Genomic DNA, 175,454 nt, shown 5'->3' with positions numbered 1-175,454 from the left:
GGCACCCTTTCCTTGGGAACCTATCATCGCCGGGGTTTTTGCCCCGGCAGGGGGCCCCGGTCCGAAACCGCCGCGGGGAAGCCGTGTACACCTTCCTGCCCCGCGGCGGGAGGAGTGCCCGCACGCGTCCCGCGCGGGCCTCAGTCGGCGGCTGCGTCGAAGCGGTCCCGGTTCCGGCTGATCTCGTCGTGGTGGAGGCCGGCCCAGTCGATCAGTGACACCACGATGTCGTGCAGAGTCCCGCCGAGCGGTGTGAGGTCGTACTCCACCCGGGGCGGTACTTCGGCGTACGCGGTACGGGTGATCAGTCCGTCGCGATGCAAGTGCCGCAGGGTGAGGGTCAGCATGCGCTGGGAGATGCCGGGGACGCGGCGCAGCAGGTCGGTGTAACGCAAGGGTCCGTCGTTCAGGGCGGCGATCACGAGCGCGCTCCACTTGTCGCCGGCCCGGTCCATGATCTGTCGGATGATCGCCCTGTTCTCCGCCGGCCAGCGGGCGCAGGGACCCGATGACACGACGGTGTCCGTCTTGGCCGTGACGTCCTCTGCGGTGGCGTCCATGACGCACATCCCCTTCCGGTTGCACACACCCATGTGCCTTATGTACGGCCTCCCATACTGGCCCATGATGGCGTTACGCCCAAGACGTAAGAAGTGGAGGTGCCACCGTTGAAGGTGGAAATCTGGTCCGATCTCACCTGCCCGTGGTGCGGTCTCGGGAGCCATCGTCTCGACAGGGCTCTGGAGCGGTTCGCCCACGGCGACGACATCGAGCTCATCCACCGCTCCTTCCCCCTGGACCCCGATCTGCCGAGCAGCCCGGCGGTGCCCACCCGGGAACTGCTGAAGCAGAAGTACGGGATGGACGACGCGCAGGCCGAGGCGGCCACGCGCCGGGTCGAGATGCTGGCCGAGCGTGAAGGGCTGAGGCCGTACGTCGTCCTGGACAACAAGAAGGCCAACACCCAGCTGGCCCATGAGTTCCTGGCCCATGCCACCACCCGGGGCAAGCACAGGGAGGCCTGGCACCTGGGCTTTCGGGCCTACTTCGGCGAGGCCCGCTCGCTGTTCGACGTGGACGCCCTGCTCGAACTGAGCGACGAACTCGGGCTGGACCGGAGTGAGACCCGACAGGCCCTCACCGACCGCCGTTACCGGCAGCAGGTCCAGGACGAGACCCGCCGCGCCAAGGAACTCGGCGCCCGCGGGGTGCCCTTCCTCGTCATCGACGGGCAGTACGCCATCGCCGGCGCCCAGGACACCGACACGCTCCTCGGCGCTTTCCAGCAGGCGTGGGACGCCGGCCACTCACCGCTCGTCACGACCCTGGGCGAAGACGCCGACGAGGTCTGCGGTCCGGACGGATGCGCACTGCCCGGCGATCACGCCGCACGTCACTGACCCGGCTTCGGCCCCTCCGCAGCCTTCACCGCCCCGCGGGTCGCCAACGAAGCGCGGCCTTTCCTCCCTCATCCCGCACGACAGGAATCATTCGTCATGTCCTACCTGCTGCACGTCGACTCCTCCTCCCTCGGCACGGCGTCCGTCTCCCGCCAGGTCGCCGACTCCTTCCGGGACGCCTGGACGGGCGAGGTCGTCCATCGTGACCTGGCCTCCCGCCCCGTGCCGCATCTGAGCGCCGCGGCCATCTCCGCCCAGCTGACGGACCCCGCCCAGCGCACGGCGGAGCAGGCCGGGGCGGCCGGCGTTCAGGATGAACTCATCGCCGAATTCCTCGGGGCGAGCGCCTACCTGTTCACCGTGCCGATGTACAACCGCACGATGCCCTCGGTGTTCAAGGCCTGGCTCGACCAGGTCATCGTCGTCGGCCGGACCATCAGCCGCACCGGCGCCGCGCCCGCCGCCGGCCGCCCGGCCGTGCTGATCTCGGCCCGGGGCGGCGGCTACGGCCCCGGCACCCCCAACCACGGCAAGGACTTCCTCGTCCCGACCCTGGAGTCCGTGCTGGGCGACGCCGAATACCTCAGCCTCGACGTCACCACCCTCGTCGCCGAGCTGACCAAGGCGCCCGTCGTGCCGGCGCTCGCCCACCTCATCCCGGTCCATGAGGCCTCCCTGGCCAACGCCCACGAGCAGGCCCGCCTGCAGGCCGAGAAGATAGGCCAGCAGCTCACCGCCTGACTCACCCGGCACCACCGCCGTGGTGGGGGCGCAAACGGCCCCACCACGGCGGTCTTCGGCGCAATTGTCTTGTGAGGCCGCCGACCGATGAGTTGTGGGTCGTCCCGGGGTCAGACGTGAGAAGCAGCAGGACCACTGGCGAACCGACGCTCGTACCCGGAGGGGACACATGGCACAGCTCATCTACTCGATGGTCACCTCGCTCGACGGCTACGCCGAGGCCGCGGAGGGCGACCTCGGCACCGGAGCCGAGGATCCGGAGGTCCATACCTTCATCAACGACCTCTTCCGCCCCGTAGGCACGTACCTCTACGGCCGGCGGATGTACGAGACGATGGTCTACTGGGAGACCGCTCACACCGAGCCCGACCAGCCGCCGCACATCCTGCAGTACGCCCGCGACTGGCAGGCGGCGGAGAAGGTCGTGTACTCCACGACGCTCGAGTCCGTGTCGAGCGCCAAGACCCGGATCGAGCGGAGCTTCGACCCGGACGCGGTGCGCAAGCTCAAGGCCGAAGCCGACCACGACCTCACCGTGGACGGTCCGCACCTCGCGGCCCAGGCGATCGCGGCCGGCCTGGTGGACGAGTACCACCTCTTCATCACCACGAGTGTGGTCGGCGGCGGCAAACGGTTCTTCCCCGACGGCGTGCGCCTCGATCTAGAGCTGGTGGAGAAGCGTGCCTTCGACAGCGGACTGCTCTACGCGCGCTACCGCACGCGCTGAGACGCCCCCAGGTGCATGCGCCGGACTCACCCGGTGGTCATGCCCTGAGGACGTCCCGGCGACGGTCAACCGATGTTCTTCAGGTGCGACCAGTCGTTGTGGAAGGTGAATCCGCCGCTGGCCGGTGGCATCGGGGACTGCACTTCGATCCAGCACAGCGGTTCCGTGCCGAGGGCGGCGAAACCGTGTGATGCGCCGACAGGGGCGAAGACGAGGTCGCCGGCGCCGGCCAGGTCCTGCTCGCCGTCGCAGAAGGCCCGAGCCTCGCCGGAGATCAGGTAGTAGATCTCCTCGAACGGATGGAAGTGCTCCTTCGCCGTCTTGAGGGGGGCGTTGTTCACGGTTCCAGGCGTGAACTGCACGATGAACATGGCATGGTGCCGCGCGCCGAGAAGGTCGTCCACCATCATGCGGATCTGGACGTTCTGCACGTTGGCGCCGTGGTATCCCGGCATCGAGATCGAACCGGGCGGGGCCATGTCCGCCGGGTCGAAGTGACCGACGTACGGCTTGGCGGGGTCGAGCTCGTCGACGGCCACCCCGTGGGTCGGCACCTGTGTCTCGTCGGCCGCGAACACCCCCCACGTCCCCCTGCCGTCGATGGGCCGCGGCTGAGGAGCGTACACGCGGAGCATGCGTACACGCTGGTCGGTCGGGTTGCTCCAGGCGTGCCCGACGGCGTAGGGCACAAGGCCGAAGTCATGGGGAACCAAGGCGTACTGGTGGTCGGCGACGGCGAGCAGCGGGGTGCCCTCCAGGACGAAGAAGGACTCCTCGAACGGGTGCCGGTGACCGATGACGTGACCGCCGGGTTCGATGTCGACGAGGGCGATCGACAGATGGCTGGCGCCGTGGTCCGGCCCGAGGACGGGCGCCACGCTGACGCCCTTTCCCGGTTCGCTCGGATGCGACTCAAGGAACTGAAGTCCGTCTCCGCGGCGGATGCTCATATTCCGAGGAGCGCGTGGTACCTCGACCGGCTGCTTCATCGTCACCTTCCCCTGCTCAGCTTGATGCTGTACGACTGTCCACAACGGCTGTTAGCCGGGGGAAAATCGCAGGTGGGGCGCCGACTACGGCTGTTGGTTCCCAGAAGGGTGCCGGCTGGTGGCCCGGGGTGGTGCGGATGCTGCCTGCTGGCACGTTCCACACAGCTCGTGACGTCCGTCGTAGGTGACGACGGTTCCCCAGCCGAGGCAGTGATCGCAGTGCTGGGCTTCCGACAGATCGGGATGAGGGGGCACAGGGAGATGGGGGGAGCGGGATCCCTGGGTCATGCGGCGTGTAACTCCTCGGCGGTCGCATTCCTCAGACGTAACCCGTTCAGTGTGTGGCAAAAGTCCTATTTTGTATAGAGGGGTGGTGTGGAGCGGATCGGGCATACGAGGAGTCCGAAGCCAGCTGGAGAAGGGTGGTCCGTGCCGTGCCCACGCATGGTGCCTGGCGGATCCGACGCGCTGATCCCGACGAGGCCGCAGGGCTTGAGCGGCTCCAGGAGCGGTCGTCGACGCACTGGGGGTACCCACCGGGATACTTCGACTGGGCGGGCGATGCTCGGGCGATTCCCGAGGCCTACGTCCGGATCAACCCGGTCTTCGTGCTGGAGCAGGAGGGCAGGATCCTCGGCTTCTACGGCTTCACCGAGGGGGACGGCGACCTGCTCCTGGACAAGCTCTTCGTCGACGCCGACCAGATCGGCAAGGGCTACGGCAGGCTTCTCTGGCAGCACGCGATCCATACCGCGCGTGAGCTCGGGCGATCCGGTTTCCTCGTGGCTTCGGATCCGAACGCCGCTCCGTTCTACGCGGCCATGGGGGCCGTCGAGTACGCGACGAAGCCGACGGCCGAGCCGTCATGGACGCTGCACATGTTCCGCTGCACCCTGGTCAGAAGGCGGAGATGATCGAACCATCCGATGACGTCAGAGGCGACCCCTGCTCCTGAAGAACGTCCATCGTCCGCAGGCGCGCCGCGTCCTGGCCCGGGGGCGCACCGAACATTCGCCGGTATTCCCTGCTGAACTGCGAAGGGCTTTCGTATCCCACGGAGTAGCTGATTGCGGCGATGTCACCTGGCGATGCCATGAGCTTGATACGGGCCTTTTGCAGCCGGAGCTGTTTTTGGTATTGCAGGGGACTCATCGAGGTCACTGCCCGGAAATGCCGGTTGAGTGACGAAACGCTCAATCCCACTTCGGCGGCGAGGTCGTCGATGCGGATCATCTGGTCGTAATGCGCCTTGATCCATGCGATGGCGCGGGCGACAAGCGTCGTGCGGCTGTCGGCCAGGCCGACCTGTCGGATCATGGCGCCTTGGGGACCGTTCAGCAGTCGCCAGTGGATCTCGCGTCGGAGGCCGGGCGCCAGTACCGGAATGTCACGTGGCTCGTCCAGCAGGCGGAGCAGCCGGACGACGGCGTCGAGCAGTCTGTCGTCGTCGCTGGTCGCCACGCCTGGCCCGGCGTGCGGTCGGGCGGTGGTCGGGCCGGCTTCCAGCAGCAGCTGGGCGATGATCGCCGGCTGCAGGGGAAGCCCGAACGCGAGATACGGCTCGCTGGGTGTGGCGCGGGTGATGTGCGAGGTCAGGGGCAGGTCGACGGTGGCTACCAGGTACTGACCGGCGTGGTAGTCGAAGACGTGGTCGCCGAGAATCGAGCGCTTCGCTCCCTGCACCGTCAGCGCGATCATGGGCTCGGTGACCGAGCCCAGTGGTTCGGTCGCACGCTCGGTCGAGAAGACCGCCATCTGCTGGATCCATACCGGACGGGTGCTTCCCGCGGCCAGTCGTGTGATCCGGTGCCGCATTTCTTCGAGCTGGTGCACCATGCCAGACAACCACGTGCGGGTGGGCGCGGCCAGCACGATGCGGGCGGGGTTGCGCGGATCGTGCAGTGATCCGCGCGCATCGGTCTAGGAGGACATCGGGTCGCGGGGTCGAATGGAGAGGTACCCGGGAGGGCGGTCACCGCGTCCGTCCTCGCACATTTCCCGCCTGAGAGGTCGCACCATGTCGCTCGATTCCTATGTGACGCTCGGACGTTCCGGACTGCGTATCAGCCCGTTCACGTTGGGCACCATGACTTTCGGGGAGGACCATGGATGGGGCAGCAGCCCGGGGGAGTCCAAGGACATTCTCGCGGCATATCTCGATCGGGGCGGAAACTCGATCGACACGGCCAACATCTACACCAACGGACATTCCGAAAAGATCATCGGTGACTATTTCGCCGACCGGCCCGGACTGCGCGACCGGGTGGTGATCGGCACCAAGTTCTTCGGGAACCTCTACGAGAAGGACCCGAACGGCGGCGGATCAGGCCGCAAGGCCGTCGTGCAACAACTGGAGAACTCCCTTCGGCGCCTGCGGACCGACTACGTCGACATCTACTGGTTGCACAACTTCGACCCCTCCACGCCGACCGAGGAGACGCTCCGCGCGCTCGACGACCTGGTCGCCGACGGCAAGGTCCGCTACGTCGGCTTCTCCGACGTACCGGCCTGGGCGACGGCGGAAGCGGCCACCGTCGCGCGGTTCCGCGGGTGGGCCCCGATCATCGCGCTACAGGTGGAGTACTCCCTGCTCGAACGTACCTCGGAGGGCGAACTGATCCCGATGGCTCAGGCCCTGGGCATGGGAGTGCTGCCCTGGGGGCCACTGAAGAGCGGCTTCCTGTCCGGCAAGTACTCCAGCACCGCCAAGGGACCGGTGGACACCGCACGTACGCAACTGGTCGGCACCCCGAGCGAAGCCGACTACGTCGTGATCGACGCGCTCAACGCGGTCGCCCGCGAGGTGGGCGCAAGCCCTGCCGCCGTGGCGCTGGCCTGGGTGCAGGACCGTCCCGGAGTCACCTCCACCTTGGTCGGCGCGCGCCGCTTGGAGCAGTTCGAGGCCAATCTGCGGGCCCTCGACGTGACCTTGACCGACGCCCAGCGCGTGGCGTTGGACGAGGTCTCCGCTCCCGCGCTGAACTTCCCCGCCGAGAACAACAGGACGCTGGCTCCGATGCTCCAGTTCGGCGGCGCCACCGTGGACGGCCGCCCTTCGACGGTCTCCCCGCTCCTGCGGGCCGGCAGCGCCCGCTACTGAACACCAGGCGACAGAACGGCCGTGGCCGGTGTCGTGGGTGCGGTCCAGCGCGAGCACGCCGACCAGCGTGCTGCCGTACGCCGGATGAATCGCGAGGGTCGGGAGCCTCGGCCGGTCGCTCCAGCAGCCCCGGGATCTCCTGTGGCACGGCCTCGAAATCCATGATCTTGGACGAGCACGTCAGTCAGATGCCGCGTCCTCGGCCTCCCAGCGCGGCAGGTCGCCTGGCTGGCACTTGAGCACCTCGCAGAGCGCGGCGAGGGTCGCGAAGCGCACCGCCTTGGCGCGGCCGTTCTTGAGTACCGCCAGGTTGGCGGGTGTGATCCCTACGCGGTCCGCGAGCTCGCCCACGGAGATCTTCCGCCTGGCCAGCATCACGTCGATGTCGACGGCGATCGGCATCAGATCACCTCGTCCAACTCGGCCTGCATCTGTGCCGCTTCGACGTTGCGCGCGACAGCCTGGGCGAGCAGCATCCGCAGCACGCGCACGATGAGCGCGACCCCCAGGATGGCCATGCCGACCCCGCCCATGATGACGGTGACGCCCGGGTCGTCCCGCTGGCCCGGCGCATTGATGGCTGTGACCGCGAACCACACGAGGGCAGCCGCCACGATCGCCCCGGTCACGCCGTCCACGTACCGGAAGGCGGCGCGGGAGAATACGGTTCCGTGTCGCACCATCGTCACCAGCCGCCATACGCAGACCAGGGCGACCTGGACCGACAGCATGCCCACGATCGTGAGCACGCGCAGCGGGGTCAGCGGGAGGGACCCGTCCTCCGGGTCGCTCCCGCTGACCAACGTCCACATCATCAATGCCTGCACGAACACGGTGCCGAGGAGCACCACCACGAGCAGGACGCGCAGCGCACCCACGGTCAGCTTTCCCATGACCTGTCCTTCCATCGAACCACGATGGAAATCTATCGAGATTCGATAGATCGAGCAAGCGCTGGGACGGCTGATGGGCGGCAGTTTCGTACAGGTAAGGCGCAACGGTGACGGTCAGCGCTTGAAGTCCGTCTCCGTGATGCTCGTCTGCAGCGCTCGGCCGCTCTCCCAGCTGTTGGCGCCCGGTGCGACCGTAGGGACGGCGATGTCCGACCGGTTCTGCCGCTTGCGGGACGTCGAGACGCCCAGCCGGTCGTCCCGGGCTTGGACCATCTCGTCCCGGGCCTGCCCGTCCTCGGTGAAGCCCATCATCAGCTGTGGAATCCCGTAGGGGAAGTCGTCGCGGTCGTACTGCCACGTGTGGAACGTCTTCCCGTAGGTGCTCACGAGATCCTCGAAGTAGGCGTGCTCGGCCATGTCGGGGATACCGGGAGCGGTGAGGCTGCCCGACTTCACCTCGTAGTGGTGGCTGTGCCACAGCCGCTTCTCGTCCTCCGGCAGGCTGCGGAAACGTTCCTCGCTGACGATGTACTCGATGCCGATCAGACGGGCGTCGGGTGCGTTGCGGTCGAAGATCACACACTGGTGCAGGTCGTGCTGGAGATGGATGCAGAAGTGCGTGGCTTCGACCTGCCGGCCCATGTCGTCGGCGTACATGTGGAAGCCGTTGAGGTAGGTGCTCATCGCGTCGAGCGGGTACTTCGGCTGGATCGCGCCGGCCGCCAGGTCCAGGGCGCGGTGCTTGAGCGGATGTCCCCGGCCGATCTTGCTGATCGTCGCGACCTTACGGCCGAAAAGGAGCCCGGCGGCAGCCGTCAGGCCTGCCGCGGCACCGATGGCGACGCTGCCGGCCGACCGCGCGGAGCCAGGTGAGCGATGCGTGACCTGTGTGAAGGGCATGAGCGGCGAGTGCCCCTGCGTGCGGGGCCGTAACGGACGCCGGAAACCGCTCGGGCGGCCCTCCTGCGCTCCCTTGGTGACACGGACGGTCTCGTGGCCGCGCATTGCTCTGGGGGATCGAGCGCCGTCGTCCGCCATCGGCCCCCGAGGCGTGCCCGCTACTCGGCGGGATCCTCCCGGGAATGCCGGACCGCACGCTTCAGAGCCATCTCCAGGTCGTAGCGGGACTCACCGGTCGCAGCGGCATGATCGGTGATCGCGGTCTGTGCCGCCTTCGCCGCTTCCCGCCAGACCGCACGCTGCGCGTCGTACTCGGCGCCGTCGAGCCCGGCGAGCCTCGCGCGCTGCTCCTCAGCTGCGCGCTCCAGCGCGATGAGAACCTCGGGGATGTCCACGAGTAGATCGTATTTCGACGGGTGCGGGTGCGCTCGTGTCGTCGGGCGGTGAGGAGGGCGGCCGGGCACGGAGGTGTCTCTGTGCACCAAAAGTGCCGTTCGCCCTTTTCAGGCGAATAATGCCCTGATGGACGTAATTTTCGAACCGTCGGTGTATCCGCCGCTCGCCCTCGGCTTCTTCGGCCTGGCGACCGGATACCTGATCTGGGGCTCCCAGGAACTGTTCGGCTGGCCCCGGAGGGACGAGCGGGTCGACCGGGCGATGGGCGTCTGGGGCATTTGGCTGCCGGGGTTCTGCCAGTTCCTCGCGGGCGTCATCCTCTTCGTGGGCCTCACGTGGTTCGAGGTCTTCAAGGAGCCGCCGCTCTACATGGCGGCGCTGGCCTTCTCGGCGTACGGCATCCACTGGTTCGCGCTCGGCTGGGACCGATACCGCGGCAACGACGCGCGCGTCAACGCCGGTGTCGGCGTGGCCTACATGGTCCTGTCGGCGCTCGGCGCGACGGTGTTCTTCGCGGCCGACGACTGGCCTGTGGGTCTCGTCTTCGTCGGGCTCTTCCTCGTCTATCTCAGCAAGTTCGTCGCGTCGCTCGGCGTGCCCGTTGCTGAGCGTGTGATGGGACTGTTCCGCCTGCTGACTGCCGTCTGGTTGCTTTACCTCACCTTCGCCGTGGTGGTCAATTTCACGCTCGGGTACGACTGGCCTACGTAGCGTGCTGCTCGTCGTATCGGGCGCCGTCGAGGCCGGCGGGCTGCTCTGCGGAATTCCCGCGCAGCGCTGATCTGTCGTCGCGGCGAGCCAGCAGGCCGCTGGCGGTCACCGCCGTCGTACGGCGCACCAGGTCCGTGAAGTCCACACGCATGGAGGCGAGTTCGGGGTCGGAGGCGTACGCCGCCAGCATCGCTTCCGAGGGGCGGCTGCACTGCCATGCCGACATGGCCATCAACAGGGTCGCCTCCACGAGTGCGACGGCGCCCTCGGTGCCGAGTTCGGGAAGGTGGCGCTGCACGAGCTGGACCGCATCCTGCAGTGCGCGCCGGGCCGCGTACTTGTGGCGGATGCCGACCTCGGTGGAGATGTTGTGCTCGAGCACCGAGCCCTGCGCACTCAGCAGGTCGCACAGCACGGGCCGTCGCGCCATCGAGGTGGCCAGGATGTCGGCCAACCGGTCCCCGCGCTCCTGCTCCGTGCCTTCGTCGGACGGCTGCGCCTGTGCCAGTTCGGCGATCCAGCTCTGGATCTCGGTGTCGAGCAGTTCGAGCAGAACGGCTTCGCGTGACTCGAAGTAGCGCAGCACGTTGGCTTTGGCCAGGCCGACGCGGCGGCTGAGCTCGTTGAGGCTCAGTTTCGCGACGGGCATCTCGGTCAGCATCGTCGCCGCGGTGTCCAGGATCTGGCGCCGCCGCTGGCTTCGCTGTTCGTCGGTGCGCGCGCGTTGGAAGGTCACCTCCTCATGTTACAAACCGCCGGTACTTTGCTTAGATACCGGCGGTCCGTTACTCTGCGAGGACGCAAGATACCGCCAGTACTTAATGGAGATCGACATGTACCAGGTCCCTGACCAGAGCGGAAAGCTCGCCGTGGTGACCGGCGCGAACAGTGGCACCGGAAAGGAGGCGGCCAAGCGGCTGGCCGGAGCCGGGGCGCATGTGGTGCTCGCGGTGCGTACCCCGGCCAAGGGTGAACAGGCTCGGGACGAGATCGTCGCCGCACACCCGGGTGCCCAGGTCGAGGTCCGACGCCTGGACCTGGCCGACCTCGCCTCGGTGCGCGACTTCGCCGACGGCCTGAACTCCGACGGCAGGCCGCTGGACCTGCTGCTGAACAACGCAGGCGTGATGCACGTGCCCCAGCGCACCGAGACCACGGACGGATTCGAGCTGCAGCTGGGCAGCAACTTCCTCGGCCCGTTCGCCCTGACCGTCCAGCTCCTGCCGCTCTTGCTGTCCGCCCCGGCCCCGCGGGTGGCGACCATGAGCAGCGGCACCGCCAACCGAGCCACGATCGACTTCGACGATCTGCAGTCCACCCGCGGCTACAGCCCCACCCGGGCCTACGCCCAGTCCAAGCTCGCCGACATCCTGATGACGATCCACCTGTCCGACCTCGCGGCCGAACGTGGCTGGCCCCTGCTGTCGGCCGGTGCGCACCCCGGCTACACGCGCACGAATCTGACGATCTCCGGGCCGACCCTCAACGGCGGCCGACCCGGCCGAGTGGAATCGCTCCTGTACAGGATCGTGCCGTCGCAGGGTCCTGAGCAGGGCACGGAACCCCTGCTGTACGCGGCCACCAGCCCGGACGCGAAAGCGGGTGGCTACTACGGCCCTCGCTGGGGGCTCGTCGGCCCGACCAGGGACACCCGCCTGCCGCGCAGCGCCCGGGACAAGACGCTTGCGGCGCGTCTGTGGACCGAGGCCGAACGCCTCACCGGAGTATCCGTCCCCTCTCGGGCACTCTGACCGACACCTCTTGGACGCGCACTGGGTCAGTGACACATCGGCGAGCCATGATGAATGCGCATGGCGGGCGTGCTGATCTTTCGTTGGACCGATGGCTGACGGGTTTCTAGCGTGGAGTCCATGACCATCTCACGCATCGGCCTCGTCACAGGCGCCAACCAGGGATTGGGCCGGGCCCTCGTCGAGGGACTGGCGGCCCGCATGGACCCGGACGACCTGGTCCTGCTCACCGGTCGCAGCCCGCAGCGCGTGGCGGACGCCGTCGGTGAGATCGCCCGGTCGTCCGCCACGCGCGCCCGGGTCGAGGGTCGGGTCCTGGATGTCGCGGACACCGACGCCATCGCCCGTCTCGCCGAGGAGTTGCAGGCCAGCTACGGAGGAGTGGACGTCGTCGTCTCGAACGCGGTCGCCCGTCTGCTGCCCGAGGAGTCACAGGCCGAGCGGGCCGACGAGTTCATCGACGTCTCCAACACCGCCACGCACGCGATCCTGCGCTCCTTAGGCCCCGTGCTGCGCCCCGGCGGGCGGCTGCTCGTCGTGGCCAGCAGCCTGGGTACCCTCGGCCACCTCGACGGCCGACTCCACCACCTGTTCGACGGCGCGAGTCTCGACCAGGTCGAGCAGGCCGTCGAGTCGTGGCGCAGCGCCATTCACGACGGAACCGCTCAGGAGGCGGGCTGGCCCCTGTGGCTGAACGTCCCTTCGAAGGTGGCCCAGGTCGCCGCGGTTCGCGCGGTCGCCGCCGAACGCCGCGCACAGGACCTCGCGCACGACACGCTCGTCGCGGCCGTGTGCCCCGGCATGGTCGACACCGCGACCTCGCGCCCGTGGTTCAGCGACTACAGCCAGGCCCAGACTCCCGCCAAGGCAGCCGAAGCCGTCCTCGATCTGGTCTTCGCCGAGCACGTCGATCCCGCGCTCTACGGCGAGCTGGTGCGCTTCGGCAAGGTCCTGCCCTGGCACGACGGCACACCTCCCGTCGAGCAGGACAGGATGCTCGTCCCCTGACCGCACCGGCTGCATGCGGCAGGACCCAGCCCTTGTGGGGCGATCCAGTGCCCGGCTCGGCCTGCCGGGCGGCATAACCTGTCGCCGCGCGCCCGGGCCCGCAGTGCCCCGGCCGGCGAGCGCGGCCGGGGCATCACGCGGGAGACGTCAGCCGCGTCGGCCGAAGATCTTCCTGCTCGAGCCGAGCTCCAGGAAGACCGTCTCGCCGGTCGCGTTGTCCAGACCGTCGTTGTCGGTGACCGCGAACACCTCACCGTCGCCGGCGACCGTCAGCCCTTCCAGCTTCTCCTGCGTCCAGCCGTCCGTCGCCCGCAGCTCGGGCAGGACGTCGTAGGCGAGCTTCTTGGGCAGGACCGGGAGCGAACCCGGCTGTGCGGCCGACTTCGGCAGATCGACGGTGTAGACCCGCTTGATCTTGGCGGCCGGGCCGTTGAGCTTGTCGCGCTCGATGACGGCGAGCTTGTCACCGACGACGGTGATCTCGGAGAGGCCGATCCAGTCACCCGGCGTGGTGGTGGAGTCGAGCCGGTAGCCGAAGAAGCTCCAGGTGCCGGCGTCGACGTCGTAGCGGCCGAGCCGGACGATCCCCGCCGGGTCGGTCTTCACCTCGCGCTGCAGCGCGACCCACATGACCTCGTGGCCGTTGCGGTCGGTGGTGCCGGTGACGCCTTCGAAGCCCTGGCTGCCGAGGCCCGCTGCCACGTCGGCGGGCAGGGACACGGTCTGTCGGGTCACACCGTCGCGGTCGAGGCGGACCAGCTGGTTGCCGGCACCGGTCTTGCCCTCGACGGCGAGCCAGAATCCGCCCTGCGGCCGGGCGAAGATGCCCTCCGCGTCGTAGCCGACCGGCTGTCCGGACTCGTCCTTGACGGTCAGCGCCCGGGTGATGAGCGCCGGCTCCCGGGACGCGTCGACGGTGAGGATCCTGGTGGGCGTGTACGCGGCGTCGGTGACGGAGTACACCTGGTGCGACCTGCCCGGTACCGCCGACAGCGCCCCGAGCGCACCCCAGCCGATCGGCGCGCCGGTGGCGTCGTCGGCCGAGACGATGCCCGGGAAGCCCGGGGTCCCCTTGCCCAGGCGGAACAGGCTCACCGAGGCCCGTACGCCTGCCTCGGCGTCGTCCTCCTCGCTGGAGACCGCGAGCAGCCCCCGTGACGGGATGGGCAGCAGGCCCTCGGGGCCGTTGGTGGTGGGCAGCATCTGACGGAAGACCGGGTGGGTCGGCCGGCTGATGTCGTACACGGCGACGAAGTTGCTGCGCTCGGAGCCGACGAAGGCGTAGCGGACGCCGTTGAACTCGGCGATCGCGAGGCCCTCCGGCTCGGTGCCCTTGTTCTCGGAGCGGTCCTCGTTGAACAGCCCGTACCGCACGGCCAGCTGCTCGAAGCTGTTGCCCGCGTCCCAGACCACCTCGCCGGTCCGGCTGTCGAAGACGGACCAGCCGCGGGTGCCACCATGCCAGTCGCCCTCGTTGGCGGTCGCCAGGTAGCGGTCGTCGATCCAGCCGACCGCGTCGGGCTCGCGGGGCACGTCGGCGATCGAGCCCGTCAGGTCGATCGTGCCGTCCTCGACGGTGTCGATGCCCTTCACGGACGCCGTCCCGGCGCTGAACGCCTTGGTGATCCGCCCGGTCGGCAGGTCGATGAGGACGACGCCGTTGTTCTCCTGGAGCGTGACGACGAGCTGGTTGCGGCCGTTGACCGAGACGTACTCCGGCTCGGGGTCCGTCGGCTCGGCGATTCCGGCGTCGGCGAGCACGGGCAGCGCGCCCCCGTCGCTCTGCGTCAGCGGCACCGGCCGAAGACGCCAACTCTTCGGGGCGGACGAGGCCTTGAGATCGATGATCTGAACGAAGCCGCCCGGCAGCTGCGGCAGATCGCCTTCCTCGCCACCGGGCGGGGTGGCCTCCTCGTCGCGCTCGTTCTCCATCGCGATGGCGGCGTAGCGCTTGTCCTTGCTGATCGTGACGGAGTCGGGCTGGCCGCCGAGATCGAAGGTCGCGACGCGCGTGCGGTCGCGCAGCGAGATCACGTCGAGCCGGCCGGAGGGGCTCGCGTGGTCGGCGCTCGTGTTCACCACGACCAGGACGTACTGGCCCACCACGGCGACGGAGGTCGGCTCGTCCTCGGCGTTGCCGAGCTGAGCGAGCGACAGGGTGCCGAGCCCGCGCGGCCGGTCGGGGTTGCCGATGTCGAGGAAACCGATCCGCCGGGCCGCCGCGTCGGTGTAGACGAGGGTACGGCCGTCCTCACTGACCGCCGAGATCTCCGCGACCGTCTGGGAGGCCGGGTCCTCGCCCGCCGGCCGGTTCTGGAACACCGGGTAGGTGGCGGTGCGCTCGAACGCCCTCGGCTTCCACCCGTGCTCCGCGCCCGCCCGCTGCTCCGCGCTCGCCACGCCCCCGGCGGCCAGCGTCCCCGCCGCGAGTGACAGCACCGTGAGCGCGGCGTACGTTCTCTTCTGGGACATCGTTCCCCTCCCACACAGTCATTACGGCGCCGGATCGTGCCACTTACGGGCAAGCACCGACGTAGTGACCGGATGAACAACCGGCAAAGATCAGTTGTGGCGATCGCGTGGAGGTGGCGCGGAGTCGGTGACGGCCGTTGGGGCCTGCCGGGATATGGCATTCTTCGGCGGTGCGACTTACTGACAGTGCCGGTGGACTCGGCATGCGGCCGTTGGGCTACGAGTTTCCGGTGGCCCGCGGTGACCGCTGGGACGACAACTGGCTTGTCATCGCGGGGGAGTGCACGGCTCCTGAGGTGAGCTGGTCCTTCACGGACCCGTCCCTTTTGGTGGACGAGGCTCATGAGGTGTCCGCATGGCTGCGTGCCGTCGCGAACGAGGAGAGGCCGGACGCGCAGCCGGATGAGGACGGGCAGTTCGTTCCGGACCTCACCTTCATCGAGCCGGTCATCGCTTTCAGCCAGGTTCGGTGGCACGACGGCCGCGGAGTCCTGCGGGTCCATCTCTCCCTGGAGGCAGCGCCCCCGCCTACGCAGGGTGCCGAGGGCCTGGATCTCTACCAGTAAGCGATCGAAATAGAGACGGACAGGGCGGCGGTGCTACGGGCAGCGGAAACCTGGGACCGGTGCCTTGTGCAATTCCCCATGCGCTGAGACCGCCTTCGATCCCTTTGTCGAGGCGTATTTCCGCAGCAACCCAAAGCAGTTTCTCTGCTGCCATCGACCTGTGCGACGGAGCCTGCCGTCAGTGCCGTTCCAGTTGTCCAGTAATATCGCACGCGTACGAAAGGCTTACGCATGCTGGACAAGACGTCGCCGTTGTGGTGGCTCTTCGCCGCCGCGAGCGCGGCGCTTTTCATCGCCCTGATGCTGCCGGGCATGGTCAACCGACCGCAGAAGATCTTCGTCTCCTGCGGTCCGGCCGCGACCTTCCTGCCCATGGTGGGCCTGACCATCCGCTACGGGGAGTCTGTGAGCGAGTGGCTCCCCGTGTACTGCGCCATCCTCGTGGGCTCGGCCCTGTGCGCCGTGGGCCACTGGAAGGCGATGCGCACGTTCATGACGTGGAAAGCGGAAAATCCCGGGAAACCGGAAAGCGAGGGTCCCGACGCTCCGTGGGTTCTTCAACTGGCCTTCACTCTCCCCTTGTTGATGATTCCCGCGTTTTTGTACGTCAACTGAATCAGCGAGTGGCATGACGGGCATCGGCCTGCGGTCGGCCACCTCCGCGGACAGCGAGTACATGCAGGCGGGCCTGGCGCAGGAGGCTGCGGATGAGCTGGCTGCCGATGCGGCGCCGTCGGCGGTGATGATCTGCCAGCGGTCCGGGATGAACGCACGGGCGTGGAGGTCGCGTTGCATCTGCTCGGTGTCCCTGAGTTGCCGCCTGTGCTGTACTGCATGACATGCCGTCCAGGGACGAAGAGCGTGAGGTACGGCGAACGGGAGTCATCCTGGCGGCTGTCTCGGCGGCGGTGCTCTTGGTGACGGGGCTCTTCTTCGGATTTCCGTGGCAGCTGTCGCTGCTCCTGGTCGTCGTCTCGGCCGTGACAGCTGCCGTGATCACCTGGATGACACTGGGCCAGGTGCGCCGCACCGCGCAACGCAAGGCGCACACCCAGAGCATCCTGTGCGCGTGGGCAGACCTCAACGAGGGACGATGCGGCACCGCTTCGTCCGATTTCACCGGCGGTACCCCGCGGTGGGAGCTGCCCGCGAGTCCCCGGTTCTCCGGTGAGCTGCTTGCGGTGGGCCGTCGGGACGGCGTCGAGGTGGGCGTCGCCTGCTCCATGGAGGACAGAGGAGAGGCGGGGGTGGCCCTCACGACGGTCATGGTCCTGCTGCCCCGAGAGGGGCCGCCCGCACGGCCGCACCGCGCCAAGGCACGCGAGCTCGGCCTGCCGTACGGTGTGGACGCGGTCGAGACCAGCGGCCATGAGCTGCGCGTGCGGTACGAGGGCTGGCCGGAGTCGGCCCCGGTGCTGCGGACCATGGTCGACGCGGCCGTCCGCCTCGCCACGGACCCGCATACCGGATGACGGACGGCCGCCGCGCAGGCTGCGCCTTCCGGGCCCCGAGGTAGCTCCGGGCAAGCCCGCGTTGTCAGTGGCGGCTGCGAGGCTGGTCGAATGAACGGTGATGAGCAGCTGCTACGTGGCAGGGTCTACGGCCACGACCACGACGACCCCGACCCCGGGCCGCTCCCGCACCGGAGTTACGCGGCGCTCGTAGGCGGACCGCTGGACGGCCTGCTGCTGGACATCACCGGCTGGCGGACCGAGGACATCGACGACGGCGTCGCCCTGCCCACCGAGCTGTCGCGATGGCCAGGGGGCCGCGCCCTGTACGACCCGCGCCCCGGCGACCCCCGCACCCCTGGTCCGGGGGTGATCTGCCGCCTCACCTACTCCGGCGACGCGCCCTGACCGTGGGCCCGACCCCCGGTCCCGGGCCCCACAGGGCCCCACACCATGAGCCTGGGCCGATGAGTTTGTCGTCGCCGCACGGTCCGACTTCCAGCGCTGTCGACCACGACCGTGCGGAAAGGTGTTGTCAGATGAGCAAGGTGGTCCTGCACGTCACCATGTCACTCGACGGTTTCATGGCGGGTCCCGACATCAGCGTCGAACACCCGATGGGCCGGGGTGGTCTGCGTCTGCACGAGTGGATTCTCAACACTCCGGCCGACGACGTCGATGCCGGAGTGGCACAGGAGGTCTCGGCCACGACAGGTGCCGTCGTGCTGGGTAGAAGGACATTCGACGTGGGGGTCGAGGTCTGGCAGGACACCCCCTTCCCGGTGCCGTGCTTCGTCCTCACGCACCGCGCGCGAAGCCGGCGCGCCATGAAGAGCGGGACCTTCACCTTCGTCACCCAGGGCTTGGAGAGCGCGCTGCGGCAGGCGGAGGCGGTCGCGGAAGGGAGAGACGTGACCCTGATGGGGGCGGACGTCGCCCAGCAGGCGCTCCGCGCGGGGCTCCTCGACGAGATCAACCTCCAGCTCGCTCCCGTGCTCCTGGGAGGCGGGCGCAGGCTGTTCGAGCATCTGGGAACGGAACACTTTGAGCTGGAACGGACAAGAATCCTCCCGTCTCCGCTCGTCACGCATCTGCGCTTCCAGGTATGCCGTGACCTGCTCAACGCCCGTTGTACGTAGGCATCGACGAACGTCACGGTTGGGACGGTGTCATTGCGGCGATCGCCTTCCCGTGTGTGTCGTAGAGGGTGACGTCGTTGATGGCGAGACCGGCGTGGGCGGGGACGTCGGTGTACCAGACGCCCCAGCCGGGCGCGCCGGCCAGCCGGACAAGGGACGCGGTGACCTTGCCGTCGCTGGTCTCGACGACGACACGGGCGGCGTCATCGGTCCCCTCGTACACCCCGGACAGGAAGTGGCGGTCGCCGAGGGTTTCCGCGCTCAGGCCTACGTGAGGGAGGTGAGGCTCGTTGGCGGGGTCGCCGGCGCTCTGGAACTGGCGGTCCATCTCCGGCGTCGACCAGTGCTTGCCCTCATCTGTCAGCCATATCTCGACGCCTGCCCCGGCCTCGACACGCTCGCCCGATGCCACCACCCGCACCGTGTTCTCCGTCGACGTCTCCGAGGGTGTGGGAGGCGTCGTGACCTCGGTACGTTGCGCGGGGGTGTGATCGGGGAGGGCGGCGCGGATCGTGACGACAGCCAACGGAGCCAGGAGCAGCCCGCAACCGATCGCCAGTCCCGCGGCTCGCCGGCGCCGCCTGGCCCGGCCCGCTCGTTCGATGGCGGCCAGCGGTACGGGAGAAGGGGTGACGGCGTCGGCCACCTCGCTGAACGCGTCATGCAGTCGTTCGGCTTCGTACCGCTGCTGAGGGGTGGGCCCAGTGGTCCGGGACATCAGCGCTTCGCTTCCTGGTGGGCTGGGTCGAGGATGAGGTGGGGATGGGCGCGCAGGGCCTCCAGCCCGCGCCGGGCGTGCGTCTTGACGGTGCCGACCGAGCAGTTCAGCGCCTCGGCGATCTCCTGTTCGTTCATGTCCTCCCAGTAGCGCAGCACCACGACGGCACGCTGGCGGGCGGACAGGACCGCGAGGGCCTGGATGATGACGGCACTTTGCTCGACGCCCTCGGCGTGCCCGCCGTGCGAGCGGTGCATCGACTCGGGAAGGAACGGCGTGAGTAAGTGGGCTACACGTTTCTTGCGTACCCGGCTGATGTTGTTGTTGACCAGAGCACGCCGTATGTACGCGTTGACCTCGTCCCGCGGGATCCTCCGCCAATGCGCGTACACCTTGGCCAGCGTGGTCTGGACGAGGTCCTCGGCCTCGTGGAAGTCGCCGGTGAGCATATGAGCCGTACGCACCAGGCGGGGCCAGGCCGCGGTGGCGAACTCGGTGAAGTCGGCGTGGCTCTCGTGCGTCACGACAACGGATCCTTGAAGTAGGCGGGGAGTCGGGGGAGGGGGGACGGCCAAAGGGGCTGGGCGGGGGCCGGGGTCCGGCCCCCGCCTACGAGCTCACGGTCAAAGAGTCGTCAGGGCCCGGTGCGCCTACGGGTGCGAAGGGGCGAGGGACGCGATCTCCTTGCCGCGCTTGTCGTACAGGGTGACGCTGTCGATGGCGAGGTCGTCGTGCAGCGGGACATCGGTGTACCAGACGCCCCAGCCGGGCCTGCCGGCCAGCCGAACGACGGAAGCCGTGACCTTGCCGTCGCTGGTGTCGACGACGACCCGGACCGCATTGGTCCTGGCCACGTAGATCCCGGAGAGGAAGTAGCGGTCGCCCAGGGGCTCCGTCATCAGGCCGATGCTGGGGTGGCTCAGGTCGATGTTGCCGTCGACCACGCTGCGGAACTGGTAGTCCATCTCCGGCGTCGACCAGTGCTTGCCTTCGCCGGTCAGCCATATCTCGACGCCCGCCCCGGCGTCGACGCGCTCACCGGGCGCCACCACCCGCACCGACTCGGACGCGTGTCCGGTCGCCGCGATGGACCGGTTGTGGGCCTTGGTGGTCGCCGCGGACTGCTCCGGCGCGACGGCCTGGGCCGCCGCCGGCATTCCCGCCAGCGTGACCGCGAACACCACGGCGGCCGCGCACTTCTTCGTTGTCGTCATCCGAGTCATGGACGTGGGACTCCTTGCGGATCGTTGCGAGCCAACAGAGTGGAGGGCGCCCTCTCCATCCCTTCCAACTCCGCCCGCGCACCATCCCGATGACACGATCCGCAAAGTTCTGCCCGACGGCCGGGTGTCTCAGGTATCACCGACACGCGACGATGCGCCTCGGTGACGGGTTCAGCTCCCCTGCGGCGCGGACGTCGAGGTGAACCCCCAGGTCCCGGAACCGACTTCGTACACGGCCGAGCCGTTCTCCGTGCGCAGCAGACGCGCCTCACGGTCGGCGCGGACCGTGCCGGGTCCTGCTGCCGGCACATGGATCTCCGCCGTGGACCCGGCGGGGACGACGACCTCCAGGCGGAACGCGGAACCCTCACGTGACCACTTCGTGCGGGCCGTTCCGTACGGGGTGGTGTACGAGCCCGCCGCCGACGTCAGGTCACCCACCACCGCCGGGTCGATGAGCAGTTCGCGGTAGCCGACGGAACCCGGGCGCTGCTGGATCCCGGCGACCCGGCCGGTGAACCAGGCGTCGATGGCCCCGAGCATGAAGTGGTTCTGCGACTGACCGGGACCGCCGTCCCAGGTCTCGCCCAGCGTGGTGTTGCCGGCCAGGACCTGGTAGCCGTAGCTGGGGCTGGTGGTCCGGGTCGCGATCCCGTGCACGATGTCGTCACGGCCCGCTTCGGACAGCACGCGGATCGCGGCGGGCAGGGAGATCTCACCGAGGATCAGGTGATGGTCCGCCGCGACGACCGACCGCGTGAAGTGGTCGAGGAGCCGCGCTCGTTCACCCTCCGGTACGGCGCCCATGTCGAGGGCGAGTGCCTCGGCGCCGTGGCCCGCGCCGCCGAACGTGCCGGTGGACGGGTCGTAGTACTTGTCCGACAGCGCCTTGGCGCTCGTGTCCGCCTTCTCCCGGTAGAGCGCGGCGTCGCCGTCCTCACCGAGCACGCGCGCGATCCGGCTGAGGCCGTCGACGACGCGCCAGTAGCCGTAGGTGCCCGCGACCGCGCGGGGGAACGCGCGGTCGGGGGTGATCCAGTCGCCCAGGCCGTAGTCGAGGATGCCGCCCGAGACCTTCTGCTCCAGGAAGGTCACGTACTGCTTCATCCGCGGGTAGTAGGTGCGCAGGGTCTCCTCGTCGCCGTAGGTGGTGTAGAGCTGCCAGGGCACGAGGACGAAGGCGCCGCCCCAGTTGGCGTCGTTGCGGTAGCCGCCGGAGAGTTCGACGTAGTCGGGGACGGTGCTCGGGATCAGTCCCTCGGGGGTCTGCGCGTCGGCCATGTCGCGCACGATCTTCCGCAGGTAGGCGCGCATGTCGTAGTTGGCGGCGAGGGTCGGGAAGACGAGCTGGTTCTGCTCCAGCCAGCCCAGCTTCTCGCGACTGGGGCAGTCGGTGAGGATGCTCATCATGTTGCCCTGGACGGCGCGGCGGATCAGTCCGTGGATGCCGTTGATCAGCTCGTTGGAGCTGGTGAAGCTCCCGGCACTGGTGTTGTCGGTGTGCAGCACCTTGCCGCGTACGGAGACCGTCGCCCCGGCGGGCAGCCCCTTCAGCTCCAGATAGCGGAAGCCGTGGTAGCTGAACCGGGGGTGCCAGGTCTCGGCGCGGCCCCCGCCCTTGGTGGTGTAGCTGTCCCACAGGGGCGCGCCGACGTTGCTGATCGACTGGAAGGCGTGCCCGTCCTTGAGACTCTCCGCCGGGTAGATGCGCACCGCGGTGCCCGCGGGGGCGGTGACGGTGATCTCCGGCCAGCCCGCGATGTTGCGCCCGAGGTCGAAGACGCGGCTGCCGTCGGCGCCCGCGACCTCGGTGCCCTGCAGCGTCTCCATCACCCGGACCGGCTCGGTCTCCCGGGCGCTGAGCGCGGCCGGTTCCTCGGTGCCGCCGGGGCGCCCGAGGGCGACGGCCGACGCCCAGGACGCGCGGTCGCGACCCGGCTCGTCCCAGCCGGGGATCTCCCGCCGCGCGTCGTAGTCCTCGCCGCCGTACCAGTTGGAGGACGTCGTCGGTCCGAGCGTGGTGCGCCAGTCCGTGCCGCTGGCGATGCGGCGCACGCTGCCGTCGTCCAGCGTGATCTCCAACTGCGCGACGAGCTTCGGGTCGCTGAAGTTGCCGTACCACTTGCGGTAGCGGTCCGCGGTGCTGACGACGTTGGAGGCGCCGTTGCCGAGCTCGACGGCGAGCGAGTTCGCACCGCGCCGCAGCCGCTCGGTGACGTCGTACGTGGCGTACTGGACCCGGTCGTCGAAGTCGGTGTTGGCGGGCTCCAGGACGGCGTCGCCGACCGGCTCGCCGTTGATGCGGGCGTCGTGGATGCCCAGGCCCGCGAGGTAGAGGCGGGCGCTGCGGGCGCCCTTCGGGAGAGTGAAGTCCTTGGTGAACAGGGGGAGTCCGGCCGGCAGGTACGGCTGGGGTGGCCGCTGCCCGGTGACCTCCGCGGCCCTGCTCCAGGGGCCGTCGGCGGTCTCGGCGGTCGAGACGGTGTAGTCGACGGGGAAGTGCGGCACGCGCCCGTCGGCGGTCAGCACGTCGGCGCGCGGGAACAGCAGCACTTGGTCGAAGGTCTGTGCGGCCTTCAGATCCAGGGTGAGCGAGACGGGCGATGCGGTGCCGGTGTGCGCGGGGCTCGTGTAACCGGCGGCGCGGTCGAGGGCGCTGTTGGTCAGTCCGTCGACGGTGAGGGCGGGCTCCCAGATCTTGCGTACGGTGTCGCTCTCGGACGCGGTGACGGCGGCGCCCTTCGCGTGGTTGACGTCCGGCGCGGCCGAGTCGCGGACCTCGATCTCGCCGAGCTGAAGACGCCACTGGTCGTCCAGCGGCAGTCCGAGCTTCGTGACGTCGAGCCGGACATGGCGGGCGGTCGTCCTCGGCAGGGTGACGACGACCGGCTGCACCGGGTGCTCGCTGAGCCGCCACGCGTCGTTGGTGATCCACTGGGCGGACCAGTCCTCGGCGCGGGTCAGTCCCGTCTCGAAGACGCCGATGTCGCTCCACTGCGAGGTCCGGGCGCCGGACCACAGCTGGACGCGCCAGTGGACGCGGTCGCGGGAACCCAGTGCCTTGCCCGCGTAGACGGCGTGCGGCTCGTCCGAGCGGACCTTGCCGGAGTCCCAGAGATCGGGCCGTCCCTGCCGCAGCTTCTCGCGGCTGCTGGCGGCCTGTATGCGGTAGGCGCTCTGGACCACGCCCCGACCGCGCGCGCTGAGCTGCCAGGTCAGGTCGGGGGTGGTGTCGTCGATCCCGAGGGCCGAGCGCAGATGCTGGGTCCGCAGCGCGGTGGCGGAGGCGGTGGCGCCGCCTTGCGACGCGGACGCCGGCGGCGCGGAGGGTACGACGGTGACGAGCGCCGTCAGCCCGGTGGCGAGGACGAGCGCGGGTCTGGCCAGTGGACTCATGCCGGTGGTCTCCATACGGGTCAGTGCAGGTCGACGGTGACGGGGCGGCGGGGGCGCAGGAACACGGGGCCCAGCAGCCCGGACGGGAGCGGCTTGTTGCGCTCGTTGGAGAGGGTGTTGGACACGCGGACGGCGAGATGGTTGACGCCGGGGCGCAGGGCCTCGGTCACGTCGACGACGTACGGGGTCCACAGCACGGGCGGCAGTGTGGTGCCGTTGACGGTGACCTCGGCGACCTCGCGGACGGCCCCGAGGTCGAGCTGGATCCGGCGGCCGGCGAGGACCGCGGCGTCGAGGGTGACGTCCTTGGTGTAGGTGGCGCTGCCGGAGAACAGCCGGGCGATGTCGCTCCAGCTGCCGAGCGGTCGGACGACGGGCTGGGCACCGTCCTGGTGGAGCGTCAGCGTCCAGTCCCCGTCGAGCGCGACCGGCTCCAGCGGGTCGGTGACGCGCGCGGTGCCACGGTAGGTGCGGCGGCCGTCGGTGCCGGTGAGGGAGTAGGTGCCGGGTGCCGTGGCGACCGCCACGGCCCGCAGTGCCCCGCGGTGTGCGGTGACGGAGGTGACCTGGAGTGTTCCGGCCTCCGTGAGGTGCGGCCGGGTCTTGCCCTCGCCGCCGCGGAAGACGACGGCGACCGTCTCGTACGGGCCGAGTCGCAGCGGCACGCGTACGCCGTCACCGGGCCGCGCGGCGGTGCGATGAACGGGCGCGGGACGTGTCGAGCCGTCCGCCGGGAACCACCACTCCGGCACTCCGCGCGCCGGCAGGGTGGCCCAGGTGTCGACGGGCGTGGCGCTCTCGTTGTTGAACAGGAACGCGACGTCCTTGCCTCGTGTGGTCCGCAGGACCCGTACGGCAGGTGCGGCCGGTTCGAGGACGGCTGCCGCGAACTCCCGTGTGAGCGAGGCGAGTTCACGGGCCTCCGTCACGCTGACGGCGCGTCGGTGTCCGAACAGGTCGTCCAAGGCGCGCCGTAGGTCACCGTCGTGGCCGGCCGCCTCCCGCTCCGGCAGGGCACCGACGGCGATCACGGTGCCGCCGTCGCGGGCGAAGCGGGTCAGGGCGCGGACGGCCGCCGCCTCCAGCACGGGCGTCTCGGGGAGCACGACCAGGTCGTAGCGGCCTCGGCCGACGGCCAGCCGGCCACCCTGGACGCGGGCGTGGAGCAGCAGGTCGGGGTCGTCGGCGAGCGCGCCCTCGTGCACGAGGTCGAAGTCGACCTGCGCGGACTCCAGGGCGTAGGCCGCCGTGGCGAACGCCGCGTCGAGCTCGTCCTGCCGTTCGGTGCCCGTCAGTTGCTCGGCCGCTCGTTGCGGCTGGAGCAGGGCGCTGCGGGCGGCGGACGCGCCGCGGGCCACCTCCATGACGCGGCCGATCCAGTCGGCGACCGGGCGCATGGCCCACCACCAGGGGGCGCGGGGGCCGAACGGCGGCGGGAAGAACACCCTCGCCTCGTTGGTCCACAGCGCGTGCAGCACGGTGAGGTTGCAGCCGCGTGCCGCGAACGCGCCGAGCAGGGCGTGCACGAACTCCGGTGCCACCTGCCAGCCCATGTTGCCGAACGCCTCGATGACCACGCGCTCACGCCCGGTCTGGTGCGCCACCGACGCCGGGTTGCGCGGGTCCATGGTGGGCTGCCCTGCCACGTACTCCGCGGTGATGACGTCACCGCCGGGCACCTGCGCCCACTGGTTGACCTTGTGCAGGTCGCCGGTCGACAGGATGCGCTTGGCGGGGCCCGCCTCGTCGTAGAGCGGGTTGGTGATGAGCCGGACGCGGCGGTCGGCGTACCAGTGGGCCTGCTTCTCGAAGTACTGGGCGAACCGGTTGGACACCGCCCGCCAGTACCTGCCGCGCAGGATCTGCCCCGCCGCGCCGAGATCGTCGAACGCGCTGGCGTACGCCTTGCCGGGGTCGGCGCCGGTGTCGCGCAGGGCGGCGGCGAGCGTCGGCGACCAGGGCAGCCGTTTGAAGGGGTGTGGTCCGGCCGAGGCGAGGAACGGTTCGTCGTCCCAGAAGCCGGGCACGACGGTGCCGAAGTAGCGGCCGAAGCGGCGGTGGTACTCGCCCGGCACCATGTCGAGCAGCAGCTCCGCCGGTTCGTCGTCGAGCAGGTCGAGATAGGCGCGGGTATAGCCCTGGGAGTCGTCGATGAGCGCGGCGCCGCCGAAGAGGTCGACCTGCCAGCGCCCCGCCGGCGCCTGCCAGGCACGCCCGGACGCCAGGTCGGCGGTGAGTTCCCTCAGTGCGTCGGCGTCGGCCACGCCGACGGGGCGGGCGGTCGCGGCGACCGGCGCGGCCGCGGCGGCGGGAACCTGCCGGGTGTGGAACGCGCCTGCCGAAGCCGGGTCCTGGAAGTCCGAGGCGTGGAGCGCGCCGCCGTCGGCGCTCGTGACGGACAGGTCCTCCCACAGGGCGCGCTGAGCGTCGACGGCGCGGACGCCGACGCCGCCGCGCGGGTGGGTGCCGTCGGTGACGGTCCCCTTGTCCCGGCCGTCGAGGGTGACGGAGATCGTCGCCCCGCGCACCGAGACGGCGAAGGCGTGGAATTTGGTGCGGTTGAAGCCGTCCGTGCGGCTGCTCCGGGCCAGTTCCTGAGCGTTGCCGCCGGTCAGGCGGAAGACGGTGACGACTCCGGTCTGGTCGAACTCCACGGCGTAGCCGTCGGCGCCGGTCGCCGAGGCGCGGACGACGAGCCCGACGGAGCCGGTCTCGGTCTTGGCGTTGCCGGTGACGTCGTAGTCCGTCCAGCCGTCGCCCCCGCGGACGACGGCGGCCCCGGCGAGCACCGCCGCGTCGGCGACGAGCCTGCCCGCGGTCACGCCGACGCCCGTCGTCGCGCGCAGATCGACGCGGGCCGGCCCCTCGACGACGGTCGTGGACCGCCACAGGCCCTTCAGGCGCAGTTCGGGACGCGGACGGTAGGTGCGCGAGCCGACGGTGCCGCCCTCGGCGACGAGGTAGGCGGCGCGTCCGCTGGGGAAGTGGTTGTCGTTGAAGATCCACACCCGCATGCCGGTGCGTTCGGCCTCTTCCAGCACGTGCCCGACGACGTCGAACCACTCCTCGGAGAAGAAGACCGGTCGCATCTCGTCGTTGTCGTAGGGGAAGAGGACGACCTCGTACATCCCTTTGTCGCGCAGGTCCGCCATCTGCCGGTCGACGAGTTCGTGTGTGACGGGGCCGTTCCAGTACCAGTAGACGGTGGGGCGGCTGTCGCGGGGCGGGGCGGCGAAGGCGGCAGGGCTGAAGCCCGACGCCCAGGCGGCGGACCCGGGGCCGGAGTGTGCGGATGCCGGGAAGGCGCCTCCGACCGCGGCGGCGGCGACCCCGGCGGCGACCACGAAGGTGCGTCTGCTCACGTCGAATTCGGGCATGGGTGTGGACATCGAGGGCTCGCTCCTCAGCGGCTGGGAAGGGCGGACGGGACTCAGACGCGGGCGAGGGCGCCGATCTCCGTCGGGGACAGGGCCCGGTTGAAGACCCGGAAGTCGTCGATCGCGCCGTGCAGGAAGGGGTGGGTCGTGTTCTGCGAGCGCCCCAGGTAGTTGCGCGTGGTGGCGCCGAGCAGCAGCGGGCTCATCACCAGCGCGTCGTTGCGCCCGGCCTCGGCTCCGTCGATGTGGAGCACTCCGCTGCCGCCGCCCGTGCGTCCGCGCGGGCCCGGGGCGAGTGTGACGGCGACGTGGGTCCAGCGGCCCTGGGGCAGCGGCCCCTGGGCGTCGATGACGTCCTCGCCCTCCATGCCGGCGATCTTCAGCGCCGCGCGGGCACGGCCGGATCCGGTGCGTGCGGCCAGGAAGAAGTACGTGCCCTTGTGGAAGCCCAGGTCGAACACGCGGGCAGAGTTGACCAGGGTGTCCATCCGGACCCAGGCGCTGACGGTCAGCTCGGCAAGGCCCTTGATCAGTCCGGGCGGCAGGACGACATGGCCGTCCACTCCGTCCAGTTGGACGCCGTCGCGCCTCGTGTCGTGCGGGGCCCACCGGGCGCCACCGGCCAGGACTGCGGCCGGGAACGTCCCGGTGGACTCGGTGCCGTCCCCGCGGTCGAAGGTGAAGCGGGCCACCTCGCGGGCCGGCCGCCGACGCGGGGGTACGGCGAAGTAGACGTTGTAGCGCTGGTGGTGGACCCGGTGGAAGGGCAGCAGCGGCACCGTCGATCCCTCGGCGACCGCCGTGAACTCCGGCGTGTCCGCCCGCACCCGGCGGACCGACGCCGGATCGAGCGCCGGGATCGTCGGCGACTTGACCTCGCCGAAGGCTCCGGCGAGCACCAAGGGGCCGTACGTCACCGCCTCGACGTGCGGGTTGTCGGGCGCGGGGCGGCGGACCAGCTCCATCGGCAGGGCGAGCTCCACGACGTCACCCGCGCGCCAGTGCCGTTCGAGGGTCGCGTAACGGCCGGGCCGGGCGCCGACGTCCGTCGTTCGGCCGTTGACCCGCAACCTCGGCCGCCCGGCGAGCCAGCCGGGGATGCGCACCTTCAGTGCGAAGCTGCCCTCGCCCCGGACGACGGTGAGGCGGACGGTCTCGGCGTCCGGGTACCGGGTCTCCTGACGCACCGTCACACCGCGTGCGTCCCAGCGGACCTCGGAGGGGATGAAGAGGTTGACGTACAGCGCGTCGCGGGTGTGCGCGTAGACGGTGTCGGCGAACTTCGTCTGGGTCTCCAGCGCGGTGCCGTGGTCGCAGGAGAAGTTGTCGTAGTCGCTGCTGTAGCTGCCGGGGGCGGCGCCGAGCCCGCTCTTGGGCTGCCGCTGCGAACCGGCCCACAGCCCGGTGTAGTAGGTGACGTAGCCGTGGGCGGAGTCCGGGTCCTGCTCGCCGAGCATCTGGTTGAGCAGGGTCCACTCGTAGTGGTCCATGTAGGCGGCCGTGCCCGGGTCGTGCAGGAAGAGCTGTCGGCCCAGTTTGAGCATGTTGTAGCTGTTGCAGTTCTCGCAGGTGTCCTCGGAGAGCCTGCTGACGATCTCGCCGGGCGGGCCGAAGAACTCCTGGTTGGAGTTGCCGCCGATGGCGTACGAGTGGTCGTTGACGACCGTGTGCCAGAAGTACTCCGCGAGCCGCAGGTACCGTCTGTCGCCCGTGGACTCGTACGTGTGGACCGCGCCGACGATCTTCGGTATCTCGGTGTTGGCGTGGCGTCCGGCGAGCTCGTCGCGGCCCTCCGCGAGCGGCCCGAACACCTCCTTGTGGTCGAAGCGGCGCGCGGTGCTCAGGACGTCGGCGTCACCGGTGTCCTGGTGGAGCCGCGCCAGGACGTCGTTCATACCGCCGAACTCGACCTTCAGCACCGATTGCATCGTGGCATGGGGCAGCGCCGCGGTGCGCCGCTCGACCCACCCGGCCATGGCGCGCAGCACGTCCAGCGCCTGTGCGCTGCCGACGAGTTGATGGCAGTCGAGCAGCCCGGCCATGATCTTGTGGATCGTGTAGTACGGCGCCCAGGGCTTGCCTCCGGCCTCCAACTGGTCGAAGACCTGCTCGGGGAAGGCCGAGAGGTAGCCGGGGGAGAATCCGGCGCCCGGCGCGGCCGCCTGGCACTCGGCGAGCACGGCGATGATGCTGCGGGCCTTGGCGGCGTAGGCCTCGTCGCCGGTGTTCGCGTGGGCGAGGGCCAGACCGGAGAGCAGGTGGCCGGTGGTGTGGCCGCGCAGCAGCACCGTCGGGGCCTCCCAGCCACCGCAGGGCTCGGCCGTGGAAGGCAGACCCACGTTGGCCCGGAAGGTGTGCAGCAGCCGGTCGGGGTCGACGGCGAGCAGGTAGGCGCAGGTTCGGCGCATGTTGGCGCGGAAGGGGCCGTCGAGCAGCGTCACCGCGCTCAGGGGGAACGAGGAGAGCGCCGGGCGGCGCGCGACATGCCCCGCGGCGGCGGGTGCGACGAGCGCCGGCGCGGCGCCGGCGGCGGTGGCCGTGCCCGCGGATCCCAGGGCGGCAGCAGTGGTGACGGCACCTGTGGCCGCGAGGACATGACGCCGCGTCAGCGGATGTGAGGGCATTGAGAAAGAGCTCCTTTGACCCACGTGATTGAAACGTTTCGGAGAGCTGACGGTCACTCTGGGGCCACACTGTGAACCCGGTCAAGGGGCGTGCTTGAAGGGAAAGTTTGGCTCCGGTGACTCGACCCCTTGCCGCGGCTGAGTCGAACACGTATGTTTCCGCCGAACTTCTTGAATCGTTTAAACCATTGGTGCGTCACGTGCGCACAGCAAGGGGGCCGGCGTGAGCCTGAGGCGACGAGCGCTGCTCAAGAGGGGAGGCGCGGCCGGAGCCGCCATGGTCCTGCCCTGGGCCACGGCCGCGGAGGCCGGCGCGGCACCGCCCGCCGGACACGCTCCCGCGACGGACCGACGGGACGGGGTGCCGGGCGTGTTCGCCCACGGGGTACCGCGCGCGTTCGCCGCTCCCGCCGCCGCCGTACGCCCGAAGTTCCGCTGGTGGTGGCCGGACGCGCTGGTGGACATGGAGGAGATCGCCCGCGAGATCGACCAGATCGCGGCCGCCGGCTTCGGTGGAGTGGAGATCGCCGCCGTCACCCACAGCATGCGCGGCGGCGACACCATCGACCCCGTCCGCCACGGCTGGGGAACGCCCGCCTGGGTCAAGGCCGTCGAGGCGGCCCTGCGGCAGGCGAAGAAGCGGGACATCACCGTCGACCTGACCCTGGGACCCGCGTGGCCCAACTCCGTACCCTCGATCACCCCCGACAGCCCGGGCGCGGTGAAGGAACTCGCCCACGGGACGGTCACGTTGACCGCCGGGCAGAGCTTCACCGGCGCGCCCCCCGCCCCCGGCACCCCGCCCGCCGAAGGCGTCACCCAGCAGCACCTCATGCTGGTCCAGGCGATCCGCGTCACCGACGCCGCCGCCCGGCCCGTCCTGCTCGACCCGACCACGGTCACCGACATCACCGACGCCGTGACCGGCGGAGAGCTTCGCTGGACGGCACCGGACGACGGCGCGTCCTGGCTCGTCATCGCCTACTGGCAGCGCGGCTCCGGCCAACGGCCCGAGGGCCCGCACCACACCGACCCGCTCAGCTACGTCATCGACCACTTCAGCACCGAAGGGAGCCGCGCCGCCCTCGACTTCTGGGAGCGGCACCTCCTCCCGCCCAGCACCCGCAAGCTGCTGCGCGAGACAGGCGGCGCCCTCTTCGAGGACTCCATCGAGCTGGAGACCGACGAGACGATGTGGACGCCCGCCCTGCCGGCCGAGTTCGAGAAACGCATGGGCTACTCCCTGCTGCCCTACCTCGCGACCGTGGTCGAGCGCGACGAGGACCCGGTGCACGCCTTCGGCCCGGACCTCGACAAGGCGGTACGCCGCGACGTCGTCGAGGTGCTCTCCGAGCTGTACGTCGAGTACCACCTGAAGCCGTTCCAGGAGTGGGCCCACCGCCTTGGCCTGCGGCTGCGCGTGCAGCCGTACGGCCCGGGCACCGACTCCATGTGGGCCGCCGCCGTGCTCGACATCTCCGAGGGCGAGTCGCTGGGCTTCAAGAACGCCGACGACTTCCGCTGCCTGGCCGGCGGCCGCGACATGGGCGGCAAGCACATCCTGTCCAACGAGGCGGGCGCGACCGCGGGCGGCGCTTACGGCACGACGTGGGACGCCACACTGCGCAAACTGGTCGTCCAGTACGCGGCCGGGGTCAACCAGGCCGTCCTCCACGGCTTCGCCTACGCCGAGGCCCCCGGCGCGGCCTGGCCCGGCTTCGCCGCGTTCTCGCCGTACAACGGCAGCGGCGGATACGGCGAGGCATGGGGGCCCCGGCAGCCGACCTGGGGCCACGTGCGCGACATCGCCGGCTACTTGAGCCGTACCCAGCTGATCCTCCAGACAGGTGTCAACAAGGCCGACATCGGCATCCTGCGACAGAAGGGCCCCGCCGGCACGGGACTCGGGGCGCCGTGGTTCACCGCCGACGGCGTGCCCGTGGGCTGGACGCACCTCTTCCTGAGCCCACGGCTGCTCGACCTGCCGTCCGCGAAGGTGCGCGACGGACGGCTCGCTCCGGAGGGCCCGGCGTTCAAGGCACTCGTCATCGAGGGCGACGTCCTGAGCGGCAAGGACCGCACGATGCAGATCGACGTCGCCGAGAAACTCATCGGCTGGGCCAGGGACGGTCTGCCGCTGATCGTCATCGGCGACTGGTCCGACGCCCGCGTCCCGGGCCTCGCCGGACCCGGCGACAACGAACGGCTGCGCGCCCTGCTCGCCGAACTCCTGGCACTGCCGAAGGTCCGCGCGGTCCCGGACCGGCCGTACGTGCCGGAGGCCATCGCGGCACTGGGTCTGCGCCGCGACGTGGAGTACGCCGAGCGCTCATGGCTGGTCCACGCCCACCGCGCCGACCAGGAGGCCGACTACTTCTTCTTCGCCGTCGACTCGGTGACCAAGAACTCGGCCACCACCCGGCTCGACCACGACGTCACCCTCACGACACGCCGGCCGGACGCGGTGCCCTACCGCCTCGACGCCTGGACAGGCGCGGTGGAGCCGCTGGCGTCGTACTCCCGTACGGAGGACGGGCGGATCCGACTGCGTCTCACCCTGGAGCCGGGCGCGACCGCGATCATCGCCTTGGTCCGTCCGGGCGCGTGGGGGGACCGCCCGCACCTGTCGGTCCGGTCCAGCGAGGCGGCGGAGGTGGTCCGCGGCGCGGGCGGCAGCCCGGAGATCCGCGACGTCCGTCCGGGAACGTACCGTACGACTCTCCACGACGGCCGGTCCGTCGAGACCGTCCTGGGCGGGCTGCCCGAGCCGATTCCGCTGACGCGCTGGTCCCTCAGGGTCGAGGACTGGCAGCCGGGCGACCGGCCCTCCCAGACCCTCAAGCCGCGCCGGGACGCCACCCTCGACGCCCTGACCGGCTGGCCCGCCATCCCCGGTCTCGAAGACGTGTCGGGCATCGGCCGCTACCGCACCACCGTGCACCTGGGCACACCCTGGACGGGCGGGTACGGGGCCCACCTCGACCTGGGTGAGGTCTTCGACACCTTCCGCGTCACCGTGAACGGGCACCGGCTCCCACCGGCGGACCAGCTGACGCCACGTGTCGACGTCGGCCCCTACCTGCGGCGGGGCGCCAACACCGTCGAGGTGGAGGTGGCGACCACGCTGCTGAACCGGCTTCGGGTCGCGAACCCGTCCGTCTTCGGCGGAGCGAAACGGCAGAACTACGGGCTGGTGGGGCCGGTACGCCTGGTGCCGTACGGGCGCGCACCGCTGATTTGACCTGACCTGGCCCGGGAGGGCCGGTCGACGACCGCCAGGTGCTCCGGGTTCATCCGGGGCGCCCGGCGGGTCCCGAAGATGAGGTCGAGTCGGGCAGCCGCTCAGGCCTCGGGGTCGCGCAGACCGACGCAGTCGAAGGCCCAAAAGGTCTCTGAATAGACGAAGGTGCCCGTCATCCAGGGTTCGTGAGCGGACAACCGGGCGACCTGGAACGCGGCTTCAGGGATGCGCAACGATGGCGAACGAAAGCCCACCGCACCGGCACACGCGAAGCCGCGTGAACCGTAGTAGTGCGGCGAACCCTCCAGGAACACCAACGGCACACCCTGCCTCTCGGCCGCGTCGAGGGCGTGGGCGATGAGCCGCGTCCCGATGCCCTGACCCTGGAACTCCGGGAGCACGCCCAGCGGTGACAGCGTCAGGACGTCCACGATCCGGCGCGGTGCGTCCAAACGCGCCGCGCTCAGCAGGACATGACCGACGGCCCGGTCATCGACGACAGCGACGAAGGACATCGGGGCCGATGCGGCCTTCGCCACGCGAAGTGCCTCGACGAGCCCGGGAACCCGCTCGCTGTCGCCGAAGGCGCGCGTATGAACCTCGCGCACATCTCGGTGATCGTCAACGGTCTCCTGCCGGATCACCAGCCCGGCACCAGAGGGAGCGATCCGGGAGTTTTCAGGCGCATCGTGTGACGTCATGGCCGCGAGCGTAGATCGCGGGGCGGATCAGGCGCGAGGCAATTGCGCACCAGGTCGTCCGGCGGTGCAGGGGCCGTGGGGGGCCCATACAGCCTTGCCGATCACGGTGTGCAGCCGTGCACCACTTTCTGTGTGCACACCGCGGTGCGGGTACAGCCGGCGAAGTGATGACAGGCTTCGGCCGCAGCGTCTCCTCGGCCACATTGCGGGGTAGGGGAGGCTGCGGGAGACGGCGCGCCGTAGGTACCGCTAGCCGCACTTTTCTTCCCCACGCCTCGTCGTACCGTGGATGCATTGACCAGGGCACTCCCATACCACCGCAGTGAACAGAATGGTCCGGACATGCACACAGCGGGCACGGAATCCGGGGGGACGGGCAGGAACCGAGCGACGCAGCGGCTGGCAGCCATATCCGTGGACGCCCATGGTCACGTGGACGGCTGGAGCCCCGGAGCCGAAGCCGTTCTCGGTTACCGCGGAGATCGGGTGATCGGCCGGCCCGTGCTGAACCTGGTGGCGGCCGGCCGGCGCGACGCCATGGCAGCGGGTCTCCAAGCCCGCCGGTGGGATGACCGGGCCGTCTTCCAGCACGAGGCGGGACACGCCGTGGAACTGGATGTCCTGGTGGAGCCCGCGCTCGCCCAGGGGAAGTCCACCATCTGGTTCCTCAGCGGGCCGTCGACGGCTACCGAGGAGTGCGACGCCCCGCTGGGGCGTACCTGGACGCAATCGTCCGCCGGCATCGTCGTGTACACCCCTGAACTGCGCATTCTCTGGGCCAACGATCGCACCTGCCAACTGTTCGACATGAGTCTCAGCCACATGTGGGGGCGGCGCCTCACGGAGATCCTCACGCCGGACCGTCAGCACCGCGCGGTGGAGGAGAAGCTGGCGCAGGCCCGTGACACCGGAGTCACGCAGTCGGTCCTCACGTACGAACAAGTGCCGGGGGAGACCCGACGGCACGAGTGGGTGATCCATATCGACCCCGTCCGGGACCGGAACGGGATCGTGGTGGCCCTGTGCTCGATGGCCCGGGACAATTCCGCGGAATTCTGGGCCCGTCAGCGGCTCACCCTGCTCAACGAAGCTCGCCGCCACATAGGTGCTTCCCTCGATGTGTGCACCACGGCTCGGGAGCTCACCAGACTGTCGGTGCCCGATCTCGCCGATGTCGCGATGGTGCACCTGCTGCCCGAGGCATGGGGCACCGACCGCTCGAACTCCGACAACCCGATGTCGGTACGACTCGCCGCGATGCACAGCCGACACCCCGAGCAGGTCCGCACAGGCCCCCGAACCGCGGACGGACACGAGACGGGCCCCTGGCACAGCCTTGACCACAGCACCCTGATGGGCAGGGCGCTGTTCGAGGACCGAGGCATACGGGTCGAGCTGCCACATGCGGCAGCCACGTGGCCCGAGTTGAGGTCCGACCGTGACCTGGACGGACGGGGCGGGGCCATGTGCGCTCCCCTCACCGCCAGAGGCAGAACGCTCGGTGTCGTGACGTTCCTGCGCCATGAAGTGCCGTTCGACTCCGACGACCTGCTCCTCGTCGAGGAACTCGCGGAGACCACGGCGATGTGCATCGACAACGCACGCAACTACGAGCGTGAACAGAGCACGGCCCTGACTCTCCAGCAGAGCCTTCTTCCTCGTGAACCACCTGCTCAGAACGCGGTCGACGCTGCCTACGGCTACCGCCCCGCCGACTTGGCGGCCGGGGTCGGGGGTGACTGGTTCGACGTGATTCCGTTGTCCGGTGCCAGGGTTGCTCTGGTCATCGGCGATGTCGTGGGGCACGGTGTACGGGCGGCGGCCACCATGGGGCGGCTGCGCTCGGTGGTCCGCACGCTCGCCGACATCGACCTCCCACCGGAGGAAGTGCTCGCCAGGGTGGACGACATCGTGAACCGGCTGGACCAGGTGACGGAGCCCCACACTCCCGAACCGGAGCTCGGAGCCTCGGTCCTTTACGCGGTGTACGACCCGACGTCCCGTCGTTGCACCCTCGCCCGGGCAGCGCACCTGGAACCCCTGCTGGTGCTGCCGGACGGGAGCAGCCGGTTTCTCACTCTTCCGGCTGGGCCACCCTTGGGGCTGGGAGGACTGCCCTTCGAATCGGTAGAAGTGACCCTGCCCGAAGACTCGCTCCTGGTGTTCTTCACCGACGGGGTGGTGAAATCCCGCGACCAGGACCTCACGGACGGCATCGCGCGACTCCAGGCGTGCCTCTCTTCCTGCTCCACCTCGCCCACGGCCGTCTGCGCCGACATCCTCGCCGCGGTTCTGCCCGACAGCGGGCGCGACGACGCCGCGCTCCTCACGGTCCGTCCTCGCACGCTGGACCAGGGCGACATCGCCCACTGGGAGGTGCCGGCCGATCCCTCGGCGGTGGCCACCGTACGGGACCAGGCGAGCGACCGGCTCAGCACCTGGGGCCTCGACCACAAGCTCTTCTCCACCGAGCTGATCGTCAGCGAACTGGTCACCAACGCCATACGCCACGGACGCGCCCCCATCCACGTGCGCCTCATCAAGGACCGTTCTCTGGTCTGCGAAGTCGCCGACGGAAACAGCGCCGCTCCCCATCTACGGCGGGCCCACACCTTCGACGAGGGTGGCCGCGGCCTGTTCCTGGTAGCGCAGCTCGCTTCCCGCTGGGGCAGCCGACACGCCCGCGAGGGGAAGATCATCTGGGCGGAGCAGCAACTGGACCTCGCCGGCTGACAACGGCCACTGCTGCCTGAAAGCGCACGCACCCCAGCGACATCGACCGTCGAGGAGAGAATCTTGCCGCGAGATATGGACGCTGCGTTCACTTCATGCTTATATGAACGCAGTGTTCATATCGAGCGGAGCAGGAGAAGGTCTCATGACCACCACGCACACCACCCCACGTGTCGCTCTCGTCACCGGTGGTTCCGGCGGGATCGGCAAGGCAGTCGTCGAGCGGCTCGCCGCGGACCGGTTCGCCGTCGCCGTGCACTACTCCGGCAACAAGGCCAAGGCCGAATCCCTCGTCGCCGAGATCACCGCGTCCGGTGGCCAGGCCATCGCCGTCGGCGGAGACGTGGCGGACGAGCACGCCATGGGAGCGGCCTTCGACAGCGTCGAGTCCGCTTTCGGCGGGATCGACGTGGTGATCAACGCGGCCGGAATCATGGTGCTCGCGCCGATCGCCGAACTGAATCTGGACGATCTGGACCGGATGCACCGCACGAACATCCGCGGCACCTTCGTCGTCGCCCAGCAGGCAGCCCGCCGCGTCCGCGCCGGCGGCGCGATCATCAACGTGTCCACGTCCGTCACCCGCACCCAGCTCCCGACCTACGGCGCCTACGTCGCCAGCAAGGCCGCCGCCCAGAGCATCGGGCTGATCCTCGCCCGCGAACTGCGCGGCCGGGGCATCACCGTCAACACCGTCGCACCCGGCCCGGTCGCCTCCCCGCTCTTCTTCGAGGGCAAGGACGAAGCCGCCGTCGCCAACTTCGCGAAGGCCACCCCCCTGGAGCGACTGGGCGCACCGCAGGACATCGCCGAAACCGTCGCCTTCCTCGCCGGACCTGCCCGCTGGATCAACGGCCAGGTCCTCTACGCCAACGGCGGTCTCGCCTGACGCAGCCGCCGCGCCACCGCAACCACCGCCCTCCCCCCCCACCTCGTAAATCCGTTCGTTGAAAAGGGAGACCACCCGTGTCATCCGTCGTTCTCATCACCGGCGCCGCCACCGGCATCGGCAACCTCACCGCCCGTGCCCTCGCCGCTGCCGACCACACCGTCTACGCCAGCATGCGCGATGTCGGGGGCCGTAACGCTCCCCGCGCCGAGGAACTCCTCGCCCTCGCACGCCGCGAGGGGCAGGACATCCGCGTCGTCGAGCTCGACGTCCAGTCGGATACCTCGGTCGACGCGGCCGTGGCGACCGTCATCGGCGAGGCCGGCCGGCTGGACACGGTCGTCCACAACGCCGGACACCTCTACGTGGGGTACGTGGAGGCGTTCACGCCCGAGGACATCCACCGCCTCCTGGACATCAACACGCTCGGCATCCAGCGCGTGAACCGGGCAGCCCTGCCGCACATGCGCTCCCGCCGCTCCGGCACCCTCCTCTACGTCGGCAGCACCACCTCGGTGGTGGTCCCGCCCTTCCTCGGCCCTTACGTGGCATCGAAGTTCGCCGCCGACGCCCTCGCCCAGGTCACGGCGTACGAGGTGAGCCAGTTCGGCATAGAGACGACCATCGTGATGCCGGGCCCGTTCACCCAGGGAACCGAGCACTTCCCCAACGCCGGCCACGCCGCCGACGACGAGCGCGCCCACGCCTACGCTCCACTGGACGCGATGGTGGCCCGCAACGAGGCCGCCACCGAGGCCCTCTTCCCGCCCGGCGTGGACGCCCATCCGCGTGCCGTCGCCGAGGAGATCACACGCGTTCTCGCCCTTCCGGTCGGCACTCGCCCCTTCCGCACCGTGGTCGACTTCAGCCAGGCCGGCGTGGAGGAGGTCAACGAGGTCCTGCGCCACGCCCAGGAGCAGTTCGTCACACGACTCGGCTTCGGTGAACTCCTCACGGTTCGCGGAGCGCGGCCCTCGGTCCCGGAAGGTGGGCGCACCGTGCCGTCGCACTCCGGGCCCGGACGTCCGGCTTCCTAGACTGGCCTGACCAGCCGAACGCTTCGAAGGAGAGACGACGTGACGAAGCAGGCCGAGGGCGGCGACGCGCGCCCGGCCCGCGGGCGGGGGCGGCGGCCGGCCGACGAGGTCCGGGCCGATGTCCTGCGCGCGGTCGGAGAGGTGCTTCTCAGCGAGGGGATCGCCGACCTGACATTCGAGCGGGTGGCCCGCCTGTCCGGCGTCAGCAAGACGACGCTGTACAAGTGGTGGCCCTCCAAGGGTGCCCTCGCCCTGGACGGCTACTTCCACGCCGTCGAGGAAAGCCTCGCCTTCGACGACACCGGCGACATCCGCGCCGACCTCACGAGCCAACTGCGTGCGTTCGCGCGGATACTGACCCGGACACCGGCCGGACGGGTGGTGACCGAACTGATCGGCCAGTCCCAGACCGACGACGACCTGGCCTCCGCCTTCCGCTCCATGTACTCCTCGGAGCGGAGACGGCTTGCGGGCGAGCGGCTGCTGCGCGCCCGGCAGCAGGGCCAGATCCGGGAGGAGGTGAACGTCCAGGTCCTCGTCGATCAGCTCTGGGGCGCCGTCTACCACCGGATGCTGGTCCCGGACGAGCCCGTCACCGACGACTTCGTCGTCGCCCTGGTCACCAACCTGATCGACGGCATCACACCACCCACCGCCCTCCCGCCCGCCCCGTCACCCGCGCCCCCTTCACAGGACAAGCCGGCCGAAGCGTAGACCGTGCAGCCCCGCAGCTCTCTCGCCAGTCGCTACGAGGGCGGATCGCCGGCGCGCAGGTGCATCCTGACGAGCGTCCCTGATCTGTTGACGAAGAGTCCACCAGAGCGTCGAGTTGAGGGAGGAACCCGGCGTGCATCTCCTGCCGAGCCGTCAGAGACCACTGGCGTCGTCTGAAGAAGCTCCGCCATCAGAACTCCCCGGGATACGCACCGCCGGGCCGGGGCCCGCCGCCAGGGCAACGAACTCCGGCACATCTTCAACCGCCCCGTTGCCGGCACCCGCGTCGTCGAAGCCGAGATGCCGACGCAGGTGGTCGAGAACGGCACCTGGCACCGTAGGCGCCAGGTCGAGGGCCAGGGCCACGGCGAACACATCACTCATGCGCGGTGAGTTTGGCGGAAGCCTTGTGCACATCCTTCGAGGCCGGTGGTTCTGCCTGACCGCGTTCACGGCGTTGAGGGAGGATCAGCCTGGTGTCACGCCAGGGGCCGTCGGCGATGGCGTGGTGCGGCCCTTGGCGTCCTTCCCACCGACGACTTGGTGGTCGGCGGAGTACCCGTAGGTTTTCGACTATTCGGCGACGGTGTGGTCGTGGGCGGGGACAAAAGCCTCCCCATCTACTTGCTCAGGCAACGACACGTCTGACGGCGTTGAGGGCGAGGGAGTGGAGCAGATGGCACAATCGGGTTCAATGCCCCAAAACGGGCAGCCGTTCCGGTCATGGAGACGACTGGAGAGTGCGGCCCGTGGCGCTGTCGATGTCTTCGGGCGACTCTCTTCAAGAGGAGTAGAGCATGAGCCATGTCCACACCGCACACACCGAGGCGCCGGGGCATGACGAACTGGTTCCGTCGCGCTACGCGCTGAAGGTCGGCGACATCGACGTGCTGGTGATCAGTGACGGGGTGATGGCCATCCCCAGCGTCACGTATGCCACCAACGCCACCCAGTCTGACCTGGCTGCCTGGCTCGAGGACATGTTCCTTCCGCCGGAGGTGTGCAACTGGCCACTGAATGTGGGCGTGGTGCGCAGCGGCGGCCAGACCATCCTCATCGACTCCGGTCTGGGGACGGAGTTTCCTGGCTTCCAGCGAGCCGGGCACTTGGCCACGCGACTGGAGGCGGCCGGGATCGATCCCGCATCCGTCACCGACGTGGTGCTCACCCACTTGCACATGGATCACGTCGGCGGAATGCTCGTCGAAGGGCTGAGAGGTCGGCTGCGCCAGGACCTGCGGGTCCACCTGGCGGCCGCCGAGGCCGAGTTCTGGGCCGCGCCCGACTTCTCCCGCACGGTCATGCCGACGCCTGTCCCGGACGTGCTGCGCACCACCGCCGCGCGGTTCCTGGACGTGTACCGCAGCCAGTTGCAGCCGTTCGAGACCGAGTACGAGGTGGCACCAGGAGTGGTGATGCAGCGTACGGGCGGGCACACCGCCGGCCACAGCATCGTCCGCCTGGAGTCCGGCGGCGACCGACTGACGTTCGCCGGCGATGCTCTGTTCCAGCCCGGGTTCGACAAACCCGACTGGCACAACGGCTTCGACCACGACCCCGAACTGACAACTCGCGTCCGGATCCGTCTCCTGACAGAGCTGGCGTCACGCGGCGAGCAACTGGTCGGCGCCCACCTGCCCTTCCCGTCCGTCTGCCACGTGGCGGTCGACGGCAACGCCTTCCGATTCGTACCGGTCGTCTGGGACTACTGAGAGAGCGGTCTGCCACTTACGCTCATCAGGCGGCAGCCCCGCAGGGACCGGCGTTCACCACGGAAGCGGGCGAGCGCCTCGTCCGACTCCCAGCGTTCGTACACATTGATCCGGTCCGGCCCGATCAGGTCTGCCGACAGAGTGGCTTGACCGTGAATGCGCACGTCGTTTGGCCCTGATGGTTGACGGCGGTTCGTGGCCTCGGGTCGGCCGGATGTTGGTTGATTCTGACGGCAGTCCGGATGGTGTGGGGATGGCTTAGCGCGCGAGTTCGCGCCTGACAGCACATTCACCTTGCCACCGCAACCCCGCGAGTGACACTACTTCTCACGAACAACTTCCCAGCCAACCAGCCGGTGACATTCACTCAGACGGACAACTGACAACACACAAACACCGTCAGAGCCATCCTTGCGGAAACCCATTGGTGCCCGGCTTGCTTCGCTGATGGACTGACGTCCTACCGTGAGTCTGCCGCGTGACGGAGGTAGTGGTTGTGACGGGCTATGACGTGCTTGCCGAGGTGTACGAATGGCTCATCTCGGATGCAAAGTTGCCTCCAGCCGAGTTCGCTGCGTCGTTCGACGACGTCCTCAATCTCCTGCCGTCGAACGCTCACGTCCTCGACTGTTCGTGCGGCACCGGACAGTTGGCGGTTGGCCTCGCCGGTCGTGGCATGCAGGTTGTCGCAACTGACGCCAGCGAGGTGATGGTTCGTCGGACTGCGGAGTTGTCCGAGGAGTTCGGGGCATCCGTCCGGGCCGTACGGGCGAACTGGGAAGAGTTGCCTGACCATTTCCAGGACAAGACGTTCGACATGGTGTTCTGCGTTGGCAACTCGCTTCACCATGCCGCGGGCGCGACAGGCAGGGGTGCTGCTCTGGAGTCGATGTCACGGCTTCTGCGCCCCGGCGGGCGCTTGGTACTCACATCCCGCACTTGGGAACTCGTGAGGGCCAGAGGTTCCCGGCTGGAGATCGGTGACCGACTCGTCCGCCGGAACGGTCGCGATGCCGTCGTGGTCTACCGCTGGGAGATTGCGCCGCATTGGGAGGAGGAGCACCACATCGAGATTGCGATCGCGCAAGTTGATGCGACCGGGTTGGTTCTTGTCCGCTCGGAACTGCTGTCCTGCTGGCCCTACCGGTACGAGGAACTCGAAGTCGATCTGCACCGGGTCGGACTCCAAACGGAACTGAGCACGTTCGATCTTAAGGCCGAGAACTACATGGTGGTCGCGAGCAAGGTATGAACACCGGACTCTCAGTACCTGGCCGGAGCGCTCGGTTGCCCGCAGGATGCTTGCGCCCTCTCATCGGTGGGGGTTCCAGTGGTCAACGCAACGCCTCGGACGAAGAGTGCTCGTCGATCAGACGGCGGTAGATCCGGGGTGACGGCGTGGTCAGGGCCTGAGTCGCGCCGCAGCGCGGCGTACAGCTCGACCTTCGACTGGCCAGGCGGCATCGGCGGTGCTCCTTAACTGAGCACATCCAGCTTGACACCGCTACCCCGATGGTGTGTCAGCTTTCACGAACAACTGACGTCACCAACTACCGACAGCACCAACGGAGCGAAATCAAGGCACCCGAGGCCGGCACATGCCTGCTCGACGACCTCAGAGCATCCGGCCAGATATGCGTCGCGGTCAGCAGCATCCACCCATAACTTCCCGTAAATGATGATCACGCTACTCCGTGCGTACCGAGGCTGAGATGGTGCGGGCGGCGACGTAGAGGATGAACGCGGTGGTGAGGGCGAGTGCGCACCATGACCAGATGTTCCAGCCAGGGACGTGCGTCGTCGCCATCCAGCGGACCACGTAGTTGGCGGTTGCGGCCAGGGGAAAGGTGAAGATCCACCATGCCTGGCTGAAGCGGAGCCTGCCGTACTCGCCCAGAAGGAAGATCTGGGCGAGGAGCATGACGAGGAGAACGCCGGTGAGGAGCTGTTGGGTCTCCTGAAGCCGGCCGGGATGGGCGAGGATCCACGCCAGGTTCGTGGTGGCAGTGGCGGCGAGGAAGGCGGCCATGCCGGGTTTCATCTCGGGTGGTGTTCTCTCGCCGCTGATGGCGCGGACGAGAATGGCCGTGGTGATGACGACCCAGAAGAACAGTCCGGCACCGGCGGCCGCCAGCGCGGCAAGGTGTTGATGGATCGTGGAGAGACCGATGCTGACGATGTTGGGTCCGGCCGCCAGTGGGATGAAGTAGCCCGCATGGAAAGCGTCGAGCGGTACGTCACCGTTGATGCAGCGGGCGACGAGCCACGCGGCGAGGAGTACCTGGGCCGCGATTGCTGCGCCGCACAGCCAAGCGAAGAGGGTGAAGGCGTCCTGGGTGTAGTGCGCGGTCAGCAGCACTGCCACCAGGGGGATGAGCGAGGCGAAGGGATCGATTGTTCGGTGCCCCGGACGGGCGCCACGCGCCGGGCGCCGGTGGAGCCTTCCGGCGGCGTAGCGGACGGTGAGAACGATCCATAGGACGCTGCCGGCTGCGTAGAACAATTCGGCGGGCCAAGCCGGCGCGTTCAGTTCGAGGGCTGCCGCGCTCCAACTGCCGGCCAGTCCCGCGAGCCCGAGGGGTATCCCGAACTGAAACGCTGAGATGCCCGGGGGCGCCAGGACGTCGGGGACGGACGAGTGAGCTGCTGTTCGGGTCGGCGTGCTGGTTGTGGACATGGCTCAGCCTCGGGAGTCCTGTTGCGGGGTGTGTCCGGTGCCTGCTAGATGACGGGGTGCCGGCCGTGTACCGGGCTGAGCGTTTCCAGCAGCGAGGCGGCGTGCAGGACCGTCGATTCCGCGTGCAGGTCGGCCGCCAGTTGTACAGCGATCGGCATGCCGTCGCCGCTCGTACCGAACCGCATCGACAAGGCCGGATGTCCCGTCAGGTTGAAGGGAACGGTCGTAGAGCTCACGTGGAAGGGGCCCACGGTCTGGCCCTCGACCGTGAAGTCCTGGAGCTGATGCCCATGAGCGGGGATCGTCGTCACTGGGAGCAGCAGGATGTCGTACTGCTGGAAGAACGCCGCCATTGCGTCCCGGAGGCGCTCGACGGCCTGCTCGGCCAGGACGAAGTCCTCCACGGACGTGTCAGGCAGGGCAGCGACGAACTTGGAGTAGCTGAACATCTGCTCCTCGTGGCCCGCGGTGACCTGGCGGAAGGCCGGCTTCACCTCCATGATGCTCAGTTCGGACCAGAGTTCGAGAGGGTTGTCCCGCTCGAAGGCCGGGACACTCACGGCGTCGACCTGGGCCCCTACTCCCTTCAGGGCGTCGGCGGCTGCCTGGACGGTTGCGGAGACCTCCGGGTCGGTCGGGCCGAGTCCCGAGTCGACCAGCCAGCCCACATGTAGCGGTCGGTTGGGATGGCCGCCCAGGCCTGTGTCGACGTCGATCGGGACGGTGGCAAAGCCGTCGGCGCCGTCGGGGCCGGCCAACAGCGCGTAGGCGAGTGCGAGGTCACGGACGGTGCGCGCCATGGGGCCGACATGCCAGTTACGGCGGGGCTCGCGCGGCCAGATTCCCGTCATCGGGATGCGTCCGTGCGTCGGTTTGAAGGAGGAGACACCGGTGTCGGCTGCCGGACCGCGCACCGAGATGGACAAGTCCGTGGCGAGTCCGAGCGGCGACATTCCGGCCGCGACCGCGGCGGATTCGCCGCCGCTCGAACCGCCGGGCGAACGGTTGACGTCCCAGGGGTTGTTCGTCCTGCCTGTCAGGAGGTTGTCGGACTCGATCCAGTACGAGAATTCCGGCAGATTGGTCTTCGCCAGGAGGATCGCGCCTGCACGTTTCATGCGCGCCACGGCGGTGGCATCCGTGTCGGGGACGCGCCCGGCGAAGATGGGGGAGCCACGCTGGGTGAGTACGCCGGCGGTGTCGAAGGAGTCCTTGGCTGTGAACGGCACGCCGTGCAGCGGCCCCACTTCCCCTCCCTCCGCGAGCTCATCGTCCGCCGCCTTCGCTGCCTCGAGCGCGCCATCGACGAGCGTGACGATCGCGTTGAGCCGCGGGTTGACGGCCGCGATCCGGTCCTGATGCGCCTGCACCACCTCGACCGAGGAAGCCTTCCCGGTACGGATCAGCTCTGCGAGTTCGCTCGCGTCAAGGTAATGGAGTTCGGTGGTCATGATGCGTTCCTTTCCGGACCGGTCCATCCCTTCGAGGAGACCGGTGCATACGCCCGGGAGCCCACGATCCGCGCGAGCCGCCCGCGCGGAGCCTCTCGAATCTGTTGTGAGGGGGCGCCGCTGCAGGAGCGGGTACTTCAAAGGTGAAGTCGCCATCGGGTATCGGCGGGACGGTGTCGTCCTCCGCTTCCTGCGTACACGGTGAGGAGCGCCCTGCGTACAGCCCGTGAGACTGCCGCTGGACAGGGGCCGTCCTGCCGCGGACCAGGGAGGATTTACATGAGGAGAACCTCCTCGGGGTGACCACATTCTCGGGGTTCACCCGCGAACAGGTACTATGTAGGCCACCATACATGACACGAGGAGAGGGTGCAGGATGGGGAAGCGGACGGATGCCAAGCAGAAGATGGTGCAGGCCGCCAAGCAGCTCATCCGCCAGCGCGGCTACAACGCGACGGCCTTCTCCGACGTGCTGGGGCTCAGCGGTACGTCCCGCGGCTCGGTCTACTTCCACTTCCCCGGCGGCAAGACGCAGCTGGCCGTCGAAGCTGCTGAAGCCCACGCATTCGAACAGGTGGAGATCATCGACAGAGCCGCCGGCCAGGCCGAATCCGCAGCTCAGCTGATCGAACTCTTCATCGGGATGGGCCGAGAGGGCATGATCGCAAGCGAGTACGGGCGAGGTTGCGGCGTCGCCCCACTGATCACCGAAGGTGCCACGCAGGACTCGGCCGAGCTCGCCGAAACCGCCCGCCGGGCTTTCTCGGAGATGACGGACCGCATGGCCTTCCACCTCGTCGCCTTCGGTGTGGAGCGCGCCTCCGCGAGAACGCTCGCCGAAACTGTGATCGCAGGCGTCCAGGGGGCGATGATCACCTCCCGCGCTCTGCGAAGTCCCACGCCGTACGACTCGGTACGCGCCGTACTGGCAGGCCACGCTGCAAGCGTGTCGCCGAAGGGCCTCAAGCCCGGCCGCACCTGAAGCGCGTCGGTCCGGCCGTGGGCCGGGCTTCAGTGCGGCCGCGCCGCAGTCGACATCGCCTCCGGTCGGACTACCGATCCGGACCGTTGATCCCCATCATTATGTATGCTGACCTACATAGTATCTGGTCACGCCGCCCACCAGAGGGAAGAGGGGTTCCACTCATGACGCGCGTACTCATCACTGGAGCATCCCGAGGCATCGGAAGGATCAGTGCGATAGCACTGCACGAAGAGGGTCACGAGGTCATCGCCACGGCCCGCGACGTGTCGATGCTCGAAGACTTGCCGGTGGCACAGAAACTGCGACTCGATGTCACCGACCAGGCATCGGTCGACCAAGCGCTGGCCGAGGCCGGCCACGTCGATGTCCTCCTCAGCAACGCCGGGGCGACCGTGCGAGCACCGCTGGAGACGATCCCGCTCACCGCGCTGGGGGACCTCTTCGAGCTCAACGTCTTCGGAGCCCTGCGCGTCGCACAGGGCATCCTGCCCCAGATGCGTGAACGCGGGTCAGGGCAGTTGATCTTCATGTCGAGCATCCAGGGCCGTCTGGTCATCCCTTTGATCGGCGCCTACAGCGCGACCAAGCACGCCTTGGAGGCCTTCGCCGAGACACTGGCCATCGAGTCCGGCCATTTCGGCGTGTCCGTGCACGTCATCGAGCCGCCCGCGGTCGCCTCCGGGGGCGCTGAGCGCGCCCAGGTGTACCTCGACAGCGGTGACCCCTACCGCCCCCTTCTGGACAGAATCGGCCCGTTCCGCGCGGCGCCTGTCTCAGTCCTGGAGGTCGCCGACATCGTGACAGCTGTGGTCGCCGAAGGTGACAAAGCGCCTTTCCGCATCCCCGTCGGTGAAAGCGCGAAGAACATCCTGGGCGCACACAAAGAAGCACCCGACCACACGCCGTTTCTCGCCGCGCCGCTGAATTGGTAGAGGCCCGCGGTCCGCGTCGCCGTCGCCGCCAGCAGCGGCGGCACACCCTCGGCGCGACGGTGGGTGCTCCAAAGTCTCTCAACGCTCCTGAGCGCTCGTTTGGACACGCTCGCACGTGAACACCAGGGGCATCGCCGAGCGGCTTCACGTGGCCTGTGGGCATGCATTGCGATGGGACAGAACCGTCCTCGGCCAGCGCGCGGGTGGTTAAGCTCCGGGGAGTGGCACGGACGGGAGGGCAGGATGAAAGGCCGAGTCACGGCAGTCAGCCGTCATGCGACGTACTCCTTCAGCAAGCCCAACCACCCGTCCGTCACCCTGCTCGCCGGGCTCGGGGTCGAGGGGGACGTGCACGCGGGACGAACGATCCGGCACCAGTTCCGCATGACCTACGAACCCGACGTGCCCAACCTGCGACAAGTCCATCTGATGCACGAGGAGTTCTTCGACGAGTTCGCCCTCAAGGGCTTTCAGGTGGCCGCGGGCCAGCTCGGCGAGAACATCACCACTCGCGGCGTCGACCTTCTTGGCCTCGCGACCGGCACTCTGCTCCACCTCGGCGACGGGGCGGTGGTCGAGGTGACGGGCCTGCGCAACCCCTGCTCGAAGATCAACGATTTCCGTGCAGGACTGCTCGCGGAGATGTTCGCCATGGATCCGTTGTCCGGCGAGTTCACCTTCAAGAGCGGCGTGATGGGGGTGGTGCGCCGCGGGGGAGTCGTACGCCCTGGCGACACCGTCGACGTGGAACTGCCGCCGCTCCCACACCAGCCTTTGGAGCGCGTCTAGTTGGTACCGTGCACGAGCTCGTCAGCCACTCCGGGGCGTCGCCCAGGGCCAGGCGTCGCCGCTACGGGTGTGCCGGAGCCCTCCTTGCCCTGCCGCCGATCCTTGGCTGCTTCTCAAGGTTGACGCTGATCAGGTCGATGCCCAGCGGCGTGAGCGTGTGACGCACCGTGTTGCGATACCGGACCGAAAGGATCAGACCCGACTCGCGCAATATGGCGGTGTGCTGGCTGGCGGTGGAGGCGGTGACGCCGATACGACGGGCCAGTTCGCCTGTCGTACAGCCGTCCTGAATCACGCGGAGAGCGGTGGCTCTGCTGTGCCCGAGCAAGTGGGCGAGTCGGTCTCCCTTTCCTGGCGCGCGATCGGCCGGCGGTAGCCACCAGCCGGGATCCTGGGCAATCGGATAGACCAGGACCGGGCAGAGCTCGGGGTCGACGAACGTGACAGGTGTGCGCCAGCAGAAGACCGAGGGCACCAAGAGGAGTCCACGCCCCTCAAGATGGAGGTCGCGGTCGACCGGGTAGTCCGACTCCAACACCGGCGAGCGCCAGCGCAACGTAGGACCCAGGCTGCGCAGCAGACCTTCGGCACCGTGATCGATGAGGGCTCGGGAGCGTCGGGCCCGATCGGCGTCGACCAGCGCCTGGAGCCGCGGCCACACCGGAGCGAGGGCAGCGTTGTGGTAGTCGTGCAGCGCGTCACCGATCGCGGCGAGCGCGGTCCGCTCGGCATCGGCCAGGGTGCGGGTCCAAGTACGGGCCCAGTCAGGCGGGTTGGGGAGCAGAGCCAAGTCCTTCCTCAGCCGCTCCTTGGGCGTGGACAGCACCGCGCCGACCGTGGACTCCAGACAGGGGGCGGATTGGACGGGGGTGAGGAAGTCGGGGAAGTCACCTGTCTGCGGAACCAGATACCGCAGCAGACGCACGTGAGGCGTCCGCAGGAACCGCAGGCGTGCCCTGGTTGCGGCACGCCAGGGACCGAAGACCGCCGGCGCCTGAGTGGCCGCAAGCTGTGTGACGCTCAGTACGATCTCCCAGCCGGGATCGGGGCCCGAGACCGTCCGTATGCGGGACAGATCCTCTGCTGTGAAGTGCAGCCTGAGCGCCATAGCCCTCCCCGTTGCCACCGTACTGCTGATTATTGGCACCCAGTACGCAGGCTGACCAGCGTATTTCGGCCCTTATGACATGTTCTTGTCGGTCAAATCGGGTCGCTGCCACTCTCGCTGAGACATCACCGCGGTCCCGGTTGCTCGGCGGGACCGCGATCGACGGAAGGAGAACGACCCATGCGTTGTCGTCTGTTCATGGTGACCGTCGCGGCGGCCAGTGCCCTGTTCGGCTTCGGTGCCACGACCGTGGCAGCCGCGCCGGCGAACGACGTGACGTCGTCCGGATCCGCAGCGCCGTTCGCCGATCAGGCCCGAGACGCACACCTGACGGCCGCCCAGACCTCGGCACTGAAGTCGGAGGTCAACCGCTACCTCAAGAAGACGGGCGGCAAGCAGGTCGCGCTCAACAAGATCGAGGTGGACGGCGCCACGCTCCTCGTGGCCATCCCCGGTGAAGACCGCCCGAGAGACTTCGCCGCTGGGCAGGGTACGCGCGCCGCGGCCGACCCCTGCCTGACCGGAGCGGTCTACAGCGGCTACTTCTGCGTGTACAGCCAGGAGGTCTACCAGGGCAGTTACTACTACTGGTACGCCTGCGCCAAGCGCTCCATGCCGTGGGCCGGATACGGCTCGTGGATCAATGACCAGACCCCGGGTACACGGGCCACCTTCTACAACAGCAGCGGGGGCGTCGCCTACACCACCCAGGCCCCCTACAGCTCGGACGACAGCTACTACTGGACGCCCATCTGGCACGTCAGGAACTGCTGGACCTGACGGCCAGGCGGGCGGTCCACCAGCCCGAGCGTGAAGGTCGATGCGCAGAACACGCCGTTGCCTGCCGGCCTCGAGGTCTCGTACCTCGAGTCTGATCCTGCAGGCAACGGCGTGGTTTTTGGGGTGTGGGAAAACCGGTCCTGCTCAAGGCGTTGGACGCAGCGGAATGCGATCAGGCAGACGGCGAGGGCGAGGACGCTTCGTGACGGTCAGCGACACCGCGAGTGGATGCCCTGCTCGTCCACGACGAGGTGGTGCCTGCTGTCCGGCATTGCTCGGTCGACCGGGATGAGACCGCTGTTGGGCCCCAGCGGGTCGGGGGCGTCCTACTGCTGGCCGTGCGGGCGCCGCCCTGTGCCGCCACCAGGCTGCTCCGCATGGACGAGGCACGGTTCGGCGCCGGTGTCCAGGCGGCGGGCACCCGTCACTTGACTGCGATGAACCGCAAGGTCCGCCGCTCGCTCGCGCCCCGGACGGCGTGGTCGCAGTGGAGAACCGTCATGCGACCGAGGCGTGGCGGAAGAGGCCCCTGAAGGTGAGGTTCGCGGGGAAGCGCCGACCGGCTCGCCGTCCTGAGGGCCGTTTGGGCGGACCGGTGCTGCGTTTCACCGGGTGGCGGACGGAGACGTCGACGGCGGGTGCCGCCTTTCCCGCTGAGCCGTGGGGCTGACGAGGAGGAGGGCGATGTCGTCATGACGGGGAGCGGAGCGTTCGGCGTGGCCGATGAGGGCGTCGGCGAGTTCGTCGAGGTCCTGTGCCTGGGTTGTGGCGAGGTGACGGGCGAGAGCGTCGATGGTGTCGTCGATGTCTACGCCCGGCATTTCGACGAGTCCGTCGGTGTACAGGGCGAGGACGGCTCCGGGTGGGAGGGGGATCTCGGTGCTGCGGTAGTCGGCGTCGGAGTCGATACCGAGCAGCAGCCCGGGTGGTGTGCGCAGGACGTCGGTGTGTCCGTCGGGGTGGCGGAGCAGGGGTGGGAGGTGTCCGGCGCTGGCGAGGCGGGCGCGGTGGCGGGTGAGGCTGAGCTCGACTGCCAGGCAGCTGGTGAACAGTCCGGTGTCGAGGTCGGTCAGGAGGCGGTTGGTGCAGGCGAGGACTTCGTCGGGGGCGGTGCCGGTGGTGGCGTAGGAGTGCACGGCGGTGCGGACCTGCCCCATGAGCGCGGCGGCGGTGGGGTTGTGTCCTTGGACGTCGCCGATCACGGCGACGGCGGTGGTGGGGGCCGGGTGGATGAGGTCGTAGAAGTCGCCGCCGATGTCCATTCCGTGGCCGGCGGGCAGGTAGCGGGCGGCGACCTCGAGGCCGGGGATGTGGGGCAGTGTGTGCGGCAGCAGGCCTTGCTGGAGGGTGCGGGCGAGGGCGTGTTTGGTGTCGTAGAGGCGGGCGCGGTCCAGGGCTTGGGCGATCAGTCCGGCGAGGGAGGTGAGAAGGGCGCGTTCGGCCGGGGGGAAGGGTCGCTCCTGGTCGTAGGAGAGGACTAGAGAGCCGATGAGGCGGCCGGAGGCGGTCAGCGGCAGGAACGCCCAGGCGCTGCGTCCTTTGTGGCGGGGTGCGTCGGGGTAGGCGTGCTGGAAGTCGGCGAAGCTGGTGAAGAAGGCGGGGTCTCCGGTGGTCAGTGCGTGGGTGGGTGGGGTGCGCGCCGCCAGCGGCGTGCCGTCGAAGCGGCTGAGGAAGTCGGGGTCGTAGCCGCGGTGGCCGGCGATGTGCAGGCGCCCTTCGTCTGCCGTCATCAGGACCAGGCCCTGGGGGCCGAAGGCGGGCACGATCTGGTCGGCGACGAGGTCGATCACGTCGTGGACGCCTACGGCCTCGGCGAGTACGACGGCCAGGTGTGTCAGGTGGTACAGCGCCATGGCGCCGACCGGCGTGGCGGACTGTGGAGCGTCCGGCCGTTGGGCGGCTGGTGTGATGTGGATGCTGATGCCGTTGTCGCCGGGGTAGAGCTGGAAATGCAGGGCCGTGTCCGGCGGGCGCACGGCGGTGAAGCCGGCGGGTCGGCGGGTGACGGCCGCTGCTCGGTAGCTGTCCTCGCAGACCGGGGCCCGCAGCCACGGCAGCACCTCCCAGGGGCGATTGCCCACCAGGTAGGCGGCGTCGGCGCCCACCAGCTGAGCGCCGGCGGAGTTGATGAAGGTGATCCGGCCGTCCAGGTCCAGAGCGCAGCAGCCGACGGGAAGACGCTCGGCGAACTCGTAAGCGGCCATGGCCCGGCCGGAGCTCGCCTGTGCCGACAGTGCGGGAAGCATCCAGGGCTCATCCGGCGGCAACACCGGATGACCGTCGTCGGCCGCCCGCTTGAGAAGGGCTCCCATGTCCCGGCAGCACGTGGTGATCGCCTCGTGCTGCTGGGGGCTGAGGTGTGGCGGGTGCCGGGCGGGCCACAGCAGTGCGATGCCGCCCTGTACGGCGGTGCTGCCGGTGGGGACAGGGGCTGCGGCGAGCATGAAGTCGTAGGGGAGTACGAGACCGATCTGCGGATAGCGACGCGCCATCTCCTCCTGGCTGCGGAGCCAGAGCAGGTGCCCTTCGCGTATGGCGTCCGTGACCGGTGACAATGCGTCCATGGGCACCCGCGTCCAGGGAGCGGCGATCTCCGGGGAGACGCCGCAGACCAGCGCCAGACACAGCAGCCGTGCCCCTGGCGGCCGGAGGTAGAGCAGGCCGACCGACGCGCGGGTTTCACGCACCACGTCGGACAGTGGCGCTCCCACGTTCTCCATGGCGGTTTCAGCACCGCTAGGGGCCCCTGAGGGTGACTGCATGACTGCTACCTGATTCCTGCGACGGGTGCCGTGGCTGTGCCGGCGCCTCCGAAGGGGGCACGGGCCGCTTCCGCGCCGGTGCCCAGCCCCGTGTCGACCTCCGCCCACCTGGCTGCTTCCTGCGGTGCGACGGCCTCCGGGATCTGGTGCGCCTTGGCGTCCGTGAAGTCGCCCATACTTGGACGGTATGCCCCTACCGGCGTGACGGCACAGCGGCAGACCGGGGCGGCGGCCGACAGCGCTCGGCGACATAGAGCGGCAAGTCGACAGCGTTCGGTAATCGGACTGTCGTACGCCGATCGCGCCCTCCGCGGTCATGACCAAGCACCCCGCCGGCGAGGGCCTGGCGCGCTGCTGGAGCCGTTCGGACCTCGCCTGGGCCGATCTCGGAGCACTCGCGGTCCTCGCCGGCATCGGCTTCACCGTCGCCCCGCTCAACGGCGAACTCGCCTTGCCCGGTCCGTCCGCGGCCGAGCACGCGGTGCTGATCGGCTCACTTACGCCACAGCCCCGGCGCCCCTGCTCATCAGGCGGCGCAACGGGATCTACCGCCGCCTGTACGAGGAAGAAGACCTCGACGAGGACCAGAACGGCCTCCCCGACATCTTCCAGCCAACCGGCGCCACCGAGCACTGACGCGGCGAGGAGGGGGAGAGCGGGGGCGATGCGGCGCGCTGTCGGCGAGTCGTCCGAAGGATCAGCCCGCCTCACGTCGGCCGGAGCGAGCCACCCGCAGCCCAGTCAGAGGATCCAGCGGACACGACCCAGACGCTCTGCCGTGGGAGTGCCCGCCGCTGGGGAGAAGAGGGCGAGGACCTGAGTGCGTTCCTCGTCCAGGAGCACCTGGCAGTCGAGTTCCAGCAGTCCGACCTCGGGGTGCTGGATCCGCTTGCGCCTGCTACGCATGACTCCCACCGCATGCAGACGCCACAGGGCCTCGAACTCGGCACTCGCCCGTAGCAGCCGCTCCACCAAGTCCTCCGCCTGGGCGTCGTCGCGGCGGACGACGGCAGCCCGCAGGTCGGCGACGAGCGCCCGGGATTCCGTCGCGTGGTCCTGGACCGGGTATCCAGCGCGGGCACCGGGATCTGTGAACCAGCGGTAGATCACCGTGCCCACGGGACTGCGCAGCCGGGTGAGGTCACCGAAGACGGCCCGAGCCAGTTCGTTCTGGGCCAGGGTGGCGCCGAGATCGGTCATGACCTGAGCCGGGATGTCGGAGAGACGGTCCAGGACACCCAGCAGGCTCGGTGCAACGTGGTCGTCCGACCGTATGCGGTCCGGCGGCTGATGCCCGGCGAGCCGGAAGAGGTGGTCGCGCTCGTCCAGGGTCAGGCGCAGTGCTCTGGTGATCGCCCGCAATACACCGGGCGACGGCTGCGGCGCGCGATCCTGTTCCAGACGGGTGTAGTAGTCCGCGGAGATGTCGGCCAGGTGTGCGACCTCCTCACGACGCAGTCCGGGAGTACGTCGGCGTCGGGTCTCCCGAAGGCCCACGTCCGCAGGGCTGAGCGCCTCCCTGCGCACCCGCAGGAAGTCCGCCAACTGCTTGGTGTCCACCCTTCAAGTCTGCGTCGCGCCCATGGCGGCAGCCAGAGACCGCCGATCCCTGGGTAAGGCGACTCTGCCTGCTGTCTCCGATCGGCGACAGGCTCGTCGTCGTGCCGGGAACCTCCCGGTCGGACGACCATGACGAGGGGAAAATCCTCATGAGCACGGCAGCAAATTCCCGGACCTGGTTCCTCACCGGAGCCTCTCGCGGACTCGGCGCGATCTGGGCCGAGGCGATCCTCGACCGCGGTGACCGGCTGGCGGCGACCGCGCGTGACACGGCGGCGCTGGCGCCACTGGCGAAGCGCCACGGCGACCGCGTTCTGCCGTTGCAGCTCGACGTCCGCGACTCCGCGGCTGTCGATGTGGCCGTGCGGAGCGCCGAGGAGGCGTTCGGCGGGATCGACGTGCTGGTCAACAATGCGGGTCACATGCTGGTCGGTGCCGTCGAGGAGATCGAGGAGGAGCAGGCCCGCGCACAGATGGACGTCAACTACTTCGGCGCGCTGTGGGCCACCAGGGCCGTGCTGCCCGGAATGCGGGAGCGTCGTGCGGGCCGGATCCTGCAGGTCTCCTCGCTCGGAGGTCTGGTCGCGTATCCGGCGCTCGGCATCTACCAGGCCTCCAAGTGGGCCCTGGAGGCAGTGAGCGAGTCACTGGCGGCCGAAGTGGCCGCGTACGGCATACACGTCACTCTGATCGAGCCGGTCATGTTCCCCACCGGTCTTGCCACCGCGTCCCCGCAGGCACGGCAGGACCCCGCGTACGCTCATGCCCGGGAGGCGCTCTACGCGGGGGCGGCAGCTGCGGGCCTCGCGCCTGGCGATCCTGCGGCGACGGCCGAAGCCCTGCTCGCGCTCGCGGAGACACCTGAGCCGCCCCTGCGGGTGCTGTTCGGCACCGGCGGTCTGGAAGCCCTACGCGCCGAGTATTCCGGTCGGCTCGCCGGACTGGAGCAGTGGGACCACGTCGCGCGCCTCGCGCAGGGCAAGCCGGGCGTTTCATGAGCGGGCCCGGTGGGGCGGCACAAGTCGTAGATCCGGCTCCACGGTCCGGCCGCCACGACTCGGTCGGGATATTCGCTGGTTGCCGCTTGTCGTTGGTGGTCATACTGCCGCGATGGATCCAGTGACGCTTGAGACCGACCGTCTGGTGCTGCGGGCCTTCACACCTGCCGACGTGGATGCGGTGTACGAGGCCTGCCAGGACGAGGACATCCAGTACTACACGCCGGTGCCGGTGCCGTACCGGCGTGCGGACGCGGAGAAACTCGTCGGCGAGAAGCTGCCCGCTCGGTGGGCCGAGGACAGGGACTACACCCTCGGCGCGTTCCGCAAGGACACCGGCGCCCTGGTCGGCTCGTACTGCCTGACCCTCGTCAGCCGCGGCGTCTGGGAGCTCGGCTACTGGGCGGTCAAGGAACAGCGCGGACACGGGTATTCGGTGGAGGCCGCTCGGGCTCTGTGCGACTGGGGCTGGGACACCCTCGACGTTCACCGCATCGAGTGGTGGGCCATGGCAGGGAACACCGGCTCGCGTGCCGTCGCCGAAAAGCTCGGCTTCACCGTCGAAGGGACGCTACGCAACCGCAGCATCGCCAACGACGGCAAGCCGCACGACTGGTGGGTGGGCGGACTGCTGAGGTCCTGATGCCGGTCCGGGCTCGGCCGGTTTCGTCTGCTCTTGTGTAGGGAAGTCCTCCGGCTCGGACAGTCCCGCGGAAGAGGACACGACGACGTCACTCCCGTGCGCCCGCCTGCTCCACGGCCCCGCGGCGAAGGGAGAGACCGGCCGGAACGACCGCCGAGATCACGGCGAGCACCGCGCAGGCCCCCAGGACCGCCGCGAGCGTCGTCCACGGGATTTCGATCGGCGTCCACACCGAGAGCAGGCCCAGCGCGCTCCACATGCCCATCAGGTTGAGCCCGGCGACCAGCGCTCCCAGCAGTCCGCCGACCATGACCACCATCAGCGCCTCGGCGCCCACCAGGCGTAGCACCTGCCACTTGGTGGCGCCGGCCAGCCGCAGCACAGCCAACTCGCGGACCCGGTCGGAGGTATCCATGACTATCGTGTTGGCCAGCGAGATGCCGGTGTAGAGAAGAGCGATCCCGAGGACCAGGAAGAAGCCCATCCGGGTCGTCCGGCTGGTTTCGGGGTACGCCGCCCGCACCCAGGCGTCCCTGGTGAACACCTCCCCGCCCGATGGCCTTATCGCCTGACGCAGACCGGCGGCCACAGCGCCCGCGTCGGCCCCGTCCGCGAGGCGTACGTCGACCCGGTCGACGGGTGCCGTGGGGGCGTTGCGCGGGGTGACGTAGACGCCGTTGTTGCCGGTGCCGATGGGCATGACCGCGGCGATCTTCAGGGTCTTCCTCGTGCCGTCGCCGAGCCACACGTCGACACGCTCGCCCACGGTGTGCTTCTTCCACTCCTCGTTGACGATGATCGAGTCGTCGTCCAGGCTGCTCAACCTCCCTGCGGTGAGGGGGAGATGCGCCGTTGCCGCGAGCGGTTCCGGCTCGACGGCCCTGGCGTCGGACCTGATGAGCGCCACGCCGTCCTCCAGGACGTACACGGCGCTGGACGAGCTCGCCGAGACCCCGGCACCGGCCACGGCCTGCAACCGCCGCAGTGTCGCCTCGTCGAAACCGGTGTCGCCCGCCGGAGCGACCACGAAGTCGGCGGCCGTCCGCTCACGCACTTCGCCGGCCCTGGCCTCGTTGAGGGTCGCGGTGGCGCCCAGCAGCGAGCCCGCCAGCGCGACCGTGATCAGTACGGGCGCCGCGACGGCGGCGGTGCGGCGCACCCCGGTGGCGGCGTTCTCCCGCATCAGCACCCCGGCGGCGCCCGGCAGTTGGGCCGGAAGCCAGGCGATCAGCCGGGCAAGTGGCCGCACGAGCACCGGGGCGAGCAGCGCGAACGCGGTGATCAGCAGCATCGGTCGGCTCACATAGGTCTTGCGCTGCAGCAGCTCGCCCGGGTTCGTGACCAGGGCCAGGGCCAGTGTCACCGCGGCGGTGATCAGCAGGGCCGCGCCGAAGAGCCAGCGGCCCCGTGTCATGGGCCGGGTGTCCACGGATGCCTCACGCAGTGCCTCCATGGGGCCGGTGCGTCCCGCCCGCCGGCACGCGGCCAGCACACCGCACAGGGCCACGAACAGGCCGGTCCAGAACGCCATGTGGTAGGGCCAGGTGTAGTCGCCGATGATGAACCAGCGTGGGGCGAGGCTTTCGTCGACCGCCCGAGCGGCGAGCTCAGGAGCCCCGTAGGAACCGAGTACACAGCCGGTGGCCGACGCGAGCACACCGATCACGAACGCCTCGTGGACGACCATGCGGCGGATCTGCCCCGGGGTCGCCCCGGCGGTGCGCAGCAGCCCGAACTCGCGGCGCCGCTGGGCCACCGCGAACGCGAAGGTCGAGGCCACCACGAACACCGACACGAATCCGGTGACGCCGCCGGCCGTGCCGAACATGGCGTTCATCGCGGTGAGGGCCTCGCTGTCCCGGTCGGGGTCCGCGTCGGCGTACCGGCGCGCGTCCCCGGTGAGGACCCGCACGCCCTCGCTGCCGCGCACCGCCTCGCGCACGGCCGCCGCATCGGCGTCGACCACGAGCTGGAGGCTGCGCGGCGACAGGCGGGCGGCTCGGGTGTCGGTGTAGAACACGGCGTTCTCGAAGCCGAGTCCGGTCACGGTGCCGACGACGCGCACGGTGCCGCGCCCGGTCCGCACCCGGGTGCCCGGACGGGCCCAGTCACCGCTGACGACGACCTCGTCCGCGGCCTCGGGCGCGCGTCCCGCGTCGAGCTCGTACGGCGCGAAGGCCGCGGTGGACCAGGGGTGGCCCACCAGATCGGCGGGCCCGCCCTCGGCCCGTACGGCGAACGCCCGGTCCTCGACCACGGTCCCGAGGTCCCGCAGCTTCGCCACCGCGTCGTCGGGCACGGCACGCGGCTGCGCGAGTTTCCGGGTGCGGTCGCCGACCGCGGTGGGCACCGTGAGGGTGTCCTGGCCCTTGACCACCACCGGCGCGGCGGCGAAACGTTCCGGCTTCCGGTCAGGTGCGTCCAGCGAGGATGCCAGCACCAGTCCCATGACGGCGATCAGCGCGACGCCCAGGCAGAGGGCGACGAAGCTGCCGAGAAACGTGACCCAGCGGGTGCGCAGGGTGCGCAGCGTGGTGCTCAGCACGGTGCCGCCTCCAGCTCGGTCATACGCGCCGCGACGTCCTCGGCGGAGGCGCCGATGAGCTCGCCGTTGACACGGCCGTCGACGAGGAAGACGACGCGGTCGGCGTAGGAGGCGGCGACGGGGTCGTGGCTGACCATGACGATCGTCTGGCCGTTCTCGTCGACCATGCCGCGCAGCAGGGTCAGCACCTCGCGGCTGGTCTGCGAGTCGAGTGCGCCGGTCGGCTCGTCGCCGAACAGCACGTCGGGGCAGGTGATCAGGGCGCGGGCCAGAGCGACCCGCTGTTGCTGGCCGCCGGACATCTCCGTCGGCCGGTGCCGGGCACGGTCGCCGAGTCCGACCTGTTCGAGCACCTCGCGCACGTGGGTCTTCTTCGGGCGGCGGCCGGCCAGCCGTAGCGGCAGGGCCACGTTCTGCTCGGCGGTCAGCGAGGGCAGCAGGTTGAACGCCTGGAAGACGAAGCCGATGCGTTCGCGGCGCAGCAGGGTCAGCTGGGTCTCGCTCAGCCTGGTCAGCTCGGTGCCGCCCACGGTGACCGAGCCCGATGTGGGCTGGTCGAGGCCCGCGGCGCACTGCAGCAGGGTCGACTTGCCGGACCCGGACGGGCCCATCACGGCGGTGAAGGTCTCCCTCGGGAAGGTGAGCGACACCTGGTCGAGGGCGGTGACGGATGTGCCGCCCGAGCCGTATCGCCGGATTACGGAGTGCAACCGGACCGCGTCGTTGCTCATGAGTTCCCCCACCAGTGCTTGCTCCTCGTCTCGTTGTCGGCTCCACGAAACCGCGAGAGCCCCGCACGACGCAGTACGGCCCGGTCGAGACTTGGGGTAGTGCCAGGCCTACCCCCGATACGGACCCAGGACCGATGGCACCGGACCGGTGCGGCCCCATACGGTCATGCACATGCACCCTCGGAATGTGTGGCAGGCCATGTCCCGGCCGGGCTTCCTGCTGTCGGCCTGGCCCTGGCGCGCCGCCGCGTATCTGCTGACCGGCGCGGTGACCGGCGTCGCCACCTTGGTGGGGATCGTGACGGTGGCAGCGGTCGGCGGTGCGCTCGCCCTCGTCCTGGTAGGGCTGCCCCTGCTCGTGGTGGTCGCCCTCAGCGGGATCCCGGTGGCCGAGGCGGAGCGGCGCAGACTGCGCCTGATCGACCGCGACCCGGTGCCCGGCGGGCACAAGGTGCCGACCGCGCCGGGCCTCAGGGCCTGGCTGACCACCCGGCTGCGCGAAAAGGGGACCTGGCGGGAACTCGGGTACGCGCTGCTGTTCGCCGGACTGCTGTGGCCGGTCGACGCCCTGGCCATCACGGTCGCCCTGCTCTTCCCGGTGTCCATGGCCGCCACCCCGCTGGTGATGGCCACGGTGGGCGACGGCCACGAGGCGAAGGTGCTCAAGCAGTGGACGGTCACCACATGGCCGACCGCCTTCGGCGTCGCTTTACTGGGTCTGCTCCTCATGGCCCTGTGCGCCTATTTGCTCGGCGTCACGGCGGGCGCCCGCGCCGAGCTGACCCGGCTGCTGATCGCCTCGCGTGAGGGCGAGCTCGACGCCGAGGTGGTCGAACTGGCGCGCTCCCGCGTCCGGTTGGTCGAGGCCTTCGAGGCCGAGCGTCGCCGAATCGAGCGCGACCTGCACGACGGCGCCCAACAGCGCCTCGTAGCCGTGACGATGGCTCTCGGGCTGGCCCGCCTCGATGCGCCGCCCGGCCCACTCGCCGACCAGCTCACCAAGGTCCACGAGGAGGCGGGCAACGCGCTCGTGGAGCTGCGCGAGCTCATCCATGGCATCCACCCCAAGGTCCTCACGGACTACGGGCTTCAGGCTGCGGTCGCCGACGCCGCCGACCGCTGCGTGGTCCCCGTCGAGGTCGACCTCGAACTGTCCGGCCGGCCAACCGAGGCGGTCGAATCCGCCGCGTACTTCGTGGTCTGCGAGGCGCTGGCCAACGTCGCCAAGCACAGCGGGGCCGAGCGCGCGCAGGTGAGCGGCGGCCATCGCGACGGACGCCTGTTCCTCGAGGTGCGCGACGACGGCTGCGGAGGCGCGGACCCCTCGGCGGGCAGCGGCCTCACCGGTCTCGCGGACCGGGTCTCGGTCCTGGATGGCAGACTTGCCCTGACCAGTCCGCCAGGTGGACCGACTCTGTTGCGTGTGGAGTTTCCTTGCGAGTTGACCGAGGCGGCCGATCGCTCCGCGTAGTGCTGGCCGAAGACAGCGTGCTCCTGCGGGAAGGACTCATCGGCCTGCTCAGCCGCTGCGGCCACGAGGTGGTGTCGGCCGTCGGGGACGCGCGGGCACTGACTGCCGCTGTGGAGGAGCACGCCCCCGACATCGTGGTGACGGACGTACGCATGCCGCCCGGTTTCCAGGACGAAGGGCTGCACGCGGCAGTACGGCTGCGCGAGCAGCGCCCCACACTCCCGGTCCTGGTCCTCAGCCAGTACGTGCAGAGGACGTACGCCGCCGAACTCCTGGACTCCGGCGACGGATCAGGCGTGGGCTATCTGCTCAAGGACCGGGTCGGGCAGGTGGAGGAGTTCGTGGAGGCGCTGCACAAGGTGGCGGACGGCGGGACAGTGGTCGACCCCGAGGTGGTACGCCAGTTGCTGCGCCGCCGCCGCGATCCACTGGAGCAACTCACCCCGCGCGAAAGCGAGGTGCTGGCACTGATCGCCGAAGGCAAGTCCAACGGCGCGATCGCCAAGGAGCTGGTGGTTTCCGAAGCGGCCATCGGCAAGCACATCGGCAACATCCTCACCAAGCTGGACCTGCCTCCGACGGACAAGACCCATCGCAGGGTCCTGGCCGTGCTCACCTATCTGCGGGCCTGACCCCGACGGCGGCACACAGGGGCACCGGCTTCCCCGGCCGGCTCTCACAGTGCCTCCAGTGCCGCAAGCTGTTCGACGAGAACGCCGTGTTCCCTGCAGCGCCCGGGCGCGACTTCGGCGCGGCAGGACCGACATCAGCCCTCTCACCCTTTCCGGCAGGTCACGGTCCTCTCGCCAAGCCTCGCTGATCGAGACGAGAGCCTCCCACCGAGCGGCGAGGCCGTGAGGTCGGGCGCCGGCCCGCCGGAGGCCGCTGCGATGGTGCGGCCGCCGATGTGCGGGCCCACTTCGGTGAAGGCCGTCGACCAGCCGGTCGACGGCTCCACAGGGCCGCCCAAGCTCGGCGGATGACGCCATCGTCAGGGCATGTCCACCTTCAGGGCGCCACGTCCTGCCCCGCGCCTCGATGGCCCGGGGTGGTGGTGCTCCCGCCACTCCCGTGGTGAGATGCCGTACGTCCGTTTGAACACCTTGCTGAAGTGGGTCGGGTCAGCGAAACCCCAACTGCGGGCTATCGCGGCGACGGTCCGCAGGCGCCCGCCCGGTCCAGCCAGCTCTCTTCTGCACTCTGCCAGCCGCTGGGAGCGGATCCAGTCGCCGAGGCTGATGCCCGACTCTGCGAGCACTGTGTAGAGATGCCGTACCGAGATGCCGTGCGCGGCGGCGATCCGCGCGGCCGACAGATTCGGGTCGGCGAGGTGCTCCCGTAAGTACTGGGCAATCCGCAGCCCGAGAGAGGCCCGCAGCGCCCCACGAGTGATCCGTGACCCTCCGAGTTGGGACGTCACAGCGGCCCGCAGCAGTTCGATGCTCGGCTGGACAACCGCCTCGGCGTACACCCCGCTCAAACTGGCCTCGCTGGTGGCGAGTTCGGCGAAATACCGAAAAGCCAGGTGCGCGACAGGGTTGTCGGAGCCGAGCGGAACCGCGGCGATGTCTCGCAGGACTCGTTCGGGGAGCGCGAGCGCCGCCCGAGGGATGCGCAGGAAGTGATGGTCGAGAGCCCGGTCGAAGTGCAGGGTGTAGGGCGCGATCGACTCGTACACCGTGAGGTTCTGCGGCCGTAGCAGGGACTGGCGGCCGTGCTGCTCCACCACGCTGGTCCCCGACATCTGCAGACCGACGAAGACCGCCGGCTCCTCGTTCTCGCGAGCCAGCCGAGTGGTCCGGCGGACGGTGACCGCCGTCGACTCCGCCGAGCAGGTCCTCATCGGTCCGACGGCACCGAGAGCCATCCGCACGGAGATGTCGCCGTCCGGAGGATGGTGGTCGACTTCGACCCGAACGAAGGATTCCCACAGCGCCGAGCGGATCGTCTCCTCCCGGTCCTGCTGCGGTATGAAGGATGTGTCCAGGACGGAGCTCATACGACGGACTCTCGTCCGTACCGGCTAGATGGCACGACGGTTCGTTCCCCCAACAACTCACCATGTCACGGAGCCTGGCAGAGAGCCCCATGCTATGCCCGTCGTCTCGTCTCGTCTCAGCCGTCCCGGGCCGTGGCCCGAAGCCCCCGCGCGCCGGGGGCCCGGCCACGGCACCTTGCCCCGTGACCGCACTCCTGGCGTGGCGCCGGGCACTGCTACGGAAACCGTGCCCTCGCCGACAGCCAGGACCGGCGCTGACGACGAGGCATGTGAGGACATCATGAGACCCATGCATGGTTCGGTCCGCCAAGCCAGGTGCCGGGCGGAGATGAACGGCCGACCGGGCGGTGCATGCGCGAGTTCTCCAGCGCAAGGGGGTCGGCCACTTTCTCGACGGTGATGTCGCCCCTGGTCACGGTCGCCCGAGCGGTGAGTCGGTAAGGGGCCCCGACCGCTACGGCATCCTGACCTGAGTTCCTCAATACGGTTGATGGTGCACCTGCCTGTCCAGGGCAGTGGGACAATACGCGGGCCAGGAAAGGTGTCCCACGGCCGCCGCGGCAGGGTTGCTCCTCGCGGTGGATGGGGGAGTGTGGTGAGGAAGCGTCAGCATGATCGAGTGGGTGTCCCTCGGTGCCGGGGCCAGGCCTGTTCCGCAACCCGTCGCTACCCCGCTGGTATGGGTGGCGGCATGCAGCGGCGCCCTGGTGCTGGTGGCCGTCCTCAATACCGTCGTCGGTCCGGACCGTCCGGGGATCGCCTTGGCCGGCCTGTCGCTGCTCGCCTTGTTGCTGGGCTCGTGCGCGCGCTTCGCTGCCGCGCCCGGGACGGCCGTAATGTGCTGGCTCTTCCTCAACGGCTTCGCCATCCCGCCCGCCGGCACCCTCACCTGGGCCGGGCACCGCGACACGTTGTGGCTCGTCTGCCTGTTCAGCGCAGCCCTCGTCGGCACGGCGGTGGCGCGCCTGGTCCACGCTCATGCCGCGTACCGGCGTATCACCCCGGGACGGGGAGCCACCATGACGGAGCCCGGCGAGCGTGCGCACGATTCCTGACCGGCGCAAGGCTGTCGGAGGGTGCCTCATCAGTCGACCGCGCCGGCGGCACGGAGGAGTCGTCCGTGCCGTGGGCGCTCTGCTAGGCGAGATCAGCCGTGCCCTTGGAGACTGTGCTTCACGTTCCCGGGCCAGACATGGACGTATGGCCACCTGGGTCCAGATCAGGGTCCTGACCACCCCGATGATCCCCGCGATCCGGGACCCTGAGGGGAGAACACGTAGGTCCGGACGGGGTCGAGGTGCAGTTCGTAAGGCCCGAAGCAGTCGGCTGCGAGGGTTGCGACCGGCGCACCGCAGGGGCAAGCGCGATTGAGACCCTCGTCGCCTGCCGGTCCGCAGCACCCCGTGCCGTTCTCGTCATGGGGCAGCGGCTGAAGGCCGGCGGCGTCGTCGGGATGCACCAGTACTGTCTGTCGGCTCCCCGCTGAGATGACGCATCCCTCTGTCCGGCTGACCACGGGTCCGCGTGACTGACACGGCTTCGGGTTCTCCTGATCTTCCTGGACGACGAATGGTGGTCCCCAAGGCTCGGGATCGATCGCGAAGCAGCCGCGCGGAACGGTGGAGGGTGCCCTGCGTGTCTTCTTGTCCCGGTCGCGCTCGTCGAGGAGGACGTCGGGGATGGCGGCAAGCTCGGACAGCTCCGGTGTGATCGTGGTGCCGCACTTCGAACAGAGGAAGACAGTCATCTCCTCGTTGTAACCCGGAAGGCTCCTGCTTCGCATCCACGTTCAGCGGATGAGGAGCCGTCCGGACGTCGGCAACGGAGAGCATCCGTGCGGTTCTCGGGTTCTTCCCCCGCAGGAGACCGCAGCAGCCGATGTCGGCCGCGGCGGGCGACGATGCGTGGCGAGTGCCTCGTAAACGACACGGAAGAGGGAGAACGGGGAACGCGCCGCGCTGAGTATGTGGCTGCGGCCCGACGAGCGTGTCAGTCCCTCAGGAAGTACAGGATTGTCGTGGTCACGGCCGTGGTCAGGATGACAACCCGCAGGATCCGGCTGGGCAGGCGGCGTGCCAGATGGGCGCCGACGATGCCACCGGCGATCGCGCCGAGGAGCATGGCGATCAGGAGGAAGGGTGCGCTCAGCGCGTCTGAAGCGACGAGGAACAGCGCGGTCGCGCTGAGATAGATGGCAGCGAGTTGGGCAACCCGCATCGGGTTTCCGGCCGCGGCATCCATGCCGAGGCCGACGTTCCACAGTGCGAGCATAAGGATGCCTACGGCTCCCCCGAAGTATCCGCCGTACACGGCGAGGAGGAACTGGCCGATCACGATGGCCCGGGGACTCATGGCGACGGTGCGGCCCAGCACTGTGCTCACCGCCCCCGAGAGCCGGCCCCCGAAGAGGAGCACCAGCGTGGCGAAGGCGAGCAGCCACGGTGCCGCGGCGTCGAACGACGATGCCGGCAGCGCCAGCAGCAGAACTGCGCCGACCCCGCCGCCGAGCACGCTGGTCGCCGTAAGTGTCTTGGGGGACGTATCTCCCACTGGGGCGAGGTCGCGCCAGTAGACCCCTGCGCTGGCCATGGCCCCGGGCGCGAGCGCGATACGCGACACGGCATTCGCCGTCACCGGTGGCAGGCCGAGCCCCACGAGGGCGGGCATGGCGACGAACGTGCCCCCGCCGCCAAGGGCGTTGAGTGCTCCGGCGGCGACGCCCGCCAGCAGAACAAGCAGTATCTCCCTCACGCCCCGAGCATCACGCGTGAGCGACCGGCTCACAATGCGTAATCGCCGTAGCCAGCCTAAGGCTGAGCCTTAGGCTGGCTGGGTGCGCTACGACCTGGACGACCTGCGGCTCTTCCTCCACACCGTGACGGAGGGTTCGATCACGGCTGGTGCCCGGCGGATGCATCTGAGTCTTCCTTCGGCCAGTGCCAGGCTGCGCTCCTTGGAACGCAGTGCCGGGGTGCCGCTGTTGATCCGCGGCCGGCGGGGAGTGCGACCCACTCCTGCGGGGACGACACTGACGCGGCACGCACGAGAGGTCCTTGCTCAGACGGTCCGGCTGGAGAGCGCCGTCGCAAGCTACACCCGGTCGCCGACGGCGCCTCTGCTCCTTCTCGGCGGTGGGTCGGCAATGCACCGGCTCATACCGAACGCACTGGTCTCCTTTCTCCGGGCGTACCCCGATGTCGATGTCACGGTCAAGGAGAGCCGTACCCCGCAGACCTTGCGGATGTTGGCCGATGGAGCGGCGGACCTGGGGGTGGTTCTCGACGACGAGGCCCGTGACGCGGATCTGCGGACAGAACCTCTCGGTGACGACTCCCTCGTGGTGATCGGCCAGGTCTCGGGGATCCTCGCCGGTCGGGACGAGCTGAGCTACGACGAGGTCGCTGAACACCCTCTCGTCGGGATGGATGACGCCTCCTCGTATCAGCGATGGATCGAGAGGCACCTGGGCCCCAACGGCCCGGTCGTTCGCTACCGCACTCGTGTCGGCAGCCTCAACGCGCTCATCACCCTTGCTGCCTCCGGTGTCGGCCTCGCCGTTGTGCCGCGCCGTGCCCTGGACCCCGGCCTGCAGCTCGAGGTATGTCAACTCCGGGATCTGTGGGCACGCCGCCACCATCTGTTGGCCTGGGGCAGGCGGGAACAAGCCTCCGGACGGGCTCTAGCGGCGCTCGCTGATCATCTTCGGCGTGCTCAGTGACTCTCGTGCAATGCACGCGCCGTGCTCCATCTCGCCCGTACCGGGACCTCAGGTGTCGGTGAGGCCGGACGTGCGGGCGCGGACCAACCGCGATCTGATGGCTGTCTCTCGGGCTGTACAACGGTACGAAGCCTGCGCCCTGGATTCTGACGAGGGCGAGTTGCAGGTGACTCGTCAACTCCGACTCGGTCGGGCATCGGAGCGCATGTGTACGGTCGTCGACGGGCTCACAGAACCCGTTTTTCAGCTGACGGTCACCATCTTGAGGTGGATGACTCGACGGGCCGGTTCCTAGGATCGCCGCGTGCGAAGGTCACGAATACTCTTACTTGGCTCGGCTGCTGTGCTGGTGGTGGCGGCGGCCGTCGGCGTCTACTTCTACGGCTCCTTCTTCGGCTGGTGGGCCCGCCCGACCGTCCGCGACGCCCCCGTGGCGAAACCGGCGTCCGTGGAGCCGCTCGCGAGCGGGCTGCGCTATCCCTTCGACCTGGCGTTCCTCCCTGACGGGTCGGCGCTGGTCACCGAGCGCGAGAGCGGCCGCCTGCGGAAGGTCACTTCGGACGGGAAGATCAGCGAGGTTCGAACGATCCACGAGATCGCCGAGCCGGTCGTCCAAGCCGGGTTGCAGGGAGTGGCGGTCTCTCCCTCGTACGAGCGCGACGGCTGGGTCTACGTCTACTACACCACCGAGCAGGACAGCAGGGTGAGCCGGCTCCGGTTGGACTCGGAGGCTCCGCCCGAGCCGATACTGACCGGGATACCCAGCGGGAAAATCCACAACGGCGGGCGGATCAGGTTCGGTCCGGACGGCATGCTCTACGTGACCACCGGGGAAGCCGACGACCGTTCCAGGGCCCAGGATCGCGACGACCTGGGCGGCAAGATCCTGCGGGTCACGCCGGAGGGCAAGGCCGCACCGGGCAACCCGATCGAGGGCTCACCGGTGTACAGCTGGGGGTTCCGCGACCCGCAAGGACTCGCCTGGGACGACAAGAAACAGCTCTACGCCTCCGAGTTCGGCCACCACAACCTCGACGAGCTGAATCGCATCGAACCCGGCGCCAACTACGGCTGGCCCGAGGTGGAAGGTACTGGCGGCGAGCCCGACTTCACGGATCCCATCGCGACCTGGAAACCCGCCGACGCCTCTCCCAGTGGGATCACCTACCACGACGGACGGATCTGGGTCGCCTCCCTGCGTGGGGAGCGGCTCTACCGGATCGCCACCGACGGCTCGTCGGCCGAGCAGCTGCTGACCGGCGAGTACGGCCGACTACGCGAAGTGACTCCGGCCCCGGACGGCTCGCTGTGGGTGCTCACCAACGGCCGTTCCGGCCCTGACTACGACCTGATCCTCCGGGTGACCCCGTGATGGCCTGACAAGTAGCACGGGCTTCCATCGGGTTCACTGGTCGTCGGTGAACGCAGGTCCGTTCCAGCTCGCGCGGCCGCGCAATGCGAAGTGGGCAGCGGGCGGCGAGCCCGAGAAGGCTGGGCAATCACAGTCCCCGCGGGCGCAGGCCCCGGAGCCCTCAACGTAAGCCATCCGCTTCAGGGCCGTCCGGTCATGCGTAAGGGCCCGAAGGCGGGTGGCTCACGGCGTTGGCGTAGTGGAGGGGCCGAGTGCCGCTCTGACGATGTTCAGGGCTTCGTCCGGCGTGATGCCGAGGCGTGTGATCAGGGAGGCGTACTCCGTGGCTGCGTGGCGGGCTTGCTCGCGACCGTCCTCGCCCGTCGCGGTCACGAAGGAGCCGGCTGCGCGGCGCGTTTCGATCAGGCCTGCCTCCTCCAGTTCTCGGTACGCCCTGCCGACGGTGTTGGCCGCCAGGCCCAGGTCCGCAGCCAGCCTGCGGATGGTGGGTAGCCGGGTACCCACGACGAGGGTCCGGTCCTGGATCTGGCGTGCGAGCTGGGCTCGGAGCTGTTCGAACGGCGGGACGGCAGAGGACGTGTCAATGATGATCATGAGGTCAGCTGTCGACGGGGGGACGGTGTGGCGCGATGCCCGTCTTCGCCGACCGGAACGTGATCGCGACGAGCGCGACGACGCCAAGGACGACGAGGGCGATCCAAGCGGCGGTCCACCAGGCAAGAGCGTCGTCGGTGACCGCGGCGGCGGGGATGCCCCACGGCAAGCACCACACCATGGTGGGCATGGCGACCTCACGGGCATCCTCCGCCCGGAGAACGGCATCGGCCTGCAACGCCGCCTCGTCGTCCGCCACCGCCGGGTGCGTCAGAACGTGGCGAAGCTGGACCAGCATGACGGCGGCCACCCCGAACAGCCCGATGAGCAGGACGGTCGCCGCGTACCGGACGCCCGGCGCGGGTGATGCCAGTGCGCCGGCAGTCAATGCGATCGCACCCGCGAACGTGCCGGCCGCGAGAGCGGCTCGTGGCCAGCCGAGAACTCTCCGCCAGTCCGGGCGCGCTATATGGGCCGCCCTGCGCGGCAACTCTGCTCCGGCCCGACGGTCGATCCGCCGCACCCGCTGATCGAGCGACGCTTGCGCCAGCACGAACACCGCCATGATTCCCGCGAGGAACTGCACAGCCCCGTTCTCGTGGGGCGCCCCAGTAGCGTAGTCGGCGGGGCGGTTGGTGCTGTAGACGAGGGCGAGCGCGAGGATGAACGCAGCCAGAAGGAGTTGCCCGGCCAGACGGGAACTCTGCCGGGCGGCCAGGCGCTTGGCCAACAGGGGAGTGGCCGGAACGTGGGACAGTCCGTGCCCGCTCAGCCAGAGGCGGGCCCCCTCAAGATTGACAGGCCGATCCCGTCGCTCGTCTTTCGGATTCATCGACATCCCACCTCTTGTCTCAACCTTTGACTCAGAAGGATGCGTCAAGGGTTGCGACAAGTCAACGGCAGTGCTCGACTCGGTTCTCTCTGCATGCGGATGTGGCGGTGTCGGCACACAGGCGGTTCGTCACGTGGGGAATCCCAAATTTCCGCTCCTGGCGGCGCACGGGCGGTCGGACGGTCGGATTCGAGAAGCGTCGCGGAGTCGTCAGGGGGCGTGCACCGGGTGCTGGCCGAAGATGACTGTCGGCACCACATGGGTTGCCTCAGCTGCAGCTCCAGTGTGTCCGTTGAGGCGCCGCCGCCGCAGGCGGGGGCAACTGCGGCCGCGCACCGCGGTGGTGCCGAATCCGTGCCGGCCCTGGGGGGAGGGGACTCCTGGCGGACCAGTGGTCGGACTTCGGGGCGAAGGCGGTAGGAGTGTCGCGCCGGGCGGGGTGAGCGTGACTCCAGTGGGGGAGCGCTCGAAGAGAAGGGCGCCGAGGCCGGCCTCCAGCTGCTTGATCGCCGGCTCAGGGGGGCGGCTCATGTGCAGGCGGGCGGCGGCCCGGCCGAAGTGAATTTCGTCTGACGCCTTGATCCGGACCTGCCTTGACTGCTGGACGGCCCGTGACCTCTCAGGTGCCGCAGATTCCCGGCACGGGCGGCGCCGCGTGGCTACGAGGAGGGAGGCGACCTGGCGGGCGGTGCGAGGGGCTGGCCGGAGCGCCGATCGCGGGGCCCTCGACGCATGGACACCATTCAAATACCGGTATAGTTTTACCGGGATACTTATTGGCTTCACGAGGAAAGCGCCACATGATCGAGATCCTGAACCCCTCCCTGCTGACCCGGGCAAAAGCCACCGGCGCCCTGGTCGGGGACATCCTGCACTCACTGAAGGGCCGGAGTGCGGTCGGCACGAACCTCATGGACATCGACCGGTGGGCCAAAGCCATGATCGCCGAGGCGGGGGCCTCGTCCTGCTACGTCGACTACGCGCCATCCTTCGGACGCGGGCCGTTCGGCCACTACATCTGCACAGCCGTCAACGATGCGGTGCTCCATGGACGCCCCTACGACTACACGCTCGCCGACGGCGACCTGCTCACACTCGACCTTGCCGTCTCCATGCGCGGAGTCGCAGCAGACGCCGCCATCAGCTTCGTCGTGGGCGATGCGCAGCCCTCGGAGAGCCTTGCGATGATCAAGGCAACCGAACGCGCCCTGGCGGCAGGGATCGCCGCCGCCGGCCCAGGAGTTCGTACCGGCGACATCTCCCACGCCATCGGCACGGTCCTCCGGCAGGCCGGATACAAGATCAATACCGAATTCGGGGGGCACGGCATCGGGTCGACGATGCACCAGGACCCGCACATCGCCAACACGGGGCAACCAGGCCGTGGATACAAACTCCGCCCCGGGTTGCTGCTGGCGCTGGAGCCCTGGGTCATGGCCGACACCGCCGAACTCGTCACCGACGCCGATGGGTGGACGCTCCGCAGCGCGACGGGCTGCCGTACGGCACACAGCGAGCACACGATCGCCATCACCGAGGACGGAGCCGAGATCCTCACCTTGCCGACGCTGTCGCAGTCGAAGGGCTGAAGTCCTCGCCGCGGCCGGTGCGTCGGGGCAGGTTGCCTGGCCGTGAGGGAGCGGTTCAGCGGCAGGCTGGGGGCAGGGGCGGCAGACGGCAACCGGAGCCTTTCTCCTGCAACGGGCCGTCAATGGACCGTCAGCATGCGACCGGAGCCGGCGCGGCATTGCTCAGGAGGCCAGCCGCTCCGGGGAGCGGTCCGTGAAGCCGGTGGACCCGACGCCTTCGGTTCCGCTGATCTCAGCCCACACCGCGTCGAGCGAGAGTCCGAGCACGTCGGCGATCGCCGCGATGGTCGGGAAAGCGGGGGTGGCCACGCGGCCCGTCTCGATCTTCCGGAGGGTTTCCGGCGACACGCGTGCGGCGAGCGCGGTGTCGATTATCGAACGCTCTCCCCTGGCCCGGCGCAGGAGGGCACCGAGACGCTGTCCGCGCTCGATCTCTTCGGGAGTGAGCGGCAACCTGACCATGACCCCGATTCTAATACCGGTACAGCATGGCCGGGATAGTCGTTGGCTGCGTGAGAGGGTGCATGTGATCGAGGTCCTCAACCCCGACCTGGCTCGACAGCATTCCCGGACCGGCGCTACGGCCTTGAACGTCGCACTCCACGCCTGCCCCCTGGACTCCATCTCAGTTGGCATGATCTTGCGGCAGTCTGGGGCGCTGACTGCTGCGCCTGTTGAGCGGATGGCGCCGGAGGATCTGCTGGCCGTGATCATCTTCGCGGCTACCTCAAGACGCACCGGAGTTGGAGATCGTCGTCGGACGAGCAGTCGTCCATTGAGGCAACGAAGTCTCGAAGCGTCAGATACAGGTCGCAGGCGATGCGCACGTTGGATGTGGTGGAGGTGCCGTATGCGAATCTGCCGACGCACTCATAGTTGGTGAGTGAGGTGCGCTCTGTGGCTACGCTCACCCCTGGCCATGGTGAGGCCCGGCCGCACACGCCCGCGGCCGGGCCCAGCCTGGCGGCTGATCAGGACTCGGGGCAGAGCGTCTTGCGCAGACCGACATTGATGTGGCTTCCGTCGTCCTCGGTCAGCTTGACGCCGTCGTAGGAGAACCGCTGCGCGGCACTGCGGTCGGGGTTCGTTGCGCCGCCATCGAGGGACGAGCACTGGTTGCGGGCCGCGTCGATGGCCTTGTCCTCGTCACGGGTGAGGTTGCCATTGACGTCGTGGATGGCCGCGAGGACGGCGTCGCGCTCGGCACCGGTGGGCTCGGCCGGTATGCCGGCGCTCTTGGCGGTGCCGCTGTCGTCCGAGGCGCTCGAGGCCGCGCCCAAAGTGCTCTTGGTCGTCTCCGCCTTGCTCCCGCTGTCCTTGTCGCTGCTGCAGCCAACGACAGTGACGGCAACAATGGCAACGATGGCCGCAGTGGTGGTGCGGATGCGCATGATTTCCCCCTGGTGTGACACGAGTACAAGCATGGTGTGGCACGTGGGGCGCTGGGACTGTAGCGGTGATGAGGTTGTGACGTGACGCGGACGCTCTTGAAGCGATCCATTTCCTCACGGCGGGTGAGTCTGATCGAAGTGAGCCCCGGGCAGGCCGAGTTCGTCGTGCGGGGCTGGGAACGCGACGACCTCTGTCCGGTGGTCCGACTGGTCGCGGGCCGATGAGTACGAGACCGGTTTCGCCGTCGAGGCCTCTGCTGATGGTGTGCGTGCACGGCCTGCCACGGACGCCGATGACAGGGGTGACCGCGCCGCCCAGGTGCGGACACGTTGCGGAGTCATGCAGAAGCCGGCTTCGTCCTCGAAGAGGATCCAGGCCCCGCACGCCGCCGCGAGCCTTTTGCCCGGGGCTACACCCCTTCTTCCGCAGCTCCACCGCGTGCTCGTCCCGTTCGAGCGCTCTGCGGCCGGGTGCTTGCCAGGACCAGTCGTGCCACTTCAGCAGTCGCCATACCGTCGCGATCGACAGGCTCAACCGCAGACGTCGACGGACCACGGTCTGAACCGGGGCCAGGGTCCACCGTTCTCCTCGAAACCGTGCGCCGTCGGAGTCTTGCCGAGTTCCACCTCCAGCACGGCGATCTGGGCGTCGGTGACGGTCGCGGCGTTCGCCCGACCGGCCGACCGCAGGGCCTCCGTGCCGCCCTCGCGCCAAGCACGGCGCCAGAGTTCCACCGATGTCGAGCGGACATCGCCGAGCGGGCGAAGACATCCCGTCGACTTCCTCAACCCCCTTGTCCCGCACCCAGAGCAGCGTCCTGGAGGCGAAGGTGAGACACGTCACGAATACGGGTGGGCGTGAGCGCTCCGGCGCGCCCGTCGGCTCAGAGGTAGTCGGTGTGCACCTCGGGGGCCAGCTGGCGGACCAGGGCCGCGATGCGCCTGCGCTTTGTCTCGGCGGTGGCGGTGGACGGGTGGGGAACGGTCACCTTCAGACGGTTCGGCTCCTCGGGGACCAGTCCGTGCTGTCGACGCGGCAGAGGTCTCCCCTCCTGAACTCGGATCTCGATCGCACAGTCGAGACCTTCCGAGTTGTCGGCGGGGGAGACGGCGGCCACATCACGCCACGGGATGACCTGCGTGGTGGCCGGCGCGATGCGCTCGGCCCGGCTGTGGACGCTGATGCCGTCCGCGTCAAGTGTCACGGTGAGCACCTGGGGGACCATGGTTTTGCTCAGGAAGAAGACCACGCCCATGATCGAGGCCAGGCCCAGCACGTAGGTGAAGAGGTTGTCGGGGAAGGTCCCACGCCCCCAGATCAGGTAGGCCAACGCGCCGCAGCAGACTGTCAGGAACAGCCACCCCCCGCCGGCGGCGACCATCCGGCGTGGGCTCCGGGTGAACTCCATGTGCGTGACGGTGTTATGCGAGGTGCTCCGATGCGACGTGTCCCGTCGGGACCGGCCCCCGTCCCCGGTCTGTTGCGTGGTCGCAGCGGGGCTCCCGGTCGTGGCGGCCTCTTCGTCCGACAGCGTTTCCGGGGCAAAGCGCCGTACGGCGTCCAGTGCGACGCGGGCTGCCTCCCGCGGGGCGGATCCCGGCAGCCTGCGCCGAGTGCCGTCCGGGTCCAGGACCTCGATGCGCTGCAACAGGTTGACGTCGGCGATCGGCCCGAACACCGGATCGCCGGTCGCGCCGAACGGCAAGGGCGCGTCGTCGAACATGCCCAGCTTCAACACCGCGAGCGGCCGTTCGCCCACGCGGACGTCAACGGCGGCGACGTCCTCCCAGGGAACGAGATCCCACTTCGTTCCGAACCAGGTGCCTCTCCGCGTCGTCACGCCGTCGGCGTCCAGCCGGACGGAACTGCGGCCGCGCATCAGAAGGCTCAGGATGCCCAGCACACCAGGCAGCACAGGCAGCGCGAGGGCCCACGCCCACGCTGCTCCTGTGCTGACGAGATAGGCGGACAGGCCGCCCGGCACGACGCACACGAAGATCACCGGCATCAGAGCGGCGACGCGCGCCGTCCAGGGAGTGAGGAAGGTGACCGCCTGCGGCCCGGAGGTCATAGTGGGCCGGGTGGAGGCCAGTCGCCGTGTGGAGCGGACCGTGAGCGCGTCCGGATCGATGGCGGTGAGGGAGGTCTGGACCGAACCGTGCGCGACCGGGGGTGCCCCGGTCGCCGTGTTCCGAGGCGCCGCACCGTCGGCCGTCGGAGCCAAAGCAGTCAGCAGTTGTTCCGCCGTCGGCCTGATCCCTGGGTCCTTCGCGAGACATTGTGCGACCAAGGGGCGCAGAGGGTCCGGCAGTGCGGAGAGATCGGGATCGTCGTGCACGGCCCGGTACATCAGCGCCATGTGGCCGCCTTCGCCGAAGGCTCGGCCGCCGGCGGCGTGGACCAACACCGCTCCCAGCGCGAAGACATCGCAGGCGGGCCCGACGAGACCGCTTCCGATCTGCTCGGGGGCGAGGAACCCCGGAGTACCGACGACCATGCTGGTGTTCGTCAGCCGGGTCTCGTCCAGCGCCCGCGCGATGCCGAAGTCGAGGACCCGTGGTCCGTCGTCGGTCATGATGATGTTGGACGGCTTCAGATCGCGGTGCACAAGGTCACAGCTGTGAATGGCCACCAGTGCCTCCGCCAGCGCGGCCCCCAACTCACCCAGCTCCGCGTGGTCCATCGGACCGTCCTCGACGATCACGGCGTCCAAGGGCCTGCCCGGGATGTAGGCCGTCACCATCCACGGCGGGTCTGCGTCAGGGTCGGCATCGACGACCTGCGCCGTGTGGAACCCGCCCACGCGCCGTGCGGCCTCGACCTCGCTGCGGAAGCGTGAGCGGAACCCGACGTCGGCCGCGAGTTCGGGCCGCGCCATCTTGACCGCGACCAGACGCCCGCCCGGGGAACGGCCCTGGTAGACCGTCCCCATGCCGCCCTCCCCGAGCCTTCCCGTCAGCCGGTAGGCGCCGACGTGTGTGGGATCGCCCGGACCGAGCGCCTGCATGTTGCCCCCCGCGCGACCAGCCGGCCGCCGTCTCAAGGTGCTTGCGCAATAGATGAGTTGAACTGTGCAACATCAAACTCTAGGCGTAGGTGACGAGAGGCGGAAGGACGCTGATGTGATTCCGTTGGGCGCCTGCGGAGTCGCCCGCCTGCTGGATCGTGGACGGGCAGGCTGCGGTGGTGAGCCTGGGGCTGGGCGCGTCCGCGTCTCATGCTGGGGGTCTCAGCAGTCGGCGCGGAGGCTGTACACAAGGTTTCAGTTGCCCTTGAGAGGGCCGTAATTGGCGAGCGTCGTGGAGATCAGGGTGTTGCTTGAGCCGAACATCTTGACCTTGCCGTTCCCGGGGAGGGGGTTGTTCCAGTAGCCGCCGCTCCAGGGCATGCATGGCGGACATGCCGCAGTACAGGGCGAGGCGGTCGCCGTCCGACGCCGACCTGTCCGGAGCCGTATCGTTCCGGCAGGTCGCGCCACGGGACGCCCAGAGGGAATACGGAACAAGATCCCGTTGAGCACGGTGCGGTGATCGTTCCTCCGGCCTTCCCGCCTGCCGGAAAGCGGCAGATGCGGCTCCAGGAGCAACCACTCACGAGTCGTTGGATCTCCTCGCCTCATGACCGAACCGACTAACAATCGATCGGACAGTCGCGTGATCGGCCGGGCTGTGCCCAGCGCGGTGGTTGATCGCGATCGCGAGGGGGGCGGCGGTGAAGAGGGAGGAGTATGTGCCGACGGCCAGACCGATGAGCAGAGCCATGGCGAAGTCGGTGAGTGAGCCCCCGCCGAGGACAGCGAGGGAGGCGAGGATGAGGAGAGCGCCCATGCCCGTGTTCACGGTGCGGGGCAGAGTTTGCAGGATCGCTCGGTTGATGACCTTGCTCAGCGGTACCTCGCGGTCGCGTCGACGCAGTTCCCGGATGCGGTCGAAGACGACGACGGAGTCGTTGACGGAGTAGCCGATGACGGTGAGGAGGGCTGCGAGGAACACGCCGTCGATGGGTTTGGCCAGCCAGGCGAAGATGCCGATGAGGATGAGCACATCGTGGGCGAGCGCGATGACGGCGGCGCTGCCCAGCAGCCAGCGGAAGCGGGCGGCCAGGTAGAGCAGTTGGGCGCCGAGGGCTACGGCGAGGGCGATCAAGGCGTTGCGGCGCAGTTCGTCACCGAGGCTGGGGCCGATGAGCTCGTCGCGGATCTTGTCGGTGTCGCCGCCGAGGGTGGCGACGGTTCGTGTGACGGTGTCCGCATCGGTGTCGGTGAGTTCCCCGGTTCGCACCGTGAGGCCGGTGTTGCCGGAGGACTGGACGACGGCCCGTGGGAGTCCCGCCTTGTCGAGGGCGGACCGGGCCTTTTCCGGATCTACGGGGCTGGTCGTGGTGTATTCGAGCAATCGGCCGCCAGTGAACTCGATGCCTAGTTCCAGGCCGCGGGCGGTGATGCCCGAGACGGCGAGGACCAGGACGGTGGCGGAGACGGCCAGCCAGCGGCGCGGCCTGTGCATCAGTTGTGGGTCGCGACGCGTGAGGGCGTCGCGGACCCTTCCGGTGGTTGCGAGGCCGGTGACTCGGGGGCGGCGGCGTACCCAGGGGCGAGAGGCGGCGTACTCGGCGAGTACGCGGGTGACGACCAGGGCGCTGATCATGGAGGCGGCAACACCGATGCCGAGGGTGACGCCGAAGCCGCGTACGGGTCCGGAGGCGAGGAAGAACAGCAGACAGGCCGCGATCAGTGTGGTGATGTTGGAGTCGGCGATCGCGGTGAACGCGTTGCGGAAACCGGCGGTCAGGGCCGAGCGCGGGCTGGGGCGGCGGCGGGTTGCGTGTTCTTCCCAGGCGCGTTCGAAGACGAGCACGTTGGCGTCCACGGCCATGCCGATCGCCAGGACGAAACCGGCAAGGCCCGGCAGGGTCAGGGTGGCGCCGAGGGCGGCCAGTGCGGCGTAGGAGATCAGGCCGTAGGAGACCAGGGCCACCACGGCGAGGGCGCCCATGAGGCGGTAGACGGCGGTGATGAACAGCGCGGTCAGGGTGGTTCCGATGACGGCGGCCCAGGCGCTGGCCCTGATGGCGTCGGCGCCGAGGGTGGGGCCTACGGTGCGGTGTTCGACGGTGTCGACCGGTACCGGGAGGGCCCCGCCGTTGATGAGCAGTGCCAGTTCGCGGGCTTCGGTGTCGGTGAAGGAGCCGCTGATCTGGGTGGAGCCGCCGACGATTCCCCCCTGGCAGGTGACGGACGGGTCGACCTGCGGCGAGGAGATGATCCTGTCGTCGAGGACGATGGCGACGCGGCGGGCCGGGTCGCCGGCCGAGTGGCAGGCGGCATCGCCGGTCAGGCGGGCCCACTGGCCGCGGCCGGAGCTGTCGAAGTCCAGGGTGACGTGCCATCCGGCGCCGGTCTGCTGGTCGAAGCGTGCGGCGGCGCCTTTGACCTCCTGGCCGGTCAGTGCGGGGGATTGCAGGCGCAGGAGCCGGCCGGTCTCATCGTGCAGGATGCGTTCGCGCGGACGCTTGGGCAGTGGCCGCGGCGTTTCGCCGGTATCGGAGGTGCCCAGTACGCGGTGGAAGGTGAGCTGGGCGGTGCGGCCGAGCACAGCGGCTGCTTCGGTGGGATCCTGCACGCCGGGCAGTTCGACGATGATGCGGTTGCTGCCGGAACGCTGGAGGGTGGGCTCGGCGACGCCCAGGGCGTCGATGCGGCCGCGCAGAACCTCCATGGTGCGGTCGGTGGCCTCGCGGTCTGCGTCGGTGGTCGGAGTGGAGCGGGTTTCGAGCACGATCTGGGTTCCGCCGCGCAGGTCGAGTCCGAGGCGGACCGGCACGGTGAACGTGATGTACAGCGACAGGGCGATCGTGGTGAGGGCCAACAGCGCCCTCACGCGGGCAGAACGGAACAACGAAGCCTCCGGCGGGCACACTGCGACCGCGGCTGGCCTGCCGCGGCAGAAGAAGAGGGGACGGGAAGGTTCAGGCGCCGAGACGTGCCGGAGGCGCCCGCCCTCGGTCGCCGGACCCATGGGCCGCGTTGCAAGGAGCGGGCGAGGACGCTGCCGGTCCTTGGTCAGTGACGGGCAGGGCCGTGGCGCTGGGACGCGCGGTGGGGGGATGCGCGTGGGGTGTGCGTTCCCCGCCGGGTGCGGGGCACGTGCCAGTCGGGGTGGCGCAGATGGCGGCCCAGCCGTCGCTCGCCTGCCTGCCGGTGTCGTGGCGGTCGGCGGTGACAGCACCGGCTCCTGCCGTGCCGGCTGGGGTGGGCTGCGAGCTGCCGGGGAGGACCGTGAGCAGCACCAGCAGCACCAGCAGCACGGCCGTCAGCACTGCCGGCGCGGCGACCGCCTGGCGACCGGCCCTGCGCAGGTCGACAAGTGCAACAGGACGCATGTGCCAATCCCCCTTTCGCGGCAGTGTCGTTGGGGCCGGTCGGGTGTGTGGGCCCGGGGCGCCGGCCGGGGAGCGCGGCCGGGACCCCAGGCGGTTCGCGGGACGGGGTCAGGGTTCGATCAGACCGGCGCGGATGGCGTAACGGGTGAGTTCCAGGCGGTCGCGGAGTCCGAGTTTGTGCAGCAGGTTGGCGCGGTGCCGCTGGACGGTCTTGACGCTGATGAACAGGAGGTCGGCGATCTCCTTGGAGGAGTGCCCCTCGGCGACCAGCTTGAGGACCTCCTCCTCGCGCGGAGTGAGGGTCTGATCGGGAGTCTCGTCGCCGTGACGGACCCGGTCGAGGTAGTTGCGGATGAGTGCGGTGACCGCGCCCGGATGGAGGAAAGGCTCGTCGCGCATCGCGGCCCGGCAGGCGGCGACCAGATCCCGGTCGGCGACGGACTTCAGGACGTAGCCGCTGGCCCCGGCCTTGAGAGCCTGGAAGAAGTACTGCTCGTTGTCGTGCATGGTGAGTATCAGAATGCGCAAACCCGGTATGGACGCGGCCAGTTCACGTGTGGCCTGCAGTCCGGTCATCCGGGGCATCGCGATGTCCAGCACGGCGAGGTCGATGTCATGGCCGCGCGCCATCTCGATGGCCTCGGCGCCGTCACCGGCCTCGGCGACCACGTCCAGGTCCGGCTCCTGATCGAGGATGAGCCGCACGCCACGGCGGACCAGCGCGTGGTCGTCGGCCAGCAGGATGCGGATCACGGGCGTCTGCGACATGGTCATGGCTCCCTGGGCAGGGGCGCGGTGAGCCGGACCTGGGTACCCGTCCGGGGCGCTGGGGCGACGTCGAGGCGGGCACCGATGGACAGGGCGCGCTCGCGCATGCCGCGCAGACCGGCGCCTTCGCGCGCGGCCTGGATGCCGCTGCCGTCGTCGGTGACCGACAGCACCACGCTGTCGCCGAAGTGATGCAGGGCCACGGTGACCTCCTCGGCGTCCGCGTGGCGGGCGACGTTGGTCAGGCTCTCCTGGGCGACGCGGTAGAAGACCAGCTCTGTCTCCGGTGCGAGCGGGGGCAGATCCGTGTCGAAGCGGCGGGTCACCTTGAGTCCCGTGTGGGTGGCGAAGTCGTGGGTGAGTGAGGTCAGCGCGCTGACGAGGCCGAGGTCGTCCAGGACGCCGGGTCGCAGTCGGCTGACAAGGCGGCGGACCTCGTCCAGGCTCTCCCGCGTGATCTCCTGCACCTGCTGCAGATCGCCGCGCAGTGGCTCACCGGCCTGGTCCGCCGCCTGCTTCAGCGAGAGCAGGATCGCGGTCATGCTCTGCCCGACCTCGTCGTGCAGCTCCTGCGCGATGCGGCGGCGTTCCTCCTCCTGCGCGAGCAGCACGCGCGCGCTGCTGGTGGCCCTTTCCTGTTCCAGCCGCTCCAGCATGGCGTTGAACGTGCGGATCAGCTCGGCGATCTCGCCACCGCCGTCCGCGGACAGCCGCTGGCCGGGCCGCAGCAGGTCGACGGTGGTCATCAGCTTCGTCAGCCGGTCCAGCGGGGCCAGACCCCATCGCAGCAAGGCGGCGTTGGCGACCAGCATGACCACCAGGCCGCCCACCAGGATCACGGCCTCGGTCAGCAGGACCGGCACGGAGACGGTGACCGGGGCCCAGAGCAGCAGTGCTGTCGCCGTACCCAGGACCACCGCATTGAGCCCGAAGATCCGCCAGAACAGGGACACCGGACGTTACGCCTCCTTCTGAGATGCGGCCTGCCCCCACTGTCGGGCATACGCATCCCGGACGGGCGCCGGCGGAGCCCGTGGCCTCCCTCAAGCCTGCCCATGCCCGGCCACGTGGTCGATGGGGCCCAGGCCCCATTTCCCCGGGCGCGGTACACCCATGACCAGGCCGACCGCGGCGTTCGCCCCCGCGCAAATGGGTCCTGGGCCCGATAGGGATCCGCCACCGGAACAGCGAGGGTGAAGTCAGGCCCCACAAGCCCACAGCAGGGGCGGTTTCCGAAGTCGGCCATGGCCGCACTCGATGCCCCGCAGTGTCCACCTACCCAGTGAAGAGAGAGCCACCGTGTCGCTCGATGCTCCCCGGACCGAGTCCCGACCCGAACGGGTGACCGCGCACGAGGCGCGCCAGCGCCTGGAGCACGCCCGCAGCACCCGGCTGACCCAACTGCGGGCCCTCGACGAGGCCGAACGAACCGCGGACCCGTTGATCTCGGCGCAGAAAGCGGCGTTGGAAAGGGTGCTCAAAGAGATCGACGCAGCCGTCACGCGCGTCGACGACGGCACCTACGGCACCTGCGGGGGCTGCGCCAAACCCGTCCCGGCGGAGCGCCTGGAGATCCTCCCGTACACCTGGTACTGCGTCGCCTGCCAGCGCAGCGCCGCCTGACCGGCACCCACCCGTCCCTCGTCTTCCGCTCTGCCCAAGGGGTGCAGTGGTGAACCACCAGACCATCGACGAACGCGACATGCGCCTGACGGCCGAGGACCTTGCCGCGCTGCGTGAGAACCTGCACGAGCAGCGCATGTTCCGCCAGGAGCAACTCCAGCAGATCGCGTCTGCGGCCCCGTCCCGCGCACACGACTCGCGGCAGCAGCAGGCTGCCTCGCAGGTAGAGGTCCACGTCAAGCTCGCCGCCTCCGCCCGGATGGTCCTCGCCGACGTCGAGGCCGCCCTTCAGCGCGTGGACGAGGGCCGCTACGGCGACTGCCACCTGTGCCGTCGCCCCATCGCCAGACAGCGGCTGATGATCGTGCCGCAGGCCCGCTACTGCGCCCGCTGCCAGCAGGTCAGAGAGGCCGGCCGTTGACCATGACACGCCACCCTCGCGACACCTCCGCCGTCCGGCACCGGCCCGCATGCCGGTGCCGGAGCGGCATCGCGCTGGACATGGGCAGCGCCCGGACCCGGGTATGGATCGCCGGCAGGGGACTGATCGCCGACGTTCCGACGGTGGCCTTTCCCAGCACCGGCGCGGTGTACCCCATCCAGCGCGGCACCATCGTCGACCCGGCCGGATGCGCCCGGATGCTGGAGCGCCTGCTCGGCCGTCTGCCCCGCCTCATCCGCCCCCTGGTCGTCGTCACCACCCCCGTCCTGGACGGCATCGCGTACCGGACCGCGGCGCGCACCGCCGTCGAGGCGCTGCGGCCACGCAGCGTGCTCACCGTCCCTAGCGCCCGGGCCGTTGCTGTGGCCGCCGGCGCCGACCTGTCCCGGCCGGTGCTCGTCATCGACATCGGCGCCCATCTGACGGAGGTGGTGCTGCTGTCCGACGGCGCCGTCATCGACGCACGCCGCACCGCACTGGGCACCAGCGACCTCGCCACCACCTCATGCGCGCACATCAGTGAGGCGGTGGGGACCATGGTGACCGCGATGCTGCGGCAGGACCCTACGACCCTCGCCGTCGACGCGCTGCACACCGATGTCCTCCTGGCAGGCGGAGGCGCCCTGCGCCCGAGATCACTTACCACCTCACCGGCAGGCTCCGCGCACCCCTGTGCGTCGTGCCGGCGCCGCACACGGCGGCCGTCCGCGGCGCCGCCCAACTCCTGCACGCCGCGCACACCCACCCCTCCAACAGCGGCTTCTAGGCCCCGTCCCCCAGGCACCCGGCTGGTCGATCACCAGCCGGGTGCCCCTCTGCGCCGCCCCTGCGGACAAAGGAGGCACCATGGCCCGCGGCATACCTACAGCACAACCTCCACCGGAAGAGCTCCCCGACGTCATGCTGTGGCGCCTGCGGTGCAACCGCTGCGGCGCCGCACTTATCTGTGGGAGGCATGGATCGGCCTCGGTCTGCTAATCGCCGTGCTGGCCGCCACTCCCGCAGCCATGTTCCTTCACCGGCGACACGGCCCACCACCACTACACCCCGAACCGCCCGGCACCCCACGCCATCCCGAACCCGGATCCGCCGAAGCCAAAGAGACCCGCTACCCCGTCGAAGTCCGTTTCACCGACCCCAACGGACACGTTCGCACCGGCAAGACCGACGTCCAGCCCCACCTGCCGGCCGGCAGCACCACCCATATCTGGGCAAGCACGGAAGGCAAGATCACCGGTCTGCCGCTGACCGCTGAACAGATCCGCGACCGCTGTATCGGCTGGGCACTCGTCGCCGCAACGCCCGTCCACGCCATCGACGCACTCGCGTACGGCGCCGCCAAGCGTGCACTGCAGCGGCGCAACCTCGCCGCATGGGAAGCCGCCTGGGCCGAGACAGCACCCCGCATCGTTCATGTGGCCATCCTTGCGGGCAGGTTGCTTCGGCGGTCAAGCGGCTGCCCAGATAAGGATGGCGGTGAGATGGAGTGCGAACGGACAAGGCGTATCGGGGTTCCGGCGGAACCGTCCGATCCCCCTGCTGGGACCGCCGAAAAACCCTTTCGGTCAGAAAGCCGTCAACCCGTCCCTTGCGAAGATCCGCGCACTCGTCGAGAAGGCCATGGCCGCCCTCAAAGCCTGGAGACTCCGCAGCAGGCTCCGGTGCTCGACCACCTGCATCAACGCTCTTGTCCAAGCCGTCCTCGCCCTGCATCTGGCCAGCTCAGAGTGAGGAGGGGAAAGGCTCAAAGACAGCTGATCACCGACTGCGGCGGCATCCCGCTCAACGTCACCACCGCCGCAGCCAAGATAAACGAGACGCCTTCCGTATCGGCATAAATCACTTGTCATAGGCCAACCGAGCCTGTCGTGGCACCTGTCCGAACTTGCCAGCCTGGAAGTCCGCAAATGCCTGTCTGATCTCGGACTGGTGGTTCAGCACGAAAGGGCCACCGATGGCGACAGGCTCGCCAATCGGTGTGGCGCTGTAGAGCATGAGTCGGGTGTTCTCGCCCTCGTGGGAGGTCACGAGGGACAACGCGCTGTCGCCTGCGACGTCCGGGACGGGGTCGGACCACGCGGTCTGTCCGATAGTGAGGCTGCGACCGGACACGGAGAGGCGACCCGCGATGACGTGCAAGAACGCGCGGTGTTCGGCGGGGAGGGTGTAGGCGAACGTCGTCGATGGCTCCAGGCTCACCATGACCGCCTGTACCGCCACATGGTTGAGCGCCGGGCCCACGACTCCCTCGACGGTTCCCGAGATGACGTCGAGTTTGACGCCAGGAAAAGCCACTTGCGGACGGGACGAGGCGACCAGATCCTGATACCGAGTCGGCGTGAGCTTACGCTCGGCAGGCAAGTTGATCCACAGCTGCATGATGTGGGCGTGCTCGTCGCGATAGGCAAGTTCACGGTGGATGATTCCACGACCGGCGGTCATCCACTGCACATCTCCGTGCTGGAGCACACCTGCGTTCCCGGCACTGTCACCATGCTCGAGGACTCCGCCGATGACAGTGGTCACCGTCTCGAGACCGCGGTGAGGATGCCACTCGAAGCCCGGTGTGGAAAACTGCTCCTCACCGAGGACGAGGAACGGATCGGTCAGCGCAGGATCTTGCGGAGTAAAGATCAGCGCTCTGTTGTCGGACTGCTCGTTGGGTCCGAGTATCACCTTGGATTCGACCCGGTCCACTGTGCGGCCTCGGGTGATGAGGGGGATGCCCATGAGCCCCATCCTTCCTGTATGCGGGTTCACAACCTCAGTGAAACAATGAAGCCGCGGAGCCGTGGCGAGGCGTCACCTGGCGGCCGTCGGTAGGCGTCTGCGGCTGCTGCCGGCAGGCGCGACACTTCACCGATTTTATTTATAGCTCTGAATCATCATTTCGAGTATGTGATCGAGCGGTGTGGTGCTTTCGGGGTGTCGGGAGGCCGCCCGAGCGGCTGCTCGCTCTTCACGCGGAACCGGCCTTGCTCTTGCGGGCAGTGGCGGTGGCAAGGCGTCGAGGCGCGGCACGAAACGCGGTGACCGGACTGTGAGGTGAGTTTTATGGCTGGCGCGGCTGTTCGCTTCGTGAAGGCGACAAAGTTCCGTAAACGTCTTTTCCCGCTGGGTTCGGTGGCGGCAACGGTGATGCTGGTTAGCGCATTGGCCGCCGGTTACGCGACTGACGCGAATGCGTTCCCGGCTGACGTGGTAAGCGTGAGGGAGGCTCCCCTGGCTCCCGGTCCGGCTCCATCGCCTGGTGGTGAGGACGGCGAGCAAACGGCTGAGGAACGGGGAAACTTGGCCACGATCCGGGAAGCGTTCCAGCGTTGGGAAGACGGGGGCAGCTTCTACGACATCCTGGCCGATGATGCGGTGTGGACCATCACTGGTTCGAGCCCGATCGCCGGCACATACACCAGCCGCCAGCAGTTCCTGGACGAGGCGATCGACCCGCTGAGCGAACGGCTGTCGGTCTTCGTGAAGCCGACGGTGCGAGGACTGTGGGCCGACGGCGACACGGTATTCGCGCAGTGGGACGGGCACGGTGTGGCCAAGGATGGACAACCGTACGACAACACCTATGCGTGGACCCTGCACATGGAGGACGGCCAGGTCACGCGCGCGGTGGCCTTCTTCGACTCCGGTGTCGTCACCGACCTGTGGGAACGCGTGCCGGCCGGAGGGTGAAGCGGCGCCCCTTGGGGCCTCCGGGCGTTCCTGAGAGGTCATAGGCCCCGAGCGGACGCGGTAGGTCTGGTGATTCCGTTCGGCGGCGCAGCACCATGTGCCGCCGCGCTGATCCAGTTCACCGTCGGTTGCCGCGCGAGCTGGATCAGTGCCTGCGGTTGCGCTGTGCGGGCCGTCCACACTGCGTGTCAGTCGGTGATGGCCCGGGGCTCGAGGTAGGCCTCGAGCCCGTGAGTGTGGTGGTGGCGCCCGATGCCGGACTGTTTCGTCCCACCGAAGGGGGCCGCGGGGTCGCCGAAGATCCGGTTGACGAGCACGGTCCCTGCCTCGAGTTGTTCGGCCACCTGGCGAGCCCGCATGGGGTCGGTTGAGAAGACGTGCGCCTGTAGACCGAAGGGGCTGTCGTTGGCGATGGCGACGGCTTCGTCGTCGTCCTGGTAGGTGATGACGACGAGCACGGGACCGAAGATCTCCTCACGTGCAATACGCATGTCATTGGTGACGCCCGTGAAAACGGTGGGCTGGACGAACCAGCCCCTGTCCAGGCCCTCCGGTCGCCCTTCGCCTCCGACGAGTACGCGAGCGCCCTCCTGCCGGCCGAGCCCGATGTAGCCCTGGACGCGGTCGAATTGAGCCTGACTGACCACGGGACCCACACCAGTCGCCGGGTCTTTCGGGTCGCCCGCGGTGAAGGCAGGCATCGCCGCCTCGATGGCCGCGTGGACCTCGTCCAGCTTGCTCTGTGGCACCAGGATCCGGGTACCGGCGAAACAGGTCTGGCCGTTGTTGAGGAACCCGGAGGTGAGGGCGGCCCCAACGGCAGATGGGATGTCGGCGTCGTCGAGCAGGATCGTCGGACTCTTGCCGCCGAGCTCGAGGGTGAGGCGCTTGAAGGTGTCGGCCGCGTTGCGCATGATGCGCTGCCCGACCGCTGTCGAGCCGGTGAAGTCGACCTTGGCGACGTCCGGGTGGGAGGTAAGGGTGTCGCCGACGCTTGCGCCCCGGCCCGTGATGACGTTGACCACACCGGGCGGCAGGTCCGCGGCGTCGAAGGCCTCCATCATGACCTGCGTCTGAAGCGCGCTGAGTTCGCTGGGCTTGACGACGACGGTGCAGCCGGCGGCGAGGGCACTGGCGACCTTCTGCGCTACGAAGACGGCGCTCAGGTTCCAAGGCGTGATCGCCACCGCGACACCGAGCGGCTCCATGGAGATCGTCGTAGAGGTGCGGGTCTGCTGGAACTCGTAGGACTCGAGGAGTTCGGCTGCTTCGTCGAACATCTTGGGCGCCAGGGGGAGCAGACCTTCGATGATTGCGCGCACGGCGCCGTACTCCTCAGTCATCGCCGCCTTGAGGTCGTCGAGCCGGTCGGCGAATGAGGCGCCTAGACGCTTGAGCAGGGCGATGCGTTCGAGCTTGGTCGTCTTGGAGAAGTCGGCCAGGGCCCGCTTCGCAGCGGCGACCGCCGCGCGGGCGTCGCTCTCGTCGGCAAGCCGTACCTCGCCGATGACCTGCTCCGTCGCGGGATTGTGCAGGGGGGCCGTCTCGGTCCCCTGAGGAGTGACGAAGTGTCCGTCGATGTAGACCTGATGGATCTTGCGCACGGCTGCGTCCATTCCACTCGTGTGCCGTAGCGGCGTGCCCCACCTGCCGAGCCGCCGCAAAGCGGGTTGGCGCCTGGAACACCCGCGCAAGCAATACTGATGTGCCGCATAAAGTCTGGCCTACAAATCATCTGCTGTACAACCTATGTGTCGATCAACACAATCTTTGGTAGGCTCCTCACATGTCCACAGCTACGAACGCGTCCCAGCAGCAGGAACCCGGCGATCACCAGCGCGGAACGAACTTGGGCTGGTCGCTCGGCATGGTCCTGCGCCGCTGGCACGAGTACGTCGAGGTGGCGCTTCAGGAATTGCCGCATGCCAGCCGCGGGTATCACATCCTGGCCGTGGTCGTCCACGAGGAGGTGCCGACGCAGAGCGCGCTGGCCACACGCCTCGTGATCGACCGCAGCGTGATGACCTATCTCATCGACGATCTCGAGTCCGCCGGACTGATCGAGCGGCAACGCGACCCACGTGATCGCCGTGCCCGGCGCATCGTGGCTACCGAGCTGGGCCGGCAGGCCCTGGCCGCAGCCGAGGAGCGCGTCGCTCACGCTGAGGACCAGGTACTGCGCGGGCTTCCGGAGGAGCAACGAGGCTTCTTCCGCGACGCCGTGGAACGCGCCGCGGAGCACATCGTCGCGGCCACGCCTGAGACAGACCCCTGTCTCGCGGTGGGCAGCGTGTTCCCTCAGCCGGAGGCGACGCCCGGCCACTGAACGCAGTGATGACGACAGGTCCCTCGCCGCCTCGCGGGACTGTCCGCCCCTTACAAGGCCTCATCGAAACAAGGCTTCATCGAGCGGCGTGTGTTCCGCGCCTCGGAACAGGGATGAAAGAAGCGATCACCAGGGCAGCGACTCCCGCGACTGCCAGGACCCCGAACCCGTAGGTGTATCCGCTTTCGGTCGGCAAGCCATCGGCGGGCGTGTGCGCGCTCAGGATGCCACTCATCACTGCCACGCCGACCGACCCCCCTATGGTGCGGACGTTGGCCGTCACACCGTTGGCCACACCGGTCTGGTCCGGGCGTACGGCGGCTACGATGACGTTCGACATCGTCGAGAAGCCGAAACCGAGGGAAATTCCCATCAGCGCCAGGGCAGCGGCGATGTGCCAGCCCCGGTCGTGTTCGACCGCAATCGCGACCACCGCTACAACGTTCAGCGCCGAGGCCGTCACCAGTACGTGCCGCGCGCCCAGTCTCTTGACGAGCCGGGCCGAGGCGAGACCCGCGAAGAACATCGTCACCGTCATCGGCAAGAGCAGCAGGCCGGCTTGGGTGACGCTCGCACCGAAGCCGTAGCCCGCCTGCGGGGGTGTCTGCACGAACACGGGCAGGAAAGCCATCACGGCAAACAGGCTCACACCAAAGAGCAGGGAAACGAGGTTCGTCGTCCATACGGCGGTGCTGCGCATCATCTGCATGTCGACCAGAGGTCGGTCCGAGCGCTTCTCCACGGCCACCCACCATGTGGCGAGTGCCGCGGCGGTGACGAGGGGCGCGATCACCATGGGCGATGTCCAGCCCCATCGGGATGCCTGGGCCAACGGTACGAGCAGCGCCACGAGCCAGCCGGCCATCAGCGTGGTGGCGAGCCAGCTGACCGCAGTGGAGTTCCGCGCGGGTGACGGCGGTATGACCGTGCGGGCCGCCACGGCCGCCGCGACGATCAGCGCGGCCGGGATCCAGAAGAGCGAGCGGATGCCGAAAATGTCGGTGAGTGGTCCTGCCACAACCACGCCTACCCCCCCGCCCACCGCGGCCAGGGCGGCTGCGATGCCGATGGCACCTGGTGTCTTCTCCTGTGGCAGCTCGTCTCGGATGATGCCGAAGGTCAGCGGGAGCACGCCGCCGCCCACGCCCTGGACCACCCGTCCCACGAGCATGAGAAAGATGTCGGGTGCCGTCGCGGAGATGACCGAGCCTGCGGCCAGCGCGAGAAGCGAGGCGACCAGGACGCGATCCTTGCCGTAGCGGTCGCCCAGACGGCCGACCACGGGTGTGCACACCGAGGCGGAGAGCAGAAAGGCGGTCATGACCCAGGCGATCAGGTTCTGCGTCGTGTTGAGGTCCTTTTGCAACGCGGGAAGCACCGGGTTGATCAACGACTGCAGTAGAGCGAAAGCGAAGACGCCAAGGAGCAAGACCAGCAAAGTCGTTCGGGTGGTGAAGGTACGAGAGGCCGACAGTGAAGACATGGGTCACCTAAGGGCGCACAGCGGCGCAGCGAGGGGTCACCAGCCGACCAGGAAGCGTGCGTGTGCCGTCTCCGGCCAGGCGGTGAGGGTGGGGGAATCCGGGAGAGGGGAGTGTGAGCCGGGGTGGCGACGGGCGAGCCGGACGGTATAAGCACCTCGCGCGATGCGTGACGCACGCCGGCCCGGGGAACGCGTCCGACGCGTTAGCTGACCGGACCGCCGAAGCGCAGGACCGGCTTGACGACTTCGCCGCGGGCGGCGTCGTCGAACGCGGTGTTGATGTCCTCGAAGTCGTAGAAGCGCACCAGGCGGTCGACCGGGAATCGTCCCGCCTGGAACAGTTCGACCAGCTGAGGGATGAACTGTTGCGGAACGGCGTCGCCCTGGACGATACCTGCGACGCTCTTTCCGAGGGCGAGCTCGGCTGCGGGTACGGCTGCTTCCGGCGACCCGCCGGCGACGAGCCCGACCTGTCCCATCGACGCCAGGGACGCGATCGCGTGGCCGAGCATCTCTGGACGGCCCGTGGTGTCGAGGACGAAGTCGACGCCCCTGGGCGCGATCTGCCTGATGGCCGCGGTCACATCGCCCTGCCGGGCGTCGATGGTGTGGGTAGCACCCAACTCCTCTGCCAGCGCGAGACGTTCGGCATGGACATCGACGGCAATGATCTTCGCCGCACAAGCCACCCGGGACGCCATAAGGGCACCGAATCCGACGGCTCCGACGCCCAGCACCGCGATCTTCGCCCCTGCCGGGAGGGCGAACGAGTTCATCACGGCCCCGGCGCCCGTCTGCAGACCGCAGCCGAGTGGAGCGAGCAGCTCCAGCGGCGCGTCCTTGGGCACCTTGACGGTGTTCGAGACGCTCGTCAGGGCGTGTGTCGCGAACGACGACTGTCCGAAGAAGTGCGCGTTGACTGCCGTGCTCTGGCCGTCCTCCGTGCTGATGCGGCGGACTCCTTGGCTGCCATCGAGCCGGGCGCCGGAGAAGTTGGCAGTGAAGGCCTGATCGCAGTAAGCCGGGTGACCCCCGAGGCAGGGTTCGCACCGCCCGCAGGACTGGAACGACAGCACGACGTGGTCGCCCGGTCGCAGGGCGGCGACGGACTCACCGACCTTCTCGACCACGCCGGCACCCTCGTGTCCGAACACGTGGGGGAGGCCGACCGGTATGCGCTGGTGCCAGGCATGGGCGTCGGTCTGACAGATGCCTGTGGCCACGAGCCTTACCAGGACTTCGTCGTCCCTCGGTTCATCGAGCTCAAGCTCCTCGATCACCAGTGGCTGGCTCTGGCTCTCGGCCACTGCTGCCCGGATGCGCATGACGGCTCCTCACATGTCGACTGTGCGTTGCGTTGACAACGCAATAATTGATCTGCATCAACAATGTGCTGCCAATAAAGTCTTGTCAAACGAATGTGCCTCCGGCCACACAGTCGTGGTCATGCCCGTGTGTGAGGTGCTACTGAGTGCGATCAGTGCACGTCAAGGGCCGTACCGGAGTGCGATGTGTGGTCGCTCAGACGATGGCTCAGTCGGATCATTGGAGTTGACAGATGGTTTGTCCAGCAACATGCTTGCCGGGCAAACGTTCAGCGGAGGCGTTGAAGCCCGTGGTGCGCAGTAGCTTGCCGCCCCGGATGCTGCCTCTCCCCTTCCGGTCCGCGCCGACGACGCACTTGCCGAACCCAGGGGGCCTCCGCCCGGTCACAGACAAGGACGACCATGGCTAGCAAGTACGGCGACTTCTACTCGACCAAGTGGGGCTTCCCGAAGGCTCTGGCTTCCGAGCACGTGCCGTCTCCGAAGCAGTTCATGCCGGAGTACCTCAACGACCCCTCCTTCTACGAGAAGGGCTACCACGTCGAGAACGTCGGCGACGGCGGCAACTTCTACTGGGTCACGAGCCCGTCCGGCTACGACGGCGGCTTCGTGGTCACGGGCAGCGGCGTCATCGTGATCGACGCCCCGCCCGGACTCGGCGAGAACATCCAGTCCGCGGTGCGCTCCGTCACCCGGGAGCCGATCACGCACCTGATCTACAGCCACTGGCACTCGGACCACATCGGCGCCGCGTCCCAGTTCGGGCCCGACGTCAAGATCATCGCGCATGACATCACACGCGAGCTCCTGACGCGCTTCCCGGACAAGTACCGCCCGCTGCCCACCGAGACCTTCCACACGGACGCGGAGCTCGAGGTCGGCGGCGTCAAGCTGGAGCTGTCGTACAAGGGTGCCGACCACTGCCCGGGCAACATCTACATCTACGGTCCCGAGCAGAAGGTGCTCACCAAGATCGACATCGTGAGCCCTGGCTCCGTGACCTTCATGCACTGTGACGTCTCGGAGAACATCAGTGGCTTCTACCAGGCCCACGACGACATCCTCTCCTACGACTTCAAGGCCCTCATCGGTGGCCACATCTCGCGCTGGGGAACCCGCGAGGACGTCGAGATCGTGCGCGAGTACTGGCACGACGTGCTGAACTTCTCCCAGGAGGCCCTCCGGGAGATGAGCAACAACGAGGCACTGCTGGGCTTCATCGAAGGGCTGGGCCGCGAGCACCAGCTCGTCGGCGGCGAGAACTGGATCAACTCGATCGCGAACTACGTCACCGAGAAGACCCTCACCAAGACGACCTCCAACGGTCAGACCTGGCCCGAGCGGCTCGCCGGCGCCACCGTCAACACCAAGTACCACGCCTGGACCGTCGCGGAGACCTCTCGCACCGAGCGGAGCCACTTCGGTTACCAGAAGGAAGGCAACGGCGGTCCCTTCTACATCGCCTGAGCCCTAACCACCATGGTGCGGCCGCCGTGCACCGGCGGCCGCACCTGCGGCCTGGTGTCCACTCAGCTCACCCAGCCGGTATCAAATGCGGCATCCTTCGCCTTCCGGCTTCCAGCGCCGGCCGCCCTGTGGCCCACTCGGGCCACCCGCGGCAAGCCCGGCATCACGTCGCCGCGGGCATCTTCAGCGAAACACGCCACCACCAACCTCACGGAGAGCACCGCAGTGTCCAGCCCCGTCAAGCTGACCATCGTCTATTACTCTTCCACCGGCATCATCTCCGCGATCGCGGGAGAAATCGCACAGGCTGCGGAGAAGGCCGGCGCGGAGGTCCGTCTCCGCAAGGCGGCCGAACTGGCTCCGCAGTCCGCGATCGAAGCCAACCCGCTCTGGGCCGCCAACGCAGCAGCGACCGCTGACATCCCCCATGCCACTCCGGAGGACCTGGAGTGGGCCGACGCTGTGATCTTCGGCAGCCCCACCCGTTTCGGTAACATCGCTTCCCAGCTCAAGCAATACATCGACACGCTCGGCGGCCTCTGGGCTCAGGGCAAGCTGGCCGACAAGGTATACAGCGGCTTCACGTCTTCTGCCACCAACCACGGAGGCCAGGAGTCCACGCTGCTCGCGCTGTACAACTCGATCCACCACTTCGGCGGCATCCTGGTCCCTCCGGGATATACCGACCCCGCGAAGCTGGCGGACGGCAACCCGTACGGCACGTCCCACGTCGACGGGCAGGGCAAGAACCCGGTCAACGACATCACCCGAGCCGCCGCCCGGGTCCAGGGCGAGCGCGTTGTCAAGATCGCTGCCCGTCTGAAGGCCGGACTCGCAACCGCCTGAGTTGCTTAGCCGTTCTCGGACCGCTGAACCAGCCCGCCCGCCCGTACAGCTTCGTGTGGGTCGGCGGGCACCAGAATCTGCGGGATCCGTACTGCAGGTTCTCCTCCCTGCATCGGTCTCGACGTCCTGCCCGGTTCCGCTACGACGCTAAGACGACCGGACGCAGAAGACGACCGACAGAGGCCGTGCAAGGTGATTCCGCAGTAGGCGTGCGACAGGGACAGGCGCCCAGGCAGTTCGCCCGCGTCCCGGACAGGACGTGCACGCAGGAAGCGGGCTTTCCTAGATCCACGTGCCTGGACCTGCAAGCTTGCCCTGTCGAGGCGGTGGCGCGTCGACCAGGGGAACGTCGCGTCGGCGATCGCAGCCGCGCAGGCAGCTCGACCTTCGGAAATCGGAGTCTGATCATGGAGCGCGATCGCGACATCAGCGGACGGCATTCCGATTCTGCAGCGCTGGTGGAACTCCTGCATGCGCCACCGCCGAAGGAGCAAGCACGCTCGGCACGCAACCGGGCTGCTGTGCTGAAGGCGGCCGCTCGGCTGTTCGCCGAGAAGGGAGTCGAAGCCGTCTCCATGGACCAAGTGGCCGTAGCCGCCGGCGTCGGCAAGGGGACGGTGTATCGCCGCTTCGGCGACAAATCAGGACTAGCCGCCGCACTCCTTGACGTCCAGGAACGCGTGCTGCAAAAGGCGATCCTGTACGGACCGCCGCCGCTCGGCCCTGGCGCCACAGCCGAGGATCGGCTTGTCGCGTTCGTGAGCGCCTACCTCGACCATCTGCTTGACAACCTGGCTCTCCAGCGCGCCTCGGAAACTGCCGCGGCATGCCCCCGGTACCGAAACGGGGCCTATCGCTTCTGGCACCGCCACACATCCATCCTGCTGGACACCACACCCGACCCCGAGCACACCGCGCACGCACTCCTCGCCGCCCTGGCCGCCGAACACGTAGCCGCACTTCTCCCGGAGATTGGCGAACAACGGATACGTGCGGGCCTCATCCGCCTCGCCCGCTCTGCGACGCGCAGCCCGTAGAAGAGAGGCCAGACCGCGGCGACCCTCACCTTTCGTGCGAGTTCTTTCTGGTCTTTCGCCGTGCAGCAGCGCACGTAGCAACTGCAAGGTGCGGATGGGAGCCTGAGGACGAAGCCGGGCCGCAGCGCCCCCAGGGGAAGGCACCGAAGCCAGCTCATGCAGGGCCCAAGGCGGGGGCGGCCCCTGAACGCCCCGCTTACCGACCCGTCATCGTCCGTGGGCGCAGGGCAAGCACCACAGCGATCACGGCAACAATCCCGACGGCGAGCGCGAACACCGTGTAGGCCGCCTGGACGCTCAGCCAGGACGAAGCCACGCCCAGTGCGACGACAGGGACACTGACAGCGACATAGGCCATGGCGAAGAACAGCGGGAGCAGAGAATTGTCGTGCGTCTTTCGTGCGGCACCGATCACGGTGCTCGTCGACGCCATGAAGCAGAGGCCGAATCCAGCTCCGGTGACGGCCGCGCCCGCGAAGAAGACGCCCGCATCGGTGTTGCCGTGTGCCCACACGGACATCGCCAGGCCCACCACCAGCGAGGCGCTTCCCGTCACCGAGGCCGATCGGTCGCTCATCCGCCCGAGAAGCATGGGTGCCAGGCCTCCGCAGCCTTGGACCACCAGGATCACCAGCGCGGACAGAGCGCGGTCCTGCGTGTGCAGCAGCGCAGAGGTCATCTCCACTCCCAGGGCCAGGTACAGACCGACGACAGCCCAGCTCGCCGTGACGATGGGCCCGAGACGCAGGAGCACTCTGCCGGAACCGGGGCCCGGCCGGACCGGTCGGGGACGCCAGGTGCGAAGCGGACGCACAGAACGCCTCTCCCAGGTAGGGATCGCGGCGACCGCGAGCAGCCCGGCCAGCGACAGCATCGCCAAGACGACGAACGGGACGAGCAGGGGAGCGGGTGCATGCTCAACCACGAGTCCAGAACCGACAGCGCCCAGGGCGATACCTGCCGATGTGGCCGCACTGTTGACCGCGGCGGCGCGCTTCCGGTCCTGGTTGCGGTGCAGCCTGCCCAGGGCCGCACCAGCGCTGCTGGTCAGCAGTCCGACGCTCACCCCCTGGACAAGCCGGGCCAGCCCCAGAACCCAGACGCCCGTCGCCAGCATGAACGCCAGGAAGCAGGCCACGATGACGGTCAGCGCGGCGATGATTGTCCGTTTGGAGCCGATGTGCTCCGACAGGCTGCCGGCAAGCAGCAACGTGAGAACGGCGCCTGCCGCGTAGCACGCGTAGATGACGGTCGTGGTCATGGTGTCGAAGTGCCAGCGCTGCTGGTACTGGCCGTACAGCGCCGAGGGTGCGCTGCTCGCGGCCATGACCACGAAGACGACGCCTGCGACGGTCCAGAACTCCCAGCGTCTTCGGGTCCGCTCGGCGCCCTCGACGGCTCGCTCCCGTCGGTCGTGTCGCACACGCGACGCCACGCTGGAGATCACAAATGTCCCTTTCCTGTACGGCGGCTGCCGGGCCCTCGGGCCGTGGGCTACACGCCTCACGTGCCCGATGATGCATAAGGCCGAGCGGTGCAACCAGACCCTTTCGTTCGTAGGATTCCGAACCTGGGAAAGTCAGTACCAGGCTGGCGGAAGCCAGGTGCTGGTTTCATTTCCTGGCCCCTCATTTCAAGGAGCGCGCGGCGAAAGAACGCGTTGCGCACCTGCGATGACGGCGCGCGGCCAGTGAGTTGCGCAACAGTCCGTACTACTTGCATCTGCCCCATCACGTTGTGTAGCAGCCCTCGAGCGGAACCGCGCCTTGCGCCCCATCTGCACCGAATTTTCCGTTGCCATCTCAATGATTTATGCCTGTACATTGTTGAGACGACAACGCATTCTGGTGCCTGGCATCAGAGATGGGACAGGCAATGGAACTGGGAGTCACCCTTGATCCGTCGGAATTCGGCGGCGTCGGGGGCGGGCTGATCGAGCTCGCCAGGCTGGCGGAAGAACATGGTCTTGCACTGGTCGTCGTGGGCAGGTCCAGCGCCGCCGATAAGCAGACCAAATCCGACTCAACGTCAGATCAGGAGGGGAACAGCGGCGACGCCCCGCTTCCCCCGGCGGGCCTGGATCCCTGGACGACCGTCTCCTGGCTGGCGGGAATGACAGAACACATCAGCCTCGGTGTGCACCTTCAAGACGTAGTTCAATCCTCACAGTCGGACGGCTCGGTGCCCTACCGCACCGTGGTGGCGAAGGCCACCGAGAGCTTGGAGGCACTGGCACCCGGCAGGATCATCACCGATCCTGCCGCATGGGTGTACGCCTCCCGCGGCGCGACCGAGGAGGAGTTGGCCGCGCTGGCTGAAGGCGGCCTGCCGGTAGTCGTACCCGTCGACTCCGCCCGCGAGATTGAACGACTTGCGGCTCTCTCAGCGGCAAACTCCCTCCCAGCCCGGCGTCAGCGACCGCTCGCGGCACGATCTCGCCGACAGCCCGGGATCGACTACGACTCCATTCCGTGGTCCCTCGTGGATGAAGCGGTCGAGCCTGGCGATCCTGGATATCGCGGTGTCGCGTCCAACTATCTGCGAGGTGGAGCTCCTGGATTGGTCCTGCGTCCCAGAACCGCGGAGGAGGTCACAGACGCGCTCGATTTCGCGAGACGCCATACCCATCTGCCCCTCGGCATCCGTAGCGCCGGCCATGGTGTGAGCGGCCGCTCAACCAACGATGGCGGCCTCGTCATCGACGTGGGACAGATGAACGACATCACCGTGCTGGACGCCACGGAGCGCCTGGTGCGGATCGGTCCCGGCGCAACCTGGAAGCAGGTGTCGGCCGCTCTGCACCCGCACGGCTGGGCCCTCGGCTCCGGTGACTACGGCGGTGTCGGCGTCGGCGGACTGGCGACCGCCGGCGGCATCGGACTCCTCGGCCGTGCACACGGCCTGACCATCGACCACCTACGCGCCGTGGAAATGGTACTGGCCGACGGTAGTCACATACGGATCAGCGCCGACGAGCACCCGGAACTGTTCTGGGCGGTGCGCGGAGCGGGCGCGAACTTCGGCGTGGCAACGGCGTTCGAGTTCCAGGTGGATGAGGTCGGGCAGGTCGGCTACGCACAGTTGGGCCTCTTCACGACGGACATCGCCCAGGCGTTGACCGACTTCGGCAAGATCGCTTCCGAGGCGCCCCGTGACACCACAGTCTTCCTGATCACCGGACGTCCCCGGCAGGGCAACTGGAACATTCAGCTCATCGGCATCGTCGACAACCCCGATCCCGACGTCATCGTGGAGCGGCTGACACCGTTCACGCAGATCGGAGTGCTCACCCAGCAACAGGTCGTCGTCACCCCGTACGCCGGCGTCATGGGATCCGCCGCCGACGTCGGCCCGGACGGTCACCACGGCTTCGGTGATCCAGTCTCCCGCTCGGCATTCCTACCCAAACTGACCGCCGATTTCGCCCGCGACGCCGCGGACCTCCTGCGCACCGGGCAGGTGTACTTCTTCGAACTCAGGGCGATGGGCGGGGCCATAGCCGACCTCCCTGCCGACGAGATGGCATTTCCCCACCGGACACCCGCCTTCCAGGTGACCGCCATGGGCGGGGACCACGACAACCTCAACCAGGTCTGGGACCCGCTGCGCCACCACTTCAAGGGCCTGTACCTCAGCTTCGAGACCGATCCCCGGCCCGAGCGACTCCACGACGCCTTCCCACCCGAGGTCCTGAACCGGCTGCAAGAGGTCAAGCGCCGCTACGACCCGGACAATCTGTTCCGCGACAACTTCAACATCGCGCCCCACGCTGATCTGCGGGCCGCCTCGGCCGACGCACACAGAAATGTGAGGAGTTCCTCGTGAACGACTACCAACACGACCTGCTCTTCGGATCGTTCATCACCCCGTCCGCCGACACGCCCCAGCGAGTCGTCGACCTGGCCGTCACCTCCGACCGCGCGGGACTCGACCTGGTCACCTTCCAGGACCACCCCTACCAGGCCTCCTTCCTGGACACCGCCACGCTGCTCGCCTACGTGGCCGCCCGCACCCAGAACGTACACATCAGCGCGAACGTCACCAGCTTGCCCTTGCGTCCACCCGCCGTCCTTGCACGGGCAGCGGCCTCCTTGGACCTCTTGTCCGGGGGGCGCTTCGAACTAGGTATCGGGGCCGGTGCCTTCTGGGACGGGATCGAGGCCATGGGAGGCCGCCGCCTCACGGCCGGACAGGGCGTCGAAGCCCTGCGTGAGGGGATTGCCATCATCCGCGACCTCTGGGATACCGACACCCGCGGCGGGGTCCGCCATCATGGCCGGTACTACGAGGTCGATGGAGCCAGGCGCGGCCCTAAGCCCGCACACGACATTGCTGTGTGGGTCGGGGCCTACAAACCCAAAATGCTTGCCCTGACCGGCGCTGTCGCTGACGGCTGGTTGCCGTCCATCGAGTACCTGCCGCGAGGAGCGGACTCTCTGCCCGAGATGAATGCCCGTATCGACGAGGCAGCCGAGGCGGCGGGCCGAGCCCCCTCGTCCGTGCGCAGGTTGATGAACTTCATGCAAGTGCAGTTCTCGCCTACTTCACGCGGTTTGCTCAACGGTCCAGCCAAGGCGTGGCCAGAGCAGATCGCCGGGCTCGCACTCAATCACGGGGTAAGTGCCTTCATCATTGGCGGCGACGATGCAGCGACGATTCAGCGCTTCGGTGCCGAAGTAGCGCCGGCCGCCCGCGAACTTGTGGCCGAGGAGAGACGCCGCTGAGATGACAAAACACCTCATGTTCGCTGCCGTGCTCCTAGCCGCGGCCATCTTCCCGCTCTGCCTTTCGGCTCATTCTGGCGTGATTCCGTGTACGGCCCCCTGAGGGCTGAGGTGGGAAACCCCGCTGCCCAACAGAAGATCTTGCGTATCTCATAACCTGCTCACTAATGTGAGCCTGCCGCATGGCCGCTTCAACATTGAAGCTCCGCCGAGGTGGTGCGTCGCCTGAGTGGCCGGCTCCGCCTGTTGACGGAGGCGTAGCGTCAATCGTTCTGGCGAAACCACACTGCGATATGAGGAGGCGACCGATGCACTATGCGCTGGATGACAGTTGTGTGACGGAAGAGGACCCATGCGAAGGAATCAAGGAACTGTCAGAACTCCTGGGTAAACGCTGGAGTGGTCTTATTCTGGCAGCACTGATGCAGAAGCCCTCCTTCTTCAACGAGTTGCTCCGCTCCGTTGCCGGCATCAGCGCACGGGTACTATCAGACCGATTGGCCGAGCTTTCCGCTCACGGTCTGGTGGCACGAGAGGTGGTCAAAGGCCATCCCGTACGCGTTTCGTACCGACTCACCGAAGCAGGCATCGCCCTAGGGCCATCATTCACGATGCTGAGAGAGTGGGGCCTGAAGCACCTCGTGAACATTGAAGCCTCAAGGGACGATAAGAGTCCCAATAGGAGCACCTCATCTGACGGGGTGTGATGAGCATGCCGATGATCCTGCCGGCGGCGCGCTGACACGCGCCGCCGGCTTCGCCTCCTTGCTGCGCCAGGTCCAGCACGGCCCAGACCTGGCGGCCTTCCGCGGTGACCTCGGTGCCGCATGAGACGGCGCTGAGCTCGCGAGGGCGTGCCAGGACGGTGTCGTCGAGGGCGCTGGTCTTGTTCGGCGAGGTGGAGGCCGACGTGTCGGCCGCCGTCACCCGTGAGCGGGCCGCTTCGGGATGGTGCAGGGCGACCTTGGCGAGGGCGTCGGGCCCGTCGAAGGGCTGGCCGTCGAGGTAGGGCGCGAGGTGGTGGGAGGCGGCCGAGGGGTAATGTCCTTGGGTCGGTGCAGCATTGCAGGATCGGGCGGGCGCCTGGCTCGTCCTGGACGTGCGGGCGTGCCGACGGCACGGCCCGCACGTGGACTCAGTGCAAGCCGAACGCTCGCGTCACCTCCTGGGCGACGGTGTTGCCCATGGAGTCGCGGGCCGTCGTACGCAGTGAGACGAAGTCGGCGTGCCGCGGAGCGGCGAGAATGAACCGTCCGTGCCGGTCGGTGGCGACGTGGCGCCAGGTCTGGCCGTCGTCGTAAGAGACTTCCGCCCGGATGGGTAGCAGGGTGCCGGTGTCCGCCGCGCCTGCCAGATGGGTGGCGGACACGGTCACCGCTGCGTGCCGGCCGACCCGGCCCTCGCTGTCCGCCATGACTTCGTGATCGAGTTGAATGAGTGGCAGTGTGTCGGTTCGTCCGGCCGCTGACGCACCCGAAGTGAACGTCCACTCGGTGTGCGTGGCGGTGGAGTACCGGCTTGCGTGGCTGGGGGAGCGGTGCGCGTTCACGACCAGTCGGTATGGCAGTCGCTGCGCGCCGGGCGCCGTTGCCGTGATCACGTGCCAGTCGTGGGCGAGAAGAGTGTCGCCCTGATACAGGGTGAGTGACTGCTCGTCGTATCCCGACATGGACGAGCCGACGTGGTCAGCGCTACCCCAGGCGGGCACGTCCAGGATCAGGCGGTCGCTGCTGCGGGCGGGCAGACGGTAGTTGTCGTTGAGGCGTGGGCGCTGAAGGGGCCCGAACCACGCGTCGGTGTACCGGCCGCCGGGGCGGTAGCTGAGCCTGGGGCCGGTCTCGTAGAGCGTCTGGAGGAACGCCTCCTGGCCCCAGTCGTAGCCCTTACCGGTAGACACGTAGTCGATTCGCTCGCCGGTCATGGGCCGGTTCACCGGTACCCCGAGGCCCCAGTCGGAGTACGAGGGCCGGTCGAAGCGCCATTCCCCGCCGAAGTCCTGTGGGGCAGCGGTGTTTGTGAACGAGACGTCCACCCTCGCCAGGTTGTGGGAGCCGCCTGCGACCACGAGCCGTTCCGGGATCTCGTTGTGCCAGGTCCGCATCAGGTCGTAGACGTAGGGGCTGAGCGGCTGGGACCCGACGGTGACCGACGCGCCGCGGTCCGCGGCCTGCCGAAGTAGTCTCTCCCCCTGGTCCGGGCTGAGCAGGCCCACGTCGATCGCGGTCGGCTCCGTGGAGTCGGCCCCGTACGGCCGTACGGTCCGCCCCGGCTCGTCGTTGACGACCAGGAGCAGCCTGGCGCCCGCGCGTACAGCTGCTGCTGCCTGCTCCGGGTCACCTACCTCCGTCGTGCGACGCACCACGACGGCCTTGCCGCGGACATCGCGGCCCGCGTAGTCCGCGTCAGCCCCCTCGCCCGCCGCGATCAGGGGAAGTCGGTACCGTCCCTCGGGTAGAGGTGTGACGTGCTCCTGGCGGATGACGTCGGTGAAGTCGTCTCTGTGGGTGGAGACGGTCAGTGCGGGCTGCTCCTTGCGCCAGCGCGCTGCGAAGTGGAAGTCGCCCCGTGTGACGCGGTGTGCCGTGGGTGTGGCCCACAAGCTGTCGTAGCCGACGAGGGATTCACGGGTCGAGCGCCAGGACTGATCGCCCCATGACCGGTAGTACTCCACGCGCTGGTGGGTGGCGCGGGTCTCCTGGGGCGTGGTCATGTCGACCCGGCGCACCTTGCGGGCGTCGAGCGTCACGGTGGTGGGGCGGTTCAGCCGCACCTCGGGGTCGCCGAGCAGTGCCAGCCCCCGGGACCGGGCACCATGGACGCCTTCCACGGCCTTGAACGCCAGCACGGAGTAGTCGTCCTCAGGAAAGAACCCGCTCGCGGTACCGGACGCGTCGACGATGAAGAAGTCGGGCAGATCGAAGCCGGCCCTGAGAATCTCGACCACCCCGGGCATCGGCTTGCCGTCGGCGTCCTTGAGGACGAGTGTCAGCCGGTGTGCCAGGTCGCCGACACCGACAGCGGTATGGGCCACCGCCCGACCGCGCGTGTCGGTGGCCAGTATCTGTCCGGAGTACCGGGTCCCGGCCGTGGCCAGGGACGCGTCGATGGCGACGGTGACACGGGCTGTCCCACGGGCGGGCACCACCACATGGTTCGCGGACAGCCGGAACATCCCCGGCGGTGTGGCCGCTGCCTCGAGTGTGAGTTGCAGGGCTACCGGGGTGTCCCCCGTGTTGGTGTAGATCACCGGACGACTTGCTGCCCTGGCCTCCCCGTCCGTTGTTACCCGTCCTGCGAAGGCGGCGGCAGAGGCGAACACTCCCTCGCGGAGGGCCGCAGGTATGTCGACCCGGCCGCTGCCGCCCTCGAAGGCGGTGTGCGCGGGAGTCTGCTGAGACCTGCTGACCATGAGGTCCTTGAGCTGAGCGTGCGTCAGTTCAGGGTTACTCGCGGCCAAAAGGGCTGCTGCCCCGGACACGTGAGGGGTCGCCATCGATGTGCCTGACATCGTCTGATACGGACCTTCGCCGGGAGCGTGGCGTGAGCGTGCGGCGAGCACGTCGACGCCAGGAGCGCTGATCTCCGGTTTGAGGCCTCCGTCGCCGGCCCGTGGGCCCTGACTGGAGAAATGGGCCAGGCTGTCGGCGGAGTCCACGGCCGCCACCGTGAGAGCGGAGTCAGCCGCCCCTGGGCCGCTGATGGACATCGGCGCACCGGTGTTGCCCGCGGCGACGACGAAGAGGGCGCCGGTCTCGGCGCTCAGCCGTTCCACCGCAGTGCTGAGTGGGTCACTTCCGTCGGAGGCGGCACCGGAACCGAGGCTCATATTGATCACGTCTGCCCGCGCTTCCCGGGCGGCCCATTCCATGCCGGCCACGACCCAGGAGTCCTGGCCGGTTCCCTCGTCGGCCAGCACCTTGCCGACGTGGAGTTCGGCGCCAGGGGCCACTCCGCGCTCACGGCCACCGGATGCGGCGCCCGATCCGGCGACGGTGGAGGCCACGTGAGTTCCGTGGCCGTTGCGGTCGGTCACGTCCTCGCCCGGCACGAAGCTTCGGACCGCCTCGACCCGGCCTACGAGGTCGGGATGACCCGTGTCCACACCCGTGTCCAGGACGGCAACTCTCACGCCTGCGCCGGTCGCGCCGGCTGCCCATGCCTGGGGTGCGCCGATCTGCGCGGTGCTGTCGGCGAGTTCGGCCTGGACGATCCCGTCCAGCCAGATGCGCTCGATGCCCCCACGGAAAGCAGGCGGACCGTCTGCGAGACTCTCGGCTGCGGCCGACCCTGACTCCGGCCCATCTCCAGTGATGGCCTGCCAGAAGTCGCCTGCCCTCTCATGCTTCTCGGTCAGAGCCGCTCCCTGGATGCTGTCCAGCCCCCGAACCCAGGTGGCCCCTGGCGGGAGGTCGGCGATGCCGCCGCGCGCTGCGGCCTGACTACGATAGGAGACGATCAACGGCAGCCGGCTGCTGCCAGCATCGTCATACCCCTGCGCGATGAGCTCGGTGACATTGAACAACCTCAGGTCCAGCAAATCGGCCGCGACATAAGGCATCGCTGAGTCGGGGTAGACGTACAGGTCGCCGCCTGCCTCCATGACACGCGCTTGTGCAGGACCGCCGGAAGCGCTACGGACCGCCACCGTGCCTTTCGCCGCTCCGGAGCGCCGCGTGGTCACTACATCGCCGGTGACGAGCGTGACAGAGTGAATCCCAGCCTGCAGTGAGGTGGCTGCACCGGACGAGGTTGTTGCGTGAGCGCGAGGGGGCGGCGGTAGGGCTGTGGCGAGGGGCGATGTCAGCGACACGACGAGTGCGCCGACGGCTGCCGACACACTCCAGCCTCTGAGCGTTGCGTGCATGGGCGTTCCTTGGTCCAAGCGAAGGGCATGGCCGTCACAACACGTATGTGCGCGGCCTATGAAGGAAAGTGAGACTTTCCCACGTTGGACACAGTGCTTGGAAGTCCCTCTGGGGGGTTACTTATTCTCACTGGGATACCCCGTTAGCCCGTGCAGAGCATCTGATCGGTGTCCGAGCCGATGTAAGTTTTCCTTTTCACTTCGCCAGGTAGGTGTGGATTTCCCCGGTCAGTTCGCGAGACATCTCGTTAGCCGTCACCCAGTGGATCACCGTCTGATATCCCTGCGGCGGGCCTGTAGTCCTGTGCCAGTTGGCGGTGCTGCATCAGAAAGACGAAGACCGCCCTCTCGCGCCCGCAGTACCACCTCCACGTCGATCCCCAGCCCGGCACCAAGATGCTGCTCTGGCAGCCATCCTCGGCCCGGACTTGGACACGGTGGGGTGAGCGGAGGAGAGGTCGTCGAGTCCGTGATCAGCTCGCGTTCGCGTCCCTTGATCTTCTTGCCGGCGTCGCTGCTCTGGCTGCACTCGGCCGCGTTTGCTGAGGTCTTCACACTCTGCGCATCCACCACGGCCGCAGTCGGGTCTCCACTGCGGCCGTGCGCGCGACGGGCCTTGTCGCGTAGGAGGTCGGAGGTCATGGACCCACTGGGTCGTGCCGTCGGCCTCCCACTTCGCAGAGCATCGCGTTGACGATCTCTCGACGTTCGTGCACCTGGGCCGCAGCGCCGGTCCGGTCCGTCTCGCCCGCCAGGCGATGAAGCCGGCTCGATCACCGCCCATCTCGAAGATGCGCGTGCAGGTCCTCTGTCCGCCGAGGGGCATACCGCCCGTATCGATCACACCTACTGCGGTGCTCATCGCTTCAAATGGGCAATGAGGCCGCGCATGTCATCGATCAGAGCACTGTGAAGAACGGATACATCAGGGGTATCAGGGACATAACAAGGATCTGGCGCAGCGCTTCCATCGCCGCAGTCGGCCGTTGCGGTGAGACTCATCGAGAGGACTGCGCCGCCGTCGAGGACCCTCAACTCTGTGTGCGTGACGTCCGGAGTGATCAAGAGTGCGCTATCTCCCAGCCCGGCCACAGACCTCACCTCATCGTCAGCGGCGACACCGAACCCGGTCACCCTTGTCTCCGCCTCGAAGTCCGCTCGAGGATCGTTTGCCTTGTGGAGTCTGATGTTGACCGCGACAGCGTAGAAGTGCAGCGGGCCAGCTCCCCCAGTCTTCGCGCTTTGATGGGGCCGCAGGTGTATGACGCACTGGAGATGGTCGAATACCGCATGCTCCGACAGTCCGGATTCCATTGTGCTGGTCGAGTCCATCGGAGCGATCTCTGCGCCCAGCGACACGAGTTGGAGCGTCCGACACCCTCTTTGGCTGAGGTGATAGCCGCGCGAATCCGGCTGAGGATCGGCGACTCCGACGCGGAACACCGCCGTCGACCACACAATCGATGCTGCCACTACTCCGAGCACCGCCCACTGCCACCGACTTCGCGGTCGGACGCGAGCGTCGGTACCTTCGTCATTGTCTCCGAACACTCGGTAGGCACCCGGGCCATCGGGACTCGCTATCAACTCCGGCTCAGAGATCACTCTACTTCACTTAAGGTCGTTTCGCGCTGATGGTTCGCCTCGTGAGGGCGTGCTCGACAGTCACGTTCCGACGTAGGGCAACCGACCGTCCCGCCCGCAGCGTTGGACTCCACAGCAGCCGCATCAGCCTGGGCTTCGGAGGCTTGCCCACTGGAGGCGATCGAATCGACGCCGCCCCCGTCGCCGCGGTCGGCACCGCCTATTGGCGTTTCGTTCGTCGACGTACTGACAGCCTGTCGAACTCCGTCTTCGTCAGGTCGGGGGAAAGGGAGGGCGACCAGAGCGGTCGCGACAGTAACGCCAATCGCAAGCACTCGTCTGCGCACGACCCGTGCTCCCTTCTGGTCTGCTCGCTGTGAACGGTTCTATCGCTAGGGTCTGCCCGGCACCTCCAACGCTGGCTAGAGGTCTCTTGCCTACCCGGTGCGGGATGACGGTACGAAAGGGCGTTGGAAGGCAGCAAACAGTGGGTTAGCTGCTAACAAAGCGTAAGTGGCGGAGGGCTTCTGCGGCGAGGGAGCAGTCCGCCGGCAGGACGGAGCGGTTGGCGGGGTCCGGCCTCTAGGCAGGTGCGGCGGATCTGAGGCAGCAGGACGCTGGGCCACCGCCTGAACCGGATTGCGAGTTGGTGCGTGATAGCGGGTGAGCCGTGTTTGCCCTGACCACGGCGTTCGCCAAGCGGTGACGGGGCGGTCGGATACCAGGGTGGCGATGGCTTGGTACGTGTCGGGCAGGTGGTCGCGGCATTGGGTCCAGCGGTGGAGTTGCTTCCGGTTGCGGTTTTGAGGGGGAAGTTCCATCAGTTCCTTCCCCACCTCGATGAGCGGCGCCGTCGGATCTGCCTGGCCAGTGAGGCCGCTGCGCTTGGCCATGGCGGGATCACACTGGTTGCGGCTGCTTCAGGCGCCAGTGCGGCCACCATTGCTGCGGAGGCGCCCAGTTGTCCGAGCGTCCTTTGCCGGCCGGGCGGATCCGGGCTCCGGGAGCCGGCCGCAAACCACTGACGGTCACCGATCCCGGTCTGCAGCCCGCACTTGAAGCCCTGGTCGAGCCGCACACCCGGGGCGATCCGGTCTCGCCGTTGCGCTGGACCACGCTCTCGCTGCGGTCACTGGCCTCGACGCTGACCACTCAGGGCCGCCCGGTCAGCGCGACGGCCGTCGGACGCCTGCTGCGCGCGTCGGGATGCAGCCTGCAGGGCACCGCCAAAGCCACCGAAGGCGCCAGCTATCCGGACCCGGATGCCCAGTTCACGCATATGCTGGGCAACCGCGAGCGGCCCGTACGCACCTGGCGTCCGGGCAAGAACCCCATCCGCGTGGACCGCCACACCTTCATCCCGGTTCACCAGCGCGTCTCCCCGGCGAAGACCAGCCCGGTGGCCGTCGACGGCCAGGCCCTAAAGCTGCCCCCACCCGTGGTCCGCACCGATCGGCCGCGTGCCCTGCGCGTCCTGGTGCCCCTGCAAAGGCCGGGCACCGCGCCGTCGGAACCGCCGCTGGACTGGCGGCGGATCGTGACCCTTGCCCTCGGCCGTCCCGGAGGCGTCGAAGGCTGATGTGGTTCCCCTGGCCGACCCGCCGCCGACGGCTTCAGGCCCCCGGCGACCGCGCGATCACCGGCCCCGGAGCGGTCGCGCCCCTACCAGTGCGGTGAGGAACCCCTGGGACAGACGCGCGGCCGGATTCCCGGCGGCCGGTGCGGGCGGTCCGGCCTGTTCGCAGGCACGGACCACCGCTCGTACGTGGGAACCGGGGAAGGTGTCCGCGTAGGCCCTGCGGTCGTCGGCGGCGTAGGCGAGTGCCAGTGCGTCGCTCGAGGCCAGCGCGTGCGCCTCGGCGAAGGCGCGCGCGTTGGCGGTGCAGCTCAGCTCGGCGTACTCGTGACCGTAGGCGTCGGCCTCGGCCGGGGGCCGGCCGTGGGACAGCGCGTAGTCGCGGGCCCCCGCGTGGCCTTCGGCGTAGGCGGTCGTCCGGTCGTACGCGGCGGTGTGGACGTGGAGCAGGACCGGATGCAGCGCGGTCCGCCAGGCTTCCGGAGCGGCCGGCTGCCCCGCGGCCGCCCCGGTATGCAGACGGGCGAGTGAGGAGAACGGCACCGCCGCCGCGCCGGGCATCGTCTCGGCGAGGAGGGGCAGGACCGTGTGGCGGTGCCAGTCGTGGACCACCGACAGGCTGGAACCCACCGAAAGATCGGTGGCCGTGTCCTCCGCGTACCGCTCCTGGAGCAGCGCGTACAGACGAAGGACCCAGCCGTCGCGGACGTCGGTCGGCAACACGTCGTGGAGGGCGGTCGCAACTGGCCACAGCTCCACGGGAGATGCCGGGCCGAACCTGGGTTCGGCGTCCGGTGACCTCAACGCGGTCAGGAACCCCGCCGCCCCGTCGGTCGTGGAAGTCATGCGGTACCGCCCTCCTGTCCCCAGGGATCGATGAATTGCGCGGACTGAATCAGCGGTGCAGGGGCGTGCCCTCGACGGCGACCCGGCGGCCGAGCCGTGTGAGGGGGAAGTAGTCCCACACGGCGTGGTGCTGCACGCTGCGGTTGTCCCAGACCACCAGGGTGCGCGGCTGCCACCGCACGCGGCACTGCAGCAGTGGGGTGCGGGCTACGTGCGCGTACAGCATGCCCAGCAGGGTGTCGCTCTCGGTGCGGGAGAGCTGGGTGATGTGCGAGGTGTAGGGGGCGTTCACGAAGAGCAGCTCGCGGCCGTTCTCCGGGTGTCGGACGACGACGGGGTGCTCGGTGCGGGGCACGTCGTACTCGGCTGGAGGTGTCTGCCCGGCGGCGGTCCACGGCAGGGCGCCGTCGTGCAGGGCGGTCAGTCCGCCGAGGAACTCCTTCATCGCGGGGGAGAGCAGCTCGTAGGCGAGGTGCATGTTGGCGAACAGGGTGTCGCCGCCGCTGCCCCCGTCGGGAACGGTCGTGAGGTACAGCAAAGACCCGAGGGAGGGCGCCGGGTCCGCCGTACCGTCGGAGTGCCAGCCGTTGCCGGCCACGGCTCGCGAATTCTTGTCCGCGCTGATCTCCAGGATGTACGGGTCGGAACCCTCCACGGGGAGGGTGACCGGGTGCAGTTCACCGAAGACGCCCGCGAATTCCTTGTGCTGCTCGGGTGTGAGGTCCTGGTCGCGGAAGACGAGGACGTGGTGGGTCTGGAAGGCGTGCTTGACCTCCTTCTCCTGCTGGGGCGTCAGCTCCTGCGACAGGTCGAGGCCCGAGACCTCCGCGCCCAGCAGCGGGGTGAGGGGGCTGACCGAGAGGGTCTCGTACGGCTCGGCGGGCCGGGTGGTCAGGCGTTCGACGGCCTGAAGGGCGTACTGCTCCATGGGGACCTCCGGATGGGACGGGGTGGGGCAGAGGACTGGAACGGATGAGGGCGGGGCGGATCACAGTCCGCGGTCGAGGAGTTCGGCGACCACGAGGCGGCCGAAGGCGAGGTTGCCGTGGATCGTGTCGTTCGGCAGACAGAAGGCGGGGCGTTGCTCTCCCGAGCGGTCGGTCGCCCGGGCCCGCAGGTCGACGATCTCGACGCCGCGCGCGGTGACCTCGTCACGCACGACGTCCTGCGCGGCGTGGAACACCCGTGCGTCCGACATGTCGGGGACCCGCTGCGGCGGCATGACCGCCACCACCCGCAGACCGAGCGCGGCCGTGTGGTCGTAGAAGGCGAGCGCGCCGCGGATCATGGCACGCACCAGGGCCGAGAAGTACGCGCTGCGCAGGAAGGACTCCGGGAAGTCGCCGCGGCGGTCGCGGTGGACGTCCCAGTTCTGCCGGGTGGCCACCGTGTGGGCGCTGAACCCGAAGGTGCACACCAGCGGCACCGGCAGCCCGGCGAGCCCCTCGGCGCCCAGGGCGTCGAGGAACTCCCGGTAGAGCCGCTGTCCTTCGGGCGCGCGGAAGCGGATCTCGGTGCCGTCGGTGTCGAAGAAAGGGCCCAGAAAATCCCGGCCCGAACCGACCGGCCCGCCCGCGAAGGGCAGTCCGGCGGCCCGCGCTGCCTGACCGACGCAGGCCGCGTGGGAGTCACCGAGCAGGAGGAACCGGGCGGGGGCCGTAGTAGTCGAGGAGGGCGTCGTCACAGGCGTGGTCCTCTCCGCCGGCGGTGGGCGGCGGCTGCGGGGGAGTGTGCGGTGTGCGGGCCGGTTCGCCCCGCAGGGCCCGGAAGAAGTGCCCCATCACGAAGGCCACGCCCTCGGGACGGACGGTACGCAGGTTGGCCTCGAAGAAGCCCCGCCGGCCTCCGGAAGCCGGCGCGCCCGAGGTACCCGACGGGTCCCGGTCACCCGAAAGGGCCGGGAGGACCGGGAGCCCCGGCAGTCCCGTGACGATCTCGTACGACGGGAAGTAGTCGACGCGGTCGTCCTCGTCCGCGAGCTGCCCGGCCGCTGCTCGCAGCACCGACTTCGAGAAGGTGGTCGCGACCAAGGCGTGCCGTCCGGTGGCGGTGGCCGTCAGCGGCACAGGAGAGACCGTGAGGACCGTCCGCAGACCGGGGTTGACGCTCCGGGCCATGGCCAGCGCCGCCGCGAGGTCCTCGTGCACCTGCGAGACCGTGTGGTTGCGCAGGACGTACCGGCCGGCGTCGAAGGAACCGCGGACCGTCCCGGGGCACATCGGCAGCACGGTCTCCCGCTCCGTGTCGTGCCACGCCTCGGTCAGGCCGAGGGTGAAGACGAAGACCTCCGCCTCGGCCAGCGCGGTGCGCAGTGCGGCGAGGGTGACCTCGCGGGAGCGCAGCAGCACACCGGGCGAAGCAAACCCGTCCGGCTCCACCGTGGGCCGGTACGGGTCGTAGAAGCGCCCGTCCTCCTCCCAGACCTCCTTGGGGGGCATGCGGGAGCCGAGTGCCCAGGCGATCCACTGGCGCAGCGCCGCTGCGGTGTAGATGTTCCCCGTGCGAAAGGAGAACCGGCGGTAGCCGCGGGCCGATTGCTGCTCGGCGGTCAGTCCCGGGGGCGGCGGCTCGGCGTCGTACCAGTGCATGCCCTCCTCCAGCAGGGCGCGTCCGATGTGGCCGGCGAAGCAGGACCCCGCGGTGATGACGGGCGCGTCCTGCCCGATGGGCCACTTCGGCGTCCACAGGTCAGCGATGTCCAGCGGGTCCCGTTCGGCGACCGCGCTGCGCCAGAAGGAGCGCTCCGGCAAGCTCGTATAAGGGTGTGATGCCATCGGGGTGCCTCCTCAGGGCTGCCGGGTGGAGGGACCCGGGCCGGCGCCGAGTACGGCGGCGACGTCTCGCGCGTGCGGCACGGCGACGAGGCCGTAGTGGTCGGCGTCGACCCGGCGCACCAGCGAGGTCCGGGGCAGGTGCGCGTCCCAGGCGCCCGGCGGTGTCGGCCTTGGGGCGAGCACGGGGGTGTCCACCGGGCGTTCGGCGAGCCACAACGTGGTGGGTGTCGTCGTGATCCGCGGCAGCCGGTGCTCGGCCATGGCGGCCAGGTTGGCCCGGCAGCAGCGGGCGAGGCGCTCGGCGTACGCGCGGCCCGGATCGGTGAGGCCCTCGGCGCGGCTGCCGCCCAGCTCACGGGCGAAGACCTCGTCCACCTGTGCCTTGTCGTACGCGGCGAACTCCGTTCCGGCGCCGGGCGGCGGAGGGTCGAGAAGGTACAGGCCCGCGGCGGGCCGCCCCTCTCTTTCGGCGAGGGCCGCCATCGACAGGGCGGTCCACGCCCCGAACGACCAGCCTGCCAGCCGCAGCCGGTGACCCGCCTCGGGGAAGGCGGCCCGCACGGCCCGCAGATAGTCGGCGGCGCGGTCGGAGATCGACCGGGCGGGCAGCCGCGGGTCGCGCAGCGCCGGGTCGGGGATCAGACAGACCGTCAGTGCGCCGGGCAGGGCCGAGACCAGCGGCCGGTACGCCTGGATGTCGCCGCCGACCGGATGGACCAGGCACAGGACATCCTCGCCGGTGCCGCGCTGCCAGACCTCGACCTCTGCCTCGCCGCCCGACCGGGCGGGTTGACGGGCGCCGCCGCCCAGCTTCCCCAGGATTTCCGTGAGGGTCACGTGGTGGCCGAGGGCGGCTAGGTCGATGTCGGTGCCATGACGGCGTTTCACCTCCTCCAGCAGTTCGAGGAGGGTCAGCGAGTCGGCCCCCAGGTCGTACAGAGGGGCGTCGGGGTCGACGGTGTCGACGCCGAGCAGTTCGCACAGGACCTCGGTGAGGCCGGCCGCCGGTTCGCCCGAGAGGGCTCCCTCTGCCGCGGTCTCCCTCAAGTCTTCCGTCATGTCTTCCCGCGACCCGCTCCGGTGGGCGGCGGGCGTTGCCTCGTAGAAGTACCGGGCCTGCGGCAGAGGTGTCGTGCTGACCAACAGGTGCGGCAGTCGCAGGCTCAGGGCGTGGGCGAAGACCGCCGCGCCGTCCTCCGGGGTGAGCGCGACCTTCAGGTGTTCCTGGTGGCGGCTGTCACTAGCCAGCGCCTGCCGTGCCATGCCGACCTGGCCCCAGATGTCCCAGCCGATGCTCAACCGGACGGTCGCCCCGCCGCCCGACGGGGGTGTGTGGTGGGCGAAGGCGTCCAGGCAGGCGTTGGCCGCCGCGTAGTCGAACTGGCCGACCCCGCCGTGGTGGGCCGCCATCGACGAGCAGTAGGCCACGTACGCCGGGGCGTGGCGGGCCGCGAGCCGTTCGACGAGCAGGGCGCCGCGCAGCTTGGCCGCGGTGGCGCGGCGGGCCATGGCTGCCACCCGCCCGGCGAGGAGCGTGCCCGCGGCCGTGCCCGCCGCGTGCACGACACCGGTGAGGCCGTCCAGGTGCGGGGCGAGCCGGTCGGCGATCACGTCCAGGTCCTCCGCGGCGAGGTCGGCGCCGACCAGGGTCACACGGTCCCCGTACGGCCGTAGCCTCGACGGCACCTCGGTGCCGCGGGCGACCAGGACCACGCGGTTGGCGGGGTCCGTCAGCAGACGGGCCGCCAGCGTGGCACCGATGCCGCCGGTCCCACCGAGGATCAGGTGCGTTCCCGGTTCCGCCACCCGGTCGGCGGTGGACGGGAACGTGGGAGTGGGGACCGGCTGAAGCGGGCGATGCCACCAGTAGCCGTCGCGCAGGGCGACCACGCGCGGGGCGAGCGTGTCGTCACGCAGCAGTTCCGGCAGGTACGGTGCCCAGTCCGCCGGGTCGGGGCCGGGCAGGTCGATCCAGCGGGGGACCACCCCCAGTTCCTGGCGGGGTGTCTCGATGCCCGCCGCGAGGAGGCCGGCCAAGGGTGTGGCGACGGCGCCGGTGACGGGCTGTGCCCGGTGCGACAGCAGCCACACGCGGGGCCTCGAGACGTCCGGCAGGTCGGCCAGGGCCTTGCCCAGCGCGGCCACCGCGTCGAGGCAGACCCGCTGGGCGTCCTCCAGCGCGCGCTCGTCGACCCGGACGTCCAGGGACAGCGGCAGCGCGTGCAGCCAGTCGATGCCGCCGGCTCCGCCATCCGGCCGGCCGGCACCGACGCCGACCAGGGCGAGCAGGGCCGCGAGTTGGGCCGCGTCGCCGGGGTCGACCTCGTAACGGTCGTCGGCGAGTCGGGCGAGAGCCGTCGCGGGGCGCACCCGCACCACCCGTGTGTAGTGGTCTTCGAGGAACCGCCAGGCGTCCTCGCCGCTGTCACCCCGGGTGCCACCACCGATGTCCGCGGTGACGACGAGGGCGGTACGCCGTGCGGTACGGGACTCCGTGGGGCCGTCCGTCGGCGTCCCGGGGACGTCCACGGCGCCGACGGCCGTGTCCGGTTCCGAGGGAACACCGGTCCGGGTCCGGCGCAGCCGTGTCCACTGCGGCTGGTGCAGCCACTGATCGGCGGGCAGCCGCCGAGACGGCGGGCCGGCGTCGTCCGGAGCCGGCGCGGAGGCGGACGCGGGCGCGGCCCGGTCGGGGACGCGCGGGAAGTCGTACTCGGACAGGTCGAGAGCGGGCGGTGGGAAGTCCCAGGGCGCGCAAGTCGGTCCCTCGGGCCAGGCGACGGTGCGGCCGGCCGTCCAGGCCTCCGCGAGGTGACGCGGGTCGCCGCTGCGCACCGGCGCCTCCTCCCGGGCGGAGCGGACGGCGACCGGAGCGGCGATCGGCGCGGGCGCGCGCAGCCAGGCCGAGGCCGACGCGGCGTCCGGGCACAGCGCCGCCGCACGGTGACCGAGCGCGGGTCGCCCGGCTTGAAGGTGCCGCAGGACCTGCGGGTAGGCGGCGGGGTGCGCGTCCAGGTAGTCGGCGATGCGGCGCCCGTCGGCACGCAGGGCGGCCTCGCTGCTCGCGGAGAGCATGACGCACGGCACAGCGGGCGCTGTGGCGGCCGTGGCAGTGGGTGTGGCGGTGCCGGGCGCCGGTCCGGCCGGCCGGTCGGCGGGGTGTTCCAGAAGCAGGTGCGCATTGGTTCCGCCGATCCCGAAACTGCTGACGGCGGCCACGCGGGGCACGTCCCGGGGCCAGGGTTCGGCCGTCACCGGCACCCGGAACGGTCCCGCGTCGATCTCCGGGTTGAGGCGGTCGAAGTCAGCGGTGGGCGGGACCACCCCGTGGTGGACGGCGAGCACGGCACGGACCATGCCGACGACGCCCGCGGCGGCGCCCAGGTGCCCGATCTGGCTCTTGACGGAGGACAGCGCCACGCCCGCGTCGTCCGCCAGACCGTATGCGTCGCGCAGCGCGGCGGCCTCCACCGGGTCGCCCAGGGCGGTGCCGGTGCCGTGCGCCTCCACATAGCCGATGTCGGTTCCCGTACGGCCGCTGCGGCGCAGGGCGGCGCGGATCGCGGCCCGTTGGCCGGAGCGGGCGGGCGCGCTGTAACTGAGCTTGTCCGAGCCGTCGTTGTTGATGCCGGACCCCGTGACGACCGCGTACACCGTGTCGCCGTCGCGGCGGGCGGCGGCGAGGGGTTTCAGGACGACCACACCGGTGCCGCTGGCCCCCACGGTGCCCGCGGCGTCCGCGCTGAACGGCCGGCAGTGCCCATCGGGGGAGAAGATGTGCTGCGGCCGGTAGGTGTAGCCGCCGGTAAGTTCGGTGTCGACGAGGACACCGCCGACGAGCATGACCTCGGCGTCGCCCTGGCGCAGCAGCCCCGCCGCGAGGTGCACGCCGACGAGCGAACTGGAGCACGCCGACTGCACGGTGAAGGCGGCTCCGGTCAGCCCCAGGTGGTAAGCCGCCTTGGTGGCCAGGAAGTCCTTCTCGTGGTGCAGGGCCAGCCGGAAGGCGTCGGGCAGCACGTTCGGATCGCCCTCGCGCAGCATGTTCTGGAAGTAGGTGTTCTCCCCGCATGCCGCGATCAGCCCCACCCGCCGGCCGGCCGGGTCGCCGATACCGGCGTGGGCGAGCGCCTCGACGCAGCTCATGAGCAGGTGGCGCTGCTGCGGGTCCATCAGCCGGGCCTCGGCCGGGCTGATGGAGAAGCGCCCCGCGTCGAAGGCGAGGAGCCCCTCCATCTGGCTGCGGGCACCCACCCGGCCGTCCGCCGCGGGGAAGTGCTCGATGCCACGGCGGCCGGAGGCCACGAGGTCCCAGAAGGCGGCCAGGTCGGGCGCGCCCGGCAGCCGCACGGCCATGCCGATGACCGCGATGGGCTCGTCGGCGGCCTCGGGGGCCGGTCGGACCGTGGCTGTGTCCGGGGCCGGTCGTAGCACGTCGGCTTCCCGGCCGGGTCGGATCGCGCCGCTGTCCCCGTCCGCTGCGGCCATGCCCGTCACCCGGCCCGGCAGGGCCCCGCCCGCCGCCCCGTCCGGTCGTACCGCCACGCGATCCGCCGCGTCGTGCCCTGCGTGTCGCCCCTCCAGGAAACCGGCGAGGGCGCGGAGCGTGACGTGTTCGAAGAGATCCGGTACGGAGAAGGAGAGCCCGTCCTCGCCCGCGCAGGCGAGCTGGAACCGCATGAGGTCCAGGCTGGTGGCGCCGGCGTCGAAGTACCGCTGGCGCACGCCGACCGGTCTGCCGGTGACGTCCTCGAACAGCGCCGTCAGACGCTTCTCCAGTGGTGACAGGTCGGCGGCGGCCGGTTCTCCCTGGCGCAGATCGTGACCAGGGGCGGTCAGCGTCGCGCGCCGGTCCAGCTTGCCGCTCGGGGTGCGTGGCAGCGCGGTCACGCGACGGAAGCGGGCGACGCGGACATGAGCAGGCAGCAGCGCCGACAGATGGTCCGCGAGCTTGGCCGGATCGGGGTCGTCGCCCCGGCACTCCAGCGCGGCGACCAGGCGGCCGTCCACCACGGCCGCGACCGCGTTGACCACGCCCGGGTACTGAAGGATCGCAGCCTCGACCTGCCCCAGCTCCAGCCGGTGACCGGCGAGTTTGATCTGGGCGTCGTCCCGCCCCGCGTAGTGGAGCAGTCCCCGCGTGTCGAAGCGGGCGAGGTCGCCCGTCCGGTACAGCACGCCAAGCTCGGGGTCGTCGGTGAAGCGCTCGCGGTGCGCGGCCTGGTCACCGAGGTAGCAGCGGCCCGCCATGGGCCCGCCGATCAGCAGTGCGCCGGTGGCCCCCGGCGCAGCGGGGAGACCGCTGCCGTCCACCACGCGAAGGACCGCGCCCGCCACGGGCCGCCCGATGGCGGGGCGCAGCGGCCAGTCTGCCGGGTCGCCCTCCAGGCACAGGGCGCTGACGACATGCGTCTCGGTGGGGCCGTAGTGGTTGAACAGACGCGCACCGGGCAGTCCGGCGAACCAGCGGCGGATCGCGTCGGTGCACACCAACTGCTCTCCGGCGGTGATGACTTCGCGCAGGCGTGACGGGTACCGCCCGGTGCGGACACCGTGTTCGGCGAGCAACTGGAGCGCCACGTACGGCAGGAAGATGCGCTCCACCGCCGCCGACTCCAACTGTTCGAGCAGGGCCGGCGCGTCGTGCCGCCAGCCAGGTTCGACCAGATGCAGCAGGCCCCCGGAGCACAGCGTGGTGAAGATCTCCTGGAAGGAGACGTCGAAGGAGAGCATCGAGAACTGCTGGGTACGGGTCGGCCGGTCCAGTCCGCCCGCGACGCGCTGCCAGGTCAGCAGGTTGCACAGGGTCCGGTCGGGGACCTGGACGCCCTTGGGGGCGCCGGTGGAGCCCGACGTGAAGAGCGTGTACAGCGGACGCAGCCCCTCGTGCGTGTACGGCGCGGGAACCGCGGCGGGTGTGTCGGCGAGGGTGACGACGTGGCGCGGGAGCGACGGCGGCGCGAGGGTCTCCAGGACACCGAGGTCCGGCCGGGTCACCAGCACGCACAGGGGATCCGCCTGGTCGAGCACGTGTCGCAGCAGGGCCGGCGGATAGGCCGGGTCGAGGGGGACGACGGTCACGCCCAGTCGAGCGGCGGCCAGCAGCGCCACGATGTGCTCGACGGAGGGCGGGAGGTAGAGCGCGACGGACGCCGGAGCGGCGGGGTCGGCCGGCAGCGGATGGCGGGCGCGCAGATCGGTTGCCAACGCATCGGCACGCGCGTCGAGTTCTGCGTACGTGAGGGTCGTCCCGCCGTCCGTGAGGGCCGGGGCGTGCGGGGTGGCGGCCACCTGCCGGGCGAAGCCGTCGGCAACGGTCGCGAAATCGGGGACGAGCTCCTCGCCCCGGCCGGTGTCGGGCAGACCGCGGCGGTGGTCGGCGATCAGCTCGTGCAAGGTGACGTCGTCGCCGTCGGTCAAGTGGTCCAGGCACCGGCGGAACAGCCGCGCCGCCGCCTCGGCGCGTTCGGCGCCGAGGTCGTCGCGGTACTCCCACAGGCAATCGAAGCCGGACTCGTGCTCGACGACGGACAGGGTGAGCGCGCACTTGGCGCCCAACGGCTCGAGCCACACGGGCCGGACCTCGCAACCGTCCAGCCGCAGCGCGGAGAAGTCGGTGTTCTCCAGGACGAACAGATAGTCGAAGAGAGGGGCGCGTTCGCGGAGCACCGGATCGGACAACAGGTCAGCCAGGGCCACCTCCTGGTCCTCCAGGACGTCCCGGACGGTGTCGGCGTGCGAGGCGAGCTGGGCGGCCAGACCCTCGCGGGGGCGCAGCTCCAGCTGCAGGAGCACGGTGTTGGCGAACATGCCGACGGCATCGGCGAACTCGGGCCGCGACCGGCCGGAGACCGGCGACGCGACGAGCGGACGCTCCTGGCCGGTCACGCCGTACACGCTCGCGGCGAACGCGGACACCAGCAACTGGAAGCGGGTCAGCCCACGTTCGGCGGCGAGCCGGTCAAGGGCGGCCCGGCGGACCAGGTCGAGGGAGGTCCGCAGCAGCCTCGCCCGGGGCCGGACAGCCACCTCCTTCGAGGCGGGCAGGACGGGCGACAGCTCGCCGTCACGGCCGTAGCGCTCACCGAGCCGGGCCCGTCGCCGTCCGTACGCGGGGCTCGCCTGCCACTCCCGCTGCCATCGCGCGAACTCCAGCGGCGTGGACGCGGACGCGGTGCCGGGCAGGCCCGACTCGCCCCGCAGCGCGGCGGAGTAGGCGTCGGCGAGGTCGCGGAAGAGGAGGTTGAGCGACCAGCCGTCCACGGCGACGTGGTGCAGGTGCAGCAGGAGCACCCCCTCGTCCGGACCGCCCACCCACGCGGCGCGCAGCATACGGGTGTCCGTGAGGTCGAAGTGGTGGTCGAAGAACCGGTCGGCGAGGCTTTGCCACCCCTCGCCCTCACTGCCGTCGAAGTCCCGCGCATCCAGGGCGTCGTCGTCGAGCGGCTCCCAGGGGTCGTACGGGTCGCCCGCCCGCTGGCGCAGCCCGTGCGGGGTTGGGACCAGTCGCGTACGCAGGGCCGCGTGCCGTTCCACCAGCCCGCGCACCGCCCGGCGCAGGGCCGCCCGGTCGACGCCGCCCCGGAGGCGGAAGACGAGCGGTACGTCGTAGGCGCGGTCCTCGGGGTCCCGCTGGTGCAGGAACCAGAGGCGTTCCTGCTCCCTGGTGGCCGGCGCGGTCGGTTCGCCTGAGGCGGCGGGCACGGGTGGGTGCTCGCCGGTCGCGGCGTCCTGGGCGTGCACGGCCTCGGCGAGGGCGGCGAAGTCGGCGGTGAGCACCAGGCTCTGCGGCAGGTCGACGTGGAAACGCCGCATGACCTCGAAGCGGAGGCGCAGCGCCTTCAGGGAGTCACCGCCGTGCGGTATCCACCGGTCCTCGGGGCGCAGGCCGGACACTCCGAGGATGTCCTCGGCGAGGTCGAGTACGGGCCGCTGCTCGTCGCTGACGCGTCCCTCGCTCTCGTACGAGCGCCGCCACGGTGCCGGGGCGTCGCGCAGCAGCGCCTCCCGGTCGACCTTGCCGTTGGCGGTGAGCGGCAGTTCCGGTACGAGATGGGTGTGGTGGGGCCGCATGTACGGGGGCAGCCCGGTCGTGAGGTGCCGGTCGTAGGCGTCGAAGGAGAGGTCGCCGGGATCTCCGCCCGGGACGACGAAGGCGAGCAGTTCGTTGCGGCCGGCCTCGTCGCGGCGGGTGCACACGTACGCCTGGCGCACGTCAGGGTGGGCGAGGACGCGTCGCTCCACCTCGCCGGGCTCGATGCGGAAGCCGCGCACCTTGACCTGGCGGTCGGCCCGGCCGACGTAGGTCACCCGTCCCTCGGTGTCCCGGCGCACGAGGTCGCCCGTGCGGTACCAGCGCTCCTCGCCGCCCGCCTCGCCCTCCGGTGCCGGCAGCATGACGAAGCTCTGCTCGGTCTGCCTGGGCAGGTTGCGGTAACCCCGGGCCAACGCGGGACCCGCGAGGAGCAGTTCGGCGATCTCGTCCGGCTCCGCGGTGCGTCCGTCCTCGGTGCGCAGCAACGTGCGCGTGCCGGTCAGCGGGGTGCCGAGGGGGACGGTGGCGCCCGCGAAGTCCCGGGGGATCGGATGGCAGAGGGCGAAGGTGGTCGCCTCCGTGGGCCCGTACACGTTGTGCAGGACGGTGCGTGAGGCGGTGTTGGCCGCGTACCACCGGCGTATCAGCTGCGCGTCGAGCTGCTCGCCGCCGACGAGGACCTGGGCGACGGTGGCGAAACAGTCGGGCACCCTCTCGACGACGGTGTTGAACAGCGCGACCGTGATGAACAGTGTGTCGATGCGCCGGTCCGTCAGCGCCCCGGCCAGCCGATGCGGGCTGTGCACCTGCTCGTCGTCGAGGATCACGCAGACACCGCCGGTCAGCAGCGGTGCCCAGACTTCGAAGCTGAGGGCGTCGAAGGCAGGGTTGGACAGGCAGGCGTACCGGGCGCCGGGCCGCAGGTCGATGTAACCGGGCTCGGCGAGGCGCAGCACGCCCGCGTCGGTGACCTCGACGCCCTTGGGGCGGCCCGTGCTGCCGGAGGTGTAGAAGACGAATCCCGTCCCGGTGTCCCCGGTGTCCGCCGACGCCTTCGCGGGCGGTTCGGTCCGGGCCTCCCGCACCGCGTCCGGTTCCTCTTCGCGCAGGAGCAGGTCGGCGTCGAGGGTGAGGAACTCTCGCCCGACATCGGGGAGTTCGTCGTAAACGACGGCGACGGCGCCCGAGTCGTCGAGGATGTGCCGCTGCCGGTCGGACGGGCTGAGCCGGTCCAGGGGGACGACGGTGGCACCGGCGCGACGGATGCCGAGCATCACGCACACCAGCCGCCAGGAACGCGGCAGGCAGACGGCGACGGCCTGCCCCGGACCCACCCCGAGATCGCGCAGCCGCGTGGCCACCCGGCTACTGAGGCGGTCGAGGTCGGCGTGGTCGAGCAGGTGCGTGTCGTCCTCGACGGCGACGGCGGACGGGGTGCGCCGGGCCCGGGCGAGCACCGCGTCGGCGAGAGCGGAGGCCGACCGGCTCGGGGACGCGCCGGCGGAAGGGGAGGTGACGTCGGTGTTCATCGGGCTCCCGCCACGGGGAGGGCAGCGGCGGACGCCGGCGCGGACCGGTGTCCGTGGTGGGCCAGTTCCGCCGTCAACAGGGCACCGACACGAACCGCTTCGGGGCCTTCGAGGATCTCCCAGTGGTCACAGGCGAGGGTCTCGACCTGGAAGTCCCCCTCGGCCCGCCGCCGCCAGAAGGCACGGACCTCGGCGTGGAACGGCGTGTCGTCACCGTCCGGCACGGCCTGGGCCAGGACCAGGCGGGTCGGGGAGGCGGTGGGCAGGTACTCCCGGGCCGTCGACCGGTTGTGGTTGTACAGCCGGAAGTAGCGCTCGATCTGCGCGTCGTCGATGCCGGGATACATCCCGTTGAACCTCACCAGCTTGTCGCGGAACTCCGCCTCGTCGACGGCGGTGATCGCCGCACGGGCCGCGGCGTCGTCGGTGGCCTGGGTGTCGAGGAGGACGACACTGACGTCACGGCGCCCGGCCCGGCCGAGGATCTCCCCCATCCGGTGGGCGACCAGACCCCCGTAGGACAGGCCGGTCAGCACGACCGGGCCGTCGTCCATCGGGCCGATAAGGCGTAGATACTCCTCCGCCATGGCCTCCACCGTGGGCAGGACCTCCTCGCCGGGGTTCACGCCCGGCGACTGGATACCGTAGAGCCCCGCCTCGGCGGGCAGATGCTCGGCCAGCGGCAGGTAGCAGAACGCGGTGCCCCCGGCCGGGTGGACGCAGACCACCCGCGGCCCCACGCCACGCCGGAACTCGATGAGACTGCCCGGGGCGGAGTCGGTGCCGTCCTCGCGCAGCAGCGCGGCGAGCGCCTCGATCGTGGGCCGCGTCATGACCTCGGCCACCGGCAGATGCCGGCCGAACGCCACCGTGACGGCGTGGGCCATCTTGATGGCCGACAGGGAAGTGCCGCCCACCTCGAAGAAGTCGTCGCTGACGCCTATGTCCGGCTGAAGCAGCACGCTCCGCCATATCCGGTACAGGGCGTGCTCGACGTGGTCGCGCGGGCTGGCGGTGTTGACCTGCGTGGAGGTCCGCTCGTGGGCCAGTGCCAGCAGGGCGGCACGGTCGACCTTGCCGCTGCGGTTGAGCGGCAGGGCGTCGAGGTCGACCACGACGGCCGGGATCATGTAATCGGGCAGACGGCGGGAGAGCGCGGCGCGCCAGTCGCCGGCGGCACGCGCCGGTGCCGTACCCCGACCGACCCCGGCGACCAGCCGGGCCTGCCCCGCGGCGTCGCGGTCGGCGAGGACCACGGCCTCCCGGACACCGGGGAGTGCCATGAACGCCGCCTCGACCTCCGCCGGTTCGATCCGGAACCCGCGCAGCTTGACCTGATCGTCCGCGCGCCCCGCGTAGACCGCCTCGCCGTCCGGCTGCCGCCTGGCCAGGTCACCGGTTCGGTAGATCCGCTCGCCGGGAACGAACGGGTCGGGCAGGAAACGCTCCCCGGTGAGGTCGGGGCGGTTGAGGTAGCCCCGGGCGAGCGAGGACCCGCCGAGGTAGACCTCTCCCACCACGCCCGGCGGCACGGACCGCATCCGGTCGTCGAGCAGGTAGAGACGGGTGCCGGGCAGCGGGCGGCCGATGGGGCAGGGACGCTCCAGCGGACGCGGCGCGTAGTAGGCGGTGCTGTACAGCGTCGCCTCGGTGGGCCCGTAGCCGTAGCAGATTCGCAGGCCGGGCAGGTGCAAGGTCATGCGGTGCAGGGCGGCCTCGGTGAGCGACTCCACTCCGGTGAGCAGCTTGCGCAGCGCCAGCCCGCGCAGCCGTACGGCGGGGTCCTCGTCGATCCACCTGACGTAGGCCGGCGGCAGGAACGCTTGGGTCACCTGTCGCTCGCGCAGCCAGGCCAGCAATGCCTGCGGGTCTCCGCGCAGCGCCTCGGGGACGAGGTGCAGGACACCGCCGGTGGTCAAGGGGAGCAGTAGTTCATGGATGGAGGCGTCGAAGCCGATGCTGGACCAGGCCGAACCGGCCTCGCCGGGGGCCGTGCCCATGCGGTCGTGCCAGGTGGCGAAGAGGTTGAGGACACTGCGGTGCTCCACCGCGACACCCTTGGGCCGGCCCGTGGACCCGGAGGTGAAGATCACGTACGCCGTGCGGTCCGGCGCGCGGTCGGTGTCGGACGGCGGCCGCTCGCTCTCCGCTCCCTCGGCTTCGACGGCGGCGAGCGCGAGCCAGCCCTCCGGCCGGTCCGTGTCGTCGCCCTGGTCGCTCAGTACGACGCGGCAGGCGGCGTCATCAACCATGCCGGCGAGCCGCTCGCGGGGCTGCCCGGGGTCCAGTGGAAGGTAGGCGGCGCCCGCCTTGAGGATGCCCAGGATGCCGACGACGAGGTCGCAGGACCGTCCGGCGTGCAGGCCCACCACGTCACCGGGACGCACGGACCTGGCAGCGAGGGCGTGCGCCAGCCGGTTGGCGCGGCGGTCGACGGTCGCGTAATCGAGTGACCTCTCGCCGTCGACCACCGCCGTCAGTTCCCCACGCGCCCGTGCCTGTGCCTCGAACAGCGCCGCGATCCCGGACGCCGACCGCAGGGCGAGGGCGACCGGATCGACCTCCGCATCGGCAACCGCCGGAGCGTTCTCCGGCTCCCTGTCGCCCGACGGCGTGGCGTCGCCCTCGCGCACCAGCCGCCGCGACTCCTCCGGGTCCATCAGTTCCAGATCCCGGATGCCGCGGTCGGGACGGTGGGCCATGTCGGTCAGCAGCCGCTGCAGATACTGCGCCCAGCGCCGCGCGGTGGCGTCGTCGAACAGGGCTGTGGCGTAGTCGAGATGGCCGAGCAGGCGCCCCTCGGACTCGGTCACCGACAGGGCGAGATCGAACTTGGCAGGGGCGTCGGCGATCGGCAGCGGCTGGGTATCGATGCCGGGCAGGTCCAGCAGGTTCCGGCGGTCCGGGACCCAGGCCAGCATGGTCTGGAACAATGGGGTGTGAGCGGCGCTGCGAGGCGGTTTGGCAAGCTCGACGATGCGTTCGAAGGGCAGGTCCTGGTGGGCCAGTGCTTCGCGGACGACGGCCCGAGTGCGGGCGAGCGCCTCGGCTGCGGTCGGGGCCCCTGACAGATCGACGCGCAGCGGAAGCGAGTTGACCAGGAAGCCGATGAGGTCGGCCGCGCCGGGTCCGCGCCGGTTCGCCACCGGACTGCCGACAACGATGTCGTCCTGGCCGGACAGGCGGGAGAGCAGGCTGATCCAGCCGGTCAGCACCGCCACGAACGGGGTGGCACTGTGCGCCCGGGCCAGCGCACGGAGCGCCGAGAGCACGTCCGCGTCCAGTGCGAACTCGACCCGGCCCCCTTCGTACCGCTGCTCCACCGGACGCGGCCGGTCGGTCGGCAGATCGAGAACGGGCGGCGCGTCCGACAGCGCCTGCTCCCAGTAGTGTTCCTGGTCCGCCAGGGCACCGGCCAGTACCGCCTCGCGCTGGGCTCGCGCGTGGTCGGCGTACTGCGTGACGAGCGGTGCCAGGGGAACCGTGTCGTTCGCACGCAAGGCCGCGTAGAGCAGGCCGATTTCCCGCATCATGACGTTCATCGACGCGCCGTCATAAACACTGTGATGGAACGTCAGGAGCAGCACGTGGCGCTCGGGGGCCAGACTCAGCAGGCGGCCGCGCCCGAGGGGACCGGCCTCCAGGTCGAACTCCTGTCCCGCTTCCCGGCGTTGTACGGCAGTGACCTGGGCGTCGGGGTCGGCGAGGCCGCTGAGGTCCTGCGAGGTCAGCGCGAAGCCGGTGCCGGGCGGATCGATCAGCTGCTGGACACTCCCAGCCTCGACCACCAGCCGGGTGCGCAGCGTCTCGTGGCGATCACTGAGCGCGTCCAGAGCCCTGGCCAGCGCCCGGTGGTCGAGCGGGCCGGTGAGCGAGAGCGCCACGGTCTCGTTGTACGCGGCGTTCGCACCGGGCAACTGTGCCAGGAACCAAAGGCGTTGCTGGGCGAAGGAGGCCGGCCGGGCCTTGGGGGTGTCCTCGGCGCGGTTGTCGGAGTCCGCGCACGGGCGGGGCGCGGGGAAGGAGGTGGGGGTGTGCTGCACCGGCTTACCTGGTCTTCCCGTCAGAGGGGACTGGGGGAGGGGAGGGACACGGCGGCCCGGGATCACCGGACGGCCGGGGGGCCGAGAAGAGCGCGCGCCCAGTGTCGGGGGACTGAGGGAGCGCGGGAGCATGCAGGAGGAGGGGGTGTCGGCTCGTTGTTGAGCGGTCGTGAGGGATATGACGGAAGAAATGCTGGCCGGTGATCCGCTCTCAGGAGAAAGGATGGTGGGATTGCGGTTCGCCGTAACACTTCGCGATGCATTGGTGATGATCAGTCACTGCTCAGGCGCATGTCAACACTTGACTTTCCGCAGTGCCCTCACGTAGCCGCAGGGCTGCCCCTTCTGTCGCCTCGCGCCGGGCGCTCGTGCAGATCAGCCCAGGTCATGGCGGGTGACGGCCCTCCAGGCTCATCATGTGGGCCGGCGAACGACGACCCTCCGGCCGCGGCACCCTCTTCGGACGGACCGGGGGTTGTGGCGGACCGACCAGTTGTGAGGGACAGGCCGGCCAAGGGACTCGCAGGCGGGGAATTGTCAGAGTGTGGAATTACCAAGGGCCAGAACGCCGCGATCGGTATCGGATTCGCATCCGTAGATGTTTGCGCCCATTCCCGTACAGTCATATCACCGCCTTCTGCGCGCTCGACGCGGCGGAAGCAAAGGCAGCCGAGCCGGCCCGCGAACACCCCCCTCCATTCGCAATCCGATGTCAACAAACAAGCGGAAGTCGGGAACCCTTGGACGTGTTCTTCGCCCGGGCGGTCTCCTGATGAAGGCGATCGCCTCATCGTGGTCCCTCGCCCAGGCGGTGAGCATTCTGATGGGATCCCCCGGAGTGCGCTCGATCTTGGTAAGGCTGTACTCCACGCGCGGTGGCGCCTCGGCGTCCGCGTGCCGCTAGACGAGCACCTTGCCCTGGAGCCGACGCAGCGTCTGGTAGGAGGCTCAGGATCGTTGCGGCTGCCGGCCTGACGCTGTACTTCGCCGTGCGCGGACGCCGCCCACCTATGGGTCGGTGACTACAGGAGCACACCCAACAGGACGCCCGTCCGGCGGGACCTGGACGGCGCCAAGGTCCAGTCGGCATGCGGACCGGGACGCACCAGCAGGACCAGCGATCGGGAGGCAATCGGCGAGTGTGTTGCGGAGCAAGGGCGGTGAGCCTCCGAAGCTGGTGACTACGGAGTGGGCACATCGCCCTCGGGCCGCGACGATGTGTCCGTCACCGACTACTCGGCCCTGTCGCGGCTGTCGCCCGTCACAAGACCCGCATGCCGATCCTTGCTGCGTCCAACCCTGATGCCGCGTGGCGCGCAGGCGCGCTCCTGGACACGATCGTGCGGCTCGAACCGCTCCCCCACCGCAACAGCCTCCTCGGCCTTCGTCACCAGCCAGTACCTGAACCAGTGCGGGGAAGGCATCGGCCCGCCCCGCGGGGCCCTGCCCGACGTGACCAGAAGAGCCCACGAGACCCAGCTGAGCATCTACGAGGTCGCTGACACACTCTGCTCCTGGTGCATCTGAAGGGTCGGGCCGCCCGCGCAGGACGGCCTCTCAGTGGTTCCTGCCCTACGGGAGAACGGGAGGAGCCGTCAGTCCGACGGCGTTGTGCGCTGCGCTCAGGTGGGGCTCGGGCGCCTGGAGAAGTACCCGGGCCAGGTCGTGGCGTACGCGTTCGGCATCGCCGCCCCTGGTAGGTCTCGCCACTCTCGCGAGTTGGGGACGCGATGGAACGGTCGAGGCAGGGGGACTTGATTGCCCTCTCGCCGACACGGGCGTCGTTCAGTGGAGTTGTCCTCGATGGGCCGGCGCAGCGGTATGAGGTCGACCGGACCCCCACGCATGTGCAGGGGTTCGTACTCGCCGCTCAGGCGAGTGTCAGCGGTGGCCGACCGACTTCATATGAGGCGCGTTCACTACCGGTTCGTCACCTTTTGCCACCGAAACCCGCGATCGACAGTGGACTGCATATCACCGGCCACGTCGGTACTCTGTTCGACGTCTGTTCACGGAACTGTCGTTCGGAGGACTGACGGGCGAACACCTCCACCATGAGTGTGAGTCGGTCATGACGTCGCGTCCGCGACGAATGGTCATTCATCGAAAGGCGCCGCATCCCAGATGTGGACATTCCCTGGGCGGTCGCTCCTGCAGCGCACGCCCTTCTCCCGGCCTCGCGGCCGCAGAGTCGCTGCGGCCGCACTGGCCCTCAGTTCCCTCGTCGTTGTCCCGCCCGTCGCCCAGGGCGCCGAGACCGCCTCCCGGATCAGCGCGTTCGACGCGGTCGACCCTTTCATCGGCACACGACTGGACACCGCCCAGAACAAGGGCAACAGCGCCTACGGCAACACCTGGCCCGGCGCGACGGTTCCCTTCGGCATGGTGCAGTCGAGCCCCGTGACCTACCGGACCTCGGACGGTGACCAGAAGGGTGGGTACGAGTACACCGCTGACAAGCTCCGCGGCTTCGGTATGACGCGCCTGTCCGGCACCGGTTGCGAGGGCCGCTTCAGCGGCTTCGACTTCCCCCTCCTGCCGTACACCGGCACGCTGCCCGGAGGTGCCCTGCCGAAGAGCCCGGCGAGCGACATCACCGACTACTACCTCGGTTTCGACCACGCCCGCGAGCAGGCGGAGCCCGGGTACTACTCCGTTGTTACTGATAACGATGTCAAGACGGAGCTGGCCGCCGCCACCCGCACCGCGGTCAGCAGCTTCGACTTCCCCGAGGCCGACAGCTCCACCCTGATCCTCGACGTCGCCGGCTCCAACAACCGGGTCTTCGGCAGCGAGGTCACCGTCAGGAACGGCACCACCGTGGAGGGGTGGGTCGAGGCCGCCTCCATCTGCGACGAGGGCGGGCGCTACCGCGCCTACTTCTCCGCCTCGTTCGACAAGCCGATCCGCTCGTACGGCACCTGGCAGGGCGGCGACGTCACCCCCGGCTCCACCACCGCGCGCGCCGCCGAGGCCAGACACGGCGCCGGCGCCTACCTCATGTTCGACGAGGGCGCGAAGGTCACCTCCAAGGTCGGCCTCAGCTACGTCAGCATCGCGAACGCCGCCGAGAACGCCGCCCACGAGGTCGCCGCACGCGAAGACTTCGACGACGTCCGGGAGGGCGCCGAGGACGTCTGGCGCGACGCCCTGGACACCGTCCGGGTCGACGGCGGCACCGAAGCCGAGCGGACCAAGTTCTACACCGCCCTCTACCACGCGCTGCTGCACCCCAACACGTTCGACGACGTCAACGGCGACTACCAAGGCTATGACGGCAAGGTCCACAAGGTCGCCGAGGGACGCCACCACTACGTCACCTACGCCGGCTGGGACTCCTACCGCAGCCAGGCCCAACTCGTCGCGCTGCTCTTCCCGAAGGTCGGCAGCGACATCAACCAGTCGATCACCGACATGGTGACCCAGAGCGGCAAGTGGCCCAACTGGCCGCACCTGAACCAGCTCCAGCAGAAGATGAGCGGCGACTCGCTCCAGTCCCTGCTGTCCTCCGTGGACGCCTTCGGTAGCACCGACTACGACCGCCGCGCCGCCCTGGAGTCGATGAAGGCCACCCAGACGCTGCCCGCCGACCGCACACTGCGCCGCCACGGGTACCAGTACATGAGCGTCGGCTTCATCGAGAACCGCAAGGCGGACGCGGCCACCTCGAAGACGCTCGAGTACGCGATCGACGACTTCGGCATCGCCCAGCTCGCCCAGCGCCTCGGCGACAGGACGACGTACGACCGCTACATGGCCCGCGCCCAGAACTGGCAGAACGTCTTTGATGAGAGCAGCCGCCACATCAGGCCCCGCGACCGCAACGGCTTCGACCGCAACTTCAACCTCGGTGACCGCGGCGACCAGTTCGAGCAGTCCACCGGCTGGCAGTACGGCTGGATGGTCCCACACAACCTCGGGACGCTGATCGAGAAGCGCGGCGGCCAAGAGATCACCACGACCGCACTGGACGAGCACCTCAGTGCCCTCGACGCTGGTGTCTACAACGTCCGTGGCGCCTACCTCAGCAACCAGGTGAGCTTCGGCGCGCCGTACGTCTACCACTGGCTGCGTCAGCCGAACAAGGCGCGCGAGGCGCTGAACCGGGCGTCCACGCAGATGTACAACACGACGCCCTCGGGCCTGCCGGGCAACGACGACCTCGGGTCGCTCAGCTCCTGGTACGTGTGGGCAAACGTCGGCCTCTACCCGGCCATCCCCGGCACCGCCGACCTGGTCGTCAGCGGCCCACGGTTCGACCGTGTCGTGATCGACAGCGCCGACAGCCGTCGCCGCATCGAGATCGAGGCCGACGGCGCCTCCACGATGCCGTATGTCACCGGCATGAAGGTCGACGGGCGCTCCACCACGCGCTCCTGGCTGGACGAGGACTTCGCCCGCGAGGGCGGCGACATCCGGCTGACCATGTCGGCGCGCCAGGGCACCTGGGGCGCCCGTGCCTCCGACGTACCCCCGTCGTTCACCGACGGCAGCGACGCGCGGAACAACGTGGGCACTACGACGGACGGCGACGGCGACACCGGTTCGCTCGACGTGAGTGACAACTCCCTTTCCCGCGACCGCCTGGCCGCGGCCGGTGCCGCCCCCGGCGCCCGGATCCCGCACGGTGACACCGGCGTCACCTTCACCTGGCCGAAGACCGAGCCGGGACAGCCGGACAACTGGATCCCGCACGGCCAGCGGGTCGACATGGGTGACGTCCGGGCGACCGGGATCTCCTTCCTCGGCCTGGCGACCAACGGTCCCTCCCAGGGCACCGCGGTCGTCGAGTACACCGACGGCTCCACCCAGCAGGTCGGGGTCCAGTTCACCGACTGGACCCCGGGCACCAACTACCAGTTCGGCAACACCCCGCTGGTGACCACGGTCGGCCGCAACCGCGCCGCCGGCGGCAACGACACGGTCGAGACCAAGGTCTTCGGCACCGTGCCCCGGTTGCTCGACCCGTCCAAGCGTGTCGCCTCCGTGGTCCTGCCGCAGAGCACCGACCGCGGCATCATGCACGTCTTCGACGTCGCGCTGACCACCAAGGAGGACCTCCAGGTCCCCGGCACGGCGCCCGAGCGGATCGTGCTCACTCCGACCGGCACCCCGCACTCCTCGCAGGCCGTCACCTGGCGCACCGGCGCCGCAGTGACCACCGGCGAGGTGCGCTACCGCAAGGCCGGCGACCGCCGGTGGCGGCGCGCCGACGCGCGCGGCAACGAGGAGATCGTCTCCACGGGCGTCGCCAACCGCTCGCACTCCGCGGTGATGACCGGGCTGCGGCCCGGCAGCAGGTACGAGTACCAGGTGGGCAGCGGCGATCGGTTCGGCTCGGTCCGCACCTTCACCTCGGCCGAGCGGCCGGGCGAGGACTTCACCTTCCTGTACTTCGGCGACGCCCAGAACGACCTGTCGTCCAAGTGGGCGCCGGTCGTGAAGCAGGCGTTCGAGCGCTACCCGGACGCCGCCGGCAGCGTCAATGCCGGTGATCTGATCAACTCCAGTGGCAACGACAACGAGTGGCGCGACTGGTTCGGCGCCATGGACGGCTACAGCCAGTCCACCAACGTCATCGCGGCACCGGGCAACCACGAGTACTCGGGCGACACCTTCCTGCGCACCTGGAAGTCGACCTTCGAGTTCCCGGCCAATGGGCCGCGACCGGGCGGGAACGCCGGCGCCACCCCCGCCGAGCGGCAGCGCGCGATCTACGAGGCCCACATGGCCAAGGTGATCGCGGAGACGGCGTACTACACCGACTATCAGGGCGTGCGGTTCATCACCCTCAACGCCAGCACAGGTGATGCCCGTTCGATGATGACGCCGCCGTGGCTGCCCGCGTGCAGCCAGGACTGCCCCGACCCGGAGAAGCTGTGGCTGGAGCTCCAGGGACGCTGGCTGGACCACGTCCTGGAGAACAACCCCAACAAGTGGGCTGTGGCGGTCTTCCACCAGCCGGTGTTCTCCGCGGCCGAGGGTCGTGACGAGAAGCCGGTCCGCGACGCGTGGCTGCCGGTCTTCCAGCGCAAGGACATCGACCTGGTGCTCATGGGCCACGACCACGTGTACTCCCGAGGGTATGTCAACGCGGACGCGACGGGGACTCCGGGCATGACCACGGGACCGGTCTACACCGTCGCGGTCTCCGGCCCGAAGTACTACGAGCTGGCCCCTGAGGGCGAGAGCGTGTGGACGCGCAACGGCGCGACCGAGGTCGTGCGCGCCGGTCACACCTCGACTTTCCAGGGCATCAAGGTCACGAAGAACCAGTTGCGCTACGAGGCCGTCGTGGCCGCGAAGTGGGACGACCGGTCGACCACCGGCAAGGAGGTCGGTGAGGTGCTGGACGCCTTCACCATCACCAAGTACGACGACGGAACCAAGTACGTCACGGAGGACGGGGTCGCAGTGCCCCCGCGGCCACGCTCCATGCACTGAACAGGTGCTAGTCGGAAGATGAGCCAAGCGGCCTGCCGGACGCCCCTGCGGCGTCCGGCAGGCCACTTTTCGACGGCGTCCGCCCGGTCGGTCTCGCGCAAGGGCGCTGACGGACGGTGAGGCAGGGCTGGCCCCGTACTTCGCGGGTCACCGCGTCAGGTCATTGGCCAGCATGCGGGGGTGACTGCTATGCCGAGGGGGCGAGGAGATGGAGTTGGACTCCTCGAGTGATCTGGACGAGGGATGGCGCGGTCGCGTTGCGGATCCGCAGAGGCTGACCGACCACCGCACAGCGCCACCACCACCTACACCCACCACCCCGCGGGCGGCACCGTCCCCCACGCCCCACCGAAGAGCGCTACCGGCTCCCCGTCGACGTCTGTCCGGATGTGGTGAGGCGCGAGGTGCTGCACCGGTTCAGGGGGCGAGGAAGTCGGTCGCGGGCCCCTGAGCGGGACGGCTAACCTCCTCCGGAGCGGGATGAGATATCACGCGCGACCGCAAAGGGGATCCGTTCATGGAGATCGAAGGCGTATCGACTGACCGTCTGGGCCTGCTGTTGAACCAGTTCGACAAGGCCCGGGAGATGGCCGGGGTGCGGCTGGCGGGGCTCGGCGACGAGGAGTATCTCTGGGAGCCGGTGCCCGGCTGCTGGTCGCTGCGGCGACGCGGCGAGGCGACGACACCGCGGGCGTTCGGGCCCGGCGAGTGGGTGATGGACCTGGGCGCTGCGGACATCCCGGCGAGCGAGTACGCGGAGGTCGCCCGGCAGGCAGCAGGCGGCATGTCAGTGGAGAAGATCGCCGAGGACTGGAGCGTGACCACCGAGCGGGTCGAGCAGATCTTGACTCACACCGGCGAACCGGAGCCGGACGAAACGCCGGTCACGACCATCGCTTGGCGACTTGCCCATCTGCACTACGAGTTCGCGGGTGCTTGGGAGTGGACCTTCGGCGAACGACGACAGGACCCGAAGCAGATGATCGACTTCTCACCCTCGGCGACCCGGACCCTGGAACGCTTCTGGCCGGTGATCGACCGCTGGCGCGCCGACGTCGGCACCCTTACCGAGGACCAGCTCGACACGGTCGGCCTCTCCCAGTACCCCTACGGCTCCGACCCCGAGGAACCCTTCATCTCCGTGCTGTGGGGGGCCAACCTCGAATTCGTCCACCACATGGCCGAGATAGCGCTGCTCCGCGACCTGTGGCGGGCCCGTTTGACTACTCCCCGATAGTTGCGGGCGCCCGTTGTCCTTCTCCGAGCCGCTGACCATCCTCGACAAGCGGACCATCCATAGCCCCACCCGCCCGAAGAGTGTGCGCTCCGCAGCCCCTTCACCCGCCATCACCGCCAACTACCAATTCCGGGTTCGGCGGCAGGCCGGTGTCGGTCGGCCAACCCGCAGTTCGGCCTGCGGCCGCCGCGGCAAGGGGCTGGCCCCTTGGCTCGGCCTCTGCCGCGTCAGCTAGTGCTCTGACCGCATAGGTTCACCGGGTTCCGTGGCCCGCCGCTGTGTGATTGCTCAGGTAGTGTTCGCGGTCGGCCAGGAGCGGAACAAGGCGAGGGCTTCGGTGAGGCTGCCGGGGCCGCATCTGGCGTGAAAGGACCGGGTGGCAACGTAGGTGAAGTCGGCCACCCACCGCTCGTTCGGACGGGACGCGGTGAAGTCACGTTGCAGCAGGTCACCGGCCCGCTCCTGGCCGTCGTCCCGGATAGTGGTGCGGATCTTCTTCCCGCGTCGGGCGCCCTCAAGGCCGAGGCGATGTCGTCGCGCGACAACACACATCAGCAACTGGACGTCTCCGCACCCGTCTTGGCATCGAGCCCCAGGGCCGGTCACGCTGCCGTGTCTTCGAAGCACGTGTGCGCTACTACGGGGCCCTTCGTCGCATTCTGCGCGCCGCATGCGGCGGAGCCTCAACTGCCGTTGAGCGCTCCGGCTGTGCCTTCGTGCACCGCGCGTCAGAGGCTCGTCAGCGCCTTCACCAGGTCGGCGGCAATCTGCCGGTCGATGGGCTCAGGGACGGCCTGGGCGCCGTTGACGAGCGACAGGCGGTCGTCGGTGGCGAGCGCTGCCAGGCTTCTTGCTTGGAGGGTCAGGCCCAGATCCATGGCCTGGATGGGGTTTCCCTTCGCGGCTGTCAGGTTGATCATCTTGGTGTCGGCGAGGACGGTGATCTCCCGGCCGTCGCGCAGACTGTGGATCGCGCGTTCTTGGCCGCTGGGTCCGGAGCGGTGCACGGACGTGGTCTGCTCACGAAGGGCCTGGGCGTCCAGTTCCCAGGGCATGTGGCCCACGCCGGCGACGAGGGTGCCGTCACGGAGGTTCTCGATCTCCGCCGGGCCGATGACGTTCGGGTGACCGGTGGCGAGGAAGAGGAGCTGGGTCCGGGGGAGGAGGTCGAGCAGATCGCCCACGCGGTGGCCCGCCATCACTGCTTCGAGCGCTCGATGGGGGTCGGTGTCGGCGACGCTGACACGCGCACCGAGACCTGCCAGGGTGTCGGCGACTCCGCGGCCGCAGGGCCCGTAGCCCACGACGGTGGCGTGGGCCCCCGGCAGCATGAGATTGGTGGCGTTCATGAAGCCTTGGACGACGCTTTGGCCGACGCCGAATTCGTTCTCGACCAGCAGCTTGAGCCGGCTGTCGTTGATGACGACGACCGGAAAGGGCGGCGGGGTGTCGCAGGAACGGATGCGCAGGCCTCCGGTCGTGGTCTCCTCCTTGGCTCCGGTGAGAGAGGGCAGCCCGCCGCGGGCCATGACCGCTTCGATGAGGTCGGCGCCGTTGTCGAGGATGAGGTCCGGCTGCGAGTCGATGAGCTGGTGGATGTTCTCGCGGTGCTGGTCGAGGGTGTCGGAGCGCTGTCCCACGACGGTGACGCCGGCATCGCGCAGCGCGTCGGCCGTGTCCTCCTGCGTGGTGCCGGGGGATCCGGTGAGCACCACGTCGGCACCTGCCTGGGCCAGGTAGGAGACCAGGACGGCGGTCTTGGGCTCGATGTGGAGACAGATCCCTATCCGGCGGCCCGCGAACACCGACGCCTGCTTCTGCATGGTGGCCATGAGGAGCGGCATGTGACGGGCCGCCCACAGGGTGCCGTCGTGGGTGAGCGAGGGAAGGGCAGAGGTGGGCTGTGACAGGGCGAGATTCCTTGGCTGGAGGGGGTGGGAGCGCAGTCGGCAGGGCACATGTGTGCCCTGGTGGCCGGAACGAGGGCATACGTGTGCCCTCGTGTCGGTGGACTGGTCAGCCGTAGAACTCGCTGCGGTAGGAATGGTCGCCGAAGAGGTGACGGCTCCTTGACGGGCCTTCATGCCAGAAGCCTCCTCACCGATCACAGGGTTCGCGAAGCACATCGCCCCGCTGAGGTTATACGCATAACTCTGCGCACAAGGTCGGATGACGGGTGGCTGGAGCGGCACGCCCAGGGCCTGCGGATCACCGACGATGCCCACGTCTGCCTCGCCGTCCCGGAGTCTGCCGCTACAATCCGACCGCATCCTCTTGTCACACGCCTCGGCATCAGTCCTGACGAAGCCCGGAACATCGTCGGAACGGCACTCGGTCGTTCCATCACGCCAAGGTCATGAGCCATCCGCCCCTGCGCCATGAGCCGTGACCGGACGGCCTGAAGCGGACGCGTTCATCCGCGGGCAGACCCGCGCAGTGCCCCCGTGAAGGTTCTTCTGGAGAGCGCCGTTCAACCGACGGCCTTCCGGTTGCCCCAAGAGGTGTCGTCCACGAGCGGCACCGCATCCGAGCCGCGCAGCCCGCCCCTTGATCCGATGACCGGGACCGCTGCAGGCGGGCAGGCAGCGGTCACGACATCGGCTTCGCCAGTAGGTGACAATGGCCGAGGCGATGGTCCGCCGGGCCATTGCCGACAGCACCCCGTTGGGCTGGGTGACGGCGGTCACCGCCGACGGAAGGGGAAACCCAGCGTTGCGGTGAGGTGTTGCTGTCAGGCAGGTGTGGGCAGGGCGTCGAAGAGGGACTCCACTCGGCGGGCGAGGTCGAAGAGGTGGTTGTCCGCGCCCTGGGCCGCGTCGATCTCGAGGCCGATCGGCAGGCCCTCGGTGCTGAGACCGATGGGGACGCTGATGCCGGGCAGGCCTGCTCCGCTGGTGGGGATGGTGTTGTAGGCGAGGAAACAGTCGTCCACCTGCTGGCCGGCGACCGTGAAGTTCGCTCCGTTGTCGATCAGAGGTGCGGGGCACGGTGTGGTCGGGAAGAGCAGCGCCTCGGCCGCGCTCTGCGTGAATGCCTGGCCGAGTCGGCGCTGGAGCTGCGGGCGTTCGGAAGCCAGAGCCGACGCGTAGCCCTCGTCGGAGAGGTAGCCCTGCCCGCCCGGTACGACAACCTGGCTCCAGATCGCCTTGAGCTGGGGCTTGATGTCGCCGTAGATCTCGTCGAACGTTACGGGGAAGTCGTTGCGGGTGACGAATTGCGTGACCGCTTCCCGCATCTCGCGGAAGAAGAAATTCCACGTCAGCTGGTTCGTCGTGTCCATGAAGTCGTCGCCGAGATTGATTTCGACGATGTCGGCGCCGACGTCGCGTAGGCGTTTCAGCGCGGCGGTGAAGTGGGCTGCGGTCTCGGGGTCGATCACCCTCATGTACTGCCGGGGGGCGTGGGCGAACCGCACCCCGCGCAGGTCGGAACGCTGCGAAGTGGGGGAGGTGGCGTGCCCGGCAACTACCCGGTCGAGCAGCGCGCAGCCTTCGACGCTGCGGGCGAGGATGCCGGTCGTGTCGAGTGTGTGGGAGATCGGGGCGACGCCGCCTCCAGGCCAGCGGCCGTTGGTGGGCTTGTAGCCGACCACACCGCACAGGGACGCAGGGACTCTTATGGAGCCCACCGTGTCGCCTCCGGTTGATGCGGGGACGACGCGGGCGGCGACCGCCGCCGCGGAACCGCTGGAGGATCCGCCGGGGGCACGGGCGTGGCTGTAGGGGTTCTTCAACTGACCGTACGTGCTGTTGTGTCCGGTCAGTCCGAAGGACATCTCCACGAGAAGGTTCTTTCCGAAGACGATGCCCCCGGCGTCGCGGAGTGCGACGACGACGTCTGCGTCGTGATTCGGGACGAAGTCCTTCAGGTTGCCCACGCCGAGCGTGGTACGGACACCAGCGGTGGCGTAGCTGTCCTTGATCCCGATCGGGACACCGAGCAGGGGGAGTATCGGCACTCGCGGCGCGGGCCTTGTCCGCCGCCTCCGCCGCAGCCAGCACTGCGGACTCGTCGATGGTGACGAAAGAGTTCAGGTCGGCATGCTTGCGTGCGCGCCGCAGAAGTGCGGAAGCGTACGCATCCGATGTCCACGTCCGCTCCCAGCACCTCGTCGAGGTCCACGGTCACAGTCCCGCCTGCATCAGGCGCTTGCCGGCCGGCCAACCGCCAGACATGTTGGCGGACTTCAGCCCGCGCGGCACGGATGGCCTGCAGGGGCTTCTCCCCAGATGCTGCGAGGGTGTCGATGAAGCGGGAGACGGTCGGATCGGAGGCCACCGGCCCGAACACGGTCGGCCCGGCCCGCAGCATGGCGACATACGCGAGGCTGTCCCTGCCCAGTGCGACCGCCAAGGCCACGTCCAGCAGGATCTTGCCCGGATCGTGCACCGCCCGAGCCTTCCGCCACGGCGTCAGCGCCGCTGATATCGCGGTGTCCAAGCCGACCTTGCGGACGGTCTCGACCAGCAGTACGCCCCCGGCCTGCGAGACCGCCGCCCGGCCGCCGCCCACGATGCGGCCACGCGGGTACGACCAGATACGCTTCTTCACCTGGAGAGTGCTTCTTTCCGTGCAGCCAACAGGACCCTAGACACGTCCCATCGTTGCAGGTCAGGAGCACTCTCCGTTTGTTTGATCAAGCCTTGGACACCCCACCTCGTGAAAGCGCGAGGCTAGAGCCGCACAGACGCCGCCACCGGAAGGTGATCGCTGCCCGTGGCCGGAAGGGTCCAAGCCGAGCGTGGTTCCAAGCCGCGCAAGAGGATGTGATCGATCCGGGTCATGGGGAACGACGCGGGCCAGGTGAAGCCGAAGCCTGCCCCTGACGCCTCCTGCGCCGATCGCAGCCCGTGAACCACAGCGGACAAGCCCCCGTCCTGCGTGGTGCCGTTGAAATCGCCGACAAGCAGAACACGGGGCGATGCCTCGGCGCGAAGGGCGGTGGCCAGGCGCTGCGCGGCGGCGTCGCGCAGGCTCGTGCCGAAGCCCGACCCGGGGGTGAACCGCACGGAGAGCAGATGTGCGACGTAGACGGCGATCGGTCCCCTGGGAGTGTGGACGGTGGCACGCAGGGCGCGCGGCCAGGGCGCGATGTCGACCGGAGCGGTGTCCGACAGCGGGTAGCGGCTCCACAGGCCCACGGTGCCCTGCACCGAGTGATAGGGGTAGCGGTCGGCCAGGGCCGCCTCGTACACCGCGGTATCGTCGCCCAGCTCCTCCAGAGCCACCATGTCGGAGCCCGAGGCCGCCAGGGCGCGGGCTGTGCGGTGCGGTTGCGGATTGTGCTCGTTGACGTTGTGCGTCACGACGGTCAGGTCACCGCCGTCAGCTCGTTTGTCGGCGACGGTCCCTCCGAAGGTCGAGCACCACAGGACGGCGGGCACCAGCGCTGCCACGGCGACGCTCATGGACCGACGGGCGGCCGCGTACAGCAGCAGGAGCGGCACACTGATGCCAGTCCAGGGCAAGAAGGTCTCGGCAAGGCTGCCCAGGTGACCGAACCGGTCGGGTATCCACGCATGGCCTGACATCAGCAATACGGGAATCAGGGCGAGCCAGGTCGCATGTCGTCCGCGCCGCCAGGTGCCGAGGCTGGCGGCAGGCGAGGTGTCGGCAGACACAGCGACGTGGGGCGCTGGAGGGAGATGAATGGTCACGGTCGCGTCACCGCTCGCTGGTCCGGTGCTCCGGGCCGCCGGCTGAAGGCATTTGCGAGGACAGCCACTTACGCACGCCCTCAACCAAGGCACCGCTGGTTTCCAGAGCCGCCTGCAGGCCCTCCTGAGGACTGGTGTCGGCACGCTGGTGCAGGACAACGCCGAGTACGAGGTGTTCGTGCCCCTGACGGTCGGGCATGACGGCCCCCCACATCAGGGCCCCTCCGGCGGGCGTGCTGGAACCGGTCTTGACGCCGATCACGCCGGACGTGCCGAGCAGCGTGTTGGTGTTCGGGATCCTGCTGGATACGCCCGGGACGGTGGTACTTGTCAGGGCCACGATGTGCCGGAATGCCTCGTCGCGCATGGCGTGCCTGGCCAGCTTCAGTTGGTCGCCGGAGGTACTGACCGTGGTGGGCGCGACACCGCTTGGCTCGGTGTACGTGGTCCTGTCCATGCCCAGGCGGTCGGCGGCCCTGTTCATCTTGGTGACGAATGCCTCCTGGGAACCGGCGTCCCAGCGGGCCAGCAGCCGGGCAATGTTGTTCCCGGAAGGGATCAGCATGAGCTCCAGCAGACGCCGTTCACTCAGCCGCTGCCCTTCCCTGACCGGCACAGTCGACTCGGCACCGGAGACGGGCTCATTGGCTGCCGTCCGATCGACGGTGATGTCGGGACCCGGTTCGCCCCTGTACAGCGGGTGGTCACGCAGGATCACGTACGCGGTCATCACCTTCGTGACGCTGGCGATCGGCACCGGCGTCTGCGCGCCCTTGGTGCCCAGGTCGCCGCGGTCACCCAGGCCCTCGACCAGCACGCTCGTCTGCCCTTCGGACGGCCATGGCAGCGGCGCTGCGGACTCGCTGTGCAGTTGATGGCTGCCACCACTGCCTGAGCTCACGAGGACTACGACGAGGGCGGTCAGAAGACTCAAGGCTGCAGCACCCGCCGTGATGATCGCGGAGCGACGACAAGAGAGAGACGACCGGCCGGTCGTACCTGGCCACGAGACCAGCGACTCCGCCGGGTCTACGTCGCGCTCTGCGGGTACAGGAGCTGGACACATGGAAGGCACCTCCAGGGACACCGTGCATGGCGTTCACGCACGCCGATCACCTTGGGTGAGCCATATGTCCGTGGGGGCATGGCCGACGCTCCACCGCAGCTCAGCCGGCCATCCGTCGTGTATCGACGCGAGCGCCGGCAGCGCACACGCGGTGTGCCGGCAGCACGGCGACCGCCGTCCGGGCAAGGGAGAGGACCCTCTGTGCAGTGTCCCGGTGACCCGGTGACCCGGTGACCCGGTGACCCGGTGTCCCGTTGTCCTGGTGGCCCGTCAGCCGGCCCTCGGCAGCCGGAGCGTGGCGACGGCTCCGCCGCCCGGGGCATTGGCGAAGGACAGAGTCGCCCCGATGACCTTGGCCTGGCCCAGGGCGATCGTCAGCCCCAGGCCTTGACCCTTACCACGCTCCGCCGCGCCGGTACGAAACCGCTTGGGCCCGTCCGAGAGCAGCACGTCCGGGAAACCGGGGCCGTGGTCCTGTACGACCACGGTGGCTTCCGACACCTCGATCTCGATGGGCGCACGACCGTGCCGGTGCGCATTGACCACCAGGTTGGTGACGATCCGGTCGAGCCGTCGTGGATCGGTCTCCGCGGTCGGGGCACCGCTCGTGGCCAGTCGCGCCGTCAGACCGGTGCGCGCCAGCGACTCCGCCACCACCTCGACAAGCGGTACGGGCCGTAGTTCGGCGCGCTCGGCACCCGCGTCCAGCCGGGAGATCTCCAGCAGGTCCTCGACCAGGGCCCGCAGCACGGCCACCCGGTCCCGGACAAGATCGGTGGCCTCTCCTTCAGGCAGCAGCGTGCTCGCGGTGACCAGACCCATGAGCGGCGTACGCAGTTCGTGGGCGACGTCGGCGGTGAACCGCTGCTCGGACACCAGCCTTTCACTGAGACTGTCGGCCATGGAGTCCACCGTGGCCGAAATCTCGGTGATCTCATCACCACCCCGGCCGGCGCCTGTCCGCGCCTCCAGGTCGCCGGAGGTGATCCGGCGCGCTGTCCGCGCCACCCGGCGCAGCCTGCGGTGGGGCAGTTCCGCGGCAAGTGCCGACAGCGGCACGACAAAAGCCAGCGTGACCAGGGAGTACTTCCACATATGCCGGTCCAGGGCCTGCCTGGTGAGCTGGTCGGAGGTCATGTCGAGGCGCACTGCAACAGGCTGGCCGCGGTGGAGGCGAGCCGCCCACATCTCGGGGCGGTTGCCGGTGCTGTCGCTGTCGTACCACGTGGCGAAACCGGCGGTACGTGCCTGCCTGCTGTGAAGCCTACGCAGCAGTTCGTCCGGGAAGTCACCGGGATCGGTCTCCAGCCACTCGGGTGGAACGCCGTCCCGCGCGTAGTCTTCCAAAGCCTGGTTCAGCTGGGTCACGGCGTTGGCCGCACCGTCGTTCAGCGAGCGGTCCAGGGTGCTGGTGTGGACCAGCAGCCCGACGGTCAGCGCGACGGCGCAGCAGGCCATGGCCACTAGCAGAGCCATTTTCCAGCGCAGGGAACGCCAGTTGAGCAGGGAATGCATGGCGTTCACGTCAGCGCCGCAGCTTGTAGCCGAAGCCCCGGACGGTTTCGATCCGCTCGGAGCCGATCTTCCTGCGCAGCCGCTGCACGCACAGGTCCACCACACGGCTGTCGCCGTCCCAACCGTAGTCCCACACGTTACGCAGAAGAGTCTGCCGGTCGAGGACGATGCCGGGATTCTGCGCGAACTCCAGCAGCAGTCGCAGCTCGGTCGGGGCCAGAGCGACCGGTCTGTCCGCCAGGAAGACCTCCAGACCGGCGGTGTCGATGGTCAGGTCGCCGAAGACCAACGGGGCGCGCCCAGTGCCGGTGCCGGGAGAGGCCGGCGCAGGAGTGACAACGGGGACGAAGGTGGCCCGCCTCAGCAGCGAACGGATGCGGGCCACCAGCACCGCGATATCGACGGGCTTGACCACGTAGTCATCAGCGCCCGCCTCCAAGCCGGAGACCACGTCCAACGCATCACCCCGCGCAGACATCATCAGAATCGGGGCCATGCTGCTCTCCCTGATCCGACGGCAAAGCCCGATGCCGTCCAGGCCGGGCAGCATCACGTCCAGCAGAAGCAGGTCGTGGTCGCCCTCGCGGAAGAGTTCGAGGCCGGTCAGGCCATCACCGGCGGGCACGACTCGGTAACCGTAGCGCTCAAGCGCCATCGTGACCGATCGGCGAATCACCTCGTCGTCCTCGACCAGCAGAATGCCCACCGGAGCAGCGTCTGCCTGCGACACGTGCACGGAACTCCCTCCCTCGCATGCGAGCGTCGGAGCTCCATCATGCGGCGACAGACGGCGCCACCCGACAACGGACGGAATGTCCCTGGTGCTGCACCGGCGCTACCGGACCACCCTGCCCGATTTATGTAGTCCCCGGACCGTAACCCCGCATCAGCTGCACCTCAACCATGTATCCGCCACGTATCGTCGCGACCGTGTACGGGCTGCGGGGCGTTTAGGGCAGACGGTCGTGCAGTGTCCTGTGTCACAGATCGGATCAAGCGCGGGGCACCTACCTCCGCTTCCTTTGTTCTCTTAATTGGGCGTTTCGTGAGTATTTGACCTTCACTTGCTCTGAAGGGCGCTCATCAGCGGTTACTTCGAAGGCTCTGTCCCGTGGGGCGACAGGCGATACTCGTGTAAGCGCCCACGCCGAGTGCTTCTCCGACGATCCAGACATGCACGGCAATCATCTGTGGCACATGGATCTTCTGGTCCGAGCGGAACGGATTCCAGAACTTACGGAGCGCGCCCTCACGGATAACCACGCACGTCGAAGACTCAACAGGTCACTTCGGGAGCGGGGCAGGGAGGCGGAGCTGCGTGACCGCGCCGAAGACGGTGACCGTGACGCCCTGTACATCCTTATTCGGCTGATGTGCGAGACGGGTCGGGTGCATGAAGCCGAGCAGGTGGTCCAAGACGTCGGCCCGGAGGACCAGTACGCACACCAGATTTGTGGCCAGAGATTGCCGACCGTAGGTGTCCGGCTATGACCTTCTCGCGAAGTTGCCGGTGTCGACCTCGGTGGGAATGTCGAGCTTGACCAGGCGTTTCAGCTTGGCGCGGGTGCCCTCGACGCTCTTCGGCAGCAGTTCGTGGCCCAGTGCTTGGCAGACATCCCTGGCCCGTAGCGGTCCGGTCGTGTGGTTGGAGACGGCGAGGATACGGGGGTAGTCCGGGTGCTCCGGCAGGGCTGGTGCGGCGGCCGGAAGCCAGTCGGGCGAGGCCGGTGACAGTCGTTCGGGTGATCGCCAGATGCTCCAGGTGGGTCTCGGCCTGCCGCAGTCGGTCCTGCAGGCTGTCGATCTGTGTGCGAAGGTCGTCGGCCAGGGCCCGGGCAGTTTGTTCCTGCAGGTCCAAGGCGTCGAGCAACGGTGCGAAGGCGACCGGCACTGCCCCGACTGCCGGATTGACCTGCCCCGGCAGCACCGCGGGTTGCTCACAGCGCTCTTCAAGCGCCGCACCTGACCACCGGACGCCCCTGCAGAGGCCGGGCCGGACGCCCTCGAGGGGAAGGTCGGCCCCGCGGGTGAGGAGTACCCAGGACCGGTCAGGATGCGGGGGCCGGGCAGGTTCACACGGCGTGCCCGGGCCCCCGCTCGCGCTCGGGGAGGTGCGCGTGTCCTCAACGAAGACGCGCCTGGGAAGGTCACCCAGCGGGTGGAGCCGGCATGTCTGCTTCTGACCCGGCGTACAAGGAACGGGCAAAGATCAACCGGTTGGCGCAGAAACGAATCGATTCGTCGGGTGAACGGTGTCACTGCGACCGAAACGGCTGCTCTGAGCTGCCATTCTCGGGCTCGACAGCGGATCGGCAGGCACTTTGCGGTTCGGACTCTCGTCCCTCTACTGTTTGGAGCTCCCCTTGCGTCTTCGTCGTATCGCGACCGGTGCCCTTGGTTCCGTCGCTCTCATGCTCGCTTCCGCCGGCGCAGTCACGATGAGTGCCGGTCCAGCCGCAGCGAACCCCTGCGGCTTCTACGAGACCCACTCCGACGCCTACTACAACCACTGCACCTCGGACGGCTCACACATCGTCATCGAGATCGATGACTGGGGCCCGAACAGCGAGCGGTGTGTGGGACCGGGTGTGACCTGGATCGGCTCCAGTTCCGGTATCGACGGTGCTTGGTACACCGGCCGTACGTGCTGATCTGGGTAGTGTGAAAGCACTCAGCGTCAGCGTGCGGGGAACGGTTGCAGTGACCGTTCCCCGCACGCTGACGCAAAGCTCCCATCCCGGACTGGCGGCCCTCTGCCTGCTGTTACGGGTCGGAGACAGGCGCTCAGGGTGGTCCAGGCCGTGCTGGGCTAGTCGAGGATGCCGAGGGTGGTCGGGCCTGCAGTGGATGCACGGCTGGACCTGCTGGCGCAGGGCGTCGATCGCCTGCTGCCGGGTCGCGGGGCGGCAGCGGCCGCTTTGGGCTGCGGCCCAGCAGTCGCCTACGTGTACGGCGTCGATGTTCGTGTGGTTGAGCCCGTACTGGACCAGCCACGTGGTTGAGCCCGTACTGGACCAGCCACTCCGGCAGGGCCGGCCGCCGCTCGGCACCGCGGCGGCGTTCCGCCTCGTCGTTCCTCAGCGCTGATCCAGCCGTCGATGAGCCGCAGCTGCCGGGCGGCCTGCTGTTCCACGACGCGCCGCGCGAACCGCAGTCGAGACGCGAGAGCGGCTCCTGACCACCCACCTGCTGCTCCCGGCTGCCGTGCACCTCCGCTTGCCCACATATTCGAACGAGCGCTCTCGTAGGAGTATGCGCCGCGTCGACTACCTCACCGACACCGAGGAACGCCTCGGCGACTGTAGCGACACTGCCGCGCCAGCGGTCGACCGAGACCCAGAACGTCTCGACCGCCACCGCGGCGGAGGGGCTGAAGTCGACCATCAGCTTTGGGTCCTGCCGCCGCTCACCGAAGGTCCACTCCCAAGCCCCGGCGAACTGCAGATGCAGGTGCCCGAGCCCATAGGCGATGGTTGTCACCGGCGCCACGTCGGGCTAGCGGTGTGGGCGAGGACCTCCTGGACCCGCTCGACGCTCACGCTCCAGTCGTCGGCGATCTTCTCGATGGTCATGCCACTGGCATCCTGCCGCGCCACCTCGGCGTACTCGCTACCCGGGATGTCGGGGCGCCGAGGTCCATGACCCACTCGCCGGGTCCGAACGCCCGCGGTGTCCGAGCCTCTTCCCGGTTCCGGATCGACCAGCAGCCGGGGGCCGTCTCCCAAAGGCACTCCTCGTCGCTGAGCCCTGACAGGCGTACCTGAGCCGCCTCCCTGACCTGGTCGAACTGCTCCAGCAGTACGCCCAGCCGATCCGTCAGCGGCGCGAGGGGAGCCAGGTGTGGAGACAGACGGCGGGTCCGGCAGTGCCGCCAGCTCCATGATGACCGGTGCGGCAGTGTCCGCTTCTGGAGCGACGGCGTCACCCCACATCGCCTCCATCTCGGTGCGCAGGAACTGATACGGCGCCATGGGTGCGGTCCTCGTGGTACCGGCGGTGAACAGGCCGGTGTTGTCACCGCCCATCTGCACGATGGTGACTTTCACGCCGAACCCTTCGACTCCATCGCAAGTGCCTCGCTCACCGAGTCCTGCGCGGCCTTGCCCGCACCGTAGTGGCCGACGGTGGCCATACCGCCGCCGCTGCCCATCGAGGTGACCTTCAGCAGCCGTCCCCCTCCCTGGGCACGCACGCGGGGAAGGACGGCCTGGGCCACCCGCCCGGCGCCGAAGAAGTTCACGTCCATGTACGCCCGGATCTGTTCCTCCGTGGCTTCTCCCACCATGCCGTAGAGCATCCTGCCCGCGCTGTGCACACCAGCCTGCCGAACGCGGCAGCCGCTCGATCCACCCCCTCGAACACCGCATGACGGTCGGCGACATCCAGGGGGAGCGGGAGCAGGTGGTCGGGGTACTTCTCCCTCAGCCCTTCCAGAGGGTCGATGTTGCGGCCGGCGGCCACGACTCGGTCGCCGCCCGCCAAGGCGGCCTCGGCGAAAGCCCTGCCCAGGCCACCCCGGCGCCTGATCGTCGGCAGCCGGTCCTTCGACCACGTACTCGAGATGGACCGGACCCAAGCAGATCAGTACCGCTCCTGGGAGCACCTCAGCCGTATTGCCCCCGGCTGAGGTGCTCCCAGGAACCCGACCTGCCAGGCTCGCCCTGCTCGGAACGAGGCGGGGCGTACGGCCCCGTGCCAGGTGGCGACTCAGACGAGGCCGGAGTGGGTGCCACGGGCATTGCCAAGGGAACGGCCTGCACGACTGCTGTCCCATCTGAGGAAATTCGACCTCTGGCCGACGGGCCGAGGGGCCGTCGAGCAAGAGGCGTGTCCTGCCGCGCTGATGGATCTCCGGCGGCGCCGCGCTGATCTCCGGTCTGACCGCCACGGCCGCCGCCCTCCTGGGCGCGCCGGTCCGTAGAGCTCCTGCACCCACCGCCACCGCGACTCGGCGACGGCGGCCAGCTCACGGGATCGGGCAGGGCGGTAAGAGATGTCATCCACGGCTTATCCTGGCCGAGGTTTATCAGCACGACGGCCGCTTCCACTCAGCTCTGCAGAAGGGCCCACATCAGGGTCCAGGAGGATGTCGGGCTCGTCGGCCAACGGCGAGAGGATCCCGGCGCCAGCAGCGAGTGTGCTCCTGAACCTTGATGTCTGCGGGCTGCTTTTTCAGCGGTAAATCTTTCCGGGTTGGGCGACGGCCGGGGAAAGCAGCTGGGAGACCGTCACGAACGTGTAGCCCTGCGCAGTGAGTTCTTTCAATATGGACGGTATTGCAGGCACGGTGCCTTTGTGCAGAGGATGGAGCAGAACGATTCCGTCGCGACCGGCGCCGTCGAGAACCCGTTGGGTAATCAAAGCGGAGTTGGTCGTCTGATAATCCTTTGCAGTGACCGTCCATAGAATCTGCGCCAGCCCCAGTTGCTGCATGACGCCGGAAACGCGGTCATCGGTCCGCCCTTGAGGGGGACGCATGAGAGTGGAATTCTGTCCTGTTATGTCATGAATGGCACGTTCGGTCCAGGTTATTTCTTCATGTATCTGTTCATCGGAGATGTCGGTCAGCCGCGGGTGGCTCCAGGTGTGATTGCCGATTTCATGCCCCTCGTCCCGAATTCGCCGAACTATGTCCGGATGCTCGTGTATGCGTCTGCCTTCCTGGAAGAACGTTGAAGGCGCCTTGTGCTGTTTCAGCAGGTCCAAGAGTCGACTGGTCGGCTCGCCGGGGTTTCCATCGAAGGTGAGCGCAATACATTTCTTGATACTGCAGTCGGCCTGCCCAGAGGCGATGTAGGAGTTCTCGGCTGCCTCATCGCGCACCGCCCGCGGGGAGATCGTCTCTTTGAAGGGGAGCTCGACGGCAATTACTCCAGCCAGCGGTACGGTCGCAGCCAGGGCTAGGGTGAGAGCTTTCCGTTTTTTCAGCAGGCGCACCATTGGACGCCTTTTATGAGAACCATGTATCTGACTCCTGTTCCATTTGAGGATGCCGACGTTTTGATGGCGCAGAGCGTGCGGAGGCCATCGCAGGACGGAATGGCGAGGCGGTCCTGGAGGCACAAAGAATGCCGGTCCGATGTCAGGCCCCGTGTCCCCCCGCGGGCCACCTCCGGACCGGCGCGCCAGGGACCGCGCAAGCCTGATAGAGAGCTCAGGAGGCTGGCGACAGAGCAGGAGAATGCTGTGCCTGCGCTGCCACAAGGCTCAGTGGTCACCCATTCCGCAACGCCCTCGCCACGGCCGGCGGAGGGTCATGAACCGGGCAGAAGCGGGACGGACTCACACGCCTGGCCGCTCACGCGGCCGGCAGGCTATCGGTGGAGGACGGATCGCGTGCCGTCTGCAGGTGCCGATGCGATGCAGCCGGGGCCGTCCCCCACGGCATCCCTGATCGTCATCGAGCCGAGGGGACGCTCACTGCGGGCGGCGGGGAAACCGATGACGAGCGTGCCCGCGGTCGGCACGGCTGCCGGATCCACATAGGCGACCATTTTGCCGTTCTCCTGAGTGATGCGAGAACTGGCCGTACTTCGGGAAGCCTCGGCATTCGGTGCCGAGGCGGAGTCCCCGGGATTCGGGCTTGCGCCCCCCAACCGGCTGGAGAACGGGCAGTCCGGATCACCGAGCAGGACCTTCGCCCGCACGCCCACGCGGCCCAGGTCCCGACTCAGAGCTGCAGCATCGGGCCTGCGCGACGGGTCCTCTATGGTCAGTTTGACTGTGCCGGTGTTCTGCTGCTCCAACGTGTAGGCAACGTTGGTGATCCGGCTGTAGGTAGGTCCGACCTGCGAAGGCTGCTCCGGGCCCGCTTCGGACCTCGGCGTCGGCATTCCGGTGATCAGCACCGCCGCTGCCGCCGCAGCCGTGGTGCCGACCAGGCCGAACATGGTCCAGCGCACTCGACGGCTCTTGGCTGCCCGCGCGTCGGCCGCTGCGTTACCGCGTGCTGGCCCGGTGCCCTGCTGGATGTGCTTCTTCAGCTCGTGTAGCAACCGCTCCTCGAAGCGTTCGGAGTTCATCAGGCCTCCACCAGGGACGAGAAGGGTGAACCGCACTCTGGAACTGATATTGCCGGTGCCACCTTGAGAGCGCGCCGGGCCCGGTGCAGCCGGACACGGGCGGTCACCTGGGTGATCCCCAGCACCGCAGCGGCCTCAGCCACGGTCAGACCATCCACCGCGACCAACTCGAGCACCTCTCTTTGGCCGGCCGGCAGCGCGGCCAGGTCTGCCAGCAGTGCGCGGTAATCCCGCTCGGCATCTATCCGCTCCTCCAACCGGACGATGTCATCGCCATCCAGCAGGCGACGTCCGGCGATCCGCGCCTCCGCGACCCATGCCCGGGCCGCACGCCGCTCCTCGGAAGCCGCAACGTTCCTGGCGATGCCATACAGCCACGCGACCGGACTGCCCAGTTCGTCCCGGTAACCGTGAGCTCCGGACATAGCGGCCAAAAACACCTCGGCGACCAGGTCGGCCGCGGTATGCGGGTCACGGCTGCGTCGAGTGGCGTAGCGCAACACAGCCTCCACGTGCTCACGGTAAAAGGCCTCGAACGCCTCCGGATCCTCCCCGATCCTCGCCACCTGATAACCGCCCGGCGGTTGCCTCACATCAACTCCCTGCTATCTGTCCGTCCCCCTTCACACCCTCTTGGCGTCCGGAAGCCGATGCGTTACACGACCTGCGCACCCCCGTTGTCGCCGAGACCGTCAGGGTGGCCTCAGGCGCCCCCGGGACAGTGTGCAACACGGCCTGCACGCTTTCGACCGACTGACCAGCATGGTGTGCGCGGCGAGCAGGTCGTCGATCTCCCCGGCCAGCTGTGCGCGGCCCCCTGTGATCGTGAGGAGGTAGTCGCACACGGCGTCCATCTCGGAGACCAAGTGCGTGGACATCAGAACGGTGGTCCCGTGTTCGGCCACCTCGCTCATCAGAGCCGCCGTCCTCTCGTGGCGCACACGTGGGTCCAGGTCGGACATGGGTTCGTCCAGGAGCAGCAGTCGAGGGCGGGACCAGGACAAGTACTGGGACCACTCACTGCCGTAGGGAACTCAAGGGCGGCCGACGCGCCGTACAGGGGTCGGCGCCTCGGCTGCCGCGAAGCACCACTTGACCCAGCGGGGGTTGAGAGATGGGGACGCGAGTGCGCGACAGAAGGACGCGTCCGCGCGTCCGGCATCCCGCACAACTCGCACGGGAGGGCGGCCCTGCCCGACAACCGGCTGCACCCGCGGCAGCCGGTCGGTCCACTCCGGGATCCGGCGCAAGCGCCGCGCCGGACGACACCGCGGCCAGGGCCGGCCCGGCAGGCGGTTCTCTGGCCCTGACGGGTTACTGACCTTGAATGCGTGATGTCGTCATGGTGGCTGGCGTCGGAGGCCGGTGCCGGTGAGGCAGCCGTCGAGGACGCCGTGGCGGTACTGGAGCTGGCGTAGGCCGCGCCGGACGGCGGTGATCAGGTCGTCGGGGTCGGCGAAGGCACGGTTGGCCGTGGTGGTGCGTCGCAGGACGGACGAGATGCCTTCGACGGGGCTGAGGTCGGGTGCGTAGGACGGCAGTCGGAAGACGGTGAGCCAGTCGCGGTCGGCGATGTAGCGGCGCATTCCGGCGGTGCGGTGGGTGTTGAGGTTGTCCCAGACCAGCACGATCGGGCCGCCAAGCTGCTGGTGGGCGGTTTGTATCAGGTCGCGGTAGTCCTTCCAGGAGATCGCGTCGGCGCTGGGGGAGGTGCTCGCCGCACAGCCAGTCCGCCCACACCCGCTTCCACTACACCTCCGGTGGGGCGGACGGCAATTGCTGTCCGGGGGCTCAGCCGCTCGGTTCGGGTCTCGGGGAGTGCGCCGCGCGCTTGTCGTTACCTCGACGCGCCGGGTCCACCAGGTAACACAGGACGAGCATTGCCCATGCGGACCCGCGCAGGAGGGCAGATCCCTCAAAGCCCTGCAGCAAGGCGCCGACGGCAAGCAGCAGCTCTACCGCGGCGGCCACGGCGACTGCCGCGCGCGCGGAGGTGCCCCGCAAACAGGAGCGCACCAGCGCAGCGCAGGCCCACAGGGCGGTGGTGATGACGACCGTGCCGGCCGCCATGGAGGTCTGCACCCGGCCAGCCACCGACTCGGCAGGTTCGTCCAGTGGTGCGAAGGCTTTGATGGTGTCGAAGACGAAGGTGAAGAGTGCGGTCATGAGGGCCTGGCCGGCCAGCACGAGCGCGGCTGCTGCCTGGAGCAGGCGGTATCCGATGGGCATCTGTTTCCCTTGTGGGGCCGGGGCGCGGGCAGGAGGCGGCCTGCCCGCTGGCCCGAGTGACATCAAAGTCAACTGAGTTGCGTGACCAGTCCGTATCACAAGCAACGGGCTCCGCACCAGGCGGAGCTTGACTTCGCTCATGAAGAGAGGTTTTGGTCCGGCGTTTCTGATGTGCCTACTCCTTGTGGTTGTTGATTCCGCCGGTGCCGGGTCGTTCGGGTTGGTGGTTCCGGGCGGTCGGTGAACGGACTTTTCGCCCCAGTTGCGTACGGACGAACGGCTCCGGCTCTGGCCGCGGGTGGCGGGAGTGCGGCAGGGACCTCGGTTGAGATCGATGTCCCAACCAGGGACACTCGCGCAATGAGCCGCAGCACGTCCGAACCGATCGAGCGAGGGTGGGACGAGCCCTGGTATCGGGTCCGTATGGAGGGTTTCGAAGCGTCGTTCCTGCCTAGCGACGGCGAGGGGTTAGACGCGGTCTGCAACGTTGATGTCCTCGTGACTCTGGAGGATGGATCTCGTTGGACCGCGACCGTGTTCACCGTGGCGGAAGTCGAGCGCCTGATGAAACTCTGGGCAGGGACCGACGAGGCCCTCGGCGGCCGGTACTTCTGGGTCTCGGACGGCCTGATCGTCAGGGATACGGGCATCGACGGCATGGCCGACGTGATCGCCGGACTGATCGAGAACGGCGAGTTCTCCGAGATCTTTCAGCCGGTGATGAGCAACTGATCAAGTGTTCGGCCGCCGGAAGCGATGTGGGTCGTCAGGCCACGTCGTTCTCGCGCTCGATCGCCTTGAGGCGGTTCTTGAGTCGGTAGCTGGGGCCGTTGATGAAATCATTTCGCAGTGGTGGAGGAGCGGGTCGAGGATGGCGGTGGCGAGGACCTCGTCGCCGAAGACCTGGCACCATTCGCTGAAGGTCTTGTTCGAGGTCAGGGTCATGGCGCCGCGCCGATGCAGGCCGTGGAGGCGGCGTTCTCCGCCGCCGTCGCCTCCCTGTGGGCGGAGATCGACCATACCGACGAGGCCCCGTGGAGAGCCGCCATGGCCTGCCACGCCGCCGCCTTCGAAACCTGGATGCAGGATGCGCCGGAAGCCAGATGAAGGGCTTGACAGGACACGGACGTTGACCTGGTCAGTAGAGGGGCAACGAGAACGGTGACGACAAGGGCAGCGCTCATCGCCGACCAGGCCCCCGCTCACCTGATTGAGGAGGAAGTGCACCCCGCACCCGCGGGGATGGCCCCCTACCGCACCGCACCGCACCGCACCGCGACGCAGCGACGGGCCTGCTTCCCACACCCGGTAGGGGGCCTCGGCGGCGTCGGCGTCGCGGTAGCTGCCGAGCTGCTCCCCGCGCCGCGGGGATGGCCCAGTAGTGCTGATGGTGTCCGTGGGCAGTGCGGGCGTCGACCCGCGCCCGCAACCGAGATGAATGTGATCAAGACATGAAGCGGCCCTGGTCGGCGCGGTGGACGCTGACCGGGGCCGCGGGGGAGAGGTTCAGGTCGTGGCTCGCACTACCAATGTGCCGATGTGGCCTGGCTTGGGGGCGTCGATCATGCGGGTCTCTGCGGTGGCGAACCCGGCCCGGAGCAGGTGGCGCTCCCGCACTGCGGGCTTGTAGCTGTAGCGGTAGGTGAACATGGCCTTCCCGGCGAAGGCGCCCTTCCACATGTCCTGCGGGCCGTAGGCGCCGGGGATCGCCGGCGGCTGGGAGAACGCGAACATCCCGCCGGGGGCCAGGCGCTCGTGCACGAGGGGGAAGAGGCGGGACGGGTCGGTGAACCATGCGGCGCCGAAGATGGCGTAGACGGCGTCGTACTGGGCCTGGTCCGAGGCGAGCCAGGCGAGGACTTCGGCCTGTTCGATCCGGCCGCCGAGCGGCGCCCACCGCTCGGCGGCCGGCTGCGCCATGCGGGGGGACAGGCCGACGCCGGTGGCCTTGACGCTCTGCTATACGAGGTGGGCGAGGGCGCGGCCGGTGCCGCAGCCGATCTCCAGTGCGGACTCGGGTGAGCCCAGGAGTTCGGGCCCGGGACCGTGGCCGGCGTACTGCGTCCAGCAGAACGAGGGCTCCGCCTCGGGGTCGAACGCGCTCTCGGCGAAGGCGTCCCAGAGTTCGGTCTCGGCGGGGATGTCGTGCGGTACGGGCACTGCTGATCCTCTGGTCGTAGGTACCGCGGGAGCCCCTGCCCCCCTGTGGTGCGGGAGGGCGGGGGCAGACAGTAGCTGCGTCAGTGGCTGTCGGGGACCTTGTCGTCGCACGGCGAGCAGTTCGCGCCGTCGATCGCCCACAGTTCTTCGTCGATGGCCCAGCCCTGGGACTTCAGGAAGTCGCCGGTGCGCAGGCACAGGCCGTCGCTGCGGCGCTCGATGAACAGTGTGCCCAGCGGCAGCAGCGCCAGATGATGCTTCCGCCACTCCACCCGGGCGCGGGGATGGTCCGCGGGGTGGAGTGTCGAGAGGAGCCAGTGCTCGACGGCCAGCCGCCGGTCGGCGCTGGGGTGTACGAGCACACCGGGCTCGGGCTCGACCGGCCGCAGAGCTTGCGGCTCCGGCGGGACGCTCACTGGAGCGCGCCCGTCCTGCGATGCACGGGGCAGGCGCACGGAGCCAGTGGGGTGTTGAGCGACTCTCGGGGCGGCTCGTAGTCGTGGGGCACCAGCACAGTGGCGCGAGGGGCGCTCACCGTCCCGTACCGGTCCACCGTGAACACCCCCTCGATGGTCCAGCAGTCGAAAGTGCGGCCACAGGGCGGCGGGACGCAGGACACACCTGATGAGACGCTGTTCGCGGCCATCATCTACGTCCTGGTCAGTGGTTGGGCTCCGCACATGATCCGAGAAACAGTGCCCAGTCGGCCACCAGCGTCCGGTACGAGGATCTGTGACAAGCCGCGTGCCTCACTGGTGACAAGCCGGCTGTTTCGACCGGTCTCATGCACCAGCCTGTTGGGAGTTGCACCGGCGTCCCGTGGCCGCACAATTCCCCCGCAGGAGACACGAGAGCCCCCGTCCTCCTGGGCGTGGAGGCGGGGGCGCTGCGGTGTGCGAAGTCTGGCACAGTCAGGTCTGGCACTGCGAGGTTGCCGCGCTGGACCAGTTCGACCAGGCGCCCCCCGCCGGCCTCACGTGGATGCGGATCGTGATTTTGACGGGGCCACAGATACGGGTGTTCGTGGCGATGGCGATCGGGCCGACCGTGGAACGTCGCTGCACGAGGGTCCGGCCGCTGCCCATTTTCATCCAGTCGTTGCCGTCTCCCTGCACGTGGAGATACGCCTCGTACTCGACCCATGAGGCGTGGAAGCGGGAGTTGGTGAGGAGGACATGAGCGGTGATCTCGCGCCAGAAGATCTGCCCGTCTTTCCAGCGTTCGGCGGAAATACAGCCCCGGGCGCCGATGTTCTGCGTCGAGACCCCGCCGCCGCAGGCTACGGCAGCGGCGTGGGCCGGGACGGGGAAGGCGAGCGCGGCCACGGCGGCTGCCGCGAGGAGGGCTCCCGTACGTTTCATGGTCCGGGCAGTCATCGTCGTAGGGGAACCGTATCCACTCGTTCAGTCGCGGTGGTACTGACAGGGCCGAGCCCGGTTCGATGAACCGCACCTGGCCATGGCCACCGATGTGACCGTGCGGCCCAGGTACGCGGCGAGACGGTCGAGAGGGTCGGCGTCATCGGGGACCGGCTGCGGCGGAGCGAAGGAACCGGCGGCAGTAGGGGGCAGATCGCCGTAGATCTCGCGTACGACGGGGAGCGCCGTCTCGGCGACGTGCTGAACGGTGTCGTAGGGGCGCCCGATGGACTGGGCCAGGTCCCATCCGTGGACCAGCATCTCGATCAGCAGCTGCTCGACGAGCCGTCGACCAGGGGCGGGCCCGTAGCGTCGCTCGAGCATGCCCGGGCGTGCGAAGGCCGACCGGGCGGCCCGGGATGCGGTACGGAAGGCCGTGACATGGTCGTCCCCGATGTGGTCGGCGGTGAAGTCGGAGCGGGGAGTTCCGTCGGCCAGTCCGGCCCATAGCAGGTTCTCCCAGACCAGATGGTTGAGGAGGGCGCGAACGTCCCAGTCGGCACAGGGCGTTGGCCGGTCGAACTGGCCCGGCTCCACCTCGGAGACGAGCACGCCGACGGCGTCAAGGACCTCCTCGCAGGCATGGAGCACGCCGGCTGGTTCCCACGCGTTCTCCCCGGCGTCGTACATCTCGCCGAGTCGCGCGGCTCGCACACCGGGTTCAGTATGCGTCCGCAGTGCCGTCGTCAGCCATCGGCCGGCTGCCGCCATGCTGGGCCGCACGGGCCAGCCGTTGATGATGCACAGCAGCTGCCAGTACCGCTCCGCGTGCGCGTCGGACGCGACTTCGAGCTGCTCAAGGAGGAGAGCTCTGGCCTGCGCGTCGTCGACAAGCTCTGTTCCGTCCGGAGCAGCCTGCGTGGGGATCCAGGTCGCCACGATCGCGGCGACGACGGGATCGGCTGCCGGCGAATCCGGGGCAATGCCTTGCGCCCTCGCTGTCTCCACTCGCCTCAGCCAGTCGTCCGTCACCTGCTCCGCGTCCCGCACAGCGCTGTCGTCGTGCTCGCCCGGGTGGTGTTCGGCGGCGTAGCGAGCCATTCGGCGCACACTGGCGCGCAGAGCTGGATTCCTGACGAGTTCGCCCAGTTCGAGCCAGGCGTCGACCTGCTCGTCGGTGGGATCGGCGGGCAGGTCAGGGGTGGCCGCCAGCAGGCCCCGTCGGTAGGTGGGTACGTCCAGTTCCCCCAGGGTGTCGGTGACGAAGTCCTCGATGATGGCACGGCGTTCGGCGGCGGACATGCGCGCCAGCTCGGTCATGGTGGTGAGCCCTTCGGCAGTGGTGTCGCGGCGGATGACGGAACGCAGCACGGCCTGCTGCGTTCGCAGCGTGCGGATCTGCTTCTCCAGCGCGTCGATGTGCGTCGCGGCCACGCCTGGCAGGGTGCCCTCGCGTTCCAGTACGTCCCGGATCGGCGCCAGCCCCAGGCCCAGCCCGCGCAGTGTCTGCGCAAGCTGCAACCGGATCAGTGCCTCGGTGCCGTACAGCCGGTAGCCGGCCGTGGTCCGACGTGCCGGGTGAACGACCCCGGCGTCCGACCAGTGCCGGATCAACTTCACCGACAGCCCGGTCTTCCGAGCGACTTCCCCGATACCCCAGAGCGTGTTGTCATCGACGTGCATGTGCTCCACCCTTGGGTCTCCCATGGAGGGAGAGTCAACAGGCACCCGGCTTCCGCCGGCCCTCGCCGCCGGATTCATGGGGATGTTTCGGTGTACGCGGCTGAACGCAAACAGTCGAACGCCCACACACCCATGCCAGCTACCTCCTGCCCGCCTATCTGCGGCGTTTCCTCGCGGGACCTCCCGGATATCGAGGCAGTCCGTCCCGGGAACGGCTCGCGGCCGTCACCGGCCGTGACGCCGGACGGCTGCGGAGGACTCTCGACACCGCCAAGTGCAAGGAGTGCGGCTCCGTCTTCCCGCTCGACCGCACGTTCGGCAACCTGCCCCGTTACTTCACCGCCCGATGTCGCGCCCGCCCATCCCTCAAACGCGAGGTCACAGAACCCCGCCGGATCTGCCGGCAACCCATGAAGATCCAGTTCGGTCAACGCTACCGGCTCTGTTCCTCTGCCTGTCGCAGAGTGGCCTACATCGAACGTCAGCTCCGCAACAAGGACACCACTGAGCAGCACCAACCCCGCACCTGCGTCGCCTGCGAGCACCCCCTGCCACCGACCACCCCGCCCTCGAGATCACCTGCTCAGAGAAATGCAGACGGCAGATCTCCCGCTGGCACTGGATGATCGAACAGCACGGCTCCCTCTGCCCTCAAGGACGTTCTGCGGAACCCCGACAGCAACGAAGTTCCCGTCTGACCCGCATCGCCGCTGGTGCAGCCGCCGATGCCGCACGCGGGGATCCCGAGGCCATGACCCAGCCACCTTCTTCAACCCGTTGATCTGCAAAAAATGCCAGAGGCCGTGCGAACGCCCCGCGAACGGCAGGGACCGGCGCTGGTGTTCACGCACGTGCTACCAGCTGTCCCGCGGCTGGCCGGCACCGACCCAGCGGTGATACGCGCCCATGTCGACGTTGCTGCCGCACACGATGGTGGCCACGTGTCGGCCGGTGAAGCGGTCACGGTCTTCGAGGACTGCCGCGACGCCGAGCGCGGCCGACGGCTCCACGACGAGGCCGGCATGGTCGAGGAGCATCCGCATACCGGCGATGATCGACGCCTCTTGGACCAGGACGGCGTCGTCGGCGACCAGGAGAAGGTCCTCCAGGACGGCCGGGATGGGACACCGCCCCGCGACGCCGTCAGCGATGGTGTCGGTCGAGTCACTGGTCACGACGCGCCGCTGGCGCCACGAGTATGTCAGCGCCGGTGCACCCAGCGGCTGGACGCAGATCACCTCGACCCCGGGCGCCAGGGCCTTCACCACATGCCCCACACCGGTGGCCAGCGCCCCGCCGCCCAGAGCAATCAGGACGGCGTCGAACGACGACACAGCGTCCACCAGTTCCAGGCCGACGGTCGCCGCACCCTCGCAAGTCTCGATGTCCAGGCTGTCCTCGACCAGGCGAATCCCGTCGCGTCGCGCGATGGCTGCGGCCCGCTCACGAGCCATCTCGTGGTCGCCGTCCACCAGCTCCAACCTGGCGCCCAGTGCGCGGATGCGATCAAGCTTGGCCACGGTCGCGAAGCGGGAGGCCACGACGGTGACGTCGAGTCCCCGGCCACGACCGGACCAGGCGAGGGCCTGGCCCAGGTTGCCCGCGCTTGCGCACACCACGGCTCGCGAACCGCTTTCGGCGAGTAGGCTCGCAACCACCTCGGTGCCACGGGCCTTGAAGCTGCGGACCGGGTTCGCCGTTTCGAGCTTGACGCTCACCGCGCACCCGAGGACGGGCTCCAGCGCCTCACAGCGGTACAGCGGCGTGTCGAGAAACATCGGGTCGATCACCCGCCGAGCGGCTCGGATCCGAGCAGTGTCGAGGCGCGTCTCCTGCACGAGGCAGCAGCCTAGCGCCGCTGGCCGACGCTTCACGAATGATCGTCAAAGACTCCGGATAGACCATCGGCCCCTCTTCGGTGTCACAAACAGTGAAGTGACCCATCATCGCTGGCACGAACTTCGATCGCCCCAGCTTCAGTGACAACCCACCTAAGAGCCACGGAATCCGTTGCGTAATTTACGATCAGGGTGCGGGTCGGGTCGATCCGCGCGACGCGCTGGGAGCGGGCGAAGCGGAAGAACTGCCGCAACACCACCGTCATCCCGTCCGCGCCGCCGGCATCCGGCTCTGCCGGGATTGCCGTCGTAAGGCCGAGAGGCTCGCCCCTAGCAGACGAGGACCGCTTTTGACGGGATACGGCCAGGTGGCAGCGGCAACTCTTGTAGGGGAACAAGCCAGCCCCACATGGTTGGACCTAGACGTTCACCGACCCTCGCCTGTGCGCGGCCATCGTCGACCGCCTCACCTTCGAAACCGGCACCGCCTCGCCAGCACCCGAGCCCGCGCCGAAGCCGAGGCCAGCTAACTCCCGCCACGACAGTCGGCCACCTCACCAGTCACGGGGAGCGGGCCGGCGGCCCATCAGGTCGCAGCGCGGACCGCACTTCATCGAGGGGCGGGGGACCGGGATGACGAACGGGCTGACCCACCTCGGATGACCAACTGGGACGAAAGCTTCCCACGAAGTCTGTGAAGTCGCTCCGCAGATACCGCGAATCAGAGGGCTTCAGCCGGACCTGCTGGCGACTGTCTGCCCACCAGATCTCGAAATCCGCAATCGCGCCCTCGGCCGACCGGTGTAGGCGCAGTTGTCGTAGCTGTCGGGGAAGCTGAGCCCTCGTGTGCCGTGGAAACGCAGCACCACTCCGTCGGCGGGCGCGTCGCCGGCGTTGCGCAGACCGACCGGTGCCGCCCAGGTGTCGCCTGCGGAGATCCCCGGCGCGGACACGGTGCGGCTCACAATGTGCGAGTCACTGACCAGGACCATGATGTGGAGTGGGGCGAAGTCACCCCCTCCCCCTCGCCGGTGACCGTGATACCGCCGAACTACCTCGCCTGGCTCTGCTCGTCGATGTCGAGGCGGATGCCGCCGATCAGGTTGGACCGCTCTCCGGCGCGGATCCGGTCACCCTCGCAGACGGCGGTCCACCCGCTCGCGGAGCACGGCAACTTCACGGCCCCGATGCCGCTCCATGCCCTCGGCATCGATCTTGATCTTCAAGGCTCCCTGGTGGATGACGGGAACCTCCCCCGTCGTCACCCGGTTCGTCCTCGCCGGGGGCCGCGAGCCGCAGCGTGACCTGAGGTTCTGACGGATCGTCATGTCACCTCGGAGTGACAGGTCCACGCGGCTCTCGCCGGTGATCCTCACCGGCAGCGGGTCGCCGTCGGTGGCGAGCGCGGGTACGGCGGCGCCGGATCCGGCGGCCAGGGCAGTGGCCGCCGCCAACCCGAGCACGGCCCGGACGATGGAGCTGCGGACGGGACGTCGCATCAACGCCTCCTTGTCGCACATGTGACGCGAAGGAGCACCCATCACCGAGCACTACCTGTCCGACATCCGACAGACACCTTTCCTTGCCCGCGGACGCATCACGGAGCCGTCACGCTCACCGTCCGGCGCCCTCGGGCACAGCCGTACGCCGCCGAGGGGGCGGGACGGCGAAACCTCTTGGACGGCGCGTCGATCCGGCCGCAGGTGTGTCGCCAGTTGGGCCGCGTCCCGGTACGCCACCTGAACGGCGGGTCAGCGACGCTCCGACCGGGGTGACGCCCGGGCGACCCGCGGAGGCGGCGCGTGTCCGAGTCAGGCCATGTCGTGTTTACGCCACCCCAAGTCATAGACGTCTTCGAACTGTTCCACACATGATCGGCCGGGTTGTGAATTGCAGGTGGACGAAGGGTTCTGACTGATGTCTTCAAGAAGCCGCCTCAGGGCGGCGATTGCGGCGGGGCTGGTACTGGTCGCCGGAGGCGTGCCGGCTGTGGCCACGGCGCAGCCGACTCCTGCCGGTGCCGCCGCCCGTCCCGCCGGCGCGGCGAAGGATTCCTCGGCGACGGTGCGGCTGGTCACCGGCGACCGGGTGACCGTGACGACGCTGCCCGGAGGGCGGCGCGCCGTGTCGGTCGAGCCGGGACCCGGGCGCGCACACATGCCTTTCCAGCGGATCGAAGGCGACGACAAAGCCCTGACGGTCATGCCGTTCGACGCCGAGGCTTTGGTGACGGCCGGCGTCCTGGACCGTCGCCTGTTCGACGTGACCGGCCTCATCGCGGACGGCTTCGACGAAGCCCACACCTCCGCGCTGCCGCTGATCGTCTCGTCTCGGCCGGAGCCGTCGCGAGAGGGTGCACGGGTCACCGCGCGCGCGGCGAAGGCAGCGGCGGCGACCGCCGACCGCCTCGTCGCGCTCCACGCCGGCAAGGCGCCCGCGCGCGGCCTGGAGAGCATCGACGCCCGGTCGGTGCGGGTGGCCGGCCAGGACCTGGCCGCCTTCTGGAAGGCGCTGAACTCGGGCGGGGGGTCTGACGCCGCGCGCGCCGAGGTCACCCCGCGGATCGCGCTGGACGGCAAGGTGCAGGCGGTGCTGGACCGCAGCACCGCGCAGATCAACGCGCCGGCCGCCTGGAAGGCCGGATACGAGGGCCAGGGCGTCAAGGTCGCCGTGCTGGACACCGGCATCGACGCGAACCACCGGGACCTCGCGGACCGTATCGCCGGGGCGAAGGACTTCTCCGGCAGCGGCAACACCGGCGACCACTTCGGCCACGGCACCCATGTCGCCTCGACCGTCGCCGGCACCGGTGCCGCGTCCGGCGGAACCCGGCGGGGTGTCGCGCCCAAGGCCGACCTGCTGATCGGCAAGGTGCTCGACGACAACGGCTACGGCTCCGAGTCGGGGATCATCGACGGCATGGAGTGGGCCGCCGACGAGGGCGCCAAGGTCGTCAACATGAGCCTCGGCGCGGACGTCCGCACCGACGGCACCGACCCGATGAGCGTCGCCCTCAACGCCCTGACCGAGTCCACCGACACCCTCTTCGTCGTCGCCGCCGGCAACTCGGGCCCCGGCCAGTACACCGTCGGCACGCCCGGCGCCGCCGACGCCGCCCTCACCGTGGGCGCCGTCGACCGCAGCGACACCCTCGCCCCCTTCTCCAGCCGCGGGCCCCGCTACGGTGACGACACGGTCAAGCCCGACGTCACCGCCCCCGGCGTCGGTATCGTCGCGGCCCGCGCGGCCGGCACGTCGCTGGGCACCCCGGTCAACGCCGACTACATCGCGCTCGACGGCACCTCGATGGCCACCCCGCACGTCGCCGGCGCCGCCGCGCTGCTGGCCCAGCAGCACCCCGACTGGAGCGCGCAGCAGCTCAAGGACGCGCTCATCAGCACCTCCCGTACGGTGGCCGGCACCAAGGTGACGGAGCAGGGCGGCGGCCGCGTCGACCTGGCCGCGGCCACCGGCCCGCTCACCGCCACCGGCTCCCTCGCCCTGCCTCCTGTACACCTCGGCGAGGCGAACGGACCGCGCCAGGCGGCGACGGTCCGCTACACCAACACCGGCGACACGCCGCTGACGCTGTCCCTGTCGGTGCAGCTGGCGACCAACTCCGGCCGCTCCCTCGCGGACGGCGTGGTCGGCCTCGACTCCGGCACCGTGCAGGTGGCACCCGGCGCGACGGCCCTGGTTCCCCTGCGCACCGACGCCGCGCAGGCGGTCCGCGGCCGCTACTTCGGCTACGTCACCGCCAAGTCCGCCGACGGCACCGTGCTCGCCCACACGACCCTCTCCCTCGCGGTGCACGCCCCCAAGCACCGGCTGACCGTCGTCGTCCGCGACCGCGAGGGCAAGGTCGTCCCCGGCGCGACCCCGCAGATCTGGGGTGCCGACGGCGAAGTCGACTACTCGGATCCCCATGCGGGCGTCGCCGAGGTGGAAGAGGGCACGTACCAGGTCAGCGGCACCTTCAACGAAATTGGCGATGACGGCACCGCCTGGGCCGGTGACGTCGTCGTGCCCGAGGTGAAGGTCACCAAGGACATGACGGTGACGCTCGACGCCACGAAGGCTCGCGAGGTGAAGGTCCGCACGCCTCGTCCCGCCGAGCGGTACGGCATCCTCGACGCCGTCTACTACCGTCAGATCGACGGGAACGTCCGCAACGTGGGCACCATGGTCTGGCCCGCGGACCGCTACTACACCACCGCCACCGCCCCGGTCACCGACGGCGAATTCGAGTTCAGCCTGCGCACGCAGATGAAGGCCCCGGAGCTCCGAGCCAAGGTGCCCGGCCGTCCGGAGTTCACCCCCGCCTACGAACCGATGTCGCCGCCCCTCAGCGACAAGGGCGTCCGGCTGACCGCTGCGGACGCCGGCACGGCGCAGGCGCCCCGCTTCCACGGTGTGCGCGGCAAGCTGGCCGTCGTACGGGACGACTCCTCCGCCGGCTACGACGCGGCCGCACTCGAGCGCGCCGCGGTGGACGCGGGTGCCGAGGCGCTGATGGTGGTGTGGCCGACAGGATTCAACTACCGCACCGAGTGGTCGCCGGTGGGTGAGCGGCTGGTACTGCCCGTCCTGCGAGCCTCCTCGGCGGACGGCGCGGCGCTGCTGGAGCGTGTGCGGAAGGGCACCACGCAGGTGGAGTTCTCCGGCACCGTGCGCAGCCCGTACATGTACGACCTTGCGATCACCAAGACCTCGATCCCCGACCAGGACTTCTTCACCGTCTCGGAGCGGGACACGTCGCAGGTGCGCAGCGCCTACACCCGTACCGGTGCCGCGTCCTGGGCGAGCGAGCAGCGCTTCGCCTGGCGCCCCTACCAGAACGTCGCGTTCTTCGGATACGACCGCTTCGTTCCGGTGGGGCAGGAACGCGTCGAGTACGTGAGCACCGGCGACACACAGTGGCAGCACGCCGTCGCCTACGGCCCCGTCGACCAGCTCGCCTCGCCGCTGCAGGGCGGCATGCGCGACGACCTGCACACCTACCGGCCCGGTCAGCGCACCACGGAGGACTGGTACCGGGCGGTGGTCCGCCCCTCCATCCCGCGCGGTGGGCACCTGCCGTCGGTGCGCGACGGCGACAACCTGTCGGTGCGCGTCTCGGACTTCAACGACTCCTCCAAGACCGTCCACTGGTCGCACACCCAGTTCGGCAGCATCAGCGACCGGTCCGAGGCGGTGCTCCACCGCAACGGGAAGCAGATCGCGGAGTCCGCACAGGGGGCGTGGGCCAACTTCGAGGTACCGGCGGGTGACGCCGAGTACCGTCTTGACCTGGCCACCAGCCGCACGTCCGACAACTGGCAGTTCGGCACCCGCACGCACACCTCGTGGACGTTCCGCTCGGACACCACCACGGCCAAGACCGTGCTGCCGATGCTCCAGCTCGACTACGACGTACCGGTCGACGTCCGCAACGCGGTGGGTTCGCAGCGCAAGCACACCCTCGGCTTCGGCGTCCGCATGCAGGACGGCCTGGCCGCCCCGAGCGGAGTGACGCTCAAGGTCGAGGCCTCGTACGACGACGGCAAGAGCTGGACCCGCGCCGCCACGGCCCGCAAGGGCAGCGGCTTCACCGCCACCGTCGAGCGGCCCTCGCGCGTCCACGGCGACGCGTACTTCACGCTGCGCGTGACCGCGACCGACGCGGCCGGCAACAGCGTCCAGCAGCGGATCGACCGCGCCTACCGGCACCGCGGCGCCTGAACCGCACGGTAACCGCACGGCGGGTGCCATGGGCCCAAGGCCCATGGCACCCGCCGTGCCCACTTTCCTGGCGCATCTCGGCGCCGTGCCGTGCGTCAGGTCTATCCCAAGCTCGGGATCTCCTCGCGCGGCATGCTGCGAGACGCCCTGGAAGGCAGAGCTGCACCGGCCGGCCCCGACACGCCGACGTGAAGCTCATCCAGGCCGACACGGAGATCGCGAACATACGACGACCACTTCACTCACCTGGGCAGGAAATTTTTTGCCGCTAGCCGCGGTTTTGGCCCTTGTGCCCGACTACGCGAGGCTTTCGATGGAGGGAACCATCGGAAGCAGAACGGCTCGCGTAATCGGTGGGAGGAGGGACCTGTAAGCGAGCGGTTCCCTCCTCCCGGCCCACCAGCAGGTGAACCTGTGGCGCTGTTGACTCAGCCCCTGCCCCGCCCGATAACGCGCACCCGAACAAGCTGTCTACATGCTCCGCGTCGCCCAGTGGAGCCCGAGGGTGGCGCACTGCGGGCATCTGTCGGTGGTGGGCCTGGACCGCCTCCTCCTGTGTTCGAGAAGAACACCCCGAGCTTGACCTGTGTACCGTCCGGCAGCGCCTCGACGTGTCCCCTGGTGACTGCTTCCGGCTCCCGGGGCCAGCGGGACGACGCCGACGTTGGCGTCCACAGCTTCCAGCGCCGTCTTCCATTCGGGGTGGCCGTCGAAGGCCCCGGGGCGCCGGAGGTCGGACAGTCATTGCCCGATGGCCCGGTCGAGCATGGTGGCGGTCCGGGGCGCGCAGAGCGTCCAGTGCAGCTCGTGGTAGGCCTTGGCGGCTGCGAGGTTCGACCGCAACGCCCGGCCAATGGTGTGGACGATGTCGTGCGGAGCCCTTGCGGGGCGCACACCACGGAGCGCGGCTCGGCTGGCACGCTGGTCCTTCGACGCTGCCTGCCTTCATCAGGGCTGTCCCGTCTCGGCGGGTGGCGCACGTCGGGTCCTGCGCGGCCATTCGCATCCGGCGCCCGGCCCGCCCGGAGGCACGGGGCTCTCAGGGCCGATCACGGTAGACACCCGCCTCCCTGCCGCAGGCGCCCGCGCTTGACGGCGCCCGGCCCGCCCGGCTGCCCGGCGGGCACCGCGCCCGATCGGCGTTGCGCGGCCGACACCACCAGGAAAGAATCGGGAGAGAACGGATTCACAGCCTCGGGGAAGGGCGCTACGCCGAAAGGCCTGGTACTTCCCCGGTGGAGGTGGTCGGGCGTGCGGCATTACGACCTTGTGCTCCTGGGGGCGGGCAGCGGCAACATGGTGCTCACCGCGGAACTCGCTCATCTGCGGACGGCCATCGTCGAACCCGACCGCTTCGGCGGCACGTGTCTGAACCGGGGCTGCATCCCGAGCAAGATGTTCGTCGTCACCGCCGACGCGGCCGTGGGTGCGCGGGAGGCGGCACGCCTCGGTGTGCACGCCGGCGTCGAGCGCGTCGACTGGAAGGCCATCCGCGACAGGATCTTCCACCGCATCGACCCGATGCACGACAGCGCGGTCGATCACCGCAGGGCGAACGGCATCGATGTGTTCACCGAACCGGGCAGATTCATCGCCCCGAAGGTGCTGCTCGTCGGCTCCGAGGAGATCACCGCCGACACGTTCCTGGTGTCCGTCGGCTCACGGCCCACGGTGCCTGACATCCCCGGACTCGACAGCGTGCCGTTCCACACCTCCGACACCGTCATGCGGATCGATGAACTGCCCGCGTCCATGGCTGTCATCGGCGGCGGTTTCATCGCCGCGGAGTTCGGCCATGTGTTCAGCTCGTTCGGTACGGACCTCACGATCGTGCAGCGCGGGCCCCGTCTACTGATGGCGGAGGACGAGCAGGTGTCGGCGCGGTTCACCGAACTGGAGTCGCACAGACATCGCGTGCTCCTCGACGCGGCGGTCACCTCCGTCGAACGGCGGTTCGGCGGAGTGGCGCTCAGCGTGAGGTGCCCCGGCGGCGACCAGGTCGTGGAGGCGGAGGCGCTGCTGGTGTGTGTCGGCCGGCGGCCCAATACCGACCGGCTGGACGCGGCCGCCGGCGGACTCGCGCTCGACGAGCACGGTCACATCGTGATCGATGACGCCTACCGCACGTCGGTGCCGGGAGTCTGGGCGCTGGGCGACGCGGTCAATCACTTCCAGCTCAAGCACATGGCGAACGCCGAGTCGCGGGTCGTGCAGCACAACCTGCTCCACCCGCAGGATCTGAGGACCCTGTCGAACCGCATTGCGCCGCACGCGGTCTTCACCAGCCCGCAGATCGCCAGTGTCGGACTGACCGAGCAGGAGGCGCGCCGGCGGAAGATCGAGTACCGGGTGAGCGTGCGTGACTACGCGGACGCCGCGTACGGATGGGCCCTGGAGGACACCACCAGCTTCGTGAAGGTCCTGGGGGATGCGGTCGACCGCTCCATCCTGGGCGCGCACATCATCGGGCCGCAGGCGGCGACCCTCATTCAGCCGTTGATCCAGGCGATGTCGCTGGGGCAGACGGCGGACCAGGTCTCCCGGGACGTGCTGTACATCCACCCCGCGCTGACGGAGGCCGTCGAACAGGCCCTGCTGGGTTTGTAGGGGCGGAGTCAGTGCGCGGAGACGTTGGCTGTCAGACGCTCCAGTACCGCCTTGGCCTCGCGCGTCTCGCGGTCCGTGAGGTCCGCGGCGCGCGCGATGGCCGCCGGGACGGCGCGGGCGCGGGCACGCAGCTCGACACCCTCGTCGGTGAGGGTGATCTGCACGGAGCGTTCGTCGTCGACCTGGCGCTCACGCCGGATGAGGCCGTTGGCCTGGAGGCGCTTCAGCAGCGGCGTCAGCGTGCCGTAGTCCAGCTGGAGGAGGGTGCCGAGGGTCTTGATGGGGAGGGCTCCGCGCTCCCACAGGACCAGCATCACCAGGTACTGGGGGTAGGTCAGGTTGATCTCCTCCAGCAGCGGTCGATAGCGGCTGGTCAGCGCTCGCTGCGCCGCATAGAGGGCGAAGCACAGCTGGTCATTGAGGAGCATGCTCACCTCATCGGTGCCGTCGGACGGCTCCACGCCCTTGCCGACCTCGCTCATGTCCGCTCCTCTCCTGTCGCACCTCCGGTGTCGCACCAGCGTACCCCGAAAACTCCCATCACCCAATTAGATTGCGCACAACTGAATAGGCGCGATCCAGGTGTCCACGCCACAGACGCTCCACTCGCCTCGACCCCGGCTCCCACCTGCATAGATGCCGCAAAGATACCTATATCACACGTACCTTTGACACATTTTCCTTGTGCGCAAGTTAAGTGGACGATAGGTTTCTTGTCAGGTTGGGCAGAACGGAAGGGCCGATATCTCGGCGATCTCCGCCGTCCGCCGCGGCAGCAGGGGCACGAGTCGCCCCGGCTGCGACCGACCGCCCCCCCCCAGAAACCAGGTGACCCACAGGGTGCGGACATCGGCCGCCCCGCTCACCGCTACCGAGAAATGAGGACACTCCCATGAAGCTGAAGCTCGAAATGATCGTGCTGCCCGTCTCCGACGTCGACCGCGCCAAGAACTTCTACGACGCGCTGGGATTCCGCCTTGACGTCGACTACACAGCCAACAGCGAGTTCCGAGTCGTGCACTTCACGCCGTCCGGCTCCGAGTGCTCGATCATCTTCGGTGAGGGCATGACCCCCCTCGCCCCCGGCTCTCTCCAGGGGCTGTACCTCATCGTTGACGACATCGAGGAGGCGCACGCCGACCTCGTGAGCCGCGGCATCGAGGTCAGCGAGATCTTCCACGACGCCAACGGTCTCCTCTATCACGGCCATGAGGGCGGGGACGTCACCCACCGCCTCGCGGACCAGGAGCGGCGGGCCGGACTGCACCCCGAGCGCGCCTCCTACGGCTCGTACGTCACCTTCAGCGACCCGGACGGCAACGGCTGGGTGATCCAGGAGGTCAAGCAGCGCCTGGCAGGCCGCTGACACCCGCACCGAACCCGCCCGAGGGTCTGCAACGGGCCTTGTCCGGCCCGTCGCCCGGAGGGACGAACCCTCTACCCTCGGCCACCCCCGCGACCCGCGCGGTGCGACGGCCCCCGAGCCGTCCACCGGCGGGGAACAGCGCCGCGTGCGCACCGGCACAGAGCCGTCCCGGCATTGACCCGGACCGCGGAAGCAATGAGCAACATGTAACAGGCAACGAACCCGTGAGGAATCCAGCAGTGAGCAACTCGGCAGTGATGAACGAGACCGCCCGCACCTACGACGTGATCGTCATCGGCGGTGGCCCGGTCGGCGAGAACGTCGCCGCACGTGCCCGCGCCGCAGGCTTGAGCGCCGTGATCGTGGAGCGCGAACTCCTCGGGGGAGAATGCTCGTTCTGGGCCTGCGACCCCAGCAAGGCGCTGCTGCGGCCGGTGGTGGCACGTGCCGACGCGAGCCGCATACCCGGTCTCCACCCGGCGGTCGCCGGGCCGCTGGACGTCGACGCGGTCCTCGCGCACCGCGACAAGATGTCCTCCTACTGGAAGGACGAGGACCAGGTCGAGTGGCTGAACTCCGTCTCGGTCGACCTCGTCCGCGGCCACGGCCGCCTCACCGGCCCCAAGCAGGTGGCCGTGCAGAGCCCTGAGGGCGACACCGTCGCCCTGACCGCCCGGCACGCCGTCGCTGTCTCCACCGGCACTCGCGCCGCTCTGCCCCCCATCCCCGGACTCGACACCGTCCGCCCCTGGACCAGCCGCGAGGCCACCAGCGCCGACAGCGTGCCCGGCCGCCTGGCCGTCGTCGGCGGCGGTGTGGTCGCCGTCGAGATGGCCACCGCCTGGCAGGCCCTCGGCTCCCAGGTCACCATGCTCGTCCTCGAGAACGGACTTCTCGAGCGGATGGAACCGTTCGCCGGCGAACTGGTCGCCGACGGACTGCGCGAAGCAGGCGTCGACATCCGCTTCAGTACCACCGTCACCTCCATGGCCCGCGACAACGGCGAGGTCCGGATCACGCTGTCCGACGGCGGTCAGCTGGCCGCGGATGAGATCCTCCTCGCCACCGGCCGCGCCCCGCAGACCCGCGACCTCGGCCTGGAGAGCGTTGGCCTCACCCCCGGCGACTGGCTGACCGTCGACGACACCTTCCGGGTCACCGGCGTCGACGGCGGCTGGCTCTACGCCGTCGGCGACGTCAACCGCCGCGCCCTGATGACACACCAGGGCAAATACCAGGCCCGCATCGCCGGCGCCGCCATCGGCGCCCGCGCCAACGGACAGCCCATCGACGACGCCCCCTGGGGCGCACACGTCGCCACCGCCGACCACACCGCCGTCCCCCAGGTCGTCTTCACCACCCCCGAGATCGCCGCCGTCGGCCTCACCAGCCGCGACGCCGAACACAGCGGACGCCCCATCAAGATCGTCGACTACAACCTCGCCCACGTCGCCGGCGCCCACCAGTACGGCGAGGACTACCGCGGCCACGCCCGCATGCTCATCGACACCGACCGCAACACCGTCGTCGGCATCACCTTCGCCGGCCCCGGCGTCGGAGAACTCGTCCACTCCGCCACCATCGCCATCGCAGGCGAAGTCCCCCTCGACCGACTCTGGCACGCCGTACCCGCCTTCCCCACCCTCGGCGAAATCTGGCTGCGCCTGCTGGAGACTTATCGCGGCTGAGAGAACTGCTCTTCGTGGCCGCACAGGCGCGTGAGGAGCAGTTGGAGGACCTGCTGTCGGTCCGCCGCAGTGACGGAAGATCGTCCCTGGTTCCCCTGATGCCGATCTCGAATTGTGGCTCTGTCGGCTCGTACTCGACCCATCCACCCCGGTGGGTCCTGTTCGGGTGATGCCGTGCAGGACCGTGGCGTGTTCCACCATGCCGCCCATACTCATCGCCCGCGCAGTGCTCGCCAACGCCGCGCCGCCAAATGGCCGAAAGCACCCGGACCGGTCCCACTCTCTACCAACTCCTCGACACCCTCCAGGACATCCTGAGGTGCTGGACCGGCATCTGCACCACCTGCCATCAACCCCTCCCCAGCAGGCCAAACCCAAGGCCAAGATCGAAACAGACCTAACGGAGTCCTATTAATATCCCGTGTCATGGCGATGTTCGTGCACTTGACCTCAGCGGCGAACGCGCCGCGCATCCGGCGGTCCGGGATCCGGGCGGCCAGCCACGGACAGAGCAGCGTGCGGGGGGGGTCTACTGCTTCCCGGTCCTGCCGTCGTACACCCTCACCCACCAATGGCTGCGCGAGCTGGCCCGTTTCGGCAGCCGGGGCGGGCTCGTGGCGGTCCATGTGCGACTCGACGACGCCCAGGACGTGCTGGTCGGACGCTATACCGACCGGGCGCGGGATGCCCAGGCCACCGTTTCTGCGTCAGAGGCAGTGCGGCGGATCGCGGCACTGGAGGACGCGCGCGGGTGGGAGGTGTTCGTCTCCCGGGCGATCCGGCCGCGGGAAGTGCACCGGGTCCGCACCGCACCGCAGGTGGCGGGCTGGCGGTACCTGCCGGACGCACACGGTGTACGCCCCTGCACCTGTTTCGGGTGCCGCGTGCGCGGCGGGTACGGGGCGCGGCGCCTGCGCGAGCGGTTGCCGCATCCGTTGGATGGTCCGCCGCCACCCGTCAAGGTGCTGCTTGCCCGGGTCGAAGCCGGTGACCCTGGGGACCCAGCCGCGCTGCGGGAGGCACTGCACTGGTTCGGAATGCGTCGGCGCGGCCCGCTCGCCCAGTTGAGCCGCTTCGCCACCCACCCCGACCCCGGGGTGCGGGAAGAGCTGGTGTGGGCGGTCGCCCGTTGGTCCACCCCAGGGGTCACCGAACTGCTGGACGGCCTCGCCGACGACCCGCACTCAAACGTCCGGGAGGCAGTGGAAGCAGCCCGCGATCCGCAATGACCACCGACCCCTTGGAATAGATCATCTAGTAGACCCGGCCGCGACGCCAGCCTCGATTCTCTGAAGCACCGGATGTCCTCGCGGCCGATCCGACGCCGGTCGTGGGCGGAGTTGCCGTGCTTCCCCGCCCAAGAGGGTGGTTATCGTCCGGCCTGCAAGGCTGCCCAGGTCTGCGGGCCGACGTCGCCGTCGACACCGAGGCTGCGGGTGGTCTGGTAGTCGCGCACGGCTTGTTCGGTGTTGGGGCCGAAGTCGCCGTCGATGCCCACGGTGCGGCCGAGTGCCGCGGTCAGTGCTCGCTGGAGTCGGCTGACGTCCGCGCCGGTCGACCCGTTCGTCAGCGCCGGTGTCGAGCCGTACGACAGCAGGGCCGTCCAGGTCCTGGGGCCGATCTCACCGTCGGCCGTGAGGCCCCGGGCGGACTGGAAAGCTTTCGTCGCCGTTTCGGTGTTGGGCCCGAAGTCGCCGTCCGGTTCTCCCGGATTGTGTCCGGCGGTGGTCAGCCGGCATTGCGCCGCCTTGACCAGACTGCCGGTGGAGCCCTGCTGGATGAGGGGGTACGCGGTGAAGTCGAGGTCGACGCCGCTGCAGGTCGGCGCTGGTGTGCCGCCGCAGTTGTTGCTGGTGACGTTCCGCCAGGTCCGGTTGTTGGCCTGGCCGTACTCGACGCCGTTGAACCAGGGGCGGATCCGTTCGGAGGTGGAGTTGCCCCAGGTGGCGGAGCCGTTGTTGTCGGCGTCGTAGGCGAGCTCGAAATGCAGGTGCGGGTGGTTGTTCGAGGTGGGCCCCGTCCTGCCGACCCGGCCGATCAGCTGGCCGCGCTGCACCGTCTGGCCGACGCTGACATCGCGGCTCTGCAGGTGCAGGTATGTGGTGAAGTAGCGCTGCCCGTGGTTGATCTGGATCACGTTGCCGGCGTTGGAGTGGTAGAAGGACTGCCGGACCGTGCCGGAGGCCGGAGCCAGCAACGGTGCTCCTTCGGTGCCGACCTGGTTGGGCTCGCGGACCATGTCGAGCGCGGGTGCGTGTGCCCAGCTGTCGATTCGCCACTGCTGGCCGCAGGTGAAGGGCAGTTGGAAGGCGATGGGCGGGGCCGCCGCGGCGGCCGGCGTCGCGGCCTGCCAGGGCAGGACGACGAGGGCGGCAACAGCCACGAGCAGTCTGCCGAGCAGCCCTGGGCTGAGCGTGCGGATGAGGGATATCAACGTGTCTCCTTCTCTCCGAGTTCATGCGTGTCTGACGCGGGCTGTGCGGGCGGCGATGGGACGGCAGGTGCCCTTCCGATGTGGCTGGGCGCTGCGGAACGGCCGCGTTCGGTCGTGGTGCGTCGCCCGCATGACGGTCACGATGTGGGCCGAGGTGGGGGCAGCCATGTACGGCCCTCGTCGTGAGCTTGCCGGCGGGGGAGCGACCGGTGCGCTGAGCGTGCCCTGCGTCGGTATAGCCCGGGTATTTCCGAAGGTCACCCCGCCGCCCTGGGCGGTGGTGCCAGGCACGGACCGCTTACCGGGGAGCACGCCGCGCCGGTGGCGTGCCCGGGTCAGGGCTGCGGGCAGAGCGCGCCGGTGTCCTGGCCGGGGAGGTGGCGGTCGAGTTGCGCCGCGGTGGGCGGTGGGGCGGTGGCTCGGCAGATGCGCCGGACGGCTTCGGTCGCGGTCAGCGGCCAGTGGATGATGCGCTGGTCGGCTCCCGCGGACAGCAGGGTTCCGTCCGGGGTGAACGCCAAGCCCTGCACATCTGCCGAGTGGCCGGTGAGGGTGGCGATGCGCCGGTGGGTCCGTACATCCCAGACGACGATGGTGTGATCCTCACCTGCCGAGGCGAGGAGGCGCCCGTCCCTGCTGAAGGCGAGCGTGCCGACCGCTGCGGTGTGGCCGGTCAGGGTGCCCCGGCTCTTCCCTGTCCGGGTCGACCACAGGCGCACCGTGTGGTCCGAGCCGGCGGTGGCGATCAGATCGCCCGCCTCAGTGGCCGCGATGTCCTGCGTGGACCCCTGCGTGGCCGGGAAGGCCTTCACCAGCCGGTCGTCGGTGGTGCTCCACACGGCGATGCCGCCGGCCGGTGTGCTCGCGACGAGGAGGTCGCTCCGAGCGGGGTAGGCCATGGCGGTCGAGGTGCGCGGGCCGGCCGGCGCCGGCAGTGGACGGGGGTGTGTCGGGTCGCTGACCCTCCAGCGGAACGTTCCTCCCAGGGACATCACGGTGACCGTGCTGCCGTCCGGGCTGAAGGCGACGTCCGTGCCGGTGCCTATACCGGTGAAGGCGATGGTGGTGTAGCGCCGCCCGGTCGACGGGTTCCATAGAGTCAGGGTGTGGTCGCGCGTCACGGCCGCCAGCACCGTGGCGTCCGGGTTGAACGCGACTGCCTTGACATGGTCGGAGTGTCCGCCCAGCAGCCGTTCGGCAGCACCGGAGGCATTCCAGATCCGTACGGACCTGTCGTCGCCGGCGGAGGCGACGAGCCGGCCGTCGGAGCTGACGTCCACGTCGTTCACGGCGCCGCCGTGACCGCTGAAGGGAAGGGCGGTCCGGCGCACCACTATGGTGCGTCCCAGGCCGCCCGAGACCACCGTGCTCGCGTCCGGTGCCAGGTCCAGAGCCATGGTCTCCGAGCGGTAGCGGTCGGCGTGGCGGGCGATCTGCTCGCGGCGCCGGTAGTCCCAGATCGAGATCATGCCCTCTTCGTCGGCGATCGCGATCCGATCACCGACCGGCGCGGAGATCATCCAGGGGAAGGCCGTCTGCACCGGGAGATCGGCGAACTGGCGGACCGAGCGGCCGGTCAGCCGCCAGAACCTGATGCCGTGTTCTTCGGAGGCCGTGGCCAGGACATCGGATGTGGAGCCGAACCGGGCCACCTGGGCGCCTTCGGTGTTCAGCTCGAGGCGACGGCGACCGGTTTCGATGTCCCAGACGGCCACCGTCCCATCGGTACGGGTGACGGCGAGCGAGCGCTGATCGCCGGCCAGGCTGAGTGCCGCGGGCATACCGGTGGGCAGGAACACGGCCTTGCCACCGCCCAGCGTGGCTACCCGTGTGCCCTCGCCCGTGCCGTAGGCCACGACCGTGCCGTCGGCGCTGAAGGCCAGACCGTTGCTGAGGTCGCCGGACACGACCTGCTTGAACAGCACCTTCCTCGACCGGACCTCCCGCACGACGACCGAGCCTCCGGTCGGCTGCTGCGGATTGTTCAACCGGGCCAGGGACGCCAGCCGGGTACCGTCGGCGTTGAAGGCCGCCCTCAGCGCGAAGAAGCCCTCGGGGAGCGGCTTGACGACATGCTCGGTGAAGGAGGCCAGCCTCCTGCGTCGTTCCGGGTCCCACAGCTCCACGGTGCCGTCGCTGGTGGCCGCGGCCACCGATGAGCCGTGAGGGGACAGGGCCAGGCCGAACGACGCGGGCCCGTTCGTGTTGAGTACGACGCTGGGCTGCGCGGACGCCGACGTACTGATCACCGCGCCCAGGGTGTCGGCGTCGGGATGCAGCCGATAGGCGGCCAGGGCGAGGGACCGAGCGGTGTCCGGGTCGGTGGCGACCAGCGAGCGCGACGTGAGCGCGGCCTGATGGGCCAGGACGGTCACGTGCTCGCGCTGTGCCACCTGCCGCTGCTGCCAGGCGGCACCGCCCCCGGTCACGGTCGCCGCCAGCAGCACCGCCAGCACAACCGCAAGGACCCTCAGCCGGCGGACCCGGCGCCGCGCCGTAGCGAGTTCGGACTCGGCCAACTCGTCGCTGGCATCGAGGAACTGACGCTCCAGAAGGTTCAGCTCCGAGCGGTGCGGGCGCGCCTCGGCCAGCCCGGAGCCCCGATAGAGCCCTCCGGCGTCCCGCCCCGACTGCTGCCAGACTCGGGCCGCGGCGGTGAGCCGCTGCCGTACGACCAGGCGCCGGCGGTCCTCGCTCAGCCAGGCCCGCAGCCTGGGCCACGCCACGATGAGCGCCTCATGGGCGATCTCCACCCGATCCTCGTCCACGACCACCAGGCGCGCCGTCACCAGCTCGTCGACCACGTCCGCGACCGCCACGGCCGGGCCCATCCCGTCGAGTTCGGTTTGCGGGACCCGCCGCCGACTGTCCCGCACCCCGTCCTCGTCCAGGCTGATCAACCGCTGCATGAGCCGGCGCACCAGGTCCTGCTCGGCGGGTTCGAGCTCGGCGTAGACGTGCTCGGCGGTCTGGGCGATCGCACCGTGCATCCCGCCCCCTGCCTGGTACGCCGCGAGGGTCAGCGTGCGGCCGGCCCGGTTGCGCCAGGTCTCCCGCAGCGCGTGGGACACCAATGGAAGTGCGGCGGCAGCGCCGGAGGCCTCCGCTACCACGGTGGCCAGCAGATCGGCGTCGACCGAGCAGCCCTCAAGATCCGCCGGCCGGACGATCAGCTCTCGCAGTTCCGCGGCCGACGGCGGACCGACCAGCAGCTGCGCCTCGCTCATCAGGGCCGGCGCCAGCTCGCTCAGCCCGGTCATCTGGACGAAGAAGTCCGCACGGACACTGAGCACGACCTTCGTTCCGGCATGGGACGCCGCTAACAGCCCGGCGACGAATTCCTCCCGCACGATGGGGTCGGAGCACACGGTGAACAGTTCCTCGAACTGATCGACCACCAGCAGCACCTGACCGGCGGACCGGTCGTGCTCGGCGAGCGCGGCCGCCAGCTGTTTCACCGGCTGGTCGGTCGGCGTCATCATGACCGGCTGCCACCGAGCGGTCGTATCCCGCCGGATCCGGCCCAGAAGGCCCGCCGCCAGCAGCGAGGTCTTCCCCGATCCCGACGCGCCGAACACGACGACCACGGGGAAGCGTTCCACGCGCTCCCACAGCAGGCCGCACAGCCGGTCGCGGCCGAAGAACCGGTCGTGATCCAAGGAGGTGAACGCCGGCAGGCCCCGGTAGGGGTTGGCCCCGACCGGCACCAGTGCCGCGACGGGGACCGGAGAGGGCATGAGGGCCTCATCGCCGCGGAGCATCGCCTGGTGCAGGCGCTGCAGACCCGGGCCGGGCTCGACGCCCAGTTCGGTCCCGTACAGCGCATGGGTCCGCCGGTAGAGCTCGAACGCCTCGGCCTGCCTGCCCGAGCGATACAGGGCCGTCATGAGCTGGCCGCGGAGCGACTCCCGAAAGGGATGCCGGGGCAGCAGCTCCGTCAGCTCCACGACCACCTCGGCATGCCTGCCGAGGGCCAGACCGCAATCGGCCCACCGCTCATGCACGGCAAGACGCAGCTCCTCCAGCCGGGCCGCCCGGGTCGCGACGGCTTCGGTGTCCAGGAACTCCGCGAACGCGGGCCCGTTCCAGCACCGCAGGGCCTCACCGTGCAACTCCTGCGCGCCCGCTGTCTCACCCTGTCGCATGGCCTCCTCCGCCTGGAGGGCCAGCCGTTCGAACCGCGTGGCGTCCAGCGCATCACCCGCCACCACGCGATAGCCGTCGCCCTGCCGTTCGATGCGCTCCGGGCCCAGGGCCTTGCGCAGGAGATGGACGTACAGCTGCAGGTTCTTACGCGCCGAGCGCGGCGGTCGCTCACCCCACAGCGCGGTCATGAGGAGCTCCGAAGGCACGGGCCGGTCGGGCCTGCTCAGCAGGACCGCGAGCAGCAGACGCACCTTGGGCGATCCGATGTCGACCGGCAAGCCCCCGCGACGAACCGCCAGATCCCCCAGAATCCCCAACTCCACTCGGCCGCCCCCCAAGGCTGCACGGATCAACGCTGGCGGCCCGAAGGTACACCAGCTTTTCGATCGCAGACCCGCGCCGGATCGACCGACCCACGCATGACGCCGCACGGACGTGGATCAGCGAACTGCCGCCTGGTGCGGCCTCCCGGCCGGCACCCCCTGGCCGCATGCCTCGAGGATCCGCGATGCGCAGCCGGCCGAAGCCACGTCCGATCACCTGCCGCACGCATCCCCATCAGGACTTATACGGCTCCTATACCGCGTCTCACAACGATCGCTTCCCGTACCGGGCCCACCGGCTCCTTGCCCCCTCCGATCAAGGAAGGAACCGGTGCGCCCCTCCAGAACGACGCCGACCAGTCCAACAGGCACCCCCGCCCTGGAGATGACGTCGGCGCCGTAGAGAACGCGAAAGGACACAGCGTGAAGCTCGGGCTCAGCTCGGGAAGCGCTCGGAACACCCATCAGCGGATCACTGGGAAGGCAGGACAGCACATGCGCACAAAGCTCGCGGCAGTCGCAGGAGTGGCCGCCATGATCGCCACGCTCGGACTGGTCGGCGCGTCCCCCTCGGCCGCCGGCCCCAACTGCGCCAACGGCAACCACTGCGTCTTCTACACCGACATCAACTCAGCACGGCAGTCCTTCTTCAACTCCGATCCGGACTTCTCCAACGACACCTTCGACGAATACAACGTGAGCGGGAACGGTCTCAACCGCCCGGTCAACAACAACGTCTACTCGGCCAGCAACTCAAGCACCGGGAACTACGAGAGCCACTACTGGGACAACACCAACGGAACGGGCTTCCTGTTCTGCCTGAACCCCGGTCACTACGTCAACTCCGCCTCCACCGTCGACCAGCCGGGCACGCAGAGCGGCGATCCGCTGCCCTCCGGCCTCCGGGACCGGGCCAGCCGGCTGACGCTCCCGGGCCGGACGTCGACCGACTGCTTCTGACCTCGGTGAACGGCGGGCCCGGCGCAAACCGGGCCCGCGCGTTCCGGACCTCGACAGGATTCACATGGCACTGAGCTTCCACGGCACTCGCCGGCACGTCGCCGCCTGCGTCCTGACCGCCACTGTGGGCGCAACGATCTGGGCGCTCGCCGACGCGAGGGCCCAGAACCCCGAACCCCGGCCCCCTCGTCCGCCGTCCCCGGCCGCACTGGCCGTACAAGGCTTGCGTCCGCCGATCTACACCCAGCTCTACGCCTGGACCCGGAGCGGCGAACAGATCGCGACCGCCCAGCAGCAGGTCCTCGTCGCCTGCATGGCCGAGCGCGGATTCACCCTCAAGCCCGCTCCCGTGGCGAAGGCGGGTGACGCGGCGGTGTCCCGCCCTACTCCGTTCGGTCTCGAGACCCTCGAAGAAATCGGGGCGGACAGCCAGAAGCAGGCTCCACCGGAGCAGCCGCAAGGAGAGGCCTTCAACCGCGCCCTCTACGGCAAACCCGGAAACGAGATCTCCGTCAAGGGCAAGCTGCTCGAGGTGACCATGCCGGCGAGCGGCTGCCAGGCCGACGCGGAGAAGCACATGCTGGGCGACGGCCGGGTGCGGTGGACGGAACTGCGGATGCAGCTCAACGAAGGGGAGCAAACAGCGTTCACGTGGCTCAAGCACGACTCCCTCTTCCGCAAGGCGAACGAGAGCTGGCGGCAGTGCATGCTCGCCAACCGTGTCCAGGCCGAAGACCCCCTCGACCTGATCAGAGCCTTGCCGCCCGACGCGGACATCCGCACCCACCCCGCAACCAAGGCGGACGTCCACTGCAAGCAGGACACCGGATACCTGCGCACCGCGTACGCCAGACTCGCCGTGATGCAGCAGCGCTGGCTCGACGGTCACCCCGACGTGCTCAAGGACCGCACCGCGCTGCGGGACAGGCAGCTGGGAATCGCCCGCCAGGTCCTCCGGGGGCAGACCGGCTGAGCACCCCGGCGCACCCGATCTGCCCCGCCCCGGCGGCACCGGGTGCTCACGCCTGGGTGTGGTAGCGGAGGTAGACCACGCCGCTGGTGAGCCGGCGTTCGTCCATGAGCTCGAAGCGGAGCCGGGCCCCGTCGGG

Annotated in this window: 128 protein-coding genes and 21 pseudogenes (1 of these 149 only partly in view); 64 read left to right on the top strand and 85 right to left on the bottom strand. The window is 69.2% G+C overall.

What is annotated here, in order from left to right; translation table 11 throughout:
- Positions 1-140 precede the first annotated feature (140 nt).
- The gene (locus ACZ7LV_RS27785) at positions 141-560 is read right to left on the bottom strand and encodes a winged helix-turn-helix transcriptional regulator (protein WP_471943134.1); all 420 of its coding nucleotides are present in this window, start codon (positions 558-560) and stop codon (positions 141-143) included.
- A gap of 114 nt (positions 561-674) precedes the next feature.
- Here ACZ7LV_RS27785 and ACZ7LV_RS27780 point away from each other — a divergent pair, with 114 nt between their 5' ends.
- The 3 genes from ACZ7LV_RS27780 (at position 675) to ACZ7LV_RS27770 (ending at position 2,868) form a co-directional block, all read left to right on the top strand.
- Positions 675-1,400, top strand: a complete 726-nt coding sequence (locus ACZ7LV_RS27780; protein ID WP_471943223.1) for a DsbA family oxidoreductase — start codon at positions 675-677, stop codon at positions 1,398-1,400.
- A 96-nt stretch (positions 1,401-1,496) separates the two neighbouring features.
- The gene (locus ACZ7LV_RS27775) at positions 1,497-2,141 is read left to right on the top strand and encodes an FMN-dependent NADH-azoreductase (RefSeq protein WP_471943132.1); all 645 of its coding nucleotides are present in this window, start codon (positions 1,497-1,499) and stop codon (positions 2,139-2,141) included.
- 169 nt (positions 2,142-2,310) lie between these two features.
- Entirely contained in the window at positions 2,311-2,868 is a 558-nt protein-coding gene (locus ACZ7LV_RS27770; protein WP_471943130.1) for a dihydrofolate reductase family protein, read from the top strand.
- Between the two features lie 65 nt (positions 2,869-2,933).
- On the opposite strand, the gene ACZ7LV_RS27765 is transcribed toward ACZ7LV_RS27770, so the two are convergent.
- Entirely contained in the window at positions 2,934-3,746 is an 813-nt protein-coding gene (locus ACZ7LV_RS27765) for a cupin domain-containing protein (RefSeq protein ID WP_471943128.1), read from the bottom strand.
- A 545-nt stretch (positions 3,747-4,291) separates the two neighbouring features.
- Here ACZ7LV_RS27765 and ACZ7LV_RS27760 point away from each other — a divergent pair.
- On the top strand, positions 4,292-4,771 hold the full coding sequence (locus ACZ7LV_RS27760; RefSeq protein ID WP_471943127.1) for a GNAT family N-acetyltransferase: 480 nt from the start codon (positions 4,292-4,294) through the stop codon (positions 4,769-4,771).
- Here the strand turns inward: ACZ7LV_RS27760 and ACZ7LV_RS27755 are convergent.
- Positions 4,755-5,693, bottom strand: coding sequence for an AraC family transcriptional regulator (locus tag ACZ7LV_RS27755; protein WP_471943125.1), 939 nt, complete (start codon positions 5,691-5,693; stop codon positions 4,755-4,757). The two genes, ACZ7LV_RS27760 and ACZ7LV_RS27755, sit on opposite strands and share 17 nt — an antisense overlap.
- 181 nt (positions 5,694-5,874) lie before the next feature.
- Here ACZ7LV_RS27755 and ACZ7LV_RS27750 point away from each other — a divergent pair, with 181 nt between their 5' ends.
- The gene (locus ACZ7LV_RS27750) at positions 5,875-6,957 is read left to right on the top strand and encodes an aldo/keto reductase (RefSeq protein WP_471943123.1); all 1,083 of its coding nucleotides are present in this window, start codon (positions 5,875-5,877) and stop codon (positions 6,955-6,957) included.
- A gap of 180 nt (positions 6,958-7,137) precedes the next feature.
- On the opposite strand, the gene ACZ7LV_RS27745 is transcribed toward ACZ7LV_RS27750, so the two are convergent.
- From ACZ7LV_RS27745 to ACZ7LV_RS27730, 4 genes are all read right to left on the bottom strand, one after another.
- Positions 7,138-7,359: a helix-turn-helix domain-containing protein gene (locus ACZ7LV_RS27745; protein ID WP_471943122.1), complete on the bottom strand. Its 222-nt coding sequence runs from the start codon at positions 7,357-7,359 to the stop codon at positions 7,138-7,140.
- Positions 7,359-7,850, bottom strand: coding sequence for a DUF2975 domain-containing protein (locus ACZ7LV_RS27740; RefSeq protein WP_471943120.1), 492 nt, complete (start codon positions 7,848-7,850; stop codon positions 7,359-7,361). Before ACZ7LV_RS27740 ends, ACZ7LV_RS27745 begins: the two co-directional genes overlap by 1 nt.
- 114 nt (positions 7,851-7,964) lie before the next feature.
- The gene (locus ACZ7LV_RS27735; protein ID WP_471943119.1) at positions 7,965-8,750 is read right to left on the bottom strand and encodes an OBAP family protein; all 786 of its coding nucleotides are present in this window, start codon (positions 8,748-8,750) and stop codon (positions 7,965-7,967) included.
- Positions 8,751-8,908: 158 nt separating this feature from the next.
- Positions 8,909-9,145, bottom strand: coding sequence for a hypothetical protein (locus ACZ7LV_RS27730; protein WP_471943118.1), 237 nt, complete (start codon positions 9,143-9,145; stop codon positions 8,909-8,911).
- A gap of 127 nt (positions 9,146-9,272) precedes the next feature.
- Between ACZ7LV_RS27730 and ACZ7LV_RS27725 the strand changes: the two genes are divergently transcribed.
- Positions 9,273-9,857 (top strand): hypothetical protein, encoded by a 585-nt coding sequence (locus tag ACZ7LV_RS27725; RefSeq protein ID WP_471943116.1) that lies wholly within the window; start codon positions 9,273-9,275, stop codon positions 9,855-9,857.
- On the opposite strand, the gene ACZ7LV_RS27720 is transcribed toward ACZ7LV_RS27725, so the two are convergent.
- The gene (locus tag ACZ7LV_RS27720) at positions 9,850-10,593 is read right to left on the bottom strand and encodes a TetR/AcrR family transcriptional regulator (RefSeq protein WP_471943114.1); all 744 of its coding nucleotides are present in this window, start codon (positions 10,591-10,593) and stop codon (positions 9,850-9,852) included. The two genes, ACZ7LV_RS27725 and ACZ7LV_RS27720, sit on opposite strands and share 8 nt — an antisense overlap.
- A gap of 97 nt (positions 10,594-10,690) precedes the next feature.
- On the opposite strand from ACZ7LV_RS27720, the gene ACZ7LV_RS27715 reads away from it, so the two are divergent.
- Both ACZ7LV_RS27715 and ACZ7LV_RS27710 read left to right on the top strand, forming a co-directional pair.
- Positions 10,691-11,608, top strand: coding sequence for an SDR family oxidoreductase (locus ACZ7LV_RS27715; protein ID WP_471943112.1), 918 nt, complete (start codon positions 10,691-10,693; stop codon positions 11,606-11,608).
- A 120-nt stretch (positions 11,609-11,728) separates the two neighbouring features.
- A complete protein-coding gene (locus ACZ7LV_RS27710; RefSeq protein ID WP_471943110.1) occupies positions 11,729-12,616 on the top strand; it encodes an SDR family NAD(P)-dependent oxidoreductase in 888 nt (295 codons plus the stop codon).
- A gap of 147 nt (positions 12,617-12,763) precedes the next feature.
- On the opposite strand, the gene ACZ7LV_RS27705 is transcribed toward ACZ7LV_RS27710, so the two are convergent.
- Complete coding sequence (locus tag ACZ7LV_RS27705; protein WP_471943108.1) at positions 12,764-15,088, bottom strand: esterase-like activity of phytase family protein; 2,325 nt, start codon at positions 15,086-15,088, stop codon at positions 12,764-12,766.
- Positions 15,089-15,258: 170 nt separating this feature from the next.
- Here ACZ7LV_RS27705 and ACZ7LV_RS27700 point away from each other — a divergent pair, with 170 nt between their 5' ends.
- From ACZ7LV_RS27700 to ACZ7LV_RS27680, 5 genes are all read left to right on the top strand, one after another.
- Positions 15,259-15,654: a WapI family immunity protein gene (locus ACZ7LV_RS27700; RefSeq protein WP_471943106.1), complete on the top strand. Its 396-nt coding sequence runs from the start codon at positions 15,259-15,261 to the stop codon at positions 15,652-15,654.
- A gap of 231 nt (positions 15,655-15,885) precedes the next feature.
- Positions 15,886-16,269 carry a hypothetical protein gene (locus ACZ7LV_RS27695; protein ID WP_471943104.1) on the top strand — a complete coding sequence of 128 codons (384 nt, stop codon included), beginning with the start codon at positions 15,886-15,888 and terminating at the stop codon, positions 16,267-16,269.
- Between the two features lie 224 nt (positions 16,270-16,493).
- Entirely contained in the window at positions 16,494-17,126 is a 633-nt protein-coding gene (locus tag ACZ7LV_RS27690; protein WP_471943102.1) for a hypothetical protein, read from the top strand.
- Between the two features lie 90 nt (positions 17,127-17,216).
- Positions 17,217-17,513 (top strand): hypothetical protein, encoded by a 297-nt coding sequence (locus ACZ7LV_RS27685; protein ID WP_471943100.1) that lies wholly within the window; start codon positions 17,217-17,219, stop codon positions 17,511-17,513.
- Between the two features lie 131 nt (positions 17,514-17,644).
- Positions 17,645-18,244, top strand: a complete 600-nt coding sequence (locus ACZ7LV_RS27680; protein WP_471943099.1) for a dihydrofolate reductase family protein — start codon at positions 17,645-17,647, stop codon at positions 18,242-18,244.
- Positions 18,245-18,257: 13 nt separating this feature from the next.
- Here the strand turns inward: ACZ7LV_RS27680 and ACZ7LV_RS27675 are convergent, their stop codons facing one another.
- From ACZ7LV_RS27675 to ACZ7LV_RS27650, 6 genes are all read right to left on the bottom strand, one after another.
- A complete protein-coding gene (locus ACZ7LV_RS27675; RefSeq protein WP_471943097.1) occupies positions 18,258-18,962 on the bottom strand; it encodes a hypothetical protein in 705 nt (234 codons plus the stop codon).
- Positions 18,962-19,486, bottom strand: a complete 525-nt coding sequence (locus tag ACZ7LV_RS27670) for a SigE family RNA polymerase sigma factor (protein ID WP_471943096.1) — start codon at positions 19,484-19,486, stop codon at positions 18,962-18,964. The genes ACZ7LV_RS27675 and ACZ7LV_RS27670 overlap by 1 nt, the downstream gene beginning before the upstream one ends.
- A gap of 126 nt (positions 19,487-19,612) precedes the next feature.
- On the bottom strand, positions 19,613-20,185 hold the full coding sequence (locus ACZ7LV_RS27665; RefSeq protein ID WP_471943094.1) for a hypothetical protein: 573 nt from the start codon (positions 20,183-20,185) through the stop codon (positions 19,613-19,615).
- 171 nt (positions 20,186-20,356) lie between these two features.
- Positions 20,357-23,596, bottom strand: a complete 3,240-nt coding sequence (locus tag ACZ7LV_RS27660) for a family 78 glycoside hydrolase catalytic domain (RefSeq protein WP_471943092.1) — start codon at positions 23,594-23,596, stop codon at positions 20,357-20,359.
- 5 nt (positions 23,597-23,601) lie between these two features.
- Positions 23,602-26,970 carry a glycosylhydrolase-like jelly roll fold domain-containing protein gene (locus ACZ7LV_RS27655; RefSeq protein ID WP_471943090.1) on the bottom strand — a complete coding sequence of 1,123 codons (3,369 nt, stop codon included), beginning with the start codon at positions 26,968-26,970 and terminating at the stop codon, positions 23,602-23,604.
- A gap of 41 nt (positions 26,971-27,011) precedes the next feature.
- Positions 27,012-29,582, bottom strand: a complete 2,571-nt coding sequence (locus tag ACZ7LV_RS27650) for a glycoside hydrolase family 127 protein (RefSeq protein ID WP_471943088.1) — start codon at positions 29,580-29,582, stop codon at positions 27,012-27,014.
- A 223-nt stretch (positions 29,583-29,805) separates the two neighbouring features.
- Between ACZ7LV_RS27650 and ACZ7LV_RS27645 the strand changes: the two genes are divergently transcribed.
- Entirely contained in the window at positions 29,806-32,823 is a 3,018-nt protein-coding gene (locus ACZ7LV_RS27645; RefSeq protein ID WP_471943086.1) for a glycosyl hydrolase, read from the top strand.
- A 101-nt stretch (positions 32,824-32,924) separates the two neighbouring features.
- Here ACZ7LV_RS27645 and ACZ7LV_RS27640 read toward each other — a convergent pair whose 3' ends face one another.
- On the bottom strand, positions 32,925-33,467 hold the full coding sequence (locus ACZ7LV_RS27640) for a GNAT family N-acetyltransferase (RefSeq protein ID WP_471943222.1): 543 nt from the start codon (positions 33,465-33,467) through the stop codon (positions 32,925-32,927).
- Positions 33,468-33,866: 399 nt separating this feature from the next.
- Between ACZ7LV_RS27640 and ACZ7LV_RS27635 the strand changes: the two genes are divergently transcribed.
- The 4 genes from ACZ7LV_RS27635 to ACZ7LV_RS27620 all read left to right on the top strand — a co-directional run bounded on the left by ACZ7LV_RS27635 (position 33,867) and on the right by ACZ7LV_RS27620 (position 38,897).
- Positions 33,867-36,257, top strand: a complete 2,391-nt coding sequence (locus ACZ7LV_RS27635) for a SpoIIE family protein phosphatase (RefSeq protein WP_471943084.1) — start codon at positions 33,867-33,869, stop codon at positions 36,255-36,257.
- A gap of 145 nt (positions 36,258-36,402) precedes the next feature.
- Positions 36,403-37,146 (top strand): SDR family oxidoreductase, encoded by a 744-nt coding sequence (locus ACZ7LV_RS27630; protein WP_471943082.1) that lies wholly within the window; start codon positions 36,403-36,405, stop codon positions 37,144-37,146.
- 77 nt (positions 37,147-37,223) lie between these two features.
- Positions 37,224-38,183, top strand: coding sequence for an SDR family oxidoreductase (locus ACZ7LV_RS27625; protein ID WP_471943080.1), 960 nt, complete (start codon positions 37,224-37,226; stop codon positions 38,181-38,183).
- 39 nt (positions 38,184-38,222) lie between these two features.
- Positions 38,223-38,897 carry a TetR/AcrR family transcriptional regulator gene (locus tag ACZ7LV_RS27620; protein ID WP_471943078.1) on the top strand — a complete coding sequence of 225 codons (675 nt, stop codon included), beginning with the start codon at positions 38,223-38,225 and terminating at the stop codon, positions 38,895-38,897.
- 153 nt (positions 38,898-39,050) lie between these two features.
- On the opposite strand, the gene ACZ7LV_RS27615 is transcribed toward ACZ7LV_RS27620, so the two are convergent.
- Positions 39,051-39,281 carry a hypothetical protein gene (locus ACZ7LV_RS27615; RefSeq protein ID WP_471943076.1) on the bottom strand — a complete coding sequence of 77 codons (231 nt, stop codon included), beginning with the start codon at positions 39,279-39,281 and terminating at the stop codon, positions 39,051-39,053.
- A 413-nt stretch (positions 39,282-39,694) separates the two neighbouring features.
- Between ACZ7LV_RS27615 and ACZ7LV_RS27610 the strand changes: the two genes are divergently transcribed.
- Together ACZ7LV_RS27610 and ACZ7LV_RS27605 are read left to right on the top strand one after the other, a co-directional pair.
- A complete protein-coding gene (locus ACZ7LV_RS27610) occupies positions 39,695-40,609 on the top strand; it encodes an MBL fold metallo-hydrolase (RefSeq protein ID WP_471943074.1) in 915 nt (304 codons plus the stop codon).
- Positions 40,610-41,105: 496 nt separating this feature from the next.
- The gene (locus ACZ7LV_RS27605; protein WP_471943072.1) at positions 41,106-41,861 is read left to right on the top strand and encodes a class I SAM-dependent methyltransferase; all 756 of its coding nucleotides are present in this window, start codon (positions 41,106-41,108) and stop codon (positions 41,859-41,861) included.
- Positions 41,862-42,296: 435 nt separating this feature from the next.
- Here ACZ7LV_RS27605 and ACZ7LV_RS27600 read toward each other — a convergent pair whose 3' ends face one another.
- Entirely contained in the window at positions 42,297-43,286 is a 990-nt protein-coding gene (locus ACZ7LV_RS27600; protein ID WP_471943070.1) for an SLAC1 family transporter, read from the bottom strand.
- A gap of 44 nt (positions 43,287-43,330) precedes the next feature.
- Entirely contained in the window at positions 43,331-44,737 is a 1,407-nt protein-coding gene (locus tag ACZ7LV_RS27595; RefSeq protein WP_471943069.1) for an amidase, read from the bottom strand.
- 376 nt (positions 44,738-45,113) lie between these two features.
- Between ACZ7LV_RS27595 and ACZ7LV_RS27590 the strand changes: the two genes are divergently transcribed.
- The 3 genes from ACZ7LV_RS27590 to ACZ7LV_RS27580 all read left to right on the top strand — a co-directional run bounded on the left by ACZ7LV_RS27590 (position 45,114) and on the right by ACZ7LV_RS27580 (position 47,443).
- Positions 45,114-45,719, top strand: a complete 606-nt coding sequence (locus ACZ7LV_RS27590) for a TetR/AcrR family transcriptional regulator (protein WP_471943068.1) — start codon at positions 45,114-45,116, stop codon at positions 45,717-45,719.
- Positions 45,720-45,883: 164 nt separating this feature from the next.
- Positions 45,884-46,654 (top strand): SDR family NAD(P)-dependent oxidoreductase, encoded by a 771-nt coding sequence (locus tag ACZ7LV_RS27585; protein ID WP_471943065.1) that lies wholly within the window; start codon positions 45,884-45,886, stop codon positions 46,652-46,654.
- A gap of 243 nt (positions 46,655-46,897) precedes the next feature.
- Entirely contained in the window at positions 46,898-47,443 is a 546-nt protein-coding gene (locus ACZ7LV_RS27580) for an MOSC domain-containing protein (protein ID WP_471943062.1), read from the top strand.
- A 61-nt stretch (positions 47,444-47,504) separates the two neighbouring features.
- Here ACZ7LV_RS27580 and ACZ7LV_RS27575 read toward each other — a convergent pair whose 3' ends face one another.
- Entirely contained in the window at positions 47,505-48,551 is a 1,047-nt protein-coding gene (locus tag ACZ7LV_RS27575; protein ID WP_471943060.1) for an ArsR/SmtB family transcription factor, read from the bottom strand.
- Positions 48,552-48,731: 180 nt separating this feature from the next.
- Here ACZ7LV_RS27575 and ACZ7LV_RS27570 point away from each other — a divergent pair, with 180 nt between their 5' ends.
- Entirely contained in the window at positions 48,732-49,331 is a 600-nt protein-coding gene (locus ACZ7LV_RS27570) for a peptidase inhibitor family I36 protein (protein WP_471943058.1), read from the top strand.
- Positions 49,332-49,936: 605 nt separating this feature from the next.
- Here ACZ7LV_RS27570 and ACZ7LV_RS27565 read toward each other — a convergent pair.
- From ACZ7LV_RS27565 to ACZ7LV_RS27555, 3 genes are all read right to left on the bottom strand, one after another.
- Complete coding sequence (locus ACZ7LV_RS27565; RefSeq protein ID WP_471943056.1) at positions 49,937-52,051, bottom strand: SpoIIE family protein phosphatase; 2,115 nt, start codon at positions 52,049-52,051, stop codon at positions 49,937-49,939.
- A 47-nt stretch (positions 52,052-52,098) separates the two neighbouring features.
- Positions 52,099-52,269 carry a hypothetical protein gene (locus ACZ7LV_RS27560; protein WP_471943055.1) on the bottom strand — a complete coding sequence of 57 codons (171 nt, stop codon included), beginning with the start codon at positions 52,267-52,269 and terminating at the stop codon, positions 52,099-52,101.
- A 565-nt stretch (positions 52,270-52,834) separates the two neighbouring features.
- On the bottom strand, positions 52,835-53,653 hold the full coding sequence (locus tag ACZ7LV_RS27555; protein ID WP_471943053.1) for a helix-turn-helix transcriptional regulator: 819 nt from the start codon (positions 53,651-53,653) through the stop codon (positions 52,835-52,837).
- Positions 53,654-53,802: 149 nt separating this feature from the next.
- Between ACZ7LV_RS27555 and ACZ7LV_RS27550 the strand changes: the two genes are divergently transcribed.
- Together ACZ7LV_RS27550 and ACZ7LV_RS27545 are read left to right on the top strand one after the other, a co-directional pair.
- On the top strand, positions 53,803-54,651 hold the full coding sequence (locus ACZ7LV_RS27550; RefSeq protein ID WP_471943051.1) for an SDR family NAD(P)-dependent oxidoreductase: 849 nt from the start codon (positions 53,803-53,805) through the stop codon (positions 54,649-54,651).
- 112 nt (positions 54,652-54,763) lie between these two features.
- Positions 54,764-55,294, top strand: a complete 531-nt coding sequence (locus ACZ7LV_RS27545; RefSeq protein WP_471943049.1) for a GNAT family N-acetyltransferase — start codon at positions 54,764-54,766, stop codon at positions 55,292-55,294.
- An 88-nt stretch (positions 55,295-55,382) separates the two neighbouring features.
- Here the strand turns inward: ACZ7LV_RS27545 and ACZ7LV_RS27540 are convergent, their stop codons facing one another.
- Both ACZ7LV_RS27540 and ACZ7LV_RS27535 read right to left on the bottom strand, forming a co-directional pair.
- Positions 55,383-57,839: an FtsX-like permease family protein gene (locus ACZ7LV_RS27540; protein WP_471943047.1), complete on the bottom strand. Its 2,457-nt coding sequence runs from the start codon at positions 57,837-57,839 to the stop codon at positions 55,383-55,385.
- Positions 57,833-58,570 carry an ABC transporter ATP-binding protein gene (locus ACZ7LV_RS27535; protein ID WP_471943045.1) on the bottom strand — a complete coding sequence of 246 codons (738 nt, stop codon included), beginning with the start codon at positions 58,568-58,570 and terminating at the stop codon, positions 57,833-57,835. The genes ACZ7LV_RS27540 and ACZ7LV_RS27535 overlap by 7 nt, the downstream gene beginning before the upstream one ends.
- A gap of 199 nt (positions 58,571-58,769) precedes the next feature.
- Here ACZ7LV_RS27535 and ACZ7LV_RS27530 point away from each other — a divergent pair, with 199 nt between their 5' ends.
- On the top strand, positions 58,770-60,041 hold the full coding sequence (locus tag ACZ7LV_RS27530) for a sensor histidine kinase (protein WP_471943220.1): 1,272 nt from the start codon (positions 58,770-58,772) through the stop codon (positions 60,039-60,041).
- On the top strand, positions 60,041-60,673 hold the full coding sequence (locus tag ACZ7LV_RS27525) for a response regulator transcription factor (RefSeq protein ID WP_471943044.1): 633 nt from the start codon (positions 60,041-60,043) through the stop codon (positions 60,671-60,673). Before ACZ7LV_RS27530 ends, ACZ7LV_RS27525 begins: the two co-directional genes overlap by 1 nt.
- Before the next feature lie 359 nt (positions 60,674-61,032).
- Here the strand turns inward: ACZ7LV_RS27525 and ACZ7LV_RS27520 are convergent, their stop codons facing one another.
- A complete protein-coding gene (locus tag ACZ7LV_RS27520; protein ID WP_471943042.1) occupies positions 61,033-62,040 on the bottom strand; it encodes a helix-turn-helix domain-containing protein in 1,008 nt (335 codons plus the stop codon).
- A gap of 611 nt (positions 62,041-62,651) precedes the next feature.
- On the opposite strand from ACZ7LV_RS27520, the gene ACZ7LV_RS27515 reads away from it, so the two are divergent.
- Entirely contained in the window at positions 62,652-63,095 is a 444-nt protein-coding gene (locus ACZ7LV_RS27515) for a hypothetical protein (RefSeq protein WP_471943040.1), read from the top strand.
- A 164-nt stretch (positions 63,096-63,259) separates the two neighbouring features.
- Here the strand turns inward: ACZ7LV_RS27515 and ACZ7LV_RS27510 are convergent, their stop codons facing one another.
- Both ACZ7LV_RS27510 and ACZ7LV_RS27505 read right to left on the bottom strand, forming a co-directional pair.
- Positions 63,260-63,787: a hypothetical protein gene (locus ACZ7LV_RS27510; RefSeq protein ID WP_471943038.1), complete on the bottom strand. Its 528-nt coding sequence runs from the start codon at positions 63,785-63,787 to the stop codon at positions 63,260-63,262.
- A gap of 242 nt (positions 63,788-64,029) precedes the next feature.
- Positions 64,030-64,791 (bottom strand): sulfite exporter TauE/SafE family protein, encoded by a 762-nt coding sequence (locus ACZ7LV_RS27505; protein ID WP_471943036.1) that lies wholly within the window; start codon positions 64,789-64,791, stop codon positions 64,030-64,032.
- Between the two features lie 82 nt (positions 64,792-64,873).
- On the opposite strand from ACZ7LV_RS27505, the gene ACZ7LV_RS27500 reads away from it, so the two are divergent.
- Both ACZ7LV_RS27500 and ACZ7LV_RS27495 read left to right on the top strand, forming a co-directional pair.
- Entirely contained in the window at positions 64,874-65,758 is an 885-nt protein-coding gene (locus ACZ7LV_RS27500; RefSeq protein WP_471943034.1) for a LysR family transcriptional regulator, read from the top strand.
- Between the two features lie 343 nt (positions 65,759-66,101).
- Complete coding sequence (locus ACZ7LV_RS27495) at positions 66,102-67,130, top strand: PQQ-dependent sugar dehydrogenase (RefSeq protein ID WP_471943032.1); 1,029 nt, start codon at positions 66,102-66,104, stop codon at positions 67,128-67,130.
- A gap of 222 nt (positions 67,131-67,352) precedes the next feature.
- Here the strand turns inward: ACZ7LV_RS27495 and ACZ7LV_RS27490 are convergent, their stop codons facing one another.
- From ACZ7LV_RS27490 to ACZ7LV_RS27480, 3 genes and pseudogenes are all read right to left on the bottom strand, one after another.
- Positions 67,353-67,724, bottom strand: a complete 372-nt coding sequence (locus tag ACZ7LV_RS27490; protein WP_471943030.1) for a GntR family transcriptional regulator — start codon at positions 67,722-67,724, stop codon at positions 67,353-67,355.
- 4 nt (positions 67,725-67,728) lie between these two features.
- Entirely contained in the window at positions 67,729-68,556 is an 828-nt protein-coding gene (locus tag ACZ7LV_RS27485) for a hypothetical protein (protein ID WP_471943028.1), read from the bottom strand.
- Between the two features lie 417 nt (positions 68,557-68,973).
- Positions 68,974-69,138, bottom strand: a pseudogene (locus tag ACZ7LV_RS27480) (LysR family transcriptional regulator); the annotation flags it as partial.
- A gap of 218 nt (positions 69,139-69,356) precedes the next feature.
- Here ACZ7LV_RS27480 and map point away from each other — a divergent pair.
- On the top strand, positions 69,357-70,145 hold the full coding sequence (map, locus tag ACZ7LV_RS27475) for a type I methionyl aminopeptidase (protein ID WP_471943026.1): 789 nt from the start codon (positions 69,357-69,359) through the stop codon (positions 70,143-70,145).
- 162 nt (positions 70,146-70,307) lie between these two features.
- On the opposite strand, the gene ACZ7LV_RS27470 is transcribed toward map, so the two are convergent.
- The 11 genes and pseudogenes from ACZ7LV_RS27470 to ACZ7LV_RS27420 all read right to left on the bottom strand — a co-directional run bounded on the left by ACZ7LV_RS27470 (position 70,308) and on the right by ACZ7LV_RS27420 (position 79,639).
- Complete coding sequence (locus ACZ7LV_RS27470; protein WP_471943025.1) at positions 70,308-70,607, bottom strand: helix-turn-helix domain-containing protein; 300 nt, start codon at positions 70,605-70,607, stop codon at positions 70,308-70,310.
- Between the two features lie 509 nt (positions 70,608-71,116).
- Complete coding sequence (locus tag ACZ7LV_RS27465; protein ID WP_471943023.1) at positions 71,117-71,536, bottom strand: hypothetical protein; 420 nt, start codon at positions 71,534-71,536, stop codon at positions 71,117-71,119.
- 478 nt (positions 71,537-72,014) lie between these two features.
- A pseudogene (locus ACZ7LV_RS27460) lies at positions 72,015-72,092 on the bottom strand (hypothetical protein); the annotation flags it as partial.
- Complete coding sequence (locus ACZ7LV_RS27455) at positions 72,068-72,271, bottom strand: hypothetical protein (protein ID WP_471943021.1); 204 nt, start codon at positions 72,269-72,271, stop codon at positions 72,068-72,070. The gene ACZ7LV_RS27455 and the pseudogene ACZ7LV_RS27460, both read right to left, overlap by 25 nt.
- Positions 72,272-72,420: 149 nt before the next feature.
- Positions 72,421-74,544 (bottom strand): serine/threonine-protein kinase, encoded by a 2,124-nt coding sequence (locus ACZ7LV_RS27450; RefSeq protein WP_471943019.1) that lies wholly within the window; start codon positions 74,542-74,544, stop codon positions 72,421-72,423.
- Positions 74,545-74,799: 255 nt separating this feature from the next.
- Complete coding sequence (locus tag ACZ7LV_RS27445) at positions 74,800-74,925, bottom strand: hypothetical protein (RefSeq protein WP_471943227.1); 126 nt, start codon at positions 74,923-74,925, stop codon at positions 74,800-74,802.
- A gap of 59 nt (positions 74,926-74,984) precedes the next feature.
- Positions 74,985-75,156: pseudogene (locus tag ACZ7LV_RS27440) on the bottom strand (transposase); the annotation flags it as partial.
- Positions 75,128-77,434, bottom strand: coding sequence for a protein translocase subunit SecD (gene secD, locus ACZ7LV_RS27435; protein ID WP_471943018.1), 2,307 nt, complete (start codon positions 77,432-77,434; stop codon positions 75,128-75,130). The pseudogene ACZ7LV_RS27440 and the gene secD, both read right to left, overlap by 29 nt.
- Positions 77,435-77,504: 70 nt before the next feature.
- Positions 77,505-77,918, bottom strand: a complete 414-nt coding sequence (locus ACZ7LV_RS27430; RefSeq protein WP_471943017.1) for a hypothetical protein — start codon at positions 77,916-77,918, stop codon at positions 77,505-77,507.
- A gap of 108 nt (positions 77,919-78,026) precedes the next feature.
- The gene (locus ACZ7LV_RS27425) at positions 78,027-78,692 is read right to left on the bottom strand and encodes a response regulator (RefSeq protein ID WP_471943015.1); all 666 of its coding nucleotides are present in this window, start codon (positions 78,690-78,692) and stop codon (positions 78,027-78,029) included.
- Positions 78,689-79,639 carry a HAMP domain-containing sensor histidine kinase gene (locus ACZ7LV_RS27420; protein WP_471943014.1) on the bottom strand — a complete coding sequence of 317 codons (951 nt, stop codon included), beginning with the start codon at positions 79,637-79,639 and terminating at the stop codon, positions 78,689-78,691. Before ACZ7LV_RS27420 ends, ACZ7LV_RS27425 begins: the two co-directional genes overlap by 4 nt.
- Before the next feature lie 346 nt (positions 79,640-79,985).
- Here ACZ7LV_RS27420 and ACZ7LV_RS27415 point away from each other — a divergent pair, with 346 nt between their 5' ends.
- The 5 genes and pseudogenes from ACZ7LV_RS27415 to ACZ7LV_RS27395 form a co-directional block, all read left to right on the top strand.
- Positions 79,986-80,309, top strand: coding sequence for a TraR/DksA C4-type zinc finger protein (locus tag ACZ7LV_RS27415; protein WP_471943012.1), 324 nt, complete (start codon positions 79,986-79,988; stop codon positions 80,307-80,309).
- A 46-nt stretch (positions 80,310-80,355) separates the two neighbouring features.
- Complete coding sequence (locus tag ACZ7LV_RS27410) at positions 80,356-80,730, top strand: TraR/DksA family transcriptional regulator (RefSeq protein ID WP_471943010.1); 375 nt, start codon at positions 80,356-80,358, stop codon at positions 80,728-80,730.
- Positions 80,731-80,732: 2 nt separating this feature from the next.
- Positions 80,733-81,517: pseudogene (locus ACZ7LV_RS27405) on the top strand (rod shape-determining protein).
- A 241-nt stretch (positions 81,518-81,758) separates the two neighbouring features.
- Positions 81,759-82,094: pseudogene (locus tag ACZ7LV_RS27400) on the top strand (Rv1733c family protein); the annotation flags it as partial.
- 152 nt (positions 82,095-82,246) lie between these two features.
- Positions 82,247-82,482, top strand: a pseudogene (locus ACZ7LV_RS27395) (transposase family protein); the annotation flags it as partial.
- Positions 82,483-82,590: 108 nt separating this feature from the next.
- Here ACZ7LV_RS27395 and ACZ7LV_RS27390 read toward each other — a convergent pair.
- Positions 82,591-83,481 carry a pirin family protein gene (locus ACZ7LV_RS27390; protein ID WP_471943008.1) on the bottom strand — a complete coding sequence of 297 codons (891 nt, stop codon included), beginning with the start codon at positions 83,479-83,481 and terminating at the stop codon, positions 82,591-82,593.
- Between the two features lie 324 nt (positions 83,482-83,805).
- Between ACZ7LV_RS27390 and ACZ7LV_RS27385 the strand changes: the two genes are divergently transcribed.
- The gene (locus ACZ7LV_RS27385; protein WP_471943006.1) at positions 83,806-84,432 is read left to right on the top strand and encodes a nuclear transport factor 2 family protein; all 627 of its coding nucleotides are present in this window, start codon (positions 83,806-83,808) and stop codon (positions 84,430-84,432) included.
- 188 nt (positions 84,433-84,620) lie between these two features.
- Here ACZ7LV_RS27385 and ACZ7LV_RS27380 read toward each other — a convergent pair whose 3' ends face one another.
- The gene (locus tag ACZ7LV_RS27380) at positions 84,621-86,036 is read right to left on the bottom strand and encodes an aldehyde dehydrogenase family protein (RefSeq protein WP_471943004.1); all 1,416 of its coding nucleotides are present in this window, start codon (positions 86,034-86,036) and stop codon (positions 84,621-84,623) included.
- Between the two features lie 182 nt (positions 86,037-86,218).
- Between ACZ7LV_RS27380 and ACZ7LV_RS27375 the strand changes: the two genes are divergently transcribed.
- Complete coding sequence (locus ACZ7LV_RS27375; RefSeq protein ID WP_471943002.1) at positions 86,219-86,758, top strand: MarR family winged helix-turn-helix transcriptional regulator; 540 nt, start codon at positions 86,219-86,221, stop codon at positions 86,756-86,758.
- A gap of 76 nt (positions 86,759-86,834) precedes the next feature.
- On the opposite strand, the gene ACZ7LV_RS27370 is transcribed toward ACZ7LV_RS27375, so the two are convergent.
- Positions 86,835-88,241 carry an MFS transporter gene (locus ACZ7LV_RS27370; RefSeq protein WP_471943001.1) on the bottom strand — a complete coding sequence of 469 codons (1,407 nt, stop codon included), beginning with the start codon at positions 88,239-88,241 and terminating at the stop codon, positions 86,835-86,837.
- A 203-nt stretch (positions 88,242-88,444) separates the two neighbouring features.
- Entirely contained in the window at positions 88,445-89,566 is a 1,122-nt protein-coding gene (locus tag ACZ7LV_RS27365; RefSeq protein WP_471943000.1) for an NAD(P)-dependent alcohol dehydrogenase, read from the bottom strand.
- A gap of 402 nt (positions 89,567-89,968) precedes the next feature.
- Here ACZ7LV_RS27365 and ACZ7LV_RS27360 point away from each other — a divergent pair, with 402 nt between their 5' ends.
- From ACZ7LV_RS27360 to ACZ7LV_RS27350, 3 genes are all read left to right on the top strand, one after another.
- On the top strand, positions 89,969-91,033 hold the full coding sequence (locus tag ACZ7LV_RS27360) for an MBL fold metallo-hydrolase (RefSeq protein WP_471942998.1): 1,065 nt from the start codon (positions 89,969-89,971) through the stop codon (positions 91,031-91,033).
- A 225-nt stretch (positions 91,034-91,258) separates the two neighbouring features.
- Entirely contained in the window at positions 91,259-91,879 is a 621-nt protein-coding gene (gene wrbA / locus ACZ7LV_RS27355) for an NAD(P)H:quinone oxidoreductase (RefSeq protein ID WP_471942996.1), read from the top strand.
- Between the two features lie 407 nt (positions 91,880-92,286).
- A complete protein-coding gene (locus ACZ7LV_RS27350) occupies positions 92,287-92,916 on the top strand; it encodes a TetR/AcrR family transcriptional regulator (RefSeq protein ID WP_471942995.1) in 630 nt (209 codons plus the stop codon).
- A 196-nt stretch (positions 92,917-93,112) separates the two neighbouring features.
- Here the strand turns inward: ACZ7LV_RS27350 and ACZ7LV_RS27345 are convergent, their stop codons facing one another.
- Complete coding sequence (locus ACZ7LV_RS27345) at positions 93,113-94,363, bottom strand: MFS transporter (protein WP_471942993.1); 1,251 nt, start codon at positions 94,361-94,363, stop codon at positions 93,113-93,115.
- A gap of 428 nt (positions 94,364-94,791) precedes the next feature.
- Between ACZ7LV_RS27345 and ACZ7LV_RS27340 the strand changes: the two genes are divergently transcribed.
- From ACZ7LV_RS27340 to ACZ7LV_RS27330, 3 genes are all read left to right on the top strand, one after another.
- Positions 94,792-96,741, top strand: a complete 1,950-nt coding sequence (locus ACZ7LV_RS27340) for an FAD-binding oxidoreductase (protein WP_471942991.1) — start codon at positions 94,792-94,794, stop codon at positions 96,739-96,741.
- A complete protein-coding gene (locus ACZ7LV_RS27335) occupies positions 96,738-97,640 on the top strand; it encodes an LLM class flavin-dependent oxidoreductase (protein ID WP_471942989.1) in 903 nt (300 codons plus the stop codon). Before ACZ7LV_RS27340 ends, ACZ7LV_RS27335 begins: the two co-directional genes overlap by 4 nt.
- Before the next feature lie 308 nt (positions 97,641-97,948).
- Positions 97,949-98,347, top strand: a complete 399-nt coding sequence (locus ACZ7LV_RS27330; RefSeq protein ID WP_471942987.1) for a winged helix-turn-helix transcriptional regulator — start codon at positions 97,949-97,951, stop codon at positions 98,345-98,347.
- A gap of 428 nt (positions 98,348-98,775) precedes the next feature.
- Here ACZ7LV_RS27330 and ACZ7LV_RS27325 read toward each other — a convergent pair whose 3' ends face one another.
- On the bottom strand, positions 98,776-102,240 hold the full coding sequence (locus ACZ7LV_RS27325; RefSeq protein WP_471942985.1) for a S8 family serine peptidase: 3,465 nt from the start codon (positions 102,238-102,240) through the stop codon (positions 98,776-98,778).
- Positions 102,241-103,362: 1,122 nt separating this feature from the next.
- On the bottom strand, positions 103,363-103,863 hold the full coding sequence (locus tag ACZ7LV_RS27320) for a hypothetical protein (RefSeq protein WP_471942983.1): 501 nt from the start codon (positions 103,861-103,863) through the stop codon (positions 103,363-103,365).
- 992 nt (positions 103,864-104,855) lie between these two features.
- Between ACZ7LV_RS27320 and ACZ7LV_RS27315 the strand changes: the two are divergent.
- Positions 104,856-105,367 (top strand): annotated as a pseudogene (locus ACZ7LV_RS27315) (ISAzo13-like element transposase-related protein); the annotation flags it as partial.
- A gap of 357 nt (positions 105,368-105,724) precedes the next feature.
- On the opposite strand, the gene ACZ7LV_RS27310 reads toward ACZ7LV_RS27315, so the two are convergent.
- From ACZ7LV_RS27310 to ACZ7LV_RS27285, 6 genes are read right to left on the bottom strand one after another with little or no spacing between them, the layout of a single operon-like run.
- Positions 105,725-106,510 carry a hypothetical protein gene (locus ACZ7LV_RS27310; RefSeq protein WP_471942982.1) on the bottom strand — a complete coding sequence of 262 codons (786 nt, stop codon included), beginning with the start codon at positions 106,508-106,510 and terminating at the stop codon, positions 105,725-105,727.
- 49 nt (positions 106,511-106,559) lie between these two features.
- Positions 106,560-107,438, bottom strand: coding sequence for a TauD/TfdA dioxygenase family protein (locus tag ACZ7LV_RS27305; RefSeq protein WP_471942981.1), 879 nt, complete (start codon positions 107,436-107,438; stop codon positions 106,560-106,562).
- A 60-nt stretch (positions 107,439-107,498) separates the two neighbouring features.
- A complete protein-coding gene (locus ACZ7LV_RS27300; protein ID WP_471942979.1) occupies positions 107,499-108,194 on the bottom strand; it encodes a hypothetical protein in 696 nt (231 codons plus the stop codon).
- On the bottom strand, positions 108,139-109,284 hold the full coding sequence (locus tag ACZ7LV_RS27295) for a GSCFA domain-containing protein (RefSeq protein WP_471942978.1): 1,146 nt from the start codon (positions 109,282-109,284) through the stop codon (positions 108,139-108,141). Before ACZ7LV_RS27295 ends, ACZ7LV_RS27300 begins: the two co-directional genes overlap by 56 nt.
- A gap of 12 nt (positions 109,285-109,296) precedes the next feature.
- Positions 109,297-118,848 (bottom strand): amino acid adenylation domain-containing protein, encoded by a 9,552-nt coding sequence (locus ACZ7LV_RS27290; RefSeq protein ID WP_471942976.1) that lies wholly within the window; start codon positions 118,846-118,848, stop codon positions 109,297-109,299.
- Positions 118,845-122,891 carry a non-ribosomal peptide synthetase gene (locus ACZ7LV_RS27285; RefSeq protein ID WP_471942974.1) on the bottom strand — a complete coding sequence of 1,349 codons (4,047 nt, stop codon included), beginning with the start codon at positions 122,889-122,891 and terminating at the stop codon, positions 118,845-118,847. The genes ACZ7LV_RS27290 and ACZ7LV_RS27285 overlap by 4 nt, the downstream gene beginning before the upstream one ends.
- Positions 122,892-124,079: 1,188 nt before the next feature.
- Here ACZ7LV_RS27285 and ACZ7LV_RS27280 point away from each other — a divergent pair.
- The 3 genes and pseudogenes from ACZ7LV_RS27280 to ACZ7LV_RS27270 all read left to right on the top strand — a co-directional run bounded on the left by ACZ7LV_RS27280 (position 124,080) and on the right by ACZ7LV_RS27270 (position 130,572).
- A pseudogene (locus tag ACZ7LV_RS27280) lies at positions 124,080-124,418 on the top strand (toxin Doc).
- A gap of 597 nt (positions 124,419-125,015) precedes the next feature.
- Positions 125,016-129,335: a GH92 family glycosyl hydrolase gene (locus ACZ7LV_RS27275; protein ID WP_471942973.1), complete on the top strand. Its 4,320-nt coding sequence runs from the start codon at positions 125,016-125,018 to the stop codon at positions 129,333-129,335.
- A gap of 517 nt (positions 129,336-129,852) precedes the next feature.
- Entirely contained in the window at positions 129,853-130,572 is a 720-nt protein-coding gene (locus ACZ7LV_RS27270) for a DinB family protein (protein WP_471942971.1), read from the top strand.
- Positions 130,573-130,947: 375 nt separating this feature from the next.
- Here ACZ7LV_RS27270 and ACZ7LV_RS27265 read toward each other — a convergent pair.
- Positions 130,948-131,121, bottom strand: a pseudogene (locus tag ACZ7LV_RS27265) (IS3 family transposase); the annotation flags it as partial.
- Between the two features lie 179 nt (positions 131,122-131,300).
- The gene (locus tag ACZ7LV_RS27260) at positions 131,301-132,530 is read right to left on the bottom strand and encodes an adenosylhomocysteinase (protein ID WP_471942969.1); all 1,230 of its coding nucleotides are present in this window, start codon (positions 132,528-132,530) and stop codon (positions 131,301-131,303) included.
- A gap of 593 nt (positions 132,531-133,123) precedes the next feature.
- On the opposite strand from ACZ7LV_RS27260, the pseudogene ACZ7LV_RS27255 reads away from it, so the two are divergent.
- A pseudogene (locus ACZ7LV_RS27255) lies at positions 133,124-133,269 on the top strand (IS701 family transposase); the annotation flags it as partial.
- Between the two features lie 34 nt (positions 133,270-133,303).
- Here the strand turns inward: ACZ7LV_RS27255 and ACZ7LV_RS27250 are convergent.
- The 6 genes and pseudogenes from ACZ7LV_RS27250 to cseB form a co-directional block, all read right to left on the bottom strand.
- A complete protein-coding gene (locus ACZ7LV_RS27250; RefSeq protein ID WP_471942967.1) occupies positions 133,304-134,530 on the bottom strand; it encodes an amidase family protein in 1,227 nt (408 codons plus the stop codon).
- A 143-nt stretch (positions 134,531-134,673) separates the two neighbouring features.
- Positions 134,674-135,123: pseudogene (locus ACZ7LV_RS27245) on the bottom strand (transposase); the annotation flags it as partial.
- Between the two features lie 122 nt (positions 135,124-135,245).
- Positions 135,246-136,103: an endonuclease/exonuclease/phosphatase family protein gene (locus ACZ7LV_RS27240; RefSeq protein ID WP_471943219.1), complete on the bottom strand. Its 858-nt coding sequence runs from the start codon at positions 136,101-136,103 to the stop codon at positions 135,246-135,248.
- Positions 136,104-136,236: 133 nt separating this feature from the next.
- Entirely contained in the window at positions 136,237-137,163 is a 927-nt protein-coding gene (locus tag ACZ7LV_RS27235; RefSeq protein WP_471942966.1) for a D-alanyl-D-alanine carboxypeptidase family protein, read from the bottom strand.
- Between the two features lie 402 nt (positions 137,164-137,565).
- On the bottom strand, positions 137,566-138,810 hold the full coding sequence (locus tag ACZ7LV_RS27230) for an ATP-binding protein (RefSeq protein ID WP_471942964.1): 1,245 nt from the start codon (positions 138,808-138,810) through the stop codon (positions 137,566-137,568).
- Positions 138,811-138,820: 10 nt separating this feature from the next.
- Entirely contained in the window at positions 138,821-139,516 is a 696-nt protein-coding gene (gene cseB / locus ACZ7LV_RS27225; RefSeq protein WP_471942962.1) for a two-component system response regulator CseB, read from the bottom strand.
- A gap of 1,047 nt (positions 139,517-140,563) precedes the next feature.
- On the opposite strand from cseB, the gene ACZ7LV_RS27220 reads away from it, so the two are divergent.
- Complete coding sequence (locus tag ACZ7LV_RS27220) at positions 140,564-140,776, top strand: hypothetical protein (RefSeq protein ID WP_471942960.1); 213 nt, start codon at positions 140,564-140,566, stop codon at positions 140,774-140,776.
- 397 nt (positions 140,777-141,173) lie between these two features.
- Positions 141,174-141,461, top strand: a complete 288-nt coding sequence (locus ACZ7LV_RS27215; RefSeq protein ID WP_471942958.1) for a DUF6355 family natural product biosynthesis protein — start codon at positions 141,174-141,176, stop codon at positions 141,459-141,461.
- A 237-nt stretch (positions 141,462-141,698) separates the two neighbouring features.
- On the opposite strand, the pseudogene ACZ7LV_RS27210 reads toward ACZ7LV_RS27215, so the two are convergent.
- From ACZ7LV_RS27210 to ACZ7LV_RS27170, 9 genes and pseudogenes are all read right to left on the bottom strand, one after another.
- Positions 141,699-141,860, bottom strand: a pseudogene (locus ACZ7LV_RS27210) (DUF6233 domain-containing protein); the annotation flags it as partial.
- Positions 141,861-142,101: 241 nt separating this feature from the next.
- Positions 142,102-142,630: pseudogene (locus ACZ7LV_RS27205) on the bottom strand (DinB family protein); the annotation flags it as partial.
- Between the two features lie 222 nt (positions 142,631-142,852).
- Positions 142,853-143,095, bottom strand: a complete 243-nt coding sequence (locus tag ACZ7LV_RS27200; RefSeq protein ID WP_471942956.1) for an SDR family NAD(P)-dependent oxidoreductase — start codon at positions 143,093-143,095, stop codon at positions 142,853-142,855.
- Between the two features lie 887 nt (positions 143,096-143,982).
- Positions 143,983-144,750, bottom strand: a complete 768-nt coding sequence (locus ACZ7LV_RS27195) for a polysaccharide deacetylase family protein (RefSeq protein ID WP_471942954.1) — start codon at positions 144,748-144,750, stop codon at positions 143,983-143,985.
- Between the two features lie 374 nt (positions 144,751-145,124).
- Positions 145,125-145,832: a hypothetical protein gene (locus ACZ7LV_RS27190; RefSeq protein WP_471942953.1), complete on the bottom strand. Its 708-nt coding sequence runs from the start codon at positions 145,830-145,832 to the stop codon at positions 145,125-145,127.
- Positions 145,832-146,425 (bottom strand): RNA polymerase sigma factor, encoded by a 594-nt coding sequence (locus ACZ7LV_RS27185; protein WP_471942951.1) that lies wholly within the window; start codon positions 146,423-146,425, stop codon positions 145,832-145,834. The genes ACZ7LV_RS27190 and ACZ7LV_RS27185 overlap by 1 nt, the downstream gene beginning before the upstream one ends.
- A gap of 99 nt (positions 146,426-146,524) precedes the next feature.
- Positions 146,525-146,794, bottom strand: a complete 270-nt coding sequence (locus ACZ7LV_RS27180) for a hypothetical protein (RefSeq protein WP_471942949.1) — start codon at positions 146,792-146,794, stop codon at positions 146,525-146,527.
- Between the two features lie 378 nt (positions 146,795-147,172).
- Entirely contained in the window at positions 147,173-147,523 is a 351-nt protein-coding gene (locus ACZ7LV_RS27175) for a transposase (RefSeq protein WP_471943217.1), read from the bottom strand.
- Positions 147,524-147,623: 100 nt separating this feature from the next.
- Entirely contained in the window at positions 147,624-148,061 is a 438-nt protein-coding gene (locus ACZ7LV_RS27170) for a hypothetical protein (RefSeq protein WP_471942947.1), read from the bottom strand.
- A gap of 360 nt (positions 148,062-148,421) precedes the next feature.
- Here ACZ7LV_RS27170 and ACZ7LV_RS27165 point away from each other — a divergent pair, with 360 nt between their 5' ends.
- Positions 148,422-148,793, top strand: coding sequence for a hypothetical protein (locus ACZ7LV_RS27165; protein ID WP_471942946.1), 372 nt, complete (start codon positions 148,422-148,424; stop codon positions 148,791-148,793).
- Positions 148,794-148,827: 34 nt separating this feature from the next.
- Here ACZ7LV_RS27165 and ACZ7LV_RS27160 read toward each other — a convergent pair.
- Positions 148,828-149,006 (bottom strand): annotated as a pseudogene (locus ACZ7LV_RS27160) (ATP-binding protein); the annotation flags it as partial.
- A 12-nt stretch (positions 149,007-149,018) separates the two neighbouring features.
- Between ACZ7LV_RS27160 and ACZ7LV_RS27155 the strand changes: the two are divergent.
- Positions 149,019-149,168, top strand: coding sequence for a hypothetical protein (locus ACZ7LV_RS27155; protein ID WP_471942944.1), 150 nt, complete (start codon positions 149,019-149,021; stop codon positions 149,166-149,168).
- A 399-nt stretch (positions 149,169-149,567) separates the two neighbouring features.
- On the opposite strand, the pseudogene ACZ7LV_RS27150 reads toward ACZ7LV_RS27155, so the two are convergent.
- Both ACZ7LV_RS27150 and ACZ7LV_RS27145 read right to left on the bottom strand, forming a co-directional pair.
- Positions 149,568-150,221 (bottom strand): annotated as a pseudogene (locus ACZ7LV_RS27150) (class I SAM-dependent methyltransferase).
- Positions 150,222-150,301: 80 nt separating this feature from the next.
- The gene (locus ACZ7LV_RS27145; RefSeq protein WP_471943225.1) at positions 150,302-150,637 is read right to left on the bottom strand and encodes a hypothetical protein; all 336 of its coding nucleotides are present in this window, start codon (positions 150,635-150,637) and stop codon (positions 150,302-150,304) included.
- 153 nt (positions 150,638-150,790) lie between these two features.
- Between ACZ7LV_RS27145 and ACZ7LV_RS27140 the strand changes: the two are divergent.
- Positions 150,791-150,896: pseudogene (locus ACZ7LV_RS27140) on the top strand (IS5/IS1182 family transposase); the annotation flags it as partial.
- 236 nt (positions 150,897-151,132) lie between these two features.
- On the opposite strand, the gene ACZ7LV_RS27135 reads toward ACZ7LV_RS27140, so the two are convergent.
- The 3 genes from ACZ7LV_RS27135 to ACZ7LV_RS27125 all read right to left on the bottom strand — a co-directional run bounded on the left by ACZ7LV_RS27135 (position 151,133) and on the right by ACZ7LV_RS27125 (position 155,100).
- A complete protein-coding gene (locus ACZ7LV_RS27135; RefSeq protein WP_471942942.1) occupies positions 151,133-151,582 on the bottom strand; it encodes a hypothetical protein in 450 nt (149 codons plus the stop codon).
- A gap of 42 nt (positions 151,583-151,624) precedes the next feature.
- A complete protein-coding gene (locus tag ACZ7LV_RS27130) occupies positions 151,625-153,262 on the bottom strand; it encodes a TIGR03086 family metal-binding protein (protein ID WP_471942940.1) in 1,638 nt (545 codons plus the stop codon).
- A gap of 854 nt (positions 153,263-154,116) precedes the next feature.
- A complete protein-coding gene (locus ACZ7LV_RS27125; RefSeq protein ID WP_471942938.1) occupies positions 154,117-155,100 on the bottom strand; it encodes a threonine ammonia-lyase in 984 nt (327 codons plus the stop codon).
- A 423-nt stretch (positions 155,101-155,523) separates the two neighbouring features.
- Here ACZ7LV_RS27125 and ACZ7LV_RS27120 point away from each other — a divergent pair.
- Positions 155,524-155,592 (top strand): annotated as a pseudogene (locus ACZ7LV_RS27120) (ATP-binding protein); the annotation flags it as partial.
- Positions 155,593-156,230: 638 nt separating this feature from the next.
- Here ACZ7LV_RS27120 and ACZ7LV_RS27115 read toward each other — a convergent pair.
- A complete protein-coding gene (locus ACZ7LV_RS27115) occupies positions 156,231-156,599 on the bottom strand; it encodes a hypothetical protein (RefSeq protein WP_471942936.1) in 369 nt (122 codons plus the stop codon).
- Between the two features lie 418 nt (positions 156,600-157,017).
- On the opposite strand from ACZ7LV_RS27115, the gene ACZ7LV_RS27110 reads away from it, so the two are divergent.
- Positions 157,018-160,821: a S8 family serine peptidase gene (locus ACZ7LV_RS27110; protein ID WP_471942934.1), complete on the top strand. Its 3,804-nt coding sequence runs from the start codon at positions 157,018-157,020 to the stop codon at positions 160,819-160,821.
- A 741-nt stretch (positions 160,822-161,562) separates the two neighbouring features.
- Here the strand turns inward: ACZ7LV_RS27110 and ACZ7LV_RS27105 are convergent.
- Positions 161,563-161,715, bottom strand: a complete 153-nt coding sequence (locus ACZ7LV_RS27105; protein WP_471942932.1) for a hypothetical protein — start codon at positions 161,713-161,715, stop codon at positions 161,563-161,565.
- Positions 161,716-162,072: 357 nt separating this feature from the next.
- Between ACZ7LV_RS27105 and ACZ7LV_RS27100 the strand changes: the two genes are divergently transcribed.
- Complete coding sequence (locus ACZ7LV_RS27100; RefSeq protein WP_471942931.1) at positions 162,073-163,428, top strand: mycothione reductase; 1,356 nt, start codon at positions 162,073-162,075, stop codon at positions 163,426-163,428.
- Positions 163,429-163,436: 8 nt separating this feature from the next.
- Here ACZ7LV_RS27100 and ACZ7LV_RS27095 read toward each other — a convergent pair whose 3' ends face one another.
- On the bottom strand, positions 163,437-163,910 hold the full coding sequence (locus ACZ7LV_RS27095; protein WP_471942929.1) for a MarR family winged helix-turn-helix transcriptional regulator: 474 nt from the start codon (positions 163,908-163,910) through the stop codon (positions 163,437-163,439).
- 410 nt (positions 163,911-164,320) lie between these two features.
- Here ACZ7LV_RS27095 and ACZ7LV_RS27090 point away from each other — a divergent pair, with 410 nt between their 5' ends.
- The 4 genes and pseudogenes from ACZ7LV_RS27090 (at position 164,321) to ACZ7LV_RS27075 (ending at position 167,711) form a co-directional block, all read left to right on the top strand.
- Positions 164,321-164,794, top strand: coding sequence for a VOC family protein (locus ACZ7LV_RS27090; RefSeq protein WP_471942927.1), 474 nt, complete (start codon positions 164,321-164,323; stop codon positions 164,792-164,794).
- A gap of 257 nt (positions 164,795-165,051) precedes the next feature.
- Entirely contained in the window at positions 165,052-166,482 is a 1,431-nt protein-coding gene (locus tag ACZ7LV_RS27085; RefSeq protein WP_471943215.1) for a dihydrolipoyl dehydrogenase family protein, read from the top strand.
- Positions 166,407-166,565 (top strand): annotated as a pseudogene (locus ACZ7LV_RS27080) (TrkA family potassium uptake protein); the annotation flags it as partial. The gene ACZ7LV_RS27085 and the pseudogene ACZ7LV_RS27080, both read left to right, overlap by 76 nt.
- 343 nt (positions 166,566-166,908) lie before the next feature.
- A pseudogene (locus ACZ7LV_RS27075) lies at positions 166,909-167,711 on the top strand (HEAT repeat domain-containing protein).
- A 140-nt stretch (positions 167,712-167,851) separates the two neighbouring features.
- Here ACZ7LV_RS27075 and ACZ7LV_RS27070 read toward each other — a convergent pair.
- From ACZ7LV_RS27070 to ACZ7LV_RS27060, 3 genes and pseudogenes are all read right to left on the bottom strand, one after another.
- Positions 167,852-168,319 (bottom strand): annotated as a pseudogene (locus tag ACZ7LV_RS27070) (peptidoglycan-binding domain-containing protein); the annotation flags it as partial.
- Between the two features lie 141 nt (positions 168,320-168,460).
- Positions 168,461-168,721 (bottom strand): annotated as a pseudogene (locus ACZ7LV_RS27065) (M23 family metallopeptidase); the annotation flags it as partial.
- A 530-nt stretch (positions 168,722-169,251) separates the two neighbouring features.
- Complete coding sequence (locus ACZ7LV_RS27060) at positions 169,252-173,340, bottom strand: nSTAND1 domain-containing NTPase (RefSeq protein ID WP_471942925.1); 4,089 nt, start codon at positions 173,338-173,340, stop codon at positions 169,252-169,254.
- A 540-nt stretch (positions 173,341-173,880) separates the two neighbouring features.
- Here ACZ7LV_RS27060 and ACZ7LV_RS27055 point away from each other — a divergent pair.
- The gene (locus ACZ7LV_RS27055; RefSeq protein ID WP_471942923.1) at positions 173,881-174,345 is read left to right on the top strand and encodes a hypothetical protein; all 465 of its coding nucleotides are present in this window, start codon (positions 173,881-173,883) and stop codon (positions 174,343-174,345) included.
- Positions 174,346-174,409: 64 nt separating this feature from the next.
- Positions 174,410-175,318 (top strand): hypothetical protein, encoded by a 909-nt coding sequence (locus ACZ7LV_RS27050; protein WP_471942922.1) that lies wholly within the window; start codon positions 174,410-174,412, stop codon positions 175,316-175,318.
- Positions 175,319-175,364: 46 nt separating this feature from the next.
- Here the strand turns inward: ACZ7LV_RS27050 and ACZ7LV_RS27045 are convergent, their stop codons facing one another.
- On the bottom strand, positions 175,365-175,454 hold the final stretch of the coding sequence (locus ACZ7LV_RS27045; RefSeq protein ID WP_471942920.1) for a dihydrofolate reductase family protein. The gene runs 471 nt beyond the window's last position; 90 of the gene's 561 nt are visible here — the last part of the coding sequence; the start codon falls outside the window, past its right edge — the gene reads right to left on this strand; its stop codon occupies positions 175,365-175,367.

Source organism: Streptomyces sp. NPDC107562 (assembly GCF_055657325.1).
Note: the sequence above shows the minus strand (reverse complement) of the source record. Positions and strands in the feature narration are given on the sequence as shown.

What these genes read in the sequence shown, in the direction of transcription:
- ACZ7LV_RS27110 (WP_471942934.1), top strand. Translation starts at nt 157,018, where the DNA reads ATGTCTTCAAGAAGCCGCCTCAGGGCGGCGATTGCGGCGGGGCTGGTA.
- ACZ7LV_RS27515 (WP_471943040.1), top strand. Translation starts at nt 62,652, where the DNA reads ATGATCGAGTGGGTGTCCCTCGGTGCCGGGGCCAGGCCTGTTCCGCAA.
- ACZ7LV_RS27325 (WP_471942985.1), bottom strand. Translation starts at nt 102,240, where the DNA reads ATGGAGGCAGGCGGCGACCTGTACGTCTACCCCGACTCAGCGATGCCT.
- ACZ7LV_RS27630 (WP_471943082.1), top strand. Translation starts at nt 36,403, where the DNA reads ATGACCACCACGCACACCACCCCACGTGTCGCTCTCGTCACCGGTGGT.
- ACZ7LV_RS27450 (WP_471943019.1), bottom strand. Translation starts at nt 74,544, where the DNA reads ATGCAGGCGCTCGGTCCGGGCGATCCCACACACGTCGGCGCCTACCGG.
- ACZ7LV_RS27055 (WP_471942923.1), top strand. Translation starts at nt 173,881, where the DNA reads ATGCGCACAAAGCTCGCGGCAGTCGCAGGAGTGGCCGCCATGATCGCC.
- ACZ7LV_RS27510 (WP_471943038.1), bottom strand. Translation starts at nt 63,787, where the DNA reads ATGACTGTCTTCCTCTGTTCGAAGTGCGGCACCACGATCACACCGGAG.
- ACZ7LV_RS27485 (WP_471943028.1), bottom strand. Translation starts at nt 68,556, where the DNA reads ATGAATCCGAAAGACGAGCGACGGGATCGGCCTGTCAATCTTGAGGGG.
- ACZ7LV_RS27560 (WP_471943055.1), bottom strand. Translation starts at nt 52,269, where the DNA reads ATGGGCGACTTCACGGACGCCAAGGCGCACCAGATCCCGGAGGCCGTC.
- ACZ7LV_RS27470 (WP_471943025.1), bottom strand. Translation starts at nt 70,607, where the DNA reads ATGGTCAGGTTGCCGCTCACTCCCGAAGAGATCGAGCGCGGACAGCGT.
- ACZ7LV_RS27375 (WP_471943002.1), top strand. Translation starts at nt 86,219, where the DNA reads ATGTCCACAGCTACGAACGCGTCCCAGCAGCAGGAACCCGGCGATCAC.
- ACZ7LV_RS27600 (WP_471943070.1), bottom strand. Translation starts at nt 43,286, where the DNA reads ATGTCCACAACCAGCACGCCGACCCGAACAGCAGCTCACTCGTCCGTC.
- ACZ7LV_RS27725 (WP_471943116.1), top strand. Translation starts at nt 9,273, where the DNA reads ATGGACGTAATTTTCGAACCGTCGGTGTATCCGCCGCTCGCCCTCGGC.
- ACZ7LV_RS27330 (WP_471942987.1), top strand. Translation starts at nt 97,949, where the DNA reads ATGCACTATGCGCTGGATGACAGTTGTGTGACGGAAGAGGACCCATGC.
- ACZ7LV_RS27545 (WP_471943049.1), top strand. Translation starts at nt 54,764, where the DNA reads ATGGATCCAGTGACGCTTGAGACCGACCGTCTGGTGCTGCGGGCCTTC.
- ACZ7LV_RS27580 (WP_471943062.1), top strand. Translation starts at nt 46,898, where the DNA reads ATGAAAGGCCGAGTCACGGCAGTCAGCCGTCATGCGACGTACTCCTTC.
- ACZ7LV_RS27570 (WP_471943058.1), top strand. Translation starts at nt 48,732, where the DNA reads ATGCGTTGTCGTCTGTTCATGGTGACCGTCGCGGCGGCCAGTGCCCTG.
- ACZ7LV_RS27685 (WP_471943100.1), top strand. Translation starts at nt 17,217, where the DNA reads ATGAACGGTGATGAGCAGCTGCTACGTGGCAGGGTCTACGGCCACGAC.
- ACZ7LV_RS27690 (WP_471943102.1), top strand. Translation starts at nt 16,494, where the DNA reads ATGCCGTCCAGGGACGAAGAGCGTGAGGTACGGCGAACGGGAGTCATC.
- ACZ7LV_RS27130 (WP_471942940.1), bottom strand. Translation starts at nt 153,262, where the DNA reads ATGCACGTCGATGACAACACGCTCTGGGGTATCGGGGAAGTCGCTCGG.
- ACZ7LV_RS27385 (WP_471943006.1), top strand. Translation starts at nt 83,806, where the DNA reads ATGGCTGGCGCGGCTGTTCGCTTCGTGAAGGCGACAAAGTTCCGTAAA.
- ACZ7LV_RS27715 (WP_471943112.1), top strand. Translation starts at nt 10,691, where the DNA reads ATGTACCAGGTCCCTGACCAGAGCGGAAAGCTCGCCGTGGTGACCGGC.
- ACZ7LV_RS27310 (WP_471942982.1), bottom strand. Translation starts at nt 106,510, where the DNA reads ATGACTTCCACGACCGACGGGGCGGCGGGGTTCCTGACCGCGTTGAGG.
- ACZ7LV_RS27430 (WP_471943017.1), bottom strand. Translation starts at nt 77,918, where the DNA reads ATGCGTCCTGTTGCACTTGTCGACCTGCGCAGGGCCGGTCGCCAGGCG.
- ACZ7LV_RS27770 (WP_471943130.1), top strand. Translation starts at nt 2,311, where the DNA reads ATGGCACAGCTCATCTACTCGATGGTCACCTCGCTCGACGGCTACGCC.
- ACZ7LV_RS27290 (WP_471942976.1), bottom strand. Translation starts at nt 118,848, where the DNA reads ATGAACACCGACGTCACCTCCCCTTCCGCCGGCGCGTCCCCGAGCCGG.
- ACZ7LV_RS27595 (WP_471943069.1), bottom strand. Translation starts at nt 44,737, where the DNA reads ATGACCACCGAACTCCATTACCTTGACGCGAGCGAACTCGCAGAGCTG.
- ACZ7LV_RS27695 (WP_471943104.1), top strand. Translation starts at nt 15,886, where the DNA reads ATGCTGGACAAGACGTCGCCGTTGTGGTGGCTCTTCGCCGCCGCGAGC.
- ACZ7LV_RS27200 (WP_471942956.1), bottom strand. Translation starts at nt 143,095, where the DNA reads ATGGTGGGAGAAGCCACGGAGGAACAGATCCGGGCGTACATGGACGTG.
- ACZ7LV_RS27135 (WP_471942942.1), bottom strand. Translation starts at nt 151,582, where the DNA reads ATGAAACGTACGGGAGCCCTCCTCGCGGCAGCCGCCGTGGCCGCGCTC.
- ACZ7LV_RS27615 (WP_471943076.1), bottom strand. Translation starts at nt 39,281, where the DNA reads ATGAGTGATGTGTTCGCCGTGGCCCTGGCCCTCGACCTGGCGCCTACG.
- ACZ7LV_RS27230 (WP_471942964.1), bottom strand. Translation starts at nt 138,810, where the DNA reads ATGCATTCCCTGCTCAACTGGCGTTCCCTGCGCTGGAAAATGGCTCTG.
- ACZ7LV_RS27425 (WP_471943015.1), bottom strand. Translation starts at nt 78,692, where the DNA reads ATGACCATGTCGCAGACGCCCGTGATCCGCATCCTGCTGGCCGACGAC.
- ACZ7LV_RS27370 (WP_471943001.1), bottom strand. Translation starts at nt 88,241, where the DNA reads ATGTCTTCACTGTCGGCCTCTCGTACCTTCACCACCCGAACGACTTTG.
- map (WP_471943026.1), top strand. Translation starts at nt 69,357, where the DNA reads ATGATCGAGATCCTGAACCCCTCCCTGCTGACCCGGGCAAAAGCCACC.
- ACZ7LV_RS27165 (WP_471942946.1), top strand. Translation starts at nt 148,422, where the DNA reads ATGAGCCGCAGCACGTCCGAACCGATCGAGCGAGGGTGGGACGAGCCC.
- ACZ7LV_RS27350 (WP_471942995.1), top strand. Translation starts at nt 92,287, where the DNA reads ATGGAGCGCGATCGCGACATCAGCGGACGGCATTCCGATTCTGCAGCG.
- ACZ7LV_RS27445 (WP_471943227.1), bottom strand. Translation starts at nt 74,925, where the DNA reads ATGCCCTGGAGCGGCGGCTACTGGAACAACCCCCTCCCCGGGAACGGC.
- ACZ7LV_RS27665 (WP_471943094.1), bottom strand. Translation starts at nt 20,185, where the DNA reads ATGACTCGGATGACGACAACGAAGAAGTGCGCGGCCGCCGTGGTGTTC.
- ACZ7LV_RS27705 (WP_471943108.1), bottom strand. Translation starts at nt 15,088, where the DNA reads ATGTCCCAGAAGAGAACGTACGCCGCGCTCACGGTGCTGTCACTCGCG.
- ACZ7LV_RS27190 (WP_471942953.1), bottom strand. Translation starts at nt 145,832, where the DNA reads ATGAACTCCGAACGCTTCGAGGAGCGGTTGCTACACGAGCTGAAGAAG.
- ACZ7LV_RS27745 (WP_471943122.1), bottom strand. Translation starts at nt 7,359, where the DNA reads ATGCCGATCGCCGTCGACATCGACGTGATGCTGGCCAGGCGGAAGATC.
- ACZ7LV_RS27155 (WP_471942944.1), top strand. Translation starts at nt 149,019, where the DNA reads ATGCAGGCCGTGGAGGCGGCGTTCTCCGCCGCCGTCGCCTCCCTGTGG.
- ACZ7LV_RS27610 (WP_471943074.1), top strand. Translation starts at nt 39,695, where the DNA reads ATGAGCCATGTCCACACCGCACACACCGAGGCGCCGGGGCATGACGAA.
- ACZ7LV_RS27360 (WP_471942998.1), top strand. Translation starts at nt 89,969, where the DNA reads ATGGCTAGCAAGTACGGCGACTTCTACTCGACCAAGTGGGGCTTCCCG.
- ACZ7LV_RS27270 (WP_471942971.1), top strand. Translation starts at nt 129,853, where the DNA reads ATGGAGATCGAAGGCGTATCGACTGACCGTCTGGGCCTGCTGTTGAAC.
- ACZ7LV_RS27650 (WP_471943088.1), bottom strand. Translation starts at nt 29,582, where the DNA reads ATGCCCTCACATCCGCTGACGCGGCGTCATGTCCTCGCGGCCACAGGT.
- ACZ7LV_RS27655 (WP_471943090.1), bottom strand. Translation starts at nt 26,970, where the DNA reads ATGTCCACACCCATGCCCGAATTCGACGTGAGCAGACGCACCTTCGTG.
- ACZ7LV_RS27680 (WP_471943099.1), top strand. Translation starts at nt 17,645, where the DNA reads ATGAGCAAGGTGGTCCTGCACGTCACCATGTCACTCGACGGTTTCATG.
- ACZ7LV_RS27530 (WP_471943220.1), top strand. Translation starts at nt 58,770, where the DNA reads ATGTCCCGGCCGGGCTTCCTGCTGTCGGCCTGGCCCTGGCGCGCCGCC.
- ACZ7LV_RS27365 (WP_471943000.1), bottom strand. Translation starts at nt 89,566, where the DNA reads ATGCGCATCCGGGCAGCAGTGGCCGAGAGCCAGAGCCAGCCACTGGTG.
- ACZ7LV_RS27575 (WP_471943060.1), bottom strand. Translation starts at nt 48,551, where the DNA reads ATGGCGCTCAGGCTGCACTTCACAGCAGAGGATCTGTCCCGCATACGG.
- ACZ7LV_RS27750 (WP_471943123.1), top strand. Translation starts at nt 5,875, where the DNA reads ATGTCGCTCGATTCCTATGTGACGCTCGGACGTTCCGGACTGCGTATC.
- ACZ7LV_RS27275 (WP_471942973.1), top strand. Translation starts at nt 125,016, where the DNA reads ATGTGGACATTCCCTGGGCGGTCGCTCCTGCAGCGCACGCCCTTCTCC.
- ACZ7LV_RS27565 (WP_471943056.1), bottom strand. Translation starts at nt 52,051, where the DNA reads ATGGAGAACGTGGGAGCGCCACTGTCCGACGTGGTGCGTGAAACCCGC.
- ACZ7LV_RS27095 (WP_471942929.1), bottom strand. Translation starts at nt 163,910, where the DNA reads ATGAGCGAGGTCGGCAAGGGCGTGGAGCCGTCCGACGGCACCGATGAG.
- ACZ7LV_RS27090 (WP_471942927.1), top strand. Translation starts at nt 164,321, where the DNA reads ATGAAGCTGAAGCTCGAAATGATCGTGCTGCCCGTCTCCGACGTCGAC.
- ACZ7LV_RS27195 (WP_471942954.1), bottom strand. Translation starts at nt 144,750, where the DNA reads ATGGTGCGCCTGCTGAAAAAACGGAAAGCTCTCACCCTAGCCCTGGCT.
- ACZ7LV_RS27535 (WP_471943045.1), bottom strand. Translation starts at nt 58,570, where the DNA reads ATGAGCAACGACGCGGTCCGGTTGCACTCCGTAATCCGGCGATACGGC.
- ACZ7LV_RS27170 (WP_471942947.1), bottom strand. Translation starts at nt 148,061, where the DNA reads ATGCCCATCGGATACCGCCTGCTCCAGGCAGCAGCCGCGCTCGTGCTG.
- ACZ7LV_RS27675 (WP_471943097.1), bottom strand. Translation starts at nt 18,962, where the DNA reads ATGTCCCGGACCACTGGGCCCACCCCTCAGCAGCGGTACGAAGCCGAA.
- ACZ7LV_RS27550 (WP_471943051.1), top strand. Translation starts at nt 53,803, where the DNA reads ATGAGCACGGCAGCAAATTCCCGGACCTGGTTCCTCACCGGAGCCTCT.
- ACZ7LV_RS27115 (WP_471942936.1), bottom strand. Translation starts at nt 156,599, where the DNA reads ATGCGACGTCCCGTCCGCAGCTCCATCGTCCGGGCCGTGCTCGGGTTG.
- ACZ7LV_RS27050 (WP_471942922.1), top strand. Translation starts at nt 174,410, where the DNA reads ATGGCACTGAGCTTCCACGGCACTCGCCGGCACGTCGCCGCCTGCGTC.
- ACZ7LV_RS27180 (WP_471942949.1), bottom strand. Translation starts at nt 146,794, where the DNA reads ATGTCCGACCTGGACCCACGTGTGCGCCACGAGAGGACGGCGGCTCTG.
- ACZ7LV_RS27240 (WP_471943219.1), bottom strand. Translation starts at nt 136,103, where the DNA reads ATGTCAGGCCATGCGTGGATACCCGACCGGTTCGGTCACCTGGGCAGC.
- ACZ7LV_RS27085 (WP_471943215.1), top strand. Translation starts at nt 165,052, where the DNA reads ATGAACGAGACCGCCCGCACCTACGACGTGATCGTCATCGGCGGTGGC.
- ACZ7LV_RS27740 (WP_471943120.1), bottom strand. Translation starts at nt 7,850, where the DNA reads ATGGGAAAGCTGACCGTGGGTGCGCTGCGCGTCCTGCTCGTGGTGGTG.
- ACZ7LV_RS27710 (WP_471943110.1), top strand. Translation starts at nt 11,729, where the DNA reads ATGACCATCTCACGCATCGGCCTCGTCACAGGCGCCAACCAGGGATTG.
- ACZ7LV_RS27775 (WP_471943132.1), top strand. Translation starts at nt 1,497, where the DNA reads ATGTCCTACCTGCTGCACGTCGACTCCTCCTCCCTCGGCACGGCGTCC.
- ACZ7LV_RS27735 (WP_471943119.1), bottom strand. Translation starts at nt 8,750, where the DNA reads ATGCCCTTCACACAGGTCACGCATCGCTCACCTGGCTCCGCGCGGTCG.
- ACZ7LV_RS27340 (WP_471942991.1), top strand. Translation starts at nt 94,792, where the DNA reads ATGGAACTGGGAGTCACCCTTGATCCGTCGGAATTCGGCGGCGTCGGG.
- ACZ7LV_RS27390 (WP_471943008.1), bottom strand. Translation starts at nt 83,481, where the DNA reads ATGGGCATCCCCCTCATCACCCGAGGCCGCACAGTGGACCGGGTCGAA.
- ACZ7LV_RS27490 (WP_471943030.1), bottom strand. Translation starts at nt 67,724, where the DNA reads ATGATCATCATTGACACGTCCTCTGCCGTCCCGCCGTTCGAACAGCTC.
- ACZ7LV_RS27305 (WP_471942981.1), bottom strand. Translation starts at nt 107,438, where the DNA reads ATGGAGCAGTACGCCCTTCAGGCCGTCGAACGCCTGACCACCCGGCCC.
- ACZ7LV_RS27520 (WP_471943042.1), bottom strand. Translation starts at nt 62,040, where the DNA reads ATGAGCTCCGTCCTGGACACATCCTTCATACCGCAGCAGGACCGGGAG.
- ACZ7LV_RS27465 (WP_471943023.1), bottom strand. Translation starts at nt 71,536, where the DNA reads ATGCGCATCCGCACCACCACTGCGGCCATCGTTGCCATTGTTGCCGTC.
- ACZ7LV_RS27755 (WP_471943125.1), bottom strand. Translation starts at nt 5,693, where the DNA reads ATGGTGCACCAGCTCGAAGAAATGCGGCACCGGATCACACGACTGGCC.
- ACZ7LV_RS27590 (WP_471943068.1), top strand. Translation starts at nt 45,114, where the DNA reads ATGGGGAAGCGGACGGATGCCAAGCAGAAGATGGTGCAGGCCGCCAAG.
- ACZ7LV_RS27585 (WP_471943065.1), top strand. Translation starts at nt 45,884, where the DNA reads ATGACGCGCGTACTCATCACTGGAGCATCCCGAGGCATCGGAAGGATC.
- ACZ7LV_RS27295 (WP_471942978.1), bottom strand. Translation starts at nt 109,284, where the DNA reads ATGGCATCACACCCTTATACGAGCTTGCCGGAGCGCTCCTTCTGGCGC.
- ACZ7LV_RS27660 (WP_471943092.1), bottom strand. Translation starts at nt 23,596, where the DNA reads ATGGAGACCACCGGCATGAGTCCACTGGCCAGACCCGCGCTCGTCCTC.
- ACZ7LV_RS27220 (WP_471942960.1), top strand. Translation starts at nt 140,564, where the DNA reads ATGCTCCAGGTGGGTCTCGGCCTGCCGCAGTCGGTCCTGCAGGCTGTC.
- ACZ7LV_RS27635 (WP_471943084.1), top strand. Translation starts at nt 33,867, where the DNA reads ATGCACACAGCGGGCACGGAATCCGGGGGGACGGGCAGGAACCGAGCG.
- ACZ7LV_RS27785 (WP_471943134.1), bottom strand. Translation starts at nt 560, where the DNA reads ATGGACGCCACCGCAGAGGACGTCACGGCCAAGACGGACACCGTCGTG.